Source organism: Streptomyces sp. cmx-4-9 (genome assembly GCF_046548835.1).
GTDB lineage: Bacteria > Actinomycetota > Actinomycetes > Streptomycetales > Streptomycetaceae > Streptomyces.
Genome location: NZ_JAEBEE010000004.1, coordinates 110,075 through 340,055 on the forward strand (window position 1 = coordinate 110,075; position 229,981 = coordinate 340,055).

The 229,981-nt window shown below is 74.5% G+C and carries 178 protein-coding genes and 5 pseudogenes (1 of these 183 only partly in view); 102 read left to right on the forward strand and 81 right to left on the reverse strand.

Annotation, left to right across the window (positions count from 1 at the left end; all coding sequences use genetic code 11):
* Both ACLJTM_RS14275 and ACLJTM_RS14280 read left to right on the forward strand, forming a co-directional pair.
* Positions 1 to 959, forward strand: partial view of an NADP-dependent oxidoreductase gene (locus tag ACLJTM_RS14275; RefSeq protein WP_411103911.1) — the 3' portion only. 4 nt of this gene lie to the left of the window's left edge; only the last 959 of its 963 coding nucleotides appear in the window; its start codon lies off the left edge, out of view; it ends in the stop codon at positions 957 to 959.
* 54 nt (positions 960 to 1,013) lie between these two features.
* Positions 1,014 to 1,273: pseudogene (locus tag ACLJTM_RS14280) on the forward strand (hypothetical protein).
* 55 nt (positions 1,274 to 1,328) lie between these two features.
* Here the strand turns inward: ACLJTM_RS14280 and ACLJTM_RS14285 are convergent.
* The 3 genes from ACLJTM_RS14285 to ACLJTM_RS14295 form a co-directional block, all read right to left on the reverse strand.
* The gene (locus tag ACLJTM_RS14285) at positions 1,329 to 1,646 is read right to left on the reverse strand and encodes a hypothetical protein (RefSeq protein WP_411103912.1); all 318 of its coding nucleotides are present in this window, start codon (positions 1,644 to 1,646) and stop codon (positions 1,329 to 1,331) included.
* Between the two features lie 202 nt (positions 1,647 to 1,848).
* On the reverse strand, positions 1,849 to 8,199 hold the full coding sequence (locus ACLJTM_RS14290) for a DNRLRE domain-containing protein (RefSeq protein ID WP_411103913.1): 6,351 nt from the start codon (positions 8,197 to 8,199) through the stop codon (positions 1,849 to 1,851).
* Positions 8,200 to 8,578: 379 nt separating this feature from the next.
* Positions 8,579 to 9,865: an MFS transporter gene (locus ACLJTM_RS14295; protein ID WP_411103914.1), complete on the reverse strand. Its 1,287-nt coding sequence runs from the start codon at positions 9,863 to 9,865 to the stop codon at positions 8,579 to 8,581.
* Between the two features lie 187 nt (positions 9,866 to 10,052).
* On the opposite strand from ACLJTM_RS14295, the gene ACLJTM_RS14300 reads away from it, so the two are divergent.
* Both ACLJTM_RS14300 and puuE read left to right on the forward strand, forming a co-directional pair.
* Positions 10,053 to 10,988 carry a LysR family transcriptional regulator gene (locus ACLJTM_RS14300; RefSeq protein WP_411103915.1) on the forward strand — a complete coding sequence of 312 codons (936 nt, stop codon included), beginning with the start codon at positions 10,053 to 10,055 and terminating at the stop codon, positions 10,986 to 10,988.
* Between the two features lie 176 nt (positions 10,989 to 11,164).
* The gene (gene puuE, locus ACLJTM_RS14305; protein ID WP_411103916.1) at positions 11,165 to 12,076 is read left to right on the forward strand and encodes an allantoinase PuuE; all 912 of its coding nucleotides are present in this window, start codon (positions 11,165 to 11,167) and stop codon (positions 12,074 to 12,076) included.
* A 75-nt stretch (positions 12,077 to 12,151) separates the two neighbouring features.
* Here puuE and ACLJTM_RS14310 read toward each other — a convergent pair whose 3' ends face one another.
* The 4 genes from ACLJTM_RS14310 to ACLJTM_RS14325 form a co-directional block, all read right to left on the reverse strand.
* The gene (locus ACLJTM_RS14310) at positions 12,152 to 12,547 is read right to left on the reverse strand and encodes an ATP-binding protein (RefSeq protein WP_411103917.1); all 396 of its coding nucleotides are present in this window, start codon (positions 12,545 to 12,547) and stop codon (positions 12,152 to 12,154) included.
* 1,158 nt (positions 12,548 to 13,705) lie between these two features.
* Positions 13,706 to 14,605: a sugar phosphate isomerase/epimerase family protein gene (locus tag ACLJTM_RS14315; protein WP_411103918.1), complete on the reverse strand. Its 900-nt coding sequence runs from the start codon at positions 14,603 to 14,605 to the stop codon at positions 13,706 to 13,708.
* The gene (locus ACLJTM_RS14320) at positions 14,602 to 15,759 is read right to left on the reverse strand and encodes a dihydrodipicolinate synthase family protein (protein ID WP_411103919.1); all 1,158 of its coding nucleotides are present in this window, start codon (positions 15,757 to 15,759) and stop codon (positions 14,602 to 14,604) included. The genes ACLJTM_RS14315 and ACLJTM_RS14320 overlap by 4 nt, the downstream gene beginning before the upstream one ends.
* On the reverse strand, positions 15,756 to 16,907 hold the full coding sequence (locus tag ACLJTM_RS14325) for a Gfo/Idh/MocA family protein (RefSeq protein ID WP_411103920.1): 1,152 nt from the start codon (positions 16,905 to 16,907) through the stop codon (positions 15,756 to 15,758). The genes ACLJTM_RS14320 and ACLJTM_RS14325 overlap by 4 nt, the downstream gene beginning before the upstream one ends.
* A 212-nt stretch (positions 16,908 to 17,119) precedes the next feature.
* Between ACLJTM_RS14325 and ACLJTM_RS14330 the strand changes: the two genes are divergently transcribed.
* The gene (locus ACLJTM_RS14330) at positions 17,120 to 18,199 is read left to right on the forward strand and encodes a LacI family DNA-binding transcriptional regulator (RefSeq protein ID WP_411103921.1); all 1,080 of its coding nucleotides are present in this window, start codon (positions 17,120 to 17,122) and stop codon (positions 18,197 to 18,199) included.
* Positions 18,196 to 18,990: a sugar phosphate isomerase/epimerase family protein gene (locus tag ACLJTM_RS14335; RefSeq protein ID WP_411103922.1), complete on the forward strand. Its 795-nt coding sequence runs from the start codon at positions 18,196 to 18,198 to the stop codon at positions 18,988 to 18,990. The genes ACLJTM_RS14330 and ACLJTM_RS14335 overlap by 4 nt, the downstream gene beginning before the upstream one ends.
* Before the next feature lie 1,314 nt (positions 18,991 to 20,304).
* On the opposite strand, the gene ACLJTM_RS14340 is transcribed toward ACLJTM_RS14335, so the two are convergent.
* Positions 20,305 to 21,504 carry a substrate-binding domain-containing protein gene (locus tag ACLJTM_RS14340; protein ID WP_411103923.1) on the reverse strand — a complete coding sequence of 400 codons (1,200 nt, stop codon included), beginning with the start codon at positions 21,502 to 21,504 and terminating at the stop codon, positions 20,305 to 20,307.
* A 375-nt stretch (positions 21,505 to 21,879) separates the two neighbouring features.
* Between ACLJTM_RS14340 and ACLJTM_RS14345 the strand changes: the two genes are divergently transcribed.
* The 5 genes from ACLJTM_RS14345 (at position 21,880) to ACLJTM_RS14365 (ending at position 28,292) form a co-directional block, all read left to right on the forward strand.
* Entirely contained in the window at positions 21,880 to 23,787 is a 1,908-nt protein-coding gene (locus ACLJTM_RS14345) for a glycoside hydrolase family 35 protein (protein WP_411103924.1), read from the forward strand.
* Between the two features lie 13 nt (positions 23,788 to 23,800).
* The gene (galT, locus tag ACLJTM_RS14350) at positions 23,801 to 24,850 is read left to right on the forward strand and encodes a galactose-1-phosphate uridylyltransferase (protein ID WP_411103925.1); all 1,050 of its coding nucleotides are present in this window, start codon (positions 23,801 to 23,803) and stop codon (positions 24,848 to 24,850) included.
* Positions 24,850 to 26,004, forward strand: coding sequence for a galactokinase (gene galK / locus ACLJTM_RS14355; RefSeq protein ID WP_411104310.1), 1,155 nt, complete (start codon positions 24,850 to 24,852; stop codon positions 26,002 to 26,004). Before galT ends, galK begins: the two co-directional genes overlap by 1 nt.
* Before the next feature lie 189 nt (positions 26,005 to 26,193).
* On the forward strand, positions 26,194 to 27,144 hold the full coding sequence (locus ACLJTM_RS14360) for an aldo/keto reductase (protein WP_411103926.1): 951 nt from the start codon (positions 26,194 to 26,196) through the stop codon (positions 27,142 to 27,144).
* Between the two features lie 194 nt (positions 27,145 to 27,338).
* A complete protein-coding gene (locus ACLJTM_RS14365) occupies positions 27,339 to 28,292 on the forward strand; it encodes a D-2-hydroxyacid dehydrogenase family protein (RefSeq protein WP_411104311.1) in 954 nt (317 codons plus the stop codon).
* Positions 28,293 to 28,356: 64 nt separating this feature from the next.
* Here ACLJTM_RS14365 and ACLJTM_RS14370 read toward each other — a convergent pair whose 3' ends face one another.
* Both ACLJTM_RS14370 and ACLJTM_RS14375 read right to left on the reverse strand, forming a co-directional pair.
* Entirely contained in the window at positions 28,357 to 29,220 is an 864-nt protein-coding gene (locus tag ACLJTM_RS14370; RefSeq protein WP_411103927.1) for an ABC transporter permease, read from the reverse strand.
* A complete protein-coding gene (locus tag ACLJTM_RS14375; RefSeq protein WP_411103928.1) occupies positions 29,217 to 31,991 on the reverse strand; it encodes a CocE/NonD family hydrolase in 2,775 nt (924 codons plus the stop codon). The genes ACLJTM_RS14370 and ACLJTM_RS14375 overlap by 4 nt, the downstream gene beginning before the upstream one ends.
* A gap of 169 nt (positions 31,992 to 32,160) precedes the next feature.
* Here ACLJTM_RS14375 and ACLJTM_RS14380 point away from each other — a divergent pair, with 169 nt between their 5' ends.
* The 5 genes from ACLJTM_RS14380 to ACLJTM_RS14400 all read left to right on the forward strand — a co-directional run bounded on the left by ACLJTM_RS14380 (position 32,161) and on the right by ACLJTM_RS14400 (position 36,354).
* Positions 32,161 to 33,696 (forward strand): ATP-dependent DNA ligase, encoded by a 1,536-nt coding sequence (locus ACLJTM_RS14380; RefSeq protein WP_411103929.1) that lies wholly within the window; start codon positions 32,161 to 32,163, stop codon positions 33,694 to 33,696.
* A gap of 58 nt (positions 33,697 to 33,754) precedes the next feature.
* Positions 33,755 to 34,420, forward strand: a complete 666-nt coding sequence (locus ACLJTM_RS14385) for a helix-turn-helix domain-containing protein (protein ID WP_411103930.1) — start codon at positions 33,755 to 33,757, stop codon at positions 34,418 to 34,420.
* Between the two features lie 26 nt (positions 34,421 to 34,446).
* Positions 34,447 to 34,716, forward strand: coding sequence for a DUF6126 family protein (locus tag ACLJTM_RS14390; protein ID WP_411103931.1), 270 nt, complete (start codon positions 34,447 to 34,449; stop codon positions 34,714 to 34,716).
* Between the two features lie 79 nt (positions 34,717 to 34,795).
* Positions 34,796 to 35,878: a dihydrodipicolinate reductase gene (locus tag ACLJTM_RS14395; protein WP_411103932.1), complete on the forward strand. Its 1,083-nt coding sequence runs from the start codon at positions 34,796 to 34,798 to the stop codon at positions 35,876 to 35,878.
* Positions 35,875 to 36,354 carry a carboxymuconolactone decarboxylase family protein gene (locus tag ACLJTM_RS14400; protein ID WP_411103933.1) on the forward strand — a complete coding sequence of 160 codons (480 nt, stop codon included), beginning with the start codon at positions 35,875 to 35,877 and terminating at the stop codon, positions 36,352 to 36,354. The genes ACLJTM_RS14395 and ACLJTM_RS14400 overlap by 4 nt, the downstream gene beginning before the upstream one ends.
* Positions 36,355 to 36,417: 63 nt before the next feature.
* On the opposite strand, the gene ACLJTM_RS14405 is transcribed toward ACLJTM_RS14400, so the two are convergent.
* Complete coding sequence (locus tag ACLJTM_RS14405; RefSeq protein WP_411103934.1) at positions 36,418 to 38,064, reverse strand: GMC oxidoreductase; 1,647 nt, start codon at positions 38,062 to 38,064, stop codon at positions 36,418 to 36,420.
* A 236-nt stretch (positions 38,065 to 38,300) separates the two neighbouring features.
* Positions 38,301 to 39,944: an MFS transporter gene (locus tag ACLJTM_RS14410; protein WP_411103935.1), complete on the reverse strand. Its 1,644-nt coding sequence runs from the start codon at positions 39,942 to 39,944 to the stop codon at positions 38,301 to 38,303.
* A gap of 270 nt (positions 39,945 to 40,214) precedes the next feature.
* On the opposite strand from ACLJTM_RS14410, the gene ACLJTM_RS14415 reads away from it, so the two are divergent.
* The 4 genes from ACLJTM_RS14415 (at position 40,215) to ACLJTM_RS14430 (ending at position 47,326) form a co-directional block, all read left to right on the forward strand.
* On the forward strand, positions 40,215 to 43,778 hold the full coding sequence (locus ACLJTM_RS14415) for a S8 family serine peptidase (protein WP_411103936.1): 3,564 nt from the start codon (positions 40,215 to 40,217) through the stop codon (positions 43,776 to 43,778).
* 107 nt (positions 43,779 to 43,885) lie between these two features.
* Positions 43,886 to 44,800 (forward strand): hypothetical protein, encoded by a 915-nt coding sequence (locus ACLJTM_RS14420; protein ID WP_411103938.1) that lies wholly within the window; start codon positions 43,886 to 43,888, stop codon positions 44,798 to 44,800.
* Positions 44,801 to 44,885: 85 nt separating this feature from the next.
* The gene (locus ACLJTM_RS14425; RefSeq protein ID WP_411103939.1) at positions 44,886 to 46,238 is read left to right on the forward strand and encodes a cytochrome P450; all 1,353 of its coding nucleotides are present in this window, start codon (positions 44,886 to 44,888) and stop codon (positions 46,236 to 46,238) included.
* 89 nt (positions 46,239 to 46,327) lie between these two features.
* Positions 46,328 to 47,326, forward strand: a complete 999-nt coding sequence (locus ACLJTM_RS14430) for a hypothetical protein (RefSeq protein ID WP_411103940.1) — start codon at positions 46,328 to 46,330, stop codon at positions 47,324 to 47,326.
* Between the two features lie 38 nt (positions 47,327 to 47,364).
* On the opposite strand, the gene ACLJTM_RS14435 is transcribed toward ACLJTM_RS14430, so the two are convergent.
* Together ACLJTM_RS14435 and ACLJTM_RS14440 are read right to left on the reverse strand one after the other, a co-directional pair.
* A complete protein-coding gene (locus tag ACLJTM_RS14435; RefSeq protein WP_411103941.1) occupies positions 47,365 to 48,762 on the reverse strand; it encodes a gluconate:H+ symporter in 1,398 nt (465 codons plus the stop codon).
* A gap of 12 nt (positions 48,763 to 48,774) precedes the next feature.
* Entirely contained in the window at positions 48,775 to 49,296 is a 522-nt protein-coding gene (locus ACLJTM_RS14440) for a gluconokinase (RefSeq protein WP_411103942.1), read from the reverse strand.
* Between the two features lie 138 nt (positions 49,297 to 49,434).
* On the opposite strand from ACLJTM_RS14440, the gene ACLJTM_RS14445 reads away from it, so the two are divergent.
* Together ACLJTM_RS14445 and ACLJTM_RS14450 are read left to right on the forward strand one after the other, a co-directional pair.
* Positions 49,435 to 50,145 carry a FadR/GntR family transcriptional regulator gene (locus ACLJTM_RS14445; RefSeq protein ID WP_411103943.1) on the forward strand — a complete coding sequence of 237 codons (711 nt, stop codon included), beginning with the start codon at positions 49,435 to 49,437 and terminating at the stop codon, positions 50,143 to 50,145.
* A 206-nt stretch (positions 50,146 to 50,351) separates the two neighbouring features.
* On the forward strand, positions 50,352 to 50,723 hold the full coding sequence (locus tag ACLJTM_RS14450; protein WP_411103944.1) for a CU044_2847 family protein: 372 nt from the start codon (positions 50,352 to 50,354) through the stop codon (positions 50,721 to 50,723).
* On the opposite strand, the gene ACLJTM_RS14455 is transcribed toward ACLJTM_RS14450, so the two are convergent.
* Both ACLJTM_RS14455 and ACLJTM_RS14460 read right to left on the reverse strand, forming a co-directional pair.
* Positions 50,724 to 51,101, reverse strand: a complete 378-nt coding sequence (locus ACLJTM_RS14455; RefSeq protein WP_411103945.1) for a VOC family protein — start codon at positions 51,099 to 51,101, stop codon at positions 50,724 to 50,726.
* 59 nt (positions 51,102 to 51,160) lie between these two features.
* Entirely contained in the window at positions 51,161 to 53,134 is a 1,974-nt protein-coding gene (locus tag ACLJTM_RS14460; RefSeq protein WP_411103946.1) for an ABC transporter ATP-binding protein, read from the reverse strand.
* A 163-nt stretch (positions 53,135 to 53,297) separates the two neighbouring features.
* Between ACLJTM_RS14460 and ACLJTM_RS14465 the strand changes: the two genes are divergently transcribed.
* Positions 53,298 to 55,376 carry an AMP-binding protein gene (locus ACLJTM_RS14465; protein ID WP_411103947.1) on the forward strand — a complete coding sequence of 693 codons (2,079 nt, stop codon included), beginning with the start codon at positions 53,298 to 53,300 and terminating at the stop codon, positions 55,374 to 55,376.
* Positions 55,377 to 55,422: 46 nt separating this feature from the next.
* Here the strand turns inward: ACLJTM_RS14465 and ACLJTM_RS14470 are convergent, their stop codons facing one another.
* Positions 55,423 to 57,219 (reverse strand): GNAT family N-acetyltransferase, encoded by a 1,797-nt coding sequence (locus ACLJTM_RS14470; RefSeq protein WP_411103948.1) that lies wholly within the window; start codon positions 57,217 to 57,219, stop codon positions 55,423 to 55,425.
* A 108-nt stretch (positions 57,220 to 57,327) separates the two neighbouring features.
* On the opposite strand from ACLJTM_RS14470, the gene ACLJTM_RS14475 reads away from it, so the two are divergent.
* On the forward strand, positions 57,328 to 57,750 hold the full coding sequence (locus tag ACLJTM_RS14475; RefSeq protein ID WP_411103949.1) for a DUF350 domain-containing protein: 423 nt from the start codon (positions 57,328 to 57,330) through the stop codon (positions 57,748 to 57,750).
* Positions 57,751 to 57,854: 104 nt separating this feature from the next.
* On the opposite strand, the gene ACLJTM_RS14480 is transcribed toward ACLJTM_RS14475, so the two are convergent.
* From ACLJTM_RS14480 to ACLJTM_RS14495, 4 genes are all read right to left on the reverse strand, one after another.
* Positions 57,855 to 59,084 (reverse strand): acyltransferase family protein, encoded by a 1,230-nt coding sequence (locus ACLJTM_RS14480; protein WP_411103950.1) that lies wholly within the window; start codon positions 59,082 to 59,084, stop codon positions 57,855 to 57,857.
* Entirely contained in the window at positions 59,081 to 60,124 is a 1,044-nt protein-coding gene (locus tag ACLJTM_RS14485) for an alpha/beta hydrolase (protein ID WP_411103951.1), read from the reverse strand. The genes ACLJTM_RS14480 and ACLJTM_RS14485 overlap by 4 nt, the downstream gene beginning before the upstream one ends.
* 124 nt (positions 60,125 to 60,248) lie before the next feature.
* Entirely contained in the window at positions 60,249 to 60,929 is a 681-nt protein-coding gene (locus ACLJTM_RS14490) for a response regulator (RefSeq protein WP_411103952.1), read from the reverse strand.
* Positions 60,926 to 62,305, reverse strand: a complete 1,380-nt coding sequence (locus tag ACLJTM_RS14495) for a sensor histidine kinase (protein WP_411103953.1) — start codon at positions 62,303 to 62,305, stop codon at positions 60,926 to 60,928. The genes ACLJTM_RS14490 and ACLJTM_RS14495 overlap by 4 nt, the downstream gene beginning before the upstream one ends.
* 80 nt (positions 62,306 to 62,385) lie before the next feature.
* Between ACLJTM_RS14495 and ACLJTM_RS14500 the strand changes: the two genes are divergently transcribed.
* Together ACLJTM_RS14500 and ACLJTM_RS14505 are read left to right on the forward strand one after the other, a co-directional pair.
* Entirely contained in the window at positions 62,386 to 63,330 is a 945-nt protein-coding gene (locus tag ACLJTM_RS14500) for an AEC family transporter (RefSeq protein ID WP_411103954.1), read from the forward strand.
* Between the two features lie 63 nt (positions 63,331 to 63,393).
* On the forward strand, positions 63,394 to 63,780 hold the full coding sequence (locus tag ACLJTM_RS14505; protein ID WP_411103955.1) for a hypothetical protein: 387 nt from the start codon (positions 63,394 to 63,396) through the stop codon (positions 63,778 to 63,780).
* Here ACLJTM_RS14505 and ACLJTM_RS14510 read toward each other — a convergent pair.
* Both ACLJTM_RS14510 and ACLJTM_RS14515 read right to left on the reverse strand, forming a co-directional pair.
* Positions 63,734 to 64,858: a hypothetical protein gene (locus ACLJTM_RS14510; protein WP_411103956.1), complete on the reverse strand. Its 1,125-nt coding sequence runs from the start codon at positions 64,856 to 64,858 to the stop codon at positions 63,734 to 63,736. The genes ACLJTM_RS14505 and ACLJTM_RS14510 overlap by 47 nt on opposite strands.
* Positions 64,859 to 64,970: 112 nt before the next feature.
* The gene (locus tag ACLJTM_RS14515; protein WP_411103957.1) at positions 64,971 to 66,485 is read right to left on the reverse strand and encodes an FAD-binding oxidoreductase; all 1,515 of its coding nucleotides are present in this window, start codon (positions 66,483 to 66,485) and stop codon (positions 64,971 to 64,973) included.
* A 186-nt stretch (positions 66,486 to 66,671) separates the two neighbouring features.
* Here ACLJTM_RS14515 and ACLJTM_RS14520 point away from each other — a divergent pair, with 186 nt between their 5' ends.
* Positions 66,672 to 67,877 (forward strand): cytochrome P450 family protein, encoded by a 1,206-nt coding sequence (locus tag ACLJTM_RS14520; protein WP_411103958.1) that lies wholly within the window; start codon positions 66,672 to 66,674, stop codon positions 67,875 to 67,877.
* A gap of 11 nt (positions 67,878 to 67,888) precedes the next feature.
* On the opposite strand, the gene ACLJTM_RS14525 is transcribed toward ACLJTM_RS14520, so the two are convergent.
* Positions 67,889 to 68,542: a class I SAM-dependent methyltransferase gene (locus tag ACLJTM_RS14525; protein ID WP_411103959.1), complete on the reverse strand. Its 654-nt coding sequence runs from the start codon at positions 68,540 to 68,542 to the stop codon at positions 67,889 to 67,891.
* A gap of 32 nt (positions 68,543 to 68,574) precedes the next feature.
* Complete coding sequence (locus ACLJTM_RS14530; RefSeq protein WP_411104312.1) at positions 68,575 to 70,161, reverse strand: IucA/IucC family protein; 1,587 nt, start codon at positions 70,159 to 70,161, stop codon at positions 68,575 to 68,577.
* Between the two features lie 146 nt (positions 70,162 to 70,307).
* Between ACLJTM_RS14530 and ACLJTM_RS14535 the strand changes: the two genes are divergently transcribed.
* Together ACLJTM_RS14535 and ACLJTM_RS14540 are read left to right on the forward strand one after the other, a co-directional pair.
* Positions 70,308 to 71,852, forward strand: coding sequence for an IucA/IucC family protein (locus ACLJTM_RS14535; protein WP_411103960.1), 1,545 nt, complete (start codon positions 70,308 to 70,310; stop codon positions 71,850 to 71,852).
* A gap of 188 nt (positions 71,853 to 72,040) precedes the next feature.
* Positions 72,041 to 72,799, forward strand: coding sequence for a GntR family transcriptional regulator (locus ACLJTM_RS14540; protein ID WP_411103961.1), 759 nt, complete (start codon positions 72,041 to 72,043; stop codon positions 72,797 to 72,799).
* A gap of 250 nt (positions 72,800 to 73,049) precedes the next feature.
* On the opposite strand, the gene ACLJTM_RS14545 is transcribed toward ACLJTM_RS14540, so the two are convergent.
* Positions 73,050 to 73,550 (reverse strand): helix-turn-helix transcriptional regulator, encoded by a 501-nt coding sequence (locus ACLJTM_RS14545; protein ID WP_411103962.1) that lies wholly within the window; start codon positions 73,548 to 73,550, stop codon positions 73,050 to 73,052.
* A 146-nt stretch (positions 73,551 to 73,696) separates the two neighbouring features.
* Here ACLJTM_RS14545 and ACLJTM_RS14550 point away from each other — a divergent pair, with 146 nt between their 5' ends.
* From ACLJTM_RS14550 to ACLJTM_RS14560, 3 genes are all read left to right on the forward strand, one after another.
* Positions 73,697 to 74,665, forward strand: a complete 969-nt coding sequence (locus ACLJTM_RS14550; RefSeq protein ID WP_411103963.1) for a SigB/SigF/SigG family RNA polymerase sigma factor — start codon at positions 73,697 to 73,699, stop codon at positions 74,663 to 74,665.
* 333 nt (positions 74,666 to 74,998) lie between these two features.
* Complete coding sequence (locus ACLJTM_RS14555; protein WP_411104313.1) at positions 74,999 to 76,060, forward strand: quaternary amine ABC transporter ATP-binding protein; 1,062 nt, start codon at positions 74,999 to 75,001, stop codon at positions 76,058 to 76,060.
* Positions 76,060 to 77,853 carry an ABC transporter permease/substrate binding protein gene (locus tag ACLJTM_RS14560; protein WP_411103964.1) on the forward strand — a complete coding sequence of 598 codons (1,794 nt, stop codon included), beginning with the start codon at positions 76,060 to 76,062 and terminating at the stop codon, positions 77,851 to 77,853. Before ACLJTM_RS14555 ends, ACLJTM_RS14560 begins: the two co-directional genes overlap by 1 nt.
* A gap of 100 nt (positions 77,854 to 77,953) precedes the next feature.
* On the opposite strand, the gene ACLJTM_RS14565 is transcribed toward ACLJTM_RS14560, so the two are convergent.
* Positions 77,954 to 80,161, reverse strand: a complete 2,208-nt coding sequence (locus tag ACLJTM_RS14565) for an MMPL family transporter (RefSeq protein ID WP_411103965.1) — start codon at positions 80,159 to 80,161, stop codon at positions 77,954 to 77,956.
* Between the two features lie 321 nt (positions 80,162 to 80,482).
* Between ACLJTM_RS14565 and ACLJTM_RS14570 the strand changes: the two genes are divergently transcribed.
* The 8 genes and pseudogenes from ACLJTM_RS14570 to ACLJTM_RS14605 all read left to right on the forward strand — a co-directional run bounded on the left by ACLJTM_RS14570 (position 80,483) and on the right by ACLJTM_RS14605 (position 87,445).
* Positions 80,483 to 81,610 carry a sensor histidine kinase gene (locus ACLJTM_RS14570; protein ID WP_411103966.1) on the forward strand — a complete coding sequence of 376 codons (1,128 nt, stop codon included), beginning with the start codon at positions 80,483 to 80,485 and terminating at the stop codon, positions 81,608 to 81,610.
* Positions 81,607 to 82,275, forward strand: coding sequence for a response regulator (locus ACLJTM_RS14575; protein WP_411103967.1), 669 nt, complete (start codon positions 81,607 to 81,609; stop codon positions 82,273 to 82,275). Before ACLJTM_RS14570 ends, ACLJTM_RS14575 begins: the two co-directional genes overlap by 4 nt.
* A 143-nt stretch (positions 82,276 to 82,418) precedes the next feature.
* Entirely contained in the window at positions 82,419 to 82,643 is a 225-nt protein-coding gene (locus tag ACLJTM_RS14580; RefSeq protein WP_411103968.1) for a hypothetical protein, read from the forward strand.
* A 28-nt stretch (positions 82,644 to 82,671) separates the two neighbouring features.
* Positions 82,672 to 83,093: pseudogene (locus tag ACLJTM_RS14585) on the forward strand (class I SAM-dependent methyltransferase); the annotation flags it as partial.
* A gap of 204 nt (positions 83,094 to 83,297) precedes the next feature.
* The gene (locus ACLJTM_RS14590) at positions 83,298 to 86,519 is read left to right on the forward strand and encodes a TIM-barrel domain-containing protein (RefSeq protein ID WP_411103969.1); all 3,222 of its coding nucleotides are present in this window, start codon (positions 83,298 to 83,300) and stop codon (positions 86,517 to 86,519) included.
* A 183-nt stretch (positions 86,520 to 86,702) separates the two neighbouring features.
* Positions 86,703 to 86,832: pseudogene (locus ACLJTM_RS14595) on the forward strand (LysR family transcriptional regulator); the annotation flags it as partial.
* Positions 86,833 to 86,919: 87 nt separating this feature from the next.
* Entirely contained in the window at positions 86,920 to 87,117 is a 198-nt protein-coding gene (locus ACLJTM_RS14600; RefSeq protein WP_411104334.1) for a hypothetical protein, read from the forward strand.
* Between the two features lie 64 nt (positions 87,118 to 87,181).
* Positions 87,182 to 87,445 carry a DUF6158 family protein gene (locus tag ACLJTM_RS14605; RefSeq protein ID WP_411103970.1) on the forward strand — a complete coding sequence of 88 codons (264 nt, stop codon included), beginning with the start codon at positions 87,182 to 87,184 and terminating at the stop codon, positions 87,443 to 87,445.
* Between the two features lie 9 nt (positions 87,446 to 87,454).
* On the opposite strand, the gene ACLJTM_RS14610 is transcribed toward ACLJTM_RS14605, so the two are convergent.
* A complete protein-coding gene (locus ACLJTM_RS14610; protein WP_411103971.1) occupies positions 87,455 to 88,003 on the reverse strand; it encodes a DUF6328 family protein in 549 nt (182 codons plus the stop codon).
* Between the two features lie 176 nt (positions 88,004 to 88,179).
* Here ACLJTM_RS14610 and ACLJTM_RS14615 point away from each other — a divergent pair, with 176 nt between their 5' ends.
* Positions 88,180 to 88,755: a TetR/AcrR family transcriptional regulator gene (locus ACLJTM_RS14615; RefSeq protein ID WP_411103972.1), complete on the forward strand. Its 576-nt coding sequence runs from the start codon at positions 88,180 to 88,182 to the stop codon at positions 88,753 to 88,755.
* A 10-nt stretch (positions 88,756 to 88,765) separates the two neighbouring features.
* Positions 88,766 to 90,289: an MFS transporter gene (locus tag ACLJTM_RS14620; protein ID WP_411103973.1), complete on the forward strand. Its 1,524-nt coding sequence runs from the start codon at positions 88,766 to 88,768 to the stop codon at positions 90,287 to 90,289.
* On the opposite strand, the gene ACLJTM_RS14625 is transcribed toward ACLJTM_RS14620, so the two are convergent.
* Positions 90,252 to 91,631 (reverse strand): tetratricopeptide repeat protein, encoded by a 1,380-nt coding sequence (locus ACLJTM_RS14625; protein ID WP_411103974.1) that lies wholly within the window; start codon positions 91,629 to 91,631, stop codon positions 90,252 to 90,254. The genes ACLJTM_RS14620 and ACLJTM_RS14625 overlap by 38 nt on opposite strands.
* A 136-nt stretch (positions 91,632 to 91,767) precedes the next feature.
* Between ACLJTM_RS14625 and ACLJTM_RS14630 the strand changes: the two genes are divergently transcribed.
* Positions 91,768 to 93,120, forward strand: coding sequence for a M64 family metallopeptidase (locus tag ACLJTM_RS14630; protein WP_411103975.1), 1,353 nt, complete (start codon positions 91,768 to 91,770; stop codon positions 93,118 to 93,120).
* Positions 93,121 to 93,255: 135 nt separating this feature from the next.
* Here the strand turns inward: ACLJTM_RS14630 and ACLJTM_RS14635 are convergent, their stop codons facing one another.
* A complete protein-coding gene (locus tag ACLJTM_RS14635) occupies positions 93,256 to 93,444 on the reverse strand; it encodes a DUF6381 family protein (RefSeq protein WP_411103976.1) in 189 nt (62 codons plus the stop codon).
* Positions 93,445 to 93,662: 218 nt separating this feature from the next.
* Between ACLJTM_RS14635 and ACLJTM_RS14640 the strand changes: the two genes are divergently transcribed.
* Positions 93,663 to 94,514 carry a class II glutamine amidotransferase gene (locus ACLJTM_RS14640; protein WP_411103977.1) on the forward strand — a complete coding sequence of 284 codons (852 nt, stop codon included), beginning with the start codon at positions 93,663 to 93,665 and terminating at the stop codon, positions 94,512 to 94,514.
* A gap of 12 nt (positions 94,515 to 94,526) precedes the next feature.
* Here ACLJTM_RS14640 and ACLJTM_RS14645 read toward each other — a convergent pair whose 3' ends face one another.
* Together ACLJTM_RS14645 and ACLJTM_RS14650 are read right to left on the reverse strand one after the other, a co-directional pair.
* Complete coding sequence (locus tag ACLJTM_RS14645) at positions 94,527 to 95,282, reverse strand: VOC family protein (protein ID WP_411104314.1); 756 nt, start codon at positions 95,280 to 95,282, stop codon at positions 94,527 to 94,529.
* A 259-nt stretch (positions 95,283 to 95,541) separates the two neighbouring features.
* Positions 95,542 to 96,804 carry a sulfite oxidase gene (locus tag ACLJTM_RS14650; protein ID WP_411103978.1) on the reverse strand — a complete coding sequence of 421 codons (1,263 nt, stop codon included), beginning with the start codon at positions 96,802 to 96,804 and terminating at the stop codon, positions 95,542 to 95,544.
* A gap of 153 nt (positions 96,805 to 96,957) precedes the next feature.
* Between ACLJTM_RS14650 and ACLJTM_RS14655 the strand changes: the two genes are divergently transcribed.
* The 3 genes from ACLJTM_RS14655 to ACLJTM_RS14665 all read left to right on the forward strand — a co-directional run bounded on the left by ACLJTM_RS14655 (position 96,958) and on the right by ACLJTM_RS14665 (position 99,404).
* Entirely contained in the window at positions 96,958 to 97,491 is a 534-nt protein-coding gene (locus ACLJTM_RS14655; RefSeq protein ID WP_411103979.1) for a GNAT family N-acetyltransferase, read from the forward strand.
* Positions 97,492 to 97,671: 180 nt separating this feature from the next.
* Positions 97,672 to 98,289, forward strand: a complete 618-nt coding sequence (locus tag ACLJTM_RS14660; RefSeq protein ID WP_411103980.1) for an ankyrin repeat domain-containing protein — start codon at positions 97,672 to 97,674, stop codon at positions 98,287 to 98,289.
* Positions 98,286 to 99,404 carry a YncE family protein gene (locus ACLJTM_RS14665; RefSeq protein WP_411103981.1) on the forward strand — a complete coding sequence of 373 codons (1,119 nt, stop codon included), beginning with the start codon at positions 98,286 to 98,288 and terminating at the stop codon, positions 99,402 to 99,404. Before ACLJTM_RS14660 ends, ACLJTM_RS14665 begins: the two co-directional genes overlap by 4 nt.
* A 6-nt stretch (positions 99,405 to 99,410) precedes the next feature.
* Here ACLJTM_RS14665 and ACLJTM_RS14670 read toward each other — a convergent pair whose 3' ends face one another.
* Both ACLJTM_RS14670 and ACLJTM_RS14675 read right to left on the reverse strand, forming a co-directional pair.
* Entirely contained in the window at positions 99,411 to 99,692 is a 282-nt protein-coding gene (locus ACLJTM_RS14670) for a hypothetical protein (RefSeq protein WP_411103982.1), read from the reverse strand.
* Positions 99,689 to 100,420: a DUF1524 domain-containing protein gene (locus ACLJTM_RS14675; protein WP_411103983.1), complete on the reverse strand. Its 732-nt coding sequence runs from the start codon at positions 100,418 to 100,420 to the stop codon at positions 99,689 to 99,691. Before ACLJTM_RS14675 ends, ACLJTM_RS14670 begins: the two co-directional genes overlap by 4 nt.
* Before the next feature lie 202 nt (positions 100,421 to 100,622).
* Here ACLJTM_RS14675 and ACLJTM_RS14680 point away from each other — a divergent pair, with 202 nt between their 5' ends.
* The 5 genes from ACLJTM_RS14680 to ACLJTM_RS14700 all read left to right on the forward strand — a co-directional run bounded on the left by ACLJTM_RS14680 (position 100,623) and on the right by ACLJTM_RS14700 (position 113,276).
* A complete protein-coding gene (locus ACLJTM_RS14680; RefSeq protein ID WP_411103984.1) occupies positions 100,623 to 101,489 on the forward strand; it encodes a DUF4132 domain-containing protein in 867 nt (288 codons plus the stop codon).
* Complete coding sequence (locus tag ACLJTM_RS14685) at positions 101,486 to 106,444, forward strand: DNA-binding protein (protein ID WP_411103985.1); 4,959 nt, start codon at positions 101,486 to 101,488, stop codon at positions 106,442 to 106,444. Before ACLJTM_RS14680 ends, ACLJTM_RS14685 begins: the two co-directional genes overlap by 4 nt.
* Positions 106,445 to 106,597: 153 nt before the next feature.
* Positions 106,598 to 107,755, forward strand: coding sequence for an ATP-binding protein (locus tag ACLJTM_RS14690; RefSeq protein WP_411103986.1), 1,158 nt, complete (start codon positions 106,598 to 106,600; stop codon positions 107,753 to 107,755).
* On the forward strand, positions 107,752 to 111,384 hold the full coding sequence (locus ACLJTM_RS14695; RefSeq protein ID WP_411103987.1) for a DUF5682 family protein: 3,633 nt from the start codon (positions 107,752 to 107,754) through the stop codon (positions 111,382 to 111,384). Before ACLJTM_RS14690 ends, ACLJTM_RS14695 begins: the two co-directional genes overlap by 4 nt.
* Entirely contained in the window at positions 111,381 to 113,276 is a 1,896-nt protein-coding gene (locus ACLJTM_RS14700) for a hypothetical protein (RefSeq protein WP_411103988.1), read from the forward strand. The genes ACLJTM_RS14695 and ACLJTM_RS14700 overlap by 4 nt, the downstream gene beginning before the upstream one ends.
* A gap of 167 nt (positions 113,277 to 113,443) precedes the next feature.
* On the opposite strand, the gene ACLJTM_RS14705 is transcribed toward ACLJTM_RS14700, so the two are convergent.
* Positions 113,444 to 114,763 (reverse strand): serine hydrolase domain-containing protein, encoded by a 1,320-nt coding sequence (locus ACLJTM_RS14705; RefSeq protein WP_411103989.1) that lies wholly within the window; start codon positions 114,761 to 114,763, stop codon positions 113,444 to 113,446.
* 81 nt (positions 114,764 to 114,844) lie between these two features.
* A complete protein-coding gene (locus ACLJTM_RS14710; protein WP_411103990.1) occupies positions 114,845 to 115,465 on the reverse strand; it encodes a YdeI/OmpD-associated family protein in 621 nt (206 codons plus the stop codon).
* Positions 115,466 to 115,584: 119 nt separating this feature from the next.
* Here ACLJTM_RS14710 and ACLJTM_RS14715 point away from each other — a divergent pair, with 119 nt between their 5' ends.
* Positions 115,585 to 115,932 carry a hypothetical protein gene (locus ACLJTM_RS14715; RefSeq protein ID WP_411103991.1) on the forward strand — a complete coding sequence of 116 codons (348 nt, stop codon included), beginning with the start codon at positions 115,585 to 115,587 and terminating at the stop codon, positions 115,930 to 115,932.
* A gap of 12 nt (positions 115,933 to 115,944) precedes the next feature.
* Here ACLJTM_RS14715 and ACLJTM_RS14720 read toward each other — a convergent pair whose 3' ends face one another.
* A complete protein-coding gene (locus ACLJTM_RS14720; RefSeq protein WP_411103992.1) occupies positions 115,945 to 117,624 on the reverse strand; it encodes a carboxylesterase/lipase family protein in 1,680 nt (559 codons plus the stop codon).
* A 160-nt stretch (positions 117,625 to 117,784) separates the two neighbouring features.
* On the opposite strand from ACLJTM_RS14720, the gene ACLJTM_RS14725 reads away from it, so the two are divergent.
* Positions 117,785 to 118,780: a hypothetical protein gene (locus ACLJTM_RS14725; RefSeq protein WP_411103993.1), complete on the forward strand. Its 996-nt coding sequence runs from the start codon at positions 117,785 to 117,787 to the stop codon at positions 118,778 to 118,780.
* A 73-nt stretch (positions 118,781 to 118,853) separates the two neighbouring features.
* Here the strand turns inward: ACLJTM_RS14725 and ACLJTM_RS14730 are convergent, their stop codons facing one another.
* Genes ACLJTM_RS14730 through ACLJTM_RS14740 form a run of 3 tightly spaced genes read right to left on the reverse strand, consistent with a single transcriptional unit; the run spans position 118,854 to position 121,540 of the window.
* Positions 118,854 to 119,879, reverse strand: a complete 1,026-nt coding sequence (locus ACLJTM_RS14730) for an NAD(P)/FAD-dependent oxidoreductase (protein ID WP_411103994.1) — start codon at positions 119,877 to 119,879, stop codon at positions 118,854 to 118,856.
* Complete coding sequence (locus tag ACLJTM_RS14735; protein WP_411104315.1) at positions 119,876 to 120,430, reverse strand: isoprenylcysteine carboxyl methyltransferase family protein; 555 nt, start codon at positions 120,428 to 120,430, stop codon at positions 119,876 to 119,878. The genes ACLJTM_RS14730 and ACLJTM_RS14735 overlap by 4 nt, the downstream gene beginning before the upstream one ends.
* Positions 120,431 to 120,481: 51 nt before the next feature.
* A complete protein-coding gene (locus tag ACLJTM_RS14740; protein WP_411103995.1) occupies positions 120,482 to 121,540 on the reverse strand; it encodes a type III polyketide synthase in 1,059 nt (352 codons plus the stop codon).
* A 328-nt stretch (positions 121,541 to 121,868) separates the two neighbouring features.
* Between ACLJTM_RS14740 and ACLJTM_RS14745 the strand changes: the two genes are divergently transcribed.
* The gene (locus ACLJTM_RS14745; RefSeq protein WP_411103997.1) at positions 121,869 to 122,708 is read left to right on the forward strand and encodes a UbiA family prenyltransferase; all 840 of its coding nucleotides are present in this window, start codon (positions 121,869 to 121,871) and stop codon (positions 122,706 to 122,708) included.
* A gap of 154 nt (positions 122,709 to 122,862) precedes the next feature.
* On the opposite strand, the gene ACLJTM_RS14750 is transcribed toward ACLJTM_RS14745, so the two are convergent.
* The gene (locus ACLJTM_RS14750; protein WP_411103998.1) at positions 122,863 to 123,897 is read right to left on the reverse strand and encodes a PHP domain-containing protein; all 1,035 of its coding nucleotides are present in this window, start codon (positions 123,895 to 123,897) and stop codon (positions 122,863 to 122,865) included.
* Positions 123,898 to 124,076: 179 nt separating this feature from the next.
* Between ACLJTM_RS14750 and ACLJTM_RS14755 the strand changes: the two genes are divergently transcribed.
* On the forward strand, positions 124,077 to 124,391 hold the full coding sequence (locus tag ACLJTM_RS14755) for a hypothetical protein (protein WP_411103999.1): 315 nt from the start codon (positions 124,077 to 124,079) through the stop codon (positions 124,389 to 124,391).
* Between the two features lie 95 nt (positions 124,392 to 124,486).
* On the opposite strand, the gene ACLJTM_RS14760 is transcribed toward ACLJTM_RS14755, so the two are convergent.
* On the reverse strand, positions 124,487 to 124,999 hold the full coding sequence (locus ACLJTM_RS14760; protein ID WP_411104000.1) for a MarR family winged helix-turn-helix transcriptional regulator: 513 nt from the start codon (positions 124,997 to 124,999) through the stop codon (positions 124,487 to 124,489).
* A gap of 135 nt (positions 125,000 to 125,134) precedes the next feature.
* Between ACLJTM_RS14760 and ACLJTM_RS14765 the strand changes: the two genes are divergently transcribed.
* A complete protein-coding gene (locus ACLJTM_RS14765; RefSeq protein ID WP_411104001.1) occupies positions 125,135 to 125,545 on the forward strand; it encodes an organic hydroperoxide resistance protein in 411 nt (136 codons plus the stop codon).
* A 99-nt stretch (positions 125,546 to 125,644) separates the two neighbouring features.
* Positions 125,645 to 127,408, forward strand: coding sequence for an FAD-dependent monooxygenase (locus ACLJTM_RS14770; protein WP_411104002.1), 1,764 nt, complete (start codon positions 125,645 to 125,647; stop codon positions 127,406 to 127,408).
* Here the strand turns inward: ACLJTM_RS14770 and ACLJTM_RS14775 are convergent.
* The gene (locus ACLJTM_RS14775) at positions 127,360 to 127,740 is read right to left on the reverse strand and encodes a DUF6204 family protein (RefSeq protein ID WP_411104003.1); all 381 of its coding nucleotides are present in this window, start codon (positions 127,738 to 127,740) and stop codon (positions 127,360 to 127,362) included. The genes ACLJTM_RS14770 and ACLJTM_RS14775 overlap by 49 nt on opposite strands.
* Positions 127,741 to 127,869: 129 nt before the next feature.
* On the opposite strand from ACLJTM_RS14775, the gene ACLJTM_RS14780 reads away from it, so the two are divergent.
* From ACLJTM_RS14780 to ACLJTM_RS14790, 3 genes are all read left to right on the forward strand, one after another.
* Positions 127,870 to 129,159: a VWA domain-containing protein gene (locus ACLJTM_RS14780; RefSeq protein ID WP_411104004.1), complete on the forward strand. Its 1,290-nt coding sequence runs from the start codon at positions 127,870 to 127,872 to the stop codon at positions 129,157 to 129,159.
* Positions 129,159 to 129,971: a hypothetical protein gene (locus ACLJTM_RS14785; protein ID WP_411104005.1), complete on the forward strand. Its 813-nt coding sequence runs from the start codon at positions 129,159 to 129,161 to the stop codon at positions 129,969 to 129,971. Before ACLJTM_RS14780 ends, ACLJTM_RS14785 begins: the two co-directional genes overlap by 1 nt.
* 232 nt (positions 129,972 to 130,203) lie before the next feature.
* The gene (locus ACLJTM_RS14790) at positions 130,204 to 130,581 is read left to right on the forward strand and encodes a low affinity iron permease family protein (RefSeq protein WP_411104006.1); all 378 of its coding nucleotides are present in this window, start codon (positions 130,204 to 130,206) and stop codon (positions 130,579 to 130,581) included.
* 141 nt (positions 130,582 to 130,722) lie between these two features.
* Here ACLJTM_RS14790 and ACLJTM_RS14795 read toward each other — a convergent pair whose 3' ends face one another.
* The 4 genes and pseudogenes from ACLJTM_RS14795 to ACLJTM_RS14810 all read right to left on the reverse strand — a co-directional run bounded on the left by ACLJTM_RS14795 (position 130,723) and on the right by ACLJTM_RS14810 (position 137,039).
* Positions 130,723 to 133,275, reverse strand: a complete 2,553-nt coding sequence (locus tag ACLJTM_RS14795; RefSeq protein ID WP_411104007.1) for a D-alanyl-D-alanine carboxypeptidase — start codon at positions 133,273 to 133,275, stop codon at positions 130,723 to 130,725.
* A 212-nt stretch (positions 133,276 to 133,487) separates the two neighbouring features.
* Complete coding sequence (locus tag ACLJTM_RS14800) at positions 133,488 to 133,889, reverse strand: discoidin domain-containing protein (protein ID WP_411104316.1); 402 nt, start codon at positions 133,887 to 133,889, stop codon at positions 133,488 to 133,490.
* 36 nt (positions 133,890 to 133,925) lie between these two features.
* Positions 133,926 to 136,328 (reverse strand): annotated as a pseudogene (locus tag ACLJTM_RS14805) (discoidin domain-containing protein); the annotation flags it as partial.
* 312 nt (positions 136,329 to 136,640) lie between these two features.
* The gene (locus ACLJTM_RS14810) at positions 136,641 to 137,039 is read right to left on the reverse strand and encodes a DUF4440 domain-containing protein (protein ID WP_411104008.1); all 399 of its coding nucleotides are present in this window, start codon (positions 137,037 to 137,039) and stop codon (positions 136,641 to 136,643) included.
* Between the two features lie 818 nt (positions 137,040 to 137,857).
* On the opposite strand from ACLJTM_RS14810, the gene ACLJTM_RS14815 reads away from it, so the two are divergent.
* The 6 genes from ACLJTM_RS14815 (at position 137,858) to ACLJTM_RS14840 (ending at position 141,582) form a co-directional block, all read left to right on the forward strand.
* Positions 137,858 to 138,058 (forward strand): chaplin, encoded by a 201-nt coding sequence (locus tag ACLJTM_RS14815; protein ID WP_411104009.1) that lies wholly within the window; start codon positions 137,858 to 137,860, stop codon positions 138,056 to 138,058.
* A 154-nt stretch (positions 138,059 to 138,212) separates the two neighbouring features.
* Positions 138,213 to 138,392: a hypothetical protein gene (locus tag ACLJTM_RS14820; protein WP_411104010.1), complete on the forward strand. Its 180-nt coding sequence runs from the start codon at positions 138,213 to 138,215 to the stop codon at positions 138,390 to 138,392.
* A gap of 150 nt (positions 138,393 to 138,542) precedes the next feature.
* Positions 138,543 to 139,694, forward strand: coding sequence for a serine hydrolase domain-containing protein (locus ACLJTM_RS14825; protein WP_411104011.1), 1,152 nt, complete (start codon positions 138,543 to 138,545; stop codon positions 139,692 to 139,694).
* Between the two features lie 275 nt (positions 139,695 to 139,969).
* Positions 139,970 to 140,380: a rodlin gene (locus tag ACLJTM_RS14830; RefSeq protein ID WP_411104012.1), complete on the forward strand. Its 411-nt coding sequence runs from the start codon at positions 139,970 to 139,972 to the stop codon at positions 140,378 to 140,380.
* Positions 140,381 to 140,693: 313 nt separating this feature from the next.
* Positions 140,694 to 140,963 (forward strand): hypothetical protein, encoded by a 270-nt coding sequence (locus tag ACLJTM_RS14835; RefSeq protein WP_411104013.1) that lies wholly within the window; start codon positions 140,694 to 140,696, stop codon positions 140,961 to 140,963.
* A gap of 40 nt (positions 140,964 to 141,003) precedes the next feature.
* Positions 141,004 to 141,582 carry a hydrolase gene (locus ACLJTM_RS14840; RefSeq protein WP_411104014.1) on the forward strand — a complete coding sequence of 193 codons (579 nt, stop codon included), beginning with the start codon at positions 141,004 to 141,006 and terminating at the stop codon, positions 141,580 to 141,582.
* Between the two features lie 101 nt (positions 141,583 to 141,683).
* On the opposite strand, the gene ACLJTM_RS14845 is transcribed toward ACLJTM_RS14840, so the two are convergent.
* Positions 141,684 to 145,160 carry a M28 family peptidase gene (locus ACLJTM_RS14845; protein ID WP_411104317.1) on the reverse strand — a complete coding sequence of 1,159 codons (3,477 nt, stop codon included), beginning with the start codon at positions 145,158 to 145,160 and terminating at the stop codon, positions 141,684 to 141,686.
* A 188-nt stretch (positions 145,161 to 145,348) separates the two neighbouring features.
* Between ACLJTM_RS14845 and ACLJTM_RS14850 the strand changes: the two genes are divergently transcribed.
* Positions 145,349 to 146,308, forward strand: coding sequence for a LysR family transcriptional regulator (locus ACLJTM_RS14850; protein WP_411104015.1), 960 nt, complete (start codon positions 145,349 to 145,351; stop codon positions 146,306 to 146,308).
* Positions 146,309 to 146,357: 49 nt separating this feature from the next.
* Here the strand turns inward: ACLJTM_RS14850 and ACLJTM_RS14855 are convergent, their stop codons facing one another.
* The gene (locus tag ACLJTM_RS14855; protein ID WP_411104016.1) at positions 146,358 to 146,861 is read right to left on the reverse strand and encodes a hypothetical protein; all 504 of its coding nucleotides are present in this window, start codon (positions 146,859 to 146,861) and stop codon (positions 146,358 to 146,360) included.
* Positions 146,862 to 147,218: 357 nt separating this feature from the next.
* Here ACLJTM_RS14855 and ACLJTM_RS14860 point away from each other — a divergent pair, with 357 nt between their 5' ends.
* The 7 genes from ACLJTM_RS14860 (at position 147,219) to ACLJTM_RS14890 (ending at position 157,897) form a co-directional block, all read left to right on the forward strand.
* Positions 147,219 to 147,863: a hypothetical protein gene (locus ACLJTM_RS14860; RefSeq protein WP_411104017.1), complete on the forward strand. Its 645-nt coding sequence runs from the start codon at positions 147,219 to 147,221 to the stop codon at positions 147,861 to 147,863.
* Between the two features lie 280 nt (positions 147,864 to 148,143).
* The gene (locus tag ACLJTM_RS14865; RefSeq protein ID WP_411104018.1) at positions 148,144 to 149,466 is read left to right on the forward strand and encodes an ABC transporter substrate-binding protein; all 1,323 of its coding nucleotides are present in this window, start codon (positions 148,144 to 148,146) and stop codon (positions 149,464 to 149,466) included.
* 195 nt (positions 149,467 to 149,661) lie between these two features.
* Complete coding sequence (locus tag ACLJTM_RS14870) at positions 149,662 to 150,477, forward strand: carbohydrate ABC transporter permease (protein WP_411104318.1); 816 nt, start codon at positions 149,662 to 149,664, stop codon at positions 150,475 to 150,477.
* Positions 150,474 to 151,409, forward strand: coding sequence for a carbohydrate ABC transporter permease (locus tag ACLJTM_RS14875; protein ID WP_411104019.1), 936 nt, complete (start codon positions 150,474 to 150,476; stop codon positions 151,407 to 151,409). Before ACLJTM_RS14870 ends, ACLJTM_RS14875 begins: the two co-directional genes overlap by 4 nt.
* On the forward strand, positions 151,406 to 152,434 hold the full coding sequence (locus ACLJTM_RS14880; RefSeq protein ID WP_411104021.1) for a hydroxyacid dehydrogenase: 1,029 nt from the start codon (positions 151,406 to 151,408) through the stop codon (positions 152,432 to 152,434). The genes ACLJTM_RS14875 and ACLJTM_RS14880 overlap by 4 nt, the downstream gene beginning before the upstream one ends.
* Before the next feature lie 169 nt (positions 152,435 to 152,603).
* The gene (locus ACLJTM_RS14885) at positions 152,604 to 153,755 is read left to right on the forward strand and encodes a hypothetical protein (RefSeq protein WP_411104022.1); all 1,152 of its coding nucleotides are present in this window, start codon (positions 152,604 to 152,606) and stop codon (positions 153,753 to 153,755) included.
* Positions 153,756 to 154,030: 275 nt separating this feature from the next.
* Positions 154,031 to 157,897, forward strand: coding sequence for a CDP-glycerol glycerophosphotransferase family protein (locus ACLJTM_RS14890; protein WP_411104319.1), 3,867 nt, complete (start codon positions 154,031 to 154,033; stop codon positions 157,895 to 157,897).
* 92 nt (positions 157,898 to 157,989) lie between these two features.
* Here ACLJTM_RS14890 and ACLJTM_RS14895 read toward each other — a convergent pair whose 3' ends face one another.
* Together ACLJTM_RS14895 and ACLJTM_RS14900 are read right to left on the reverse strand one after the other, a co-directional pair.
* Entirely contained in the window at positions 157,990 to 158,907 is a 918-nt protein-coding gene (locus ACLJTM_RS14895) for an endonuclease/exonuclease/phosphatase family protein (protein WP_411104023.1), read from the reverse strand.
* A gap of 124 nt (positions 158,908 to 159,031) precedes the next feature.
* Positions 159,032 to 160,564 carry a UDP-N-acetylmuramoyl-L-alanyl-D-glutamate--2,6-diaminopimelate ligase gene (locus tag ACLJTM_RS14900; protein WP_411104024.1) on the reverse strand — a complete coding sequence of 511 codons (1,533 nt, stop codon included), beginning with the start codon at positions 160,562 to 160,564 and terminating at the stop codon, positions 159,032 to 159,034.
* 455 nt (positions 160,565 to 161,019) lie between these two features.
* Between ACLJTM_RS14900 and ACLJTM_RS14905 the strand changes: the two genes are divergently transcribed.
* On the forward strand, positions 161,020 to 161,982 hold the full coding sequence (locus ACLJTM_RS14905; protein ID WP_411104025.1) for an aldo/keto reductase family oxidoreductase: 963 nt from the start codon (positions 161,020 to 161,022) through the stop codon (positions 161,980 to 161,982).
* Here the strand turns inward: ACLJTM_RS14905 and ACLJTM_RS14910 are convergent.
* Positions 161,954 to 162,196 carry an antitoxin MazE7 gene (locus ACLJTM_RS14910; RefSeq protein WP_411104026.1) on the reverse strand — a complete coding sequence of 81 codons (243 nt, stop codon included), beginning with the start codon at positions 162,194 to 162,196 and terminating at the stop codon, positions 161,954 to 161,956. The two genes, ACLJTM_RS14905 and ACLJTM_RS14910, sit on opposite strands and share 29 nt — an antisense overlap.
* A gap of 17 nt (positions 162,197 to 162,213) precedes the next feature.
* Positions 162,214 to 164,328: a SpoIIE family protein phosphatase gene (locus ACLJTM_RS14915; protein ID WP_411104027.1), complete on the reverse strand. Its 2,115-nt coding sequence runs from the start codon at positions 164,326 to 164,328 to the stop codon at positions 162,214 to 162,216.
* Between the two features lie 286 nt (positions 164,329 to 164,614).
* Here ACLJTM_RS14915 and ACLJTM_RS14920 point away from each other — a divergent pair, with 286 nt between their 5' ends.
* The 3 genes from ACLJTM_RS14920 (at position 164,615) to ACLJTM_RS14930 (ending at position 167,011) form a co-directional block, all read left to right on the forward strand.
* On the forward strand, positions 164,615 to 165,826 hold the full coding sequence (locus ACLJTM_RS14920) for a hypothetical protein (protein ID WP_411104028.1): 1,212 nt from the start codon (positions 164,615 to 164,617) through the stop codon (positions 165,824 to 165,826).
* Between the two features lie 55 nt (positions 165,827 to 165,881).
* Positions 165,882 to 166,136: a hypothetical protein gene (locus ACLJTM_RS14925; RefSeq protein WP_411104029.1), complete on the forward strand. Its 255-nt coding sequence runs from the start codon at positions 165,882 to 165,884 to the stop codon at positions 166,134 to 166,136.
* A gap of 152 nt (positions 166,137 to 166,288) precedes the next feature.
* Positions 166,289 to 167,011 carry a ribonuclease H gene (locus tag ACLJTM_RS14930; protein WP_411104030.1) on the forward strand — a complete coding sequence of 241 codons (723 nt, stop codon included), beginning with the start codon at positions 166,289 to 166,291 and terminating at the stop codon, positions 167,009 to 167,011.
* 11 nt (positions 167,012 to 167,022) lie between these two features.
* Here the strand turns inward: ACLJTM_RS14930 and ACLJTM_RS14935 are convergent, their stop codons facing one another.
* Both ACLJTM_RS14935 and ACLJTM_RS14940 read right to left on the reverse strand, forming a co-directional pair.
* Positions 167,023 to 167,469, reverse strand: coding sequence for a hypothetical protein (locus ACLJTM_RS14935; RefSeq protein ID WP_411104031.1), 447 nt, complete (start codon positions 167,467 to 167,469; stop codon positions 167,023 to 167,025).
* 125 nt (positions 167,470 to 167,594) lie between these two features.
* Positions 167,595 to 168,863, reverse strand: a complete 1,269-nt coding sequence (locus ACLJTM_RS14940) for an MFS transporter (RefSeq protein WP_411104032.1) — start codon at positions 168,861 to 168,863, stop codon at positions 167,595 to 167,597.
* 652 nt (positions 168,864 to 169,515) lie between these two features.
* Between ACLJTM_RS14940 and ACLJTM_RS14945 the strand changes: the two genes are divergently transcribed.
* Both ACLJTM_RS14945 and ACLJTM_RS14950 read left to right on the forward strand, forming a co-directional pair.
* The gene (locus ACLJTM_RS14945) at positions 169,516 to 173,544 is read left to right on the forward strand and encodes a helix-turn-helix domain-containing protein (RefSeq protein ID WP_411104033.1); all 4,029 of its coding nucleotides are present in this window, start codon (positions 169,516 to 169,518) and stop codon (positions 173,542 to 173,544) included.
* Positions 173,545 to 173,717: 173 nt separating this feature from the next.
* On the forward strand, positions 173,718 to 174,071 hold the full coding sequence (locus ACLJTM_RS14950) for a hypothetical protein (protein WP_411104034.1): 354 nt from the start codon (positions 173,718 to 173,720) through the stop codon (positions 174,069 to 174,071).
* Positions 174,072 to 174,155: 84 nt separating this feature from the next.
* Here ACLJTM_RS14950 and ACLJTM_RS14955 read toward each other — a convergent pair whose 3' ends face one another.
* Complete coding sequence (locus ACLJTM_RS14955; RefSeq protein WP_411104035.1) at positions 174,156 to 175,520, reverse strand: NAD(P)/FAD-dependent oxidoreductase; 1,365 nt, start codon at positions 175,518 to 175,520, stop codon at positions 174,156 to 174,158.
* Between the two features lie 246 nt (positions 175,521 to 175,766).
* Between ACLJTM_RS14955 and ACLJTM_RS14960 the strand changes: the two genes are divergently transcribed.
* The 3 genes from ACLJTM_RS14960 (at position 175,767) to ACLJTM_RS14970 (ending at position 178,884) form a co-directional block, all read left to right on the forward strand.
* Positions 175,767 to 176,513 (forward strand): SOS response-associated peptidase, encoded by a 747-nt coding sequence (locus ACLJTM_RS14960; protein ID WP_411104036.1) that lies wholly within the window; start codon positions 175,767 to 175,769, stop codon positions 176,511 to 176,513.
* Positions 176,514 to 176,600: 87 nt separating this feature from the next.
* Entirely contained in the window at positions 176,601 to 177,545 is a 945-nt protein-coding gene (locus tag ACLJTM_RS14965) for a hypothetical protein (RefSeq protein ID WP_411104037.1), read from the forward strand.
* A 436-nt stretch (positions 177,546 to 177,981) separates the two neighbouring features.
* On the forward strand, positions 177,982 to 178,884 hold the full coding sequence (locus ACLJTM_RS14970; RefSeq protein WP_411104038.1) for a nitroreductase/quinone reductase family protein: 903 nt from the start codon (positions 177,982 to 177,984) through the stop codon (positions 178,882 to 178,884).
* Between the two features lie 208 nt (positions 178,885 to 179,092).
* Here ACLJTM_RS14970 and ACLJTM_RS14975 read toward each other — a convergent pair whose 3' ends face one another.
* The 5 genes from ACLJTM_RS14975 to ACLJTM_RS14995 all read right to left on the reverse strand — a co-directional run bounded on the left by ACLJTM_RS14975 (position 179,093) and on the right by ACLJTM_RS14995 (position 184,363).
* The gene (locus ACLJTM_RS14975; RefSeq protein ID WP_411104039.1) at positions 179,093 to 179,713 is read right to left on the reverse strand and encodes an L-threonylcarbamoyladenylate synthase; all 621 of its coding nucleotides are present in this window, start codon (positions 179,711 to 179,713) and stop codon (positions 179,093 to 179,095) included.
* 9 nt (positions 179,714 to 179,722) lie between these two features.
* Positions 179,723 to 181,834 (reverse strand): SpoIIE family protein phosphatase, encoded by a 2,112-nt coding sequence (locus ACLJTM_RS14980; protein ID WP_411104040.1) that lies wholly within the window; start codon positions 181,832 to 181,834, stop codon positions 179,723 to 179,725.
* A 116-nt stretch (positions 181,835 to 181,950) separates the two neighbouring features.
* Positions 181,951 to 182,367 (reverse strand): GntR family transcriptional regulator, encoded by a 417-nt coding sequence (locus ACLJTM_RS14985; protein ID WP_411104041.1) that lies wholly within the window; start codon positions 182,365 to 182,367, stop codon positions 181,951 to 181,953.
* A 68-nt stretch (positions 182,368 to 182,435) separates the two neighbouring features.
* A complete protein-coding gene (locus ACLJTM_RS14990; protein ID WP_411104042.1) occupies positions 182,436 to 183,422 on the reverse strand; it encodes an ABC transporter permease in 987 nt (328 codons plus the stop codon).
* Positions 183,419 to 184,363, reverse strand: coding sequence for an ABC transporter ATP-binding protein (locus ACLJTM_RS14995; protein WP_411104043.1), 945 nt, complete (start codon positions 184,361 to 184,363; stop codon positions 183,419 to 183,421). The genes ACLJTM_RS14990 and ACLJTM_RS14995 overlap by 4 nt, the downstream gene beginning before the upstream one ends.
* A gap of 151 nt (positions 184,364 to 184,514) precedes the next feature.
* On the opposite strand from ACLJTM_RS14995, the gene ACLJTM_RS15000 reads away from it, so the two are divergent.
* On the forward strand, positions 184,515 to 185,039 hold the full coding sequence (locus ACLJTM_RS15000) for a GNAT family N-acetyltransferase (RefSeq protein ID WP_411104044.1): 525 nt from the start codon (positions 184,515 to 184,517) through the stop codon (positions 185,037 to 185,039).
* A gap of 72 nt (positions 185,040 to 185,111) precedes the next feature.
* On the opposite strand, the gene ACLJTM_RS15005 is transcribed toward ACLJTM_RS15000, so the two are convergent.
* Positions 185,112 to 185,663, reverse strand: coding sequence for an MBL fold metallo-hydrolase (locus ACLJTM_RS15005; protein ID WP_411104320.1), 552 nt, complete (start codon positions 185,661 to 185,663; stop codon positions 185,112 to 185,114).
* Positions 185,664 to 185,963: 300 nt separating this feature from the next.
* Between ACLJTM_RS15005 and ACLJTM_RS15010 the strand changes: the two genes are divergently transcribed.
* From ACLJTM_RS15010 to ACLJTM_RS15025, 4 genes are all read left to right on the forward strand, one after another.
* Positions 185,964 to 186,920 (forward strand): GlxA family transcriptional regulator, encoded by a 957-nt coding sequence (locus ACLJTM_RS15010; protein WP_411104045.1) that lies wholly within the window; start codon positions 185,964 to 185,966, stop codon positions 186,918 to 186,920.
* Positions 186,921 to 187,115: 195 nt separating this feature from the next.
* On the forward strand, positions 187,116 to 187,979 hold the full coding sequence (locus tag ACLJTM_RS15015; RefSeq protein WP_411104046.1) for an ABC transporter substrate-binding protein: 864 nt from the start codon (positions 187,116 to 187,118) through the stop codon (positions 187,977 to 187,979).
* A complete protein-coding gene (locus ACLJTM_RS15020) occupies positions 187,946 to 188,776 on the forward strand; it encodes an amino acid ABC transporter permease (protein ID WP_411104047.1) in 831 nt (276 codons plus the stop codon). Before ACLJTM_RS15015 ends, ACLJTM_RS15020 begins: the two co-directional genes overlap by 34 nt.
* A 7-nt stretch (positions 188,777 to 188,783) precedes the next feature.
* Positions 188,784 to 189,635, forward strand: a complete 852-nt coding sequence (locus ACLJTM_RS15025) for an amino acid ABC transporter ATP-binding protein (RefSeq protein WP_411104048.1) — start codon at positions 188,784 to 188,786, stop codon at positions 189,633 to 189,635.
* A gap of 87 nt (positions 189,636 to 189,722) precedes the next feature.
* Here ACLJTM_RS15025 and ACLJTM_RS15030 read toward each other — a convergent pair whose 3' ends face one another.
* Positions 189,723 to 190,538: a polysaccharide deacetylase family protein gene (locus ACLJTM_RS15030; RefSeq protein WP_411104049.1), complete on the reverse strand. Its 816-nt coding sequence runs from the start codon at positions 190,536 to 190,538 to the stop codon at positions 189,723 to 189,725.
* Positions 190,539 to 190,953: 415 nt separating this feature from the next.
* Here ACLJTM_RS15030 and ACLJTM_RS15035 point away from each other — a divergent pair, with 415 nt between their 5' ends.
* The gene (locus ACLJTM_RS15035; RefSeq protein WP_411104050.1) at positions 190,954 to 191,532 is read left to right on the forward strand and encodes a sigma-70 family RNA polymerase sigma factor; all 579 of its coding nucleotides are present in this window, start codon (positions 190,954 to 190,956) and stop codon (positions 191,530 to 191,532) included.
* A 932-nt stretch (positions 191,533 to 192,464) separates the two neighbouring features.
* Positions 192,465 to 193,181 (forward strand): annotated as a pseudogene (locus ACLJTM_RS15040) (IclR family transcriptional regulator); the annotation flags it as partial.
* A gap of 275 nt (positions 193,182 to 193,456) precedes the next feature.
* Here ACLJTM_RS15040 and ACLJTM_RS15045 read toward each other — a convergent pair.
* From ACLJTM_RS15045 to ACLJTM_RS15060, 4 genes are all read right to left on the reverse strand, one after another.
* Complete coding sequence (locus ACLJTM_RS15045) at positions 193,457 to 194,524, reverse strand: alpha/beta fold hydrolase (RefSeq protein ID WP_411104051.1); 1,068 nt, start codon at positions 194,522 to 194,524, stop codon at positions 193,457 to 193,459.
* A 641-nt stretch (positions 194,525 to 195,165) separates the two neighbouring features.
* A complete protein-coding gene (locus ACLJTM_RS15050; protein ID WP_411104052.1) occupies positions 195,166 to 196,113 on the reverse strand; it encodes a TauD/TfdA dioxygenase family protein in 948 nt (315 codons plus the stop codon).
* Positions 196,114 to 196,265: 152 nt separating this feature from the next.
* Positions 196,266 to 197,003, reverse strand: coding sequence for a class I SAM-dependent DNA methyltransferase (locus tag ACLJTM_RS15055; RefSeq protein ID WP_411104053.1), 738 nt, complete (start codon positions 197,001 to 197,003; stop codon positions 196,266 to 196,268).
* 377 nt (positions 197,004 to 197,380) lie between these two features.
* Positions 197,381 to 197,977, reverse strand: a complete 597-nt coding sequence (locus ACLJTM_RS15060; protein WP_411104054.1) for a TetR family transcriptional regulator — start codon at positions 197,975 to 197,977, stop codon at positions 197,381 to 197,383.
* A 105-nt stretch (positions 197,978 to 198,082) separates the two neighbouring features.
* Between ACLJTM_RS15060 and ACLJTM_RS15065 the strand changes: the two genes are divergently transcribed.
* A complete protein-coding gene (locus ACLJTM_RS15065) occupies positions 198,083 to 199,066 on the forward strand; it encodes an aldo/keto reductase (protein WP_411104321.1) in 984 nt (327 codons plus the stop codon).
* 54 nt (positions 199,067 to 199,120) lie between these two features.
* Here the strand turns inward: ACLJTM_RS15065 and ACLJTM_RS15070 are convergent, their stop codons facing one another.
* A complete protein-coding gene (locus ACLJTM_RS15070; RefSeq protein ID WP_411104055.1) occupies positions 199,121 to 199,732 on the reverse strand; it encodes a TetR/AcrR family transcriptional regulator in 612 nt (203 codons plus the stop codon).
* Positions 199,733 to 199,827: 95 nt separating this feature from the next.
* On the opposite strand from ACLJTM_RS15070, the gene ACLJTM_RS15075 reads away from it, so the two are divergent.
* The gene (locus ACLJTM_RS15075) at positions 199,828 to 200,883 is read left to right on the forward strand and encodes an aldo/keto reductase (protein WP_411104056.1); all 1,056 of its coding nucleotides are present in this window, start codon (positions 199,828 to 199,830) and stop codon (positions 200,881 to 200,883) included.
* Between the two features lie 47 nt (positions 200,884 to 200,930).
* Here the strand turns inward: ACLJTM_RS15075 and ACLJTM_RS15080 are convergent, their stop codons facing one another.
* Positions 200,931 to 203,729, reverse strand: coding sequence for a LuxR C-terminal-related transcriptional regulator (locus tag ACLJTM_RS15080; RefSeq protein ID WP_411104057.1), 2,799 nt, complete (start codon positions 203,727 to 203,729; stop codon positions 200,931 to 200,933).
* Between the two features lie 222 nt (positions 203,730 to 203,951).
* Entirely contained in the window at positions 203,952 to 204,914 is a 963-nt protein-coding gene (locus ACLJTM_RS15085) for an alpha/beta hydrolase family protein (RefSeq protein ID WP_411104322.1), read from the reverse strand.
* 566 nt (positions 204,915 to 205,480) lie between these two features.
* On the opposite strand from ACLJTM_RS15085, the gene ACLJTM_RS15090 reads away from it, so the two are divergent.
* Positions 205,481 to 206,773 carry an APC family permease gene (locus ACLJTM_RS15090; protein WP_411104323.1) on the forward strand — a complete coding sequence of 431 codons (1,293 nt, stop codon included), beginning with the start codon at positions 205,481 to 205,483 and terminating at the stop codon, positions 206,771 to 206,773.
* A gap of 51 nt (positions 206,774 to 206,824) precedes the next feature.
* Here ACLJTM_RS15090 and ACLJTM_RS15095 read toward each other — a convergent pair whose 3' ends face one another.
* From ACLJTM_RS15095 to ACLJTM_RS15105, 3 genes are all read right to left on the reverse strand, one after another.
* A complete protein-coding gene (locus ACLJTM_RS15095) occupies positions 206,825 to 208,021 on the reverse strand; it encodes a GDSL-type esterase/lipase family protein (protein ID WP_411104058.1) in 1,197 nt (398 codons plus the stop codon).
* Between the two features lie 72 nt (positions 208,022 to 208,093).
* Complete coding sequence (locus ACLJTM_RS15100; protein WP_411104059.1) at positions 208,094 to 208,693, reverse strand: TetR/AcrR family transcriptional regulator; 600 nt, start codon at positions 208,691 to 208,693, stop codon at positions 208,094 to 208,096.
* Positions 208,694 to 208,740: 47 nt separating this feature from the next.
* Positions 208,741 to 210,186, reverse strand: a complete 1,446-nt coding sequence (locus ACLJTM_RS15105) for an MFS transporter (RefSeq protein WP_411104060.1) — start codon at positions 210,184 to 210,186, stop codon at positions 208,741 to 208,743.
* Between the two features lie 139 nt (positions 210,187 to 210,325).
* Between ACLJTM_RS15105 and ACLJTM_RS15110 the strand changes: the two genes are divergently transcribed.
* The gene (locus ACLJTM_RS15110; RefSeq protein WP_411104061.1) at positions 210,326 to 210,910 is read left to right on the forward strand and encodes a helix-turn-helix domain-containing protein; all 585 of its coding nucleotides are present in this window, start codon (positions 210,326 to 210,328) and stop codon (positions 210,908 to 210,910) included.
* Positions 210,911 to 210,917: 7 nt separating this feature from the next.
* Here ACLJTM_RS15110 and ACLJTM_RS15115 read toward each other — a convergent pair whose 3' ends face one another.
* Positions 210,918 to 211,178 carry a hypothetical protein gene (locus ACLJTM_RS15115; protein WP_411104062.1) on the reverse strand — a complete coding sequence of 87 codons (261 nt, stop codon included), beginning with the start codon at positions 211,176 to 211,178 and terminating at the stop codon, positions 210,918 to 210,920.
* Between the two features lie 363 nt (positions 211,179 to 211,541).
* The gene (locus ACLJTM_RS15120) at positions 211,542 to 212,072 is read right to left on the reverse strand and encodes a GNAT family N-acetyltransferase (RefSeq protein WP_411104063.1); all 531 of its coding nucleotides are present in this window, start codon (positions 212,070 to 212,072) and stop codon (positions 211,542 to 211,544) included.
* Positions 212,073 to 212,402: 330 nt separating this feature from the next.
* Here ACLJTM_RS15120 and ACLJTM_RS15125 point away from each other — a divergent pair, with 330 nt between their 5' ends.
* From ACLJTM_RS15125 to ACLJTM_RS15140, 4 genes are all read left to right on the forward strand, one after another.
* Positions 212,403 to 212,678 (forward strand): hypothetical protein, encoded by a 276-nt coding sequence (locus ACLJTM_RS15125; RefSeq protein WP_411104064.1) that lies wholly within the window; start codon positions 212,403 to 212,405, stop codon positions 212,676 to 212,678.
* A gap of 227 nt (positions 212,679 to 212,905) precedes the next feature.
* Positions 212,906 to 213,166, forward strand: coding sequence for a hypothetical protein (locus ACLJTM_RS15130; RefSeq protein ID WP_411104065.1), 261 nt, complete (start codon positions 212,906 to 212,908; stop codon positions 213,164 to 213,166).
* 105 nt (positions 213,167 to 213,271) lie between these two features.
* Entirely contained in the window at positions 213,272 to 213,577 is a 306-nt protein-coding gene (locus ACLJTM_RS15135) for a hypothetical protein (protein ID WP_411104066.1), read from the forward strand.
* A 46-nt stretch (positions 213,578 to 213,623) separates the two neighbouring features.
* The gene (locus tag ACLJTM_RS15140) at positions 213,624 to 214,454 is read left to right on the forward strand and encodes a class I SAM-dependent methyltransferase (protein ID WP_411104067.1); all 831 of its coding nucleotides are present in this window, start codon (positions 213,624 to 213,626) and stop codon (positions 214,452 to 214,454) included.
* Here the strand turns inward: ACLJTM_RS15140 and ACLJTM_RS15145 are convergent.
* Positions 214,426 to 215,565 carry an AI-2E family transporter gene (locus ACLJTM_RS15145; protein ID WP_411104324.1) on the reverse strand — a complete coding sequence of 380 codons (1,140 nt, stop codon included), beginning with the start codon at positions 215,563 to 215,565 and terminating at the stop codon, positions 214,426 to 214,428. The two genes, ACLJTM_RS15140 and ACLJTM_RS15145, sit on opposite strands and share 29 nt — an antisense overlap.
* Before the next feature lie 138 nt (positions 215,566 to 215,703).
* Complete coding sequence (locus ACLJTM_RS15150) at positions 215,704 to 219,003, reverse strand: LuxR C-terminal-related transcriptional regulator (protein ID WP_411104068.1); 3,300 nt, start codon at positions 219,001 to 219,003, stop codon at positions 215,704 to 215,706.
* Between the two features lie 406 nt (positions 219,004 to 219,409).
* Between ACLJTM_RS15150 and ACLJTM_RS15155 the strand changes: the two genes are divergently transcribed.
* Both ACLJTM_RS15155 and ACLJTM_RS15160 read left to right on the forward strand, forming a co-directional pair.
* Positions 219,410 to 221,158 carry a putative Ig domain-containing protein gene (locus ACLJTM_RS15155; protein ID WP_411104069.1) on the forward strand — a complete coding sequence of 583 codons (1,749 nt, stop codon included), beginning with the start codon at positions 219,410 to 219,412 and terminating at the stop codon, positions 221,156 to 221,158.
* 159 nt (positions 221,159 to 221,317) lie between these two features.
* The gene (locus ACLJTM_RS15160; protein ID WP_411104070.1) at positions 221,318 to 221,935 is read left to right on the forward strand and encodes a nucleoside/nucleotide kinase family protein; all 618 of its coding nucleotides are present in this window, start codon (positions 221,318 to 221,320) and stop codon (positions 221,933 to 221,935) included.
* 110 nt (positions 221,936 to 222,045) lie between these two features.
* Here ACLJTM_RS15160 and ACLJTM_RS15165 read toward each other — a convergent pair whose 3' ends face one another.
* Positions 222,046 to 222,948: a LysR family transcriptional regulator gene (locus tag ACLJTM_RS15165; RefSeq protein WP_411104071.1), complete on the reverse strand. Its 903-nt coding sequence runs from the start codon at positions 222,946 to 222,948 to the stop codon at positions 222,046 to 222,048.
* A 147-nt stretch (positions 222,949 to 223,095) separates the two neighbouring features.
* Between ACLJTM_RS15165 and ACLJTM_RS15170 the strand changes: the two genes are divergently transcribed.
* Positions 223,096 to 224,211, forward strand: a complete 1,116-nt coding sequence (locus tag ACLJTM_RS15170; protein WP_411104072.1) for a DMT family transporter — start codon at positions 223,096 to 223,098, stop codon at positions 224,209 to 224,211.
* A 45-nt stretch (positions 224,212 to 224,256) separates the two neighbouring features.
* On the opposite strand, the gene ACLJTM_RS15175 is transcribed toward ACLJTM_RS15170, so the two are convergent.
* The 3 genes from ACLJTM_RS15175 to ACLJTM_RS15185 all read right to left on the reverse strand — a co-directional run bounded on the left by ACLJTM_RS15175 (position 224,257) and on the right by ACLJTM_RS15185 (position 229,896).
* Positions 224,257 to 228,207 (reverse strand): hypothetical protein, encoded by a 3,951-nt coding sequence (locus ACLJTM_RS15175; protein ID WP_411104073.1) that lies wholly within the window; start codon positions 228,205 to 228,207, stop codon positions 224,257 to 224,259.
* Positions 228,204 to 228,623, reverse strand: a complete 420-nt coding sequence (locus tag ACLJTM_RS15180; RefSeq protein ID WP_411104074.1) for a hypothetical protein — start codon at positions 228,621 to 228,623, stop codon at positions 228,204 to 228,206. Before ACLJTM_RS15180 ends, ACLJTM_RS15175 begins: the two co-directional genes overlap by 4 nt.
* Positions 228,624 to 228,855: 232 nt before the next feature.
* Positions 228,856 to 229,896, reverse strand: coding sequence for a saccharopine dehydrogenase family protein (locus ACLJTM_RS15185; RefSeq protein WP_411104075.1), 1,041 nt, complete (start codon positions 229,894 to 229,896; stop codon positions 228,856 to 228,858).
* Between the last annotated feature and the right edge of the window lie 85 nt (positions 229,897 to 229,981).

Genomic DNA, 229,981 nt, shown 5'->3' on the forward strand with positions numbered 1-229,981 from the left:
GTGCCTTTGCGATCGACTCCTTCGGGCAGACGCCGCAACTGAGGGACCTGCCCGTGCCCGAACCCGGGCCCGGCGAAGTGCAGATCCGGGTCCGGGCGGCTGCCGTGAACCCGATCGACTGGAAGCTGGCGGCGGGCGCCCTGGCTCCGCCGGGAGCCGCGTTCCCCTTCCCGTACACCCTCGGTTTCGACGTCGCCGGGCGCATCACGGCAGTCGGGGACGGCGCGCCCTTCGAGGTGGGGCAGGAGGTGTTCGGGATGCGGCGGCCGGAGACCGCGGGCCGGCATCCGCACGGCTCGTACGCGGTGTACATGACCGCCTCCGCCGAAACCGCCGCGCTGGCTCCGCGCCCGGAAGGGCTGCAGGCGGTCAAGGCGGCGGCGCTGCCCATGACCGGCGGGACCGCGCTGGCCCTGACCCGCTGGCTGGACCTCTCCGAAGGCGAGACGCTGCTGGTGGTCGGAGCGGGCGGCGGGGTGGGCTCCTACGTCCTCCAGCTGGCCGCCGCCCGGGGCGCGCACGTGATCGCGGTCGCCGCAGGCGAAGACCACGACTACGTGCGGGCCCTGGGGGCCGACGAGGTGATCGACCACCACACCGCCGACGTCGCCGACACCGTGCGCGCCGGGTACCCCGCGGGCGTCGACGCCGTCCTCGACCTCGTCGACGGCCGCGAGGTCCTCATGGAGAAGGTCGCGCCGCTGCTGCGCGACGGAGGCCGTCTGGCCACGACCGTCTTCGCCGCCGACCCCGATGCCCTCGCGGGCCGGGGCGTGCGCGCCGTCAACTTCACCTACGAGGCCACCGACCGGGACATGGCCGAACTCGCCGAATCGGTCACCTCCGGAGCTCTGCACGTCGCCGCCACGACCACGTTCGCCCTGAGCGCCATGGACGAGGCGTACGCCGCCTCCACCGGCGGCCACGTCCGCGGCAAGCTGGTCATTACCGCCGACTGAGGCCGGGGGAACCGGCAGCAAGCACGAGGGGTTCCGGCCCAGGAGCGGGCCGCGATGAAGGACCATGCCCAGGAGCTGAAGAAGGCGGCGCGGCGCACGTCGAAGGCGGAGAAGGCCGCGGAGGCGGAACGCGATGTCCTTGCGAAGATCGCCAGAGCGCGGAGAAGTTCAAGGCGCGGTACGCGACGCCCGGCTTCAGCGATCAGGCCCGCCTGGACGACGGCGCGATGCGGGCCGCCGGCTTCGCCCTGGCCGAGGTGACGCCCGAGGTGGAAGCACGCATCGCCGAACTGGTGAAGCGCGCCATCGGGTAGGACACGGCACGGCGGGGCACGGCGCGGCACGGCGGGGCACGGCGCGTCGGGGCGCTCAGTGCAGGCCGGGAGGTCTTCTGCGGGCCAGCCACAGGACGCCGAGGGCGAGCACGGCCTGGACGAGCCCCGCCACGGCGTACACGGACGGGGCATAGCCCTCTCCCGGCGCGGTCTCCTCCCACCCGGTCAAGGCCGCCAGCAGCAGGAGCAGCACCGTCACGAGGACGTGGGAGGGAAAGGTGAGGACGGTCAGCGCGGCCTCGGCCCACGCGGCGTCCCGGACCCACCACAGCACGTCGAGGGCCGTGATCACGGCCAGGTACGCGCCCGCGGCTCCCAGCGCCGCTGCGCCCACCGCGCGATGGTGCCGCATGGCCCTCCCTTCCCGTTCGTCGGTGCATTGTGCACCCCTGCACCGCGCGGCAACGCACGGGGCCCCGCCGGAACCGGCAGTCGTCCGGTTCCGGCGGGGCCCCGGCACCCTCGGCTGAAGAAGCCCTCAGCCAAGGAGATCCTCGGCCGAGGAAGCCCTCGGCCAAGGAGATCCCGGGCCGAGGAAATCCTCGGCTAGGGGATCAGCCCATGGTGTTGATGTAGTGGGTCAGGTCCTTCAGATTGTCGATCAGCGGCTTCCACGTCTTCTTGGCCTTCTTGACGTAGTTGCTCTTGCCGATGAACCAGGCGTCCGCGAGCGGCGGCACGTTGCCGTGGATCGTGATCTGCATCTTCCCGCTCCGCTTCCGGGTGAAGTAGAACGAGATGAAGCCCGGGTAGTCCGGGTGCCCCCAGCGGGTGTTGAAGCGCCAGCCGTTGGAGGAGATGCTCTTCACCACGACCGGGAACGCGATCTTGATGCCGGCGATCTTCACCCAGAGGTCCATCTTCTGCCCCGGCTTCTTCAGCTTGCTGGGATGCCCCCCGATGGGGAACACCCAGTTGAAGTTGTCCCGGACCTTCTTGAAGTACCGCTTCGCGGACATGTGCGGGTTGCCGACCGTGTACTTGAGCCAGTAGTCGAAGGTTCCCGCCGTGTCGGCGCAGTTGACGGGGTCCGCCGAACAGTAGCCGTAGGCGTTCGCGCCGCCGCCCTGGACCGGGTCGTCCTGGAGGAAGGTCCCGGTCGCCGGGTCGTACAGCCGCGCCCCCATCAGCATGTGCCCGTTCGGCGTGTCCGCCTCGCGGACCGCGGTGCCCAGCCACCCGTACCGGGACGGCACGGCGGCGTTGCTGCGGCCGTACTCGTCGGACCGCAGGACCACCGGGTCCCTGGTCGTGTCCAGCGGGAGCTGGACGCTGATGTCCCCGTGCACGTTCGACAACTGCAGGACGACATCGCCCGACGCCCCGGTCACCGCACTCAGACCGCTGGCCAGGTCGCCCACCAGGCGACTGACGACACTGGTGCCGCCGGCGGTACGGGTGCTCCAGGTGGGGCTGTCGCCGTCCCCGCCGTAGTGGTGGACGGTGACCGAGTCGGTCGTCCACGCCCCGTCCGCGCCCTTCGACTCGGTCGTGACGGTGGCCTGGCGGCCGGAGGCGTCGAGGCCGTAGCTCTGCCGTGCGTCGGCCGTCGCGGTCTGCTGCACGGCGTCGCCGACGAAGTACGCGACCGTACTGCCGTCCGCGGCCGTGGTGCGCCGCCCGAAGGCGTCGTGCACCGTCTTGCGGGTCGTCGTCCCCGTGGTCGACGACACGAGCCGGTCGGCGCTGTCGTAGGCGTACGCGGTCCTCGACGTGGAGGTGTTCCCGGCGGCGCCGCAGGCGGCATCCGTCAGCGACTCCTCCAGGGCGGAGCGGTTGCTGCGGGCGCCGTCGAAGGCATAGGTGCGGACCGCGCAGGCACTGCCCGAATCGTCCTGGGCCCGGGCGAGGCGGCCCTGCGCGTCGTAGCCGTACTGGCTGGTGACGGTGGACCCGTCGGTCTGCGCGTGACCCGCGACCTGGCCGAAGACGGTGCGGTGTGCGCTGTCCGCGAGGACCGTCGTGCCCTGCGCGTCGGTGTACAGGCGGGAGGTCTCCCCACCGGTGGAGTCGTAGCCGACCGACAGCTTGTAGCCGCCGGGCAGGGACTCCCCGACGAGCCGGCCGTCCGCGTCGTAGGTGCCGGAGAAGGTGCCGGCCACGGAGTCGCTGACCGAGGTCAGCAGTCCGCGCGGGTCGGCGGCGGTGTCGTAGGCGTAGGTCGTGTTCGAAGGGCTGGAGTTGCTCACCTTCGCGGGCCGGCCCAGGGCGTCGTACTGCGTCCTGGTCGTGTTGCCCGCGCCGTCGCTGTACTCGATCTCCCGGCCGAGCCGGTCGATGGAGGACGTGACGGTCCTGCCGCCCGCGGTGACGCTGGTGGACAGCCCGTCGGCGGCGTACGCGATGGTGGTGTCCGGCAGGCCGGTGCCGACACCGCCGCTCACGGAGCTGCCCGAGGGACGGCCCGCCGGGTCGTACGAGGACGTGGTCGTGCGGGTGACGCCGTTCGCGGTCTCCTTGACGACCGCCGCCTGGCCCCAGCGGCCGTAGGTGAAGGACTTCGCCACCAGCTGGGCCGATGAGGCGTCACCGCCCGTGACCGGCCCGGCCGGCGCGCTCGTGCACACCAGGCCCGCCCACTCCGGGTGCCCGGAGCACGCTCCGGTGGTGGCCCAGTAGGAGGTCAGCGTGGTCCCGGGGCCGGCCGCGCCCGCATCGGGCGTGCTGGACGTGATCTGGCGGCCCGCCGCGTCGTAGCCGACCGTGGTGGTGACCGCCTTGCCCTGCGGGTCCCGGATCTCCTTGAGCGGAAGGCCGGTGCCCCAGTCGTAGACCGTCGCGACGGTCTCCGTGTCGGCATCGGAGGGGAACCCCTCGATGCGCGCCCCGGTGGTCTCACCGGTCTGCAGGTCGGAGACGAGAGCCCCGGCGGGGCGGCCCTCGTCGTACGTGGAGACCGAGTGCAGCCGGGCCAGCACCGCGGTGCCGGCCGGCAGTTCGACGCCGCCCGCGGCGCCCGCGGCCTTGCCGCGCAGCGTCACCGTCTGCAGCGGGCCGCTGCTCTCCCGTTCCAGGGAGGCGCCGCTCGCGGAGGGGGCGTACACCGTGGTCTCGGACAGCAGCAGCGCCGCCTGGGCGGTGCCCTCGGCCGGGGTCGCGGCGCCCGCCCTCACCTTGGCCAGCTCGGCGGCCAGCAGGGGGTCCGGGGTGTCGGCGGTACCGAGAGCGATCTCCCGGTTCGCGGCGGACAGGTCGCGGACCTGGTTGCCCTCCTCGTCGAACTCGCTGACGGAGATGCGGCCGCCGGGCGCAGCCGTGTTCACGGTGCTGAAGTCGGCGTCGAGGTAGGTGATCGTCGCCCGCCGGTAGTCCTTGGCGGTGAGGTCGCCTCCCTTGGCGGAGGCGGGTACCTGGTCCGCCGGGAAGACGGCCGTCGCGGTCACGGGGAGGTCGGTCTGCCCCCAGGCCGCAGCCGTGGCGGCGTCCAGCTGGTACGGAGCCGCGCTCCCGGAGACCGGCACCTCGTAGACGAGGGAGGTGGTCGCCGTCCCGTTGGTCTCGGTCGCGCTGCCCGGGGCCAGCGTCGGACGCGAGACCTTCAGCAGCTTGCCCGCGGGAACGGACCCGGCCGCCGAGCTGTAGGCGAACGTCCACGGCAGCTGGCCCGCGGGGGTGTACGTCGCCACGCGTCGGGCGGCGTCGTAGGTGTAGGCCGTCTTCTGGGCGGGGGAGACCCGCGGGTCCCAGGCCTCATGGAGCAGGCCCTGGGCGTCGTAGGCGTACTGCCCCACCACGGTCGCGGTCGCGGCGCCCGCACCCGGGTCCGTCGCCCACACCTTCAACTGCCGCACCTGGTCCTTGACGTCGCCGAGTGCCGTACCGGAGGCGGTGGTTGCGGGGGCGTAGTCGAATTCCAGCACACGGCAGCCCGCCGTGGAGGGTTTGGCGGCGCAGGTCGCGTTGTCCTGGTCGACCGCCCTGTTGGGCGAGATCAGGTACTTGGGCCGGGCCACCGTCCGGGAGCCGACCACGACGGGCTCGGAGACCAGCGTGGTGGTGGAGTCCTCCGTCAGCTCGCGGCTGGTGCTCAGGGTCCAGGCATCGGCCCCGGCGACGCGGACGAACGTCGAGACGGTGCCGCTGCCCGTGTCGGTGAGGGTGAGGGCGGCGTCGGCGAGGGCTCCGGTCAGGGCGAGCTGGGCGTCACCGGAGGCGGCGGTCCACTTGCCGTTGCTGCCGAGGGTGAACGCGACGGAACTGCCGTCGGCGTGCATCAGGGACACCGAAGTGGCGCTGGTCCGGCGGACCTTGGTGTATTCCACGCCGGTCGTCGCCGTCACCGAGGAGACCCAGTCGGGGCCGAAGATCGGGGCCTGGCCCTCACTGTCGGCGTCCACGGAGCGTGAGGAATAGGTCCGTGACACGGACGCCTCGAAAACCGAGGCGTCGTCCTCGGACATCGAGAAGTCACCGGTGAGCAGGTTCACGGAGCCAGGGCCGACGTTCTGCTGTGCCGCCGCGGCTCCTGCCCGGTCCAGGGTGACCGACACGGCGGAACTGGAGGCGGCGGCCCCGCCGCCGTCGGTGAAGGTGGTGCGCAGCTCGACGGCGCCGTCCTCGGCGAGGGTGTCGGCCATGTGCCACACGAGCGGAGTCGCCGTACCGCCGCTGACGGGAACGGGCCAGGCCGTCACGGCGGCGCCCCCGCCCGCCCGCACGACGTGCGCGACGGGCACGTCGTGCCAGGAGTCGGCGGAGCCGCGCCGGTACTGCCAGCGCGCGCCGGTGAAGGAGGGGGCGCCCGAGGCGGTCAGCGGAAGGTCGGCGAGGGTCCAGGACCCCTCACGCGGTGACAGCACCCCCAGGCCGCTGTCGCCGACACCGAAGGAGTACGCCGTGGTGGTGGACACGTTCCCCGCCGAGTCGACGGCGCGGGCCCGCAGCGTGTGGCTGCCGTTCCCGGGAGCGATCGAGATGCTGCGGGGCTCGCCGCCGGTGCCGTCGACGGTGTCCAGGGCCCGCTGCGAGAGCGTGGTCGAGTCCAGGCTCCACTGGTATCCGGCGCCGTCGGTGCTCGACGTGTCGAGGGTGCAGGAGACGTTGCCCGGGGCCTTGGCGGTCCAGGCGCCGGCCGGGTAGGCGGCGCAGGCGACGACGGGGGCGGCGGGGAGGCCGGTGTTGACCCCGAAGGCCGTGTAGGCGGACCACGCCCCGTAGTCGGTTCCGTCGTGTCCGCGCACGCGGTAGCGCAGGTAGCTGCCGACCGGGAAGGCGTTGGCGGCGGGGACGGTCAGCTTCGCGACGGAACCGGATGCCACGGCGGCGGTGGTGCCCGTGTACGTGTAGGCCGGGCCGGTGTGGGCGGGGTCGGCGGTGATCTCGAACTGTGCCTTGACGTTGGAGCCGTCGGCGTCGGCGACGTTCGCCGACAGGGTGGGCGTCAGCGAGGTGGCGTAGCGCAGGCCGTTGTAGGCGTTGACGGTCATCGGCGCGAGGGCCGCCGCGCTGGTGGTGGCGTACGAGTTGTAGGTGACCGTCAGATGCGGCTCGGCGGCGTTGTCACCCGAGACGTGATTCGCGGAACGGAAGCGCCGCCAGGTCGTGGAGTCGTTCTCGTCGCCGCCCAGCAGCTGGAGGCCGTAGTTGGGCGAGCCGTCGGCCCACGCCTGCACGATGGCGTCGATGTCGAAGTTGACGGTCCCGGCCGGGCACGACGCGTTGTAGCCCAGCGCCGCCTTGTTCGTGACGGCGCCCGCGGTCGTGGTGGACGGCTGGCTGCCCCAGGTGATGTCGGACGACGACCAGTCGGAGGTGATGCGGCGGACCTGGGTGCCCGCTCCCGTGGTGGCGCACGTCGACGAGTAGAAGGAGTACAGGGCCAGGTTGGTGTCGGTGACGTGCTTGCCCTTGAACTTGGACACGTCGAACTTCAGGTAGGAGCGTGCCTTGTCGGCGCCGCCGTCGTACGTTCCGGTCTTCAACTCCGGGGAGGAGACCTGTGAGTCCGGGTAGTCGGGGGTCTGCACCCACGTGTCGGTGGTGACGGCGAGGGTGGACGTGGGGTCGACGGTGACGGGGTAGACGAGCTTCTTGTCGGCCAGGAAGGACGCGTCGGGCGTCAGGACGAGCGTCTGGGAGCCGTCCGCCGCGGACTCGATGCGGGTGGCCACCCGGGAGCGGTGCTTGGCCTCACCCGAGGCCTTGTCCTTGCTGGAGTCCCACATCATCGGCGCGGGGGCCTCGGCGACGAGTTTGCCGTCGGCGTCCTTCAGCAGCAGGTGGCCCGAGGGGGCTTGGGTGACCGCCAGGTTCTTGAGGTGCAGGGGGATGCGGTACGAGACCGGGGCCGTGGGCGCCCGGTCCAGGACGACGTTCTGCGAGAAGCCGTCGGCGAGGGCGGTGACCTGGAGGGTCTCCCCGGCGGGGAGCCGGTAGCTGGCGGTGTCGCCCTTGACCGTCGGGGCGGGCAGGTCCTGCTGCCATCCCATGCCGAAGGCCTGCCCGTTGCGGCTCACGGAGGCCAGCTGCCGGTCCCCGCCGTCGGAGAGTGCGATGTCGGCCGCGGCCTTGCGGGGCTGGAGGGCGGGGCCCGTGTCGGAGAGGGAGGTGTTGATGTCCTTCCAGCCGTCGCCCTCCTTCACCCGTATCGGAGCCGCGTAGACGGAGGTCTGGAAGGCGCCGGACGGCAGCACGTAGGTGGTGGAGTCCGCCGTGCGCGCCGACAGCACCTCGATCGTGCGGCCCTGCAGGCGCGCCTTGAGCAGGGCAGCCGTCTCGTCGGCGGCCGTGGCCGGCCCGGTGGGGGCGGCGGTGGCGGCAGCCGCGGGGGTGGCGGCCAGCGCGGCACCCTGCACGGTCAGCAGGAGCGAGAGGGCTGCGGCTGCTGCGCGCAGACTTCGCCCTGGGGGCGCGGGCGCCCTGCCGGGGGAGCAGCCGAAGCGTCCGCCCGTCCATTGATGAATCATCACATCTCCTTCAGTCGACCCCCACACGGAGATCGACTGAGACCCTGTCAGCGGCGCTTCTCAAGCCGTCTTCGAGGGCCCGTTAGGGCGCCTGGACAAGGGAGTTGGAGGACGTGGCCATCGTCGATTGTGGGGGCGTTCGCCCGTTTTGGCGTGCTCGCGCCCGAGGTGACGGCGGGTACGTCAGGTAATGGGAAGGTCAAGTGAGATCTTGGTGAAGTCTTGACCCGGGAGGTGGAACCGGTACCGACAGGTCCGGTCCTTCGGGCGCACTCGATCCGGAACCGGGGCGCGTCGCCGACGCACCGGACCGGATGCCGGGGCGGGCCGCTCGGCAGCCTGTCCTCGGTCGGCGTGGAGCGAGCCCGCCGGGCCGCCGTCAGGCGGGCTCCGGCGCCGGCTCGCAGGGCAGCGCCGCCGTGCGGCGGGGGAGCAGCACCGGGGTCGCCAGCAGCAGTACACCGGCCAGGCCGATGGCCGCGCGGGCGCCGAGCAGGACGGCCAGCCCACCCCAGACGGCCGTCAGCAGGGCGGTCGAGGCCTTGGCCGTGACGGCCCAGGCGGACAGGGTGCGGGCGACCCGGTCGGTCGCGGTCCGCTGCAGACGGTAGGTGGCGCAGACGGGGTTGAAGATTCCGCAGCAGAGGATGAGCCCGAACTCGACGCCCGTCACCAGCAACAGCCCCCCGGTGCCCGGTCCCATGAAGACCAGGCCGAGGGGCCAGACCGCGCGCAGGGACCCCGACACGACCAGGACCCGGTGCTGCCCGAACCGGGCGACGAGCGTTCGGGCGATCCGCGAACCGAGCAGCCCGCCGATCGAGGGCGCGGCAAAGGCGAGGCCGTACTGCCACGGCGTGTACCCGAGCGGGCCCAGCATCAGGACGGCCAGCAGCGGCTGCGTGGCCATCACCAGGGCGTTGAACAGCGCGGTGTTGAAGAACAGCGGGCGCAGCGTCGCCTCGGCGAGGATGTACCGCCAGCCGTCGAGCAGGTCCCCGGCCCGCAGGCGCGCGCCCTCCCGCGGCTCGGGCGGCGGCTCGTGCCCGCCGATCGCGCGGATGCCGAGCGCCGACAGCAGGTGGCTGAACGCATCGGCCGCCACCGTCGCCATCGGACCGAGGAGCCCGATCGCCGCGCCCCCCAGCGGCGGACCGATGATCGTGGTGGTCCAGGCCGTGGCCTCGAACCGGGCCTGGGCGACCAACAGGTCCTCGGCGGGCAGCAGCGCCTTCAGGTAGGCACCGGAGGCGGCGCGGAAGCCGATGTCGGCCGCCCCGACGACCACGGTGACCAGGAGCAGCTGCACGAAGGTGAGCGCGCCGAGCGCATGCGCGGCGGGGATCGTCAGCAGCGCGGCGCACCGCACCAGGTCCATGGCGATCAGCACCGGGCGCTTGCGGCGGAACTCCACCCAGGGCCCGAGCGGCACCGCCACCACCGCACCCACCGCAGCCCCCACCGAGGACAGCGCGGCCACCTCGGCCGGTCCGCAGTGCAGCACCTGGAGGGCGATCAGCGGGAACGCGCCGAAGGCGAGCCAGGTGCCGAGCGCACTCGTCCCGTACGCTCCCCACAGCCACCCGAACGGCCGCCCCAGCCGGCGTCCGGGCGGATGTCCCCGCCGGTGCCCCCGCCGATGTCCCCGCCGATGTCCCCTCCGCATGGCCGCCGCTCCCCTGCCCCTGCCCGTACAACCGATCCGCGATCGGTGTGCGACCGATCCGCGCCCGATTCGCGGCAGGAAGCATCAAAGCCAGCGCGACGACCGGGCGGCAAACAACCGCGGCGCCGCCCCGCACAACCCGTGGTTGTTCCCCTAGGGTGTCGGCATATCTCGGAAAGGGGTCGGCATGGACCTCGAAACCGTCCGTACCTTCGTCGGCATCGCCGACACGGGGCAGTTCCGCGAGGCCGCAGCCGACCTTGCGGTCACCCAGCAGGCCGTCTCCAAACGCATCGCGGCGCTGGAGCGAAACCTCGGCGTACGGCTGTTCACGCGTACCGCGCGCGGCGCCGAGCTCACCATCGACGGGCAGGCTTTCCTTCCCCACGCGCGCGAGCTGCTGCGCGTCGCCGAGCGCGCGGCCGCGTCCGTCCGCGCCGGCGTCCGTCCGCTGCGCGTCGATGTGATCGCCTCACGCGTCGCGGCGACGGGCCTCATGCGCGGGTTCCACCGCGCGCACCCCGGGACCGACCTCGACGTGGTGATGCTCTTCGACATCGAGACGGCCGTCGCCGCCATCCGGTCCGGAGCGATCGACGCCTCCTTCCGCGCCGTCGCCGTGCCCGGCAAACCCCTCCCCGAGGACATCGAATCCGTCCGGGTCCTCGACGAGCCGCTCCAGCTCCTCACCGGCCCCGACCACGCGCTGGCCACCGCCCGGTCGGTGACCGTGGCGCAGCTCGCCGGACACCGGATCTGGATGCCCGGCATCGTCCCCGGCACCGAGTGGGCCGCCTACTACGACGACCTCGTCGCCGAGTTCGGCCTCACCATCGAGGCGACCGGTCCCAACTTCGGATCGGACGCCCTCCTCGACACCATCGCCGACACCCCCGCCCTCGCCACCTTCATGGGCGAGCAGACACGCCTCGTATGGCCCGCAGGACACGGGCTGCGCCGCATCCCCGTGACCGACCCGACGCCCGTCTACCCGCACTCGCTGCTGTGGCACCGCGACAACCCCCATCCGGCGCTGGCCGCCCTCCGCGCCCACCTCGCCGCCACGGCAGGCCGCCAGGCCGGTGCCGGGACATGGACGCCGAGCTGGGTGGCCGCCCGCTGAACACCGCGCCGGACCACGTGGCCGGCGTCCGCCCCGCGAAGCGGAGGACGCCGCAAGGTGACCGGGCGGGTTCCCCACGAGCACCCGGCGCGATGCTGCGTCGTCCGCGGACAGCGGCGTGGCGTTCCCCCGCGTGGCCCCGCGCCGGCGAGGCGGCGCGAGGGTAGGGTGCCGCCGTGTCCGAGCATCCGCGCGACCTCGCCGGCTACGGCGCCCAGCCACCGCACGCCGCCTGGCCGGGCGGCGCCCGCGTCGCCGTCAGCCTCGTCCTCAACTACGAGGAGGGCGGGGAGCACAACGTCCTGGAGGGCGATCCCGCCTCCGAGGGCTTCCTCCACGAACTCGTCGGGGCCCCACCGGTCGTGGGCGGCCGCGATCTCAACGTCGAATCCCTCTTCGCCTACGGCGCACGCGCCGGCTTCTGGCGCATCCACCGCACCCTCGCGGCGCACGGTGCGCCACTGACCGTCCACGCCGTGGCGCAGGCACTGGAACGCAACCCGGACGCGGCGCGGGCGATGGCCGCCGCCGACTGGGAGGTGGCGAGCCACGGCTGGCGCTGGATCGACTACCGCCACGTGCCGGAGGAGACCGAACGCGCCGACATCGCCCGCTCGATCGCGACGATCGAGCGGCTCGTCGGACGCCGGCCCGTCGGCTGGTACACCGGCCGCACCAGTCTCCGCACCCGGCGGCTGGTGGCCGAGGACGGCGGCTTCCTCTACGACAGCGACGACTACAGCGACGACCTGCCGTTCTACGTCGAGGCGGCCGACGGCCACCCGCACCTCGTTCTGCCGTACAGCCTGGACGCCAACGACTTCAAGTTCCTCATCGTCCACGGCTTCACGACCGCCGGCGACATGCTCTCCTACCTCATCGACACCTTCGACACGCTGTACACCGAAGGGGCCGACCGCCCGCGCATGATGAGCGTCGGCCTGCACTGCCGGATCATCGGGCGCCCCGGCCGCATCCGCGTCCTCGACGGCTTCCTGCGTCACGTCGCGCGATGCGGCGGGGCGTGGATCGCCACACGCGAACAGATCGCGCGGCACTGGCTCGCCACGCATCCTCCGCTGCGCTGAGCCGGCATCCAGCACGGCCCGGCGAAGGGCCGGAGCACGATCTCCTTGCGGCCGCGGACGGTCGCCGCCGTCAGGTCACCAGCGGGGCAGGAACGCCCGTACGGTCTTCCCTCCGCACGGACGGGGGGACACCGCGGTGGCCGTGGCCAGACGGTTGACCATGGGCCAGCCGAAACCGCCCGTGCCGTGGCGGAGGTCGGGGGTGCGCAGGCGCGGCAGCCGCGGGCTGGAGTCGTCGACGGCCACCTCGATGGTGTCGGGGTGGGCCGTCAGGCGGAGATCGAAGGCGCCGCCCCCGTGGCGCAGGGCGTTGGTGGCGAGTTCGGAGACGACCAGGACGACGGTGTCCGCGGCTTCGGCGGCGATCGAGGAGTGGCCGAGCGCTTCCAGGAAGGCCCGGGTGGCGGCGCGTGCCCCGGTGGCGGACCGCGCGCACCGGTCGGTTGCCGTGTCGACGGTCACCACGTTCATCAGGTCACTCCGGTCTCTGCCGCTCACTGCCGCTCACTGCCCGGTCCGCTCTACGCGGCATTCCGTGCCCGCTCCCGGACCGACCAAACCCACCCGGCCGACCGGCCGGGTGGCCGGCATGGCCAGTGCCGTAGTCGGCCTCTCTGCGTCCTGGTGAGGGCCTCCCACACCACCGAGCAAAGACCCACACGGCATCCGGGCCCGCCCCTTGGCACGGGTTGAGACCGCCACGCCGTCCCAGGGTCTGGCGGCCCGAACCACCACCGACCGCGCGCTGTGCGGCCTGCTCGGCGACCGCACCACCTCGGCGGACCTGGCCGAAGCGGGCCTGGTTGGTCCGTCGGGCCGCCGAGGCCGCGGTGACGGCCGGACGGCCCTGACCGCCGCGAACGCAGCCCTGCCCTGGCCCGGCGCGTCGCACAGGTGCTTTGCCACGTGGTCGGATCCTGCCGGAGCACCACGGCAACGGACAAATTGTCGCCCTGCAATCCCGCCACCTCGACCCGGTCGAGTCCCCTTTCCTCCAAGCGGGCAGCGGTGCGGCACCCGGCCGAGGTCGTCGAGAGCCGTCAGCGGCCGCCGGACGCATGGGCCGCAGCCCCGGTCCCGGCTCGCCTCCCGGGGCCCGCTCGATGACGAAGGCACAGCCACCGAAGCCGCGCTGGCGCTGCGCGCCGCCACCGAACAGCGCACCGAGAAACCCGCCTCCCCGCCGTGGGCCGAGCTGACCCCGTCGGAAGGGCGCGGCTGGCAGAACGCCTCCTCCCGCCCGTCCTCGACATCGTTGGCACCGGGGCCCTCCCGCCCCACAAGCCTCTCGGCATCGGCATGAAGTACGACCTACCAGACCTGACCCCGCCGCCCGCGAAACGTACCGCCCTACCCGGCGGAGCCGACACTTCCCGGCTGGTCCGGCTGGTCCGGCTGGTCCGGCTGGTCCGCTGGTCCGGTCGGCCCGGCTGGTCCGGCATCAGGTTTCGGCAGGCCCGGCTGGTCCTGGTCCGGCAGGTGCTGCAGGTCCGGTCGGCTCGGCTCGCCCGGCACGTTCGGCAGTCCCGCCGGCCCCGTCGGCTTTGGCTGGCCCGGACCGTACCCGCCCGGGCGACAGGGCCACAGGTCGCCCGGTGGTCGCTCGGTTGGCTGGTCGCGCACGCCTCGTCATGCGACGTGCCTGCGGTAGCGGTCGATCACCTCCCGCAGCACGTCTCCGCCGTCCCGCGCCCACAGGTCCGGCTGGAATATCTCGACCTCCACCGGCCCCCGGTAGCCGGCTGCGTCGACCGCCTCCCGAAAGCCCCGCAGGTCGATGCACCCGTCGCCCAGCTGCCCTCGCCCCAGCAGCACGCCCTCCGGTAGCGGCGTCACCCAGTCGGCCACCTGGACGGATACAAGGCGCCCGCTCTTGCCCGCCCGGAGCAGATCGACGGGCAGCCGCTCGTCCCACCACACGTGGTACGCGTCGGCGACCACTCCCACCTGCTCCGCCGGGAACAACTCGGCCAGGTCCAGAGCCTGCCCCAGCGTGGAGACCACGCAACGGTCCGAGGCGAACATCGGATGCAGCGCCTCTATACCCAGCCGCACCCCGTGTGCGGACGCCCAGGGGGCCAGCTCGCACAGGACTTCGGCGATCCGCCCGCGCGCGCCGACCAGGTCGCGATCCCCGGGCGGCAGGCCGCCGGACACCAGCACGAGCGTGTCGGCGCCGAGCTCCGCCGTCTCCTCCACTGCCCGGCGGTTGTCGTCGAGGGCCGCCGCCCGGCCGGCCCGGTCCGTACCGGTGAAGAACCCGCCACGGCACAGGGAGCTGACGCGCAGCCCGGCCCCCGCCACCAGCTGTGCGGATTTCCGGAGCCCGTAGCGCTGGACCGGCTCCCGCCACAGGCCCACCGTCCGCACCCCGGCAGCCGTGCACCCGGCCACCAGCTCAGGCAGGGACCACTGGCGTATCGTCTCCTGGTTCAAACTCAACCGGGCCGGGGCGGGGCTCTGTGGTGGGGCCTGGGTGGCTGCGGCGCTGCGGGCAGGAGTGGGGACAGGGACGGAGGGAAGGGTCATGACGCCACCCTGTATACCGAGAGCAGGCGGCGCATCCGGTCCTCGGCGAGTTCCGGATCGGGGAACAGTCCCAGTCCGTCGGCCAGCTCGTAGGCCGTGGCCAGGTGGGGGAGCGACCGGGCCGACTGCAGTCCGCCCACCATGGCAAAGTGCTCCTGGTACCCCGCCAGCCAAGCCAGCAGTACCACCCCCGTCTTGTAGAAGCGGGTAGGTCGGGCGAAAAGGTGTTTCGACAACGGCACCGTAGGGTCCAGGAGCTCACGGAAGCCCGCGGGATCGCCCTGATCGAGCGCGAGCGCGGCACGGGCGGCAATGGGCGCGATCGGATCGAAGATCCCCAGGAGGGCGTCACTGGCCGCCGCGCCGTCACCGGCGATCAGTTCGGGATAGTGGTAGTCGTCCCCGGTGTAGCAGCGCACTCCGGCCGGCAGCCGACGGCGGATGCCGACCTCCCTTTCCGCGTCCAGCAACGAGACCTTGACCCCGTCCACCTTCTCCGGGTGCTCGGCGACGATCTGCAGGAAGACGTCCGTCGCCGCGTCCAGGTCGTGATGGCCCCAGTAGCCGGCCAGTTCCGGGTCGAACATCGGCCCCAGCCAGTGCAGGACCACTGGACGGGAGCTCTGCCGGAGCAGGTGCCCGTAGACCTCCAGGTAGTCCTCCGGCCCACGTGCGGCAGCGCACAGAGCCCGAGAAGCCATCAGGACCGCCCCGGCCCCGCAGTCCTCGGTATGAGCCAGCTGCTCCTCGTACGCGGCGGTGATGGCGGCAACGGAGTGCGGGGCGCCGGAAGCCAGTTGGTCGGTTCCCGCGCCGCAGACCAGTCGGGCGCCCAAGGCCCGGGCCTCGGTGGCGGAGCGACGAATTAGCTCCGCCGCGGTCGGCCAGTCCAGGCCCATCCCCCGCTGGGCGGTGTCCATGGCTTCGGCCACTCCCAGACCTTGGTTCCACAGGCGGCGACGGAAGGCCAATGAGGCATCCCAGTCGACCGCCGGGCCGGCTTCGACCGAGGCGGCCAGCGGGTCGGCAACCACGTGCGCGGCCGAGTAGAGGATGCGCGTCCGTGCCGGACCGCACCTCAGGGGCGTGAAGGGGTCGGTGTTCGGTTGGTACAGGCGGTAGGAGCCGTCAGCGGAGGGCAGTCGGATGCTCACAGGACCACCTCCGGGACGGCCACGCGGCGCCCTTCCGCCGAGGACAGCAGGCCGAGTTCGGCGAGCTGGACTCCCCGCGCCCCCGCGAGCAGGTCCCGCTGCCAGGGCCCGTCGCAGACCACATGGCGCAGGAACAGCTCCCATTGGGCCTTGAACCCGTTGTCCGCGGGGGCGTTGTCCGGTACGTCCTGCCATTGCCCGCGGAAGGACTCCGACTGCGGCAGATCCGGGTTCCACACCGGCTTGGGAGTCATGGCCCGGTGCTGGACGCGACAGCTGCGCAGCCCGGCGACGGCGGAGCCGTGCGTGCCGTCGACCTGGAATTCGACCAGTTCGTCGCGGTGGACCCGGACTGCCCAGGAGGAGTTGACCTGCGCGACGGCTCCTCCCTCCAGTTCGAAAATGCCGTATGCGGCGTCGTCGGCCGTCACCCCGTACGGCTTGCCCTGCTCGTCCCACCGGCGGCTGATGTGGGTACGGGTGAGCGCCTGGACGGTGCGGACACGGCCGAACAGCTCGTGCAGCAGGTACTCCCAGTGCGGGAACATGTCGGCGACGATGCCCCCGCCGTCCTGGGCCCGGTAGTTCCACGAGGGTCGCTGCGCGGGCTGCCAGTCCCCCTCGAACACCCAATAGCCGAACTCCCCGCGCACGGAGAGGACGTCCCCGAAGAAACCGCCTTCGATGAGTCTTCTCAGCTTCAGCAGACCCGGCAGGAACAGCTTGTCCTGGACGACCCCGTGCTTGATCCCCGCGGCTGCCGCCAGGCGGGCCAGCTCGAGCGAGGACGCGAAACTCAGGGCGGTCGGCTTCTCGCAGTAGACGTGCTTGCCTGCGGCTATGGCCTGCCGTACTGCCGACTCGCGGGCCCCGGTCACCTGGGCGTCGAAGTAGATCTCGACCTCCGGGTCGGCCAGCACGGCTGCGAGATCCGTGCTGACGTGCTTCAGCCCGTGCTGCTCCGCGATGGTCCGCAGCGCGGCCTCCCGCCGCCCCACCAGCACCGGTTCGGGCCACAGCGTCGTGCCGTCACCGAGGTCCAGGCCGCCCTGTTCGCGCAAGGCGAGCAGGGAGCGGACGAGGTGCTGGCGGTACCCCATGCGCCCGGTCACGCCGTTCATGGCGATCTTGATCGTCTTGCGTGCCACGGTGTCCCCTCCTTGATGTCCCACCGAATGGAAAGCGGATAGAAAGCGCTTTCATGACCACCAGGCTAGGGCGGCGCATCGACGCAATGCAACACTCGTACGGGTGATAGAAAGCGCTTTCTCCATGCGTCAGTATGGAGGCACGGAACCGGATGAGACGATGACCCGGTCCACACCACGCACGGTCCGGAAGAGGAAAGGGGAGGTGCACGATGGCGGTCACCCTCGCTGAAGTCGCGGCGCACGCAGGCGTATCGCCCGCCACGGTCTCGCGCGTGCTCAACGGCGGGTACCCGGTGGCGGGCGGCACCCGGACGCGCGTGGAGCAGGCGGTCGAAGAACTCGGCTATGTGGCCAACGGCCCGGCCCGCGCCCTCGCGGCCGCCACCTCCGACCTCGTCGGCGTGCTGGTCCACGATGTCGCGGACAGCTTCTTCGGGATCCTCGCAGGCTCCCTGCAACGAGCCCTTTCCCCCGTCGGCCGCTCCGACATCCGACGTCTCGCCGTCGTCTGCAACACGGAGGGCGACCCCAGCGCCGAACTCGCCTACCTCACCCTGCTGGAAGGACAACGCGCCGGGGGAGTGGTCCTGACCGGGGGCGCCGTGGAAGAGCCCGGCCACACCGCTGCCCTCGCCGCGCGCATCGCCCGCATGGCCTCCACCGGCGCCCCCGTGGTGCTCTGCGGCCGGCCCCCGCTGCCCGTCCCCCCGGGCCTGCCCGTAGCCACCGTGATGTTCGACGACCACGGCGGGGCCTTCCGTCTCGCCGAACACCTGCTGACGCTCGGACACCGGCGCATCGCCTACGTCGCGGGGCCGCCCGATCTGAGCACCACGCGCGAACGCCTCGCCGGACACCAGGCCGCCCTCTTCCGACACGACCCCGCCCTGGCCGAGACCTGCGCGCCACTCACCGTGCACGCAGGCTTCGAACGCTCCGCGGGATACGACGCGACCCGCGAACTGCTCCGCCGGGGTGCACCCTTCACCGCGGTCGCCGCCGCCAACGACACCGTGGCCACCGGAGTAGCCGCAGCCCTGCACGATGCGGGCATACGGATCCCGCAGGACGTATCCGTCGCCGGTTTCGACGACCTCCCCTTCTGCGTCGATACCGCGCCCGCGCTTACCACCGTGCGCGTGCCGCTGCGTGAGGCGGGCGGGCTCGCCGCCCACCTGGTCACAGGCCGCCGGCAACCGCCCCCCGGCGGCATCACCACCCTGCCCACGGAGCTGATGGTGCGCGGCTCCACCGGACCGCCCCCAGCAGCCAAAAGGAGCCGTCGGTGAAGTACGCCTTCTCCACCCTCGGCCTGCCCGGTGCCACGATCGACCGGAGCGCAGGCCTGGCAGCCGCCCACGGGTTCCATGGACTCGAACTGCGCGCCCACCCCGAGGAGCCGCTGCACCCTGCCACCCCGGCCGGCGAGCGCACCGCGGCACGGCGAACCCTCCGGGCGGCAGGCGTCGGGGTCGTCGCCGTGGCGGGATACACCAAGGTGGCGGCGCCCGGCGCGGACGAACCGGTCCTCGACGAGCTGCGAGCGCTGATCCGCCTCGCCGCCGACCTCGAATCCCCCCGGGTCCGGGTCTTCCCCGGCGGAGCGGACCTGCCCGCCACCGTCGCCGACGCCGACGCTGTGCGCAGGCTCCAGGCAGCGGCGCCGTTCGCCGAACAGCACGGTGTGCGGCTCCTGTTGGAAACCCACGACTCCCACCGGACCGCGGTCGCCGCCGCACGCGTACTGGACCAGGTCGGACACCCGGCCGTCGGAGCGCTGTGGGACGTACTGCACACCTGGCTCGGCGGCGAGCCGCCGGACATCTCCCGGCGCGCCTTGGCGAAGCACCTGGGCTACATACAGGTGAAGGACGTGGCGTCCGCACATGACCTCACCCCGCTCACCCTGGGTGCAGGGGTACTGCCGCTGGCCGAGGCGATAGCCCTCGCCCCACAGGACGGCTGGCTCTGCTGGGAGTACGAGAAGCGTTGGCATCCCGAAGCGGCAGACCTGCCACACCAGTTGACCCCGGGCCGCGCCTACCTGGAGAAACTCGTGGCAGCCGAATCCGACACCTGACAAGCACGACCTGACCCGACCCGACCCGACCCGACCCGACCCGACCCGGCGCGGCGCGGCCCGGTCCGGCCCGGCCCGGCGCGGCCCGACCCGGCCCGGTCCGGCGCGGCCCGGTCCGGCCCGGCGCGGCCCGACCCGGCCCGGCCCGGCGCGGCCCGGTCCGGTCCGGCGCGGCGCGGCCCGGTCCGGTCCGGTCCGGCCCGGTCCGGTCCGACCCGGCGCGGCGCGGCCCGGTCCGGTCCGGCGCGGCCCGGTCCGGCGCGGCCCGGTCCGGCGCGGCCCGGTCCGGTCCGGCGCGGCGCGGCCGGGTCCGGCGCGGCCCGGTCGGGCCCGGTCCGGCGCGGTCCGGCTGGCGAAGCGGGGCGCGTGCGGTGAGGAGCCGGGCGGCGGCTACTTCCGGATCGGTGCGAAGCCCCGGTGTCAGCCAGCGCCTCGGGCGGTAGGGATCGCCAGCTCGGTGTAGGGCGCGGGAGACTCGCGGCCACCCCCGGCCGAACAGCTCGGTGTCGGGCGCGGGAGGACTCGCGGTCACCCCCGGCCGCGGTGCCGGTGCCGGTGCCGGGACGATGGGATGGGCGGGCTGTGATGTCCGGCGTTCCGCGCCGCGGCACAGCGCGCCAGCGGCTGCGGTAGCGGTCCCTACCGGCCCGGCGGACGTGTCGCGTTGCCCCCGGCGGCTGGGTGTCCTGCCCCCTGGTCGAAGAGGGCCGAGGGAGGTTGATCGCTTCGGGAGTCCCGGCGCGCGCTGCCCTCGCGGGTCGCGGCCCGAGCCGCCGCCCCGACGGGGCGACGCGGTCGGAGCGGGGACCCGGCCCTCCGCGCACCCGCCGCCCTCCCGCTTGGCCGCGCCCGCTCGCGCGCTTGCTTGGCCGCGCGCCTGCCTGGCCGCGCCTGCAGCCCGCTCGCGCGCTTGCCCGCCCTCCCGCTCGGCCGCGCCCGCTTGCCTGCTTGGCCGTGTGCCTGTCCGGCCACGCCTGCAGCCCGCTCGCGCGCTTGCTCGGCCGCTCGCCCGGCCGTCCGCCTGTCGGCCGCGTTCGACTGCCCACCCGCCTGCCCGGCCGGGCTCGCTTGCCCGGCCGCTCGCTTGCCCGCCGGTTCGCGCCTGCAGCCCGGCCGCGCGCCGGCCCGCCTGTCCGCCTGCCCGCACGCTGTCCTTCTGCCCGGCCGCGCGCCTGCCTGTTCGCTTGCCGCCGCGTCCTCCTGCCCGCCCGCCTGGCTACAGCCCGCCCGCCCGCCCGGCTGCCCACCGGTCGCATGCCCGGCCCCGCGCCGCCGCCCGAGCGCGGCGCGGCCGTTCGGCTCGCGGGCGCGGCGTTAGAGGCGGATGGTCAGGCGGGGGAGTAGGTCCAGGTGCTGGCGGGGGGCTTCGTCGGACGGGAGGGTTGGTGGTGAGGCGGTCAGGCGGTCCAGGAGGAGGGCTGCCGCACGGGCGCCGACCTCGTGCTTGGCCGGCGCCACCGCCGACAGCGGGACGTCCGCCATCCCGGCGACCTCGTCGTCGTACGTGATCACGGCCAGGTCCTCCGGCACCCGGACGCCGCGCGCCTGGAGGCGGGGGATCAGCATGATCGCGTCGGTGTCGCTGTGGATCAGGGCGGCGGTCACGCCGCCCGTCGTCACCGCGTCGCACAGGTAGTCCAGGGTCCGGGCGAACGCCTCCGCGTCCGACAGCGGTCCGGCGTCGGCCGGTGGCCACGGGGGCGCCGGTTCCAAAGCGAGGGCGGCGACGGCGGCCTCGTAACCCGCCCGCAGTCGCGCCGTGGTCGGGGTGGTCCGGCTGGCCAGGGCGACCCGGCGGTGGCCCGCCTCCTTCAGGTGCTGCACGGCCCGGGCGGCGCCGTAGGCGTGGTCGGAGGAGACGCGGTCCAGGGCCGCGGCGGGGTGTCCCGGCGGGGCCCAGCGTTCCACCAAGACCGTCGGAACGGGGAGTTCGGCCGTCCATGCCCCCTCGTCCGGGCCGGGCGACCCGGCCTCCCAGTTCGGGGTCAGCAGCAGGCCGTGCGCCCCCGTCGACAGCAGCCGGTCGGCCTGGGTCCGGTCCTCGCCCGGCAGGTAGCGGGTCAGCCCCACCCGCAGGCGGGCTCCGCGCGCCTCCACCGCCTCGCGGGCTCCGCGGACGACATCGGCGTAGTAATACTCGGTGGTCGGCACCACCATGCCGACCACCAGCCCCTCGCCACCGCTGCCCGCCGCCCCCGCACGGCCGGCTCCCGAGTGCGTGAGGGCGGCCGAGCCGGCCGGACCGGCCGCGCCGAGGGAGCCGGAGGAGCCGGGGAGTGCCGCGGAACCGGCGGATCCTGTCAGGCCGGGGCCCGGGGAGCGTTCCGTCGCCGCCCGGCTGATCACCCCGTGCATGCGCTGGATCTCGCCCCGCGCCGCCATCGCCTCGATGTCCCTGCGCAAGGTGACCGGTGAGACGCCGAGCTCCCGGGCCAGGTCCGCCACGCGGATGCTGCCCCGCTCCCGGACGAGAGCGAGCACCTGCGCCTGACGCTGGTCTACGTGTGGTCTCAAGGGATCCCCCTGCGGTCTGCGCGCCGTCTGCCGGTGGTGTGGTGGGTGGGGCGGTGAGAGCGTACGACGGCTCCAGGCGGAAGCCGTACCGCCGTCATCCCTGACCGTGGCCGACCTCCGGCATCCGGCATCCAACATCTGTCATCCGCCGGCCGTGACTGTCATCCGCCGTCTGTGCGTCCATCGTCCGTCGTCCGTCGTCCGTCGTCCGTCGTCCGTCGTCCGTCGTCCGTCGTCCGTCAGCATAGGCTGTCGAAACGATCGATTCGATCGATTTCGATCAACTGGTCATTGACGATGCCGTCACGGCGTTCATATATTCGGCGGAGTCCGCATCCCGCAGCATCACGACCGACCTCTCCCGGGAGTCAGCGCATGCTCACGCACGATCAGGACGCATTCCGGCGAGCAGACCGCCCCCACCGCATCGTCTCGGGCGCCCTGCACTACTTCCGGGTCCACCCGGACCTGTGGGAGGACCGGCTCAGGCGGCTGCGCGCTCTCGGTGCCAACACCGTGGACACCTATGTCCCCTGGAACTTCCACGAGACCGCCCCCGGCAAAGCCGACTTCACCGGCTGGCGCGACCTCGGCCGCTTCCTGCGCACCGCCCAGAGCCTCGGCCTCGACGCCGTCGTCCGCCCCGGCCCGTACATCTGCGCCGAGTGGGACTTCGGTGGCCTGCCCGCCCGCCTCCTGGCGGTCGACGGGCTCCAGCTGCGCTGCTCCGACCCGCGGTTCCAGGCCGAGGTGGACGGCTGGTTCGACCTCGTCGTGCCCGAACTGCTCCCGCTGCTCGCCGGCCGCGGCGGCCCCGTGGTGGCCGTGCAGATCGAGAACGAGTACGGCTCCTACGGCAACGACAGCCGCTACCGGGCCCACATCGAGCAGGCCCTGACCGAACGCGGCGTGGACTGCCTCCTGTTCACCGCCGACGGCCCCGAGGACGCCATGCTCCAAGGGGGGACGGTCCCCGGCCGCCTCGCCACCGCCACCTTCGGTGCCCGACCGGCCGAACGCCTCAAGGTCCTGCGCCGCTACCAGCAGACCGGTCCGCTGGCCGCGATGGAATTCTGGATCGGCTGGTTCGACCACTGGGGCGAGGACCACCACGTCCGCGCGGTCGAGGAGGCCGCCGCATCACTCGACGAACTCCTTGCCACCGGCGCCTCCGTCAACCTGTACATGGCCCACGGCGGCACCAACTTCGGTTTCTGGGCGGGCGCCAACCACACCGGATCCCGTCCCGGCGAAGCCGGCTACGAACCCACCGTCACCAGCTACGACTACGACGCCCCCATCGGTGAGGCCGGCGAACTCACCCCCAAGTTCCACGCCTTCCGGGAGGTCATCGGCAAGTACGTGCCGCTGCCCGACGCGCCGCTGCCCGAACCGCTGCCCCGGATCATCCCCGCGCTCGCCGTCCCCGCAGGCACCGTCCCGCTCCTGGCCGCCCTCGACCGGCTCGGCGGCCCCCCGGTGCTACGGGCGGCCCCCGAGTCCATGGAGCGGCTCGGTCAGAGCCACGGGCTGATCCACTACCGCACCACCGTCACCGGCCCGCGTCCCGCCATGCCCGTCCGGATCGACGGTTTGGGAGACCGCGCGTACGTCTTCGCCGACGGGGTTCCGCTCGGCGTCCTCGACCGCAACGCGCCCGACGAGGGGCTCGACCTGGCCGTCGCGGAGGACGGGGTGGTCCTCGACGTCCTCGTCCGCGCCCAGGGCCGGGTCAACTACGGGCCCCTCCTCGACGACCGCAAAGGCATCTGGCGCGGGGTGCGCCACGGCCACCAGCACCTGTTCGAGTGGGAGATCCGGCCGCTGCCGCTCACGGACCTCACCGGACTCACGGGCCCGACAGGCCTCACAGCCCCCGCATACGCGCCCCACGACGCGTCCGAGGACCCGACCCGCGACGCCAGGCCCTCCGCCGCGCACGGCGCCGGGCACGGGCACCAGACCACCCCCAGCACCCTCGCCATCCCCGCCACCCCCGCCACCCCCGCCTTCCACCGCTTCACCCACGAGCCCGCGCACGCCCCCGCCGACGGCTTCGTCGACGTGTCCGACTGGGGCACCGGGCTGGTCTGGCTCAACGGCTTCCTCCTCGGCCACTACGACACGCCGCGCGGCCCGCAGCGCACCCTCTACGCCCCCGGACCGCTCTGGCGGACCGGCGGAAACGAGATCATCGTCCTGGAGCTGGAACGCCCCGGCACCCGACTGCCGCTGCAGGACCAGCCCGACCTCGGCCGCCCCACGGTCGTCACCCTCCAGTGAGAGAGCCCCGCACGTGAAGCGCACGAGCACCCGTCTCGCCGACGGCCGCGAGATCCTCTACTACGACACGCACGACGGTGCGGACCGCACCGCCCCCGACACCCGGCCACTCGACCCGGCCGGCGCCGCCACCCGCTCCGAGGTGCGCCGCGATCCGCTGCTCGGTGACGCCGTCGTCATCGCCTCGCACCGCCAGAGCCGCACCTACCACCCGCCCGCCGACGCCTGCCCGCTGTGCCCGTCCACCCAGGGCCGCGCGAGCGAGATCCCGGCCGCCGACTACGAAGTGGCCGTCTTCGAGAACCGGTTCCCCTCCCTCGGCGGCGGCGCCGGCCGCTGCGAGGTCATCTGCTTCACTCCCGACCACCGCACCTCCTTCGCCGAACTCGACGAGGAGCGCGCCGCGCTGGTACTGGACGCCTGGATCGACCGCACCGCCGCACTCTCCGCCCGCGAGGACGTGCGGCAGGTCTACTGCTTCGAGAACCGGGGCGCCGAGATCGGCGTCACCCTCGCCCACCCGCACGGGCAGATCTACGCCTTCCCCTTCGTGACCCCGCGCACCGCCCGGATGCTCGCCACCGTCGCGGCCCACCGCGAGCGCACCGGCGGCAACCTCTTCGAGGAGGTGCTCGCCGGCGAACGGGCCGAAGGCACCCGCGTGGTCCTGGAGGGGGAGCACTGGACCGCCTTCGTGCCGTACGCCGCGCGCTGGCCGTACGAGGTGCACCTGTACCCCCGTGTGCGGGTGCCCGACCTGCCCGCGCTGGGCGGGGCCGCCCGTGCCGAGTTCCCCCGCCTGTACCTGGAGCTGCTGCGGCGCTTCGACCGGCTCTTCGACCGCCCCGAGCCGACCCCGTACGTGTCCGCCTGGCACCAGGCTCCCGTGGACGGGGCCGGGCGCGATGACTTCGCCCTCCACCTCGAACTGTTCACCGTCCGCCGCACCGCCGACAAGCTGAAGTACCTCGCCGGGACCGAATCAGGGATGGAAGCCTTCATGAACGACGTCCGGCCCGAGGACGCCGCCGCCCGGCTGCGTGAGGCGGGAAACCAGTGGTGATCGCGGCGGCGCACGCCTTCCGGGACCTGTACGGGTACGAGCCCGAAGGGGTCTGGACGGCCCCCGGCCGGGTCAACCTGATCGGCGAGCACACCGATTACAACGACGGCTTCGTGCTGCCCTTCGCGCTGCCGCAGCGGACCGCGGTGGCCGCCGCCCGGCGCGCCGACCGGACCCTCAGGCTGCACTCCGCCGACGTCCCCTCCGGCCCGGTGGTCCTGGACCTCGCCGGCCTGGACCCGGCGCACGCCCCGCACGGCGACGACGGCTGGGCCGCGTACCCGGCCGGCGTGGCGTGGGCCCTGCTGGACGCCGGCCTCCCCGTCGGGGGAGCCGATCTGCACATCGGCTCCGACGTGCCGACGGGAGCGGGCCTGTCCTCCTCCGCCGCCCTGGAGGTCGCCACGGCCCTGGCCCTCACCGAGCTGTACGAGATGCCGCTCACCCGGCCCGAACTGGCCGCGCTGGCCCGGCGCGCCGAGAACGCGTACGTCGGCGTCCCCTGCGGGGTCATGGACCAGATGGCATCGGCCTGCGCCATCGAAGGGCGCGCGCTCCACCTGGACACCCGCACCCTGGAGCAGCGCCACCTCCCCTTCGACTGTGCGGCGGCCGGACTGCGCCTGCTGGTCATCGACACGCGGGTCAAGCACGCCCTCGCCGACGGGGCCTACGCCCGCCGCAGGTCGGACTGCCACCAGGCTGCCGCAGCCCTCGGACTGACCGCCCTGCGCGACCTCCCGCACACGGAACTCGACAAGGCGCTCGGCCGCCTCGACGACCCGGTCCTGCGCCGGCGGGTCCGGCACGTCGTCACCGAGAACGAACGGGTCGCCCGGGTCGGGGAGCTCCTGCGGGCGGGACGGCTGCGCGAGACGGGCCCGCTGCTCACCGAGGGGCACGTCTCCCTGCGCGACGACTACGAGGTGTCCTGCCCGGAGCTCGACCTGGCGGTGGCCACGGCGCAGGCGGCGGGCGCCTACGGCTCCCGGATGACGGGCGGCGGTTTCGGGGGCTCGGCTCTGGCCCTCATCGACGCGGACGCGGAAGCCGAGGTGACCCGCGCGGTCAGGGCGGCCTTCCGCGCGGCCGGCCACCTCCCCCCGCACATCACGGCGGCGGCGCCGGCGGCCGGAGCGGGCCGGCTGCTCTGAACGGACACGGCGCGGCGGACGGCCGTGCGGCGGGCAGGACCCGGCGCCCCCCGCCTGCACGGCCGAGGAGGGTTGCGCCCTCCCCTGCACGGCCGAGGAGGGTTGAGTCCTCGGCCGGGCCCCGCCGGCCTCTTCTAGACTGGCGCGAAGACCGGTCCGGCGTCGTACGAGTGCGGAGGCGTGCAGCACATGCGTTATCTCTCCCTGGGCAGTTCAGGTCTACAGGTCTCCGCGGTCGGGCTCGGCTGCAACAACTTCGGCGGCCGGCTCGACGCCCGGGCCACCCGCGAGGTCGTGGACGCGGCGCTCGACGCGGGCATCACCCTCCTCGACACCGCCGACATCTATGGCGGCCGCGGGGGCTCCGAGCGGCACCTCGGCCAGGCCCTCAAGGGCCGCCGGGACCAGGTGGTCCTCGCCACCAAGTTCGGCTTCACCGGCATGGACATGGAGTACGGGCCCGCAGCCGGGTCACGCGGGGGCCGTGCATACGTCCGGCGGGCCGTCGAAGAGTCCCTGCGCCGCCTGGAGACCGACCACATCGACCTCTACCAGCTGCACAGCCCCGACCCGGCCACCCCCGTCGCCGAGACCCTGGCCGCCCTCACCGAACTCGTCACCGAGGGCAAGATCCGCTACATCGGCCACTCGAACTTCACCGGCTGGCAGCTGGCCGAGGCCGCCCACCTCGCCCGCGAGACGGGCTCGGTGCCCTTCGTGTCGGCGCAGAACCAGTGGTCGCTGCTGGAGCGCGGAGCCGAACGCGAACTGGTCCCGGCGGCCCTGCACTACGGCGTCGGCGTGCTCCCCTACTTCCCCCTCGCCAACGGCCTGCTCACCGGCAAGATCCGCCGCGGCGCGCCCGTCCCGCCCGGCTCCCGTCTCGAAGGCCGCGACGCCTACCTCACCGAGGAGCGGCTCGACGTGGTCGAAGCCCTGGCCGCGCTCGCCGACACGTCCGGCCGCAGCGTCCTCGAACTGGCCATCGGCTGGCTCTCCGCACAGCCCGGCTGCTCCTCCGTCATCGCGGGGGCGACCTCGGCCGATCAGGTGCGGGCCAACGCGGCCGCCGCCGACCGCCCCCTGGACGCGGACCTGCTCGCCGCGATCGACGCCATCGCCCCGGTCGTGCCCGCATGACCGACCCCCGTACGACCGACCCCCGCATGACCGGCCCCCGTACGACCGACGGCCGCGGAACCGGCTCCCGTACGGCTGATGCCCGCGATCCCCGTACGACCGACGCCCGTACGGCCGACGCCCGCGATCCCCGCGCGGACGACGCTCGTACGGCCGATCCCCGCGCGGGCGGTGCCGACGCGGACGCCGCTGTGCTGCGCTGTGCGCTGATCGACGACTTCCAGGGCGCCGCCGCCACCGCCGCAGACTGGTCCGCCCTCGCCGGGCGGGTCGAGGTGGTGAGCTTCGCCGAGCACACCGACGACGAGGACGAACTCGTCGCCCGACTGGCCGGCTTCGACATCGTCGTCACCCTGCGCGAACGCGTCCCCTTCCCGGCCTCGCTTCTCGACCGGCTGCCCCGCCTGCGCCTGCTCATCGCCTCCGGCATGCGGAACTCGGTCATCGACTACGCCGCCGCCGAGCGGAACGGCGTCACCGTGTGCGGCACTGCCAGTTCCTCCACTCCGCCCGTCGAGCTGACCTGGGCCCTCCTGCTGGGCCTGGCCCGCGGCATCGTCACCGAGCACACCGCGCTGCGTGAGGGCGGTCCCTGGCAGCAGAGCGTCGGCGCCGACCTCCACGGCCGCCGGCTCGGGCTCCTCGGCCTCGGCAAGATCGGCAGCCGAGTCGCGGCCGTCGGCCTCGCCTTCGGCATGGACGTGGCGGCCTGGAGCCCGAACCTCACCGAGGAGCGGTGCGCCCAGGCGGGTGTCCGGCGCGCCGCATCCAAGGAGGAACTCCTCGCGGACAGCGACTTCGTCTCGGTGCACCTCGCGCTCGGTGAGCGCAGCCGCGGCCTGATCGGCTCCGCGGAACTGGCTCTCATGCAGCCGACGGCCTATCTGGTCAACACCTCCCGGGCCGCGATCGTCGACCAGGACGCCCTGCTCAAGGCCCTGCACACCGGCGCCATCGCAGGCGCCGGCATCGACGTCTTCGACGTCGAGCCGCTGCCGCCCGGGCATCCGGTGCGGACCGCGCCGCGCCTGCTGGCCACGCCCCACCTGGGCTACGTCACGCGCGCCAACTACGCCACGTACTACGGCCATGCCGTCGAGGACATCCAGGCCTTCCTCGACGGCTCACCGGTGCGCGTGCTCCCGTAGCCCGCCGGACCGGCCGCCGGCGCAGCCGCGGCCTGCGGGGGCCCGGTTCCCGGCAGGGCCCCCCTCAGGACACGATGTCCTTGCGGGAGAACCCGCGGAAGGCGAGCGCGAACAGCACCAGCGCGTAGGACACCGACACCGCCGCCCCCTTGACCATCCCGCCCCACTCCAGCTGGGGCTGCAAGGCGTCCGCCCAGGCGAACTGCCAGTGCGCGGGCAGGAACTCGCGCCAGGACCCGAGAGCGGTCACCGCGTCCAGGACGTTGCCGACGATGGTCAGGCCGACCGCACCGCCGACCGCGCCCAGCGGTGCGTCCGTGCGCGTCGAGAGCCAGAACGCCAGCCCGGCGGTGACCAGCTGCGACACGAAGACGAAGGCGACCGCGAGGGCCAGCCTCGGCACCGTGTCCGCGGCGGCGAGGGCGCCGCCCGCCGGGAGCTTCAGCGGGCCCCAGCCGTACGCGGCCGTCCCCACCGCCAGTGCCACCACCGGCAGCAGCACCATGGCCGCCAGGCTGAAGCCCAGCGCCACCACCAGCTTGCTCCACAGCAGCCGGGCCCGCGGCACCGGCGAGGCGAGCAGGTACCGCAGCGAGGACCAGCTGGCCTCCGAGGCCACCGTGTCCCCGCAGAACAGGGCCACCGGTACCACCAGCAGGAAACCGGCCGACACGAACAGGCACGTTGCGGCGAAGTTCGCGCCGGAGGCCGTGGCCGTGTCCACGAGGGTGATCCGGCCGTTCCCGCCGCCCCGGCTGCCGGGCCCGCCGCCCACCGCGAACGCGATCATCAGGATGACGGGCAGCGCGGCGAGCACGCCGCCCATCACCAGCGTCCGCCGCCGGCGCCACTGCCGCAGCGCCTCCACCCGCAGCGGCAGCGTGCGGTTCGCCCGGTAGCCCGGGGCCACCTCCTGTACGGCGCTCACGCCGAACCTCCGATCAGGGTGAGGAACGCGTCCTCCAGCCGGCGGTGCGGCCCCACTCCGGTCACCGGCACCTCCAGCCGTACGAGTTCGGCGATCAGCCCGGCGGCCGTCGCCCCTTCGAGCCTTACGAGCAGCCCGTCCTCCGAGGCCACCACGCCGCCCACGCCTTCCAGCGCCGCGACCTTCTCGACGCCGACCTCGTCCACCGGCTCGGCCACCGTCACCAGCAGCGTGTCCCCGCCGCCGGTGATCTCGGCGACCTCGCCCGCCTGCACGAGCCGGCCGCGGTCCATGACCACCAGGTGCGTGCAGGACTGCTCCACCTCCGACAGCAGGTGGCTGGAGACGATGACCGTCCGCCCGCCCGCCGCGTAGCGGATCATCACCTCGCGCATCTCCCGGATCTGCGGCGGGTCCAGACCGTTCGTCGGCTCGTCGAGGATCAGCAGGTCCGGCATGCCGAGCATGGCCTGCGCGATCGCGAGCCGCTGCCGCATACCCTGCGAGTACGTGCGCACCGCGCGCTCCAACGCATCGCCGAGCCCGGCGATCTCCAGGGCCTGCGCCATCTGCGCATCCTCGGCGGGCCTGCCGGTGGCCTGCCAGTACAGCTCCAGATTGGCCCGGCCCGTCAGGTGCGGCAGGAAGCCGGCGCCCTCCACGAAGGCCCCGACCCGGGACAGGACCGGGGCGCCGGCCCGCACGGCGTGGCCGAACACCCGGATCTCCCCGGCGTCCGGCGAGATCAGCCCCATCAGCATCCGCAGCGTGGTGGTCTTGCCGGCGCCGTTGGGCCCGAGCAGCCCCAGCACCTGTCCCTTCTCCACCCGGAACGACAGGTCCCGCACCGCGTACCGGTCCTGGGCCTTCGCGTACCGCTTGGTCAGGCCCGTGATCTCCAGCGGTACCTCGGCCAGGGCGGGATCCGGCTGCGCCGGCCCGCCACGCGCCCCGGACCCGGACCCCGTCCCGGTCCTGCGGATTCCGAGCAGCGCGGCGGCCAGCAGCGCGGCGCCCAGCGGCAGCCACCAGACCCAGGCCGGCAGCCCGGTGGAGGCGGTCCGCACGCCGTCGGCGACGGGCACGGCCAGCGGACCCTGCGCCGAGACCGTGTACGCGGCCGGGGCGGCCGGGCTCGCGTAGCCGAGGTCGGTCGCGGCGACGACCAGCCGCAGCCGGTGACCGGCCTCCACGGCATGGTCGATGGCGGGCAGCCTGACCTCGACGTTCCGGCCCTGCCGGGCGTCCTCCACGCGCAGGGGCGCGACCAGCTGATGCGGCAGGACCTGCTGGCGCCCGTCGGGTCCGACGTCGTACACCTTGCCGAACAGCACGGCGCTGCCGTCCGCAGCCGTCGACCTCACGTTCAGGGTGACGGTCGGGGCTCCGGTGATCCGCAGGTCAGCGGTCAGCGGCTCCGTCTGGAACTGCGCGTTCTGCCCCGGGAAATCCAGCGAGAGGCCCGCGCCGAGGGAGGCGAGCTGCCCGCCGAGGCCTGGCAGGGCGGACAGCGCGGGCGGCGCACCGCCCGCCGGATTGGCGAAGGTCTGCTCCCGACCCGCCAGGGCGAGCGAGCGCGCAGGGGAGGCCAGACCCGGGTAGCGCGCGCCGTCGGCCCCGCGCACCTGCACCTCGCCGTCGGTGGAGTCGATACCTCCGGAACGTGAGACGCGGAACGCCGGACCGGTGTCCGCACCGCCCTGCGCGCCCTCCTTGAGGTAGCGGTCGAACCAGGCCGTCACCCGCTCCTCGATCCGGCCCGCCTCGCGCATGCCGCCGTCGTGGCCGCCCGCCGCCCAGTCCACGGAGACCGGGGCGCCGTTCGCCGCGATGGCCTTCGCCATGGCGTCGGCCTGGTCGAGGGGGAAGAGCGAGTCGTCCTGCCCCTGGACGATCAGGGTCGGCACCTTGATCCGGTCACCGACCGCCGAAGGACTGCGCTGCTCCAGCAGGGCGCGGGCCTCGGCGTCGGGCTTCCCCGCCGTCGCCACCCGCTCGTACATCGCGCACAGCTCGGGCTGGAACCGTCCGCAGCCGGGAGCGGCCGCCGCGGCAAGGTCCTGCGCCGCGGCCGGGGCCTCCGCCTGGGCCTTCGCCTGCGGCCCCGCGGACGCGGGCCGGCCGGGCTGCATTCCGGCGGAGGAGCCGGTGGTGAAGAAGATCCCGGCCCACAGCTTCTTGAAGACGCCGCCGGGGAAGAGGGAGTCCGCCAGGTTCCAGTAGGTGATCTGCGGGGCGATCGCGTCCACCCGCGGGTCGTACCCGGCACCGAGGAGGGAGACGGCGCCCCCGTAGGAGGCCCCGGCCATGCCGACGCGCGGATCGCCCTCGGCATCGAGCCGCACCTCAGGGCGGGCCGCCAGCCAGTCGACGAGCCGGGAGACGTCCTTGACCTCGTACGCGGGGTCGTTCAGCCCGATCCTGCCCCCGGAGTGGCCGAATCCGCGCGCCGACCAGGTCAGGACGGCGTACCCGTCCCGGGCCAGCCGCTCGGCCTGGGCCCGCACGTCGTCCTTGCTGCCGCCGAAACCGTGGCCGAGGAGCACGGCGGGACGTTTCCCCGCCCCGCCCGCCGTGAAGAAGGAGGTGTCGACGGGGACCCCGGGCCCGTCCGGCCCGGGCATGGTCACCATCTGGTCCTGGCGGTGCACGGCCGGCGCGTCCTCGGAGGCGGCCGAAGCCGTCCAGGTACCGGCTCCCGCCACGACGGCGAGCGCGGCGGCGCCCGCGAGGAGGCGGTCCCGGCGGCGCCGGGGCAGTCGGAGCTTCATGGGGAAACCCTATGCGCCCGCCACCGCGGACCCGAGCGCCGCAAGGCGGACGTCCCCACCTTCCCGAGGAGTACACCGGCCCCGGCGGGTACCGCGTCCGCGGTACACGGCGGCGCCCCGTCCGCGGGTCCGACCTGCGGAGTGCGCCCCGCGGCGGGAGGATGACCGCATGCTGCTGGCCGAACTCGCACGTGTGTCCCGGGAGGTCGCCCAGACCTCCGCCCGGTCCCGCAAGACGGCGCTGCTCGCCGAACTCTTCACCGGGACGCCCCCCGAGGAGGCGGCCCTGGTGATCTCCTACCTGTCCGGGCGGCTGCCGCAGGGACGTCCCGGCATCGGCTGGCGGGCCCTCGGCCAGGAGAGCCCGCCCGCCGGCGCGCCCACCCTGACCGTCCGGGCCGTGGACGCGGCGGTCACCGAACTCGCCGCCGTCGCCGGGACCGGGGCCGGGGCGCGCCGGCTGCACATCGTCGCCGCTCTGCTCGGCGCCGCCACGGAGGCCGAGCAGGCCTTCTTGCGCAGCCTCCTGTCCGGCGAGGTCCGTCAGGGGGCGCTGGACGCCGTGGCCCTGGACGGCGTGGCCGCGGCCGCCGGGGTGCCGGCCGCGGACCTGCGCCGGGCGGTGATGCTGGACGGTTCGCTGCCCCGGGTGGGCGCGGCCGTCCTGGCGGGCGGCGCGGCGGCGCTCGGCGGATTCACCCTGCGCGTCGGACAGCCCGTCCAGCCGATGCTGGCCCACACCGCCAAGTCCGTGGGGGAGGCGCTGGCCGTCCTCGGGCCCTGCGCCGTGGAGGAGAAGCTCGACGGCATCCGGGTCCAGGTCCACCGCGAAGGGGACGAGGTACGGGTCTACACCCGCTCGCTGGACGAGATCACCGACCGGCTGCCGGAGGTGGCCGAGCTGGCCCGCTCGCTGCCGGGGGAGCGGTTCATCCTCGACGGCGAGGTCATCGGGCAGGGGCCGGACGGCAGGCCCGTGCCCTTCCAGGAGATCGCGAGCCGCGTCGGATCCCGGATCGACGTGGCGGCGGCCCGGCGGACCCTGCCCGTCCGCCCGTACTTCTTCGACGTCCTGGCCGCCGGCGACGAGGTGCTGCTGGACCGCCCGGTCGCCGACCGGTACGCCGCCCTGGCCGCCCTCGTGCCCGAGGACGCCCGGGTCCGCAGACTGCTCGTCGAGGACCCGGCGGCGCAGGCCGCCGAGGCCGAGGAGTTCTGGTCCGACACCCTGCGCCGGGGTCACGAGGGCATCGTGGCCAAGGGGCTGGGCTCCGCCTACGCGGCGGGCCGGCGCGGCAAGCACTGGCTGAAGGTGAAGCCGGTGCACACCCTCGACCTGGTGGTGCTCGCCGCCGAATGGGGCCACGGGCGGCGCACCGGACTGCTGTCCAACCTGCACCTGGGCGCCCGGACCGGCGACGGCGCGCACGCCATGCTGGGGAAGACCTTCAAGGGGCTCACCGACGAGCTGCTGCGCTGGCAGACCGCCCGGCTCCGGGAACTCGCGACCTCCGACGACGGCTTCACCGTGCGGGTGCGGCCGGAGCTCGTCGTGGAGATCGCCTACGACGGCCTCCAGCGCTCCAGCCGCTATCCGGCCGGGGTCGCCCTTCGGTTCGCGCGGGTGCTGCGGTACCGCCCGGACAAGAGCGCGGACGAAGCCGATACGGTGGAGACCGTCCTGGACCGGCGTACCGACGGATGAATTTGCCTCAGAGGCAAGGAAGATTGCCACCGGGGTAAGAATCTGGCTCAATCGGGGCATGACAACCGGTCCCACCCCCGCCGGCTCCGAAGGCGCCGACCGCCAAGGCGTCGACCGCACCGGCCCCGGCGCCGAGGAGTTGCCCACCGTCGCGCCGCAACTGCGCGCACTGCGCCGCCGCACGGGGCTCACCTTGGAGGCGGCGGCCGCCCGCGCCGGGCTCTCACCCGCGCACCTGTCCCGCCTGGAGACGGGCCGCCGGCAGCCGTCGCTGCCCCTGCTGCTGGAGCTGGCCCGCACCTACGGCACGACCGTCTCCGAGCTGCTGGGCGAGACCCCCGCCGTCGCCGACCCCATCGTACGGGCCGGCGGACCGGGCGCCCGCGAGGCCGACGGCTGGACGTACTGGCAGGCCGGCGGCTCCGGCCGCGGGATGCAGGCCCTGCGCGTCCACGTCCCGGACGGCCGCAGCCAGGGCGAGCTGGTGCGCGTACACCCCGGCGAGGAGTGGCTGTACGTGCTGAAGGGGCGGCTGCGGCTGCACCTGGGCGAGACCGAGTACCTGCTGGACCCGGGGGACAGCGCGCACTTCGACTCGCTGACCCCGCACCGGATCGGGGCGGCCGGCCCCGGCGGAGCCGACCTGCTGTTCGTCCACACCCTGCTGCAGAGCAGCCTCGCCGGGCTGTGCCTCGGCGCGACCGCCACCGGGCGCCATCCCTGAAGAGGGCCGGCCGAGGAGCCGTACCTGTGTCCCAGAAGGAGAACGACATGTCATCCGTGCCCGAGCCGTCCGTGTCCGAGCCGTCCGTGTCCGAGCCGTCCGTGTCCGAGCCGTCCGTGTCCACGTCATCCGAGGGGTCCGGCGCGGCCGGGCCCGGGCCCGCCACCACCCGGGCGCGGATCGAATCGAAGTTCCCGCGCGGTCTGGTGATCCGGCTGATCGCCTACTTGTTCGTGGGCCACCTCTTCGCCTTCTTCGTCTATCTCCTCTTCGTCCTCGGCGCCGAGAACCAGTGAGCGCGGGGGCGCCCCGACGCTCCCGGATACGCGGCTCACCGCTCTGGAAACCTGCAGGTCCTGTCGCTACCCTCCGCGCATGATTTCCACGGTTGTCTGGGGTACCGGCAACGTCGGCCGTTTGGCCATCCGCGCCGTCGAGGCCCATCCCGCGCTGAAACTCTCCGCCGTCATCGTCAACAATCCAGCCAAGGTCGGCCGCGACGCGGGCGAACTTGGCGGGCTCGACCATCCGTTGGGCATCACCGCCACGGACGACGCCGCAGCCGTACTGGCCGCCCGCCCCCAGGCCGTGGTGTACGCGGCCTCCGGGGACGTGCGGCCCGACGACGCCCTCGCCGACATCACCCGGGCCGTCCGCTCCGGTGCCGTGGTCGTCAGCCCCGCCCTCTACCCGCTCTACGACCACCGCAACGCCCCGCCGGAGTTCCGCGACCCGGTCCTCGCCGCCGTCCAGGAGGGCGGCGGCTCGCTGTTCGCCTCCGGGGTGGACCCCGGCTGGGGCAACGACGTGCTCCCGCTGCTGCTCAGCGGCCTGGGCACCACCGTGGACGTGATCCGCTGCCAGGAGATCTTCGACTACTCCACCTACGACCAGCCCGATTCCGTCCGCTACCTCGTCGGCATGGGCCAGCCCATGGACTACGAACCGATGATGCTCCTGCCCTCGGTCCCCACCATGGTGTGGGGCGGCCAGATCCGCCTGATGGCGCGCGCCCTGGGGGTGGAACTGGACGAGATACGCGAGACCCTGGACCGGCGCGCCCTCGACTCCACCGTCACCACGCGGACGATGGGCGAGTTCGAGGCCGGCACCCAGGGCGCCATCCGCTTCGAGGTGCAGGGCATCGTGGGGGGCGAACCGCGCCTCGTCATCGAGCACGTCACCCGCATCCACGCCTCCTGTGCACCGGACTGGCCGTCGCCGCCCGACGGGGGCGACGGCGCCCACCGGGTCGTCATCGAGGGCCGGCCGCGCATCGAGGTGACCGTCGAGGCCACCGACGAGGGCGAGAACCGGTCGGCGGGCGGCAACGCCACCGCCGTCGGCCGGCTGGTCGGCGCGATCGACTGGCTCGTCGAGGCGGAGCCCGGCCTCTACGACGCCCTCGACGTCCCGCTGCGTCCCGCCATCGGCAAACTCGGAAGGAAGACCTCATGAGGATCGACATTCCCGAAGGCCAGCACCCGATCGAGTACGTGTGGGGCGACATGGTCCCCGGCATCGGCATGGCCGCCGCCAACTTCTCCCTGTCGGTGTACGCCCACACCACCCTGGGCCTGCGCGAGTTCGAGGCCGCCCGGCTGCGCGTGGCGCAGATCAACGGGTGCGTCTTCTGCCTCGACTGGCGCACCGAACGCGACGGGGAGAAAGTCGAGGAGGAGTTCCCGGATGCGGTCACCGACTGGCGTACCACCACCGCCTTCGACGAGCGCACCCGGCTGGCCGCGGAGTACGCGGAGCGCTACACCCTCGACCACCACGGCCTCGACGAGGAGTTCTGGGAGCGGATGACCGCGCACTACAGCCAGCTCGAGATCGTGGAGCTGACGATGAGCATCGGGTCCTGGCTGGCCTTCGGCCGGCTCAACCACGTGCTCGGGCTGGACAGCGTCTGCATGCTGCCGGGGCACTGAACCATGGGTCCGGGGCCGTTCGGAGGATCCGATCGGCCCCGGTTCTCGTGTGCGCGCCGCGCCCTAGAGGTCAGTGGCGATGATCTTCTCGATGTTCCGTTCGGCGAGGGCCGTGATGGTGACGAACGGGTTGACGCTCGTGTTGCCGGGGATGAGCGCACCGTCGATCACGTAGAGGCCGGTGTAGCCGTGCAGCCGACCGTAGTTGTCGGTGGCCTTGTTCAGCACCGCGCCGCCGAGCGGGTGGTAGGTGAGGTGGTCGCCCCAGATCTTGTTCAGGCCGAAGAGGTCGGTCCGGTAGATCGTCCCCTCCTTCTTGTTGATCTTGTCGAAGATGGATTTGGCCATGTCGATGGACGGCTGCTTCCAGGCCGTCTGCCAGTTGAGGTCGACCTTGCCCGCCGCCGCGTTCCAGGAGAACTCGGCGCGGTTCGGGTTCTTGGTGATGGAGAGGTAGAAGGAGGCGTAGGTCTCGATGCCCGTCGGCAGCGGGGCCACCTCGGCGAAGGCGCCGCCCGCGGCCCAGTTGTCGATGCCGCCGCAGGGGATGGAGGCCTGGACCTTGCCGGTCGGGTCCCACATGTGGTTCGCCCGCCCGCACATGACGTTGCCGTTGTCGCCCCAGCCTTTGCCGATCTCGTTGTTCAGGCGGGGCAGGACGCCGGTGGCCTTCAGCCGGACGAGCAGCTTGCTGGTGCCGACGCTGCCGGCGGCGAAGAACACCCGGGTGGCCGTCACGGTCTTGGCGGCGGCGACGGTGCCGTCGGTGTTCAGCTGGTTGATGCTGACCGTGTAACCGCCGCCCGAGGCGGGGGCCACCGAGGTGACCTGGTGCAGCGCGGAGATGGTGACCTTCCCCGTGGCCTTGGCCGCCTTGATGTACGTCTGCTGCAGGGACTTCTTCCCGTGGTTGTTGCCGTACAGGATCTCGCCGTCGACCGCCGACTTGGGGACGGTCCCGGCCGCCTCCTGCTTCATGTAGTCCCAGTCGTACACGTCCGGCACGAAGACGAAGGGGAAGCCGGAGCGCTGGGCGTGCTTGCGCCCGACCCGGGCGTACTGGTAACAGTCCACGGTGTCGAACCAGACGGGGTCGATCAGGCCGACCCCGAGGCCGGCATTGGCGCGGGGGTAGTAGGTGCCGTACATCTCGTCGGCGTTCACCGACGGCAGCACCGCGCTGAAGTTCTCCCGCTTGGGCGTGACGGCCATGCCGCCGTTCACGAGCGAGCCGCCGCCCACTCCGCGGCCCTGGTAGACGATGATGCCGCCCATTTCCTCGGCGTCCAGGATGCCCGTGTACTTGGGCACGTTCTTGTCGATCGGGAACCCGAGGAAGTTGCTGAGCGGCGCCTTGGTCTTGGTGCGCAGCCAGTACGAGCGGTAGTCGGGGTTGGTGGTGTGCGCGAAGATCTTCCCGTCGCTGCCCGGGGTGTCCCAGGCCATGCCCATCTCGACCATGTGCACGTCGATTCCGGCCTGCGCCAGGCGCAGCGCCGCGACGGATCCGCCGTAGCCGGTCCCGATCACGAGGACGGGGACCCGGGCCCCGTCGTCGATCGCGGCGGTGGTGGCGGCGGCCGCCCGAGCCTGTGCCGCGGTGATCTGTCCGGCCAGGACCACGGATCCCAGGATAGAACTTGTTCTAGCAATGAATCCACGACGGGAAAGCCCATGGGAACCGTTCCTGGACACGCCATTTTCACTCATGTGACGTTCCTCACTCTCGGCTGAATGGGAACGAGTTCTACTGCTGCCTGCTTGCGAAGTCACTACATACCTCGGGGTAACTTCGTAACTTTCGGCCGATCACGTCACAGGACGTCCGGCTTCCGGACGTCGGACCGGGTCCAGGGCCGGCGCCGACGCGACCGCCGTGAAGGTGTGCGGGGCAGAGGCGATTTCCAGCCGCCGTCCTTCCGCGCAGAGCGCCGCCCCGGCCCGGCTCACCGGAGCCCGGGCTCCGTGGGGGGTTCCGGCTGCCCGGGCGCCCCGGCGGGTCCGGTGCCGCCCTCGGCGGGTCCGGCGGGCGGAGGTGTGGCGGACCGTGCGGGTTCGAGCGGCGGGGCGGTCACCGCGCAGTGCGTACGGCACTGCGGACGGCACCCGCCGGGTGCGGGGGAGCGCACCAGCGCCCAGGCGAGGGCGGCGCCGGCCACGAGGGCCCCTGTGCACCAGGGCATGGCCCGGCTGAAGGCGGCGTCGAACTGCTCCGCCGAGCGGTAGGCCTCCGGCCCCATCCCCGACAGCAGCGGCAGCGCCGCCACCGCGAGCAGACCGGCCGCGCGCGCCGCGGCATTGTTGATCCCGCTGGCCAGCCCGGCCCGGCCCGGGTCCACCGAGGCGAGGACGGCCGAGGTCAGTGGCGCCACCAGGACCACCATGCCCGCCCCCATCACGAGCAGTGCGGGCAGCACGTCCCGTACGTACGAGGCCTGCGGCCCCACCCGCAGGACGAGCAGCATCGCGGCGGCGCACAGCAGCGGCCCCACCGTGAGCGGGATGCGCGGGCCGATGCGCTCGCCGAGCTCTCCGGACCGGGCGGAGAACAGCAGCATCAGCGCAGTGGTGGGCAGCAGGGCGGCCCCGGCGCCCAGCGCCGAGTATCCGGAGACCACCTGGAGCTGCAGGACCACCAGGAAGAAGAAGCCGCCGAAGGCCGCGTACACGCACAGCGTGACCAGGTTGACGGCGGTGAACTGCCGCGAGGCGAAGATCGCCGGCGGCACCATCGGGTCGGCCCGCCGCCGCTCCACCAGGACGAAGGCCGCGCCCAGCAGTACGCCTCCGACCGCGGAGGCCGCCACGAGTGCGGTGCCCGCCCGGGCCTCGATCAGCGCGTAGGTGACCAGGGCCAGCGAAGCCGCCCCGAGCGCCGCGCCGAGCACGTCGAACCGGCCGTGCGCGTGCGGATCGCGGGACTCCGGTACGTGCCGCAGCGCCACGGGGACGCACAAGGCGGCCACCGGCACGTTCAGCAGGAACACCCAACGCCAGCCGGGACCGTCCACCAGCCAGCCGCCGAGGAACGGGCCGACGGCCGCGCCGACGCCGCCCAGCCCGGACCACAGGCCCACCGCGCGGGCCCGGTCGCCGGGATGGACCGACCCCTGGATCAGCGCGAGCGACCCGGGGGTCAGCAGGGCGCCGCCGACGCCCTGGAGGGCCCGGGCGGCGATCAGGACCCCCGCGTTCGGGGCGAGTCCGCAGGCCAGGGAGCCGACGGCGAACCACGCCACGCCGAGGACGAAGATCCGGCGCCGCCCGAACCGGTCGCCGAGGGCCCCGCCGACCAGGATCAGCCCGGCCAGCGTCAGCAGGTAGGCGTTGACGGTCCACTGCAGGACGGCCAGGTCGGCGCCGAGGTCCTGCCCGATGCTCGGGAGCGCCACGTTGACCACGGTCGAGTCCAGCATGGCCATGCTCGACCCGAGGACGGTGGTCAGCACGATCCACCGCCCCTGCGCGGTGCCCAGCCGCACCGCGCCCGCGGGGCCGGGCCCGCGGGCGCCCGCCGTGCCCGCCGCCCGACCCGGCCCCGGTGGTACGCGGGGGCCGGAAGCCGGTGGTTTGCCGGGGGTCGCGGTCATGCCTCCAGGCTGGCCCGCCCGGCCGGGTCCAGCCACCGGAGCCGGGTGGCTGCTGGGGTCGCCCCCCGCCTGGGCCTCCCGGCCCCGCCGCGGTCCGGGCCGGTCCGGCCCGGTCCGGGCGCACGGTCCCGGACGTACGGCCTTGACCGCCCGGAAAGGCGGCTCATTTGGCCCTCTTGTAATGGCCATGACGACTCGTTCACCATGGCCCGCGCACCTCACCCACGCACGTTCCGCACAACCTGCACACGGCGTACGAGGAGACCACACGTGGCCCCACGCAACAGACGACCCTTACGCGCGGCGCTCGCCGCCTTCGGCTCGGTCCTGCTCCTGCCCCTCGGCGCGGGTGTCGCCGCGGCCGCACCGGACCCCGGACCCACCCCGAGCGCGGCCGAGCGCAAGATCGAACCCAAGCTCCGCGCCCAGCTCGACGGCTCCGAGAAAGCTGTCTTCTGGGTCTACCTCGACAGCGCCGCCGACCTCACCGCGGCGCGGGGGCAGCAGACCCGCGCCGCCAAGGCCGAAACGGTTCTGCGGGTGAAGAAGGACCATGCCGCGCGCAGTCAGGCCGAGGTCGTCAAGGCGCTGAAGGGCGCCCGGGCCGAGTACACCCCGTACTGGATCGTGAACGCGGTCCGCGTGGTCGGCAGCGAGAAGCTCGCCGGGTCCCTGGCCCAGCGCCCCGAGGTGGCCCGGATCGACGCGGACGACAAGGTCGCCCTGCCCGAGCCCGCCGGGGGCAGCCGCGAGAAGACCACCGCCGACGCCGTCGAGTGGAACATCGACCGGATCAAGGCCCCCCAGGTCTGGGACCAGCTCGGCGTCCGCGGTGAAGGCATCGTCGTCGCCAACATCGACAGCGGCGTGGACTACACGCACCCGGCCGTGAACCACCAGTACCGCGGCAGGAACGCGGACGGGTCCTACGACCATGCCTACAACTGGTTCGACCCGGCCGGAGTCTGCGACACCGCCGCCCCCTGCGACAACAACGACCACGGCACCCACACGATGGGCACCATGGTCGGCGACGACGGCGGCGCCAACAAGATCGGCGTGGCCCCCGGGGCCACCTGGATCGCCGCCAAGGGCTGCGAGTCCAGCTCCTGCTCCGAGGCCTCCCTGCTCGCCGCGGGCCAGTGGATCGTCGCCCCGACCGACCTCAACGGCCAGAACCCGCGGCCCGACCTGGCCCCGCACGTCGTCAACAACTCCTGGGGCGGCTCGGGCGGCGACACCTGGTACCAGGAGATCGTGAACACCTGGCGCGCCGCGGGCATCTTCCCCGCCTTCTCCAACGGGAACTCCGGCCCGGGCTGCTCCACGAGCGGCTCGCCCGGCGACTACGCGAACTCCTACAGCTCCGGCGCCTTCGACATCAACAACGCCATCGCCTCCTTCTCCTCGCGCGGTGCGGGCCCCGGCGGCATCGTCAAGCCCAACATCTCCGCACCCGGCGTGAACGTCCGCTCCTCCGTGCCCGGCGGCGGATACGAGGCCTTCTCCGGCACCTCGATGGCCTCCCCGCACACCGCGGCCGCCGTGGCGCTGCTCTGGTCCGCCGCGCCCGCCCTCGAAGGCGACGTGGCACAGACCGAATCCCTGCTGGACGGCACCGCGCTGGACACCGACAGCAGCCAGTGCGGCGGCGCCCCCGCCGACAACAACGTCTTCGGCGAGGGACGGCTCGACGTGCTCGCCGCCGTGAACTCCGCCCCGCGCGGCGCCATCGGCGCCCTCGGCGGAACGGTCCGCTCCCACACCGGCGAGCCCGTCGCGGGAGCCCGGATCACCGCCGACGGCCCGATCGACCGCACGACGACCACGGCAGCCGACGGCAGTTACACCTTCGGCTCCCTCTCGGTGGGCGACTACGCGCTGACGGCGGCCAAGTTCGGCTACGGACAGCAGACGGCCACGGCCACCGTGACCGAGAACGCCACCGCCACCGGCGACTTCACCCTCACGCAGGCCGCCTCCGGCAAGCTCACCGGCACCGTCTCCTCGGCCGCCGGCCCCGCCGCGGGCGCCACCGTCACCCTCGCGGACACCCCGGTGACGGCCACCACCGACGCGCAGGGCCGCTTCGAGGTCACCCTGCCGCACGGCACGTACGACGTGAACGCCACCCACCCCTCCCGCTGCGTCACCGCCGGCACCGCGAAGGCCACCGTGGCCGGCGACACCACCGTCGCCGTGCGCCTCCCCGAGCGCACCGACGGGTACGGCCACGCCTGCTCGGCGGCGGGCGACCGGCCGTACCCGGCGGGGAGCCGCCAGCTCGCCCTGACCGGCGACAACACCACCGAGCGGGTCGATCTCCCCTTCCCCCTGCCGCTGTACGGCAAGACGTACGGCCAGGCCTGGATCGGGACGAACGGCACGGTCAGCTTCGGCGGCAACCACACCGGTGACATCAACGGGGACATTCCGAGCACGGCCACGCCCAACGCGGCCCTCTACCCGTTCTGGGACGACCTCGTCGTCGGCGCCGCGGGCAGCGGTTCCGGGGTCTTCACCGCCGTCACCGGCACCGCCCCGCACCGCAGCTACGTGATCGAATGGCGCGAGGTGTCCCACTGGTCGGCGCAGGCGGACAGGTTCTCCTTCTCCGCAGCGATCGGCGAGGACGGCACCGTGACGTACTCCTACAAGGGCACCGGCGGCACCGGCATCAAGGGCGGCTCCACGGCCACGGTCGGTGTGGAGAACGCGGCCGGCACCGACGCCTTCAGGTACTCCTTCAACACCGCGGTCATCTCGGACGGCCTGTCCCTCGCCTTCCGCACCACCAGGAGCGGCGTGGTCGCAGGCCGTGTCCTCGACGCCAACGACGGCAACGGCGTCGCGGGCGCCACCGTCACCGTGGGCACGGGCGACGCGGCGGTGTCCGCCACCACGGCCGCGGACGGCGCGTACGTGGTCCAGAGCCCCTCGGGGGCGCTGCCCGTCGCCCTCGCCGCGCCCGGGTACGAGCCCGCGCAGGCGACGGTCGAGGTCAAGGCCGCCGACGTCACCACGGTGACGCAGGCCCTGCGCACCGGCAAGGTGACCTCCTCCACGGCGGCCGTGGAGGTCGTCCTCGGAGCGGACCGGCAGCGGACCCGCACCCTGGACCTGACCAACCCGGGCCTCGGCACGGCCTTCACGGTCACCGAGGACGCTCCCTGGCTGACGGCCACGCCCGGCGCCGGGAACCTCCCGACCGGCGGCAAGACCCCGGTCACCCTCGCCGTGGACACGGCGGGCCTGGCCCCGGGCACGGTCCTCACCGCCGACCTGAAGATCGCCTCGGCGAGCGGCCGGACCCCGGTCCTCACCGTCCCCGTCAAGCTCGTCGTCCCCCGTTACCAGACCGCCCTGGACGCGGGCTCCGACTACCCGGGCACGGACGCCGCCGGTGACGACTGGTCCGCGGACCGCAAGTACACCCCGGGCTCCTACGGGTACCAGGGGAACGCCTCCGTCCGGTCCACCGGCCGCACCATCGCCGGCACGGACGACCAGCGGCTGTTCCGCACCGCCCGCGAGGGCATGTACGAGTACCGGTTCGACAACGTGCCCAATGGGACCTACACGGTCGAGCTGGGCTTCGCGGAGCTCTCCTCGGCCAAGCCGGACAAGCGCGTCTTCGACGTCCTCGCCGAGGGCGCACCCGTCCTGCCCTCGCTGGACATCTCCCTGGAGGCGGGCACCTACACGGCCCTGACCCGCAGTTACACGGTCACGGTCACCGACGGGGCGCTGAACCTGCGCTTCGTCACCCACAGCGGCTTCGGCAAGCCGCTGCTGAACACCCTGCGGGTGACCGACCGCCCCGACAAGGGCTGACCGCACCGGCCCGGCCCCCGCCACCCACCGGCATTCGGGTGGCGGGGGCCGGGCGCGGCGGGACCGCACCCGCGGGAGCCCGCACCGGATGGCTAATGTGGGCGACCATGACGCTGCTGAGCGACCGGACCGCGGACATCCGGGCCCTGCTGGGCCGCCATCCCGGGGCGGCCTGGGCAGCCGGTGACCCCGAAGGCGCCCACACGGAAACCCTCCCGCCCCGCCTCCCCGGCACCGCGGACCTCCCGGCCACCGCGGACCTCCCGGCCACCGCGGACCTCCCGGCCACCGTGGACCTCCCGGCCACCGCGGACCTCCCGGCCACCGTGGACCTCCCGGACGCCCCGGCCCGCGCGGACGCCGCCGGAGCCCCCGACGCGCCGGGAGGGGTCTTTGACGTCGACGGGCTGACCGCCGTCCTCGCCCTGTGGCCCGTCGTCGGAAGCCTCGTCGACGAGGGCGCCCTGCACCTGCACACACCGCTCTCCGCTTACGGGGAGCCGGCCCCCGCCGGCCTCACCGCCCACCACCTGCTCACCCGCCCCGACGGCGCCCCGGCCCTCACCGCGCTCGCCGAGACCCTCGGCGGACGGCCCCTGGCCGAACTCGCCGCCACCCGGGTCTGGCGCCCCCTCGGCATGACGGGCACCGGCCGTGCCCACGGCGCCCTGCGCGCTCCGCTGGCCGACCTCGTCCGGTTCCTGTGCCACGTCTCCGCCCCGGCGGACCCGCCGGCCCCGGCCGGCCCCACCCGCAGCTGGATTGCCGAGTCCCTGCGCATCCGCACCGGTGAGCTCACCCCCGCCCGCGGCCTGCTCTGGCAGCCGGCCCCGCACGGCGTCTGGGCGCACCCCGCGCCCGAACCCGGCGGCCCCGCCGTGTGGGTGTGCCCCCGCCGCCTGCGCTGGGCCCTGCTGCTGCCCGGCGCCCCCGCCCCCGCGGGCCTGCGCGGCGCCTTCCGGGAGGCGGTCTTCGCCCCGGCCCCCGTACCGCCGCCGCTCACCGCCGCCCCCCGGCCGTAGCCCTCGGGGCGCGGACCCCGCGGGAGCGACGTACGGTGATGCCGATGTCACCGGCCGTTGTTTTTCCCGCTGCGGAGGTACACGGATGCGTACGGTCCAAGGGGTGGCCCTCGACGGGTTCAGAGCCCGGGTACGGGCCCTGGCAGGGCGCACCGGCACCCCGGTGCGGCGTGCGCCGGCCGGCGCCCTGCGGCCGGCCGGCCCGACCGCCGGCCCGGCCCCCGCCGGACTGCGCGGCTCGGTACGGGAGTCCCTGCCGCGCGCCCTCTCGCTCGTCCGCGACCTCGTACCCGCCCGCGACCGCCGGCGGGCCCGCGCCCGCACCCCCCACGCCTCCGCCGCCGACCTGCGCGCCCTGCGGGACCGGCGCGGCGACGCCCCCGTCCTCGTACGGGCCCGGTCCGGCCGGCTGCTGCTCGTCCTGCTCGCCCCCGGCGACCTCAGCCGGTTCTACGCCGAACCCCTGAGCGTCCTCGGCGCCGACCGCCCCCCGCCGGCCGGCGCCGGCTGCGCCCACGCCGAGCCCGGCGGCGACCAGCCGGGGACCGAGGCGCAGGTGCTCGCCGCCGCGGACGCAGTGCACCCCGCCTGCGGGACCTTCCTGGCCGCCGTCGCCGAAGAGGCCCGCCACCTCACCGCCTGCGCAACCCTCGACCTGGCGCGCACCCGGTACGCCGTGGGCCGCGCCGCCCGCCGCATCGTCCTCGGCGACGCCGCCGCGGCGGACGCGGAACTCGCCGACTGGCTCGGGCAGTCCCGGGCCAGGGGCGCCGCGCGCGCCGCCCACCGCATCCGCGAGTACGCCCGCCACGCCGGCCCGGGCACCCTGCTGGGGCAGGCCGCCCGGAATCCGGACCCCTCCGCCGCGGACCCCGCGGGCCAGGCCCGCCAGTGGCTGCTGGCCATGGACGCCCTCCCGGCCACCCTGCTGCGCACCCTCCTGCTGCTCGGCGCCCACCCGGCCGAGCAGGACGCGGCCGCCGCCGAGGCCGCCGGGGACCCGGCCCGCGGGGAACTGCGCCGACTGCGGGCCTGCGTACGGGAATCCCTGCGGCTCTACCCGGTGGTGCCCGACCTGATCCGGACCACGCACACCGAGACCCGGTGGCGTGGTGTGCCCTACCCGGCCGGGACCTCCGTGCTGCTGCCCGCCGCGTTCCACCAGCGGGACCCCGAACGCGTACCGGCCGCGCACGCCTTCGTACCGGGCCGCTGGAAGAACCCGGACGCGGAGCGGGACCTGCGGATGGCGCCCTTCGGACACGGCGAGGGCCGCTGCCCGGGCGCCGAGCTGGGCCTGCTGGTCACGGCCGCGTTCTGCGCCGAGGTGCTGCGCGGCCACCGCGTGGGCCGGTCCCGGCCGGTGCTGGACCCGGTGGGGCCGCTGCCGGCGCACCTCGACCCGGACGCCGTCCGGCTCACCCTCGTCCGCCGCTGACCCGGCCGGCCCGCCGCCTCCCCCACTCGCGCGCCACCCGCCCGCGCCCCACACCTGCCCCTGCTTCCTGCCGACCACGTGAGGACCCCATGCCCGACGCCGCCGCCACCGCCGCGTCCCCCGCCCCGTTCCACGACGCAGAGACCGACCTGCTCGTCGACCTGTGCCGTGAACTCGCCGATGCCGCCGACGCGGTCGGCGAGGCGGCCCGCTACGCCTCCGGGCTGGCCCTCGGCGCCCGGTTGCCGGCGGTCGCCTTGGCCCGGGGCGGCGGCCGCCGGCTCGGCTGGCGCACCCTGCTGCGCACCCTCACCGACCCCTCGGGGCTGGGCTGGGCCCCGCGGGGCCGGGGCGTGGCGCGGGCCGGGCGGCTGGCCGGGACGCTGACGGGCCGCGAGAGCCTCGCGGTCACCGTGGCCGTCTGCGGGTTGCGGGTACGCATCCGGGCCGCGAGCGCGGCCCGGCCCGAACTCCGCGACGACCCCGGGGCGGCGGCCGTGCTCCAGGCCGTCGAGGAGGGCCGGCAGGCGCAGGCCGCCCGGCTGTTCCGGGCCATCGTCCGCGACCGGGGGGCCGGCCCCGCCTTCTCGCTGCTGACGCCCGCCTTCGCCGACATCCTGGCCTGGAACGCCCTGACCGACGCGAACCCCTTCAACGACCACGCGGGCTGGCAGGTCGCAACCGGACGGGTTCTGCCCGCCGCCCCGCTGCTCGGACTCGGCGCCGCCTTCCGGGCGTTCTGCGACCGCGGCCCCGGCCAGGCCCCGGGCCGCCCCGGTCCGGCGGAGCCCCGTCCGCAGCGGACGGCCCGGCCGCCGGCCTCGTACCCGAGCCCGCACCTGCCCCCGAACACCGGTGTGGTGACCGGGCCGGAGCGCCCGGGCAGTCTGCGCGGGCACGCCGCCGTGCTGCGCTCCCATGCGGCCCGGCTGCGGGTGGCGGCGGACGCGCCGGCCCGGCGGGGCGGGGAGTCCGAGGTCCTGCGGACCGAGGTGGCCGCCCTCGCGGGCCGGTGCACCACCGCGGCGGACGGCTTCTGCCTGGCGGCGGCGCAGCTCGGCGAGAGCTCCCCGGCGCCGGCCCCGTAGTGCGGTGACCGGACGGGTTCACCTGTCCGGACACCGCACTAGAGGACCAGGGAGAGCAGCAGGACGAAGCCGAGGGCGACCACGGAGATGATGGTCTCCATCACGGACCAGGTCTTCAGGGTCTGTCCGACGCTCATCCCGAAGTACTCCTTGACCAGCCAGAAACCGGCGTCATTGACGTGGCTGAAGAACAGTGAGCCCGCCCCGATGGCGAGGACCAGCAGAGCCGTCTGCGTGGTGGGCATGCCCGCGGCCAGCGGGGCCACCAGGCCGGCCGCCGAGATCGTGGCCACGGTCGCCGACCCGGTGGCCAGCCGGATGGCCACGGCGATCAGCCAGGCCAGCAGCAGCGTCGGGACCGCCCAGTTCTCCGAGAGCTCCAGGATCATCCGACCGACGCCCGCGTCGATCAGGGTCTGCTTGAACCCGCCGCCCGCGCCCACGATCAGCAGAATGCCCGCGATCGGGGCCAGCGACTTCTCCACCGTCGTGGACAGGCGGGCCCGGGTGAAGCCGGCCGCCCGGCCGAGGGTGACCATGCCCACCAGGACGGCGGACAGCAGGGCGATCAGCGGCGAGCCGATGACGTCGGTGACGCGCTGCACCGGGTCGGCGGGGTCGTCGACGACGATGTCGACCAGGGCCTTGACGAGCATCAGGGCGACCGGCAGCAGCACGGTGAAGAGGGTGGCCCCGAACCCGGGACGGCGCGCCGACTCCTCGGCGGGCCGCGGCGGGACCATGGTCTCGGGGGCCGGGATGTCCACCCACCGCGCGGCGTACCGGGAGAACACCGGACCGGCGATCACCACGGTCGGTACGGCCACCAGCACGCCGAGCGCGAGGGTGACGCCCAGGTTCGCGTGGAGCGCGTCGATGGCGACGAGCGGGCCGGGATGCGGCGGGACCAGGCCGTGCATCACGGACAGCCCGGCCAGGGCGGGGATCCCGATCCGCATCACCGAGTAGCCGCCCCGCCTGGCCACCATCAGAACCACCGGGATCAGCAGCACGATGCCGACCTCGAAGAAGAGCGGCAGCCCGATCACCGAGGCGATCAGCACCATCGCCCAGGGCATGGCCCGGCCCTTGGCCCGGGCCAGGATCGTGTCCACGATCTCGTCCGCGCCACCCGAGTCCGCCAGCAGTCTGCCGAGGATCGCCCCGAGCGCGATGAGCATGCCCACACCGGCGACCGTCGAGCCGAGGCCGGCCGTGAAACTTGCGATCGTCTTGGCCAGGGGCGCGCCCGCGAAGACGCCGAGGGCGAGCGAGCCGACCGTCAGGGCCAGGAAGGCGTGCATCTTGAGGCGGGTGATGAGCAGGACGATGACGGCTATGCCCGCGAGGACGGCCAGCCCCAGCTGGGTGTTCCCGGCCGTGGTGATCGGTCCGGTGCCGGCCGCTGCCAGTGTCTCGGCGCTGAGACTGGTCACGGTGACGATTCCTTAGTTGTCGGGGGCGGTGAGGCCGCGCAGGGCGGCGAGCGCCCGCGCGGTGATGTCCTGCGGGGTTCCGGACACGTCGACGACGACGCAGGCCTCGTCCGCCTGGAGCGGCTCCAGGGCGGCGAACTGGGAGTCCAGCAGCGTGGTGGGCATGAAGTGGCCCTTGCGGGCCGCCATCCGCTGCTCGATGAGCGGGCGCTGCCCGGTGAGGTGGACGAAGACGGCGTCGGGAGCCGCGGTGCGCAGCCGGTCGCGGTAGCAGCGCTTGAGGGCCGAGGCGGAGACCACCCCGCCGCGGGTGCCGGCACTGTTGCGGACCCAGGTGCCGATGGCGTCCAGCCAGGGCCACCGGTCCGCATCGTCCAGCGGGGTGCCGGCCGACATCTTGGCGACGTTCGCCGCCGGGTGGAAGGCGTCGCCCTCGGCGTACGGGATACCGAGGGCTTCGGCGAGGAGCCGCCCCACGGTCGTCTTGCCCGTGCCGGCCACGCCCATCACCACAATGACGCGCTGGGTGCTCACGTCCACCTCACTGTCCTTCTCGACACCGGTTCGTGTGCGTGGGCACCACTGAAGCCTATTAAGTCGTACGTATTCAAGGGGTCGGGGTGAAAACGTCGCACCTTTTCTCGGCCTGCGGCGTCACCGTACGCTTACGCCATGACCACCGAAGGCAGTCCGGGGCAAGGGCTCCACTCCCACGTGCTGGACACCCTCGGCCTCGCGATCACCGCGGGCGAGTACCCGCCGGGCAGCGTCCTGCGCACCGACGAGATCGCCGGGCGCTTCGACGCTTCGCGCACCGTGGTGCGGGAGGTCGTGCGCGTCCTGGAGTCCATGCACCTGGTCGAGTCCCGCCGGCGGGTCGGCGTCACCGTCCGCCCCACCGACCAGTGGAACGTCTACGACCCGCGCGTCATCCGCTGGCGCCTGGCCGGCTGCGACCGCCCCCGCCAACTGCGCTCGCTCACCGTGCTGCGCTCCGCGATCGAACCCGTCGCCGCCGCACTGGCGGCGGCACTGGCCACCCCCGACCAGTGCGCCGAACTCACCGAGGCCGCCCTCGGCATGGTCCGCACCTCGCGCGGCCACCAGCTCGACGCGTACCTGCGCCACGACATCGCGTTCCACCGCACCGTCCTGAACGCCTCCGGCAACGAGATGTTCGCCCGGCTGGGCGACGTGGTCGCCGAGGTGCTGACCGGTCGCACCGAGCACGCCGTGATGTTCCACGACCCGGACCCGGCCGCCGTCACCCTCCACGTCCAGGTGGCCGAGGCCGTCCGCGAGGGCGACGCGGCCCGCGCCGAGGCACTCACCCGGCAGATCGCGGCGGGCGCGCTGGAGGAACTGGACGTCCTCGCTCCGTAGGAGTGTCCGCCCCGGGCCGCACGCACGCCCCCGGGCCGCACGCACGCCCCGGGCCGCACGCACGCCCCGGGCCGCACGCACGCCCCGCCCCCGGGGCGTCCCGTCCGGATCGTGCCACCCGGCGCGGACGGCCCGGCACAATGGGGTGCGGCGCGGTCGCCGCGGCCCCGGACGGGGCCGGACCCCGGCCGCCCGGGGGAGGGGCGATGGAGCGGAAGATCCAGCAGATCGAACTGCCCGGAGGGGAGACCGTCCTCGCGCGGGTCGGGGTACTGCACCCCGAGGACCTCCCCGACGGGGCGTGGCAGCCGGCCTACGAGGACGTGGGCGCGCTGGAGCACCTCGCCGCCCGCGTGGAGCAGTTGAACGAACTCGTCAGCGGCATCGGGTCGGCGGTGCTCGACGCCGCGCTCGCCGCCCGCCCCGACGAGGTCAGCGCCACCTTCGGCATCGAACTGGTGGCCAAGCCCGGTAAGGCGGTGGCCCTGCTGGCGGACGGCGAGGCGAAGGCCGCCCTCTCGGTCACCCTCACCTGGCGCCCCCGCGGGCAGGAGCAGGCGGGCCCCGCACGGGACTGATCAGCCGGCGGCCGTGCGCGGGGTGGTCTGCTGGACCGCCCAGCCGTTGCCGTCGGGGTCCGAGAAGTAGACGAACGAGCCCCACGGCATGTCCTGGACCTCCGTCACCTCGATCCCGCGGCCGCGGAGGTCGGCGTACGCCTCCTCGATGTCCTGGACGACGACCTGCAGGTTGTCGAGGGATCCCGGGGTCATCCGGGTGAGCCCCTTGCCCAGGGCGATCGAGCATGCCGAACCCGGCGGGGTGAGCTGGACGAAGCGGATGTCCTCGCTCACGGTGACGTCGTGGTCGGCGCGGAAGCCGATCCGCTCGTAGAAGGCCTTGGCCCGGTCCACATCGGTGACGGGCACGGCGACCAGTTCCAGCTTGATGTCCATCGCGAGCTCCAGGATCGGCAACGGGCCGGGGGACGGCGGGTGAAGGGACCCGACGGCCATCATGCTCCGGGCAGCGGGAGTGCGCCGCTCGAAGCCGCCTTCTGCGCCCCGCCGGACCCGATTGCGGCGTCCGGGCCCCCGCCCGCACCGGCCTCGGTGTCCGCCGGTGCGTCCCCCGCCGCGAACTGGGTGCGGTACAGCTCCTCGTACCGGCCCCCGGCCGCCAGCAGCTCCGTGTGCGTGCCGCGTTCCACGATCCGGCCGTCCTCGACCACCAGGATCTGGTCCGCCGCCTGGACGGTCGACAGCCGGTGCGCGATCACCAGCGCGGTCCGGCCGGCCAGTGCCTCCGCCAGCGCCTCCTGCACGGCCGCCTCCGAGGTGGAGTCCAGGTGCGCGGTGGCCTCGTCGAGGATCACCACCCGCTGCCGGGCCAGCAGCAGCCGCGCGATGGTCAGCCGCTGGCGCTCGCCGCCCGACAGCCGGTAGCCGCGCTCCCCGACGACCGTGTCCAGTCCGTCCGGCAGCGAGGCGACCAGCCCGTCCAGGCGGGAGCGGCGCAAGGCCTCCCAGAGCTCCTCCTCGCTCGCCCCGGGCCGGGCCAGCAGCAGGTTGGCACGGACCGACTCGTGGAAGAGGTGCCCGTCCTGCGTGACCATGCCGAGGGTCTCGCGGATGGAGTCGGCCGTGAGGTCGCGTACGTCGATCCCGCCCAGGCGGACGGCGCCCGCGTCCGTGTCGTACAGCCGGGGCAGCAACTGGGCGATGGTCGACTTCCCGGCGCCGGAGGAGCCCACCAGCGCGATCATCTGGCCCGGTTCGGCCCGGAAGGACACCTCGTGCAGGACCTGCGACCCGCCCCGGGCGTCGAGGGTGGCCACCTCCTCCAGAGAGGCCAGCGAGACCTTGTCGGGGGAGGGGTAGCCGAAGGAGACCGCGTCGAACTCCACGGCCACCGGCCCCTCCGGGACCCGGCGGGCGTCCGGCTTCTGCGCGATCAGGGGCTTCAAGTCGAGGATTTCGAAGACCCGCTCGAAGCTGACCATGGCGCTCATCACCTCGACCCGGGCTCCGGCCAGCGCGGTCAGCGGGGCGTAGAGCCGGGTCAGGAGCAGGGCGAGGGCGACGACCGAGCCGGCGTCCAGGGTCCCGCGCAGGGCGTAGTAGCCACCCAGGCCGTAGACGAGCGCCAGGGCCAGGGCGGAGACCAGGGTCAGCGCGGTGATGAAGGCCGACTGGGCCATGGCCGTACGGATACCGATGTCCCGCACCCGCGCCGCGCGGGCCGCGAACTCGGCGGACTCGTCGGCGGGCCGCCCGAAGAGCTTGACCAGGGTCGCTCCCGGCGCGGAGAACCGCTCGGTCATCTGGGTGCCCATGGCGGCGTTCAGCGCGGACGCCTCCCGCTGCATGGCCGCCATCCGCGCCCCCATCCGGCGGGCCGGCAGCACGAATACCGGGAGCAGCACCAGCGCCAGCAGGGTGATCTGCCAGGAGATGCTCAGCATCACGGCCAGGGTCAGCAGGAGCGTCACGCTGTTGGCGACCACCCCGGACAGGGTGTTGCTGAACGCCCGCTGGGCGCCGATGACATCGTTGTTGAGCCTGCTGACCAGCGCCCCGGTGCGGGTCCGGGTGAAGAAGGCCACCGGCATTCGCTGCACGTGGTCGAAGACCGCAGTCCGCAGGTCCAGGATGAGCCCCTCACCGAGGGTGGCGGAGAGCCTGCGGGTCAGCAGCCCCAGGCCGGCCTCCGCGACGGCGATCAGCGCGATGAGCAGGGCGAGGCGGGTGACCGTACCCGTGTCCCCGCCGCCCACGATGGAGTCCACGACCCGGCTGGCGAGCACCGGGGTGGCCACCGCGAGCAGGGCGGTGACCACGCTGAGCAGGAGGAAGAGGGTGAGCCCGCGGCGGTGCGGGCGGGCGAAGCCGGCCACCCGGCGCAGGCTCGCCCGGGAGAGCGGCCGACGGTCCTGCTGGGCGTTGATCGCGCTGTGCAGCGACGTCCACGCGGTGATTTCCATGTCCATGAACCGAACGCTAGGACCTGGACCGGACTTGAGGTCAACGCCCCGGCCCGGACCACCCGTTCCGGGGGTGCGGCGCGGCCGGCGGCGGACGGCCGACTCCCTTGACAGCGACGGGATTTCGCGAGCCCCTGCCGCAACCGGTGTCCGGTGCGACCATCGGGGCATGACGCACGGATCCGAGTCCGCCCGCTCAGACCGACCGCCTTTCGACCACACCGGCGCAGCGCCCGCCGACACCGTCCTGAGCCGCTTCGAACGATGGGCCGCCGAAACCCCCGGCGCCCGCGCCGTCATCGCCGGCGCCGAGAGCCTCACCTACGGAGAACTCGACGCCCGTGCCGAGCGGGTGGCGGGCCGCCTGCTCGCCGCGGGGCTGCCACAGGACGCGGTCGTGGCCGTGGGGACCGCCCGGCAGGCCGAACTCCTCGCGGTCGTCCTCGGCATCCTCAAGGCCGGCGCCGCCTACACCGTCGTCGATGTGGACGCCCCGCACACGGCCCGCCGGCTCCTCTCCCGCATACAGCCCTTCGCGCTGCTCACCCGCGCCGCCCACCAGGCCCGGCTCGACGACGGCAGCGGGCTGCGCGTCATCCGCCTCGCCGTGGACCCGGACCCGGCCGAACCGGCCGGCCGCCCCACCGGCGGGCCCCCGCGCCGCACACCCGGACGGACCGCCGCCGTCCTGTCGACGGGGGGACCGCAGCCGCGCCCCGTGCCCGTCGGCCACGCACTGCTGCTCGCCGCCTACGAGAGCTGGGCCGAACTGGCCCGGCTGGGCCCCGGCGACCGCCACCTGTTCACCGGCCCGCCCGCCGTCACCGCCTTCGCGGCGGGCTGGACGCGGGCCCTGTGCTCCGGCGGCGCCCTGGTCGTACCGGAGCGGGCGCCCTGGACTCCCGACACGGTCCGCGCGGCGGCCGAGGCCGAGCGGGTCACCGTCCTGCACACCGATCCGGCGGGCGCAGCCCACCTGCTCCTGCCCGGCCCCGCGCCGCAGGGCACGGCCCCGCCGACGCCCGTGCCCGGCCCCCGCAGCGGACCGCAGCCGCGGCTGCGCGCCCTGCGGCTGCTCACCGTCACCGGTGACCGCCTCCACCTCGACGAACAAGCCCTCCTCCAGAGCCGCCTGCAGACCGGCGTGCGCCTGCTCAACGTCCACGCGCTGACCGAGACCGCGGGCACCGGCACCTGGTTCGGCCTGACCCAGCTGTCCGGCCCGGTCGAGGACCCGCAGCAGCTCTCCCTGATCGGCACCCCCTTCCCGGGCTGCCGCGCCGACCTCCGCGACGGGGAGCTGTACCTGGTCCCGCCGGGCGGCGGCGCCCCGGTCCCCACCGGCGACCTGGCGCGCCTCCGGGACGACGGCCTGCTGGAGTTCGGCGGCCGGATCCGCGACCGGATCACACTGGACGGCCGCGTCCTCGATCCGCACGCCCTCGAATCCGTCCTGCGCGGCCATGAGGACATCGGCGCGGCGATGGTGGCCGCCGTACCCGGACCCGACGGGGCGCAGCGCCTCGTCGCCTACCTCGCTCCCCCCGCGCAAGACGCTTCCCGGCGCCCTGGCGGCAACCTCCCCGACGCCGACGCGGTGCGCGCCCACCTGGCGGACAAGGTGCCCTCCGGAGACCTGCCCCGCGCCGTGGTGCGGTTGCGGGCGCTGCCCCGCAACCGGGCCGGCCAGGAGGACCGCGCGGAGCTGCCGCAGCCTCCGCGGCCCGTCCACGGCCACACCGGCCGCGGCGCGGTCCGCGGCGGCAAATACGGGCCGGCTGCCGCAGGGACCGCGGACACCGGCGGCGCCGCCTCCGCCTCCTGCGCCGTGGGCTGCGGCGCGCTCGTGCCGGGCCTGGCGGCCCGGCTGTTCACGGACGTCCTCTGGCCCGGGTCCACGGACCTCACCGGGGTGCCGTCGCCCTGGTCGTTCCTCTTCACGGTCCTCTACCTGGTCGAGTGCCTCGCCTTCGGGCTCGGCGTGCTGTTCCTGTTCACGGGGCGCTCCCGGATGGCGGCGTCCCGCGACGCCGGCCGGGCCCTGACCACCGCGGCCCATCTGGCGGTGGTGTACCTGCTGGTGTCCTGGTGGCCGCAGGACAACCTCTACCGGCTGGCGGCCAAGCAGGACTGGCCGCGGCAGGCGGCCCTCGTCTACACCTTCAACGTCCCCCTGATGCTCGCCGCGGCCGTCCTCGCCTTCCACGTCACCCGCCGCCGGACCCCGGCCTTCGACGTCGACGACTGAGGCCCGCCCCGGCCGGCGCCGGGGCGGTTCACGGCCGGCGACCGCGTCAGCGGGCCTGCGTCGGCCCGCACTCCGCGCCGGCCGCCAGGGCCCGCGCCCGTACCAGGGCCTCGGCCGCGTCCAGCACCTGCGGATGGTGCGCGGCGACCAGTACGCCCAGCCAGGGCTGCGGAGCGAAGGCGCCGGTCGGGATGGCGGGGACGAACACCGCGCCGATCCGGGCGCAGTCCCGGGCCAGCGCCGTGCACAGCTCGTCCAGCGGACCGTCCGGGAGCCGGGCGCCGAGCTCCACCCGGTCGGCGATGCGCACCAGGTGCCCCGCGCCCCGCAGCGCGTCGAGCCGCGCAGCCACCATGAAGGCCACCGACGGCCCGGTGAGCCGCAGATTGGCCTCCACCGGCGCGAGCCGTCCCGCGCCGTCCACCACGAAGTCCACATCGAACCAGCCGCGGTGACCGCAGTCCGCGAGTTCCCGCCCCACCGCCTCCCCGAAGCCCAGCAGCGCCTCCTCGAACCGGGCCGGCACCACCCCCGGGCCGACCGTGGCCCCCCGGTACCCGGCGTCCTGCACCTCCATCACCGCCCCGCCGACCGCGTGCGCCCGGCCGTCCGCGGCCACGAACCCGTCGTACGTGAGGTCCCTGGGCCCTGCGCCGACGGGCGGACCCCCGACGTACTCCTCCACCAGGAGCCGGCCGCGCGGCAGCCCGCGCAGCACCGCCCGGGCGCCGCCCGCCGCGCGGACCCGTCCGGGCGTCACCACCGTGGTGCCCGAACCGCCCACTCCGTGCTCCGACTTCAGCACACTGCTGTCGCCGGCCGCGGCCCGCGCCGCCAGCAGCCGGGCCACGGCCCACCGGCTGCCGGGCCGCCACTGCCCGGGCAGCACGATCCCCGGGTGCCCGCCCCGCGCCAGGACCCGCCCGAACAGTGCGTGCGCCGCGGACTTCGCCTCGTGGCGCAGCTCCCCGCTGCGCCACGGCACCCCCGCCAGCTCGGCGAACGGCCGGGTCCGCCCCCACGGCACGAGGGGCAGCCCCGCCCCGGTCAGCCGCGCGGCCAGCGCCGGCCGGGCCCGTACCGCCCCGATGAGGCCCGGCCCCGCGGCCGTGAGGGCGTCGTACACCTCCACCCCGGCCCAGCCCAGCTGGCGGCAGACCAGCTCGGCCCAGCCCCGCGGCACCGCACGCGGCAGCGCCAGCGCCGCCGGGTACGGGCTGTAGAAGGCGGCCAGGGCGGCGTAGTGGTGCGCGGCCCGCTGGTCCCGGTCCAGGGAGGCGTCGGCGAACTGCGCGTTGAACTCGGCGACGTTGCCCAGGTGGACGGCCCGCCCGCCGCCCGTCCACGCCCGCGCCCAGCCGGCCAGCGGGGCGGGTGCCACCTCGAAGCGCACCAGGGCGGTCCCGGCCGGCGCTGTTGGATCGAGGGGGTCCGTGGCCGGGTCCCGCGCGGTCTCCACGGCTCCCATGGCCCGGTAGAAGCCGGCCGCGTGCGGGTCCGCGTCGATCAGCAGCCTGCGCACCCCGAGCTCCACCGCCCGGCGCAGCACGTCCCGGTAGAGCAGCCGGCCCACCCCCTGCCCGACGGCCGAAGGTTCCACGAAGAGCAGCCCCAGCACCGCCCGGGCGGGCGCACCCTCCAAGGAGGCCAGCCCGAGGACTCCCCCGCACGCACTTTCGGCCACCACGATCCGCCGCGACACCACCTCGCAGGGCCTGATCCGCAGTTCCTCCGCACACGCGGCCAGGAACGCGCCGTCGTACCCCCAGTACGCCTTGGACCGCATCACGAGCCCGGTCAGCGCCTGCGCCTCGTCCGCCCGTGCCCGCCTGAGCCCTGCCACGTCCTGACCTCCCCATGGTCCGGTGCACAACCGTGCGATAGATTCGGCCTCCCCACGGCACATGCCTTCCCACCCATCGTTCCCACCCACCCGGAGACAGGCTTCTCAATGAGCGACATCATCAACGGACTTGGCCGCACCAGCGCCTACGGCGCCCTCGGCCTGGTGCTGCTGATCCTCGGCATCGTCCTCGTGGACGTGCTGACGCCCGGGAAGCTCCCGAAGCAGATCTGGGAGGAGCGCAACCGCAATGCCGCCCTCCTGCTCAGCTCCGCACTCCTCGGCATCGGCGGCATCGTCTTCACCTCGATCTGGACCACCTACGACGACTTCGGCAAGGGCCTGCTCTCCACCGCGGCCTTCGGCGTCCTCGGCCTGGTCCTGATGGCCGTGGCCTTCCTGGTGCTCGACCTGGTCACCCCCGGCAAGCTCGGCGCCATCGTCGTCGACCCGGAGCCCCACCCGGCCGTGTGGGTCACCGCCTCCTGCAACCTCGCGGTCGCTGCCATCGTCGCGGCCTCCATCGCCTGACACGGTCCGCGCCGACGCCGGGCCCTGCCCGGCGCGCCGACCCGCCCAGAGCGCCGCTCCCCCCGGGGGAGCGGCGCTCTCGGCACCCCCACCTGCCCGGCCCGTCAGGCCAGGCCCAGGGCGAACACCGCGAACCCGGCTGCCAGCAGGCCCGCCACCGCCCGGCGCACCGCCGGCGCCCGGCCCGCCGCCACCGGCGGACCCTCGAACCGGCGCGCGTACCGGGCGATCCCCACCAGCAGCGCCGCGAACACCGGCAGCCATGCCGTCCGGGCCGCGATCCAGCCCAGGCTGTCCGGAGCCGTCGTCAGCCCCGCCAGCCCGCCCGCCAGCGAAGCGGGCACCGCCGCCGCCAGCATCGCGCTCTGGTGCCAGCACAGGATCGTCATCGCGCACAGGTTGACCGCCACCACCGGGGCCCACAGCGCCGGCCGGGCCAGCAGCCCCGCGATCCGGTCGCGCAGCAGCAGCGCCGCCCCCGACTGCGCGGCGGCCAGGGCCAGGACCAGCAGCGACGGCGGGTGCGAGTTCGTCCGGACCTCACCCGGGACGCCGACCATGGACGCCGGGTACTGGAAGACCGCCAGCAGTACGGTGAACAGCACGCCCCCGCCGGCCAGCAGCAGCCAGGCCCCCCGCCGCCCGATCCGCCGCCCGCCCCAGGCCACGCCCAGCTGGTAGGCGAACAGCCAGCCCGGCAGGATGTTCAGCACCGGCAGCCAGGACGGCACGGCCTCGGCGTACGGCCCGTAGCGCAGGAAGTCCACCGCCGCCACCGAGCCGATCAGCGGGAGCGCCGCCCAGCCGCCGAACCGGTGCGCCGCCCGCACGCAGTACGGGGTCAGCGCGGTGACCACCGCGTACACCCCGACGAACCACAGCGGTTGGACCACCAGCGTCGCCCCGGTCCGCAGCGTGGCCTCCGGCACCCCGGCCGCGTACAGCACCGGTGCGGCCAGCGCCCACACCGCGGTCACCCCCAGGACCGGCCGCCCCAGCCGCACCATGCGGCCCTTCAGCCACGCACCCGTCGAACCCCGGCGCCGCTGGAAGGAGAGCGCGGAGGCATACCCCCCGACGAGGAAGAAGATCCCCAGCATCTGGAGCACCCAACTGGCCGGGGCGAGCCCGCCGAACGCCGACAGCGGGCTGGCGTTGTGCAGGCCGCCCTGCCCGTCCACGGTGAAGCCGCCGAGCATCCAGTGGCCCGTCGGCACGGCCAGCAGGGCGAGGGCGCGCAGTCCGTCGACCGCCCGGTCGCGGTGCGCGGGAGTCTGCCGGTCGATCCGCTCGGCGGCCCGGCGCAGCGGGGCCAGGGCGGTGGAGGTCTTCATCGGAGCTCTCCCTTGGCGATCGCGGCGAAGGCCGCCAGGGAGCGGGTGCCGGAGGCGAAGTAGCCGGTGTGGCCCTGCACATCGGCCGCGGGCACCCGGCGGGCGCCGAAGGCCGGGGAGGCGGGATCGGCGCCGTGGCCGATCCCGGCGAACTCCACGTGCGGCACGTCGGCGATCCAGTCGGAGGGGCCCCGCGCCGCCCAGACCCGGGCGCCGGTGTGCAGGGCGGCGGCGGAGCCGGCGCGCATCCCGGGGGAGCCGAGGACCACCACGTCCGTGGCGTCCGTGTCGCGGGCCGCCAGCCCGCACACCACCGAGCCGTAGCTGTGGCAGAACAGCACCGGGTCGGGTGCGCCGACCGCATCGAGGCCGGCCGTGAACCGGGCCAGCCGGACGGCCCCGGCCTTCGCGAGCCGTCCGTCGGCCGCATCCAGACCGACCCCGACCGGGGTCGTGTACCCGGTCCACGCGATCACGGCGGTGCCCCCGCCGGCGGCCGTCCGCAGCGAACGGGCCATGCCCGCGGGCCCGGTGCCCTCCCTGCGGCGGTCGTCGTGGCGGGAGGCGTCGTTGTCGGAGCCCGGCACGACCACCGAGACGTGTGCGGCGTGCGCCAGGTCGCCGAACACCTCGGCGACCTGGCCCCGGCCGCGCGGGTCGAAGGCGAGGACCTGCCGGTCCGGCGCCGCCAGCGAGGCGTACCGCGCCTCGCCCGTCGCGGCGACGGCGAGCCGGTTGGCCTCGTACCGCAGGGGGAGCGGCGCACCGTCCAGATTGCCGACCACCAGGGGGTGGCGGTGCAGGAGCCGCCGTTGCGCGCCCTCGTCCAGAGCGGCGAAGAACCGGGCCACCTCACCGGGCGAGGCGGCGGCCGGGTCGGGCAGCGGCCGGCCCCCTTCCGTGTCAGCCCGCCAGGCATCGGCCCCGGGCGGCGGCCCGGTGACCGCCCGCTGGCTGTCGCCGGAGGCCCACCCCGCGGTCCCGACGACGGCGGCCACCGCGACTGCGGCCGTGACCAGCGTCCTTGTGAAGCGGCGCATGCCCCTTCTCCTCTCCTCGTGACGAGGAGGAAGGTAAGGAGGGGGCCGTGGCGCGGACGTCCCACCGGGGAGCCAATCCGGATGTCATACCCCGGTAGGGGGTGGAGGAGACGGCCCCCGGATGTCAGCCGCCGTCGCCCGGCCGTACCAGGCCCGCCTCATAGGCGAAAATGACCGCCTGGGCCCGGTCGCGCAGGTCGAGTTTGGCCAGCACCCGTCCGATGTGCGTCTTCACCGTCTGCTCCGCCAGCACCAGATGGGCGGCGATCTCCCGGTTCGACAGGCCGCGCGCGATGAGTTCCAGTACCTCGGTCTCCCGGGGGGTCAGCCCCTTCAGCCGCAGGGCCGGGTCCTTGCGCGGTGCGGGCCGCTGGTGGACGAAGTCGGCGATCAGCCGCCGGGTCACCGAGGGGGCCAGCAGGGCCTCGCCCGAGGCGACGACCCGTACCGCCGCGATCAGGTCGGCCGGCGGGGCGTCCTTCAGCAGGAAGCCGGAGGCGCCCGCCCGCAGCGCCTCGTACACGTAGTCGTCGATGTCGAAGGTGGTCAGCATCAGGACCTTCGGCCGGTGCACGACTCCGGGCGGCGGGTCGAGGAGCTGCCGGGCCGCCGCCAGACCGTCCATCTCCGGCATCCGCACGTCCATCAGCACCACGTCGGGGTGGGTCGAGCGGGACACCTGGACGCCCTGCCGGCCGTCGGGCGCCTCGCCCACCACGTCGATGTCGGCCTGTGCCGACAGCAGGGCGGCGAACCCGGCCCGCACCATGGCCTGGTCGTCGACGATGATCACGCGGATGGTCAACGGGCGTCCTCGTTCGCAGGGGTGGTGCCGGCCCCGGGACCGGCGTCCAGCGGCAGCCGGGCGGCGACCCGGAAGCCGCCGTCGGGCAGCGGACCGGTGTCCAGGGTGCCGCCGGTCAACCGTACGCGTTCGCGCATCCCCACCAGTCCGTGACCCGTGCCCGAACTCTCCAGTGCCACCGGGGCGTCCCGCGCCGGACCGTTCACCACGAGCACGAGGACCTCGTCCGCGTCGACGGTCACCGACACCCGGGTCGCCGCCCCCGGAGCGTGCCGCACCACATTGGCGAGGGCCTCCTGCACGATCCGGTAGGCCGACAGGTCCACGGCCGGCGGCGCAGCCCCCGCTGCCTCGGCCGCCTCCGCCGCCAGGGACAGGTCCACCGGCTGCCCGGCCCGTACGGTCGTCTCCACCAGCTGCTGAAGCCGCCCGATCCCCGGCTGGGGGGCCCGCTCCCCGACGCCGCCGCCGTCCCCACCGTCGCCGCGCAGGACAGTCAGCAGCCGCCGCATCTCGCCCAGCGACTCCCGCGCGCTCGCCGCGATCGCCTCGAACTCCTCCCGTACCGGCTCCGCCATCCCGGGCAGCCGGTACGGAGCGGAATCGGCCTGCACGGTGATCACGGACATGTGGTGGGCCACCACGTCGTGCAACTCCCGGGCGATCCGGGCGCGTTCCTCCAGCAGGGTGCGCCGGGAGCGCTCCGCCTCGCTGATGCTCTCCTGCTCCGCGATCCGCTGCTGGGCGTCGCCCAGACCGCGCAGCGCCCCGGTCAGGGCGAGGACGACGCCCGCGAGCACGAAGAGCAGGGCGGCGGTGTCCGCGGCCCCCGGCGGCTGGAAGAAGTGCAGTACCACTCCGACCGCGCCCGTCACCAGCCACACCCCCACCAGGGTCCGGACGGACTCGCGCAGCCCGAGGCAGGCCATGAGCACCAGGTAGCCGACGACGGCCATCGGGGTCCACGGCCAGGCGTGCCCGGCCACGTCGGCGCCGAGCAGCTGGACCGCGCCGAGGGTGTCCGCCGCGAGGACCAGGGCCCAGGCGGCCACCGGCCGGGTCACCGCGAGGAGCAGCGGCACGGTCTGGGCCACCCCGAACGCCCCCGACCAGCCGCCGCCGGCCTGGTAGTCGTTGGTCAGGACCGTGATGGTCACCGGCAGCAGCGACAGGACGAACAGGGCCGCCACGACGTACGGCAGCATCCGCTGCCAGGGCCTCGGCGCCCGCGCGAACAGCGGCTCCGTCGTGCGGGCCGGCGTCCGCAGCACCACGGCCAGCTGCGCCCACGCACCGGGCACGCGCCCCGTACCGACACGTGAGGGGGCCTTCGTACGGGTCCGGCCGAGCCGCCGCGCGCGGGGTAGATCGCTCATGACCGGCCAGCCTATGCGCTCGGCGGGCCAAAACCGGGGCCCGGGTAGGCTGCCAGCCGGTCGATCACGGGGGATTCGGGATGGGTGGCGCAGCCGCGCTCGAAAAGCTGGTGCCGGTACTGCTGGCCTTCAGCGGCGGGGTGCTCCTCGCCCGACGGAAGATCGTCCCGGCGGAGGCCTCCAAGGTCTTCGCCGACTACGCCTTCCTCTTCGCCGTCCCCTGCTACCTCTTCGGCAACATCTACGCCAGCGACCTCGCGGCCCTCTTCGACTGGCGGGCCATCGGCGGGTACGCCGCCGCGGCCGCCCTCGCCGTGGCCGTGGTCGTCTCGGCCGCCGTCGCCCGCGGGCTGCGCGAACCCCGCGAGGTCGCCCTGCGCGTGATGGCGGCCGTACAGGTGAACACGGCCTACTTCGCCGTGCCCGTCTTCATCACCGTGTTCGGGACGGCGGCGCCGATCTTCCCGATCCTGCTCTTCCAGGTGTGCGTGCTCTCCCTGGTCGTGATCTCCCTCATGGAACTGGGCCGCGCGGGCGCCGCGGGCGGCACGGGCCGACGGCTGTCGCGCGCCCTCGGTGCCTCGCTGGCCACCCCGCTGGTGCTGGCCTGCAACGCGGGAATCCTGCTCAACCTGCTCGCCGTGCACGTTCCGGCCGTGGTGCTGGACGGGGCCGCCTTCGTCGGCGACAGCGCCTCCCCGGTGGCCCTGTTCTCCCTCGGCCTGCACCTCGGCGGGATCGGCCTGGACCTGCGCGGCACCACCCGCGAGGAGATGGCCCTCATCGCTTTCAAGTGCCTGGCCTTCCCCCTGCTGACCTGGGCGGTCTGCGGGGGCCTGTTCGGCGTGCGGGGCGAGTGGCTGGCCCACCTCGTCCTGATCGCGGCCATGCCGACCCCGCAGAACCTGTTCATCTTCGCCCAGCGCTACGACGTGGGCGTCGACCTCTCCGCCTCCGTGGTCATCAAGAGCTCGCTGGTGGCGCTGCTCCTCCTGCCGCTGTGGCTGCAGGTCGCCGTGGCGTGACCGCCCCGGTGGCCGGTACGGCTCGTTCCCCCGGCGCGCCCCGCTCGTTGACGGGGCATGGAAATGCCCACCACCGCGGCGCCGGGCCTCGGCGAACGCGCCGACGCCCTGGCCGATGCCGCCTGCCACCTCCACGACACCGTCGCCCCCTGGGGCGGCGCGGCGCCCGGAACCTGGAGCAGCGCCGCCGCCGAGGACGCCGCCGAGGCGATCGAGACCATCGCGCACGCCCTCGCGCACTCCCACCCGCGGGCCGAACTGGTCCTGGCCCCCGTACACACCGCCCTGGCCGACCTCCGCCGCCAGCTGGGGCTCCCGCCCGCCGACCAGCTGACGGCGGACGGGCTGCCGACGGCCCCGCGCGCCGTCGGCAATCCGCGCCGGACCCGGTGGGTGCGGGTGGTCACCCCTGCCGTGCCCCGGCAACAGCCTTCTCGTACAAACGCCTGATGTCGGCGCCGAAGTAGGAGCTGTAGGAGGTGTCCGCGGTGTCCCCGCCCGTCTTCCAGCCGCCGATCACGCCGACCACCTCACCGGTCCCGGTCCGCGCGTCGTAGCGGTTCAGGAACGGGCCGCCGCTGGTACCGCCGGGGTAGCCGGTGCAGTTGATCCGCAGGAACGAGCCGGGAATCCCGGGGTCGGCGCTGGTGAACTTGGTCGTCCGGTTCACGCACACGCGCGGGCGCGCCGCGGACGAGGGGTGCCCGATCAGAGTGATCTTGCCGTGGGTGTAGCCGGCCCCGGTGACCAGCCGGTTGCCGCCGACCACCGTCTCCACCGGGACGCCCTTGGCGTTCGGTCCTACCTGGGCGAAGGCCACGTCGAGGGTGGCGGCCCGATCGGCGCCCCGGGACACGTACCGCGGATCGATCCACACCTTCGCCCGGCCGGAGGCGGTGCGCAGGACCGGGAAGAGGCCGTACGGCTGAGGCTTCGCCCGGGTGTACCGGGGGACGAAGGCCACCTGCCGGGCGTCGGAGCCCAGCAGGCAGTGCCCCGCGCTGACGACCAGGTTGCGGCCGGGGGAGGAGACCACGCTCGCGGTGCAGAAGTAGGCCCCGGCCCCCTTCATGACGTACATCCGGCCGACGGAGGGGACCCCGTCGAAGTTCTGCCCGACACCGGGGCCCGCGAACGGCAGCCGCGCCGCGACCGGTTCCCGGGACGCAGACGGGGACGGCGAGGGGGAGGGGGACGGCGGCGGCGCGGGGTCGGTCCCGGGCTCGCCGGGCCCTTCGGGCGCCGGACCCGCCGGACCCGCCGGACCTGCCGGATCCGGCTCCTGCGGCTCCTCCGGTTCACGCGGGTCTGCGGCCGGGGCCGGGGCCGCGTCCGGGGCGGGTCCCGGGTCCGGGGGCAGCGGGACGGCCGAGGCCATCCGCCGGGCCGTCCAGAAGGCCGCCGCATCCGCGGCGGACCAGCGGGCAGGCCCCTGCGGGGCGGGGCCGTCGGCCTCGGCGACGGGCAGCGGCCCTCCGGGCAGCAGCAGCGCCGCCGTGGCCGCGGCCATCGTCAACGTACGTAGCATTCGGAACTCCTCGTGGCGCCGGTCGGACAGGGCAGGGGAGGGCAGACGGGGCGGGACGGGCCAGGGCGGACACCCCGGGGGCCGGAGCCGGCCGGGACCGCCGCTCACGGCACTAGACGGCCTGCGGGAAGCGGAACAGCCGCTCGGGGTCGTAGGTGCGCCGGACCTCCTCCAGGCGCGGGAGGTTCGGTCCGTAGTAGGCCTCGCGCCAGTCGGTCAGGGCCGGGTCGGCGTAGTTCTGGTAGGCGCGGCCGCCCGCCCAGGGGCGCAGGTCCCGCCAGAGCCCGTCGAGCCAGTCCCGGTGCCGGGCCGCCTCGGCGGGCGGTGCGGAGTCCGGCCACCGGACGAGGTACTGGGCCAGGAACGCGCTGTCGCGGTGGACGAAGGCCGTCGCCGCAGCCGGGACGCGGTTGACGGCTCCGCCGCACACCCCGTCGAACTGGACGACGCCCCGCCCGCCGCGCGGGACGGCCGAGGCGTACCGCCGGACCGCGTCGAGTACCGCCCCGATCGCCGCATCGGGCAGTCCGGCGCCGCTCCAGAAGTCCGAACGCGCGGCGTAGGACTCCCTGGCCAGCCGGCCCTGCGGGTCCCGTCCGGGCAGGCTCCCCGGCAGACGGCACTGCGCGGCGCTCTCCTCCAGGCAGCCCGCCAGCGCCCGGACGGTGTCCCCGTACCCGCGGACGGCGGTCCAGGTGTCCCGCGGTTCCGCGCCGACCAGGGCGGACAGGCGGCCGAGCTGTGCCTCCAGCTCCGCCCGCCCGTCGAGGCACACCACCCGGACCGCCGGAGCGGGTGCGGGCCCCCCGCCCGGACCGAGCACGAACTCCACCTGGCTCCAGAACGGGTCCGGCAGCCTCTCCAGCCAGCGCTGCCAGCCGCGCAGCACGTCCGCGGAGGCGTCCTCGGGCCAGTGCAGTTCGGCGGAGGCGCAGTCGCCGGCCGGGTGGACGGCGAAGCGGAACTCGGTCACCACCCCGAAGTTGCCGCCCCCGCCGCCGCGCAGTGCCCAGTACAGGCCGGGGTCCCCGTCGGCGCCGACCTCGCGGATCCTCCCGTCGGGGGTGACCACGCGGGCGCCCGTGAGCCGGTCGGAGGTGGTCCCGTACGCCCGCGAGGCCAGGCCGAGGCCGCCGCCGAGGGTGAGCCCGGCGATGCCCACGGAGGGGCACAGGCCGGTCGGGACGGCGAGGCCGCGGCCCGCCAGCCCGGCGTTCAGGTCGCCCAGCCGGGCCCCCGCACCGATCCGCACCTGCGTCCCCTCGACCGCGACGTCTGCCATGGCCGAGGTGTCGACGACCAGGCCGCCGGCCCGGGTGGACCAGCCCGCGTAGCCGTGGCCGCCGCCGCGCGGTACCACCGCGGCCCCGGAGCGGCGGGCGAAGTCCAGGCAGACGGCCACGTCCCCCGCGTGCAGGGGGTAGGCCACCGCGGCCGGCGCGAGGGAGTCGTACCGGGGCTGGAACAACTGCCGCGCCTCGGCGAAGTCGCGGTCGCCGGGCAGCACCACGCGCCCGTCGATCCCGCGGGCGAGGGCGCCGTAGTCGGGGCCCCCGGCCGCCGCACCGACGGTGGCGAGCACGGCCGCGGCCGCACCCCCCAGGACCTGGCGGCGATGGAGACTCATGCGTCCTTCCTGCCACCGCCCGGCCCGATCGCCGCGAAGGCGGGCCCACACACACCGCGTTGCCCCCCGATCGGCCCACGGCGGAATCGATTCGGCTCTTCATACGAGCAGTTCATCGGCGACGGAATCCGGCCGGGGCCGCCGGGGCCGGCCGGGGCCGGCCGGGGCCCGCCGTAGGGTGCAGGCATGCCTCTCGTGGACCTCAGTGCGCACTCCGAGGAGTTCGACGCCGACCCGTACCCCTTCTACGCCGCGCTGCGCTCGGCGGGCCCCGTCCACCGGCTGGCCGTCGACGGCGACCGGTCCTGGCTGGTCGTCGGCCACGAGGAGGCCCGCCAAGCCCTCAACCACCCCGCGCTCGCGAAGAACTGGCTGGGCTCGGACCTGTACGGGTCCGGCGTCCCGTACGGGTCCGCGCAGGCCGCCGCCGCCCACACCAACATGCTGGAGGCGGACCCGCCGCACCACACCCGGCTGCGCAGGCTGGTGGCCCGCGAGTTCACCGCCCGCCGGGTGGAGGCCCTCAGGCCGCGCGTCCAGCAGGTCACCGACGGACTCCTGGACGCGATGGCGGCCCGCCCCGAGCGCCGCGGCGACCTGGTCCGGGACCTCGCCGTCCCGCTGCCGCTCACGGTCATCTGCGAACTGCTCGGCGTCCCCGACCTGGACAGCGCGCGCTTCCGTTACTGGTCCCAGGAGGTCGTGGCCCCCGTGGACCGGGCGGGACCCGACGCTCGGGTCATGGAGCAGCTGACCGCCTACCTCTTCGAGCTGGTCGCCGCCAAGGCCGCCGACCCGGGGGAGGACCTGCTCAGCGCCCTGATCCGGACCCGCGACGAGGACGGGGACCAGCTTTCCCCGGACGAGCTGATCGGGATGGCCTTCCTGCTGCTGGTCGCGGGCCACGAGACCACGGTCAACCTCATCGGCAACGGCGTACGCGCCCTGCTGGAGCACCCGGAGCAGCTCGCGGCCCTGCGCGCCGATCCCGAGGCACTGATCGACGGTGCGGTGGAGGAGATGCTGCGCTACGACGGCCCGGTGCAGCACGCCACGTACCGCTTCGCCGTCGCCGACCTGGAACTCGGCGGCGTCAGGGTTCCGGCCGGCTCCTCCGTCCTGGTCGCCCTCGCCGCCGCCGACCGGGACCCGGCGCGCTTCGCGGAACCGGACGCCTTCGACATCCGGCGCACCGGCGGCGGCCATCTGGCCTTCGGGCACGGCATCCACTTCTGCCTCGGTGCACCGCTGGCCAGGATGGAGGGCCGGATCGCGATCCGGTCGCTGCTCGAACGGTTCCCCGGCCTGGCCGAGGACCCGGAGGCCGGACCCCGTGACTGGCTGCCGGGCACGCTGGTGCGGGGGGTGACCCGGCTCCCGCTGCGCTGGTAGCGCCGCCTCCCTCAGGTCTTGCGGGCGAGCAGGAATCCCCGGGCGGACCGCTCGTCGCCCTCCGGTTCCCGGACCAGGCGGGCCACCTCGGCGAGCCCGGCACCGGCCAGCAGGGCGGCGACCTGCTCGGGCGGGGTCAAGTAGACGTCGAGGTCGACCGGATGGCCGTAGGCGTGGTGCAGGCGGCGCCGCTCGTCGCCCGCCTTGAACGCGACCAGGGCATGGCCGCCCGGCGCGAGCACCCGCGCGAACTCCGAGAACAGGGCGGGGAGTTCCCCGGGCGGGGTGTGCACGGTGGAGTACCAGGCCAGGACCCCGCCGAGCACCCCGTCGGCGACGTCGAGCGCAGTCATCGAACCCACTTCGAACCGCAGCCCCGGATGGCTGCGGCGGGCCACCGCCACCATCGCGGGGGACAGGTCGACCCCGAACGCCCGTACCCCGAGCGCGTCCAGGTGCGCCGTCACCCGTCCCGGCCCGCAGCCGAGGTCGGCGACCGCCCGGCCGCCGCCGCCCGAGCCGCCCCGCACGTACTCGGCGAACGCCGCGAGCAGGGCCCGGTCCAGCGGGCGGGCGGCGAGCCCGGTCCCGAGCAGCCGGGCGTAGTCGACGGCGACGGCGTCGTAGGACGCCCGTACGGCGGTCAGGCGCGAGGTCTCTGTCATGCCCCTGAACAGTAGCCGCCGGGCACGGCGGATCACTCCGCGGTCAGCGGATTCGGCAGCTCCGCCCACTGGTCGCCCGGCGCCCCCGGGCTCAGCCGCATCAGGGTGAGCGCCTTCGTCGGCAGCGGCCCGGTCAACAGGGCCTCGCTGTCGTCCGTGGCCGGCAGGGCGGCGGCCTCGGCGAGAAGCGGCGCGAAGGACCCGGCGGAGCCCGCCACGGCACCGAGGGCGCCGGTCACCAGCGAGCCGAACAGCTTGCGCCGCAGGACGCCCACCTCGTCGGTGACCAGCCGGCCGGACAGCGGCGGCACCGGCAGCCCGTGCCGCCCCAGGCGGGCCGGGCTGATCCGGATGTCGGCCAGATCGCGGTACACCAGCCGCACCGGGTCCCCGGCGGCGCAGAGGACGACCAGCAGGTTCTGGCCGTGCGCCTCCAGGGCCACCCCCAGCTCCAGGGCGCGCAGGCACACCGACAGCGCGAGGCGGGCGAAGGCGGCCTGCCACGCGGCCGAGCGCGCCGGGGGGAAGGCGCCGAGCGCCCCCACCGGAAGCACCCGCTCGCCGGCGCGGGTGTCCGCGTACGCCTCCGGTGGTTCGCGCAGCACGGCCGCCAGGTCCGGGCTGTGCGCACTCGCGGCCCCCAGGGTGCGGGTGACGTGCAGCCGGCCGTCGAGCCGCTCGACCAGGGCCTCGGCGAAAGCCGAGACGGCCGCCGCGGTCTCCACGGAGTAGACGGAGATGTCCCGCACGGAGGAGGTCAGCCGCGTGCTCAGCGCCGTCTTCACATGCGCTCCGCCGGCCGGGCCGCCGCCGGCGCCCGCCCAGCCCCCGGCCGCGGGCGCCAGGGTGCGCAGCGCCATCAGCGGGTGCGCCGGGAAGCCGTCGCGGACCCGCCGCCCGGTGAGCACGTGGGCCGCCTGCCACGGATGCACGGGCAGCAGTACCCGCCCCCCGTCGCGCAGCAGGTCCGGCCAGTCACCCGTGACCAGGCAGTCCGCGGCGGGTACGGCCACCAGGCCCAGCCCGACCACGGGCTCGTGTTCCGGTGCGTACGCGAGCTGCTCGGCCACCGAGAAGCCGGGCCGGGAACGGCAGTTGGGGTGGTACGGATGGCCGTCCACCACCCGCTGCTCCCAGGCCCACGGTTCCACCGGGTCCGCCCCCCGCCCTTCCCGGGTCCCTGCGGCGTCACCGGCGCCGGCCCGGGAGAGCGCCAGCGAGGCCGTGCTGTCGTCCAGTTCGGCCGCGAACTCCTTTCCGTACGGCACGTCCAGCGCCAGGACCAGCCCCGCGGCCTGCCGGTGGGCCCGGCCGTCCAACCGCAGCTCGGTGACGTACGGGGCGGTCGCGAAGGGATCGGGCAGCGGGCCCTCCAGCCGCCGGCCGCCGGCCAGCACGAGCGCGAGCCCGTCGGCCCCGGGCTCCCGGCGCACCACCCACGGCAGCGGCTCGAAGGCCAGCGCCCGCCACAGCCGGGTCAGCACGGCCGCCCGAGCGCCGTCGAGCGCCGCGGCATAGGCCGCGCCGAGCCCGGGGCGTACGGAGCCCAGTGCGGCGGCGACGGCCTCCTCGGCGGGGGAGTCCGTCGGGGCGGCGCTCGGATACCGGCTGCGGTCCAGGGTCCTGTTCCTCTCAGGCGTACGGGCGGAGGTACCGGGGTACACCGCCACGAGGTGATGATCACGTCATCATCGCGGATACTGATGATCACGGCCGGTGATACGCCGCGCATCTCCGGCGCTCCGGGACGCACCGATGGAGATCAGTGGAGCTCAACACCACCGCAGATGCACATGCCGCCACGCCGCTCCTCAACTGCCTGCTCAGAGAGGCCGCCGAGCCCGTCGGCCGCCCGGTGCCCGACGGCGTCCCCGCCGTCCACCGGCTGCGCGGCAGCGGACGGCTGCTGCGGGTGCGGGGCGGCCGACGCCCCGCCCGCCCGGAACTGCGGACGGCGGACGGCTGGCATCCGCTCAGCCACACCGAACTGGTCAAGCTCACCTCCGACGAACTGCGCCAGTACACCGGTGTCTCCAACGACGAGCTCCCGGTCGAGATCGCCGACAGCCGGGAGGCCGTCGCCGCCCTGCTCGCCGCCCGCGCCGCGGCCGAGCCCCCGCAGGACCCGTACGTCCTGTCCGAGCAGTCCCTGGTGACGGGGCATCCCTACCACCCCGCCCCCAAGGCGCGCGGCGGGGCCCCGGCCGCGAGCTGGCTGCCCTACGCGCCCGAGGCCCACGCCCGCTTCCCCCTGGTCTTCCTGGGACTGCGTGAGGACCAGGTCGTCGAGGAGGGCGGCCCGGCCGCCGCCGAGGCCCTCGACTCGCTCGCACGACTCCTCGACGGCCCGCGCCCGCCCGCCGGCTACCGGCTGCTGCCCGCCCACCCCTGGCAGCTCGACCTGGTGGCCGGGCGCCGGCCGGTGCGCGAGGCCCTCGCCGACGGGCGGCTGCTGCGGCTGGGCGAGAGCCGGCGGCCCGCCTGGCCCACCGCGGCCGTCCGCACCCTGTACGTGCCGGACGAGGCGGCCGACCTGTTCGTGAAGTTCAGCCTCGACGTCCGCATCACCAACGACGTGCGCCGGCTCTGGCGGCGCGACCTGCTGGACCTGCGCCGCACCGACTCCGCCGTCGCCGCCGGGTTCGCGGCCCTGCGGCGGACCGGATCGGACGCGGCGTGGCTCACCGACCGGGGCTACCGCACGGCCGCCTTCGCCTTCGAGGAAATGGCCGTCCTGGTCCGCGACGGCCTGCAGGCGCACCTGCTGCCCGGAGCCGCGCCGCTGCTGGCCGCAGCCCTCGCGGAGAACCCGGCCGGCAGCCCCCTGGCGGACACCGCGGACCCGGCCGGCTGGTGGCGGGCGTACCTGCGCCAGGTCGTCCCGCCCGTCCTGGAACTGTTCGCCCGGCACGGCGTGGTCCTGGAGGCCCACCTGCAGAACACCCTGGTCGCCTTCGACGCCTCGGGCACCGCGGTGCAGGCCCTGTTCCGGGACGCGGAGGGGGTGCGGCTGTCGGCGCAGACCGGCCGCGCCGCCGGCTGGGAACGGCTGGTCTACTGCCTCGTGGTCAACCACCTGATGGAGGTCGGGGGAGCCCTGGCCGAACGGCACCCGCAGGCCGCGCCACTCGTATGGCCCGCGGTGCGCGAGGAGTTCCGGCGCTACGACGCCGCCCGCGGCCTGCCCGAGGCGGCGCAGCTCCTCACCGCCCCCACCCTGCCGGCGAAGACCAACCTGCTGCTGCGCTGGACGCGCGCGGACGGGGCGGCAGCCCGCTACCTGCCGCTGCCGAACCCGCTGCGCAGCTAGTGCCGTGACCGGAAAGGTTCACCGGGTCTTACCGGCCCTGCCCGGGGTGGGCGGGGGCCGGACGGGTGGGGTCCGGAACCGGCCAAGGTTGGGGCCGGAGGCGGCTCTCGCCCACCCAGAGGTATAGACCAATGCTAGGTTGGTCGGGCAGACCGCGCAGTCCTTGACCACCCGTCAGAGGAGAAGCCATGCCCTCCCCTTCGCGGGGCGGCGGCCCGGCCGCCATGCCCAAGTACCAGCGGATCGCCGCAGCGCTGCGTCGCGATCTCGAACGCGCCGGGCGCCCGCCCGGCGGCAGGCTGCCCTCCGAACGGAGCCTGGCAGAGCGCTACCAGGTCAACCGGCAGACCATCCGGGCCGCGTTGCAGCACCTGCGCGCGGACGGGCTCATCGTCACCGGCCGCCGGGGCACCCGGATCGCGGGGGCCGCCGCGCCGGGTGCGGCGCCCCGGCCCGCCCGGACGGCGGCCCCGGCGCCCGCCGCCACCCAGTGCTGGCTCACCGTGGTCACCGTGCCGCCCTCGCTCGCCGCGCTGCTCGACATGGACGGCGGAGACCGCACCCTGGTCCACCACCAGCGCGAGCACGGTCCGGACGGCGAGGCGCTCCAGCACGCCGTCACCTACCTCAGCCCTGGCGCCGTCGCCCGGACCCCGGAGCTGGCCGGCTACCGGGACCGGTCCGCGTCCGCCCGCGACGAGGACCTCGCCCCCTTGCACCGCTGGTTCGAGCGGGCGGCGGCCCGGGGCAGGCTCGCCGAGACCCTCACGATGACCCGCACCACCCACCCCCAGGGGCACGTGCCGACCTGCGGACTCAGTGTCCGCCGCACCCTCCGCGACGACGCCGGCGCGATTCTGGCCGTCACCGACCTGGCCTTCCCCTCCTGGGACAGCCTGACCTTCCATCGCGACCCGGCAACCGAAGCGGGCTTTCGCGTCACCTAGGGGGGCACGGCTACGGAGGCACGGCTACGGAGGCACGGCTACGGAGGCACGGCCCGGGCGTGCGAGAGGTCTTCGCAAGGGGCCCAGGGGGCACGTTTGCAGGACGGCCCGGCCCGGCGGCCGGGCCGAGCGGGCGGTCGGGGCCGCCGGCGCTCCGGCCGGGGAGGGGCCGGGAGTCGCCGGGCGGATGTGAGATGCCGGACACCGCGGGGCGCCGCCGGGCCGGTCGGGCCCGGCCGAAAGAGGCGGACTAGTCCGAAGCGACGTGGCGCAGCGGGGGACGGCCGAGGCGGCCTTCGCCCCGGCCGGGGCCCGCGGGATCAGTCGGGAAGCGAAGCGGGTCCGCGGTCCCCGCTCCGCCGTCCGCCGCCCCGTCCCCGTCGTCGTGGCCGTCCTCGGGCCCGTCCTCCTGCCCCTCGGCCGCATCCGGCGGGAAGGAGGCGGCGTCCGGGTCCGGGACGGCGCCCGTCAAGAGGGCGAGCAGGCCGCCCACCTGCACTCCTGCCTCGGCGGGGTGGCGGAACACGGCGCCCGTGGAGATCTCGTACTTGTTGCGCCGGCCGTCGCGGACGCGCTGCAGGTACCCGTCCGCCTCCAGGTCCGTGACGATCGTCTGGACGGTGCGTTCGGTCAGCCCGCAGACCGTGGCGACGTCTCTGAGCCGCACGGCCGGGTCCCGGGCGATGGTGACCAGGACGCGGGCGTGATTAGTCAGAAATGTCCAATTTTGGCGCGGTGACATACTCCCCATGTGCTCATGATGCGATAGACGGTTCACGTGATGCAAGACGTGAAATGGATTTCCGGTAATTCTTGACGTGAGAGCAGAAGAGGGCCACCATCTACGGCAGTCCAGGTCTCCGCGCCGCAAGCCGACCAGCCCAAGGAGCGAACCCCATGCCGGTCCCTGCCCCGTCCGCCGCCTCCTCCGCCACCCTCGCCGCCACCCCCACGGACGCGCCCGCCGCCTCCGCGGCCGTCCCGAGCCCCCGGCGGAGCTCCGAGACGGTACGGATCGCCGGCCTGCCGCGGATCGACGAGCCCCGCGAGGTGGCGCCCTCCGACGCGAGGGAGATGTCGAAGGTCTTCTTCCTGCGGCTGCGCGAGCTGACCGAGGGCACCCCGGAGTACCAGTACGTCCGCAACACGCTCATCGAGATGAACGCGTCGCTGGTGCAGTACGCCGTCCGCCGCTTCCGCACCCGCGGTGAGGCCGGCGACATGGAGGACATCGTCCAGGTCGGCACCATCGGCCTGATCAAGGCGATCGACCGGTTCGACCCCGCCCGGGAGAACGAGTTCTCCACGCTCGCGATGCCGTACATCACCGGCGAGATCAAGCGCCACTTCCGCGACACCTCGTGGGCCGTGCGCGTACCGCGCCGGCTCCAGGAGCTGCGGATAGACATCGCCAAGGCGAAGGAGGAGCTGACCACCGCGCTGGACCGGTCGCCCACCGTCGCCGACCTCGCCGCGCACCTCGGCCTCTCCGAGGACGAGGTCGTCGAAGGGCTGGTCGCCGCCAACGGGCACACCAGCGGCTCCCTGGACGCCCCGCACGCCGAGCACGGCGACGGCCCCTCCGAGGGCCACACCCTCGCCGACGTCATGGGCGAGGAAGAGCCGGCCATGGAGCTGGTCGAGGACATCCAGACCCTGGCGCCGCTGCTGGAGCAGCTCACCGACCGCGAGCGGCGGATGCTGCAGATGCGCTTCGGCGAGGAGCTGACGCAGGCCCAGATCGGGGCCGAGCTCGGCATCTCCCAGATGCAGGTCTCCCGCCTGCTCACCCGCCTGCTGGCCCACCTGCGCGCCTCCATGCTGGAAGACCCCGCCGACACCGCGGGCACGGCCGTCCGGGCCTGACCGGGCCCGGCCCCGCAGTGGAGCCGCACGCACGCGCACGTACGGGCTGACCCGGCGCAACTCCGCCGGTCGGCCCGTCTCCGCGTTGTCGGACGCGTCACACTCCGGCTCTCCTGCCCCGCGGTGCGGCCGCGAACGCCGGCCCCCGGGGCGTGAGGTGGATCACCTTTGCGTTTGCTCGGGCGAACGGCCGGGCACCTGCGCCCCTGGAGCGGAACTGCGCCCTCCGGTCGCTGGCCGGAGCGCGCGGTGCACGCGGGCCGATCCCGTCCCGCTCCGCGGCCCGCGGCCCCCGTGGCGCAGGCCGCCACCGGTACGACCCGCGAGGTGTATGTGTCCACGCTCCAGGCCGAGCACGTGTACAAGGTGTTCGGGAGACACCCCGACGACACCGCGGCCGCCGTCCGCGCGCTCGAACAGGGCAGCGGACGGGACGAGCTGCGGTCCGGCGGGACGACGGCCGCCGTCATCGACGCCTCCTTCAGCGTCGAGCCCGGCCAGATCTTCGTCGTCATGGGTCTGTCGGGATCCGGCAAGTCCACGCTGCTGCGCATGCTGAACGGACTGCTGGAACCCACCGCGGGACGCATCCTCTTCGACGGGCAGGACCTCACCGCGCTCAGCGAGCGCGACCTGCGCCGCGTACGGTCCACGAAGATCAGCATGGTCTTCCAGCACTTCGCACTGTTCCCGCACCGCAACGTGCTGGAGAACGCCGCCTACGGCCTCGCGGTCCAGGGCGTCCCCCGCGCCGAACGCGAGCAGCGCGCCGCCGAGGCGCTGGCCCTGTGCGGACTCGAAGGGTGGGAGCAGTCCTGGCCCGACGAGCTCTCCGGCGGCATGCAGCAGCGCGTGGGCCTGGCCCGCGCCCTGGCCACCGACGCCGACCTGCTGCTGATGGACGAGTCCTTCAGCGCGCTCGACCCGCTGATCCGCCGCGACATGCAGGACCAGCTGCTCGAACTCCAGCACCGGCTGAAGAAGACGATCGTCTTCATCACCCACGACCTCAACGAGGCCATGCGCCTCGGCGACTCCATCGCGGTCATGCGGGACGGCCGGATCGTCCAGCAGGGCACGGCCGAGGACATCCTCACCCGGCCCGCCGACGACTACGTCGCCTCCTTCATCCAGGACGTGGACCGCTCCCGCGTCCTGACGGCCGACGCGGTGATGGACGAGGCGGCGCCGGACGCCGACGCCTGCGCCTGCCCCACCGTCACCGCCGACACCCCGCTGGCCGAGCTGTGCTCCGTCAGCGCCCGGGTGCCGCACCCCGTCGCGGTCACCGACGCGGACGGAGCCGTCGTCGGCTCCGTACCCCAGGACCGCCTCATCGCCGTCATCGGCGACGAGCAACGGCCCCCGATGGCCTGCGCGGAGGTGGCCGCCTGATGCCCCGCCTGCACCTCGGCGCCTGGGTCGACAGCGGAGTCGACTTCCTCCAGCGCCACCTGTCCTGGCTGTTCGACGCCATCAGCGCGCTCGTCACCGGCCTCTACGACGGCATCGACGCCGTGCTCGCCGCCCCCGCCCCGCTCCTCTTCGCGGGGATCCTGGCCGTCGCCGCCTGGTGGCTGCGCGGACTGCTGGCCGGCCTGCTCGCCTTCGCGGGCTTCGCCCTCGTCGACTCCGTCGGCCTGTGGAGCGAGGCCATGTCCACCCTCTCGCTGGTCCTGGTCGCCACCCTGGTCACCCTGGTGTTCGCCATCCCACTGGGCATCTGGGCCTCGCGCTCGGACCGGGTCAGCGCGGTCCTGCGGCCGGTCCTGGACTTCATGCAGACCATGCCCGCCATGGTCTACCTCATCCCCGGCATCATCTTCTTCGGGGTCGGCGTGGTGCCCGGCATCATCGCCACCATCATCTTCTCCCTGCCCCCGGGCGTGCGGATGACCGAGCTCGGCATCCGCCAGGTCGACGGGGAACTCGTGGAGGCGGCCGAGGCCTTCGGCACCACCCCGCGCGACACCCTCGTCCGCGTACAGCTCCCGCTGGCCCTGCCCACCGTCATGGCGGGCATCAACCAGGTCATCATGCTCGGCCTGTCCATGGTCGTCATCGCCGGCATGGTCGGCGGCGGCGGACTCGGCGGCGCCGTCTACAAGGCCATCGGCAACGTGGACATCGGCCTGGGCTTCGAGGCGGGCATCTCCATCGTCATCCTCGCCATGTACCTGGACCGGATGACCGGGGCGCTCGGCCGCCACGTCTCCCCGATCGGCCGGCGCGCGCTGGCCAAGACCCGGGCCGCCGCCACCGGCGCGGCCAAGGTGTGGAACCACCGCCCGCAGCCCGCGTACGCGGTGACCGGCGCCGTCGTCCTCGCCCTCGTCGCGGGCGGCCTGAACACCTTCGGCGGCTCCGCCTCCGAAGAGGGCCCCGCCGGGGCCGCGAACATCGGCAAGGGCCGGACCCTGTCCCTCGGCTACATCCCCTGGGACGAGGGCATCGCCTCCACCTTCCTGTGGAAGGAGCTGCTGGAGCGCCGCGGTTTCAAGGTCGACGCCCGCCAGCTGGAGGCAGGCGCGCTGTACACCGGCCTCGGCGGCGGCCAGCTCGACTTCCAGACCGACTCCTGGCTGCCCGTCACCCACGCCCAGTACTGGGAGAAGTACGGGGACAAGCTGGAGGACCTCGGCTCCTGGTACGGCCCCACCTCGCTGGAGCTGTCCGTCCCCTCGTACATGAAGGACGTGCGCTCCCTCGCCGACCTCAAGGGCAAGTCCGACCGGTTCAAGGGCCGGATCATCGGCATCGAGCCGAGCGCGGGTGAGATGTCGATCCTCAAGGACAAGGTCCTCAAGGAGTACGGCCTGGACGCCGAGTACAAGGTCGTCGACGGCTCCACGCCCGGCATGCTCGCCGAGCTGAAGCGCGCCTACGAGAAGAAGGAGCCCGTCGCGGTCGTCCTGTGGTCCCCGCACTGGGCGTACTCCTCGTACGAGCTGACCAAGCTGGAGGACCCCCGGGGCGCCTGGGGCAAGGGAGACGGCATCCACACCCTCGCCCGCAAGGGCTTCGCCGAGGACGAGCCGGAGGTCGCCGCATGGCTGCGCTCCTTCAAGCTCACCGAGGAGCAGCTCACCGGCCTGGAGGCGAAGATCCAGGAGACCGGCAAGGGCAAGGAGCAGCAGGCGGTCCGCGCCTGGCTCGCCGACCACCCCGAGATCGACCGGCTGGCCTGATCCCGGCTGGCCTGATCCCGGAGCGCACCCTGCGCGGGGCCCCGTACGCATGCGTACGGGGCCCCGCGCAGTTGTGCTGCGCCGGCCGCCCCGGAGGCGGTCAGCGGGCCGGGACGGCCTCCGACAGCTCCGCCGGCCCCGCCGGCTGCTGCGGCGGCTCCTTCGGCCGGGGCCTCACCGGCCACCAGAGGGAGCGGCCCAGCAGCACGGCGCAGGCCGGCACCAGGACCAGCGACAGGACGAAGGCCGACAGCAGGATCCCCCACCCCGTGGCGAAGCCGATCTGCCGGGTCGCCGAAGCCGGGTTCACGGCCAGGCTGCCGAACGAGGCGGCGAGCACCACGGCAGCGGTCGCCACGGCCGGAGCGGTGTGCCGCACCGCCCGGGCGACGGCGGCGCGGGCCGGACCCGGCACTTCCATCTCCTCCCGGATCCGGTCGGCCACCAGGATGTTGTAGTCGGTGCCCAGCGCGACCACGAACAGGAACAGGATCAGGGGCAGCGTGAAGGTTACGCCGGGCTCGCCCAGTGCGTGCTGGAAGACGAGTGCCGAAGCGCCCAGCGTCGCGGCGAACCCCAGCCCCACCGCGAGCAGCAGCACCAGCGGCGCGAGCAGGCTCCGCAGCAGCAGAACCAGGATCAGCCCGATCAGCACCGCCGCCACCGGGAACACCACCCGCAGGTCCTTGTCCACCGCGGCCGAGATGTCGGCGAACACCGCGGAGGTCCCGCCGACATGGGCCTGCGTCCCCGCAGGCCGGTGTGCGGCCACCGCCTCCCGGACCGGCCCGGACACCAGGTCGCGGGCCTCCTGGGTGTCCGGCGTTGCGTCGGTGAACAGGTCGATCCGCGCCGCGAGCCCGTTCCCGCTCAGTACGGCCGGGGCCACCCGGCCCACCCCGTCGACCGTCCCCAGCGCCCCGGCCAGCGCGTCGAGTCCGGCGGCGCCGAGCGCCCCCGGCCGCGGCGCGGTGACGAACACGCTGACGGGGTCCGAGACGCCCGCGGGCAGGGCCCGGGAGATCTCGGCCGCGGTGACCGCGGAAGCCGTGCGGGTACCGCCCGAGTCCCCGGACCCGTAGTCCATCCGCATACCGGCCGTGCCGGCCGCCAGGGCGCCGAGCAACGCCACGCAGGCCAGCGCCGCCCGCGCGGGCCGCCGAGCCACCCGATCGCCCAGCCGCGCGGCGCTGCCGCCGCGCGGCTGCCGGGCCAGGGACCGCGAGGGCCAGAACATCCGGCGTCCGGCGACCGCGAGCAGCGCGGGCATCAGGGTGAGGCTCCCCAGCAGCATCACGAGCACGGAGACGGCGATGGCCGGACCCAGCACCCGGAACTGGCCGAAGGAGGCCACCGCGAGCGTCGCGAACGCGGCGACGATCGTCAGCGCCGCCGAGGTCACCGCCGTCCCCACCCGTCCGGCGACCTCGGCCGCGGCGGCGCGCCCGGACTGCTCCGGCCGCCGGCGCAGCTGCTCGCGGAAGCGGAACAGCAGGAAGAGGAAGTAGTCGATGCCGATGCCGACGAGGACGACGCTGATCAGCTGCGGCGTCGAGGGGTCGAGGCCGATCCCCGTCAGGGCGCTGACCCCGACCACCGTCCCGGTGGCCGCCCCGCCGACGACGGTGACGACGACCAGCGGCAGCAGGGCCGCCGGCAGGCTGCGGAACACCAGCACGTGCAGCAGCACGATGACGGCGAGCATCATGATGCCGATGACCCGGGACCGGGTTTCCTCGGCGTCGGCGGTGTCCACGGCTGCGGCGAGCCCGCCCGTGAACCCCGTCCGCAGGCCCGCACCGGCGAACTCGGCCCGGGCGTGCTCCCGGAAGACCCGGTAGGTGTCGTGCACCCGGGGGTCCAGGGGATTGCCCTCCAACTCCACGGTCAGCAGCCGGAAGCTGCGGTCGGGCGCCGTCATCGCCGCCGCCACCCGGGGCACCTGGGAGTGGTCCGGGGAGAAGAACAGGTCCTCCTCCGACGGGGGCATGACCACCCGGTGGCGGCCCAGGGCGGCCGCCTCCTCGTCGATGCGCCGCTCGTCGGCCTCCTCCAGCGGCGCACCGTCCGTCCGGGCCACCAGGACGGTCAGCGGATCGGCGCCGGGATCCACCCCGAACTCCTCCTCGGCGACCCGCAGGGCCGCGGCAGAGTCGTAGGCCGGAGGCAGGAGCTCCCCGCCGCTGCTCTGCGTGACGCGGTGCACCAGGGCCTGGCCCAGGAAGGTCAGTGCGATGCCGAGCACGGCCCACACGGCGATCACCTTCCACGGACTTCTCGTCGAGAATCCGGTCAGGGCGCGGATCACGTGGTTTCCTCCGGTCTGTGCGCGGTGCGGCCGGGGGTTCCCGGCCGGTTCCCAGACCATCAGCCGGGGCGGTCCGGTGCGTCCGGGCACAGGAGGATCCACAGGCCGGGACCCGGGTACGGGCCCAAACCGGAACCAGGACCACGGTCCTGGTCCGGCCCCCGCCCCGGGGACGGCGGCAACGGGAGCGGCCGGTGCCAGAATGGATCACGGGAGCCGGCCGTGCGTCCGCCGGCACCGGCCGGGACGGCCGGCGGGGGAGGACCGGCAGTGACGGACAAGGGAGCGGGGCGTCCGGCCTGGACGCGCCACGATGCGCTCATGGCCATCGCGACCGCGGCGGTCGACCTGGTGGGGTTTTCGCAAGGAGCCGTGACCGACGCGGTGCCGCCGACGCTCGCGGCGGCCCTGGCCCTCGTGGCGGCGGCGCTCGTCCTGGTCCTGCGGCACCGCCACCCGGTGGCCGTGCTCGCCGCGGTCCTGGCCCTGGGCATCGTGCCCAATCTCGCGACCACGGTGCCCGCGCCGCACGTCCCGGTGAGCCTGGCCGTCGCCCTGTACGCGCTCGTCAGGTCCCGGCCTCCCGCCGTGGTGGTGCCCGCCTGCCTCATGGCCGTGCCCATGCCCTCCGTGGGTCAGGGCCGCATGCTGCTGCCCTCCGGCTGGGGCCTGGTGGCCAATGCCGTGGTCGTGCTGCTGGTCGCCGGCGCGGCCGTGGTCGTCAACCGCCGGCAGCGGGAGGCCGAGGCCCACCAACTGCTGCGCGCGGAGCGCGCGGTGGCCGAGGAGCGCCGCCGCATCGCCCGCGAACTGCACGACATCGTCGCGCACCACATCACCACCATGCAGCTGATGGCGGGCGGGGCGCGGGCCAATCTGGCGTACGACCCGGAGGTGGCCCGCGAGGCCCTGGTGACCCTGGAGGACTCCGGACGGATGGCGCTGCGCGAGATGCGCCAACTCCTCGACGTCCTCCGGGCCGGCGAGGAGGCCGAAGCCGCTCCCGCGGCGCCCCAGCCCGGTGCGGGCGACCTCGACCGGATCATCACCGAGTCGCGGCTGGCCGGCACGGAGACCGAGTTCACCGTCGAGGGCCCGGTCCGGCCGCTGCCGCCCACGGTGGGCCTCACCGTCTTCCGGATCGTGCAGGAGGCACTGACGAACACCCGTCAGCACGCCGGACAGGCGCGGGCCTGCGTACGGCTCACCTACGGGCCCGGCGTCGTGGCCGTGGAGGTACGGGACGACGGGGCGGGCGCCCCGCCGCCCGCTCCCCGCTCCGGGCCGTCCCGCTCCGGGTACGGTCTGATCGGAATGCACGAACGCGTCGCCCTGCAGGGCGGCACCCTGGAGGCCGCCGCCCTCGCCGACGGCGGGTTCCGGGTGGCGGCCCGCCTCCCGGTACCGGGAGGCCCGCGGGACGGCAAGGAGGGGGAGCGACACCGATGATCCGCGTGCTCATAGCCGACGACCAGCCGCTGGTGCGGCGCGGCCTGGCCCTGATCCTGGGCCCCGACCCGGAGTTCCAGGTGGTGGGGGAGGCCGAGGACGGCGCCCGTGCCGTGGCCCTCGCCCGGCAGCTGCGCCCCGACGTGGTCGTCATGGACATCCGGATGCCGGTCCTCGACGGGGTGGGGGCCACCGCGGAACTGGCCCGCACCCTGCCGCAGACCCGGGTCCTGGCCCTCAGCACCTTCGACATGGACGAGTACGTGGTCGCGGCACTGCGCGCCGGCGCGTACGGCTTCCTGCCCAAGGACGTCTCCCCGGAGGAGCTGATCGCAGCCGTCCGCATCGTCCACACCGGGGAAGCGGCCGTCGCCCCGCGGCTGTTGACACGGCTCCTCTGTGCCTACGTACGCAGTCCCGCGCGCCCACGCCCCGCGACCGGGGCGGCCCCGGCCGACCTGACGCCGCGGGAGCGGGAGATATGGCAGCTGATCGCCACCGGACTGGACAATGCGGAGATCGCCCGTGAACTGGACATCAGCGTCTCCACGGTCAAGAACCACATCACGGGCATCTTCAACAAGTTGGGCGTCCGCGACCGGGCCCAGGCGGTGATCGCGGCGTACGAAACGGGCCTGGTGCAGCCCGCCGGCGGGAGCGGTTGATCACCAAGTGCCCCCAAGAAGACCGGAATCCTCCTGGCGACCACACCTCTGACCAGCCAGAACACTGGATGTTTCGCCCGTGCGGCGGACGGTCCGTCCGTGGCACAGTGCCATCAGTCCAACCGCACGACCAGGGAGCCTCCATGCGCGATCCGCACTCCACGCCGCTCGCGGCCGCACCCGAGTGCCTGCCGGAGCCCGGCCCGCTCCCCTGCTGCCCGGAATGCGGCCGCGCCCCGGAGCGCATCTCCTGGCGCCAGCGCCCCGGGGAGCCGGTGGTCCTCGCCTTCGCCCCCTGCGGGCACCGCTGCTCCTCGCCCGCGGCGCCGGTCCTCGCGGTCCTGCCGCAGCGCAGGCCGGGGACCTGAGCGCCGTCGTCCCACGACCGGCCCCCCGGTGAACGACGACGACGGCTCCGCCGAGGCGTAGGCGGCGCAGACCGGCGACGGTCTCGTGCACGGGTACCGGACGGCCCGCGAGGCCGGCCCTCGCCGGGGACGCGGCGGGCCTGCGTCCCTGGACGCCGGCTGCGGCTCGGGCCCGCCGTCCGCGGCGCTGCGCGACCGCGGTGCGGTCGCCACGGGCATCGACTCCAGTGCCGGGATGCCGGCGCCGGCCAGCAGGCGGCTCGGTGACGACGCGGCCCCGCACCTGGCCGACCCGGGTGCACACCTGCCGTGCGCGGACGGTGCATTCGCCCCCATGGTCGCTCGCTGGTGCCGCACAGCCTGGAGGACTGGGAGCCCGCGCCGGCGGAGCTGCGGCGGGTGCTACGGCCTGACGGTCGGGTGATCGCCTCGGTGGAGCGCCTGTTCGTCCGGTGCGTCGCGGCGGCTGAAGGGCTTCCGGTGGTCTGGCCGGGGCCTCGGTGGCGCTTCCGGGGGATGGCGAGTTCTGCTCAAAGATGCGTGATGTCAGCCCAGTTCGAGCATGTTCCTTCAAACGGCTCCCGTGCGGCGCTATGTTGCCATGTGCATGCCAGACCGGTGTGTCCGTGATCCGGACCGCACGAGGAGCTGCCCATGAGACTGCCGAGCATCCGCAGGAGCCGCACCCGCACCCGCCCGCCGCGCCGCACCCGCCTCCCGGTGGCCGCCCTGTGCGCCGCCGCCGTCAGCGTCCTGGTCCTGGCGGCCCCGGGCACGGCCGCCCCGCCCGCCACCGCGGCCGCGTCCCCCGCCGCCGGGACGGCGTCCACGGCGGGCGACGTCACCGGCTTCGCCCGGTCCGGGAACACCTACACCGTGACGACCTCCAGCGGGGCCAAGGCCCGGCTGGTCATCGCCCGCGAGGACGTCTTCCGCCTCTGGCTCTCACCCGACGGCAGTTTCACCCACGACCCGGCGGGCTCCGACCTCGCCCCCACCACCGACTTCGGTCCGGTGGCCACCTCCTCCACCGACGCCGGCGGGTACTACCGGGTGACCACCGGCGCCCTGTCGCTGCGCGTCAACAAGTCGCCCCTGCAGTTCTCCGTCTACCGCGCCGACGACACCACCCTGGTCTGGCAGGAGACCCGGCCCACCGCCTTCGGCCCCGGCCGCACCACCCAGTACCTGGCCCGGGGCGCCGACGAGCAGTTCTACGGCACCGGGCTGCGGCTGGGCGAATGGGCGCTGCGAGGCAAGACCGTCCCGGTCGCCGTCGACAACCGATGGCGCGAGAACGACAACGCCAGCCCGGCGCCCTTCTACATGTCCACCAACGGCTACGGCGCCATGCGCAACACCTGGGCCCCCGGCTCGTACGGCTTCGACGCCCCCAGCACCCTCAGCCACGACGAGAACCGCTTCGACGCCTGGTACTTCACCGGCACCTCCCTCAAGTCGGTCCTCGACGCCTACACCGATGTCAGCGGGAAGCCCTTCATGGCCCCGCTGTGGGGCTTCGAACTGGGCAACGCCGACTGCTTCAACGCCTCCAACCCCGACTACCAGGGCGACCACGGCCGCCTGCGCCACCAGCGGACCCCGGACGTGGTCGGCTACGCCGCCGACGCCCGCGCCGCAGACATGCCGTCCGGCTGGTTCCTGCCCAACGACGGCTACGGCTGCGGCTACACGGCGCCCCTGAAGTCGACGGTGGACGCGCTCAAGGCCAAGGGCTTCCAGACCGGGCTGTGGACCTCCACCGGACTGGGCGGCATCGCCGACGAGGTGGGCGCGGCCGGCACCCGGGGGGTGAAGACCGACGTGGCCTGGATCGGCAGCGGCTACAAGTACGCCTTCGACGGGGTGCGCCAGGCCGTCGAGGGCATCGAGAAGAACTCGGACGCCCGGCGCTTCGTCTGGACCGTCGACGGCTGGGCGGGCACCCAGCGCAACGCCGTCGTCTGGACCGGCGACACCTACGGGACCTGGGACGACATGCGCTGGCACGTCCCCGCCCTGGCGGGAGCGGGGCTGTCCGGCCTCAACTACGCCTCCGGGGACGTCGACGGGATCTTCGGCGGCAGCCCCGAGACCTACACCCGGGACCTCCAGTGGAAGGCCTTCACCCCGGCCTTCATGACCATGTCCGGCTGGGGAGCGGCCGGACCCTCCGCCGGCTACCGGGACAAGCAGCCCTGGCGCTTCGCGGAGCCGTACCTGTCCGTCAACCGCAAGTACCTCCAGCTCAAGATGCGCCTGATGCCGTACCTCTACACGATGAGCCGCGTCGCCCACGAGACCGGCGTGCCCAGCACCCGCGCGCTGGTCCTGGAGTACCCCGACGACCCGGTGGCCCGCGGCAACGCCACCAGCGGCCAGTTCATGGCCGGCGACTCCTTCCTCGTCGCACCCGTGGTCTCCGACACCGACGTCCGCGACGGCATCTACCTCCCCGCCGGGACCTGGACGGACTACTGGACTGGACGGACGTACGCGGGCCCGGGCCGGCTGAACGGCTACCACGCGCCGCTCGACACCCTGCCCCTCTTCGTCAAGGGCGGCGCCGTGGTCCCGATGTGGCCGCAGATGAACCACACCGGGGAGAAGCCCGTCTCCACCCTCACCTACGACATCCACCCCCGCGGAACCTCCACCTTCAGCCTCTACGAGGACGACGGGCTCACGCGTGCCTACGCGTCCGGGGCCTACGCCCGCCAGCGGGTCGACGTCACCGCCCCCACCGCCGGCTCCGGCACGGTGGCCGTCGCCGTCTCCGCCCCCACCGGTAGCTACGCGGGCCAACCCGCCGCCCGGGGCTACGAGTTCACCCTGCACGTGGCCACCGCGCCGACCGGACTCACGGCCGACGGAGCCGCGCTGCCGCGTCTGGGCTCCAAGGCCGCCTACGACGCGGCGGCCACCGGCTGGTTCTTCGACGCCGCCGACCGGCAAGGGGTGCTGTGGGCCAAGACGGGGGCGAGGTCCGGGGCGTTCACCCTGACGGCCGCCGGAACCACGCTGCCCGCGCCGCAGCCCCTTCCCCCCTCCGCCCCCCTCGACCGCTCCGCCTGGACCCTGGTGTCGGCCGACAGCGAGGAGACCGCCGGGGAGGACGGCGCCGCAGCCCACGCCATCGACGGGAACCCGGCCACCCTCTGGCACACCGCCTGGTCGGGGAGCGCCCCCGCCCCGCTGCCGCACGACCTGCGCATCGACCTCGGCGGCCGCCACACCGTGGACGGCCTCGGCTATCTGCCCCGCCAGGACGGCGGGGCCAACGGCCGGATCGGCGGCTACGAGGTCTACGTCTCCGACAGCACCGCCGACTGGGGCAGCCCGGTGGCCACCGGGACCTTCGCCGACACGGCCGCGCTGAAGGACATCGCCCTGAGCCCCAAGGCCGGCCGCTACGTACGCCTGCGCGCCCTGACCGAGGCGGGCGGCCGGGGGCCCTGGACCAGCGCCGCCGACATCGGCCTCACCGGCCGGGCGGCCCCGCCCCCGGCCGCCGCCACCCTCGTCAACGCAGCCTCCGCGAGCTGCCTGGACCTCCCGCACGGCGCCACCGCACCGGGTACCGAACCCACCCTCTACACCTGCCACGGAGGGCCCAACCAGCGCTGGACCCTCCAGGGCGACGGCCGCCTCACGGGGCTGGCAGGGGTCTGCCTCGACGGACAGAAGGCGGCGCGGATCACCGTGCAGACCTGCGACGGCAGCGCCGGGCAGACCTGGCAGACCGGAGCCTGGAACACCCTGCGCAGCGGCGGCCGCTGCCTGGCCCCGGCGGGTTCCGCCACCGGCAACGGCACCGCCCTGACCCGGGCCCCCTGCGAGGACCGGACCGCGCAGCGCTGGAGTTTCCGCCCCTGACCCGGCCGCATCCGCGGCGGGTCGACACCCGTTCTGGTGCTGCCGGACTCCGGACTCCGGCAGCACCAGAACGGGTTGCCGCCCGGGCCCTGCGTCCGATCGTGAACGAGCCCCACACCCCAGTCAATCCTCCGCTTTCCTCCCCATCCCCAAGGGATCGCCTGGGTCGTCCAGCCTGGCCCCGTGACCCTCGGCGACTTGCGCGTGTTCGTGGCCGCCTGCCGGGCGGGCAGCATCAGCGCCGTCGCCGGGCGACCTCGGCTGCACCCAGTCGGCCGTCAGCCAGCACGCGCGCCGCCTGGAGAAGGAGACCGCCTGGCGGACCGGGCCGGCATGCGGGGCCGCGGCCCGGGTAGGGGCAGGGCGCCCCCGTGAGCGGGGAGAGCGAGGGAGGCTCGTCATGGACCGCAGGGAACCGACCGCCGACCCGGAGCCCGAAGGCCCCGGCCCCACCCCCGAGAGCCCCGACCCGGTGCCGCGCGAGCCGGACCCGCCCGCCCCCGGTCCTGAGTCCTCCCCGCCCGGTTCCGACCCTTCCGGGCCGGCCCCGGAGACCACTCCCGGCGGGCCACCGCCCGCCCAGGAGCCCCCCGACTGACGCGACCGACGGCGGCGGAGCGGGGATGATGGGGCACGGGGCGAAGCGAAGGAGCGTGCGTGCCATGACGGAACACGACGGCGGCCCCTCGGCGCGGAATCTTGAGGAGGGCAGGCTGCTCAAGGAGCTGGAGGCCATCCACCGCACGCGCCACGAGACCCTGCTGCACGGGTCGGACGACGCCCTGATCACCCACACCCAGCGGATGAACGAGCTGGAGCACGAGTACGTACGCCGCCACCCGCAGCGGGCCCAGACCGCCGGCCGCACCCGCCAGGGCGCCCGCGCCCGGGACGACCGGCACGATCCGGAAGGGACGACGGCCTGATGGCCGGCACTAGCGGTTGCCGTCCTCGCTGGTGTAGCGGAAACGCGCCCACAGCGGGAGAGCGAACCAGCACAGCAGGTACCAGGCCAGTACGCCGGTGACGAGCCAGGGAACGAGGGCGTCGTCCGTGGCCACCCGGAGGATCAGGGTGAGTGCCGACACCAGGGTGGCCAGCAGCAGGACGATCCCGGCGAAGGTCAGGCGCGAGGCCCAGGCCACCGCCTGGGGTTTGATGCGGCGTCCCGCGACGATCCGGTGGAAGGCGACGGGGCCGATGAGCGCCCCGGTGGCCAGGGCGCCGAGGACGACGGTGACCACGTAGAGCGTCTTGTCGGTCTCCGACAGGCGCTGGAAGTGCGGGGTGAACACCACCGTCAGCAGGAAGCCGAAGAGGATCTGCACCCCGGTCTGGGCGACCCGGATCTCCTGGACCAGTTCCTCCCACTGCCGGTCGGCGCGCTCCTCGGGACTCTCGTCCCGGCCGCTGCCGCGCCCCGGATTCCTGCCGTGGCCGCTGTCGCTGTCGCTGCCGCCGCCGCGGCCGCCGTCTTCCTGCATGGCGCCTCCCTGAGGGGTGTACGGGACCGGGTCCCGGCCGCGGCGCCGAAGGTGCAGGTGAGGGGGCGCAGCGCCACGGTCTCCATCGTAGCCAGGACCCGCGCAGCGGGCGCGTGGGCCGATTTTGCCTCGGATGAGACATTCTTGTATCGTTCGAGGCGAAGGAGGCTCACATCATGGTACGCGAAGAAGAACTGCTCGACGGCGCCGCCCGCGTCCTCGCCGGAGACCACAGCGCGTCAATGGTCCAGATCGCCGCGGGCATCGGGACCAGCCGCGCCACGCTCAGCCGCCGCTACGCCACCCGCGAAGCACTGCTGAAGGCCGTGGCCGTCCGCGCGATCCAGGTCGTCGACGGCTGCCTGAGCCCGCTCGACCTCGGTGACGACGCAGACGGGGACGCCTTCGACACCGCCCTGGAAGAGCTGGTCGTCGAGCTGCTGCCCGCCGCGCACCTGTACGGCTTCACCACGCGCGACTCCACCGTCCTCGCCGACCCCGAGTTCCGGGCCGGCGTGGACCGCCAGGACCAGCGGGCCCTCGCCTTCCTCGCCCTCGGCCAGCGACTGGGACGACTGCGCGCCGACCTGCCGCCGTACTGGATCTGGTACTCGCTCTGGGGGCTGCTCGACGCCGCCGCCGAAGGCGTGCGCGACGGACACCTCGCGCCCCGTGAGATCGGCCGGCTCGTCCTCGTCTCCTTCCTCGGCGGTACGCGGCCCACCGCGACCCCGCCCCCTGCCCGACCCTGAACGGAACCCCATGCACACCCCCTCGCAGGACCCCCGCCGCTGGATCGTCCTGGCGATCCTCTCCGGCAGCCTGCTGCTCATCTCCATGGACACCACGATCCTCAACGTGGCCTTCCCCTCGCTGGTCGGCGACCTCCAGCCGGGCGCCGTACAACAGCTGTGGATCATCGACGTCTACGCCCTCGCCCTCTCCGGCCTGCTCGTCACGGCCGGGGCGCTCGGCGACCGCTGGGGCCGCAAGCGGCTGCTCATGGCCGGCTTCGGCATCTTCTCGGCCGCTTCCCTGATCGCCGTCTTCTCCACCGAGGCCTGGCACGTGATAGCCGCCCGCGCCCTCCTCGGCGTCGGCGGCGCGGCGATCATGCCCTCCACGCTGTCGATCCTGCGCAGCGTGTTCACCGACGCCAAGGAGCGCGCCTTCGCCCTCGCCGTCTGGGCAGCCGTCTTCGGCGGCGGCATGGCCCTCGGACCCGTCGTCGGCGGGCTCCTCGTCCAGGACCACGGCTGGCACTCCGCCTTCCTCCTCAACCTGCCCGTCGCCGCGGTCATCGTGGCCGCCGGCCTGCGCTACCTGCCCGAGTCCCGCGCCGCCCGCGCCGCCGGCCGGTGGGACTGGTGGGGCGTCGGCCAGTCCATCGTCGGCATGCTCGCCCTGGCGGGCGGCATCAAGCAGCTCGGCAAGAGCGGCGCCGGCGATCCGCTGCCCTGGACCCTGCTCCTCGTCGCCGCCGTGCTGCTGACCGTCTTCGTGCGCCGCCAGCTGCGCCTGGACAACCCGCTGCTCCAGGTGCGGCTGTTCGCCAAGCCCTCCTTCAGCGTCGCGGCCACCGCGATCTTCCTGCCCATGGTGGGCATGGGCGCCGTCCTGTTCCTGGTCACGCAGTGGTTCCAGTACGGCCAGGGCTACACCCCGCTCGAAGCCGGCATCCGGCTGCTGCCCGCCCCGCTCGCGCTGATCTGTGCCTCGATGGTGGCCCCCGCGCTGATGCACCGCTTCGCGATACGCCACGTCCTGGGCGCCGGACTCGTGGTCCTGGCCGCGGGCATGGCCCTGCCCTGGTCCCTCCAGCAGTTCGCCGAACCGGGCTACCCCGCCTTCGCCACCGCCCTGACGGTCATGGGCGCGGGAGCGGGCCTGGCCACCACGGTGGCCTCGGTCACCCTGGTCTCCGCGGCGCCCGCCGCCGAGGTGTCCAGCGCGGCGGCCATCGAGGAGACCTGCTACGAACTCGGCTCGGCCATGGGCGTCGCCATCCTCGGCTCCACCGCCGCGGCCCTCTACCGCGGCAACCTCCCCGCCCTCGACCTGGACGGCCCGAGCGCCGAGGCGGCCCGCGGTTCCGTCGGCGAAGCCGCGCACACCGCCGAGCAGCTGGGCGGCTCCGTCGGGCAGGCCCTGCTCGACTCCGCCTCGCACGCCTACACCCTGGCGATCACCCCGGCGTTCCTCATGGCCGGCGCCCTCGCGGTCGCCGCTGCGGCGACGACCTGGGCCCTCATCCCGCGCGACCTCCAGCCCACCGAGAACCACTGACGGTCGCCGTCGTGAACCCGGGGGCGGCCGGCGCCGGCCCCAGGGTGGTGGTCCCGGGTGCGGCGCGGTGCCCCAGCCCCGTGCGGTACGCGTCGAGGGCGGCCTCCGTCCGGCCGCTGCGCCGCAGCAGGTCGCCCAGCAGCCGGCACAGGTCGGCCAGGTCGCCCGTCGCCCCGCTGCGCTCCAGCAGGGCCAGGGCCTGGACGTAGTGCTCCTCGGCCGACTCGGTCTCCCCGCGCTCCTCGGCCATCAGGCCGAGGAGCCGGTGCGCGCCCCCCGCATGGACGGCGCCGTGCCGGTCACCGAGCTCCAGCAGCTCCGCCAACAGCGCGGCAGCCTCCCCGTCCCGCCCGAGCTGGCGCAGCACATCAGCCAGCTCCACCTCCACCTGGGCGGTGTACAAGGCCGCCCCGCGCGCCGCCAGCATGTCCCGGGCCGTCCGCAACTCCCGTTCCGCCTCGTCCAGTTGTCCGTTCTGCGCCAGGACGTAGCCGCGCATCCAGTGGCAGTGCGCCAGATCGGTCCGCAGCCGCAGCTGCGCGTAGATCTGCTGGGCCTTGGCCAGGGAGGCGTCCGCGTCGGCCACCCGCCCTTCGGCGAGGAAGGTGCGCGCCACCTGCCGGTGCATGCCCGCCACCAGCGCCGGGTCGCTGACCTGCGGAGCCAGCGCGAGGGCCAGTTCGGCGGCGTGCGCCGCCCGGGCGTGCGCACCCATGTCGATATAGGGCCCGATCACCGCCGCGTACAGCAGCAGGAGCGCCTCGGGGTCGGCCAGGCCGCTCGCACCCAGTTCGTCGATGGTGGATTCGAGGAGGTAGCAGGCGTAGCGCAACTCGCCGGCCAGCAGGTGCGCCACGGCGCGGCCGCGGACGGCCCGGGCACGGCGGGGCAGCGGCTGATCGCCCAGCAGGCGTTCGGCGGCCTCGAAGCGGCCGATCGCCTCGGCCAGTTGCCCGGCCTCCAGGGCGCAGTCGCCGAGTCCGAGCAGGGCCTCGGCGCGTTCCGGGGTGAGTTCCAGCCGCTCCGCGTCGGCGAGCAGCCGCCCGTAGCGGGCTGCTGCCTCGTCGGCCGCCCCGGCGGCCAGCGTCTGCTGTGCGTCGGTGAGGGCCAGCCGCAACTCCGTGGCCAGGTGGGCGGGGCGCCCGGTGGTCAGTTCCTCGTACGAGGTGTCCAGGCGCCCGGCGAGGAAGCGCAGCGCGGTCTCCGAGGGCCGTACCTTCCCCGCCTCCAGGGTGGAGATGTAGGCGGGGGTGTAGGCGTCACCGGCCAACTGCTTCTGGGTGAGGCCGAGTCCCGTACGCATGCGCTGGACCCGGCGGCCGATACGGTCCGGTTCGTCCATGGAATCCCCCTGGTTGCTCGAACTCCCCAGTATTCAGGGGGAGGAGGGCATTGCGCACCCCTTGCCGGGCCACCTAGTTTAAGCAGCCGATTCACTCTGCTTAATCGACCGTTTACTTCTTCCGGGGGAGAGCTGCATGGCACCGGTCAGGCGTCCGGCCGTCCGCGTCCTGTTACGGGCCGTCGTCGCGGGGGTCTGTGCGACCACCGCACTGCTGGCCGCCGGGCCCGCGGACGCGGCCGCCCCGCCCGCGGACACCCGGGTGGAGGTCGAGGTGCCGGGGCCCGAGCACGGCGGCGACGCCGGCTCCGGCCGCCTCCTCGTACCGGGCGCCGGCCGGGCGAAGCCGGCGGGCCGCCTCTCGGAGGCCGCCCGGGCGGCCGACGGGGACGTCACCAAGATGATCGACAACGGGTCCACCGCGGACCGCCTCGACGTCGTCGTCATCGGTGACGGGTACACCGCCCCGGAACTGGGGCGCTTCCACGAGGACGCCCGGAAGAAGTGGGCCGAGGTGACGGCCGTCGAGCCGTACACCACCTACCGCGACCTCTTCAACGTCTGGACGGTCGACGCGGTCTCGCGGGACTCCGGCGTCTCCGGCGACCCGGACCCGGCCGCCGTCCGCGACACGGCCCTCGGCTCGTTCTTCTGGTGCGAGGGCATCGAACGGCTGCTGTGCATCGACCAGCCCAAGGTCGACGCGTACGTGGCGAAGGCCCCCGCGGCCGACCTTGTGATCGTCCTCGCCAACAGCGCCAAGTACGGCGGGGCCGGCTACAACGAACCCAGCGCCGCCCTGGGCTACTCGGGCATATCGACGGCCTCGGCCGGCCACGCCAAGTCCGGCCAGGTCGCCATCCACGAGACCGGCCACTCCCTGGGCAAGCTCGCCGACGAGTACTTCTACCCGGGCGTCCCGGACTACGAGCAGTACACGGGCCCCGAACCGGCGGACTCCAACAGCTCCACGCTCCCCGCCGACCGGATGGCCGCCCAGCGCGCCAAATGGCACCGCTGGCTCGGCGAGGAGTCCCCGGACGGGGGCCCGGTCGGTGCGTACGAGGGCGGCAACTACTTCGTCACCGGCCTGTACCGGCCCACCGACGCCTCGCTCATGAGGGTCCTGGGCCGGCCCTTCAACCTGCCGGGTGTCGAAGCGATGATCGGCGGCTTCCACCGGTACGCGAACACCGTCACGGCGCTGACCCCCACCGACCGCACGCTGCGGCTGCGGCACACCGCGAAGGCCGCGGTCCCGCGGCTGGCCGGAGCCGACGGCCGGCAGCTCGTGGTGCGCTGGTACCTCGACGGCCGGGAACTCAGGCGGTTCGCGGGCCGTACCGAGGTGGCGGTGGCCGAGCTGTGGCTCTTCGACCTCCGCAGCCACCGCCTGTCCGTCACCGCGGAGGACCGGACCCCCTCGGTCCGCGACCCCGAGACCGCCCGCACCCTGCACACCACGGTCTCCTGGCAGGTCCGCCTCTGAGCGGCACGGGGGACGGCCGGACGTCTTCGGCCGGCGCCGGACACGGCTGCCGGCCGGCGCCCGTCGCGGAGATCCGCGGGGCACCGGCCGGAAGGGGTGGAGCGGGGGCCTGCGGGGGCCGGCCGGGGCAGCGGACTACAGGGAGTCCATGCCCCGGTCGTCCATGCCGCTCTCCGTCTCGCTCTGCTGCTGGAGGCGGCGGGCCTTGTCCCGCAGTCGCCGTCCCTCCTCCGGGTCGGTGGCGCGCGCGGCCGCCTCGTCCAGTTCCTTGGCCTTGTCGCGCAACTGCTGGGACCGGCCGTGCGAACCGCCTGCAACGCTCATGATCACTCCTTGGATCCGTGGGGGAGAGCGGGCGGATCCAGCGAAACAGCAGGGCCACCCGCGCGCATCTCGAACCGTCACACAGGGTGATGCTCACCCGTGCGGGCAGGGCCTGCCGCGTTCACCCGGGGCCGTCCGGCCGATCCTCCGGCGCCGTCAGCCGCGCCTTCGCCCCGGTCAGGGGCTTAGGCTCGGATCAGCCGGGAAGGGGATTGCTCATGTGTCGTTGGCTCGCCTATTCGGGTTCCCCCATGCTGCTGGACGCCGTCCTCTACCGTCCGGAGCACTCGCTCATCAACCAGAGCCTGCACGCCCGGCTCGGCGTGGAAGCCACCAACGGCGACGGCTTCGGCATCGGCTGGTACGCCGCCGACGGCCAGGGCGACGGTACGCCCGCCATCTACCGGGACATCGCCCCGGCCTGGAACAACCGCAACCTGCGCGAACTCGCCGGTCACGTCCGCTCGCCGCTGTTCTTCGCGCACGTACGGGCCTCCACGGGCTCGGCGATCCAGCAGACCAACTGCCACCCCTTCCGCCACGGCCGCTGGCTGTGGATGCACAACGGGGCCATCGCCGAATTCGAGCGCCTCCGGCGCGACCTGTGCATGGCCGTCGACCCGGCCCTGTTCTCCTCCATCGAGGGGTCCACGGACTCCGAGGTGATGTTCTACCTGGCGGTGACCTACGGGCTCGACCAGGACGTCCCCGGGGCAGTGGCCCGGATGGCGGGCCTGGTGGAACGGCTCGGCAAGGAGCACGGCGTCGCGGACCCCCTCCAGATGACGGTGGCCGTCAGCGACGGCGAGCGCCTGTGGGCGTTCCGGTACTCCAGCGAGGGGAAGTCCCGGTCGCTGTACTACAGCAGCAAGGCCGAAACGGTGCGCCACCTCCACCCGGAGCTGGAACTGGAATTCCTCGGGCAGGTCTCCGACGCGACCCGCCTGGTGGTCTCCGAACCCCTGGGGAACCTGCCCGGCGTGTGGAACGAGCTTCCCGAGGCCAGCTACACGCTGATCCCCGCCCCGCCGGGAGAGGACTACCTGCCGTTCATCCCGGAGCCGCCGTGACCCGCACCCCGCTCACTCCTCCTCCTGAGCCTCCCCGGCCAGCGAGGAGGTGAGCGTGAACAGCGCTCCGTCGGGGTCCCGCAGCGCCACCCACCGCTCGGTGGCGTTCGAGGCCTCGTCCGAGACGGGCCGTCCGCCCAGCGCCAGCGCCGCCTGCACCGCGGGCCGCAGCCGCGGCACACGGAAGTGGACGTGCCAGCGGGGCCGGGAGTACGGCGCGTAGCCGGCCGGCTCCACCGGGCCCCCGTTGAGCCGGGCGACGGGCTCCCCGGCCTGCCGGAGCACCACCTGGTCCTCCTCGTACGACACCTCGCAGCACCCGGGCCGGCCCGAGGCCCACTCCAGCACCGCCCCGTAGAAGATCGCGGAGTCGAAGGCGTTGCGGGTGCGCAGCTCCAGCCAGGCCGGCGACGGGCCCCGGCCCACGCGCCAGTCCGAGGACACCGCACCCTCCCAGATGCCGAAGACCGCCCCGTCGGGGTCGGCCACCAGGGCCGCACGGCCGCCCGAGGGGAAGGAGACCGGGCCCACGGCGATCGTGCCGGTGCGCTCCCGGATGCGGTCCACCGCCACGTCGGCGTCGCCGACGGCGAAGTACGGGGTCCACGCCACCGGGACGGCCAGATCGGCCGCCAGCGCCCCGATGCCCGCCACGGGCACCCCGTCGAGTTCGGCCACGGAGAAGGAGTCGCCGAGGCGGGCCCGCCGGAACCGCCAGCCCGTGACGGCGCCGTAGAACTGCTGGGCCGTACCGAGGTCGCGGGCCATCAGGCTCACCCAGCACGGAGCCCCGAAGACCTCCCTGGTCGAAATCTCCACCGCTCGCTCCGTCCGTCGCGCCTCGTCCTCACGAGCCGTCTCCAGACATTCTGGTCTCTTTCAGGACGTAGCACTACCATCCGCCGCTCGCCCGGAGCGCCCGTACGCGTGCCGGGGAGTAGAGCACCCGGGTGCTCTGCTCCCCGGCACCCGGGTGCTCTGCTCCCCGCGTGGCCGACGGCGGCTCGCCCGCTCCCCGGCCCCTCGCTCAGACCACCGTCACCGGGTGGCGCACGACCGCGTCGAAGAGGTAGCCCTGCGTATTGGGAGTGCTGGCCGCCGGCTGCGTGCGTCCCGTGGCATCGGTGGCCCGCGCCAGCAGCGCCGTCGCCCCCGTGGCCCGCGGGGTCCACGGCAGCGACCAGCGCACCCAGCTGCCCCGGCGCGGGGCGTCGTGCAGCCGGGCCCGCTGCCACCGCGCACCCCCGTCGGTGCTCACCTCCACCCGGTGCACCGGCGCCGCCCCCGACCAGGACCGCCCGGTCAGCAGCCGCGTCCGGTGCACCGGGATCCGCGCCCCCGCTTCCAGCTCGAACGCGCTCTTCAACGTCTGCCGCGTCAGCGGGGCGCTGCCCTCCGCGGGGTGGTCCGGCCCGAAGAGCCGGTACAGGTCGGTGTTCCACGGCGTGTACAGGGCCTGCGCGCTGACCTCCAGGTCCCCGACCCACTTGATCGAGGAGATCCCCACCCAGTCCGGCACGACCACCCGGACCGGACCGCCGTGGTCGGGCGGCAGCGGCTCCCCGTTCATCTCGTACGCGACGATCACGTCGTCCAGGGCCTTGGAGACGGGCAGCGGCCGGCGCACCCGTCCCAGGTTCACCCCGTTCGCCACCACCTCGTCGTCCAGACCCCGCGGCAGGACGTCGACGGCCGCCCGGGTCACGCCCGCGCGCCGCAGCACGTCCGACAGCCGCGCCCCGCGCCAGCGCGCCACACCGATCGCGCCGAGGGTCCACGCGGTGCCCGTCACCTGCTGCCCCTGCTGCGTGGTGTAGAAGCTCCGCCCGTTGCCGGCGCACTCGATGAACAGGGTCCGCTCGACCGCCGGAAGGGACCGCAGCCGGTCGTACGAGAACTCCACCGGGCCGCCCGCGAGGGCGTCGCCCCACACCCGCAGCCGCCAGTCGGCCGCCGCGATCCGCGGGGTGACCGTGTGGTTCCGTACGAAGAACCGGTCCACCGGAGTGAGCGGACCCGTACCGCGCAGGGCCGCGAAGTTCGTTTCCGCATTGGTGCCCCGCAGGGTGAACAGCTCGGGCGGCAGCGGTTTGACGGTGCCGGGGACCGCCGGCCCGGCGGCCGCCGCCGACCCCGCCGCCACCGCCCCCAGGGACCCCGCCGCGGCCCCCGCGGCGAACAGCTTCAGCAGGTCCCGGCGGTCCACCCCGGCGCTGCGGGCGCGGCCGCGGGCCCACTGCCGCAGTCGCACACGGTCGTACCGGCTCTCGTCGGACAGGTCGGCGGGCATGCGGTGCGCTCCTCGGTCGTGGCCTGGAACGGACCGTAGGGTCCGGCGGCGCAGCACGGGAAGCCGCCCGCCGCGATGGCCACGAACCTGCAACACCGCGGCAATGCGGGACCCGATTACCGCTGCGCACCGCAGTTCGGCAGGATGGGCCGCATGACCGAGATCCTGACCCCCCGCCTCGTGCTCCGCCGCTGGCAAGAAGACGACCTCGTCCCGCTGTCCGAGATCAACGGGGACCCCGACGTGATGCGGTGGATCGGCGACGGCTCGGTCCGCGACCTGGAGGAGACCGCCGAGGACATCGAGCGCTGGGAGGAGGAGTGGGACGAGGAGGGCTTCGGCGTCTTCGCCGTCGAGCTCCTCGGCTCCGGCGAGCTGATCGGCGCCGTCGGCCTCTCGGTGCCCGGGTACCTGCCCGAGGCGGTGCCCCACGTGGAGATCGTCTGGCGGCTGGGCCGCCAGTTCTGGGGGCAGGGCTACGCCTCCGAGGCCGCCCAGGCCACCTTGGAATTCGCCCTGCAGGACCGCGGCCTGGACCGGGTCGTCGCCATCAACCGGTCGGGCAACGACGAATCCGAGAACGTCATCCGCAAGCTCGGCATGGTGCTGGAGCAGGACACCACCGACCCGCGGTACGGGCACCTCCTGCAGATCCACGGCATCGACCTCACCGAGTACGAGGCCTGACCCGCCCCGGCCGCGCCCCCGCGCACATCGGCCGATCGGACGACCCCGGCCTCCTCCGGTCCGCCCCCAGGCGCCGCCCGGCAGGCGGACGGCCCCGCACCCGGCCCCCGGCGACCATGGAACCGGGGGAGCGGGAGGGCGCACCCGGCCCTCCCCGCCCCGGGAGCCGAGAGGGACACCATGACCCCGCACGACCGACAGCTGCTGGACGCCGCCGGCCGCGGCGCCGCGGCCCCGGTGGCCGCCGCCCTCGCCGCGGGCGCCGCCGTGGAGGCCCGGGACGGGGACGGCCGCACCCCGCTGCTCCTCGCCGCCCTCGGCGACCACCTCGCGGCAGCCGGGCTGCTGCTCGCCGCGGGCGCCGACCCGAACGCCCCGGACTCCCGCGAGGACACCCCCTGGCTGGTCACCGGAGTCACCGGCAGCGTCCGCATGATGCGTCTGCTGCTGCCCGCCGGGCCCGATCTCCACCGGTACAACCGGTTCGGCGGAACCTCCCTCATCCCGGCCGCCGAACGCGGGCACACCGCGTACGTGCGCGCCGTACTGGACGAGACCGGCACCGACGTCGACCACGTCAACCGGCTCGGCTGGACCGCCCTGCTGGAAGCGGTCGTCCTCGGCGACGGCGGCGCGCGCCACGAGGAGGTCGTCGCGGCCCTGCTCGCCGCGGGCGCCGACCCCGAGCTCGCCGACCACGCCGGCGCCACCCCGTACCAGCACGCCCTGCGCCGCGGCTTCGACGGCATCGCCGGCCTCCTGCGGGCCGCCGGGGCGCAGCCCGGGGCCGGCCGATGAGCCGCCGCGCCGCCGGACCCCGTACGGTGCTGGCCGCCCTCGCCCTGGCCCTGGCGGCCGGCGCCTGCACCCCGCAGCCGGGGGACGCCGCGGACCGGCCGGCGCCGTCCGCCGCGACCCCGCTGCCCGCCGCCGCGGGCACCCCGCGCGGCACCCTGCTGACCGCCGACTTCGGCTCCGACACGGTCTCCTTCGTGGATCCGGAGCGCGGGACGGTGGCCTCCGTCGTCGTCGGCCGTGCCCCGTACGGCCTGGCCGTCGGCGCCGACGGCCGGGCCTGGGTGGCCACCGCCGAAGGCGTCGCCGTCGTCGACACGCACACCCGCCGGCGCACCGCCCTGATACCCCACCGCACCGCCACCGGGCCCGTCACCGGAGGCGAATACCGCGGCGGCGGGATGGGCATCGCGCTCTCGCCCGACGGGACGCGCGCCTACACCGGGGTCAACGTCCCCGGCACCACCGGGGTCCTGGAGGTCCTCGACACGGCGGCCTACCAGGTCACGGACGTGGTCCCGGTGGGCCGGCGCCCCTTCGACGTGGACGTGGCACCGGACGGCTCCGAGGTGTACGTCACCGGCCACGACTCCTTCGACGTGACCGTGGTGGCGGCCGGCTCGCTGCAGCCCCGCCGCATCGAGGTGGCCCCCTACGGCACGGCAGGCGGCCTCGGCTCCTGGCTGAAGCCGCACTACACCGTCGTCCGGCCCGCCGACGGGATGCTGCTGCTGCCCTTCGAGGGCGAGCGGCTCGCCGTCGTCGACCCCCACACCGGCCGCACCACGGTCGAACCGATGACCGCCGACACGCACCAGCACGGTGCGACGGCCGCCCCGGACGGCCGCCTCGTGGTCGTGGGCACGGGCGCCGTCCGGCCCGGCGACGGCAAGGGCCCCTCGCTCACGGTCCGTTCCCCCGACGGCGCGGAACGCGTGTACCCGCTGGACGGCCCCCACGAGGACGTGGCGGTGTCACCGGACGGCCGGACCGCCTACGTCACGGGCGGCTACACCCGCGAAGGCCACTGGAACGGCATCAGCGTCGTCGACCTCGGCACCGGCGCCGTCCGCCGCCTCCCCGCGGGCACCCGGCCGCTCGGCATCGCCGTGCTGTAGACCCGCTCAACCGGCCGGGCGGCCGGGCGCCCCGGCCCCGCCGCCCGCCCGCACCGCCGCGACCGCGGCGGCGTGCAGAGCGGCGGGGTCACCGTGGTGGGCGAGCGGGCTGCCGGTGAGGGTGTACCACTCGTCGGCGTCCTTGTACTGGACGTCGATGCGGAGCAGGTCGCCGGCGGCGGTGGAGCGCAGGGTGAGCGGGCCGGTGATGACACCGACCTCGTCGGTCATCGCCCCGCCCGGCCCGGCGACCACCTCGTCCTGCCAGTGGCGCGAACCCCCGCTCATGAGGCGCAGGTGTCCAGCATCGTGGTGAGCATCTTCTTCTCCGGCTCGGTGACGGTGAGTTCGTAGACGGACTTCACGGTGGTCCAGGCCCGGCCGTACTGGCACCAGGCGGCGCGCTCCGGCGGCTGCCACAGGTCGGGGCTCTGGTCGCCCTTGGACCGGTTCGAGGACGCGGTGACCGCCAGCAGCTGCGGGTGGGTCAGGTCGTTGGCGAAGGCCTTGCGCTTCGCCGCGTCCCAGCCGGCGGCGCCCGAGCGCCAGCCCTCGGCCAGGGGCACCATGTGGTCGATGTCCATCTTCGAGGCCTCCGTGACCACCTGGCCGTCGTAGAGGCTCTTCCAGGTGCCGGACACGGCCTTGCACTGCCCGTCCTGTGTGACATCGGACCCGTCGCGCCGCAGCACCGTCTCCCGGGTGTCGCAGTTGTCGCCCTGCTCCGCCCAGTGCGTGAACTTGGCACGGCTGTAGCCGGCCATCGTGCCCGCCGGCGCCACCTTCAGCGCCGCCAGCTGCGTCCGGGCCGCGGCCACGTCCACCATGCCCGGAAGGACGTCCCCGCCGGCCGGCTTGCCGCCGGGGGCGGGCGCCGCATCCGAGGGCGCACCGCGCGACGCGGAGGCCTTCGGATCGGCGCCGTCCGGCGCGACCGTGCCCGAACACCCCGCCGCCGCAGCCGGCAGCAGCAAGGCCGCCAGCACCGCACCGGTCACCCGTATATGACGTCCCATAACCCCGCCCCGAGCCGGCCCCGCATCCACGCTGACCTCGGGAGCCTACCCAGAACCGGACGTTCAACCGGGGCATGACCCTCCGTCGGGCGTTGTCAGTGGCCCTCGCTAGTCTCCCGGCATACCGCAGCGCACTGGGGGGTCCGATCCCCCTGTCAGGGCTGCGCGGATCCGGTGCGACAGGCGGGGAGGGCACGAGCTGATGGCATGGCTGGCGGCGGGCGAGGGGTACGAGATCGCCCTGGTGGAAGGGCGGGTGGCGGCGAGGTCCGTCACCGGCCGGTCGGCGGGACGGCAGTTGAAGACGCTGCCCAAAGCACTGAAGGACCACCCCGAGGTGGACCGGCTGCGCCGGCTCTCCGCCTGGCTCGACCGGCACGCGGCGGCCTGCGTCGCCCAGGTCGACGGCTGGATGGTCTCCTCGCTGCCCGTACCGACCGAACTGCTCGTCCGGGTCTGGCGGGACGAGGCGTGGCGCAGCGCCCTGCGGGACCTGGCCGTCGTCGGGGACGACCCGGACGAGGTGGGCTTCCTGCGGGACGCCACCGACTCCGGTGAGCTGAAGGTGGTCGACCTCGACGGCGAGACCGTACGGCTGTCCCCGCGCACGGTGACCCTGCCGCACCCGGTGCTGCTGCCCGACCTGGACGACGTACGGGACTTCGCCGCCGAACTGGGCCTCGTCCAGCAGGTCGAGCAGATCCACCGGGCCACCTGGCACAAGCCCGCCGGACTCGCTGCCCACGCCACCGAGGTCCGCGACTACGCCGGGGGCGTGTTCCCCACCCGCTTCAGCCTGGCCGCGCGGGCCACCGGGCTGGGCTACCGGGTCTCCGGCGGCTACGCCACCTGCAAGGTGCGCGACACCGGCCGCGGCACCGAGGCGGCCGTCTGGATCGGTGAGCCCTACTACGAGGAGCAGACCACCACCGGCAGCCTCACCTGGCACGACGAGGACGGCCGCGCGGTACGCCTGGCCGAGGTCGGACCGGTGGCCTGGTCCGAAGGAATGCGGATGGCCGCGGCGCTGCACGCCGGGCGCACCATCGAGGAGGGCGGGAACGCATGAACCACGTACCGACGCAGCCGGACACCCACGCGACGGCAGACACGGCAGCAGACGCGACGGCGCACCGCCCGGGCGAGGCGGAACTGCTCCTGAGGGCCGGAGCCGTGCTCCCGCCCGGCACCACGGGCGCGGGCCCCACCGCCGTCGACCTCACCGCACGCGCCTACCACCACCCCGCCCTCGGCGACGACCGTGTGGTCGTCCGGCTCGCCGCCGCCGAACTCGGCGCGGCCGAGGACCTCGCCGCCGGCTTCCTCGGCCTCGAACGCGAGGACGGCGAAGCGCCCGTCGTCGGCCTCGGCCAACGCCAGGCCCTCGGCTTCCCCGAGTGGGTCCTCGTGCACCACCCCGAGGACGGCCACCACGCCCTCGCCGTGGTACCCGAACTCGACCGGATCGCCCGGCAGGCCAAGACCAAACCGAAAGCCGCCCTCGACGCCTGCCTCGAACTCGCCGGCCGGCTCGCCGCCGCGGTCCCGCACTTCCTGCCCGTCTTCCACGAGCAGGCCGCCCGCCTGTTCCTCGCCGTGGACAACACCACCTACGCCGCCCAGCTCTTCGGCCGCGCCCGCGCCAGCGAGGCCCGGCACGGCCTCGCCGTCGACGAGGACCGCCTCGACGGCGTCTTCCTCGAATTCGCCCTCGCCGGCGCCCTCCCCGTGAAGGTGCTCACCGGCTACGGCAAGGAACTCGCCGTCCGCGTCGCCCCCGCCGAGGCCCACGAACGCTTCCGCCGCCTGTGCGTACGCCGCACCGCGGGCGGGCTGCCGCCCTCCGCCCAGGCCGCCGTCGAACTGCGCCGACTGGCCCGCGCGGCCGGCCTGACCGGAACCGGGGCCGAACAGGACTACCTCGCCGAACTGCTGCCCCTGCCCGCCACCCTGCGCGCCGCCGCCGGCTGGTGGAAGACCCACCGCAGCGCGCTCGTCGCCCTGGCCCGCCGGGTGCCGGCCGTACGCGGCACCCTGCTGGAACTCACCCCGCCCGTCGGCGACAACGACCTCACCGCCCTGTGGCTGGAGATCCTCGAGGAGTCCGGAGCCACCGCCGGACTGGCCGACGGGAAACTGCCCGCCGACCAGCGGTGCTCCGACGGAACGGCCGGCTGGCTCGAACGCTTCCACGCCGCCCGGCACACCGGCTGGGGCAAGCGCCCCACCCCGCCCGCCCTGCTCGCCGTCGTCGAGCGCAGCGCGCAGCAGCTGAGGACCGAACTGGCCCGGCCCGGACGGGACACCGGCCTGCGGGTCGGCGTCGGCGACGCCGACCTCCTCGACCTGCTCCTCACCCTCGGCGTGCCGGTCGCCGACCCCGAGCCCGCCGCTGAACCGCAGCAGCGCGGGCACGCCCAGCTCAACCTGCGGGACTGGGCCGAGGCCGACGGGCGCCGCGACCTGCTGGCCCTCGGCGCCGACCCGCGCTTCCACCCGGCCCTGTACCGCGCCCTGGACGGCCTGGGCGAGCGGGACGGCGCCGCCATCGTGCGCGCCGCCGCAGCCGCCCCCGGCACCCGGCCGCTGCTGGCCGACTGGGTGCGGCGCGTCGCCCGCTCCTCCACCGCCGCCGGCCTCCCCGGTGTCCCCGCGGCCATCGCACGGCTGCGCTGGCTGCCCGCCGAAGCCCTCGCCCTGGCCCCCGACGACGTGGCCGCCGCGGCCGCCACCGACCTCGGCGAGACCCTCGCCCGCACCCTGCGCGGCGGCCTCTTCGAGGAACTGGCCTGGCCCGCCTGGGAGGACGCGGTCGCCGAACTGGCCCCCGCCCGGGACCGGCAGAACCTCACCGTCGTCGAGGCCTGGCCCCACCTGATCGTCGCCAACCAGAGCCAGGTCCGCGTCATCGACGCCGACTCCACCGTCCTCACCCACGACCTGCGCGTACCCGCCGGCACCGCCCACCGCCACGGCTTCCACTACGTCGACGGCGACCTGCTCGTCTTCTGGTCCTCCTGGAGCAGCGACGGCACCGAGGGGTACTGGGTCTCCTCGCCGCACACCGTCTTCACCCTGGAGACCGACCGCAGCCACTGGCAGCTGCGGTCCGAGCACGCCTCCCTGCCGCTGCCCGGCGGCGGCCGCACCACCGGCGGCGGCGTCCTGCACCGCGGGGACACCCGCCTGCCGGACGAACGGGCCCTCCTCTGCGACGGCGCCTCGTACTGGGTGTGGCAGGGCCGCGACCAGCACACCGACGGAGGCTGGCGCGAATACGACCCCGCGAGCGGCGCACTCGGCCGCGCCTCCCTCCCCGCATTCCTCGCCGACCCGCCCGTCGGCCGGCCCGCGGACGCCGAGTCCCCCGGTCACACCGGCTGGCTGCGGCCCGCGCCCACCGTGCCGGGCTCCGTGCTCGGCGCACCCGCCGGCGGTCTGCTCGGCTGGCGCACCACGCGCCGGCCCGGCCACGGCTGGACGGCGACCGACACCGCCGGCCGCACCGTCACCGTCCCCGAAGGCCGCGACATGCCCGTCGCCGCCCTGGCCTTCCCCGGCGACGACCGCCCCCGCGCCCTCTCGCAGCGCTGGCGCGAACTCGACCTCAGCGACCCGGACGGGGTGGTCACCGCCCAGTCGCGCGGCGACCACCGCAGCGCCTCCTACGCCACCGGCAGCGTGGACCTGCCACCACTGACCCACTGGTACGCGCTGCGTCCGCGGGACCCCGAGGGCTCGCACGCCCTGCGCGCCGCCGACCGGGAGGGCGTCGGCGCCCTGCTCAAGGCCGCCGCCGCGGCCGAGAAGGCCGCCGACCTCCCCGGCCTGGTCCGCACCGCGCTGCCCGCGGTCACCGCTCCCGAACTCGTCGGCGGCGTCGTCGAATGGCTGCGCTTCGCCCTCGCCCAGCAGAAGGCCCTCGACGCGATCGCGGCCCGGCTCGACCCCGCCGCCCCGACCGCCGAGGAGGAGGTCCAGGGCCCCACCGACCGGCTCCTCGGTGAGGCGCTGCGCGGCCTCACCGAATCCGGCTACCACCGCTGGGGCGCCGACACCGACGCCGCCCACCGCACCCTGCGCGAGCTCGCGGCCGCCTGCGGGCGGACCGACACCCCCGGGGTGCCCGGCCGGCTGCACTTCGACGTGCCCGCGCTGCCCTACTCCGCCCTCCCGTGGACCGCCCTGCTCGACCGGCCGGCCGCCGTCGCCTACCGCGCCGTCGCCCTCGGGACCACCGAAGAGCAGCGCGCCGCCCTGGTGAGCCTGCTCGGTGCGGTCGACGCCCTCGGCCTCGCCTCGACGCAGACCTCGACGGCCCGCTGGCGCCGCGTCCTGCTCCACCTCGACCCGCCCCACCTGCGCACCGCCGACGGCGCCGACCGCGGCCGCCACCACCGCGGGATACTGCCCCTCGGCGGCGGCGCCGTCCTCGCCACCACCGAGCACCAGCGGGCCGTCCCCGACGGGCACGAGTTCGGCGCCCTGCTCCACGACCCCACCGGAGCCTTCGCCGCCCCCGCGCCCTACACCCTGCGCGCCCAGGCACCGCTGGGCGACCCGGAACGCCGCGCCGACTGGCTGACCGTGTTCCTCGCCGAAGCCGCCGACCGGGGCCCGGCGCCCTTCGCCCCCGCAGCCGCCGAGGAGTTCGCCCGGCTCACCGGAGTCCGCGACACCCTGGCCCGGCTGGTCGTGGCCGGTCTGCCGCACATCGACAGCCACGAGCAGAACTTCCTGCCCCCCGCCCTGCGGACCGCCCTCGGGGTCAAGGCCTCGACCGCCGCACAGGCCCGCGACGAGCTCAAGCAGCTCGACACCGGGGTCCGCGGGGCCGTGGTCGCCGCGCTGCTCCCCGCCGACCCCGCCCGGCTGTGGACCGAAGGCCCCGACGCGGCCGCCGCCGCCGAGGTGTGGAACCGGCACGTGGGGCGCCGTATGCCGGTCCCCGAAGAGCTGCTCTCCGAAGCCACCCGCGCGGTCCGCAGCGGCTGGCCCGTCCACCGCGCGCTGCCCGCCCTCCTCGACCCGGCGGCCTCCCGGGAACTCTCCGTCGACGTCGAGTGGACCGTCCGCGGCGACCACGTCGAGCCGGCGGAACCGGCGAAGGATCCCTTCACCGGGGCCGTCCTGACCGGGGCCGTGTCCCTGGCGGCCTGGCTGGCCCACCGGCTGCCCGCGGGCGACCCCGTGCGCGCCGCCCTGCCGCCCGTGCTGACAGCCGTCCGGCAGCGGCTGGACGCCCCCGGACTGATGCTGACCATCGGGCACTTCACCAGCCTTGCCGACTTCCGGAAGGCCGCGGGCACCCCGACCGAGACCGGCGAGGGCCACGAACGGTACGGCGCGGTCATCATGGCCACCCACGACGACCGGCCCCGCCCGGCGGTGCGCCCCAGCCTCCTCGACTCCACCGGATCCGACCCCTACCTCCGGGTGCTGCGCGGCGACGACCAGCAGCCCTCCGGGGCGGAGGCCGCCCTGCGGCTCGTACGCGACCCGCGGTTCGCCGCCCTGCTGGCCGACCCGGGAGCCCCCGCGGCGGGTTCGGTCGCCCAGGACGGCACCTGGTGGCCGCAGGACCCGACCCGCTCGGTGCCGGAACTCGTGACGCAGGCCGCCGAGGCGTACGGACTCGGCGCCGACGCAGCCGCCCTGTACCTCGCCCTGCTCGCCATGCCCGACCCCACCGACCGCAACACGGCCCGCTGGACCGGCTGGAAGCCCGCCCGGCTGAAGGCCGCCCGCGCCGAACTGGCCGCCACCGACCTGGTCGTGACGGCCGGCCGCAGCCGGGCGGGACGCACCCTGTTCCTGCCGGGCGGCTGGGTCGACAAGGCCGCGCCCGTGCTGCCCCTGGAGCAGTGGAAACTCGCCCTGTACGGCCCCGCCCTGCCCGGGCCGCTGGTGCCCGCCGAACCGGCCGCGGACCTCTACCGCCGGGCCTGGCAGCGGGTCCGCGAGGGGGACGTGCCCCGCTTCGAGGAGCTCAAGGTCAAGCGCACCCGGGCCCGCCGGCGCTGACCGGGCCGGCCGGCCCGCCGCCCCCCGGCCGGCCCGCCGCCCCCCGGCCGGCCCGCCGCTCCCCGGCCGGGGCGGCGCACCACCCGGTGCGCCGCCCCGCCCGGCCCCCCTCCGCTTCCGTGTACCGCACCACCCCGACCGCAAGGACTGCGCATGACCGTCACCGAACAGCCTGCCGCCCCCCAACAGGTCCTCCCCGCCGAGCAGCGGTACGCCGCCGAACTGGCCTTCCTCGCAGCCCAGGACCCCGGGCCCCGGCCCCCCGGCTGGGCCCTCACCCCCCGCGCCGCCGTCACCTTCGTCTGCGGCAGCGACGGAGCCGGCCTCACGCTGCCGGACGGCCGCCGCGCCGGACTGCCCGCCGGCATGGTCATCGCCCCCAAGTTCGTCGGCGAACGCGCCCTGGTGGAACGCTGCGTGGTCACCCTCGCCGGGGAACGCGGCCTGCTGCTCACCGGCGAACCGGGCACCGCCAAATCGATGCTCTCCGAACTCCTGGCCGCCGCGGTCAGCGGCACCAGCGCCCTCACCGTGCAGGGCACCGCCGGCACCACGGAGGACGCCTTCCGCTACGGCTGGAACTACGCGCTGCTCCTCGCGCAGGGCCCCACCTCCCAGGCCCTCGTCGACTCCCCGGTGCTGGCCGCCATGCGCACCGGCCGGGTGGTCCGCGTCGAGGAGATCACCCGCTGCCTGCCCGAGGTGCAGGACGCGCTCGTGTCGATCCTGTCCGACCGGCGCCTCAGCGTGCCCGAACTGACCGCCACCGAGGACGCCCTGGTCAGCGCGGCCCCCGGCTTCACGGTCATCGCCACCGCCAACCTGCGCGACCGGGGCGTCTCGGAGATGTCCGCCGCCCTCAAGCGGCGCTTCAACTTCGAGACCGTCGCCCCGATCGCCGACGCCGACGCCGAAGCCGCCCTGATCCGCCGGCAGGCCGTCGCAGCCGTCCAGCGCGCCGGCGCCGCCTTCGGCGTGGACGACGCGGTGCTGGACGCGCTCGTCACGGTCTTCCGCGACCTGCGCTCGGGACGCTCCGCCGAGGGCTGGGATGTGGAACGCCCCGGCACCGTCATGTCCACCGCCGAAGCCGTCCAGGTGGCGGCCTCCCTGGGGGTGGCCGCCGCATACCTGCCCGGCGGGGACCTACTGGACCTGCTGCCGGGGCACCTGCTGGGCGTCGTCCGCAAGGACGACCCCGCCGACCACGGCCGGCTGCTCGGCTACTGGGACGGCCCGGTCCGCCGCCGCGCCGAGGACGGCTCAGCCATGTGGCGCCGCCTCTGGGACCTGCGCGGGAGCCTGCGTTGACCTCCCCGCCCACCGCCGCCGGACCGGACCCGCGCACCGCCGTGGACGCCCTCGCCGCCGCGCGCACGCCCTACCTGCTGGGGGTGCGGCACCACAGCCCCGCCCTCGCCGCGGTCGTACCGGACCTGTTGGACGCCTCGGGCGCCGAGGTCGTCTGCGTCGAGCTGCCCGCCGACTTCCAGCCCTGGCTGGAGCACCTGGCCGATCCGGAGACGGTGGCCCCGGTCGCCCTCGCGGGCACCGGTGAGGGCGGCCGGACCGCCTTCTACCCGTTCGCCGACTTCTCCCCGGAACTGGCCGCGATCCGCTGGGCCCGCCGCACCGGCGCAGCCGTCGTCTGCTGCGACCTGCCGCTCGGGTCACCCGACTGGATCCCGCAGCCGGACGGGCCCGCACCGGCGCCGACCGGCGGTGCGGCCCGGGTGCGCTCCTACGCGGACGGGCTGGCCGCGGCCGGCAGCGGCCGCGGCGGGGACGACCTGTGGGACCGCGCCGTGGAGGTCCTCGCCCCGGGCTGTTCCGCGGAAGCGGTGCGCCGCGCCGCACTCGGCGTCGGCTGGGCGCTGCGCGAGGACGCCCCCGTCCCCGGTGTGGACCTGGCCCGCGAGGCCCGGATGCGCGAGGTGATCGCCGCGGAGGCCGCCGCGGGCCGCCGGGTGGCCGCCGTGATCGGCGCCTTCCACGCCCCGGCCCTCCTGCCCCCGCAGACCCCACCTGCCGGTGGGACCGGCTCCGCTGCCGGTGGGACCGGCCCCGTTTCCGGTGGGACCGGCCCCGCTTCCCGTGGGACCGGCCCCGCGGCCGCTCCGACGCCCCGGGACGCGGCGGCGGGCCGGCGGCCCGGGGGCGTGCAGGAGCCGGTGACCTCCCTCGTCCCGTACTCCTACGACCTCCTCGACTCCCGGTCCGGCTACCCGGCCGGGATCCGCGACCCCCTCTGGCAGCAGGCCGTGCTGCGGGCCGGCGGCGACCCGGCACGGATCCGCGAGGCCGCCTCCACCGCCGTCACCGGCCTCTGCCGGGAGCTGCGGCGCGCCGGCCACACCGCAGGCACCGGCGAAGCCGCCGAGACCCTCCGGCTGGCCTGCGACCTCGCCGTCCTGCGCGGACTCCCCGCACCCGGCCGCGGCGAAATCCTGGAAGCCGTCACCACCGTCCTCGGCCAGGGCGAACCCCTGGGCCGGGGCAGGGCACTGGCCCGGGCCCTGGAGGCCGTGCTCGTCGGCACCGCCCGCGGCCGGATCACCCCGCACGCACCCCGCTCCGGACTCGGCCCCGGCGTCGAGGCGGAGCTCGCCGCGCTCGGGCTGCCGTGCCCCGGGGACCCCGCGCCCCGCGAGGTCCGGCTCGACCCGCTCCGCTCCCCGCTCGACGGGCGCCGCGAGGTCCTCCTGCAACGGCTCCTCGTCTGCGGAGCCGCCTACGGCGAGCCCCGGGCCGTCGCCGCCACCGGCGACGGCACGGCCCTGGGCACCGCATGGCGACTGTCCTGGACCCCTTCGGTCCCCGCCCGCCTGGACCTCGCCGGGGTCCGCGGCGTCACCGCCGCCCAGGCCGCCGCCGGAACCCTGCGCGAGACCGCGCGCCGCGCCGCCGCCGACGGCGGACCGACTCCGGCCGGGATCCTGGCCGGGCTGGCCGCGGCCGCCCGCTGCGATCTGCCCGAACTGGTCGACGTACGCCTCCACGAGGCGGCCGCCGTCCTGCCGCAGACCGCGACCCTGCCCGAACTCCTCGACGCCCTCGACCTCCTGGAGGCGCTGCGCCGCGGCCACCTCCCCGGCACCTGCGCCGGATCACGGGCCACCGCCGGAGCACTCACCGCCGACCTGCTCGAAGCCGCCGTCCGCGCCCTGCCGGGCCTGGCCGGCAGCGAGGACCCCGCCGACGCGGCCGCCCTCGTGGCGCTCGCCGACCGGGCCGCAGCCCACCACCTCGGCGTGCGCCTCGACGCCGCCCTCACCACCCTCGCCGCCACCGCGTCCACCCTCATCCAGGGCGCCGCACTGGCCGTACGGGTCCTGCTCGACCTCGATCCGGCCGCCGCACTCGGCGACCGGGCCGCCGGCTGGGTCGACGCGGCGGCCGGCCCCGACAGCAGGCGGGCACTGACCCGCCGCCTCGGCGGGCTCCTGGGCGCCGCCGGGCCGCTCCTGCACTCCTCCCCGGCCGCCCTCACCCCGCTCCTCGACCGCGTGGAGCACCTCGCGGACCAGGAGTTCCTGGACCGGCTCCCGGCCCTGCGCGGCGGCTTCGACGTCCTCGCCCCGGCCGCCCGCGACCGGCTCCTGGACACGGTGGCCCAACGCCTCGGCGACCGACCCGACCTCAGCCTCGACGCGCCGCCGGCCCTGCTCGCCCTGTGGGCCGCCGCCGACGCGGCCGGACTGGCCGCACTGAAGGCCCTGCCCCTGCCCGGCCGGGCAGGCCCGCCCGCACCGGCCGCGGCCGCCGCCGCAAACCCGCAGGCACCGGCCACCGCTGCCCGCCCTGCCGACGAGGCCGCGCGGATCGCGCCCGCCGACCGCTGGCGGCTGCTCCTCGGCCGCGAACGCGACCGCCTCCCGGCCGGCGCGCGCCGCTACGCGCACGCCCTGGACGAGCTGTACGGGGCCGGGCGCGGCGAGGGCGCGGCCGACCTCGACGCCGGCGGAACCGGCCGAGGCGGCGGCCAGGGCGCCGCCTTCCCCACGGCCCGGGAATGGGCCGAGGAACTGGAGTCCCTGTTCGGCGCGGACGTCCGCGAGGAGGTCCTCGCCGGAGCGGTCGAAGCGGGGCGCACCGACGTACTGGCACAGCTCGACCCTGCCTCCGTACGCCCCTCCGTGGAACTGCTGACCTCCGTGCTCTCGCTCGCCGGCGGCCTGCCCGAGGCCCGACTGGCCCGGCTGCGACCGCTGGTCAAGCGCCTGGTCGACGAACTCGCCAAGGAACTCGCCACCCGCCTGCGCCCGTCCCTGTCGGGCCTGACGACCCCGCGCCCCACCCGCCGGCCCGGCGGCCGGCTCGACCTGGCCCGCACCCTGCGTGCCAACCTCGCCCGCACGCGGCGGCGCGCGGACGGCAGCGTGGTCGTCGTCCCGGAGCGGCCGGTCTTCAGCACCCGGGCGGGCCGCGAGGCCGACTGGCGGCTGATCCTCGTCGTCGACGTCTCCGGCTCGATGGAGGCCTCCGTCATCTGGTCGGCCCTCACCGCGGCCGTACTGGGCGGCGTACCGACCCTGTCCACCCACTTCCTCGCCTTCTCCACCCAGGTGGTGGACCTCACCGACCGGGTCGAGGACCCTCTGTCGCTGCTGCTCGAAGTCCGGGTGGGCGGCGGCACGCACATCGCCGCCGGGCTCGCCCACGCCCGCTCCCTGATCACCGTGCCCAGCCGCACCCTCGTCGTGGTCGTCAGCGACTTCGAGGAGGGCGCCCCGGTCGGCGGGCTACTCGGCGAGGTGCGGGCCCTCGCCGCCTCCGGCGCCCACCTGCTGGGCTGCGCCGCGCTCGACGACGCGGGCACCCCCCGCTACTCGGTCGCCGTGGCCCGGCAACTCGTCGCGGCGGGCATGCCGGTCGCCGCCCTCAGCCCTCTCGCCCTCGCCCGCTGGGTGGGCGAACGCCTCCGTGGAGAACCCCGTTGAGCCAGCTCCCCGGCGGCCCCGCCGCCCTGCCGCCCGTCGCCCCCGAGGTGCTCGCCGAAGCCGTCGGGGTACTCACGGCCCGGCTGCGCAAGAAGCTGGACGCCGCCATCGCGGCCTGCGCAGCCGACGCCGCCGCCGGAGCGGACGGCAGCACCACCGTCCGCTTCGGCGAAGACACCCTCGTCACGCTGCGGCCCGGCCCGTCCGGCGCGGTGACCGCGGCCGGACAGGCGGTGTGCAGCTGCCTGCTGGCGCCCCGATGCCTGCACCGGGCGGCCGTGCTCGGGGCCGCCCCCCTCGCCGACCCCCCGCCGGCGCCGGAGGCACAGGCCCCGTCGACGACCCAGCCCGCCCAGCCCGGCCCGCTTGCACAGCCCGCACAGCCCGGCCGGCCCGGACGATCCGTACCGCCTCAGGGACCCGGACAGCCCGGCCGGCCCGCCGAGGCCGGGGAACCGGCGGCGCACACCCTCACCGACGGGCAGCTGCAGGCGGCGGCCGCGCTCTGGCGGGCCGCCGCCGAGGCACTCGCCGCGGGCGTCACGGCCGGCGGAGCCGTCGTCCAGACCGAGGTGCTGCGCGCCGCGCACACGGCCCGCCTCGCCGGGCTGCCGCGCGCCGAGGCCGCCGCCCTCCGGGTCGTACGGGGCCTGCGCGCCGCCCGCGCACTCCAGGCGGCCCAGGGCCTGCCCGACCTCACCGAAGCCTTCCGGGTCCTCCTGCACACCGCCGGCCTGCTGGCCTCGGGAGCCGCCGGCCCGGCGCTCACCGGCACGGCACGCCGCACCTACGCCCCGGGCGGCAGCCTGCGGGTACACGGCCTGTGCCGGGAGCCGGTCCTGTCCGCCACGGGGTACGGGGGAGTGGTCACCCACCTGATCGCCCCGGACGGCGCCCGCCACTCGGTCGCCGACGTACGCCCCGGGGGCCTGGCCCGGGCCCGCGGAGCGGGCGGCGCCTCCGTGGCCCTCGGCGGGGCGGTCCTCGACCACGCCGGCCTCGCCCGCGGCGGCCTGCGCATCGCGGGCGCCACGGTCTCCCCGGAGGGCCGGCTCGGCGCCGGACGCGGGGTCAAGGCGACCCCGCTGCCCGGGATCGACTGGACCGAGGAGCCCGCCGCAGCCCTGTTCGCCCGGCCGCCCGCCGAGGCCGTCGCCGCTCGGCTGGCCGACGAGGAAGAGCCCGAACCGGCGCTGCTCGGTTGCGACGTCACCGTCATCGGCGCCTCGGGCGACCACCTCCTGGTCCGCGAGGACCGCCCGGGGGCGCCCGTGCTGCGCCTGCGCCCCGCGCACCCCCATCCGGAGCTGCCGCACGCGGCCAATCTGCGCCGCCTCGGCGGGTACCCGGGTCTGCACCTGCGCGTCCTGGGCCGCCCCGACCTGGACCGGGCGGCGACGCTCCGCCCCCTCGCCGTCGGGCCGGTCCCCGGCGCCGCGTACACCCTGCGGCTGCCGGAAGCGTGGCTGGGCCGCGCGGACCTCGGCTACGACCGCCTCCAGGGCAGCCACTTCCCGCCCGCCGCAGCAGCCCCGCCGGACGCGGACCCCGCGGCCGCGGCTCCGGACCCACTGGCCGACTCCCCGCTGTGGCAGGTCCGCCGTCTCCTGGAGGCGGGCGTCGCCGGAGGCCGGCGGGCCGTTGCCGAAGCCGCCCGGGACAGCGCCCCGCGAGCTGCGTACGGGTCCCTGCGCCGGGCCGGGCTCACCGCGGCGGCGGATCTGGCCGAGGCCCTCGCCGCCGAAGCCGACCGCCGCCCGCGCGACGCCTTCGGCCGCCTCGCCGATCCCGCCCCGGACGGTTACGCCTGGGCCTGGCTGGCCGCGGCCACCCACCTCAGGGCGGCGGAGCGCTCCCTGGTCGCCGCCTCCTGGGAGCCGCCCCCGCGGTAGCCCCCGCCGCCGGACGCCGGGGCCCTGCCGGCCGGGGTGGCCCGGGCAGGACCCGTACGGTGCGGACCGGCCGGCGAGGCGGACGGGCGGGTCCCGCCTTCGGCCGCGTTGTCCAGGGAGGTCGGCTCGGTGGCTGCGTTGCCCGACAGGGACCTGTCGGCCGCCGTTCAGCCGCCGGCCGTCGGCAGGGACAGGCCCCTGTAGACCTGGTTGAGGACGCCGGGCAGGAGGGCTTGGGCCGTCGTCCTGCCGTCCGGTGACAGGGTGAGGTTCGTCCAGATGACGAGGGTGACGTCGTTCTCCGGGTCGTGGCCGATGAAGGAGTTGTAGCCGGGCAGTTCACCGCCGTGGTAGTACATCGCGGCCCCCGGGCCGAAGCGCTGGTAGGCGATGCCGTGGCCGTACTTCTGCCCGTCCGGCCGGTCCGGGTCCTCGGCCTGCGGGCTGCTCCGCCACTGCCGTTGGGCCGCCGGCCCGAGGACCTTGCCCGTCACCAGGGCGCGGATCCATCCGGCCAGGTCGTCCGCGGTGGAGACGGCGGCTCCCGCGGCGCCCGCGTACGAGGGGTTCTGGTGGGTGTAGTCCACCGGCTTCAGCTTCCCCGAGCGGGCGGCCGCGCTGAGCTCGGGCGGATACGGCTGGTCGACCAGGGCGTAGGCCGAACCGCCGTACATGTAGCCGTGGGAGTACGGGTCCGTCAACGACACGTCGTCGGGGGCCGGCAGCGAGGTCCCCCCGAGGCCGAGCGGGGCGAACAGCCGGTCCTGGAACTGCCGGGCGAGCGGCCGCCCGCCCGCCTTCTCGGCGACCAGGCCCAGCAGCACGTAGTTGGTGTTGCTGTACTCGTAGGACGTGCCGGGTGCGAAGTTCGGCAGGTGGCGGAAGGCGATGTCCAGCATCTCCCGCGGCGTACGGACCTTGCCCGGGTCGGCGTCCATCGACGCCGAGAGCTCCGGTGCATTGGTGTAGTTGTACAACCCGCTGCGCATCGTCAGCAGTTGGGCGAGTGTGATGCGGTCCCCGCCGGGGACCCCCTCGACGTGGCGGGACACCGGGTCGTCGAGTGCGAGCTTGCCGTCCTGCGCCAGCAGCGCGATGAGCGCCCCCGTCATCGTCTTGGTGTTGGAGGCGATCCGGACGTGGTCGGCGGTGCTCGGCGGCCGGGTTCCGTCGAATGCGGTGGCGCCGACGGTGGCGCGGAACGTCCCCTGCGGCGTGCGGAGCAGGACCACCGCTCCGGGCACCATGAGCTTCGCCGCCGCCTTTGCCACGGAGGAACGGAAGGCGACCGGGTCGATGGTCTTCAGCGCCGACGGGCCGGGCGTGGGGGCTGCGGCGCTCGCCGCCGGTCCGGCCGGGCCGGCCGGGTCGGCCGAGGCCGCGAAGCCCGGCCCGGAGGCCAGCACGCAGACCGCCGCGAGCGCGGCGGTGCACGGGGCGATACGGACGGTACGGGAGGCGGCCCGCCGCCCTCGGAGGTGGCTCATGACGGCATCACCGCCCTTGCGCTCGGGCTTTTCGGTGGCGGGCCGGTTCAAGGAAGCCGATGAAAGCAGAATGTCAGCTTATCAGCCGGTGTGTCCTTCATCCTGTCCGCGTGATCCGGCGGAACCCCCTCCCGGTGCGCCGCCGGTCAGGGTCCGCAGCGCCCTGACCAGGCGCGCCTGCCGGGCCTGCGGGGTGAGTGCCTGCAAGAGGGGCAGCGCCAGCTGGTAGCGCCCCGTCCGGTCGAGGGCCGCGAAAGCCCGACCGGCCACGGGGTCCGCTTCCAGCGCCGCCGCCAGGTCGGGCGGAACCGACGCCGTCTTCTGCGAGGCGTACGCGGCCGCCCAGCGCCCGTCGGCCTGGGCGCGCCGCACCTCCTCCAGCCCCGCCTCGCGCATCCGCCCCGCGGCGGTCAGCGCGGCCACCTTCGCCACGTTCACCTGCGACCACAGGCTCCGAGGCCGGCGGGGCACGTACTTCTGCAGGTAGTAGCGCTCGTCGAGGGCGCGGCGCTGCCCCGAGATCCACCCGTGGCACAGCCCCACGTCGACGAGTTCGTCATCGGTGACCGTGGGGATGCCGGACTTCTTCCTGGCCACCTTGACCCACACGCCGTCCCGGCGCGTGTGGTGCACGGCCAGCCACGCCTCGAACGCCGCGGCGTCCGCGAAGGCGATGACCGCCACCCCGTCGATCTCGTCCATGCCCCCAGGGTAGGCCCGCAACCGCCCCCGGTGACGGACAGTTATCCTGATCGCTCGATCGACCTGAACGGGCGCCGGAACGGACGACTGTCCGGTGTCCGGCAAGAGAGGGAGCCACGATGGACGTGCAGCACTTCGAGCGGATCACCGCGTTCATCGAAGCGCGGCTCACCCCGCTGTTCGAGGCGGAGTCCGGCAGCGAGTCCGGCTTCGCCATGGACGACACTTCCCGCGCCTTGCGGGCCCTGCGCAACGCCGTCCTGGAGGCCTCCGCGGTCAAGGGGCTCATCGCCCAGCGGCAGACCGCCGAACCGGCGGTGCGCCGCGTCATCGACCAGTCCGTCGAACACCACTGGGACGTGCTGCGCGGCATCGCGCGCCAGTGGGAGGACCACGGCGACTTCCAGCGGGAGTTCAAGCGGCATGCCTGGGAGCTGGACGAGGCGCCGGCCGCCGCAGGCAGCTGACCCCCTCCGCAGTCACCGGGCCGAGGCGGGACCCGGCCACCGGGCGTCCCACCACCCGCAATGGTGTTCCGTGCCCGCGTCGACCGTACGGATCCCGCCCGGCCCCGGAGCGAGGGACAGCACCCGGTCGGGCGGGTCCCCCAGGCGCGGCCAGCCGGGGGCGCCCGGTGCCCGCGGGACGCCGTCACGGGCGAACGAGGTCCAGTAGCCGGTCATCCGGTCGGCCAGCTCCCGCTGCGGCCCGGTCAGCGGCGCCAGCGTGAACAGCGAGGGCAGTTCGGAGCCGTGCGCCGCGCCCAGGGGAAGGTCCGGCGGCTCGGGCAGCCCGAGGAAGTCGGGCGCTCCCCTGTCGCTGAAGCGGTAGCCGTACACCGGTACGCGCCGGGCCAGCGCGCGGCCGTCCCGCAGCGCGGGGCAGATGAACGAGGCGTCGGACAGCACGGCGGCGAAGGCGGCCGCCGGCGTCGGGTGGGCCGACACGGGGTAGCGGGCGGCCACTTCACGGGCGGTGCCGACGCCGAAGGACCGTTCGAGCCGGGCCCGGTAGGCGGCCGCGTCACCGATCGGGTGGGCGGCGAGGGTCTGCCCGAGGAAGGCGCGCATCTCGTCCCGGGTGACGCCCTGCACCACCGGCACCCGGTGGAAGCGCCCTTCGGCCAGGGCGCGCCGCGGCTCGACCGGCAGTTGCCCATTGCCGTACGAGACCCGCGAGAAGGTGTTCATCAGCTCCGGGGTGGCCAGGGTCCGGGCGTCCAGCGCGCGCAGGCACTCCAGTACGCCCGCCGCCCGGGCGCAGCCGAGCCGGGCCGCCGCCCGGACCCCGTCGGCGACCGTGCGCCGCTCCGCCACGAAGGGCTCGTAGGCGCCGAGCGGCGGCAGCCAGGAGTGCGGCGGCATGGTGAGGGAGCACGGCCCGCTCTGGACCACGGCCCGGTGGAAGAGCCCCGCGGAGGCGGGCGACGTCAGATGGGCGCAGACGCTGAGGCCGCCCGCGGATTCGCCGAACACGGTGACGCGGCCGGGGTCCGCGCCGAAGGCCGCCGCGTTGGCCCGGACCCAGCGCAGCGCCGCCTGCTGGTCGGCGAGGGCGAAGCCGGGGGCCCCGCCGAGCTCCGGATGCGCGAACAGGCCGAAGACTCCCAGCCGGTAGTTGACGGTGACGACCACGACGTCGCCCCGGGCGGCCAGGGCGCCGGCCGGGTACAGGGCGCCGGAGCCGTTCATGAACCCGCCGCCGTGGAACCAGACCATGACGGGCCGCGGACGGCCCGGGGCGGCCGCCCGCGCCGGAACGGTGACGTCCAGCCGCAGGCAGTCCTCCGAGCCCGACGGCCCGCCCGGGCCCAGCGCCGGCAACTGCACGCAGTGCGGCCCCGGAGCCCCCGCATCGCGCACCCCCGGCCAGCGGGGCGCGGGCCGGGGGAGGCGCCAGCGCAGCGCGCCGGTCGGAGGAGCGGCGAACGGGATCCCCTGGAAGGTGCGATGGGTCCCGTGCGTCCGTCCGCGCACCGCCCCGCGATCGGTGACCACGACCGGCCGCTCCGGGTCCCCCGTCCCGGCGGCGGCCGGCGCCGCGCCGCCGGCCGGCAGCAGCAGTACGGCGGTGAGCAGCAACGACAGGGCGGTGGACGGTTTGAGGGCGGAGGCCGGCGGCGCGGCGGGACGAGGTCGTTCGGCACGCAGACTGCTCACGGCTGACCCCCCTTTCCTGTGCGGGAAGGCACCCCGTTTGCCCGCCCGAATGGCGCAGTGACCGGAATTGGCCCTCAATGTAACAAAGCGTGCGCTTCCCATGACGCACGATGACCGGCGCGCGATGTGTAGACCCGCGTGTCGGCGAACGGAGCTTTCGATGAATGACCCCACACCCCTCACGGCAGCGGAACACGAAGACCGTCAGGGACCCCCCGACACCCTTGCATCCGACGGGCCGGGCACCGAGCCCGCCCATACTCTCCTGCGGACGGCGGCGACCTGCCGTCCGCTCGAGGAGGTCACCGCACTGGTCAGCCTCCTCAAGGAATCCGGCCAACTCCCCAACCCCGGACTCGAAGCGCTCCGGACCGCGGCCGTGACCCGGCCCGTCCACGAGGTGCAGCGCATGGTCGCCCTGCTCGCAGAGCCCCCGCACGAAGTGGACGAGGCGGACGCCACGCTGCGCGCCGCCGCCGTCGGCCGGCCCATCGCGGATGTGGCTTTGCTGGTCAGCCACTTCAGCGCCGGTGAGCCGGCCGGGCCCGACGCGTCGCCGACCGCCGAGGCGGTCGCCCAGGGCGCGCCGCCGTCCGCCGGGCCCGGGGCCGAGCCCTACCCGGCGGCGCCCGGAGCACCGCACCGGGAGCTGTACGCGCCCGCCCCGCCCGCCCGCCCGCAGCACGCCGCGGCCCCCGGCCGCGCAGCCCCCGCCGCCACCGGCCCGGTCACAGGCGCCGCCCGTGGCCCCTCGGCCGGCTCGCAGGCCCTGCGGCACGTGCTGCGCTGGCCCGTGGCCCTCGCCCTGCTCGTCAGCGGCGCCCTGCACCTGCCGCAGGACCTGACGGTCCCGCCGGCCACGGACGCCGTGGGGCTCCTGCCCCTCCTGGCGACCGTGCTGTGCCTGGGCCTCGGCGCGCTGCTGGCCCTGTGGGACACCACCGCGGTCTGGCGGGCCGCCGCCGCCACGGCCGTCGGCGTCGTCGCCCTGCACGTGTGGGGCGGCGCAGCGCACGTCGACCCGCTGGGCGGGGCCGTCGGCGCATCCGTGGCCTGGGCCGGGGTCGTCGCCGTGATGTGCGCGGCGGGCGGCGCGGTCCTCGCGGGCATGGCCCTGCGCACCGGGGCCCGCCCCCGCCAGGGCGAGGCTGCCTGACCCGCAGCCGGCTGACGGACCGGTACGGCACCCCGCGCCCGGCGCGGGGTGCCGTTGCCGCAGGTCCGCCCGGTCAGGCGAGCAGGTTGACCGCCCGGGTGAACACCCGGGGGAGCCGCGCCGCCAGCGGGACGATCCGCCGGGCGAGCGCGGGCCGGTGGCGGGCCCACAGCAGGGAGGAGGTGAGCGCGCGGTAACTGCGCGACAACTCCCGCCAGGCTCCCTCGTACGCGTGCGGCCGGCCCTCCCGGACGCAGCGCACCAGCTCACCCGCTGCCGTCACCGCCAAGGTCAGCCCCTCGCCGGTGAGTGCGTCGACGTATCCGGCCGCGTCGCCCACGAACAGCACCCGCCCGGCCACCCGGACCCGGGCCTGCTGGCGCAGCGGCCCGGCGCCGCGCACCGGGGTGCCCGCGCCCGCCGGCAGCCGCGCCGACAGCAGGGGGAACTGCGCCAGCTGTACGTCGAAGGGCGCCTGCCGGGTCGTCAGGACGGCCACGCCGACCAGGTCGGGCGCCAGCGGGGTCACGTACGCCTCGCACCCCGCCGACCAGTGCACTTCGACGAGACCGGACCAGGGGGGCGTCGCGTAGTGCCGGCGCAGGCCGTACCGGGCGGGGCGGCCCGGCGCGGGCGGCACCGCCAGGCCGAGGCCCCGCCTGATGGGGGAGTGCAGCCCGTCCGCCGCCACCAGGTACCGGGCACAGAACCCGGCCGCACGCACCCCGTCCTCGTCCTGGCGGACCTCACCGACCCGCCCCTCGACGACCCGTACGCCGAGCTGCGCGGCCCGGGCGGCCAGCGCGGCCTGCAGGACGGTCCGCCGGACGCCGAGACCGGGGCCCTCGTGGAACAGGCCCTGCGCGTGCAGCCCGCTCACCGCGTCCACGTACCGGATGCCCTCGAAGGGCTGCCCGGCGAGCGGCACCGAAAGCTCCCGCAGCCGGCGGACGGCGCCCGGCATGAGCCCCTCCCCGCAGGCCTTGTCGATGGGGCCGGGCCGGGGTTCCACCACCACGGCCTCCAACCCGCCGAGCGCCGCGTGGATGGCCGTGGCCAGCCCGGCCGGCCCACCCCCCGCGACCAGCAGGTCGATCACCGGACGGCGCCCGCCCCGGGCACCGGGGCCGGCGCCGGCAGCCGTCCGGTCTCCGTGAGAGCGGCCTCCTCGCAGCGGATCCGCACCCGCAGAAGCGCCAGGTTGAGCGCGGTGAACCCGAACGCCGTCAGCCACGCCGAGTGCACCAGCGGCAGCGCGGCCCCTTCCACCACGACCGCCGCGTAGTTCGGGTGGCGCAGCAGCCGGTACGGTCCCCCCACCACCAGCGGGAGCCCGGGGACCACCAGCACCCGGGTGTTCCAGTGCGGGCCCAGCGTGGCGATGCACCACCAGCGCAGGACCTGCGCGGCCAGTGCCAGGGCCAGGGCGGGCAGGCCCACCGGGGGCAGGAACGGCCGGTCCAGCAGCCAGGGTTCCGCCACGCAGCCCGCCAGCAGTGCGGTGTGCAGGGCGACCATGGCCGGATAGTGGCCGCCGCCGTACTCGCGGCCGCCGCGTGCCAGGCTCCACGCGGTGTGGCGGCGCGCGACGACGAGTTCGACGAGCCGTTCGGCGGCGACCAGTCCGACGAGGAGCAGGTACCAGGCCATCGAGGGGGGCACGGTCAGAGAGGGCATCGGCATGTGATCACCAGTCACCGGTCACCAGCGGAGCAGGACGAGTTCGGAGGCGAAGCCCGGACCGAAGCCGAGCATCAGCCCGACCGTTCCGGACGGTGGCCCCGCCGCCTGGACACCGCTCAGGATGTGCAGGACCGAGGCCGAGGACAGGTTGCCCGCCTCCGCCAGCGACCGCCGGCTCGCGGCGAGGGCCGTCCCGGGCAACGACAGCGAGTCCTCCAGTACGTCCAGGATCCGCGGGCCGCCGGGGTGGCAGATCCAGGCGTCCACGTCTGCGGGCTTCAGGTCGTGTACGGCGAGGAAGGACTCGACCTCCTCCACCACGTGCAGCCGGACCAGGTCCGGGAGTTCACGGCCGAGCACCATGCGGAAACCCCAGTGCCCGATGTCCCAGCCGAGCAGGTGCCCGGTCCCCGGGTAGAGGCGGCTGCGGGAGGCCACCACCGTCGGCCCGGCGCCCGCCGCGTACAGCGGATGGTCGGGGCCCACCGCCAGCAGGGCGCCCGCCCCGTCGCCGAACAGGGCCCCGGCCACCAGGTTCGCCGGGGAGGTGTCCGTGGGCTGCAGGGTCAGCGAGCAGAGTTCGGTGGACAGCAGCAGCGCCGCGTCGCCGGGGCGGCCCGTCAGCTGGTCGTGGAGGATGCCCAGTCCGGCGGCGCCCGCCGCGCAGCCGAGGCCGAACAGCGGGATGCGCCGGATGTCGGGCCGCAGCCCCGCCCGGTCGGCGAGGCGGGCCTCCACCGAGGGGGTCGCCAGGCCGGTCACCGTGGTCGACAGCACCAGGTCGAGGTCCCGCCCGGTCAGCCCCGCGCTGTCGAGGGCGCCGTGCAGGGCGCGTTCCCCCAGTTCCAGGGCTGCCGTCAGGAACAGGGCGTTCGTCGTGCCGAAGTCGTTGCCCGGCCCGTAGCGGTCCAGCGGCAGCGCCAGGTGCCGGGTCTCCACCTGCACCGACGCGTGGATCCGGTGCAGGAGGGACGGGTCGGAGCCGGGCGGCAGGAAACGGGCGAGCGCCGCCGTGATCGCGGACTGCGGATGGCGATGGGGCGGGAACACGCTGCTCACTGCCAGGACACGTGTCATGGCTTCAACATAGGGAAGAACTGACACTTCGTGAGGAATGCGGTGAACCGGGCGCGGCGCCGCATAGCGTGGCCGGGTGTCCGTGAGAACCGGCGAGTCCGACCCGCAGACCGGGCCCGACCCAGCCCCCGCAAGCCCCATGCCCGCAAGCCCGGCCCCCGCAAGCCCGGCCGCCGCAAGCCCGGCCGCCGCGAGCCCGGCCGCCGCGAGCCCGGCCCCCGTGAGCCCGGCCGCCGCGAGCCCAGCCCCTGTGAGCCCAGCCCCTGTGAGCCCCGTGCCCGCGGGCCCCGTTTCCCCCCGTCCCGGGTCCGTCGTTCCCGCGCCGGTCGTGCCCCGCCGCCGGACGGCGGCGGGGCTGCCGGCGGCCTGTCATCCGCTGCCTGCCGCCGCCGTCACCCTCTTCGCCGCCGCGCTCGCGGCCGCGGCCGGCCGCGGTCCGCTCGGGTCCGCCGTCACCGCCGCGGCGGTGGCTGCCGGACAGCTCTCGGTGGGCTGGTGCAACGACCGCGCCGACCTGCGCCGCGACCTGGCCACGGGCCGCCGCGACAAACCCCTGGTGGCCGGGACGGCCACCCCCGCGGCCGTGACCCGCGCCGCGGCCCTGGCCCTGCTGCTGTGCGTCCCCCTGTCGCTGGCCGCCGGACCGCTCGCGGGCGCCGTGCACCTCGTCGGCGTGGCGGCCGCCTGGGCCTACAACCTCCGCCTGAAGGCCACGGCCGTCTCCTGGCTGCCGTACGCGGTCGCCTTCGGCCTGCTCCCGGCCTTCGTCACACTGGGCCTGCCCGGTGCGCCCTGGCCCCCGGGGTGGCTGACCGCCGCCGCGGCCCTGCTGGGCGCGGGTGCGCACTTCGCCAACGTCCTGCCCGACATCGAGGACGACCGGGCGACGGGCGTGCTGGGGCTGCCGCAGCGGCTCGGCGCCCGCTGGTCCGCGGCCTTCGCCGGAACCCTCGTCCTCGGTTCGACCGCCGCCCTGGTCCTCGGGCCGCCGGGGCGGGCGACCGCGTACGGCTGGGGACTGCTGGGTGCCACGGCCGTGGCGCTGCTCCTGACGTGCCGCCGGCCGGGCCGTCTGCCGTTCCGCGCCGTGCTCGCCGTGGCGGCGGCGGACGTGCTCCTGCTGCTGCTGCGCCTCGGGGCCCTGGAGACGCCGCCCCTCCCGGCCTGACCGGGACCGGGGAGGGGCGCACAAGGCCACCCCGGAGGGCCGCTGCGGGGAGCGGCGCCGACGGACAGGCCGCGGCCCTGCCCGCGGCCATCCCCGCCGGCGACGGCGGGCGGACCCCCGTCACCCCTGGGGCCGCGGGTGGGGCCGGGGCGGTTCAGGCCGTGCGGGTGCGGGTCCAGGCCAGGAGGCGGTCCGCGGGCCAGGTGTTGACGACGCGCTCGGGCGGTACGCCGCACTCCGCGGCGCGTTCGCAGCCCAGGATCTGCCAGTCCAGCTGGCCGGGCGCATGGGCGTCCGTGTCGATGGCGAACAGGGTCCCGGCGTCCACGGCGAGGCGCAGCAGCCGGCGCGGCGGGTCCAGCCGCTCGGGTCGGCTGTTGACCTCCACGGCGGTACCGGCCTCCGCGCAGGCCGCGAAGACGGCCTCCGCGTCGAACTGCGACTCGGGCCGGGTCCGGCCGGTCACCAGCCGCCCCGTGCAGTGGCCCAGGACGTCCAGCAGGGGATTGCGGACCGCGGCCAGCAGCCGCCGGGTCATCGCGGGGGACTCCATCCGCAGCTTCGAGTGGACGGAGCCGACCACGAGGTCGAGCCGGTCCAGCAGCTCCGGTTCCTGGTCCAGCGAGCCGTCGTCCAGGATGTCGCACTCGATTCCGGTGAGCAGCCTGAACGGCGCCCACGTGCCGTTGAGTTCCGTGACCACGTCGAGCTGTTCGCGCAGCCGCTCGGGGGACAGCCCCCGGGCCACGGTCAGGCGGGGCGAATGGTCGGTGAGCACGCTCCACTCGTGGCCCAGCGAGGCCGCCGCCCGCCCCATGACCTCGATCGGGCTGCCGCCGTCCGACCAGTCCGAGTGCAGGTGGCAGTCCCCGCGCAGCGCCGCCCGCAGGGCGACCGCGGCCGGCGAGGCCGGGGGACCCTCCGGCATCGCCGCGGCCTCGTCCTCCAGCTTCTGCAGGTACTCCGGCACGGTTCCGGCCAGAGCCTCCCGTACGACCTGGGCGGTCTTGGGCCCGATGCCCTTCACCGCTTCGAGGGCGCCGGGCACGGCCGCCTTCCCGGCCACCTCCTGCCCGCCGAGGCGCTCCAGCGCGGCCGACGCCGTACGGAAGGCCCGTACCCGGTACGTCGGTGCCTGGGCCCGCTCCAGCAGGAAGGCGATCCGGTCCAGCGCGGCAACCGGCTCCATCGCACACCTCCGACACGTCCGCTGCCCCGTCTCCCGCCCAGTGTGGCAAGGGGCGCGGCAGCCCGCACGGTCGCTCGGGGCGGCAGGGGGGACGGGCGGTGAGCCGTCCGGGCGGCCCGCGCGTCGATCCGGGCGGTCCGGGGTACACGCGGGGCCACGACGACGGAAGGCAGGCGGCCATGACCGAGACCCACGACGACGGCACCGGGGCGCACGAGCCCACGGCCGGGGAGCGGGCGGCGCGGGACCGGGTGCGCCAGGAGGCGACGGGCATGACCCACCACGAGACCGCTGCCGCGCTGGAGGCCGCCGAGGACGCCGTGGGGGACCCGGCGCAGGTCGACGAGTCCGCCCTCGCCACGGTCTCGGAGTGGCAGCGGATCACCGACCTGCTCTTCGACCACGGCGGCCCCTACGCGCCGGACATGGACGCCTTCGTCCAGGGCCAGCTCACCGCCCGCAGGAACCGGCGCGCCGCCGCCGGCCCGGCCTGATCCAGGGCCCCGGGCGGGCGCAGCCGGCGACCGCCAGCCGCTGCGGGCCCCCCGGGCACGGGCCGCCGGGAGCGGTCAGCCTGCGTCGGGCGCGGTCAGGCTTCGTCGGGCGCCGCGGCGTCCAGGGCGGCGGTGAGGCGGTTCAGGCGGGTCTGGAGGTCCTGTATCTCGGCGAGGTCGAAGCCCGTCGCGGCAGCGATCCGCCGGGGGACCTCGACCGCACGCTCCCGCAGCGCCGCGCCCTGCGGGGTGAGGTGGGCGCGCACCGACCGCTCGTCCTCGGCGCTGCGCTCGCGGCGGACCAGTCCGGCGGCTTCGAGCCGCTTCAGCAGCGGGGACAGTGTGCCGGAGTCCAGCCGCAGGTGCCCGCCGATCTCCTTCACCGGCATGGCGCCGTGCTCCCACAGGACCAGCATCACCAGGTACTGCGGGTAGGTCAGCCCGAGGTCCTTCAGGACCACGCGGTAGAGGCCGCCGAAGGCGCGGGCCGCCGCGTTCAGGGCGAAGCAGATCTGGCCGTCCAGACGGAGGAAGTCCTGGTCGGGAAGGTCGCCCGGCCGGTTCCCGCCGGCCGGGTCGATGAGCTGTTCGCTGGGCTTCTGGGTCATTCGGCCAGTGTACCGAGGCATCAGGGCAAGGCATTGAATTGCACACAACTCAATTGCGTGCTCTACTTGTGGAGCGCGGCCGGGAGGTCCGGCCGCCGCCACCGCCACGGTGCACCCCTGCGAGAGGACCCCCCGATGGACGCGCTGTACACCGCTGTCGCCACCGCCAACGGCCGTGAAGGCCGCGCCGTCAGCTCCGACGGCCAGATCGACCTCGCGCTGGCCATGCCCCCGGCCCTCGGCGGCAACGGTCAGGGAACCAACCCCGAGCAGCTCTTCGCCGCCGGCTACGCCGCGTGCTTCGCCAGCGCCCTCGGCCTGGTCGGCCGCCAGGCCAAGGTCGACACCAGCGAGGTCTCGGTCACGGCGGAGGTCTCCATCGGCAAGGACGGCGCCGGCTTCGGCCTCGCCGCGGTCCTGCGGATCGAGCTCCCCGACTCCCTGGCGGGCGAGACCGGCGCCCTGCTGGTCAAGCAGGCCCACGAGGTCTGCCCGTACTCCCGCGCCACCCGCGGCAACATCGAGGTGGAACTCGTCGTCGAGTAGGCACCCCGTACGGCCGGGGAGCCCCCGCCGGACCGGCACCCCGGTCCGGCGCGGCCCCCTCACCGGGTGGGGATGCCGGACCCCGGGCGGGCGCCGACCATGGAGGGACACCGTCCTGACAGGGGGGCACACGCCCGGGAGGCGTCAGTGGCGCACTCACACACCCACGCAACGGACGTCCTGGTCGCCGGCGCGGGCCCGGTCGGACTGACCGCCGCCGCGGAACTGCGCCGCCAGGGCGTGTCCTGCCGGCTCGTCGACCGGCTGCCCGCCCGCCTGCCGTTCGCCAAGGCGGTCGGCATCCAGCCCCGCACCCTCGAAGTCTGGGACCGGATGGGGCTGGTCCGCACCGCCCTGGAGGCGGCCGTCCCGATGCGCGGCCAACTCCTCTACGCCAACGGCATCGCCCAGGGCCGCTTCGAACTCGCACTGCCGCCGGAGGTCCCCTACGGCTTCGCCGCCCTGCCCCAGTACGAGACCGAGCGCATCCTGGAGGAGTTCCTGGCCCGCTTCGACACCCGCATCGAGCGCGGGACCGAGCTGGTGTCCTTCCGCCAGGACGCCGACGGCGTGACCAGCCTGCTGCGCACCCCCTCCGGCGCGGAGGAAGAGGTGCGCACCCGCTACCTGGTGGGCTGCGACGGCGCGCACAGCATCGTCCGCAAGGGGCTCGGACTCACCTTCGAGGGCGGCGCCTTCCCCGAGGAGTACATGCTCGCCGACGTGGTCGTCGACTGGGACCTGCCGGACGGCTACGGAGTGCGCTCCATGCACCGGGACGAGGACGGGCGGGTCGACGACGTCCTCGTGTGCATCCCGCTGCCCGGCCGCGGCCGCTACCGCACGTCGATGATGGTGCCCCCCGAACTCAAGGCCGCGCCCCACCCGCCCCCGGCCCCCGGGGACGGCGTCGTCCACGGGCTGCAGAGCGACCGGGCGCCCGCCCTGCCCGACGTCCAGGCCGTCCTGGACCGGCTCGCCCCGCACCCCGCCACGGCCTCCGACATCCGCTGGGCCTCGGTGTTCCGCATCAGCCACCGGATCGTGGACCACTACGGCGCCGACCGGGTCTTCGTCGCCGGGGACGCCGCGCACATCCACCCCCCGACCGGCGCCCAGGGCATGAACACCGGCATCCAGGACGCCTGGAACCTCGCCTGGAAGATCGCCCTTGCCGTCGGCGGCGAGGCCCGCCCCGGACTGCTCGCCAGCTACGACGCCGAACGCCGGCCGGTCGGCGAGGAAGTGGTGGGCCGCACCGTGCGGCACGCCGCCGAAGGGGTACAGGCCGACCCCGAGGACCCCGACACCCTGATGCTGCGCGAGGCCCAACTGCTCGTCGGCTACCGGGGCAGCCCGATCGTCGACCCGCCCGGCGAGGGCCCCGGGCCCCGTCCGGGCGACCGGGCCCCCGACTGCCGCGGCCTCACCACCCCCATCGCCGCCTACCCGCTGCGCCTGTACGACCTGCTGCGCGACCGGTCAGGCGTCCTGCTGCTGTACATCGCAGCAGACGACGCGGCACCCGGCGGCGCCGAACGGATCGCCGCCCTGGACCGGGCCGTCCGGGAGGCCTCCGGCGGCCGCGTGGACACGTGCGTCGTCCTCGCCGCCGCCGCCGACGACGAGGCCGCCGGCTCGTACCCCGCGACTCCCTACCGGGACAGCGCGGGCGAATTCGCCCTGCGCTACGCGGTGGACCGCACCACCGCCTTCCTCGTCCGCCCCGACGGCCACCTCGGGGCCCGCCTGGCCCCGCCCGACCCCGAGGCGCTGGCCGCCCACCTCGCGGCCACCTACACCCCGCAGGGGGCTCAGCGCCCCGAGCCGACCTCCCCGGCGGCCGAACGGGCCGCCTCCTGACGCCGTCGCTTGCCCAGAGGAGCGAGGGAGAGGTCCTGGGCCTGGGACTTCAGCTGCTTGAACCCGTACCCGCGCTCGGTGAGCCAGGCCTCCGCCGCCAGTTCGGCACGGGCCGTGGCATCGAGGATGTCCTCCTCCGCCTCACCTGAGTCCAGGAAGCGGAACGTGAAGAAGGGGCGCGCCGCAAGGTCGTACGAGAGGTGCCCCTCGGCGGTGAACTCGGCGCGCAGCATGTCGTGCTCGGCGGCCTCGGACAGCAGCTCGGCCCGCTGCCCGTCGGTGAGGCCGTCGAAGGAGCCGCGAACGGTGATGCGGAAGGTACGGGTACTCATCCGGGCAGCCTAAATCCCCCCTTCGTCCCCCGCACCGGGATTTCCGCCGCCCGGGCACCGCCGCAGCCCGAAGGCCGGTACCGGAAGCCCGTTTTGGAGGTGGCGGAGGAACCTCCATACGATCCGACGATGATCACAAGAAAACGGCTTGCGGCCCGGGCGTGCGGCCTGCTCGCCGCCCTGGTCGTCGGGCTCCTCCCGGCGAGCGCCACCGCCGCCGACGGGCCCACGGCGAAGGAACCCCCCAAGGTCGACCTCGTCCTGGACGTCAGCGGCTCCATGAGCGCCAACGACATCGACGGCAAGTCCCGGATGGCCGCGGCGAAGCAGGCCTTCAACGAGGTCATCGACGCGGTGCCCGACGAGGTCCGGCTCGGCATACGGACCCTGGGCGCCGACTACCCCGGCGACAACCGCGAACTCGGCTGCAAGGACACCAAACAGCTCTACCCGGTCGGGCCGTTGAACCGGACCGAGGCGAAGACCGCCGTCGCCACCCTCGCCCCCACCGGCTGGACCCCGATCGGACCGGCCCTGCTCGCCGCGGCACAGGACCTGGACGGCGGCGACGCGACCAAGCGGATCGTGCTCATCACCGACGGCGAGGACACCTGCGCCCCGCTCGACCCGTGCGAAGTCGCCCGCGAGATCGCCGCCAAGGGCATCCACCTGGTCATCGACACCCTCGGCCTGGTCCCGGACGCCAAGACGCGCGCCCAGCTCACCTGCATCGCCGAAGCCACGGGCGGCACCTACACCTCCGTACAGCACACCGCCGAACTCTCCGGCAGGGTCAGACAACTCGTCGACCGGGCTGCCGACCCCGTCGTCAACCCCGTGGCCACCGAGGGCGCGAAGGAGTGCACGAACGCCCCGCAGCTGAAGCCCGGCCTCTACAGCGACCGCGAGACCTTCGGCGAGCACCGCTGGTACCGGGTCGACGTGCGCCCCGGCCAGGAACTGCGCGCCTCCGTCAGCATCGCCGCCGACCGAGCCGTCAACAACGACTACGGCGTCCTGCTGCGCGCCACCACCGTCCACGGACGCGAGATCGTCCGCGGCTCGGAGGCGGGCGACGGGCGCACCGACGTCCTCTCGACCGGCCTGCGCTACCCGAAGGCCGACGACGGGAGCGGCTCCGCCGACCAGGGCAAGGACGGGAAGCCCACCGCGGAGACGGTGTGCCTCCAGGTCAGCAACTCCTTCTCCGCACCCGCGTCCGTCAAGACCGCCCCGGGCATGCCGCTCGAACTGTCCGTCCAGCTCGTGGACGCCCCCGACGAGGCCTCGGACGCCGCCGCGTTCGGCCTCGGGCGGGGCTGGTGGCTGCTGGCGGTCCTCGCACTCGCCGGGCTCGTCGCCGGGCTGCTGTGGGGCTGGATCTCCCGCTGGCGCGTCTCCGTCTGGAGGACCAACTGATGCATGCCGTACGCGTACTGACCGCCGCGCTGCTGTCCGCGGCCGCCGCCCTGACGGTGGCCGGAGCCACGGCCGGCGCGGCGGTCGCGGACACCCCCTCCGCGAGTCCCGGCACCGGCTCCGCCTCGGACAGCGGCACGCAGGGCGCCGCTCCCACCGAGGCGGGCACCAGCTTCCGCACCGCCACCGCGCTGCGCCCCGGACAGCGGGCCACCGCGGGGGCGTCCGCGGGCGACTACCTGTACTGGGTGCTGCCCGTCGACGCCCGGCAGCGCCTCACCGTGAAGGCGACGGTCACCCTGCCGGAAACCGCCGCCCGGCACGGTGCTTCCACCTGGCAGGTGGAGGTCTACGACGGACTGCGCCGCCGCCAGGCGTGCACCTACGGCGCGCAGGCCCGGTCAGCCGCCAAGGAAGCACCCTCGGTGGACCTGTCCTGCACCCTGCGCACGGTCCGGTCCAGCGCCGAGCCCTGGTCCGACGACCCGCTGCCGGGCAGCTACTACGTCCGCCTGACGGTCCTCGACCTGCCGGAGGAGGACCAGGGCCTGCCGGTGCGCGCGGCCCTCGAAGCCACGGCGGCCGAGGCCGGCGGGGCCTACGCGGTGGACGGATCCCTGTCCGAGCCGCTCGTCCCGGCCACGGTGACGGGGCCGCTCAGTGCCCCGGAGGACGGCTGGTCCGGCGGCTGGTGGTCCGACCGCTGGCTGTGGACGGCCGCCGGCGGGGTCCTCGCCGCCCTCGCCGGCATTTTCGGCCACTCCCTGACCCGCGGCGCCGGCCGGCCCTCCCGGGTCCCGCCCGCCGCCTGACGGCCGTACGGCAGACGCCCTGTGGCGGACGGCCGCGGCCCGGGACCCCCCGTCCCGGGCCGCGGCCGTCGGCGCCGCTCGCGCGACGACCCGGCGGAACCGACCGGGGCCGACCGGAGCCGACCGGGGCCGACCGGGGCCCGGTCCTCGAAGGGTTCCGGCCCGGCCGGGAAACCGTGGAAAGCCGCTGCTCGGAGGTGTGCCGGAGCGCAGTTGCGGGCAGCCGCGCCCCATGAAGCCCCAGCACCCCGCCAAGAAGAACTCGGACGGTCAGGTCGGCCGTTTCGAGAGACTCGCCGAGTACGCCTCCAACTTCACCAGCTCCGCGCCCTTCGCACTGCTCTGCGTCCTCCTGGTGGCCGGATTCATCGCCGTCCACCTCGCCCACCTGTCGATGGAGTGGCAGCACGTGGCGGGCGACGCGATGGCTGCGGTCTCGCTGCTCCTGCTGGCCCTGCTGAAGAACTCCGAGCGGCGCGCCGAGCACGCCGTCCAGCGCAAGCTCGACGCCATCGCGGGCGCGCTCCTGGAGCAGATGCCGGCGGCCCAGGAGCCTGGCCCGGCCCAGCAGGCGCTGCGGAAGGCCATCCGCATGGAGGAGCGGCAGTAGCCGCCGCCCGGCGGCCCACGGTGACGCGCACCGCCGGTGACGCGCACCGCCGGTGACGCGCACCGCCGGTGACGCGCACCGCCGGTGACGCGCACCGCCGGTGACGCGCACCGCCGGTGACGCGCACCGCGCACCGCCGGCCTAGCCCAGGCGGCTGATCCGGGCGCCGAAGGAGGGCTCGGACAGTTCGGTTCCCACCGCCACGGGGACGCTCTTCGCCCCCTCGCCGTCGCCGGCCGTCAGTACGCCGACCTCCGTACCGGCCTTCGCGGAGTGCGGAGCCGCCGAGGCACCCGGCTTCAAGGTGAGCGTCAGCTGCTGGCCCGGCACCCCGATCACGTTCAGGTCCCTCGCGGCCACCAGCGGGGTGCGGCCGCCCAGTCCGTCGTCCACATGGCCGACCGTCTGGCCCTTGCGCACCACCGGGGCCGAGGTGAGGGCCTGCCGCACTGCCTCGATGATCTTCTTGCTGTTGGCCTTCACGAGGAGGAGGCTGTTCTCCCCGTTGAGGTCGGGGCCGTCCGCGTGCTGGTCCATGAGGGTGCCCAGGATCAGCGGGGTCTCGTCGCCGACCGACTTGTACGCCGCCCACATGAGGGCCCCGCCCGCGGGTGTGCTCGACCCGGTCTTGATCCCGCGGATGCTGAGTCCGTTGACGGTGAGCAGGTCGTTGTTGTTGATGAGGGCCTTGGACAGCCCCTTGATGTCGGCGCTGGGCAGCGCGACCACGGCGCGGAACGCCTCGTCCTTCATCACGGCCTCGGCCAGCTTCAGCTGGTCGTCGGCCGTGCTGACGGTCCCCGCGTCCAGACCGCTGGGGTCCGTGTACGTCGTGGCATGCATCCCGAGTTCGGCGGCCGCGGCGTTCATCTTCGCGACGAAGGCGGCCTCCGAGTCGGTCCCGGAGTCCCAACGCGCCAGCAGCCGGGCGACGTTGTTGCCCGAGGGGATCATGAGCATCTTCAGCATGTCCTGCTGGCTGAACTTCGTCCCCGCAACCAGGCCCTCGACGCGGGACTCGTGCTCGGCGTTGCCGTCGGCCACCGTCTTCGCGTCGACCTCGATCTGCGGACCGGCCTCGTTCTTGCGGAGCGGATGCCCCTTGAGGATCACGTACGCCGTCATGACCTTGGCGACGCTCGCCGTCGGGACGGGCTTCTGCTCGCCGAAGGTGCCGATGGTGCCGGAGCCGGGGACGCGGACGGCGCCCTGGCCCTCGCCGGGCCACGGCACGGAGAACTGCCCGTCGAGGGTGTGCGTCTGCTCGGCCGCGACGAGCTGCGGGGCGGGCAGCGGGCGCAGCAGCTGCGCGCCGGTGACCCCGCCGGCGAGGAGCAGCAGGAGCGGGGCCCAGATCTTCACCCGGCGGACCGCGGTGCGCCGCGGGGTCTCCGGCGGGGGAGCGGTGTTGGTGAGCTCGGCCAGCAGCTCCAGCGGAGGCAGCGGGGCCTCGCGGGTGCGCTCGACGACGCTTGCACGGGCCGGTGCGGGTGCCGGAGCGGTGGCCGGGGTGCGGGCCGGGGTCGGGGTCGGGCCCGGGCTCGGGGCAGCGGGGTCGGGCGTGGCCCGCGGGGTCTTCCCCGCCGGTGCGTCCAGCTCCTTTAGGGCCACGAAGGTGCTGGTCCGCTCGGCGTCGCCGGCGCCGCCCCGAGCCCAGGACGGCACCCGCCGGACCCCCCCACCCACCGACGCGGAACCCGCACCCCCGACCGGCTGAGCCGAGTCCGTGCCTCGGTCCGCGATGGCGGCGTCACCGGCGCCGGCGCCGGGCTCGGGGTCGGGGTCGGCTTCGGGCTGGGGGTTGGGCTCGGGGTCGGCCTCGGAGGCGGCGTCCCTACCGTCTCCGTCGGCCTCGCGCTCGGCGTCGGACTTGGTGTCGGTGTCGGTGTCGGTGCCGGCGTCGGTGTGGGGCTCGGGGTCCGTACGGGGATCCCGCTCCGCGTCGGGGTCGGGGTCCGTGTGGGGCTTCTGCTCGGCGTCGGCGTCGGCTTCGGCGTCGGCATCGGGGTCGGGCTCGGGGTCGGGGTCGGCGTCGGCTTCGGGGTCGGGGTCGGGGTCGGGCTGCGGGTCGGGGTCGACGTCGGCTTCGGGCTGGGGGTTGGCCTCGGCGTCGGTGTCGGCTTCGGATGCGGTGTCCCCACCGTCTCCGTCGGCCTCGCGCTCGGCGTCGGATTTGGTGTCGGTGCCAGTGTCGGGGTCGGGTTCGGGGTCCGTGTGGGGCTTCTGCTTCGCGTCGGGGTCGGCTTGTGCGGCTTCCTGCGAGTCCGGCCCGCTGTCGCGGCCGGGCGCGTCCTCGGCTTCGGGATGCGGCTCCGTTACCGGCTCGGCCGCGGGCCCGACTTCGTCCTCGTCCTCGTCCTCGTCCTCAGCTTCGCCCCCGGCGGCGGTGACTTCCTCGGGTCCCTCCTCAGCAGGCTCGTCCTCGGCGGAGGAGGCAGCGCGGGTCCCGGCGTCCGTCTCCTCGAGGTCGTCCTCCTGCCCCGGTGCGTCCTCGCAGGCGTTCCCGGCCGGGGTTCCGGTCGTCTCGGCGGTCTCTGCGGCCTGCGGGACGCCCGGACCGCCGGGATCGGCGGCCGTGTCCTGCGCACCGGTTTCCGTTGCCGGAACCTCGGTTCCTTCCGTCTCCGCCGACTCTGCCGTCTCCGGAGATTCCGGGGTGTCCGGGGAACCGCCCGCCACCGCTACCGCCTTCATGCCTGCCCCGCCTTGCCGCTCACCCCCGGCAGCCGCCGCACCACCGCTTGTCGCGGTGGCCGGTGCGCCGCCGGTTCTTGCCGATACCGTCGGGCGGGGCCCCCGCAGGAGCCCCGCCGACCGGCTAGATGTGCACCGCGCCCCGTCCGTTCCCGGCGCCGGGTCTTGTGACCGTTCGGTCATACTCCGGCCGCGGACGGGACGGCCCGCTCCTACGGCGCGTACGCCTCCAGCTCGGACAGCTGGCCCGCGGGCCAGCCGGTGTTGGCGGTGAAGGCCAGCCGCAGGTACCGGGCCGTCACCGAGGTCAGCGGTACGGCCACGGTGTTGCCGCCCTCGGTGAAGACGTATGTGGCGGAGGGCTTCAGGGTCGTCCAGGAGCTACCGTCACCGGAGCCCAGCACCGCCAGGGTCTGCGTCCGGGTGCCCCACCCGGTGGGGAGTTTCAGTACCAGGCGGCCGAGGGCCCGATCGGCGCCGAGGTCGACGGTCACGGACTGCGGGAAGGAGCCGTTGGGGCTCTCCCAGTACGTGCCGGCGTTGCCGTCGGCGATGTTCGCGGCGACGTAGCCCTGGCTGTGGCCGGTGTCGGACGCGGAGCGGCCCAGGGCCAGGTTGGTTCCGGCCGGAGGCGTGGTCGGGGTGCCGTCGGCGGCGTAGACCTCGAACTCCGCGACCTGCCCGGCCGCCCACCCGGTGTTCCCGGTGATCTGCAGGCGTACGTAGCGGGCCGGAGCGGGGGCGAAGGACAGGGTCGCCGTGTTGCCGCTCGCGGGGTTGAAGGTGACGCCCGCCGAGCCCTTCAGCGTGGACCAGGTGCTGTTGTCGGTGGAGCCGAGGACGGAGAGCGTCTCGGTCCGGGTGGCCCAGTCCGCGGACGGCGGCAGCTTGAGCGTGACCCTGCCGACGGACTTGGCTTCACCGAGGTCGACGGTCAGGGTCTGCGGGAAGGCGTTGCCGTTGCTCTCCCAGTAGGTGGACGCGTTGCCGTCGACGGCGTTCGCGGCTCCGTACGAGGCGACCGAGGAGGAGCCGGAGGCGGGGCGGCCCTGGGCCAGGTTGCCGTTCGGCGGGGTGGTGGGCGGAGTCGTCGGGGGAGTGGTGGGTGGTGTGGTGGGAGGCGTGGTCGGGGGAGTGGTGGGCGGCGTGGTGCCACCGCCGGAGGGCACGCCGCCGTTGGTCCATACGGGCGCAGGCCAGACACCGGAGCAGGTCTGACCCGTGTTCCAGCCGGAGTTGCCGCCACCGTCGGTGATCTGGAGCCCGGCGCCGATGCAGTTGTGGACCGGCGTCGCGGCCTGCGCGATGTGCTTCGCCGTGACACGGGTGAACTTCATCGCGATGTTCGCCTGGGCCTGGACGGCGTAGGTGCCCGCGCCGTCGATGGTGATGTCCGTGAAGTTCACTCCGCTGATGGAGCCCTCGATCGAGTGGATCGCCGCGTAGGAGGAGTCCAGGACCTCGCTGTCCGAGATGTTGATCGTCGCGCCCTGCACCGGTTCGTTCAGGCCGGAGAACCAGATCGCGCCGACGCCGAAGTTCCAGTTGAAGTCGCTGTTGCCGGCCCGGATCAGGGTGTTGCGTGCGGCGGTGATGGTGCCCGCCACGGCGGTGCCCTTACCGGAGTTGACCCCGGGGTAGCGGTTGGCGATGTGCAGGCCGCCGCCGTTGCTGACCGTGTCGGACATGACGTTGTCCGAGATCGTGAAGTCCTTGCCGCCGTAGGTGACGATGTTGTTGGCCAGGATCGGCAGGACCACGGTGTTGTGGTCGAAGCTGATGTTCACGTTCGGCTTGTCCTGGGGCCAGGAGGCCAGACCGTCGTCACCCGCATTGCGTACGAAGGTGTTGGTGACGCGGGAGTTCGTGACACCGGTGTGGAAGTTCACGCCGTCCGCCGTCATGTCGAGGAAGCGGCTGTTCTTGATGGTGAAGCGGTCCATGGGGCCGTCCATCCAGGCGGCCACCTTCACGTGCTGGATCCACAAGTTGTCCACGGTGGAGTCGGACATGGCGCCGCCGATGGCGTTGACCTGGTCGTCGTCGATCCGCTCACGGATGTCGCCGATGATCGCGAAGTCCTTCAGCGTGACGTTCCTGCTCGGCCCGTTGGCCTCGTGCGGCCGTACGGGGCCGGTGTAGCCGCCGCCGGGAACGTACTTGCCGTAGAACCCGGCAGCGCGGTTGCGGTTCACCGGGTCGCGGCCGCCGAACACGGTGTACCAGGGGCCCGCACCCTGGACCGTCACGCCGTCGACCACAACGTGGTCGTCGAGGGTGTAAGTGCCCGGCGGGACGAACACGGTCCGCCCTTGTGCCCGGCCGGCGTCGACCGCCGCCTGCATCCTGGCCGTGGAGTCGGTGGCTCCGGTGGCGTCGGCGCCGAAGTCCGCGACGGCGTCCAGCGCCCCGGCCGGCTTGCCGGCGGCCGGGGCGACCAGCTCGAAGTCGGCGAGGTCGATGGTGAAGGAGGGGGACTGGGCCGTGGAGGCCACCTGCACCCGGATCTTGGCGCCCGCCGGGTACGTGGCACCCAGCAGGGTGCGGGCCTCGTCGTAGAAGTGGTGCGGGTTGGTGTCGCCGGGGTTGTTGTTGAAGGGGTATCCGCCGTAGTACCAGCTGTACTTGGAGGTGACCGGCAGGCTTCGGACGGACTGGCCGTCGACCCGGACGTCCAGGGCGGCGTCGCGGCCCTTGCCGTCGCCGGTGTCCGGAAGGCTGTAGCGCAGGGACATCGCGTTGGCGGGCTTGGTGAGGGTGAACTCGACGTACTGGCCGACGGCGTTGAGCGTCACGGCCTGGCGGCCCGAAGCCTCCGAGGGAAGGTGCCCGTAGTACCGGTCGGGGCCGATGAGGGCGCCGTTGGTCTGGGCGTACTCCGCCTCCAGTTCGGTGAAGGGCACGGCGGCGCCCCTCCCCGGTATGCCGACGGGGGAGGGCGCCGGCACGCCTGCGGCGTGCGCGGCCGGGGCATTGCCGAGGGTCAGCGCCGTCAGGGCGGCGGTGGCGGTCAGCGACAGGGCGAGGAAGAAGGCGGCGCCCCGCCGCCGTATCCGGTGGATGTGGTCAGGTCTCGGGGCATGACTGGGCGGCAGCTGGTTCACGGGGCACGCACGTCCTTGCGGCTCGATCGGCGGAGAGGTGCTCGGCTCAACGCAGGAGGCTACGACTCCGACAGCAGGAAGTCTATGAACGGACGCAAGAAAGCGACGCTGGCGTGCAATAAACCTCACGCCGGCGACGGTTTGGCGAGGTGCCACCCGCTCAGGCAGCACAGGAGCAGCCCGCAGGCCCGCGTCGGCGGTCCGGGCGCTACGTGCGCGCAGATAGGGGGCGGGCCGGGGCGCGCTGGGCGTACGACCGGCTCAGTTGTGGTCGTGCCAGATGAACGAGCTGATGCGCCAGCCTTGCGTGGTGCGCACGAAGTGGATGGCCTTGGCGCCGCCGCCCTCGAACGGCTCGCCGTCCAGGATTCCGGACTTGCGGTACCGGCCGAACCGCGCGGCGATGTCCCCCGCGATCTCCGTCCGTTCGGAGATCTCCCACTCGCTGAACTCGACCAACCGGCCGCCGGAGAGAAGCTGTTCGCGGGGCTCGATGAACTCCTCGACGGAGTAGGCCGTGATGTCGGGCCCGGTCTTGACGATCAGGGCGCCGGGCAGCAGGAGGCGGCGAATCCGGGCCACGTCGGCCCGGCGGCCGCCCCGGTTGTCGAAGGCGCCGTAGAACTCGGCGGTCAGCCCGTCTATCTCGGTCTTGGACATGGCGTGACCGTAACACCGGCGGGTTCACGGGGTGTTGTGGGGTTGCCGGACGGGGGGCGCAGCCTGCCAGGTCGGCGTCCGTGTCGATGACGTACCCCGTCAGGGGGCTGCCGCTGGGGGCGTGCGTTGTCGAAGCAGTGCAGCCGGAAGTCCGCGGACTCCTGTGCCGGGTCGGCGCGGACGAGCGCGAGTCGGCTGCCCTGCGGTGCCGCCGCCACGGCCGCCCGGGTCGGCGCCGCAGGCGTCATGGCCACCCAGGCGGGGACGGGGGGTACCGGCCCGGTGGTTGCCGCCGCGGGCGGAGCGGACCGGGACGCGGTCGCCGTCACGGACGGCTCCGGGGCCCCGGTGATCCGATCGCAGGCGCGGCCGGGGGCAGTGGGGCTGAAGTGGCCGCGGGAGACGGGTCGGGCGCGCCCGCGATCCCGGTCGGGGCCAGGGGTGCCCACAGGGTCGCAGCCGTGGCGGCAGCGGCGACGCCGGGTTCGGTGTCCGGCGCCTGCGGGCATGACCGGCCCCCTCGGGGTCGGCTGAGCCGGAACCCGGCACGCGCCGGATGCGGACGCGACGCGGGTGCGGCATCGGGGCGGCGACGGTTCGGCCACGGCCCGCCGCGGAGGCCGCCGGCCCCCGCCGTGGGGCGCCCGATCCGCGGCCGTCGACCGTCTACGGTCGGTCCGCCGACGGCGCGTCCATGGCGCCTTCCGGGGCTTCGGCCAATCGGTTGGCTCTCGGCCGTGCCCGGCCGGGCGGCGGGACACCGCGGTCTGTCCTCTCTAGCTTCTGGGGTGCCCGCTTCCCTCTCGAAAGGTGGACTCATGCGTCCCGTGCGCTCTGTGCTCTCCGTCCTCGCCGCCGGTGCCATCGTCTTCGGCGGTGCGTCCGCGGCCAGTGCCGACGTCACGGTCACCGGCCCGGCGGAGAACTCCTTCACGATCGTCTTCGGCGACTGGTACCAGTTCGCGGCCGACGACGTGTTCAACGCAGGGCACGACAACACCGTCGGCTCGAACAACTGACCCACCGGGCCGGGTCCGGCCCTGCGCGTCAACCGCGCGGGGTCCGGGCCCCGCCCTCCCGTTGCGCCGCACGGGCGGCGCAAGACCGCCGGTCCGGCGTCCGCATGACGGACATCGTCCGCCGGTGTCCTACCGGCGCCCTATCCTTGATCATGTGAGCCCCACCCCTGACCCCTCCGCCCCCGAGCGCACCCTCTCCGAGATCAACGCCGACATCCGCGGACTCTTCGCCCGCGCCGGCGGCCGCCTGACCGACGCCGAGCGCGTCCGCCACGCCGGCCTGCTGCTGGAATGGGCCGCCGCCATAAGGGCGTCGGTCGTACCCGCCGCCTGAACGAGGCCGCCGGGAACGCCGTCGGTCCGCCGACGCGCCGTCCCCGCAGCCGTGCCGGACCGATGAATCCGGGCTCCGGCGGCAGTCTTCTCCTACGAGCACCCGCGCCGGCCTCCCGCCGGCGCGTCCGCACGCACGAGAAGGTGGCCCATGAGCGAGTTGCACCGCCTCCTTGAAGCCCGCGTCGCCGACGGGACGCTGCCCGGCGCGGTCGCGCTGGTGGCCCGCGGCGACCAGGTCGAATTCGCCGCCGTCGGCTCGGTGGACACGGCCGGCACCGCGCCGATGGCCCGGGACTCCCTCTTCCGGGTCGCCTCGCTCACCAAACCGGTGACCGCCGCGGCCGCCATGCTGCTGATCGAGGACGGACTGCTCGCCCTCGACGCACCGGTGGCGCGCTGGCTGCCCGAACTCGCCGCGCCGATGGTCGTCCGTACGCCATCGTCACCCGTCGACGACGTGGTCCCCGCCGACCGGCCCCTCACCGTCGCCGACCTGCTGACCTTCCGCGCGGGTTGGGGTTTCCCCGCCGACTTCTCGCTGCCCGCGGTGCAGCTCCTGTTCAGCGAACTCGGGCAGGGGTCCCCGCAGCCCCGCCACGTCGCCGCACCGGACGCCTGGACCGCGGCCCTGGCCCGCATCCCGCTGCTCCACCAACCGGGCCGGGCCTGGCTGTACAACACCTGCTCGGACATCCTCGGGGTACTCCTCGCCCGCGCTGCGGGCCGGCCGCTGCCGGAACTCCTGGCCGAGCGGGTCTTCGAGCCGCTGGGGATGCGGGACACCGCCTTCGCCGTCCCCCGGGACCGGCTCCACCGGTTCACCAGCTCCTACCGGGCCGCCTCCGACGGCGCGGCCCCCGTACTCGTCGACGCGCCCGACGGACAGTGGAGCGCCCTGCCGGCCTTCCCTTCGGGAGCGGGCGGCCTGGTGTCCACCGTCGACGACCTCCACGCCTTCCACCGCATGCTGCTCGCCGAAGGCGCCCACCCCGGCGGGCGGCTCCTCGAAGCGGACTCCGTACGGCAGATGACCACCGACCACCTCAGCCCCGGCCAGCGCGCGGAGGGCGCGCTCTTCCTCGACGGCCAGGGCTGGGGCTACGGCGGCTCCGTCGACGTGGCGCGCCGCGACCCGTGGAACGTGCCGGGCCGCTACGGCTGGATCGGCGGCACCGGGACGGCCGCCCACGCGGTCCCCGCCACGGCCGCCGTGACCGTCCTGCTCACGCAGCGCGAACTGAGCGGTCCGGTCGCCCCCGCGTACATGCGGGAGTTCTGGACCCACGCCGCCCGCACCTAGTGCTGTGACCGGAAGGGTTCATCGGGTCGCGGCGCCCGGCACGGCACCTCGCGGCGTTGTCGGACCACGCAAGTACGTCCAGTACGAGACGTGGCCCTCCGCCTTGCGATGCACCGCACCGGACACCGCGACCCGGCACACGTTTCCGGTCACCGCACTAGCCGGATGCAGGACGAAGCGGGGCTGTTCGGGTGAAGCAGCGCAACCCGCGGGCACCTTCCGCGTTGATCAAGGCGCTCACCACCATGCACTCGTGCACACAGGAAGACTTAACAATGATCAAGAAGATGATGGCCACCGCTGCCGCCACCGCCTCCCTCATCGGCGCGGGCGCCGCCGTGGCCGCCCCGGCCATGGCGATCGGCAACGACAACGGCATCAACACCGTCAACGGCAACGGCGCCCAGCAGATCTACGGCAACCAGAAGACCGAGGGCAACCTGAGCCCCCAGCTCGGCCTGGTCCAGGGCACCCTGAACAAGCCCTGCATCGGCCTGCCGGCCAAGGTCAACGCGCAGTCCCTGGTGGCGCTGCTCAACATCGGTGTCCAGGACATCAACGTCCTGTCCAACCCGCAGAACCAGCAGTGCACCGAGAACTCCACCCAGGCCAAGGGCGACGAGCCGCTCTCCCACATCCTGGACAACATCCCGGTCCTCTCGGGCAACCTGTCGGCCGGCAGCTGACGCAGTCCCCTCTGCGAGCCGGGGCCTCCGACGCCTGCGCGAGTGCCCACGGGGCCCCGGCTTGTTCCACCCGGATCCGCGGATCCGCACCCTCCGCAGGCACGCGCCGGCCGCCAGGCCGCCACGGCGGGGCACCGCACCGCAGCTCACAGAGCCTTCCACCCGGCAGCCGGGCGGGAGGCTCTGCGGCGTTACGAGAGGACTTCGCGGGCGGGCCCCGCGCAGAGCCGACTCCGTGACTTTTGACCGCCGCACTGCCCGTCGAGCGCGCGGGTTCTTGCACGGCCGGAGCGGGCGCATCTAGCGTCGGGGCATGAGCACCGAGCCGCAGCGTTTCGAGATCCTGTTGGTAGCCGAGCACGCCAAGAACCGGAGCGGCGCCCCGCAGGCCGACCACCCCCTGCGGTCGGCCGTCGTCGAGGCGACCGGCAGGACCGGCGCCTCCGGGTACCCCCGCTACGCCGGGCAGGGCATGGAGGCCGACATCGACCCCGCCACCCGCACCGTCGAGGCACTCCTCGTCGACGGGTCGGAACTGGACCCCGGCCTCACGGCCCTGATCGCCCCCGGCCCCACCGCGTAACCGCATGTCCGGGCGGACCCAACCGAAGGAGGAGCACCCGATGACCGGCCTGAACCTCGACGCGCAGACCGCGCTGGTCCTGATCGACCTGCAGAAGGGGATCCTCGGGCTGCCGGTCTCCCGGCCCGCCGACGAGGTCCTGCGCCGCGGCATCCGCCTCGCGGAGGCCTTCCGGGCCAGGAAGCTGCCCGTCGTCCTCGTCCGGGTGGCCTGGTCCGCCGACGGCGGAGACCTGCCCGTCGCGGCCGCCGACCGTCCCGGCCCGGCCGCGGCGCCGCCCGCCGCCTTCTCCGCGTTCCCGGCCGAACTTCCCGCCGACGGCGACATCATCGTCACCAAACGCCACTGGGGCGCCTTCACCGGGACCGAACTCGACCTGCAACTGCGCCGCCGGGGAGTCCACCGCATCGTCCTCGCCGGCATCTCCACCAGCGCCGGTGTGGAGTCCACCGCCCGGACGGCCTGGGAGCACAGCTACGAGCTGGTCTTCGCCGAGGACGCCACCGCCGACACGGACGCCGACTCGCACGCCCACACCTTCGGGAAGATCTTCCCGCGGCTCGGCCGGGTCAGCAGCACCGACGAGATCATCACCGCCCTCGGCGCCCCCGCAGCCTGAGCCCCGACCGCGCACGCAGACGACGCGCCGGCCCGGTCCCCCTCCGCGGAGGGGGACCGGGCCGGCTTCCGCAGGGCCGGGCGGGGGCCCGGGTCGGCGGGTCAGCTCACCTGGAGGGACACGTCGTCCACGACGAAGGAGGTCTGGAGCGACTGGTCCTCCACGCCGGTGAACTGCAGCACCACGCTCTGGCCGGCGAACCGCGAGAGGTCGTAGGACTTCTGCACATAGCCGGAGTTCGCGTCCAGGTTGGAGAGGGTCTCCAGGGTCTGGCCGCCGACCGACACGGTGAACCGGTCGTAGACGACGCTCTCCGTCTCGTCCGTGTCGATGTGGAGGAAGAACGAGAGCCGGTGGGCGGAGCAGCCGGCCGGGATCGACAGCGACTGCGACGCACTGTCCGTGCGGGCCGAACCGTAGCCGTTCAGCCATGCCTTGTAGCTGCCGCCGTGCGGAGCCTGGCCGGCCTGGTTGGTGATCACGCCCGAGGTGGTGGTCCACGGGCTGCTGCCGCTCTCGAAGCCCCCGTTCACCACCAGCTGGCGCGGCGTGCAGGTGCCGCCCCCGCCGGTGACGGTCAGGGTGTAGGTGGTGGTGTGGCTGACCGTGCCGGTACCGGTGACCGTCAGGGTGTAGGTGCCCGGCGCGGTGCTCGCGCCGACCTGCACCGACAGCGTCGAGGAGCCGCCGGACTGCACGGAGGCGGGGCTCAGCGACGCGGTCACCCCGGCCGGGGCGCCCGACACCGACAGGGCGATCGGCTGGGCCGCCCCGCTGACCGTCGCGGTGCTCACCGTGGAGGAGGCGGAGCCGCCGGGGGCCGCGGAGCCCGCGGACGGGCTGGTGGCCAGGGAGAAGTCCTGGGCCGGGGCTTCCCCGCCGACGGCCTGCTTCCAGACGGCGTACGCGACACCGTCGGCGCTGCGGTCCAGCACGGTCGCGTTGATGTTGTTCGTGGTGTCGCAGGAGCTGTGGTAGCAGGGGTCGTAGGCCGCGTTCGCGGCGCCGCCCCACTTCGTGGCCTGCGCCGAGGTCTTGCGGGCGCTGGCGCCGGCCGCGTAGCCGGACGTGGGGATGCCGGCCTGCTGGAAGGAGTAGTCGTCACTGCGGCCCTGGCCCTCGGTGTTCTCCTCGGGGGCGAGGTTGAGGGAGGTCCAGTAGGCCTTCAGTGGCGCGGCGGTGGCCGAGTTCACGTTGTTGATGAAGTAGCCGCCGTTGGTCGAGCCGACCATGTCGAAGTTGTAGTAGCCCTTGATGGCGCTGCGCTGCGCACTGCTCAGCTGGTTGACGTAGAACGCGGAACCGTTGAGGCCCTGTTCCTCGTCGGTCCACCAGGCGAAGCGGACGTGCTTGGTCATCGTCGGGTTCTTCTGGGCGAGGACGAGGGCGTTCTCCAGCAGGGTCGCCGAGCCGGAGCCGTTGTCGTTGATGCCGGGACCGGCGGAGACGCCGTCGAGGTGGGCGCCGAACATGACGGTCTGGTCGGCGGGGCCGCCCGGCCAGTCGGCGACCAGGTTGTTCGACGGGTAGGTGCAGGACGTGCAGTTCTGCTCGGTGACCGTGTATCCGGCGGCCTGGAGCTTGCCCTTCACGTACGCCAGCGACTGGGTGTAACCGGCGCTGCCGGCCCGCCGGTGGCCGCCGTTCTGGGAGGCGATGGTCTGGAACTGGGACAGGTGCGCCTGCACGTTGGCGACGCTGATGTTCGGCGGGTCGTTGCCGGGCTGGGTGCCGCCCACGTTCAGCGCGTAGTCGACGGTGTGGGACAGGGCGGTGCCCTGGCCCTTGACGACGACGGTGGAGGCGCCGGGCGCCGCGTTGGCGGTGGCGGTGAGGGTCAGCACCGACGACTGGCCGGCCTGCACGGTGGCCGGGTTGAAGGAGGCGCTCACCCCGGACGGCAGTCCGGAGGCGGTGAGCGTCACCGACTGGGCCACACCGGTGGTGACGCCGGTGGCCACCGTGGTGGTCACCGAGGCGCCCTGCTGCACGGTGCCCGACGAGGGGTTCAGTGCCAGCGAGAAGTCGTTGTTCTGGCCGCTGGGCGTGCAGGTCGGGTCGGCGGACTGGGCGGGCACGCTGATGGCGTCCCAGGCGGCCTTGGTCTTGCCGAAGAGGTCACAGGTGGCGTCGAGTGACTTGGCCGAACTGAGCGTCGCCGTACGGTACTTCTTGTACGACATGCTGCTGGTCTTGAGCAGCATGCCGCCGTAGAACACCTTGCCGGCGTTCTGCACGCCCACGCCGGTCAGCGTGGACTGGTTGCAGGTGCTGCTGGCGGGCTTGCCGCCGCCCGGGTTGGTGCCTTCGGCGAGCAGGTAGAACCAGTGGTTGAGCGGCCCGGCGGCCGCGTGCACCTCGGTGCCGGGTATCGCGGAGCTGTAGCAGGCCGGGTCGTTGTTGACGGCCGGCGGGTTGTACATGTTGCGGATCGGGCCGCGGCCCTGGAGGTTGATGACCTCGCCGACGGTGTAGTCGGGGGTGTCGTACGGGGACGGCTGGTTGATGTACGCCTCGGTGAGTGCGCCGAAGATGTCGCCGGTGCCCTCGCCGAGCCCGGACTCCTGGCCGCTGGTGCCGCCGGGGGTGTTGGTGTCGATGGCGTGTCCGTACTCGTGGGCCACCACGTCCACGCCCGCGATCCACTCGTTGGCGCTGTTGCGCCCGATGGTGACCGAGCTGCCGTCCCAGTAGGCGTTGAGGTCGTTCAGTCCGACCTTGGCCGGGAAGCTGCGGCCGTTGCCGCTGACCCCGTTGCGGCCGAGCCACTGGCCGAGCATGTCCCACTGCTTCTGGGCCGCGAACATCAGGTCCACGCAGCCCGTTTCCTTGGACGTCGGGTTGCCGGTGCCCCAGGCGTCGGAGGACTTCGAGAAGACGCTGCCGGTGCTGTAGTCCGCACAGCTCAGGCCGGTCCGGTTCGGGTCCCGCAGCGAGTACGTGGAACCGGACTGCGTGGTGGCGATGTTCAGCGGGCCCGGGCCGTTCCACTTGCTGTTGCCGGTGCCGGCGACCACCTCGTCGTGGCTGTCGACGAAGGCGCCGGTGCGGGCGTCCACGAACACGTGCAGCCTGCTGGGCGCGGTGGCGGTGCGGCCGGCGAGGACGGTCTCCCAGGCCAGGACCGGCTTGTCGTCCTTGAGCCGGACCACGAGGCGGCTGCTCTCGACCTTGTCGACCGAGGCCAGCTTCGTACGGGCGACCGCCTCGGCGTCCTTGGCGGCCACCTGGGCGCGGGTGGCCACGTCGATGCGGGTGGAGGAGGCGGACTGCACGGAGCGCACCGCGCCCGTACCGTCCGCGAGGACGACGGCGTCACCGCCGACGACCGGCAGGCCGCGGTAGCTGCGCTCGTACGCGACGGAGTAGAGGTCCTTCACCCAGGGGGTGACCAGGCGTCGTTCGTACTGTTCCTGCGAGGAGTTGACCAGGGAGTCGAGTCCGCTGGTGACCGCTCGGTCCGCGGCGGCGACCGCCCGTGCGGCGGGGGTGTCCTGCGGGGACTGCGGCGGCTGCGTCTGCTGCGCTGCCGATGCCGTCCCGGCCAGGGCGCCGGCCAGGCCCGCGGTCAGCGCCATCGCTGCCAGGGCCGCCGTCCATCTGGTGGGCTGCAACGTCCACTCCGATCGTGGGGGGTGGGGATAAGCGGGGGATAAGTGCGCGTTCGGGGCCGAGTATGGGCGTGAACATGACGCCATCGGGACATCCCGGACGGCATAAGACCGGGGTTATGGTGCCGCGGCGGCGTGCTGCGTACGCTGCCGGGATGCAGCTGGAGTTGAGGCATCTGCAAGCGGTCTGCCGCATCGCCGAGGCGGGCAGCCTGGGCGCCGCGGCACGCCGCCTGGGCGTGTCCCAGCCCGCTCTCTCCGCCCAGCTGCGCCGTATCGAGCAGGTCACGGGCGGCGAGCTGTTCGTCCGGGGCCGTGGCGGCGTGGAGCCCACCGCCCTGGGGCAGTTCGTCCTCGCCAAGGCGCGCCGGGTGCTGAACGAGATGGACGCGCTGGGCGCGGAGGCGCGGGAGATCGCCACCGGCGCCCCGCTGCGGCTGGGCTGCATCCTGCTGGTGCTGCTCGACGGGCTGCTCGCGCAGACCGACCTGTCCATGTCGGGTCAGGAGATCACGGTGGACCTGGAGGACTCGGTCACGGCGCTGGCCCGGATGCTCGGCGCCGGCCGCTACGACGCCATCGTCTACGGCGAGGTCAACGAGCACGAGGTCCCGCTGCCCGAGGGAGCGCTGGCCCGGACGCTCGTCCCGAAGGAGCCGTTCTGCATCCGGTTGTCGGCGGAGCACCCGCTCGCGGGCCGGGAGCTGATCGATCTCGCCGACCTGGCGGGGGAGTCCTGGATGACCCTGGTGGAGGACGACGACGGCGGGCCCGAAGCCCTCGTCGCGGCCTGTGCGCGGGCCGGGTTCGCGCCGTCGCTGCGCTACCGGATCACCGACCGGAAGATGCACTACGACCTGATCGCGGCGGGCCGCGCGATCTCGTTGAGCCAGCCCACCGCGCCGACGGCGCCGGGTACGGTGATGCGCCCGCTCGCGGGCGCCCCCGTCACCGGCCGGATCCGCCTCGCCTGGAACCGGTCGGCGGTCTCCGCCGGCCAGGCGGAGCTGCTCTACCGGGCGGCGGGCCGGGCCTACCTGGCCAATGTGGCCAACAACGCCTTCCACAAGGAGTGGTGGGACGCCCACCCCGAGGTGCACCCGTCGCTCGACTGACCGGCCGCGGCCGCGCAGGGGCCGCGGTCCGCGACCGGTCAGGGCCGGATCAGCGGAACAGCATGGACGCGTCCCCGGCGGGGGTGGTCACGGAACCCGGACAGAGGAAGCTGCCCGAGGTCTTGGTCGCGGTGAAGGCCTGGTTGACGTACTTCCGGGTGGTCCCCTGACGGTCCCAGACCAGGTTCGCCGCCTTGTACCGGCAGGAGATGAAGCTCTGCCGGCCGGTGATGTCGATGGAGTCGGTCCGCGCCACGGCGGCGCCGTCGTCGAAGGTGAAGGACGGGTTGTTGTTGAGGGCGGCGGTGATGCCGCCGTTGCACGTGAGGTTGCCGCCGGGCTTGTTCACCGTGGTGCGGTCGACGGTGAGCGCGTCCGGCGCGGCGGCGTTGGTGTTCGCACCGGTCCAAGTGCACGTGCTGCCCGCGACGACGATCACGCCGTCGGCCTTCTGGTCGGCCGCGGAGCCCGCGGCGGTCGCCGGCGAGATGACGGCGAGCGTGGCCGCCGTCGCCAGTGCGGCAAGTGCGGTGAGGGTGGGGGTGTGCCTCATGTCGCTCCTCTTGCGCGTGTGTGGGGTGGAGCCCGTGGGGTGGCAGCGAGGGCCCGCAGGCCTCGCGGGAGTGCGCCAGGGAGCGTGGCACAGGGACCTTGAAGTGTCATGCGCAGAACAACTTCTGGCGGAAAGCCGATGCCGCCCCCAGGGTGGCGCGTTGGCGTCCTCCCGGGGTCGCTCCGGGGCTACGGCGACGGGCTCCAGCCTGCGTCCGGCGGCGCCGCCCGGGCGGGGGCCCGGGCCCCCGCCTTGGGGGCCCTCATCCACCGTGCCCGGGCGCGAGCCCGGGGGGACCCCCGTCCACCAGGCATAATCGGCAATCCTGTCGTGCCCGTGAGGGATGGGGAGACCGCCGTGACACGCCCGACTTCGTTCGCCGCCGCCCTGGCCGTGGGGCTGCTGGCCCTGACCGCCTGCGGAACCACCTCCTCCGGGGGCCGGGCGGACGGGAACCCCCCGGCCGCCTCCGTCCCGGATGCGCCGTCGACGGACGCCTCCCGCGCCCCGTCCCCGACCGGCGATCCGGCCGCCGCGGCCACAGCCGCGCACGACAAGGCCTTCCCTGACATCGCGGCCCGGTGCGCGGCCGAGAGTGCCGAGGCGACGGCAGCTCCCGGCGGGTCCGCGGAGCCCTCCGCGCTGCCGACCGACCCGGAGGCGGCCAAGTACGCAGAGAACCACGCCTTCAAGAAGCAGCGGCAGCTCACCCCCCGGGCCCGCTGCCGGGGCGAGGCCCACGCCCAGCGCATCAGGCAGGCCCTGACCGCCCAGGGCGCCGCCGCCCCGGCCACCGAGGACGCACTGAAGTCCGCGCTGTCGGCCTGGGGTTACCCGCCGGCGAACGGCGCGGTGTACCGCTCCGGCGGCGCGCTCGGCTTCTCGTACCTCGTCCCGGGGGCCGGCCCGTGCGTCACCGGCCGGCTCGGACAGCCCGCCGAGGTGCAGGCCCACGGGGTGTACGTGGAGGGCGGTTGCACGGAACCGCGCGGCGGCCACTGACGGGTGACGGCCGACCGTTCTGCACATTCGATCGTATCGATCGTATAGATCGGTCCCGAGTGCGGGGAGAGAAATCGCAGGGTCCACCGGTAGACGGAGGGGAGCCCGGGACCTCAGTGGCCACGGGAGGCGGGGAGGATAAAGCACGCATAATCCGATCGTATCGGTGATCGATTCGATTGTTGTGTGCGTTCTCCCTTGACTGTGATCGGGTGCGGACAAACGATGGTCCTCGTTCTCCCCTTCTCCTTCCGTCCGAGGTCCCCGTAGGAGCCGTGCCATGCCGCGCACTTCACGTTCGTTCCGCACCGCAGCCGTCACCGCCTCCCTCCTCGCCCTGGGACTGACCGCGACCGCCTGCGGTGACGGGGACACGGCGGGCCGGGGCGCGACCGGGGGCACCGCGGCCCAGCCGGTGGAGATCACCTACTGGTCGTGGATGCCGGGCACCAAGCAGACCGCCGAAGCCTTCAACGCGAGCCACGACACCATCAAGGTCACGTTCGCCGAGGTCCCCGCGGGCCTGGCGGGCGGATACGACAAGCTCGCCGCTTCCGTGAAGGCGGGCAATGCGCCCGACGTCATGAACATCGAGTACCAGGCCGTCCCCGACCTGGTCACCCAGGGGCTGCTGGCCGACTCCTCCGCACTGCTCGGACCCACCGTCAAGAAGCAGCCGCAGCAGGTCCAGGACCTCGTCACGCTCGGGGGCAAGCAGTGGGCGGCGCCCTTCGACGTGGCCCCCCAGATGCTCTACTACCGCAAGGACCTCTTCGAGCAGCACAAGATCGCGGTGCCCAGGACCTGGCCGGAGTTCAAGACCGCCGCCGAGGAGGTCAGGAAGGCCGACCCCGAGGCGCGCATCACCTCCTTCTGGGGCGACGAGGCCGCGACCTGGGCGGGCCTCGCCCAGCAGGCCGGCGCCCGGTGGTACGGAACCGAAGGGGACGCCTGGAAGGTGAACATCAACGACTCCGCCACCAGGAAGGTCGCGCAGTTCTGGGGCGACCTGGTCAAGAACGACCTCGTCTTCAACCACAAGGCGTGGAGCCCCGAATCCACCAAGGCCGCCTCGGAGGACAAGGTCTACACCCGCCTGGGCGCCTCGTGGAGCGCGGGAAGTCTGAAGACCGAACAGGCCAAGCAGGCGGGGAAATGGGCCTCCGTCGCCCTTCCCGGCTGGGGCGACGGGAAGGTGGGCATGGTGGGCGGCTCCTCCTTCGCCGTCGTCAAGGGCAGCAAGAAGGCGGAAGCCGCAGCCGAGTTCATCACCTGGGCCACCACCAGCGAGGAAGCCGTCAAGGCCCGGCTGAGCCCGGGAACCTCCAGTGCGCTGCCGGCGGACCCTGCTCTGCGCGCGAGTGCGAAAGCCTCCTTCGACACCGCCTTCTACGGCGGCCAGGACATCTACGCCGCCGCCTCCGAGCAGGTCCCGAACATCGCCTCCGGCTGGGTCTGGAGCCCCGTCCACAACGCGACCTCCGTCGATCTCGTCGCGGCCCTGGCCAAGACCCAGGACGGGAACTTCGCCGCTGCCTTCGACACGGCGCAGGCCACGGCGGAGAAGCTCATCGCCGACCGCGGCCTGAAGCTCGCGAAGTAGCCGGCAGGCAGCCGAGCGCCCCTCGACCCCTCTTCCTTCGGCCCCGGAGGTGCCCCGGTGGCAGCACCAGTGATCCCCAGCAGTGCCCAGTCCTCCGGCCGGGGCCACCCCCGGCAGCGACAGTCCGGCAGACGAGGACGCAACGGCGCCGCCGCCGTGCTCATCGGCCCGTTCGTCCTGCTCTTCCTCGCCGTCATGGTCGTGCCCATCGGGTACGCGGCCTACCTGAGCCTGTACCGCGAGCAGTCCTCCGGCCTCGGTTTCGGCGGGACGCGAACCCACTTCAGCGGCCTCGACAACTACGTGCGGGCCCTGACCGCCCCCGCGTTCCAGACGGGCTTCCTGCACATCGCGGCGTACTGCGCCGTGTACATCCCCCTGATGATCGGCGGAGCGCTGGCCCTCGCCCTCCTCATCGACTCCTCGCTGGCCCGCGCCAAACGGTTCTTCCAGCTCGCGGCCTTCCTGCCGCACGCGGTGCCCGGCCTGATCGCCGCGATCATCTGGGTGTTCCTCTACACACCCGGCCTCAGCCCGATCCACCAACTCCTCGAACAGACCGGTACCCGGGTCGACTTCTTCGGCAGCGGCACGATCCTCTTCTCCATGGTCAACGCCGCCGCCTGGCAGTGGACCGGCTACAACATGGTGATCTTCTACGCGGCTCTGCAGGCCATCCCGCGCGAGACGCTGGAAGCCGCAACCGTAGACGGCGCGGGGGCCCTCCGCACGGCCCTGTCGGTGAAACTGCCGATGGTCCGCTCCTCGGTGGTCCTCACCACGCTGTTCACCGTGATCGGCGCCATCCAGCTGTTCACCGAGCCGGAGACCTTCCGCTACGACGCGACCGGCCTGTCACCGGAGTGGTCCCCGACGATGTTCATCTACCAGGCCGCCTTCTCCAAGCACGACTACGGCATCGCCGCCGCGGCCTCGCTGGTCCTGGCCCTCCTCGGGGCCCTGCTCTCCTTTGTCGTCACCAGGCTCGGAAACCGGTGGAAAGAAGCATGAGCACACTCATCGCGGACACGACCACCCCGTCCGCCCCCGCGGGCACCGCCCGCCACCGCGGCGGCTCCCGCCCGCCCGGGAAGCCGCCCCGCAGGGGCCGGATCCTCGGGTCCAGGGCCGCCGTCAACGGGCTCCTCGTCCTCGTCGCGTTCTACACCCTGATGCCGCTGACCTGGCTGGTGTTCTCGGCCACCAAGGACAACAGCGACCTCTTCGGCCGCCCCGGCTTCGCCCTCGGCGACTTCCACCTGTTCGGCAACCTCCTCCACCTCTTCACCTACAACGAAGGGATCTTCGGACGCTGGCTGCTCAACAGCTTCGTGTACTCCGTCCTCGGATCGCTCGCCTCGACCCTGCTCAGCCTCGGCGCGGGCTACGGCTTCGACAAGTACGCGTTCCGGGGCAAGGAGAAGCTGTACGGCTTCGTCCTGCTCGGGCTCCTGGTCCCGGCCACCGTCATCTCCCTGCCCATGTACCTGCTCGCCTCGAAGGCCGGCCTCGTCAACAGCTACTGGGCCATCCTCATCCCGGGCCTCGTCAGCCCGTTCGGGGTCTACCTCTCGCGGATCTTCTCCGAGGGCTACGTCCCCGGCGAGACCCTGGAGGCCGCCCGTCTCGACGGCGCCGGCGAACTGCGCATCTTCTCCTCCGTCGCCCTCCCGATGCTGGGACCCGCCTTCGTCACCGTCTTCCTCTTCTCCTTCACCAGCAGCTGGAACAACTTCTTCCTGCCGCTGGTCATGCTCAACGACCACGAGCTGTACCCCGTGGGACTCGGCCTGTTCAACTGGAACGCCACCCTGACCCAGTACCCCGAGCAGTACGCCCTGCTCATCACCGGGTCCCTGGTGTCCGTCCTCCCGCTGGCCGTGGCCTTCCTCTGCCTCCAGCGCTTCTGGCGCTCGGGCCTGACCGCCGGAGCGGTGAAATGACCTCGGCAGCCGGCCCCGTCCGCACGGCCCCGCGCACCCTGCTGTCCATGGGGCCCGCCATCCACCGCACCCTGCTCGACGCCGGGGCCCTGGAGCGGCTGTCCCGCATCGCGCACACCGACACCGCGGTGTCCGTCACCGACTACCGGCTCGCCGACCCCGCCCTGCTCGCCCGCACCGAGGTCCTCTTCACCCACTGGGGCGCCCCCGTCCTCGACGAGGAGGCCCTGCGCCGGATGCCCGCCCTCGAAGCGGTCGTGCACGCCGCGGGTTCCGTCAAGCACCACGTCACCCCAGCCGTCTGGCACCGCGGCATCCGCGTGTCCTCCGCCGCGGCCGCCAACGCCCTGCCGGTCGCCGAGTTCACCCTCGCCGCCATCCTCTTCGCGAACAAGCGGGTCCTGGAAAGTTCCCGGCGCTACCGCGACGCGCGCTCCGCCGAGGGACTCCTCCCCTACTTCGCCGGACACGGCAACTACCGCCGCACCGTGGGCATCGTCGGGGCCTCCCGGATCGGCCGCCGGGTCATCGAGCTCCTGCGCCCCTTCGACCTGGACGTGGTGCTGCACGACCCGTACGCCACCGCGCAGGAGGCCGCCGGACTGGGCGCCGAGCTGCTCCCGCTCAACGAACTCGTCGCCCGCAGCCACGTGGTGTCCGTCCACGCCCCGGAACTCCCCGAGACCCGGCACATGTTCGATGCGAAGCTGCTCGCGGCGCTCGCGGACGGCGCCACCCTCATCAACACCGCCCGCGGATCCCTCGTCGACACCGCAGCCCTCGTCGCCGAACTGGAATCCGGCCGCATCCACGCCGTCCTCGACGTCACCGACCCCGACGAGCTCCCGCCCCACTCGCCCCTCTACACCCTGCCGAACGTGCTGCTCACCCCGCACATCGCCGGCTCCCTCGGCAACGAGCTGGAGCGGATGGCGCACTGGGCCGTCGAGGAGGTGCAGCGCTACGCCGCGGGACTGCCCTTCATGCACGGCGTCGGACCCGACGAGCTGATCCGCTCCGCCTGAGGGGGCCGGTCGCGAGGTGCGCCGCGGCGGGCGCCGCCCCGGACCCCGGCACCGGCCGCCGATCCGCCTGCCGTAAGTTGTCCCCCTGGCCCGGTGGGGCCGCTCGACGGAAACGGCGCGAGCACAGGGCACGACCACGGGCACGAGCACGGGCAGGAGTGGGCTGGACATGGCGCGACGCGGACATCCGGGGACGAGCGGGGGCGCGCTGCCCGGCCCGCCCGCGGTCCCCGGACCGGAGATCGCCGCCGCGGCGGACCGCGGAGCCCAGGCCGCGGGGTGGCTGTTCCTGGGCCGCGACGGCCGTCTGACGGCGTACGCGGGCTGCGCCGGGGGCGTGGTGCGCTGGACGGAGTCGGCTCCCGGGTCCGACCGCTGGCACGGGCCCGAACTGTTCCCCGTCGAAGGGTGGGGCGGCCGGTTCGCGCTGGCACAGGACGGCGACGGCTTCGTGTGGTTCGCCGGCGCCCGGCGCCGGGAGGGGGCATCCGGCGGCCACGAGTTCGTCGTGGCCGCCCAGTACCAGACGGGCCGGCCGCTCGGCGAGTGGCGCACGGTCGGCAACCCCTTCCCCGCCCAGGAAGGCGAGGCTGCCGAGCCGGTGGGCCCCGTCGTGCTGCCCGACGGCGCGGGATCGCTGCACGTGGTGGTCTCCCGGTTCGGGACCGGGGTGTGCGGCCGGACCCGCCGCGACGACGGCACGTGGGAAGACTGGACGGACTACCGGGGCCAATGGGTGCGCGGCCCCGTCGTCCCGCTGGTCACCTCCCGGGGCCGGGCCGAATTCCTCGCACCCTTCCGCGGCGGAGCCACGTACTGGAGCCAGGACCGGCCCGGAAGCCCCTTCAGGTGGCTGGGCCGGATGGAGGCCGAGGCCGTCGAGGGCTCGTACACCTGCCTGCGCACGGGCCCGGACACCGGCACCTACTTCTGGCGCCACCCGGCGGACGGCAGTGTCGTCGCCTACCGCCCGGCGGCCCCCGCCGGACCGGGGCCGCATCTGATGCCCCTGGGCGGCGCGGGAGGCTCCGGGCCCGTCGACGCCGTGCGCACCGGCATCAACGGCACCGACTGCACGGTGCTGTTGCAGCGGGGTGCCGAGGGATACCCGGAAATCGCCGCCTACCCTACGCACGGTGAGCAGTACGGCGCCTGGTGGGCCCCCGTCGGGGACCGGTGCGCTGGACTGCCGGCCCTCGCCCTCGACGCCTACGGCTCGGTAGCGATCGCGATGGTCGACACGGACGGGCGGTTGCGCGTCTGCCGGCAGGACCTCACCGAACCGGGCCTCACGTTCGGGGCGTGGCGCACCGTCGGGTGAGCTTTCCCACTTCGGTCTGCTCCGGCCGGGACCACCTGTTCCCACCTGCGAAGACGCGAGAGGCGGGCGATTCGTCCCGTACTTGCTCGCCCTTCGTCACGTGGCTTAGGCTGCGCTGATCTGTGAGGGTCGCATAAACGTGCGGATCGCAGATGGCGGGGAGTACGGGGAGTGACGAACGGCCGGGGTCGGGGCGGGCCCGGCGGCATGTCGCATCGGCTCGGCGCGCAGGTGGTGGCGAGTGTGACGATCGAGGAGTTTTCCGAGTGGCAGGTATGGCCCGCCTGAGCGTCGTCGTTCCCTTCCAGGACGTCGAGGTCTATCTCCGGGAGTGCCTGGAGTCCATAGCCAGGCAGACGTTCCGGGACCTCGAAGTCATCATGGTCGACGACGGCTCGACCGACTCCTCGACCGCGATCGCCGAGGAGTTCTGCCGCCGCGACCCCCGCTTCCGGCTGCTCCGCCAGGAGTCGACGGGCCCGGGCCGGGCCCGCAACGTCGGCATCCGCGCCGCCCGTCCCGAAGCCGAGTTCCTGGCCTTCGTCGACGGTGACGACGTCATACCCGCGTACGCCTACGAGTTGCTCGTCCGGACCCTCGAAGCCTCCGGCTCCGATTTCGTCTCCGGCAACGTCCAGATGATGAACTCCACCAAGAGGTGGCAGTCACCGCTGCACAAGGCGCCCATGCAGCGCGCCAGGCGCGGTACGCACATCACGAAGCTGCCCGAGCTCATCTACGACCGGACCGTCTGGAACAAGGTCTTCCGGCGGTCGTTCTGGGACTACCACTACATCGCCTTCCCCGAGGGCGTCATGTACGAGGACTCCTGGGTCAACATGTTCGCGCACTTCCGCGCGACCAAGGTGGACATCCTCACGGACATCGTCTACTTCTGGCGCCGCCGCGAGGGGGGCTCCGCCCCCTCCATCACCCAGCGGCACACCGAGTTCGGCAACCTGCAGGACCGCGTCCTGGCCGTGCAGTCCGTCAGCCGGTTCCTCGCCGGACACCGGGCGCGCTCCTACAGCGACCACAAGCGCAAGTACGATCTCGCCTGCCTCAAATCGGACCTGATGCTGCACCTGAAGGTGCTGCCGGACGCCGACGAGGAGTACCGGAACGCCTTCATGAAATGGGCGAACGAATTCCTGGACGAGGCCGACGCCGACATCATCGGTGAACTCCCCGCGGACGCCCGGGTCAAGTGGCTGCTGGTGCGGGAGGGCCGGCTCAAGGAGCTGCTCGACGTCGTCGAGTTCGAACGCAAGGGCGGCCCGCTGCCCGTCCAGCGCCGCCTGCACCGCTACCTCAACTACCCGTATCTCGGCGACCGCTCGGTCGGCCTGGACAAGAGCGCCTACCGGCTGGACAAGGAACTGTCCCTGCACGGTTCGCTGACCGGCGCGCGCTGGGACGACTCCGGGCAGCTGACCCTTGAGGGCTCCGCGTACGTCCGCTTCATCAACGTGCACAAGCGGCACATGTCGATGAAGGCGATCGCCCTGCGCAACAAGAAGCAGGGCCGCGTCCTGGTCGCCAAGGCGAAGACCACCTACTACCCGCAGGCCACCGAGCACTCCCAGCAGAGCCGATACTGCTACGACTGGTCGGGCTTCCAGGTCCGCTTCGACGTCTCCCGGCTCAAGCGCAAGGGCGAATGGGTCGAGGGCACCTGGGACGTCGCCGCCGGCGTGCTCAGCCGCGGTCTGTTCCGCTACAAGGGCATCGCCCGCGGGGGAGCCGGCGCGGCCGCCAACCCGCCGTACCGGTACGTGGACAAGAACACCCGGGTCGTCCCGGTCTTCCTCCAGGGCAAACTCAAACTGCGCGTGGAGACCGTCCGGTGCCGCATCACCCGGCACCGCCTCGTCGGCGACCACCTCGAAGTCGGCGGGGTCTACCTGGGGCCCAAGGTCCCCGAGTGGGGCAAGTTCCGGGTGACCAGCATGGGCGGCGCCGGACGCAACGACTCCTGGGTCCGGTTCACCTACGGCGGGGAGGGCTGGTGCACCTTCGTCACCCGCATCCCCGTCAAGGCCCTGGTGCCCGGCCACCGCACCGTCACCGACAGCGGGGTCCCCGAGACCTGGAACACCGGCAGCAACGGCTGGCGGACCACCCTGCACGTCGAGGGCCGCAAGGCGGCCATCTACCCCGTCATGGCGGAGGACGCGGACGACGGCCACTACCGCCTGCCCGCCCGGCTGCAGACCCCCGCCGGCGACCGCGAGGTGTTCGTCCACCGCAACGGCTCGGGTTACGTGGTCCTCTTCGAGCGGGACACCCTGCCCCTGGCGCGCTCGGCCACCTGGCGCGAGGACGGCTCCCTGGACGTCGTCGTCGGCTACGCGGCCGCGGACAGGCTGAGCGCGTCCGAGTACGCGACGGCCCACGTCGTGGTCCGCTCCCGGGCGCACGGGGCCGAACGCGTCCTGCCCCTGACCTGGACCGGCCAGGACTTCCGCTTCGTCCTCACGCCCGCCGCCGTGCGCACGCTGGCCGGGGACATACCGCTGGCCGCAGGCCGCTGGGACTTCTTCCTGCGCCGCCAGGACCCCTCCGCGGTCACCCCGGAGAACCGGTCGAACGATCTCATGATCAAGATGACGCAGGAGCTCATCCCGGCCCTCCCGAGCGAGATGACCGCCGACGAGCGGCGCTACGAGCTCCAGGCCGAGGCCTACGACCGGCTCTCGCTGCTGGTCCACTCGGCCATGCCCGACGCGGCCCGCGGCCCGTACCGCCAGAAGCTGATGCGCACCAAGACCTACCCCGAGGCGCGTCGCAAACCCCTGCAGCAGACGGTGCTCTTCGACGCGTTCAAGGGGACACAGTTCTCGGACAGCCCGCGGGCGCTGCACGAGGAGATGGTCCGCCGCGGCGCTCCCGTCGAACACCTGTGGGTGGTGCGCGACGACCAGGTCGCGGTGCCGCCCACTGCCCGCCCGGTCCGGATGTGGTCCCCCGACTGGTACGAGGCGCTGGCCCGCTCGCACTACGTCGTCGCCAACAACCATCTGCCCGACTGGTTCGAGAAGCGCGAGGGCCAGGTCGTCGTCCAGACCTGGCACGGCACCCCGCTGAAGAAGATCGGCCATGACATCGAGGCCGTGCACTTCGCGGACAAGCGGTACCTGGAACGCGTGGACCAAGAGGTGCGCAACTGGGACATGCTGGTGTCCCCGAACAGCTTCAGCACGCCGATCCTCCGGCGCGCCTTCCGCTTCTCCGGTGAGATGGTCGAGAGCGGCTATCCGCGCAACGACGTCCTGCGCCGCCCGGACTCGGTGCAGCGCGCGGAGGAGGTCCGCCGCCGCATCGGGCTGCCGCCGGGCAAGAAGGTCATCATGTACGCGCCCACCTGGCGCGATGACCAGTTCTACGCACCCGGCAAGTACAAGCTGGACTTCCGCATCGACCTGGACGACGCCCGGGCGCAGCTCCAGCACGACCACGTGCTGCTGGTACGGCGCCACCCCAACGTGGTGGACCCGGTGCCCGGCGCCGGCGACGGCTTCGTCTTCGACGTGTCCGACTACCCGGACATGGCCGACCTCTGCCTCATCGCCGACGTGATGATCACGGACTACTCCTCCCTGATGTTCGACTTCGTCAACACCGGGCGGCCGATCCTCTTCTTCACCTACGACCTCGACCACTACCGGGACACCCTGCGCGGGTTCTACTTCGACTTCGAGCGCTCCGCCCCCGGCCCGCTGCTGTACACCTCCCCCCAACTGGTGGGCGCGATCCGGCACATCGACCGGGTCCGGCAGGACTACGCGGCCCGCTACCGGTGGTTCCAGCAGGAGTTCTGCGACCTCGACGACGGCCACGCCGCCGCCCGGCTGGCCGACCGCATCCTGTCCGCCGGAGGAGACCTCGGCCGCGTGCCCCCGCAGGCGCCGGGCGCCGACGCGGACGGCCGCCGGACCGCCGGTCGGCCCGCCCTGCCTCAACAGCAGCAACAGCACCAGCACCAGCACCAGCACCAGCCGCAGCCTTGGCAGATGCCGCAGCAGCAGTACCGGCAGCCCCCGTTGCAGGACCAGCCGTACCCCCAGCCCGACCTGCCTCCGCACGCCCTCGACCACATGCCGCGACAGCCGGTGAGACGGATGGACTCCGAACACGTCTGAGCCGACCGGCAGACGCCTGCCGTCGTCGACTTCGGCCTGATCCGGGGCGGCTTCCGGGTGTCCGCCGACGGCGGCCGGGCCGGGGACGAGGGCTACGTACCGGAACGGCTGACCCGCATCACGAGCGGGCGGTGGTCGGAGGCCTTGGTGTCCACCACCGTGCAGCCGGTGCGGGGCAGCAGCGTGAACAGGTAGTCGATCTTCGTGCCGTCCGCGTACGTCGGGCGGCCCTCGCGGGAGTCGCCCTTCTGGTCGCACTCGCGGTAGGTGCCGTACATCTGCGGCGGCCAGATCCAGGCGACCGGGTTCGCGCTGCCGGGCGGCGGGGAGTTGAAGTCGCCGCCGACGACCGTGCGGGCGTCGTCCGCAGTGGCCTCGATCAGCGACCGGAGCTGATTGTCCCGGAACTCCCATTCGGGGTGCAGGGCGTCGCTCTCCGGCAGGGCGATGTGCGCGTTGCACACCCGCACGTCCTGGACCGGGACGCGGGCGCACAGGATTCCCCGGTGCAGGCCGAGCGTGGGCTGCTGGACGGCCACCGACTCGGTGTCGGCCAGCGGTGAGGCGGCCAGCAGACCGTAGCCCGCGCGCCCCCGGCCCCGGCCGGTGCAGTCGACATCCGTGCGCGCGCCCGCCGCGTCCACTTCCTCGTACGGCTCGAACACACTGTGCCAGTCCGGACCGAGCTGCTCGGCCGCCGACTCCAAGTCCTGCGAGCAGACCTCCTGGAGGAGCAGGACGCGCACCTCGTGGTCCACGACCAGCCGGCGCAGCTGCTGGAACTTCTCCTTGGGGCCGCCGGTCTTCCCGCAGCCCCACTGCTCGACGGAGCACATGTTCCAGGTCGCCACGGCCAGCTCGGCCGACTGCGGCGCCCCGGACACCGCAACCGGGGCCGGCCGGGCGGCGGAGGAGGAGCACGCCACGCAGGCCAGCAGGCTCAGGGCCGCCACACCGCGCGCGAACCGGCGGCGGGGGCGCCGTGGCGTGGTCTCCAGCTGTCTCTGCATGCCGACATCATTGAGTATGCCCCGGTCAACCGGCACATCGGGGGTGATGCGAAGCGTTCCACTCCGCTGTCCGGCGCGCCGCCGACGCCCCGGACCGGCCCCCGCCCCGTCGGCGAGACCGTCGTCAGGACTGCCGCGAGCGCCCGGTGACCGCACGCGGAAGCCGTCCGGGGGCGGGCCGGCCGCACAGCTCGCGCACGGTCGCCATATCGCTGAAGGGCAGCAGCTCCTCGCCGACGATCTGGTGCGGCTCGCTTCCCTTGCCGGCGATCAGCACGACATCGTCGGGCCCGGCGGCCGACAGGGCGAACGCGATCGCCTCCCGCCGGTCCGCGAGCCGGGTGTACGGGGTACCGGTCGAGCGGAGGCCGGGGGCGATCTGGTCCAGGATCCCCTCCGGGTCCTCGTGGCGGGGGTTGTCCGAGGTGAGGACGCACAGATCGGAGTGGGCGCCGGCGATCCGCCCCATGTCCGCCCGTTTGGTGGTGTCCCGGTCCCCGCCGCAGCCGAAGACGGTGGTGATCCGGCCGCGGGCGAAGCCGCGGATGGCGGTGAGGACCTTGTCCAGGGAGTCCGGCGAGTGTGCGTAGTCCACGATCACGGACGTGCCGAGGGGTGTCACGAAGCGCTCGAACCGGCCCGGCACGGGCGGCATGTCCTCCAAGGCGGCCACCAGCGGACCCAGTTCGTGGCCGAGGACGTGGCAGGCGGCCACGGTGGCCAGCGCGTTGGCCACCGAGAACCGTCCGGGGACGGGGATCGAGGCGGGGTAGGCGCGCCCCTCGTGGAGCAGCGTGAACCGCGTGCCGGAGGCGCTCATCACCAGGTCGGTGGCGCGGTAGTCTGCCGGGACGTCGAGGGCGTACGTGCTGACCGCCCCCGGCATCATCGAGGGGATTGCGGCGCCCACCGGGTCGTCGATGTTGACCACCGCGCGTCGGCACAGGCCCTGGAACAGGCGCAGCTTCGCGTCCCGGTAGTGCGCCATCGTCCCGTGGTCGTCCAAGTGGTCCTGCGTCAGGTTGGTGAAGACCCCGACGTCGATGAAGGTCCGGTCGACCCGGTATGTCAGCAGGGCCATCGAGGTGGCTTCCAGCACCACCCCGGTGACACCGCGGTCGCGCATGCACCCCAGCAGGTACTGCAGGTCGGGGGATTCCGGGGTGGTCAGCACCGAGCGCGGCATCGGGATCAGCTCGTCGCCGATCCGGCTGCCCGAGGTCCCGATGACCCCGACCCGCGCGCCCTCCGCGATCCGCAGCACGGACTCGACCATGTACGACACCGAGGTCTTCCCGTTGGTGCCGGTGACCGCCACCATCTCCATCTGCCGGCCCGGCTCACCGAAGTACCGGGAGGTCACGACGGCCGCCGCGCGGCGTATGTCGGGCACCCGCACGGCGCAGGCCCCCGGCGGCCACACGGCTTCGGCCAGGGCCGGCTCCCCGCCGTCGACGAGCACGGCCGCCGCGCCCCGGGCGAGTGCGGGCGCCACCGCGGCGGGCCCGCCCTCCCGGTGGCCGGGCACGGCGATGAACAGCGAACCCGGCCTCACCCGGTCCACGTCGAAGGTGGTTCCCGCGGTGATCGACGTCTGCTCGGGGTGGCCCATGAGGACGTGGTGATCCTGTCCGGCCAGCAACGCGCTCAGCTTCACAGTGTTCCCTTCGAGGCGGCTCGGCCCGGTCGTGCGGCGTAGCCAGGCAACAGCGCCGGCGGCATGCCGGGACTGCGGTGACGATGTGAAGACGGACCCCCGCGGGGGCCGCAGGAGCACCAGGCCGTCCGGTGTCGGGTCGTACCGGGCCCGCGAGGCCCGGGTGGACTGCGTGGCTCGTGTGGACTGCGTGGTTGACGTGGCACGGGCGAACATGCCGGGCGAGACGGCTAGCCGTGCTCCTGCACAGCGATGCGGTGCGTACGGGGCGCATCGGTGTCGGCAGTGGCCGGCACGGCAACGGTCGGCGATCCCGCGCGGGCCCGGGCCGGTGTCGAGGCGGCCCGGAACGGGCACTGCCCCGAAGAACGCGTGCGACCCATGGGCCGAGTGTACGGCCGCCCGCGGGGTCCGGTGCGCACGAGTGGCCGGGGGCCGGCGCATAGGCTGGGCCGGTGACGACGAACACGAGTACGGACATGAGCGGCGACCGCGTGCTGTACGGGTGCATGGGGCTCGGTGGCAGCTGGGAGCCGGGAGCGTACGGACCCGCCGACATCGACGAGGCCGAGGCCGTCGTCGAGGCGGCCCTCGACAGCGGGATCACCGGTTTCGACCACGCCGACATCTACCGGCACGGCAAGGCCGAGGCTGTCTTCGGCGAGGTCCTCACGCGGACCCCCGGCCTGCGCGAACGGATCACCCTCCAGACCAAGTGCGGAATCCGGCTGGCGGGCCGGGACGGCCCCGGCCGGTACGACCTGCGCGGGCAGAGCATCGTGCAGCGGGTCGAGGAGAGCCTGACCCGGCTGCGCACCGATGTCATCGACGTGCTGCTGCTGCACCGGCCCGACCCGCTCGCGGACGCCGACGAGGTGGCGGCCGCGCTGATGTCGCTGCACCGGCAGGGCCTCGTACGGCATGTCGGGGTGTCCAACATGGGCGCCGCGCAGATCGCCCACCTCCAAGCCCGTCTGGAGGTGCCGCTGGTGGCCAACCAGCTGGAGATGAGCCTGCACCGCCGGGACTGGGTCGAGGCCGGGGTCCTGCTCAACACGGGCGCCTCCACCGCCAACGGCTTCCCGTTCGGCACCCTGGAGCACTGCCGCGACCACGGCGTCCGCCTACAGGCCTGGGGAGCGCTCGCGCAGGGCCGGTTCACCGGCCGTCAGCAGACCCCCGCCGAAAGCGCCACGGCCGAGCTGCTGGCCGACCTGGCCCGCGCCAAGGGCACCACGCCCGAAACGGTCCTGCTGTGGTGGCTGGCCCGCCACCCCGCGGGCATCGCCCCGGTCATCGGCACGGCCCGGCCCGACCGGATCCGCGCCTGCCGGGACGCCGCGCTGCGCGAGCCCGACCTCACGCACGAGGAGTGGTACCGCCTCTGGGTCACCGCCCGGGGGATCCCGCTGCCCTGAAGTCCCGGGCGAAGCCCTCACGGAACCCGGGCCGTTCGACGGCGGCCTCGAACGCCCGGGCCGCGCGGTCGAGGCCGGCCCCGCCCTGCCGGGCGGCGGGGGCGCCGGCGAGTTCGGCGAGGTAGCCCGGCAGGTCCAGCCCGCGGGCCGCCGCCAGGGCGCTGAGCCGGGCGTGGACCTCCGGGTCGACCTCGACGGTGATGGTGTCAGCCATGGTCCGAGTATGCGCCGTCACGGGCCGCCCGGGGAGGCCGTTCGCGCGACCCGGTGCTTGGCGCGGGCGATGACCAGGGCCACGTCGTCGTGGTCGTCGGGCCGGCGCAGCACGTCCAGCAGCCGGTCGCAGGTCTCCTCCAGCGGACTGTTCGTGTCGGCCAGCAGGTCCAACAGGACGGCGAGACGCTCGTCGATCGGTTGGTTGCGGGTCTCCACCAGGCCGTCCGTGTACAGCACGAGCTGGTCGTCGGGCTCCATGCGGACCGTGGTGGTCTCGAAGGGGATGCCGCCCACCCCCAGGGGCGCCCCGGTGGGCAGGTCCAGCAGCTCGGGCGCGTGCCCGGAGCGGATGAGCACCGGGGGGAGGTGCCCGGCGACGGCAATCCGGCACTCGGCCCGGTGCGGATCGTAGACGGCGTAGACGCAGGTCGCGATCGTCTCCTCAAGGGCGGCCGTCGTGCGGTCCAACTGCTGGAGCACCTGCGTCGGTTCGAGCGCGAGCTCCGCGAGCGTGCGGGTCGCCGTGCGCAACTGGCCCATGCTGGCGGCGGCGTTGATGCCGCTGCCCATCACGTCCCCGACGACGAGGACCATCTTGTCGTCCGGCTGCGCGATGGCGTCGAACCAGTCCCCGCCGATCTCGCTGCTGGCCGCCGCCGGCCGGTACCGGTAGGCGACCTCCAGCCCTTCGGAGTACGGCGGGTGGTGGGGGAGGAGGTGCTGCTGCAGGGCGAGGGCGGTGTGGTGCGCGTTGCGGAACCAGCGGGCGTTGTCGATGCAGACCGCGGCGCGCGCGGCGAGTTCACCGGCCAGCACGATGTCGTCGTCGTCGAAGGGCAGGGAATTGCGGGTGCGCTTGAGGTCGAGGGCGCCGAGCACCTCGCCGCGGGCGATGAGCGGCACCGCGAGATAGGAGCTCAGCCCGGCCCGGGCCAGCAGGGCCGCGGCGTCGTCGTCCCGGGCGATCCGTGAGAGGTCGCTGGCCTGCACATGGGCCACGAGCACCGGGTGGCCGCTGGTCACCGACTGGGTCACCAGCCGGTCCGCGTCGTACTGGGCGATGTCCCCCGGGGGGTCCGCGGCGCGCACGGCCTCGCTGGGGAAGGCCGCGGCGACAGCCAGGGCCCGGAACACCGCCGGCTCGTGCGCCGAGGAATTCAGGCTGGGCCGGCCGTCGAGGACCGAGTCGAGGATGTCCACCGCGGCGATGTCGGCCAGCTCCGGCACGACGACGTCGGCCAGCTCGCGGGCCGTCTGCTCCAGATCCAGGGTCGTACCGATGCGGACGCTCGCATCGGCGATCAGGGCGAGCCGCCGGCGGCTGTGCGCCACCTCCTTGGCCGCCTGGTGGCTCTGCGTGACGTCCACCACCGAGGTGGCCAGGCCCAGGACCCGGCCGCCGGAGTCCTCCAAGCGGTAGTACGACACCGACCATGCGTGCTCGGTGCGCCGGTCGCCGTGCGTGTGTCCGGCGGTGAACTGGTCCACCAGCGGCCGCCCGGTGGCCAGCACCTGCCGCATCGCCGATTCGACGGCCTCCGCGTCGTCGAGGAAGGACAGGGCCTCCCGGACGCCCCGGCCGATGTGCTGCGCCGCGGGCAACCCGTTGATCCGCTCCAGCATGGGGTTGACCAGCACGTACCGCAGGTCCGTGTCCAGGACCGCGAGACCGATCGGGGACTGTGCGACCAGCCGGGCGGACAGGGCCAGGTCCCGCTCCAGCCGCCGCAGCCGGGTGCGGTCGGTGGCGATGCCGAGGGCGTACAGCCGGCCGTGCTCGTCGAGCAGCCGCATGTTGCGGAACTCGACCAGGCGCGTACTGCCGTCCTTGTGCCGTACGGGGAAGGCCCCGGCCCAGTCGCCGGCGCCGCCCATGACCCGCGCGAACAGCTCCGTCACCAGCCCCAGGTGCTCCCGCGCCGCCAGCAGCCGGGCCGCGGGCCGGCCCAGCGCCTCCTCGGCGGACCAGCCGAACAGGTGCTCCGCCTGGGGGCTCCACAGGGCGATCCGGCCCCGCGAGTCGAGGACGACGGCGGCCACGTTCAGTACGTCGAGCAGGCCGCTCGGCGCTGCGGTCACGGCCCGGGCGTACTCGGCGCCATCGGCTGCGAAGGCATCGCTCGTGTCCATCCGGAGGCCCCCTTCAGGTCGCCGGCCGTCGGTCGTCGGCCCGGGCCGACGACCACGGGCGGGTCGAGGTGCGCGGGCCCCGTTCCATGGTCCACCCGTACCCGCCCGGCCGCCGACCGGAGGGCGGCGCACGACCGCCCGGAGCCTGCGGGCCCCGCGGGCCGCCGCCCCGGTGGCGGCCACCCCCGCGGGGGTGTGAGAAGCTCCGCAGCGCAGGCTGCGGAGCCCGCTGCCGCCGCGTTGACCAGGGGCTTCGCGAGGAATACCGAACTCAGGGGTGGGACACGTGGTGGATGGCGACGGCGACGGCAGAGCGGGCATGTCCGACGGGGACCGCATCCCCGGGCGGGGGGAGCCGGCCGGGCGGGAGGGCCGGCCGGCGCAGGCGCCGGCGGAGCCGTCCGCGCGGGCCCGGATGGTGACCGAGCGGCTCCGGCGCGAGGACGAGCAGCGCGCCCGGGAGCAGCGCTCCAACGAGCGGAGGAACCCCTTCCGCCGGGCGCAGCCGGCCCGCAACGAACCGCCGGGCTGGCGCACCGGACCCGCCTGGCAGGAGCGCGACGGCCGGGCGGCGCGGCGGCGCCGGCTGAGGGCGCTCCTGGCGGTGCTCCTCATCGGCGGCCTGGCCCTGATCACCCTGCGGCCGGAGCTGGTCATCGACCGGCTCACCGGAAAGACGGAGGCCAGGGAGGCCGCCCGGAACGCCCCTGCGCTGCCCGCCGAGTCAATCCGCCCGACCGCGCCCCCGGCAGCGCTGGACCCGGACCTGCCCACGCCGAAGGAGCCCTTCCGTGGCTCCCCGGCCCTCCAGTGGGCGGACGGGGCCGCCGGCATCGAACTGCCGCAGGCCCAGGCGGTGGGCGGCATGTCCCAGGAGAAGGTGGCGAAGGCGCTGGAGCAGGCGAAGGCCTTCCTGGTCGCCACGAATCTCGATCCGGCCACCGTGCGGGGTGAGCGGCCCACGGCGGCGCTGGACCTGCTCGACCCGGCGGACCCGGAGACGCTGCGGCACCTGGAGGATTCGCTGGCACGTCCGGGCAAGGAGCAGGACCCGCTGCTCCTGGTGACCCGCTTCGATCCGGCCGAGGTCCGGCCCGTGGGAGAGACCGTCAAGGTGCGTGGCCGCATGTGGACCGAGCCCGGGGAGGGGCCGGGGCAGGCCCGGGTGAACGTCGACTACACCTTCGTCTATCCACTGGTCAAGGCCAGGCCCGGCGCGGAGCAGGTGGCGCGGACCATCGTGCGCCGCGAGCTCACCTTCTCCTTCTCCGACGCGCGCCGCTGGGAGACGACCCCGGACAGGCTCTGGCTCGTCCGTTCCGGGCAGAACTTCGGCAACAGCGCCTGCGACGTCCACGACGGCTTCCTCCACCCTTCCTTCGCGGAGGACCTGCCGACCGGGCCGGCGCCGTCCGGGACGCCGGTGGACCCGTACGACCGCAGCCGCAACCTGGACGCGCAAGCGCAGGAGGAGTGCGGGACGGTGTCCCGCACCTGAGCGGTGTGCCGGGATCAGGCGCACAATGGTCCTGATCCCGGCAACGGAGGTCGCGATGGCGCAGGCCCAGGACTGGCACATCACCCGGGGCTCTCCCGCTCCCGAAGAACTCGCCGCCGTGGCGGTGGCCCTGTCGGCCGCCCTGGCCGCCCGAGCCGCCCTCGCACGGGACGGAGCCCGGGAGACCGAGGACGCCGGGCCCGCGGATGAAGCGGTGCCTCCAGCCCGCTGGCGGCCTGCCGCCGCCCGGCGGCGCGCGACGACCTCCTGGACCGCCGGACACCGGCCGGGCTGGCGCCGCGGCGCCTGAGGACACCCCCCCGAGAACGGCCGTACCCCGACAGCCGGGCGGGCGCTGCCGCGAGCCGACGTTCCCACCGGGCCGGCGCGCGCCCGTTCCGCGCTCCGGTGGGGAAACCGGCGGATGAAGGGCCGGCTCCGGGCATGGGGCATGATCAGGGGATGTCTGAACGCATCATTGCCGCCTGCGACGGAGCGGCGAAGGGTAACCCCGGCCCGGCCGGATGGGCGTGGGTCATCGCCGATTCCGAAGGCCGTCCCGAGCGCTGGGAGGCCGGCCCGCTGGGCCGGGCCACCAACAACGTCGGGGAACTGACCGCCCTGCAGCGCCTGTTGGAAGCGGTTGTGCCCGGCACCGCCTTGCAGGTGCGCATGGACTCCCAGTACGCGATGAAGGCCGTCACGCAATGGCTGCCCAACTGGAAGCGCAACGGCTGGAAGACCGCCTCGGGCCAGCCCGTCGCCAACCGCGAACTCGTCGAGAGCATCGACGGGCTGCTGGCCGACCGTGACGTGTCCTTCCAGTACGTACCTGCGCACCGTGAGGACGGCGACCACCTCAACGCCATCGCCGACCAGGCCGCCAGCGACGCCGCCCGTACCCAGCAGCCCGCGGGCACGGCCCTCGGAACCCCGGACATGCCCGTCCCGGCTCCGGTGCGCAGCGCACCGTCCCGGCAGAAGGGCGCGGTGGAGAAGGCCGTGAAAGCCACGGCGGCCAAGAGCGCGCCCGGTACCTCCACGGGCGCCCCGGCGGCGGGCGGCGGCCGCGCCATCAAGGCCAAGTTCCCCGGCTCCTGCCCGTGCGGGAAGCCGTACGCGGCAGGCGACATGATCACCAAGCACGGCAGCCGGTGGGGCCACCAGAGCTGCCCGGCCGCGTAGCGGACGCCGGTTCAGGCACCGCGGTCCGCGTCGGCCTCGCGGTGCATGCCCGTGCACAGCGCCCACACGACGAAGAGGTTGACGGCGATCAGAACCAGGGCCCACAGGGGGTAGTACGGCAGCCACAGGAAGTTGGCGATGGCGCCGAGGCCGGCGACGGCGACGCCGAAGAACCGGGACCACAGGGCTCCGGTGAACACGGCGCCTCCGGCGACGAGGAGCAGGATGCCGAGGATCACGTGGACCCAGCCCCAACCCGTCAGGCTGAACTCGAACACGTAGTGGCGCGTCATCGCGAAGAGGCTGCCCTTGGCGAGGGCCGCGATGCCTTCCAGGAGCGCCATCGCCCCGCCGAACAGCATGAGCGCCCCTGCCAGCACGGTCGTGCCGGACACGGGCGCGTGCGTGGGACTCGGGTGGACGCGGCCTGCGGTGGAGCTGCTGGCGTCGGTGGCCATGGGACCTCCTCGGTGCCGGGCCGGCCCGCTGAACCAGGACCGGCGACCTTCTGTTTCAGCGTGGCACGGCCACCCTGCCCCGGCACTTCCTGCGGCTCCGGGTCCGGCCGGCCGCGGACACCCCTTCAGGAGGTCGGGAACCGCACCGGCCGGGCGGCCCGCTCGGAGGACTCCCCGGGGCTCCGGTCGCGGGGGGTGCGCGGGGCGGCCACCAGGGCGACCGCGGCCGCGCCGAACGAGATCAAGCCGCCCGCGTACAGCGCCCACCGGACCCCCCAGTGCTCCGAGAGCCAGCCGGTCAGGACGGCGCCGAGCGGTGTCGAACCCTGGAAGATCAGGGTGTACAGCGCCATGACGCGGCCCCGGTACTGCGGGTCCGATCCGAGCTGGACCCGGTGGTTCGAGGCCTGCGCGAAATACATCATCGCGAAGCCCGTCAGTGCCAGGAGCAGACAGGCCGAGGCCAGGGTCGGCGCCAGCCCGGTGACCGCCTCCAACGCCCCGAAGGCCAGCGCCGAACCCGTGACGACCAGCGCGGTGGGCCGCCCGCGCCGGGCCGTCGTCGCGAAGGCCGCCAGCAGCGAGCCCACCGCGAGCGAGCTGCTCAGCAGGCCGAAGGCGGTCGAGTCGGTGTGGAACTCCGTCTTCGCCAGCAGGGGCAGCGTCAGCTGGAAGTTGAAGCCGACCAGGCCGAGGACGCCCACCAGCGCCATGGGCAGGACCAGGTCAGGACGCCGCCGGATGTAACGCAGCCCGTCCACCACCCGGGCCCTGCGCGGCCGGGCGGCCGGCCGGTGCAGCTCAGCAGGCCGCATCATGGCCACGCTGACCACCGTCGCCAGGTAGCTGAGGGCATTGAGCAGGACCACCGGCCCGACGTCCAGCCGGGCGATGAGGAGGCCCGCGACCGCCGGGCCCGCCACCCGCGCCACGTTGAAGTACGCGGCGCTCATCGCCGAGGCGTTCGGCAGCAGCTCGCTTCCCACCATCTCGCTGACGAACGAGATCCGCGTCGGCGCCTCGACCGAGTTCACCGTGCCCAGCGCGAACGCGAACAGCCAGATGTGCCACAGCTGTACGGTGCCCAGCAGCACCCACAGGCCCAGCCCCAGGGCGAGGGCCCCGAGCGCCAGATTGGCCAGGATCAGGATGCGCCGCTTGTCGTAGCGGTCGGCCAGCCGCCCCCCGTACAGCGTCAGGAGCAGGACGGGGGTGAACTGCATCGCCGTCACCGTGCCCAGGGCCGTGCCCGAGTCGCCCGAGAGCTCCAGCACCAGCCAGTCCTGCGCGATGACCATCATCCACGTACAGGTCACGGACAGGAGCTGGCCGAAGACGAACAGCCGGAAATTGCGCACCGACAAGGACTGGAAGGTGCGTTTCAAGGTCTTCACGGTTCGGCGGTTCCCTCTCCCCGGCGCCACGGCGGGTCCGGCGGCACTTCGGGGGCCATGGTCGCTCCGCCCGCTCGATTCTCCGTGGTGGCAGCGCCGCGCCGGGGCCGTCCGGCCCAGAAGCTGATGCGTGCGGCGACCGGCAGGTGGCCGCTCCCGGAGGCCGGGGTCGGTCACCGGGGCCAGGACGCTGCCGCGGACGGGCGGCGGCCGGGGGTGGAGAACCGGTCGCTCTGGACGCGGCGACCGGCCCTGTGGACCAGCCCCTGCACCGGCGGGTCGCCGGAGCCGGACCCGCCCGCTCCGGCTCCACCGGACCGCCGACGAGCGGGTCGCCGGCAGTCCGGCCGGCCGGCCCGGACTGCGGAGCGACGCCTGGCAGCCGCTGTTCCTGGCTGCGGTGTCCGGGTACGGCACGCCGGCCCGTGCCCCCGGGGCGCGAGGCGCGGAAACCGTCCGACGGTGTTCGGCCGGGGCGAGGCCGACGCGACGACCGGGAGGATCGTGGCTTGGGGTGACGGGAGGGATTGGCCGGAAATCGCCCGCTGCGGGACCCCCGTGGTTGCGGAGCAGAGCGTTCCGGCCCCGGGTCCGCGGTGGCGGGGGAGGGTGGTCCCCGCACTCCCGCCGCCCGTCCCACCACGGAGGCCCGATGGACCGTACGCCCGACCACGGAGGCACGCCAGAACCCGGAGGTCCGACGGACCGGCCGCCCGCCCACGGGGGTACGGTGGACCGGCCGCCCGCCCACACAGGGGCGGCGGACCGAACGGCCGTCCCTCCCCTGGCGGCGTCACCCCGCGAGGAGTTCGCCGCCGAGCTGACCCGGCTGCGCGAGAAGGCCGACCTCACCGTCCGCGCCGTCGCCGCCCGCGTCGACACTCCGGGGGCGCACAGCACGCTCGGCGGCTGGTTCGCCGGCCAGAACCTCCCCTCGATCGGCTCCCTGCCGCTGTTCCGGCAGGTGCTCAGGGTCTGCGGGGTGACCGGGCCCGAGGAGATCGACCGGTGGCTGGAGACCCTGGCCGAACTGCGGCGCACCCGCGTGCCGCGCGCCGTCCGCGGCGCCGTGCCCTACCGGGGCCTGGCCGGCTTCGAAGAACGGCACGCCGCCTGGTTCTTCGGCCGGGACCACCTGCGGGACACCGTGGTGGAACAGCTCCTCGCCCCGGACGCCGCCGTGCCCCGGCTCCTCGTCGGCGCCTCCGGGTCCGGCAAGTCCTCCCTGCTGCGCGCCGCCGTGCTGCCCGTCCTGCGCACCGAGCACGGCTTCACCCCCTGCCTCCTCACGCCCGGCCGGAACCCGCTCACCGCCCTGGCCGAGGCCGTCGATGCGCTCACCGGCGGCGAGGAGGGCGCGGCCGGCGCCCCGGACCCGGACGCCCTGGCCGCCCGCGTACGCCGTTTCGCCGCAGGCCGCGCGGCCGGCCGCGTGGTGGTGGCCGTGGACCAGTTCGAGGAGGTCTTCACCGTCTGCCGGGACGCCGACGAGCGCGAGCGGTTCCTGCGCTGCCTGGCCGCCCTGCCCTCGGCCGACCTTCGCGTCGTCGGCTGCCTGCGGGCCGACTTCTACCCCGACGCCCTCGGCGAACCGGCCCTCGCCGCCGCCCTCCAGCACGGCCAGATCGTCGTCGGCGCGCTGTCCGAGGAGGAGATCCGCGCCGTGGTCACCGGACCCGCGACCAAGGCGGGACTCGCCGTGGACGAGGGCTTCGTCGACCTGCTCCTCGCCGACCTGCGGGACTCCGGAGCCGGAGCCCTGCCCCTCCTCTCGCACGCCCTGCTGACCACCTGGGAACGCGGCCGGGGCACGGCACTGACCATCGCCGACTACCGGGCCGGAGGCGGTATGTCCGCCGCCATCTCGGCGACCGCCGAAGAGGCGTACGCCGCCCTGACCGACCCGCAGCAGGACCTGGCCCGGGTGCTCTTCCTGCGGATGGTCGCGGTCGGGGACGGCGGCCCCGACACCCGGCGCCTCCTCCCGCTGCCCGAGGGCGCCGGCACCGCGGACCCGGCCGACCGGCACCGCGCCGGGCAGGTCTACGACGTACTGGAGCGCTTCGTCGACCGCCGCCTGGTGACCCTGGACGCGGACGGGGCGCAGATCACCCACGAGGCGCTGCTCACCGCCTGGCCGCGGCTGCACCGCTGGATCGACACCGACCGGGCCGGGCACCTGGTGTGGCAGGAGCTGACCCGGGACGCCGAACGCTGGCTGGCCCAGGACCGCGAACCCTCCCTGCTCTACCGCGGCGCCCGGCTCGCCGTGGCGGTGAGCTGGGCCGAACAGAGCGGCCGCGGACCGGAACTGACCGTACGGGAGGCCTCGTTTCTCAAGGAGAGCCGGGCCGCCGAGGAGCAGCGGGCGCTGCGCGAACGGCAGCGGACCCGGCGGCTGCGGCAGCTCCTCGTCCTGCTGTCGGTACTCGTCGCCCTCTCCTGCCTGCTCACGGGTGTCGCGGTCGTCCAGCGCCGGGACGCGGAGCGGCAGCAGGCGGTCGCCCTGTCACGGCTGGTCGCGGCCCGCGCCGAACGGCTGCGCGGCAGCGACCTGGCCCTGGCCGCGCAGCTCAGCCTGGTGGCGTACCGTACGGCGCCCACCGCCGAGGCCCGGTCCGCCCTGATGGATGCCTCCGCCCTGCCGTCCGTCACCCGGATCCTCGCCTTCCGCGGTGTGGTCCAGGCGGTGGCGCTCAGCCCGGACGGGCACACCCTCGCCGCGGGCGGACTGGACCGGCAGGTCGCGCTCTGGGACGTGCGCGACCCCCGCAACCCCAAGGAACTGGGCACGGCGCCGCAGGAGTTCGGGGACACCGTGTACGCCCTGGCCTTCAGCCCCGACGGGCGGCGGCTCGCCGCGGGGGCGGGGGACGGCAGCGTCCGGGTGTGGGACACCTCCGCAACGGGCGCGGCGCGCGCGCTCACCGGACCCCGATCGGCGGTGTACGGCGTGGCGTTCGCCCCCGACGGCCGTTCCCTGGCCGCGGCGGCGGCCGATGGCGGGGTCTACCTGTGGCCCGAGCCGACCACCGCCGCCCCGACGCCGGGCGGTGCGCCGGGTGCTCCGGCTCCAGGTGTGCCAGGTGCGGCCGGGGGAGCGGACACCGCCCCGGTGCGGCTCGCCGGATTCACCGGAGCCGTGCACGCGGTCGCCTTCCGGCCCGGCGGTACCACCCTGGCCGCCGGCGGCGCCGACGGGTCGGTCCGGCTCTGGGACACCTCCGCGCCGGGCGCCCCGGCCCCGTACGCGGCGGTGCTGTCCGGCGCGGCGGGACCCGTCTTCGGCCTGGCCTTCACGCCGGACGGGGCCCGGCTCGCGGCGGCCAGCCAGGACCGCTCGACCCGCGTGTGGGCCGTGCCCGACGCCCGCGGGAGCCCGGCCGATCCCGAGGTGCTCGGCGGCGCACCGGCCGTGCCCGACGGCCCCGCCAGCTACGTCAACGCGGTCGCCCACAGCCCGGACGGGCAGTGGACGGCGACCGGCAGCGCCGACAACCAGGTCCGCGTCTACGCCGCCGGCTCCCGGACCCCGGCCGCCGTCTTCCCGCACCCCGGCCCCGTCACGGCCCTCTCCTTCCTGCCCGGCGGCCAGGGCCTGGCCACCGGGGCGGCCGACGGGGCCGTCCGGCTGTGGCAGGTGCCGTCCCGCCCGCTGCGCGGCTTCCAGGGGACCGTGAACGCGATCGGCTTCAGCCCCGACGGGCGGCTGCTCGCCGTCGCGGCCAAGGACGTACAGCTCTGGGACGTGAGCGACCCGTGGGCGCCCCGGCCCGTGGGGCCGCCGCTCACCAACTCCACGGCCTTCTCCGGGACGGTCTCCTTCACCCCGGACGGCCGGACCCTGGCCGTGGGCGGCCGGGAAGGCAAGGTCTGGCTGTGGGACCTCACCCGCCGCGACCGGGCCGTACCGTACGGGGAGCCGCTGGCCGGCGGAACCGGAACCATTCAGTCCGCGGTGTTCGACCGGAGCGGCGGCGCCCTGGCCGTCGGCAGCGAAGGCCGCACGGTACGGCTGTGGGACACCCGCGAGCCGGCCCGCCCCCGGCTGTCGGCCGAGCTCACCGAACCGGCCAACTACGTCTACTCCGTGGCGTTCAGCCCCGACGGGCGGCGGCTGGCCGCCGGGACCGTCGACAAGCAGGTCTTCCTGTGGCGGCTGCCGGCGGCGGACGGAGCACCCGTCCTGGAGGCCACCCTGCGCGGCCCCGGCAGCTACGTGATGTCCGTGGCCTTCAGCCCGGACGGCCGCGCCCTGGCCGCGGGCACGGCCGACCGGGACGTATGGCGCTGGGACGTGGCCGGCGGGCAGCCGGTCGGCGCCGGACCACCGCTGACCGGGCCCAGCAGCTACGTCTACGCGCTCTCCTTCCACCCGGCGGGCAGCACGCTCGCCGCCGCCAGCACCGACAGCACCGTCTGGCTCTGGAACACCGCCGGCACCGCACCGCCCGCCCCGAAGGCTGTGCTGAGCGGGCTGCGCGGCAAGGCGTACGCGATCGCCCACAGCCCCGACGGCCGCACCCTCGCCGGCGGCGGGTCGGGGCCGGAGGTGCTGCTGTGGACCACCGACGAGGCCACGGCCCGCCGCCGGATCTGCGAGCGCGCGGGGACGGAGATCACCCGTCAGGAATGGGCCCACCTGGTGCCGGGACTGCCGTACGCGCCGCCCTGCCGGTGAGGGCGCACGCGGCACGCGCGGCTGTACGGAGTTGTACGGACCGCCGTCCGGGCACGTCCGACCTGCGGGTCGGGCCTTCCCGGCGGCGGCCCGGGGCTGGCTTCCTGATGGAGCGCCACCGGATCGGCCGGGGCGCCGCACCACCATCGCAGCCATCCCGAGGGAGAACGACCATGCGCAAGACGACCACCCTGCGGTCCCGCGCCGGACTCACCGCCGCCGCGGCCGCCGTGGCCCTGACGGGCCTGATCGCCGGCGCCGGCGGCGCCGAGGCGGCGGGCAGCTACATCTCCTCCAACAGCGGGGGCGCCAATGTGCGGACCTGCGCCAGCACCGGGTGCGGTTCGCTCGGCTACCTGGGCAACGGCTCGGGCGTCTCCATGCAGTGCTGGACCGACAGCCAGTGGGTCTACCCGCCCAGCTCGAACTACGCCTCCAACCGCTGGTTCCGGGTGTCCAGCGCCGTCGGCACCGGCTACGTCCACTCGTCCCTCGTGGGCAGCCAGACCAGCGTCGGCCACTGCTGAGCCGACCCCCTCGCACACCACTCCGCGCCGCCCTTCCACCAGGAGGGCGGCGCGGAGCCGTTCACCGGCCGGGCGGGTCCGCGCTCAGGCGCGGGCCCGCAGAGCCGCCGTGTGGGCCCGGACCTCCGCCGGGGTCAGATAGCTGCCGGTCTGCTCGAAGTCCCGCAGGGTGGGCGGCCGGGAAGCCTGGAACCCGGTCCGGACGAAGTCGTCCCCTGCCATGGCGTTGAGCAGCCAGTTGGTCATCACCCGGGTCTTCGCCACGTTGGTGCGCAGCGCCGACCAGTGGTAGCCGCGGGCCACCGCCTGGGCCGGCAGGCCGCGCAGCGGGATCCCGAGCGGCTTGGACACGGCGTCCGTACCGCCTAGGTCGACCACCAGGCCCAGGTCCTTGTGCACGTAGGGCCGCAGCGGCTGGTGGCGCAGCGTCGCGATCAGGTTGTCGGCGATGGCGCGGCCCTGGCGCAGGGCGTGCTGGGCCGTGGGCGGGCAGATCGCCCCGTCCCGGCCCTTGGCGAGGTCCGGCACGGCCGCGGCGTCCCCGAGGGCGAAGACCCCGTCCGCTCCGGGCACGGTCATCTCCGGGGTCACCACCAGCCGGCCGCGTTCGGTCTCCGCCTCCAGGGTGGCCACCAGCGGGCTCGCCGCGACACCGGCCGTCCAGATCAGGGTCCGGCAGGGCAGCACCCGCCCGTCGGTCAGCGTCAGCTCCTCGGGGCCCGCCTTCGCCACGCTCACCCCGAGCGACACCTGGATCCCGCGCCGGCGCAGGATCTCCTGGGTGGTCCGCCCGAGGGACTCGCCGAGCTCGGGCATCAGGGCGGGGGCCAGGTCCAGGAGGTGCCAGGTGATCTGCCGGGGGTCCAACCGCGGGTACCGCTTGACCGCGTGGTGGGTCAGCCGCTGGAGGCAGGCCGCCGTCTCGGTGCCCGCGTAGCCCCCGCCGACCACGACGAAGCAGAGCCGGGCGGCCCGTTCCGCCTCGTCGCTGCTGGCATCGGCGAGGTCGAGCTGGGCGATGACGTGGTCGCGCAGGTACGCCGCCTCGGCGAGGGTCTTCATGCCCCGGGCGTGCTCGGTGAGCCCGGGGATGTCGAAAGTGCGGGTGACGCTGCCGGGGGCCAGCACCAGGTGGTCGTAGGCCTGCTCGGTGACCTCGCCGGTGATCTTCCGGATGATGCAGATCTTCGCCGCGGTGTCCACGCCGATCGCGCCGCCGGGCACGATCCGGGTGCGGTGCCGGCGGCTGCGCCGCAGCGAGACGGCGATGGACTGCGGGGTCAGCACCCCGGACGCCACCTGGGGCAGCAGCGGCAGGTACAACTGGTAGGCGTTCGGGGTGACCAGGGCGATGTCCGCCTCGGCGGGGGACAGCTTGCGCTCCAGCCGCCGTACGCACTCGACTCCGGCGAAGCCGGCGCCCACCACGAGAATCCTCGGTCGTGCCACGGTGTCCGTCCTCTCTCGGGCCTGCGGTTCCCCGCCGCACCTGCCCCGTCCGGGGCCGTTACGCACCTGCGGCTCGCCAGGAACCCGGATCCGGCCCGGTGTCCCGGCCCGGCCCGACGGCGGGGCCACCGCCCCGAGCTTGACGGCGAACCGCCCCGCCGCCGGGCCGCGACCCGCGCAGAGCACCCCGATTGCACCCGGCCTCAGTAGCCTCGGTGGTGTGCCCCAGCCCCGAGGAGGACCCTGATGTGCGGCCGATACGTCTCCACGCGCAGCCCCGAGGACCTGTCCCGGCTCTTCGAAGCCGCCCGGCGCAGCTCCGGGGAAGACGTGGAACCCAGCTGGAACGTCGCCCCGACCGATGCGGTGTGGGCGGTGCTGGAACGCCTGGACCGGACCTCGGGCGAGCTGGAGCGGCAGCTGCGCGCCCTGCGCTGGGGGCTGGTGCCGTCCTGGTCGAAGAGCCCGGGCAGCGGCGCGAAGATGATCAACGCCCGGGTGGAGACCGTCCACGAGAAGCCCGCCTACCGCAAGGCCTTCGCCGCCCGCCGCTGCCTGCTTCCCGCGGACGGCTTCTACGAGTGGCAGCCGGTGGCGGCCACCGCCGCCGCGAAGGCCTACAAGCAGCCCTACTTCATCCGCCCCGAGGACGGCTCGGTGATGGCGATGGCGGGGCTGTACGAGTTCTGGCGCGATCCCGCCGTCACCGCCGACGACGACCCGGCGGCCTGGCTGGCCACCTGCACGGTGATCACCACCGAGGCCACCGACGCCGCCGGCCGCATCCACCCCCGGATGCCGCTGACCGTCGCCGCCGAGGACCACGCCGCCTGGCTCGACCCCGGCCACCGCGACCCGGACGCGCTGCGCGCCATGCTGGCCTCACCCGGCGCGGGCCGGCTGGACGTCCGCGCGGTCACCACGGCCGTCAACAGCGTCCGCAACAACGGCCCGCACCTACTGGACGACGCCCCCGGCGCCCCTGCGGCATGACGCGGGCGCGGTCTCGATTTCCGCCCCTTCGTAACGATCCGCCGCGCGGCCGGGCCGAAGGGCGCAAGGTGTCCTAGGCTCCCGGCCATGCCGATCTTCGGAAACCGCCGTCGTAAACCGCGCCTCGCGCCCGAGCTCGACGACCTCCAGCTCGGCAAGGTCATCAAGGCTCTGGAGGGCCCGCCCTCCCCGGGCCTGGCGGACCTTCACATCGCGCAGGTGGAACGGCTGCTGGCGGACACCGGCAGCGACTGGGACCGGCGTTCGCACCGGATCACCGTCCTGGCCCGGTACTCGGCCGACTCCCATGTCGTACGGAGCTGGGCCGCCCGACAGCCCCGCAACGCCGACGCGCTGATCCTGCGGGCCGAGGCCGACCTCGTCCACGGCGGCCGCCAAGGAGACCTGGCCGACGCCCGGCAGACCCTGGACAGCTGCTACCGCGCCGCGGAACTGCAACCCGCCGACCCCGCGCCCTGGGTGGCCCTGCTCGGCGCCCTGCGGCTGCTGCGGGCGCCGTCCGAGGAGGTGTTCCCCGTCTGGCGCGAAGCCGTGGCCCGCGACGTGTGGAACCGCGAGGCGCACCTGCGGATGCTCGGCTACCTGTCGCCCGAGGAGTGCGGATCCCACATGCAGGTGCTGGAGTTCGTCGACGCGGTGCGCCCCCGGATGCCGGCCGATGCGCCCACCGTCGGGATAGAACTGACGGCGACGCTCCGCAGACACCGGCACGTCGCCGCCGACGAGGACGCACTCACCGCGGTCATGGCCCGCCGGCACTGGGCGGGCGCGCAGGCCGCCACCGTGCTGGACCGCGCCCACCACCACTGGACCCGCCCCGGTTTCCTCCACCACGCCGCGGCCCGCGCCGACCTGAACATGCTGGCGTACGCCCTGGTGCAGGCCAACCGGATCCGGCACGCGGCCGAGGTCTTCCCGCTGCTCGACGGCGTGGTGACGGCCTGGCCCTGGCAGCTGGACGGGGACCCGCTCCAGCAGTACGAGCACTGGCGGCAGCGGGCGTCGCGCTGAGGCGCCCCCCGGCGGTCCCCGGCCCGCAGCCCGCGCGCCGGGCTCGGACGGCGTGCCCCCGTCGGCGAAGCGGTGTTGCCGCCGGCCCCCGGCCCCCGGCCCCCGGCTGCTCCGCGCGGCGCCGGTGATCCCTCCCGTTGACACGCGGCCGCCGACTCGCGTGTAATGGCCGCGGTGCCGCGTGGGTCCGGCCACAGAGAAGTGGGCCGGCCGGAGTCCGGGCGGATCACCCTCACCCCAGGGACCTGCCATGTGCACGCACCGCCTTCCCTGCATCTGACGCAGCCCGGCCGTACGCCCCCTGCCCCGCGTCCGCGCACCATCCGTGCGCCCCGGACCGCCCGCAGCCCGTACCGCCCGCTCCGTCCGCTCCCCTTCCTCCCTGCCGCTCCCGCGGCGCCGCTGCGCAGCCGCACGCCTTCCGGAGACACCCCGTATGCCCACCCCGTTCAACCAGTCCGTCATCGCCGAGTTCCGTGCCCGCCGCGGAAAGGTCGGCGGCCCCTTCGAGGGCGAGGACCTCCTGCTGCTCACCACCACCGGAGCCCGGTCGGGAGCCGAGCGGACCACACCGCTCGGCTACGTCCGGTACGGCGACTCCCTGCTGGTCGTCGCGTCCAACCTGGGGGCCGACCGCCACCCCGCCTGGTACCGCAACCTGCTGGCCCACCCCGTCGTCCGGGTGGAGGTCGGCGCCGATTCCCGCGAGGCGCTCGCCGTCCCCGCCGAAGGGGACCGCGAGGAGCTGTTCGCACACGTCGTCCGGGCCGCACCCGGCTACGCCGCCTACCAGGCCGCCACCACCCGCGTCCTGCCGGTGGTGGTGCTCGCGCCCGCCGATCCCAAGGGCTGGGAGCCGCCGGCCGAGACCGGCACCCTCGCCGCCAAGCTCCTGGAGGTGCACACCTGGCTGCGGGCCCAACTACAGCAGGTGGGACGGGAGGTGGACGCCCACTTCGCGGCCCGGGACGCCCACGAAGGCCCCGGTGCACCGCCGGCGCCGGGGCTGGGGCTGCAGATCCGCCAGCGCTGTCTGGCGTTCTGCCAGGCCCTGGAGTTCCACCACACCAGCGAGGACGGGCACCTGTTCCCCGGCATCGCGCACCACCACCCCCACCTGTCCGCCACCTTCGACCGGCTGGCCGCGGAACACCGCACCGTCGCACGGCTCCAGGCGGAGCTGGTGGCCCTGCTGGCCGATCTCGGCGGCCCCGAACCGACGCGGGTGCGGGCCGAGTTGCAGCGGATGACGACCGAGCTGACCGCGCACCTCGACTACGAGGAGGAAGCCCTGCTGCCGCTCCTCGCCGAGGTCCCCTGGCCCCCGGCCCGGGGCTGACCGCCCGGCCCGGGGCGGGCCGCTCCAGCCGGTACCGCCCCGGGGTCGTGCCGAACTCCGGCTGAAGGCGTGCGAGAAGGCGTACAGGCCGGCGTACCCGACCCGGCGGGCGATCGAAGCCGGCTTCGCGACGCCGTAGTGACTGCGGGCAGCGCACCGGGGAGAGGCTCCCGGGCGGTGCGCCCGGCCCGTGGAGCCGGGCGGGCCGCTACTCGAAGCGGGAGGTGTCGCCCGCGCCGTGGCGCACGATCTCCACGTCACCGCCGGAGAAGTCGATGACGGTGGTGGGGCGCACCCCGCAGTCGCCCGAGTCGAGGACGGCGTCCACGACGTGGTCGAGCCGTTCCTTGATCTCCCAGCCCTGCGTCAGCGGCTCCTCCTCGTCGGGCAGCAGCAGCGTGCTGGACAGCAGCGGCTCGCCCAGCTCGGCGAGCAGGGCCTGGGTGACCACGTGGTCGGGGATGCGCACTCCGACGGTCTTCTTCTTCGGGTGCAGCAACTGGCGCGGGACTTCCCTCGTCGCAGGCAGGATGAAGGTGTAACTGCCCGGAGTCGCGGCCTTGATCGCGCGGAACACGTCGTTGTCGAGCTGCACGAACTGGCCGAGCTGCGCGAAGTTCTGGCAGATGAGCGTGAAGTGGTGGCGGTCGTCGAGCTCCCGGATCGACCGGATCCGGCTGAGCCCCTCCCGGTTGCCCAGCTGGCATCCCAGGGCGAAGCAGGAGTCCGTCGGATACGCGACGAGGGCGCCGGAGCGGATGAGGTCAGCCACGTTGCTGATGGTCCGCCGCTGGGGATTGTCGGGGTTCACGTCGAAGTACTTGGCCATCCGCCGACTCTACGGGATCGCAGGCCCGCCCTCCGGCGTTCCTCCGGCGGCGGCCCTGCGGTGGACGCGGGCCAGCACCAGGACGGTGTCGTCGGCGGGCCCACCCGGCAGCAGGTTCGCCAGGACGCGGTCCACGAGTTCCTCCAGCGGACCGGCGGGAGCCGCACGCAGCTCGGCGCGCAGCGCGTCCAGGCCCGCGTCGATGTCCCGGCCGCGCGCCTCGATCAGGCCGTCGGTGTACAGGACCAGGACCGCGTCCTCGGCCAGCTCGACCTCCGTGGTCGCGTACGGTACGCCGCCCACCCCCAGCGGGACGCCGAGCACGTCGCCGACGGTGTCCACGGAGCCGCCCGGCTGGAGCAGCAGCGGCGGGAGGTGCCCGGCGCTGGCGATGCGGGCCCGCCCGTCCCGGGGGTCGTACACGATGTACAGGCAGGTCGCGAGTTCGATGCCGGACTCCCGGGCGCACAGGTCCAGCTCGGTGAGCAGGTCGGCCGGGTCCTCGTGGTGCCGGGCGAGGGCCTTGGCGGTGATGCGCAGCCTGCCCATCGCCGCTGCGGCGGGCACCCCGTGGCCCATCACATCGCCGACGACGAGCCCGATCCGGCCCGCGGGCAGGCCGATCACGTCGTACCAGTCGCCGCCCACCAGGGTGAGGCGGCTGCCCGGCAGGTACCGGTGCGCCGCCTCCACGTACGGGCTGGTCGCCGGGGCACTGGGCAGCAAGGCCCGCTGCAGGGTGCGCGCGATGTCCTGGACGCTGCTGTAGAGCCGCGCGTTGTCCAGGCAGATCGCCGCGCGGGAGGCCAGTTCGCCGGCCAGCGCCAGGTCGTCGCGGGTGAAGACCGGCCGCTCGGTCGACCGGCCGAACATGGCGATCCCCTGGACGGTGCCCCGGGCGATGAGCGGGGCGACGAGCACGCAGCCGAGACCGCTCTCGGCCAGCAGCCGGGCCCGCGACTCCAGGGGCACGGTCCGGCTCACGAACTCCGCGTCGACCACGGACGAGACGGGCCGGTTGGTGCGCAGCATGTCGTGGATGGCGGAGCCGGGCGGGTACCGGACGGTCTCCACCCCGCCCACCAGCTCGTCGGCCGGCGGCGGCAGGACCGTTCCGGAGGCGATCCGGCGGGTGAACAGCGGCCGTTGCGGGTCGAAGAGCTCCGCGGGGTCCATCCACTCCACGATCTCGACGACGGCGCCGTCGCAGAACTCCGGCATCGCCACGTCGACCAGCTCCTGGGCCGTGACGTTCACCTCCAGCGTGGTGCCGATCCGGGTGGAGGCTCGGTCCAGCAGGGCCAGCCGCCTGCGGCCGGCGGTGGCCTCCAGGATGGCCCGCTCCCGGTCCGTCACGTCCACCATCAGCCCGCCCACCCCGGTGTGGGAGCCGGCCGTCCCGCTCAGCGGGAACAAGCTCACCGACCTCACCTGGTCGCGGTCCGGGCGGCTGCGCGGACGCATCCCCACCAGCGTCCCCACGACGGGCACCCCGTCCCGGGCGACCGTGTGCAGGATCCGCGCGTACGCGCCGTCGTCGGGCAGGATCAGGACGTCCTCCGCGCGCCGCCCCAGGTGGGCGTCGATGGGGAGGGCGTCCATATCGGCCATGGCCTGGTTGAGGTGCACGTAGCGCAGGTCGGGGTCGAACATCACCAGGCCGATGGGACAGGTCTCGAAGAGCGCGTCGAGGAACGCCAGGTTCGTCTTGACCCGGTCCAGTTCCTCGCTGCGGCTGGCCAGCACCATCACCACCGGGTGCCCCTCGGCCCCGGCCACCGGGAAGGCCCGGAACCCGCCGTCGAAGACCGTCCCGTCCCGGTGCCGCGCAGCCATCCGGCCCCGCCAGTAGCCCTGGCTGCGGGCGCGCTCCACCAGCCCGGCGCACGCCTCGGCGCCGTCCCCGCCGGTGGGCGGGCCCGCGAAGAGCAGGCCGCCCGGCCGGGACAGGGCGCCGGGGGAGTCGTAGCCGAAGAGTTCCTGGGCGCCGGGGCCCCAGGAGCAGACGCGGTGGGCGCCGTCGAGTCCGAAGACGGCCACCGGCACGTGTTCGAGCAGGGTTCCCGGCTCGGACCACAGCGGGCCGCCGACGGGCTCGTCCCCCGGCCGGACCGATGGCACGAGACGTCCCCTTCCACCCGCCGTTGTCTCCCCCCATTATCCGGACCGCGCCGCCGCGCGCCTTCCGGGCCGGCGCGCGCCGGGCGGGGCCGTACGGTGCCCCGCGGCCGGGGGTGTCAGCCCGTCGGGGTGTGGGCGGGGACCGGAGCGGACTGCGGGTAGCGCTGACCGAGGACGGCGTCGAACAGGGTGGTCACCTCGTGGGCGGTCAGCCCCTGTGCGCACGCCTCCTGCATCCAGGCGTCGAGCCCGGCCCGCAGCGGGGACTCGGGAGCCGTCTGCGGGGTGGCCAGCGACCGGGTGATGAAGGACCCCGCGCCCTGGCGCACCTCCACCAGCCCGGCCCGCTCCAGCTCGCGGTAGGCCTTGAGCGTGGTGTTCGGATTGACCTTGGTGGTGGCGGCGACCTGCGCCGCCGTGGGCAGCTTGTCCCCCTCCACGAGCGCCCCCATGCGGAGCGCCTGCTCCACCTGGTGGACGATCTGCAGGTAGGCGGGGAGGCCGCTGCGCCGTTCGATGCGAAACACGACCACGGTCCCGCCTCCTTGATCGTCGTGGTGTCGTTCAGCCTAGAGGCTCGCCTCCGCACGGCCCGCGGTACTCAGAGGGGACCGCGGCGCATCCGCAGGACGAGGAAGGCGACGAGCGCGGCGGCGAGGGCCAGGAACCCGCCGGCGGCCGTCCACTGCATCCCCGCCAGTTGCTCGTGGGCGAAGTAGTCGCGGACCGTGTCGACGATGCCGAGGGAGGCCCGGCAGGCCTCGGGGGAGGCGTCGTGTGCGCAGGTGCTCCACCCGTAGAGCTTCCCGGACGCGGTGCCGGACCACTGGTCCACTTCGACCGCCCGGTCCAGCGTGTCGGGCAGGGGCGCGTCGAGCGGGACGGCCAGGCGTCGGGGGGCGGCGAGCCGGTCCCGGTAGAGGCCTGCGCCGAACAGCAGCACGGCCGAGGACAGGAAGGTGACGGTCATGGCGGCCACGGCGCGCCGGGTCAGGGCCCCGATCGTGATCCCGAGCGCGGTGGTGCACAGGGCCGTCGCCACGAGTACGGGCCCGGTGGTGTCGAACTCGGCGCCGCTCAACCAGTCGCCGGGTGCGAACGGGCGGAGCGAGCGCAGCCACCAGGCGTAGAGCAGGCTCAGCGTGCCCGTGGTGACCGCCACCACGGTGAGGGCGAAGCCCAGCTTCCACCGCAGCCATCGGCGCCGGGGCACCGACTGGGTCGTGACCAGGTGGGCGGTCCCGTTCTCCTGGTCGGAGGCGAGGAGCGGGGCGCCGAAGAACACCCCGAGGAGCAGCGGCAGGAAGCCCAGCAGGCTGCCCGCGGACCCCAGGTCGTTGCTGATCCGGTTCTGCAGACCGGGGTCGACCGACGCGGCGGGCGTACCGGGCCAGCCGGCGGCGTGCAGGGCGTCCAGCATGGCGCCGCGCTGGTAGACGATCCAGGCCGCTCCGAGGACGGTTGCGGCGGCGCAGGCCAGCAGGGCGGCGCGATGCCGGCGGGTCAGCAGCCAGGCCATTCCGCGGATCCGGCGGCGTCCGGCGGGCGCGGCGCCCCGGCGGGCGGAGTTCCGGGTCAGGGTGCTCACGCCGCGGCCTCCTCTCGGTGGCCGGGAACGGCGGTCGGGGAGAGCAGCGCGGGGGCCTCGGGCGAGCGGAGGTAGGCCAGCAGCACCTCCTCCGTGCTCGGTGCGGCGGGCTGCCAGGACTCGTCCAGCGGCCCCTGGCGCCGGACCAGGGCGGTGAACTGCCGCCCTGAAGTGCGGACTTCGATCACGGTGTGGGCGTACAGGGAAGGCGGCGGGGTGCCGTCCGCGGTGACTCCGGTGACCAGGGTGTGCAAGGACACCAGTTCCTCGGCGTCGCCGGCGACGCGCACCCGGCCGTCGGCGAGCACGAGCAGGTAGTCGCACAGGTGCTCCACCTCGCTCAGCAGGTGGGAGGACATCAGTACGGTGGTCCCGTGCTCCGCGGCCTCCGACAGGAGCAGGGCGCTCATCTCGTCCCGGGCGAGGGGGTCGAGGTCGGCCATCGGCTCGTCCAGCAGGAGGAGTTCGGGCCGCTTCCCGAAGGCGAGGGCGAAGGCCACGCGGGTCCGCTGGCCGGCGGAGAGGTCCGCGGTGCGCGCCCCCATGGGCAGCCCGCCCGCCCGGACGATCCGCTCGGCCGCGGCCTGGTCCCAGCCCGGGTTGAGCTCCTGTCCCATCCGCAGCGTCTGCGCGACGGTGAACCGCTTGAACAGCGGGGTGCCCTGCGCCAGGTAGGCCCAGCGGGGCATGGCGTCGTCCGAGGAGACGGGGGAGCCGAAGATGTCGAGCTCGCCGGCGGTCGGGTCGAGCAGGTGGGCGGTCAGGCCGAGGAGGGTGCTCTTGCCCGCCCCGTTGGGTCCCACCAGGGCGGCGATGCGGCCCGCCGGAATCCGGAAGGAGCAGTCCTTCAGCGCCCACCCGCGGCGGTACCTCTTGCCGAGTCCCCGTGCTTCCAGGGCCCACCGGGCCCCGGCCGCGGCAGAACGGGTCGTGTCGCGCACGGCGTCCCCCCTTTCCGTGATTCCACTAGATGACTAGTGGAATCATGGTCGGGGTGCCGGACGGTGTCAAACGGCGGCCGGCGGCCGGCGGGCGGCGACCGGCGACTGGCGGCCGGATGAGTCGGACTATCGGACTGTTATCGTCCTGGGCATGCCCGAGCTGATCGCCCCCACCCCGCGCCTCCACGCCTCCTGGCTCGCCGCGCAGCGGGAGGGCGGACCCGACGCGCACCTGGACGGCGGCGGCCTCGGCGCCGACGACGACGTGGACACGGCGGAGGGCTTCGCGGCCTGGGTGGAGAGGCTGCGCGGCTACGGGGACCGGACGGCGCCGGTCGAGCAGGGGCGGGTCCACGCCACGTACTGGTGGATCGCCGAGGACGACACCTACCTGGGCGCCATCGACCTGCGGCACTACCTCAACGGGTTCCTGCTCGATGCCGGAGGCCACGTCGGCTACAGCGTCCGCCCCTCGGCCCGCCGCCGGGGGCTGGCCACCTGGGCCCTGGGGGAGGTGCTCCACGAGGCGCGCCTGCTGGGCATGGACCGGGTGCTGCTGACCTGCGACCCGGACAACACCGCCTCGGTCCGTACGATCGAAGGCAACGGCGGTGTGCTCGAAGACGTCCGCGACACCCTGATCGGCCGCAAGCGCCGCTACTGGATCGACCTCTAGGACCACGCCTCCGGGTCGCGCCGGGCCACGCGGGCCGGGCGCGGTGCGCACGGCACAGTGCTGCACCCCCGCCTACCGCGGCGCAGTGCCGTCCGCCGGGAATGCGGGGCCGTGCCCGGGCACGATGCGGTCCGCGGCGGCCAGCACCCGCAGCCGGGAGGCGTGCAGGGCCCCGGCATCGGGGGCCACCGGGTCCTCCGCCGGCCCGTCGGGCCGCCACCACAGGTCGCCGACGAAGGCGACGACCTCCGTCTCCGTGCCCGCCAACAGGGTGATGTCCTCCCGGCTGTGGCCCGGGGTGCGGATCAAGCGCAGGGACGGGGTCAGCTCGTACCCCTCCGCATCCCGGTCGGTCCACTGGTCGTCCTGGTAAACGGCATGGTGGTCGTGGACCCGGGCCCGGCCGAAGAGACCGACGTTCATGGTGTTGTCCGGATGGTGGTGGCTGAGCACCACATCGGTGATGTCGTCCGCGCCGAGCCCCAGCGCGGCGAGCGGGCCGAGGATCCGGTCGCGCCCGGCGACCATGCCGGGGTCGACGATCACGTGCCGGTCCCCGTCGGTGACGTAGGAGACGGTGGCGGCCACACCGGGCCCGGTGGAGAGGGTATAGCCGGTGGTCAGGACCGTGTACGCGGCGCTGCGTCCTCGGGGCGCGTCCTGGGCGGCGCAGGGCGCGGCAGCCGGGCCGGCGCCGGCCGCGGCGTCCCTCGGAGCCCCGATGTCCGCGGCGGCCGTCGTCTCCGCGCTGTCCGTCGTCTCCGCGCTGTGCGTCGTCTCCGCGCTGTCCGTCGTGGTGCGGGTCGCGCCGCCGGTCATCGTGTCCGTCGTGGTGTTCGTCATGTCCCCAGTCTTCGTGGAACGCCGACGGCGGACGAGTGGCCCGTCTGCCACCGATCGCAGGATTCGTGCCACACTCCCCGCATGCCGCCCTTCGTGAACGTCGCCGCCTACGCCCCGGCCGGCGTCGGCATGCTCGGAGCAGCGATCGCCTCCGAGGTCTTCGACGTCCGCGGACCCGACCTGCCCCGCTTCGAGTTCGCCCTGTGCACCGACCGGCCCGGACCGGTCCGCAGCGACGTCGGGCTGCCGCTGCTGGTCGAGCACGGCCTCGACCGGATGGCCGCCGCGGACCTGGTGCTCGCCCTGCCCTGGACCGGCTTCCGCACGCCGCCCGGCCCGGCCGTACTCGACGCGCTGAACGCCGCCCACGCGCGCGGCGCGCTGGTCGCCGGACAGTGCGTGGGCAGCTTCGCTCTCGCCGCCGCCGGGCTGCTCGACGGACGACGGGCCACCACCCACTGGCGGTTCGCGGACCTGCTGGCGGCGCGCCACCCCGAGGTGAGCGTCCGGCCCGACGCCCTGTACGTCGACGAGGGCCGGATCACCACCGGGGCGGGCGCCGCCGCGGGCTTCGACCTGTGCCTGCACCTCCTGCGCCGGGAGTACGGAGCGGCCACGGCCAACGCCATCGCCCGGGACCTGGTCCTGCCCGCCCACCGCGACGGGGGACAGGCCCAGTACCTGGCCACCCCGGCCCCCGAGGACTGCCAGGACGAACGCCTCACCGAGGTGCTGCTCTGGGCCCGCGAACACCTCCACGAGCCGCTCCCCGTCGCGGAACTGGCCCGGCGCGCCCTGATGAGCAGGCGCTCCTTCGCCCGCCGCTTCACCGCGGCGACCGGCACCACCCCGCACGCCTGGCTGCTCGGGCTGCGTCTGAGCCGGGCCGAGGAGCTCCTGGAGACCACCGACCTGCCGGTCGAGGAGGTCGCCCGTCAGGTCGGCTACGGCAGCGCGGCGGTCCTGCGGGCCCAGTTCGTACGCCGCCGCGGCGTACCGCCCCGCTCCTACCGCCGGGCCTTCACTCGCACCCCGTAGACGGCGGCAGGCAGCCGGGGCACGGCACCCCGCCGGATCCGGGGTCGACATCCGCCCCATTGCTTTGTGAACGCATCACGAATGGTCACTCGACGCACGGTACCGGTGCCTTACGATCGCGACGGACGGTCTCGTCCCGGGACCGCTCCCGCTCCCGCTCGCCCCGCATCAGCCCCGCACTCGTGGAGGTCCACCGTGTTCCGGACGGCCGAAGGACAGCGCAGTCACCGCACCCGCCGCACGCGCCGCGCAGGCCTGCGCATCCGCGCCGCGGCCGGCGTCGCCGTGGGAGCGTTCCTCGCCGGGGGCTGTTCCTCGGGCGGCGACGGGCCGGGCGAAGCGGCCGGAGGCGTCCCCGTCGTGGAGAAGGGGAAGCTGACCACCTGCACCCACCTGCCCTATCCGCCGTTCCAGTTCGAGCAGAACGGCAAGGTCGTCGGCTTCGACGTGGCCCTCGTCGATCTGGTCGCCAAGGAGCTCAAGGTCGAGCAGAAGGTCCTCGACACCCCCTTCGAGAACTTCAAGACCGGCGCCTTCCTGAACTCCGGCGAATGCGACCTCGCCGCCGCCGGAATGACGATCACCGACGAACGCAAGAAGAACGTCGACTTCTCCGTCCCCTACTTCGACGCCACGCAGGCCCTCCTCGCGACGAAGAAGAGCGGGATCACCTCCCTCGCCGACGTCAAGGCGAAGGGCAAGAAGCTGGGCGCCCAGGCCGAGACCACCGGCGACAGCTACGCCCGGAGCCAGGGCTTCAACCCGGTCTCCTTCGAGAGCTCGGACGCGGTCCTCAACGGGCTGCGCACCGGGCAGGTCGACGCGGTCGTCATCGACTACCCGGTCGTCCAGGGCTGGCTCAAGGACCAGAAGAACGCAGCGGAGTTCGCCCTCGGCCAGAACATCGAGACCGGCGAGCAGTACGGCTTCTCGGTGAAGAAGGGCAACAAGGCCCTGCTCGCCGCCGTCGACAAGGCGATCACCGACGCCAAGGCCGACGGCACCTACAACAAGCTGTACGAGCAGTGGATCGGCCCGTTGCCCCAGGCCACGTCGTGACCTCCCGGCTGACGCGGCGCCAGCGGCGCCGCGTCTGGCAGGGCGTCCAGTACGCGGTCTTCGCCGCCGCCCTGGTCCTGATCGGGCTCACCGCCGACTGGGGTCGGCTGCAGAACCAGTTCGCCCAGCAGGACCTGGCGGCCCGGCTGTTCCCGGACATCATCACGGTCGCCCTGAAGAACACGGTGGTGTACACCGCCTCCGGATTCCTCTTCGGCCTGGTCCTCGGCCTGGTCGTCGCCCTGATGAGGCTGTCGTCGGTGGCCCCGTACCGGTGGGTCGCGAGCGTCTACATCGAGCTGTTCCGCGGGCTGCCCGCCCTGCTGATCTTCATCTTCGTGGGCGTCGCCGTACCCCTGGCCTTCCCGGGCACCGAGATCCCCGGCGGCACGTACGGCAAGGTCGCCCTCGGCCTCGGCCTGGTCGCCGCCGCCTACATGGCGGAGACCATCCGGGCCGGCATCCAGGCCGTGCCCAAGGGGCAGATGGAAGCGGCCCGCTCGCTGGGCTTCTCCCACGGCCGCGCGATGGTCTCCGTGATCATCCCGCAGGCGCTGCGGATCGTCATCCCGCCGCTCACCAACGAGCTGGTCCTGCTGTTCAAGGACTCCTCGCTGGTGCTGTTCCTCGGGGTCACGCTGGAGCAGCGGGAACTGACGAAGTTCGGCCGGGACCTCGCCAGCGAGACCGCCAACTCCACCCCGATCCTGGTCGCGGGCCTGTGCTACCTCCTCGTGACCGTACCGCTGAGCTTCGTGGTGCGCCGTCTTGAGGCCCGCGCGGACAAGGCCACGTGAGGAAGAGATGCCACAGACGACGGGAACCCGGGACGCCGCGGCCACGGCCGGGCCGGAGATCGAGATCCGGGGGCTGCACAAGTCCTTCGGCGACAACCACGTCCTGCGCGGCATCGACCTGGAGGTCGCCCGCGGGGAGGTGGTCTGCGTCATCGGACCGTCCGGCTCCGGCAAGTCCACCCTGCTGCGCTGCGTGAACCTGCTGGAGGAACCGGACCGGGGGCAGGTCTTCGTCGGCGGCACCGAGGTCACCGACCTCGACGTCGACATCGACGCGGTGCGCCGCCGCATCGGCATGGTCTTCCAGCAGTTCAACCTGTTCCCGCACGTGAGCGTCACCGGGAACCTCACGCTCCCGCAGCGCCGGGTGCTCGGCCGGGACAAGGCGGAGGCCGCCGACACCGCCCGGCGCAACCTCGGCCGTGTCGGACTCGCCGACAAGGCCGACGCCTACCCGGCCCAGTTGTCCGGAGGCCAGCAGCAGCGGGTGGCGATCGCCCGGGCCCTGTCGATGGGGCCGGAGGTGATGCTGTTCGACGAGCCGACCTCGGCGCTCGACCCGGAGCTCGTCGGGGAGGTCCTCGCGGTGATGCGGGTCCTCGCGGACGAGGGCATGACGATGATGGTCGTCACGCACGAGATGAGCTTCGCCCGCGAGGTCGCCGACCGGGTGGTGTTCATGGACGCCGGGGTGATCGTCGAACAGGGGCCCGCGGAACAGGTGGTGGGAGCCCCGCAGCACGAGCGGACCCGCAACTTCCTCACCCGCGTCCTGGACCCGGCCGCGGCCCGGCCACCGGCCCCCGGCAACCCGGGGCCGGAGGATCCCGCCGCCGGCACGGCAGGGCCCGGCGCCTGACGGCGTACAGGCGGGCCGGGACCGGGACCCGCCCAGGAACAGGCCCCGGTCCAGGACCCAGGACCGGGACCAGGATCGGGATCGGGATCAGGACTCGGAGGCAGCGCCGGGGACGAGGAACGTGCGCAGGTCGATGATCTCGTAGCCGTCCGCCTCGGCGGCGTCGATGATGCGGGGCAGGGCCTCGGCGTCGAGGACCACCCCGTCCCCCGTGCTGCCGACGTGCATCTGGAGGACGGCGCCGGGGACCAGGGCGTCCACGGCCCGCCCCACCGCCCGCTCCACGGTCATGCCGCCCGCCGGGCCGAGGTAGCCGTTCGTGTCGGCGGTGAACTCGATCGCCGCATAGCCCAGTGCGTTCACCTCGGCGACCGACTCGGCGCTGGTGGCGCTGTACGGGAACCGGAAGAACGGTAGCGGTTCCACCCCGGACGCCGCACGGATCGCGGCATCGGCCCGCCGTACCTCCTGCGCCCGCTCGTGCGTGTCGAGGTCGTCGAAGAAGGGGTGGCTGTACGAGTGGTTGCCGAGGCCGTGGACCGCGCCCATGGCGCGTACGGCCGCCGGATGCGCCTCGGCGTAGGCACCGGTCGGGAAGAACGTGGCGGGCAGCTTCCGCCGCCGCAGCTCCTCCAGCACCACGTCGAGCCCGGCGGCGTCCCAGGCCGCGTTGAACGTCAGGGCCACCACCCGCCGGGACGTGGGCAGCCGGCGGATCTCCCCGCCGAGCAGGGCGGCCGGCGGGCGCGGCCCCGACCTGACCCCCGCGCCCGGCAGCGGCCCCGCGCCGGGGGCGCCGGCGGGCCGCCGGGCCGGGGCACCGGCCGCCTCAGCGACGGGGCAGGGCGTCAGCCCCGCGGCTACGAGCACCGCCAATGCAGTGCGGCGTCCTGCGTCGACCACGGTCACTCCTCACGCCGGGGCCACCGCTGCGGGAGGCCTGCCCCGACTATGGGAGACGGCGGACGGCCGCACCCCGCAGCCCGTGCCGGGCAGCCGGGTGAACGCCCGCCGGGCGGCCGCCGACACCCGGCGCGCGGGTTCGGGCAGGGGGCGCGTACAGAAGCGAATGCGCCTCGTGCACAAGATTTACGGGCACCGGCTTGCACGATCGGGCGTGTTTTTCGATGGGGTGGTGTTCAGGGGGCGCCCGATGCTCCCGCGGCTGCCGGGAACGGGGGCAGGCAGGCCGCCCACACCCGCCACTGGGAAGGTTCCGAGCCGACGTGAACGTTGCCGAGATCACCACCCTCACGCTGATAGTCGCCGCGGCCCGAGCAGTCACCGGCGGTGGAGACGATCAGCTGTGGGGGAGCGCATGACCGAAGGGGAGTTCGACCCGTCGGGGGACCAGGCGGTCTCCAGTGAACTGGCCGGTGTCCTGCCGGTGGAGTTCACCGCGTTCCACTCCCAGCAGCACCGCGTCTACCTGCGCTACGCGCACCTGCAGCTGGGCAACGGGAAGGACGCCGAAGACGTCGTCGACGACGTCTTCACCTTCCTCCTGAAGGTGTGGCACCAGGCCCTGAAGGAGGCGAGCCTGCACGGCTTCGCCTGGGCCGTGCTGCGCGAGCACGTGGAGCGCAGGCTGGCCGTCCTCGGCCGCCAGGTGGCCATGGTCGAGACGGCCTGGTTCGCCGCGCTGCGCCGCTCCTCCCGGGAACGGCTGGAACTGCTGGAGTCCAAGCTCGGCCTCTACGCGGCCATCGCCGAATTATCCGAACGGCAGTACGACGTGGTCCTGCTGACCTTCCTGCTGGGCAATGACTCGGACACGGTCGCCCGGATGATGGGGATCTCCCCCGCGACGGTCCGCTCGCACATCCGCGGCGCGCGCCGAACCCTGTCCCGCAAGCTCGGGGTGGACTGGATCCCCGGAGAGGAGACGGACCGGTGAGCGACATCCCCGGTGACCGAGACACGGCGCTGCGCGGCCTGGACGCCGCCCTGGAGGACGCGAGGGTGCTCGCGGAGGAGTACGCCGGCTACGACGAGGGCGCCGCCCGGCGGCGGATCGCCCGCCGGATCGTCGCCGACCGCTCCCCGTCGGCCAGGGGGACCGCCGCCCCCGCCGGACCGGCGGTCCCGGCCGCACGCCGGCAGCTGCGTGCGGGGCGGGACGACCTGGTGCTGGACGCGGCCTGCCACGTCCGGGCCGCCCGCTGCCTGGACGACCTCGCCCGGGCCCTGGCGGAGAGCCGGGAGTTCGCCGCCCTCGCCCTGGACCCCGAGTCCTGGCCGCACGGCGCCGAATCGGCACTCCTGTTCGGCAGCCTGCTCCACCTGGCCGACAGGCTGGACGGAGCCCAGTTCTGGTTCCAGTACGCCGCCGGTGCGGGCTCGCGCACCGCCGCCCGGTGCCTCTACCTGCACCACCTCTCCCGCGCCGAAATCCGTGCGGCCCGGCACTGGAAGGACCAGGCCCACACCCTGCCCCCCGACGAGGGGCTCCCGCAGCTGCCGCCGGTCCCGGACGACCTCGAAGACGCCCTCGGCGCCTCCGTGATCTGGACCTCTCCCCCCATCACCACCCAGGACCTCACCGCCCTCGCCGCCCGGCCGGGCCGGACCGGCCGGTCCGCGTACCGGCTCCCCGTACGCCTGCGCCAGGCCCTCGCGGCGCGCCCGCGCCGCGAACACCCCGACCTGGGCGAGGTGTTCACCGCGGGCCCGCACCTGGCCGCCGCGGTCGCCCACCACGTACGGCTCGCACTTCCGTACCCCGGCCACGAGGCGTCCGGTCCGTGGGCCGGTGCGCAGCCGGCTCCCGCACCGCCGGCTCGCAAGGGGTTCGGGCGCCCCGGGGCCGGGACGCCCGCGTCCGCCCCACTGGAGTCCGTACACCGGGCCCTGCGCATCCTGGAGGTCGTCAACCGCTACTCGGGCGGTGTGAGCCTGGCCCAGGTCGCCCGCGAGACGAAGCTGCCTCAGCTGGCGCTCCTGCGGGCCCTGGACCACCTGGTGCGGGCCGGACTGGCCACCGCCGTGGGACCGGACGCGTACGTCGCCGGCCAGCCGCTGCTGCTGGGTGATCCGGTCGGCGGGAAGGGGCCCCGCCACCTGCGGGAGACGCTGGCCTGGGTCCGTGATGCGGTGGGTGCGGCCGTGTACGTGGCCCGCTACATCGACGGCGAGGTCGTCATCACCCAGTACGCCGACGGCCCTGCGGCCCCGGTGGTGGAGGAGTGGGTGGACTTCCGTGCCGCGGCCCACGCCTCCGCGGTCGGCAAGGCCCTGCTGACCCAGCTCGGACACGGCGATCGACGAGACCACCTGGACCGGCACCGGATGGCACCGTTCACCTCGCACACCCTGACCAGCAGGGAAGTCCTCTTCCAGCAGCTCGACGCCCGCCCGCCGAACGCCCCGCTCCTGGACCTGCAGGAGTACGCGCTGGGCACCGTGTGTGCGGCGGTGCCGATCACGGCGGGCCCGAACGCGGAATGCGTGGCCCTTTCCATCCCGGTCCCCGATCCACGGCGTCTGAAGCAGGCCGCCCGGGTCCTGCAGAGCGAGGCGGCCGCGGTCCTGCTGGCCCTGATCGTCGCCGGGCGCACGGGGACCCCGGGCAGCACCGGAGGCACGGGGAGCAGCGGAAGCACAGGGAGCAGCGGGCCCGCCGCCGGCCCGGCGGACCCGGGGCAGTCGGGGACGGCGGGCGGGCCGGGGCCGGCGTCAGCCCCGGGGGAGGGCGGCCCGGGGAAGGGGGCCGGATTCGGCAGCACCGTCCTGTCGACCTCTGCGTAGGCGCGCTGCGCTGAAAGGCGGGTTCCCGTGCCGTGCCGGGCGCCGCGACCCGGCGAGCCGTTCCGGTCACGGCACTAGCGTGAGCCCGGTCCCTGCCCCGGTCCCTGCCCCGGTCCCTGCCCCGGTCCCTGCCCCGGTCCCTGCCCCGGTCCCTGCCCCGGTGGTGTGCCGGGGCGGGGCATCCGGCCGACGACGAGCCGGATCGCGCTGATCGTCAGGTCGGGGTCGTGGACCTGGACGTAGTGGTCGCTGCCGGTGGCGAGGTACTGCGGGGTCTGCGAACCCAGTCCGACGAGGGTCCGCTGGACCGTGGGCCAGGCGCGCTCCAGCGTGCCCAGAAGGGCCTTCGGGGCGCCGGGCGGCGCGCCGAACGGCTCCGTCTTGCTCAGCACGGCCATCGGGACCACGGGCAGGGGCTGGGCGTCGTCGACCGCGTCGATCGCGCCGTCGATGTCGAGGACTTCGAACTCGGGCCGCGCGTCGAAGGGGGTCCCGGGGTGGTTGAGCAGGTGGACGTAGGCGGGCCACTCGGTGCCGAAGAGGGGGCGCAGGTCCGTGCCGAAGGAGTCGACGAAGACCAGGCCGGCGGTCTTCCCGGGGTGCTGCTGGGCGTACAGCCGGGTGATCATGCCGCCGACGGAGTGGCCGACGAGGAGGTAGGGTCCGGGCAGGCGCGCGGCCGTGAGCAGCTTGTCGAGGTCGGCGACCATCGCGGAGAGGGAGCGGGTCCCCTTGACCGGCGTGCTGCGGGTGGTGAGCGCGAGGGGTTCGGCGTACCGGACGGTACCGGGCCGGTCATAGGTGCAGACGCGGGTGAAGGCGGCCACCCCCGGCAGCACGGCCGGGGACTTCGGCACCGGCGGCCGGGTGTCGGTGAAGGTCCAGGTGTCGGAGGAGTCGTGCAGCCCGGACTCCAGGATGACGGTGGGGCTGCCGCTGCCCGCGCACCGGAGGAAGAGCGTGCGGCCGCCGCCCACGTCCACCGGGCCGGCGTACGAGCCGGTGGCCGGCACGGGCGAGGTCGCGGTGGGCGTCGGGGCGGGCGCACCGCGCGGGGCCGAAGGGTTGTCGCAGGCGGGTGCGGTGGCCAGGACGGCGGCGAGGGCGAGGGCGGCCGCGGGGGCCGGCATGCGCAGTCTCATCGGTACTCCGGGTTCTCGTCGGCGCTCCCGCATCGGCGGCCCGGTCTGCCGCCGCCCGGGGTCCGGCCCCGATCATCCGGTACGGGCAGCCTGTGGCCCGGGATTGCGGCCAGGGGTGTCGCCGGTCGGCCGGGGGCACTGAGGGCGGCCGTGCGGGCGGCAGAGCCGGGGGCCGGGGGGACGCGGTCGGGGAGTGGGGCAGGCGGGAGCTGCGCCGACTGCGCCGGACACGACGGCGATTTTCAGCCATCCAGGGGGAGTGCGGGCCGAGCCGGGCCGGCGGCATGACCCCTTCCGCATCGCGGGCGCACCCTGCACGGGCCGAGGCGGCATCGCGCCGGAGTAGGCCGCTCCGCAGTCGTTTCATGCGGTCGGCCCCGCCCTACGGGGGTGAGGGGCGGGGCCGTTGACCTCTCCACGGGGGAGGGGAGAAGGTCACCGCAGGCACAGCATTGCACTGGTTTCAGCCACACGACAAGGGTTTGACGCTTGATCCTGCTCCTCTTTCCCACGATCGTCCGTTCCGCGGTGAGCGGTCACCGGGGACGCCGAGCGGGTCGGCGGGGCGGGTCAGCCGAGCGGGTCAGCTGGACGGGTCAGCTGGACGGGTCAGCTGAAGGGGAAGCCCACCCGGGGCGGGCTCACCAGCGGCCCGGCTCGGTGCCCACGACCGCGGACGAGGCCTCGCCGGACACCCCCACCGGTACGTCGCCGGCCAGCATCACGCGGTGCATGACCCGGGGTGTGTCCAGATGGGCGGTGTCGGAGGGGGCCAGGTGGATCGTGGCCCGGTTGTCCCAGAACGCCACGCTGCCGGGCTCCCACCGGAACCGCACGGTGTACTCGGGCCGGGTCGCCTGCTCCAGCAGCAGCTCCAGCACCGCACCGCTCTCGGCGCGGGACAGGCCCAGGACCTGTTCGACGTAGTAGCCGTTGACGAACAGCACCCGCTCGCCCGTCTCCGGGTGCACCCGGACCAGCGGGTGGTGCGAGGCGGTCTGGTGGTCCAGCAGGTGCCGTACGTACGCGTCGTCCCCCGGGCGGGACTGGTAGCCGACGCCCAGCCGGTGCTCGGCGCGCAGACCGTCGACGAACTGCCGCACGGGCAGGGACAGTCCCGCGTAGGCGGCGGCCAGGTTCGACCAGGTGGTGTCGCCGCCGTAGGGGGGTACGGTCTCGGCGCGCAGGATGGTCGCGGCGGGCGGGTCGATCCGGGCGCCGTGGTCGCAGTGCCAGCCCCGCAGCAGCGTGTGGCGCCGGCGGCGCAGCCATTCGGCATGGTCCATGCCGTACCGGCCGCCGAGTTCCAGCCGGTCGGCCGTCGTCTCGACCTCGGGGAACGCGGCCGGCGAGGCGCTGCCGCGCGACCTCAGCCGGACCGGATCGCCGAACCGCCGCGCGAAGGCCACGTGCCCGGCGTGGTCGAGCGCCTGGTCCCGGAAGAAGACCACCTTCCAGCGGAGCACCGCGGCCCGGATCTCGGCCACCACTGCGTCGTCGAGCTCACCGGTCAGATCGACCCCGGTGATCTCGGCTCCGATGTGCCCCGCGGACGGTTTGATACCGACCCCGGCTGATTTCTCCGCCATGCGTGCTCCGTTGCTCGTGGGTGCCGACCGACCGCCAGCATGACGGCTGCCCCCGCCCCCGGAAAGATCACCGTCTCCAGTGCACCCGGCGCCGCCCGCCTTCCCGAGGAGTGCAGGCAGGCGCGGGGTGCGGTCACGGCTTGGAGCCGACCTCAGGTGGGCTTGCGCCATACGGAGATGTGCTTCGCGGAGTCCTCGGTGAAGGCAGACCCGTCCCAGTCCGCGACACGACGCTCCCACTCCAGCCCGGCGATCCGGGCCATCAGGTCGAGTTCGGCGGGCCAGGCGTAACGGTGCCGGGAGTTGCCGCGGCGGTAGCGGCCGTCGTCGTCGCGGGTGAAGTGGTGTGAGACGAGGGTCTGCCCGACGAGGTCGAAGGTGTCGAAGCCGAGATGCCTATCGGAGACGTCGAACGGCACCGCGACCTGACCGGGCGGCAGGAACCGCAGCGGCGGCACGCCCAACTCGATGACGAACCGGCCGCCGGGCTCCAGATGGCGCGCCGCGTTGCGGAAGCACTCGACCTGCTCGTCCTGCGTGAGCAGGTTGGTGAGGGTGTTGTAGACGAGATAGACCAGGGTGAACGCACCGGGGACGACCGTGGAGGCCATGTCCCCGACGGTGACCGGGAGCCTCTCCTCGTCCGTCTTGCGCCGCAGCACCGCTGCCATGTGCTCGGACAGTTCGATGCCCGCCACCGGCACGCCGCGTTCCCGGAGCGGGACGCCCACGCGTCCGGTCCCGATGGCGAACTCCAGTGCCCGGCCTTCTCCGGCGAGCTCGGCGAGGAAGGCGAGCATGGGTTCGAGAGCGGCGGCCGAGGACGACTCGGCTTCCTCGGCGTCGTAGCGGTCGGCGGTCGCACGGGTCCACACTTCACTGCTGGTCACGGACAGCCACTGTGCCGGGTGCCGAGGGGCACTGTCGACGCATTTACCACCGGCGCGGGCGGCGACCGGCAGGATGGCCGCCCGGGGCCGCCCGGAGCCGCCCGGAGCCGCCCGGAGCCGCCCGGAGCCGCCCGCGGCCGCCGGGGCCGCCGGGGCCGCCCCTTCACCGTGCGGGCGGGTCCGCCCCGCACAGCGGAGGCGCCGACCGCTGACGTGCGTGCGCCGGAGGCTCCCGCCCCACCGGGCCCCTGACACGGGGAGTTCCGGCCCGGCGGTGGCGTGCGCGGAGAGCAGCGCCTCAGCGGGAGCACGCAGGGCGGCGGGGGGTCGAGCCGGTCCGGTGCCCGGCCGAGGCGGCTGCCGCCGTGCCCGCGGGTTCAGCTCGCCGGCGGGGGCGTCGCGGCCGGGGCCGTCAGGCGGCGGACCGACTCGACCACCGCCGCGCGGTGGCGGGCCAGGCGCTCCGGCGGCCAGCCGGGGCCCGCGCTGCCCGCGGCCGGGCCGCCCACCGCGCCGAACCAGGCCTGCGAGGCACCCATGACCAGGGTCAGTACGTCCTCGGGGTCCATGTCCGCATCGATGCGGCCCGAGGCCTGGGCTCGCCGTACCGCTGCGATCTTGTCCTGGTAGGACGCGGCGGTCGCCTCCGTGGCTCCCGGCTGCTCCAGCTGCTTCCACAGGACCAGCCGCATCAGCGCCGGCCGCTCGACGAGGTGGTCGAAGACGGCGCCCGCGTAGCCGGCCAGGTCCTCGGCGTCGAAGGGCACGGACTCCGATCCCGTGGCCAGGGCCTGCTGGAGCACGGCGTCGAAGAGCTGCTCCTTGTTGCCGTAGTAGACGTAGATCAGCCGCTTGTTCGCCTGGGCCGCCTCGGCGATGCGGTCGACCCGCGCGCCGGCGATGCCGTACGTCGCGAACTCGGTGAACGCCGCTTCGAGGAGGCGTGCCCTGGTTGCACTGGAGTCCCTTGCCATGTCCTGCAGACTAGCAAGTAACTATCTGGTTATTGACTTCCCGCGGCGTCGTGCTGCATGCTCTACCTATCCAGTTAGTTACTTACTTCGCCGAGGAGAGACATGATGGAGATCCGCGCACTGGGCAGCCAGGGGCTGAAGGTCGGCGCCGAGGGGCTGGGCCTGATGGGGATGAGTGCCCACTACGGGGCCACCGACGAGACCGAATCGCTCCCCACCATCGACCGGGCCCTGGAGCTGGGGGTCACGCTGCTCGACACCGCCGAGGGCTACGGCCCCTTCCGCAACGAGCAGCTCCTCGGCAAGGCCCTCGCCGGCCGCCGGGAAGCCGCCGTGGTCGCCACGAAGACCGGCATCGAGTTCACCGACGACGGCGGCTTCCGGGGCCACAACGCGACCCCGGAGTACATCCGGCGCGCGGCCGACCGCTCCCTGCGCCACCTGGGGACCGACCACATCGACCTCTACTACCTGCACCGCATCGACCCCGGAGTCCCGGTCGAGGAGAGCGTCGGCGCCCTGGCCGACCTCGTTGCCGCGGGCAAGGTCCGCCACATCGGCCTGTGCGAGGTCGCGCCCGCCACCATCGAGCGGGCCCACGCCGTGCACCCGCTGACCGCGGTGCAGACCGAGTACAGCCTCTTCGAGCGCGGGATCGAGCACGACGGCGTCCTGGACACCCTCCGGCGGCTGGGAATCGGGCTCGTCGCCTACTCCCCGCTCGGCCGGGGCTTCCTCTCCGGCGCCGTCACCACCCCCGACGACTTCGCCGCCGACGACTTCCGCCGTACGGACCCCCGCTTCCAGGGTGAGAACTTCCACCGCAACCTGGCCGTCGTCGACCAGGTGCGCCGCCTCGCTGCGGACAAGGGCGTCACCCCCTCCCAGCTGGCCCTGGCCTGGACGCTGCGCCAGGGCGCGGTGCCCATCCCGGGCACCAAGCGCCGCCGCTACCTTGAGGAGAACGCCGCGGCCACCGCCGTGACCATCAGCGATGCGGACCTCGCCGCCATCGACGCCGTGGCTCCGCACGGAGTGGCCTCCGGCGACCGCTACGCCCCCGAGCTGATGGCCTCGCTGAACGGATGACCCGCCGGCGCGGGGTGGCGGGCCTGCGGCCGAGGCCGCGCGCGGGCCGCCGCCTCAGGTGAAGGCCCCCGCGCGGGCCGCGGTGACCGCGGCCTGCACCGCCCGCTCCGCCGCGGCCGCGTCCAGTGGTGCGTCGGTGGTCAGGAGCCGGTAGTAGAGCGGGGCCGACACCGCCCGTACGACCTCGGCCGGATCGGTGCCCTCCGGCAGCTCGCCCCGGTCGACGGCCTCCTGGACGCAGGGCGCCCACGCGGCGACGCGGACCTCGTAGAAGCGGTGCAGTGCCTGCGCCGTCCGGCGGTCGCTGGTGGCCGCCGCGATCACGGCCTGGAACAGGGCCCCCTGGCGAGGATCCGTGAGGGTGCGCCGTACGAGTTCGGCGTTGGCCCGCAGGTCGCCGAGGAGTGAGCCCGTCTCGGCGCGCGGCGACGACTGCTCGGCCATGTCCGACAGCAGGTCCGCGACCAGGCCGGCTCCGCTTCCCCAGCGGCGGTAGACGGTCGTCTTGCCGACATCGGCGCGGCGGGCGACCTCCGTGAGGTCCAGCTGGTGGTGGCCCTGCTCGGCCAGCATGTCGCCGGCGGCCCGGAGCACCGCGGCCCGCACCCGGGCGGTACGGCCTCCGGGGCGCACGCTTCCCGGTTCGACGGCATCGGTGGGGGCCATAACGGGTCTCCAGTTCCATTAGATGTGAACTCCTGCTACGTTGATCCCACCTTAACGGGTCTGTGGTGCCATTACGTTCGCTGGAGGGTCACATCATGGAATACAGGCAGCTCGGCACGTCCGGTCTCCGGGTGCCCGCCCCGAGCTTCGGGGCCGGAACCTTCGGCGGGCGGGGGCCCCTCTTCGGTGCCTGGGGCAACACCGACGTGCAGGAGGCGCGCCGGCTCGTCGACATCTGCATCGAAGCGGGCATCACCCTGTTCGACACGGCCGACGTCTACTCGGCGGGCGCCTCGGAGGAGGTCCTGGGCCGGGCGGTCAAGGGCCGCCGCGACCAAGTGCTGCTGTCCACCAAGGCCGGCCTGCCCACGGGCGACGGGCCCGCCGACGCCGGTACCTCCCGCTCCCGCCTGATCACGGCGACCGAGGACGCCCTGCGCCGCCTCGGCACCGACTACATCGACCTCTTCCACCTGCACGCCTTCGACGCCGCCACCCCGGTCGAGGAAGTGCTCTCCACGCTCGACCAGCTGGTGCGGTCCGGCAAGATCCGGCACATCGGCGTCTCCAACTTCGCAGGATGGCAGCTGATGAAGTCCCTCTCCGCCGCCGAGCGGCTCGGCTTCCCCCGGTACGCGGCTCACCAGGTGTACTACTCCCTCATCGGCCGCGACTACGAATGGGAGCTGATGCCCCTCGGCCACGACCAGGGCGTCGGCGCCGTGGTCTGGAGCCCGCTCGGCTGGGGGCGCCTCACCGGCAAGGTGCGCCGCGGCCGCCCGCTGCCTGCCGGGAGCCGGCTGCACGAGACCGCCGGCTACGGCCCGCCGGTGGCCGACGCCCATCTGTACGACGTGGTCGACGCCCTCGACGAGGTGGCCCGGGAGACCGGCCGCACCATCCCGCAAGTGGCCCTCAACTGGCTCCTGGGCCGGCCCACGGTGTCCTCCGTCCTCATCGGGGCGCGCAACGAGGCCCAGCTGCGCCAGAACATCGGAGCGGTCGGCTGGGCCCTGGACCCCGAGCAGACGGCCCGGCTCGACGCGGCGAGCCACCGGCCCGCCCCCTACCCGTACTTCCCCTACGAACGCCAGGAAGGCTTCGCCCGCCTCAACCCGCCGATGATCCGCAGCAGCAGGCCGGCGCGGTGACCGGCCCCCGGCCGGCATGCCGCCGGCCCCGCCCGCACGGCGTGCCGTCAGGAGCCCCCGCCCCCGTCCCCGCGGCCCCCGCCCTCCTCCGCCCGGTCCACCAGGCGGGACAACTCCGTCCGGGAGCGCACGCCCAGGAGGGCGAAGACATTGCGCAGGTGGTGGTCGACGGTACGGGGGCTGACGGACAGGCGCAGCGCCACCTCCCGGTTCGTGGCTCCCTCCGCCACACAGCGCGCGATGCGCAGCTGCTGGGGTGTGAGACGTTCCAGGTGCCCCGCCGGTACGGGGGCGGGCGCCTCGCCGGTGGCGCGTAACTCCGCCCGCGTCTGTCCGGCCCAGGGCAGTGCGCCGCAGCGCTCGAACGCGACGAGCGCGTCCCGCAGCCGGCTCTTGGCCTCGCCCGGGCGGCGCTGCCGGCGCAGCCACTTCCCGTACAGCAGCTCGGTACGGGCGTGCTCGAAAGCGCCGTCGGCTCTCTCGTGCAGGGCGAGCGCCAGGGCGTAAAGGGCGTCGGTGTCCTGCGGCGCGGCCACCAGGGCACGGCACCGGGCCAGTTGAGCCGGCGCCTGGGGATCGGCCCCCTGCGCCGCCCACAGGGCGTACTCCTCCACGGCCGACCGGGCCTCAACCGGCCGGCCCGACAGCACCGCGGCCTCCACGAAGCACGGCAGGGCGAGCATCCGGACGGCGAAGTGGCCCCGCCGGGGCCCCGGGCGGGTCAGCGGACCGAGCCGGGCGGCGGCGTCGAGCGCCCGCCCGTGGCACAGGTCGGCGCGGGCCAGCGCCCATTCGGCGAGGGTGGCGGCCTGGACGAGCCCGTGCGGACCCGCCGTCCCCAGCGCGGCACGGGCGTGGGCCACGACGGCTGCCGCCCCTTCCTCGACGGAGGCGACCATGGCGAGAATGGCGTGCTGGTGTGCGGCCACGTTGCGCTGCCCCGCCCGGTGTGCGGCGCGCAGTCCCTCCTGGGCGTGCACCCTGGCCCGGGCGTGCAGCCCGGCGCGCAGTTCGGCGTACGCCAGGTGTTCGAGGACCTGGGGGGCCAGCGAGTCCAGGCCGTGCGAGCGGGCGACCGCCAGGGCCCGCGCGTTGGCCCGGCACGCCGCCTTGATGTCGCCGAGGACGAGCGCGGCCACACCGGCCGGCAGCAGGCGCGTGGGATCGTCGTCGGCCTCCGCCCGGTCGAGGACACGGCGCAGCGGGTCCCGGGCCTCGCGCAACCGCCCGCCGAGTGCGGCGCACATGCCCCGCCGGTAGTCCCCGGCCGCTCCGGCGGGGCCCCCCGAACCGGCCGGGTCCGCCTCTGCCGCGGCCGGGCCCGCCGGATCGGCGAGGGCGGCCAGGCAGCCCGGGGCGTCTCCCGCGGCCCACGCCGCCTCCGCTGCCGCGAGCCGCGCCGACAGGGCCCGCTGCCCGTCGTACGGCCCGAGCGCCGCCGCGGCCACGAGCAGCGCTTCGTAGGCGTCTCCGACGGGCCCGTCCCGGAGGGCGAGGACCCCCCGCACCAGTTCGGCCCGGGCCCGCACCACGGCCTGGACGGGCGCGTCCCGGGTGCCGGCGAGGAGCTCCCGCGCCCTGCCGGGATGCCCTGCCAGCAGGGCGTACTCGGCCGCCGCGGTCAGGTGGGACACCCGGGTGTCGTCGTGCGGGGCGAGGGCGGCGGCCCGGGCGAGGGCTGCCGCACGCTGCGGACCGGACGCCGCGGTACCGGGAGCCGTCGCCGCGGCGGCCAGCGCGGCGGCGAGCGCCGGGGCGGGGCCGTCGGCTGCCAGGGCCCGGTGGAACAGCCGCCGCAGCCGGTGCCGGTGGCCGTCCAGGACCGAGGCGAGCAGCGCGTGGGCGGCGCGCCGGCCGGACGGCGGAGCGAGGGCGTAGGCGGTCCGCCGCAGCAGGGAGCCGGCGAACACGATGCGGTCGCCGTCCCCGTGGGCGACGCCCGCCGCCTCGGCGGGTTCCAGTGCCGACGGATCGAGCCCCGCCGCCCGCCCGGCGTCGAACACCCACGACGCCTCGACGCCTTCGGGACCGGTCTCGTACGCCGCGCTCGCCAGCAACAGCAGCAGCCGTGTCGCATCGGGCAGCGCGGTGAGGCGCCGGCCGAAGGTGGCCCGCAGGGTACCGGCGTCCGCCATGGGGCGGGGCAGCCGGCGGTGGCCGCGGAGCTCGTCCGGGGACAGGCGGGCCACCAGGGCGGCCAGGAGCGCCGGATTGCCCTCGGCCTCGCGCAGCAGTGCCTCGCACACCGCCGGTGCGGCGCCACCCGCGGTCAGCTCGTCGAGCATGGCCGCCGCCGCCCCGTCGTCCAGTGGAGCCAGCCGCATGACGGGCAGTCCGGCGAAGTGCGGGTCGTCCGCCCGGGCTCCCGTCACGGACAGCAGCAGCCCGATACCGGGCAGGGAGTCGCACCGCCGTGCGGCGAAGCCTAGGGCGGCGCGCGACGGGGCGTCCCACAGGTCGGCGTCGTCCACACAGACCAGCAGCGGCGCTCCGGCCGCGATGCCCGGCAGCAGGCCCCACAGGGCCGCCGGGGCGGGGCCCGCAGCGAGGGAGCCGGCGGGCGGCGCCGCCCCCGGACCGGCCGCCGCGCACAGCAGGGCATGCAGCCCGCCGTGGGGCAGCCGGCTCTCGGCGGGCGCAGCTCGGGGGCGCAGGACGGGGCCGGCCGTGAAGTCGCGGGCGGCGCGGGACAGAAGAGCGGTGCGGCCCAGTCCGGGCTCGGCGGCGATCAGCAGCGCGCCCCCGCGCCCCGACCGGATCCGGTCCGACAGGGCACCCAGGGCGTCCAGTTCCGCGCTGCGGCCGTGGGTCCGGAGCGGTGCCGACGCTGTCGTGGTTCCGGTCACGCACGTCACGTTACTTCTGTGTGAACAGTGGCGGAAGGCCTTTCCCGCGCCCCGCTCGGCCGTCCCCCGCACGGCGTGGACCTGCAATGACGCACAACGCGGGGCTGGTTGGGACCGGTCCCAGGGGAAGCGGCGCCCGCCTGTGCCGCAGCACAGCGGGGGCGGCGGCACAGCGGGCGGCACGACCGCCGTCACCACCGCCGCCCCCGGGCTCGCCCCGGTTCAGGAGGAGTGGGGGCAGTTGCCCCGGTACTCCTCGATGGTCAGGCTCGGCCGCGGCAGCGGGCAGAGGAACTGCTCGTAGCGGGTGTCGTTGTCGATGAACCGCTTCAGCCACGAAATGCTGTACTTCGCGATGGTGGTGTTCGACGAGTTCGGGGTGAAGTGCGTCGCGCCGTTCAGTTCCAGGTACGCCTTGTCCAGCGTGCCCGGCAGGCTCTCGTAGAACGGCTCCGAATGGGAGGCGACGGGCGCGATCGTGTCGCCGTCCGCGCCGACGACCAGGGTCGGCGTCCGGATCTCGGACCAGGTCTTGTCCAGGTTCCAGCCGGTGAGCGGGATCGCCGCCTGGAGCGAGGGCCGGCTCTTGGCCGCTTCCAGGGTGCCGCCGCCGCCCATGGAGTGCCCCATCACGCCGAGCCGGCTGCTGTCGATACGGGACCGCACCGTGCTGCGCTCGGTCAAGTAGTCCAGTGCGGAGAGGAGTTGGCGGCCCCTGCTGTCGGGCTGGTCGAGGGTGGTCAGGGTGTCGATGGTGAAGACGACGAACCCCTGGGAGGCGAGGCGGGGGCCGAGCCAGGCGATGGACGACTGGGAGGCGGTGTAGCCGGGCGAGATCGCCACGGCGCCGAAGGTGCCGTCACCGGTCGACGTCGGATAGTAGATGGTGCCGCCGCCGAAGCCCGTGACGCCCAGGGAGGAGACGCTCGTCTGGGACACCGCGTAGGAGCCGCGGGCGGCTTCGATGCTGGACGTGCTCGGCGCGGGTCCGCGCTCGTACGGGTTCGCCGCCGCGTGGGCGCTGGGAGTGCCCAGGGCCCCCGCGGTGCCGACGGCGAGGAGCGCCGCCAGGGCGGCCCCCAGGGACCGCAGCCGTACCTTCCCGGTCCGGAGGCGGTCCGCGGGCCCGGGGGTGGCGGGGGAGGCGCCGGTGAGGGGGGCGTTCGGGGTGTTCTGCTGCTGCACGACGGAGTCGTCCTCTCGGTCGTGGCGGACCGCGCCGGCCGGGGCGGAGCCCTCGCTGCCGACAGCCCGGGGCCCGTACGCCGCGCCGGCGGTCACCGCCTCGTTCGCTGGCGGGACCACTGTCACGGCGCGTACCGCGGCCGCGCATCGGCGGAATCACCGGCCTCCTCCCGGCGGCGAACCGGGAGGCGGTCAGTACGTCGCTGCCGTGCAGGCCAGGGCCTCGGCGGCCGCCGGCCCGGGTCCGCCGACCGCCTCTGTCCCGCAGGCCGCGGCGCACGCGGCCCGGACGGACCCGTCCCACAGCGCCGCGCAGTGCGCCGCGCAGTGCATGCCGCGGCACCACGGCGACCGCCTCGGCGAGGTGTCCGGTCGACGGGACCCGTAGGGACCCGTTTCGAAGCAGCCTCCCGCGGTCAGAAGACCCATGTCCCGAGCCGGACCGCAGCGGTCCGCCGCCCTTGTCCGTCTCCCGCCCGTCCCTCGACCGACAGATGAGGCCCATGCCTTCCCGTCCTGACGACTCCGGCGCACACCGGCCCCTCCGGAAAGTGCTCACCACCCGGATGCTGTACTTCTTCATCCTCGGCGACGTCCTCGGGGCGGGCGTGTACGTACTGATCGGCAAGATCGCCGCCGAGTCCGGTGGCGCCGTGTGGGTCCCCCTCACCGTGGCCCTGCTCCTGGCGCTCCTGACCGCGGCCTCCTACGCCGAACTCGCCACGAAGTACCCGCGGGCCGGCGGCGCCTCGTACTACGCGACGCGCGCCTACGGCCCCGCCCTCGGGTTCTTCACCGGGTACTGCATGCTGGCCGCGGGCATCGTGTCGGTCGCCGCGCTCGCCCGCGGCTTCGCCGGCGACTACCTCGACGCCCTCGTCACCCTGCCGGTGGTGCTCGTCGCCGTGCTCTTCCTCGTCCTGCTGGCGCTGCTGAACGCCCGCGGCATCCGGGAGTCCACCCGGGTGAACACCTTCGCCACCCTGTTGGAGACGGGCGGCCTGCTCCTCGTCGTGGCATGCGGAGTGTGGATCGTCGTCCGGGGCGACGGCGACGCCGGCCGGCTGCTGCAGCTCGGGACGGAGTCGGCATCCCCCGTGGCGGCCGTCATGGGGGGAGCGGTACTCGCCTACTACTCCTTCGTGGGCTTCGAGACCTCCGTGAACGTCGCCGAGGAGACCCTCGACCCGGCCCGCTCCTACCCGCGCGCCCTGTTCGGGGCCCTCGCGACCGCGGGTCTCGTCTACGCGGCCGTCGGCGCGGCGGCCGCGGCCGCGGTGCCCACCGCCACCCTGGCCGCCTCGGACGGGCCGCTGCTCGAAGTCGTCCGGGCGGCCGGCACCGTACCGCCGCGGCTGTTCGCCTTCGTCGCACTGGTCGCCGTGGCGAACGGCGCCCTCCTGACCGGGATCATGACCTCCCGCCTGACCTACGGCATGGCCGCCCAGGGGCTCCTGCCGGCGTTCCTCACCCGCGTCCTCCCGAACCGGCGCACCCCCTGGGCAGCCATCGCCGCGACCACCGCGGTGTCCGCACTGCTCGCCGCCACCGGCGAGATCGACACCCTGGCCGGCACGCTCGTCCTGCTCCTGCTGGCCGTGTTCCTGGCCGTGAACACGGCCGTCCTGGTCCTGCGGCGCGACGGGTCGGCTCCCGCGGCCCACTTCCGGGCCCCCACCGTGGTCCCGGTGCTCGGTGCCCTCTCCTGCGTGGTCCTGGCGACCCGGATCGAAGCCGAGGTGTGGGTACGGGGCCTGGTGCTGATGGGTGTGGGCGCGGCCCTCGGCGCTCTGATGGCGGTGCGGCGGCGCCGGACGGCGGCCGCGGCGGACGAGGCGCCCCTGCCGCCCTCCCGCTGACCGGGCGGCAGGGGCCGGGTGCACCGGCAGGACCGGCGGGTGCAGCACCGGTCACCCGGCGGATCGGGGGTGGTGTGGGGCGAAGGGGCCGCCGGTTCCGAAGGCGAGGGCGGCGAAGCGTTCGCCGATGCGCCGGTGCGTGGCGGCGTCCGGGTGGAGCCCGTCGGGCAGCGGCAGTTCGGCGAAATCCGCCTCGCCGTAGAGGGCGCGGCCGTCGAGGTGGTGCAGGTGGGGGTCCTCGCCCGCCCGCTGCCGCACGATGCGGGCGAGTTCCTCCCGGATCACGTTCAGGGTGAGTTTCCCGGCGGCCCGTTCCGCCGGATCGCCGGCGGCCCGGAAGCCGAGCCGGCCCTCGGCGAGCGCCGCGAGGTCCGGAGCGCTCGGCCCCGGGGTGTCCTCGTGAAGGGGGCACAGGAGGGGCGAGACGACCAGCAGCGGGGTGGTGGCGTGGCCCTCGCGGATCGTGTCGAGGAAGCCGTGGACTGCCGGACCGAAGGCGCGCAGCCGCATCAGGTCCGTGTTCACGATGTTGATGCCGACCTTGACGCTGATGAGGTCGGCGGGGGTGTCGCGCAGCGCCCGGGCGGTGAAGGGGTCCAGGAGCGCGCTGCCGCCCAGACCCAGGTTGGTGAGCTCCACCCCGGCCAGGGAGCCGGCGACGGCCGGCCAGGTCGTGCTGGGGCTCGCGGCGTCGGAGCCGTGGCTGATGGAACTGCCGTGGTGCAGCCACCGGGTGCGGCCGCGGTCCGGCACCGGCCCGACGGGGGCATCGGTGCGCAGGGCGACCAGCTCGGTGGTCTCGTTGTGCGGCAGCCAGATCTCCACGTCCTTGTCCCGGTCGGGGAGACCGCTGAAGCGGACGGTGCCGACCGGGCCCGGCCGGATCTCGACGGACCCGGTCGCCAGGTCGATCAGCTGGAGGTTGCCGCCGTTCGCCGCGGCCTGTCCGGCCGGGCGGCCGTCGACGAGCAGGTCGTAGAGGCCGTCGGGACGGGGCGGCGCGCCGGCGTAGGCCCGCTTGGTGCGCAACGCGTCCAGCTCGATGACCGTGGCCCGGGTGCGCAGCACCAGCCGTACGCCTGAGGGCTGGGCTTCGGCCATGGCCAGCTGCGGGTCGGAGCACTGGGCCCGGGCCCGGGCGGGCAGCCGGTGGGGGAGCAGGCCGTGGGCGGTCCGCTCCAGGTCGAGGGCGCCCCGCAGGAGGTCGGGGGTGAGGGGCGTGGTGGTCCAGTGGTGTGCGGTGCTCATGGTTCCAGCCTGTCGGTCCGGGATCCGGGGCCCCGGCGTCGGGGGTCCGGGGTCCGGGGTCGGCGGTGGGGGTCAGGGGCGGCGGGCCGGCGCCGGGGCCGGGCCGGTGGCCGGCCAGTTCCGCAGCAAGGAGTCCAGGGCGTCCAGGACCCGTGTCCAGGTCTCCTGGGTGTCGGGGGCGCTGTGGCTGAAGCTGCCGCTCGCCTCCAGGCTGATGTAGCCGTGGAAGACGCTGCCGAGCAGCCGCACGGCGTGGGTCTGGTCCGGCTCCGCGAGGTCGTAGCCGCGCAGGATCGCCCGGGTCATCTGCGCATGGCGGACGCCCGCGCCGGCGGCCGCGTCCTCGGGGGACAGGCGCAGCCGGGCCGCCGTGTACCGGCCGGGGTGCTCGTGTGCGTAGTCGCGGTAGACGTTCGCGAAGGCCGTCAGGGCGTCCTTGCCGGCCCGGCCGGCGAGGGCCTCGGCGACCCGGTCGGCCAGTTCCTCCAGGGCGAGCAGGGCGATCCTGGTCTTCAGGTCCTGGGAGTTCCGCACGTGCGAGTACAGGCTCGCCACCGCGACGTCGAAGCGACGGGCGAGCGCGGAGACGGTCACCTGCTCGAAGCCCACCTCGTCGGCGAGCTCCGCCCCGGCTCGGGTCAGGCGCTCCGCGGTCAGACCTGCGCGTGCCATGACGTCCTCCCGATCGGTTCGGCCCATCATGGGCCTGCCTAAGAGCTTTAGGCAAATCGCCGTGGGCTTTCGGAAGGGGTGTCCTCGGCCGGTCCTGCCCGCCCCGGCCCGGCCGCCTTCCTGCGTGCCCCGGCAGCGGGCGTCGCCGAGAGCGCGGCAAGGACGACGACCAGCCCGCACCCGGCGACGAGCATCCAGCCGGGACGGGAGGCCCGGGCCAGGCGCTCCACGGGGGCATCGGCGACGAAGCCGCCCCCCACCGCGATGCCCAGGGCCGATCCGAGCTGGCGGGCCGTCGAGGTGATGCCACCGGCGACCCCGGCGCGGTCCCGCGGCAGGGCGCTGACCGCGGCATGGGTGATCGGTGCGTTCGCGAAGCCGAAGCCGGTGCCGACGAGCAGGGAGGCCGCAGCCAGGAGCCGGAGGTCGGTACGGTCGCCGATACCCACGAGGCACAGCCTTCCGGCTGCCAGGAACGCCCCCGCGAGCAGCAGCGGCGGCCGCGGACCGGACCGCCCGACCAGCGCCCCGGACGCGGGCGCCGCCGCCGTGGCCGCGAGGGCCATAGGAAGGGTGACGAGTCCCGCCGCCATCGGGCTCAAGCCCCGTACGTGCTGGAGGTACAGGGTGGTGAGCAGCAGGGTCACGCCCAGGGCGGCGAAGAGCGCCACCGCGGCGACCACCGCGGCGGCGAACGGCGGCCTGCGGAACAGCCGCAGGTCCACCAGCGGCTCGGACCGCCGCGACTCCACCCGACCGAAGGCGGCCGCCGCGAGGAGGACGAGGACGTGGCCCGCGAGCACCGGGGGCGCGCCCCACCCGAGGTGGGGCCCCTCGATGAGGACGGCGACCGAGGACGCCACCAGCACGGTCAGCAGCAGCTGCCCCGGCACGTCGAGACGGCGGGGCAGCCGTGCGCGCGACTCGGGTACGAAGAGCGCCGTCAGCACCAGGGCGACCGCGACCACCGGCAGGTTGATCCAGAAGACAGCCCGCCAGCCGAAGGCCGAGACGAGGGCGCCGCCCGCGAGGGGCCCGACGGCCATGCTCAATCCGAAGACGGCCGCCCAGACACCGATCGCCCGCGCCCGCTCCCTGGGCTCGGTCATCACGTCGACGACGATGGCCAGCGCCACCGGGCTCAGCATCGAACCGCCGACACCCTGCACCGCGCGGGCCGCGATCAGCACGCCGGCGTCCGGGGCCAGGGCGCACACCGCGGACGCGGCGGCGAACACGGCCAGACCGGTCCGGAACACGCGCCGCCGTCCGATCCGGTCCGCCACGGCGCCGGAGGTGATCAACAGTCCGGCGAGCGCCAGCGTGTAGGCGCCGACGGTCCACTGGAGGCCGCGGGTCCCGACGTCCAGGCCGCCGCCGATCGCGGGCAGCGCGACGTTCACGGCCGTCGTGTCCAGTCCGACCACGAACAGGCTGAGGCAGCAGACCGCCAGCACCGACCAGCGGCGAGCCGTACCCGGTCCCACGTCCATGAAATACCTCCGCAGTGCTCCGTACTGCCCGGCTGGGCAGGGCACCAACGTCAGGCCGAGGCGGTCGGTCCGGGTAGGAAACTTGCGAAGGCCGCAAAAAGCTGCCTGAGCCCGGGGCGCGGAGCGCGAGACTGGCGGCATGGACGCCGACATGGAGCAGATGCTCACCGCCATCGGGCCGAGGCTGCGCGCCCTGCGCCGCGACCGCGGTCTGACCCTCGAAGCGCTGTCGGGGCTGACCGGCATCTCGGTGAGCGGGCTCTCCCGGCTCGAGTCGGGCAAGCGCCGCCCGACCCTGGAACTCCTGGTGCCGCTCGCGCGGGTCCACCGCATCGCGCTGGACCAGCTCATCGCCCTCCCGGCGACCGGCGATCCGCGCGTCCACCTGACCCCGCTGCGGCACCGCCGCAACGGCAGCGCCCTGGTCCCGCTGACCCGGTACCCCGGCCGCCTGCGGGTGTTCAAGCAGGTGATCGCGCCCGGGCCGCGCACCCTGGTCACCCACGCCGGCTACGAGTGGCTCTTCGTCCTCGCCGGTGAGCTGCTGCTCGTCCTGGGCGAGCGCGAACTCACCCTCGGGCCGGGCGAGGTGGCCGAGTTCGACACGGCGGAGCCGCACTGGTTCGGCCCGGCCGGCGACCGTACGGTCGAGATCCTGCACGTCTTCGGCCCCCAGGGCGAGAAGGCCCGCATCCGCGCCCGCCCCGGCACCCGTCAGCCCTGAAACCCACTCAGCCCGGCTGTTCGTGCAGGACGCGGGCGCCCGCGGCGATCACCTCGGCCAGCCGGCCGGCCAGAGCCGCGTTGCAGCCGCCCAGGTGGACGAAGCCGTGGCCGCCGACCGGGCCGTCGTTGCGCAGCGAGGGAAGGGCGACCCCTGCGCACGCCAGGGCCGCGGCCAGGCGGTCCACGGCCTCCTCGCCCTCCTGGTAGGCGGCGTCCTGGCGCCTGGTGTACTCGATGCGCTCGGTGCGGGTGAACTCGTCCGTCATGACGCTGCCCTCTCGTGGTCGGTGCCCGGGGTGGATGCGACGCGCCGTGGCGCGACGAGGAAGCAGGCCGCGGCCCGTGGACCGCCGCCCCGCCGCCCGACCGGGAGCCGGCCGCCTCCGCCCTGTACGGGTAAGCCCGAGTGGTCCCTCGTCATGGTCGCCTCCCTGATCGCTGCCGGTGTCCCTCTTCCTAGCAACCTGCGCAAGAACACCGTCCGCGACGCATCCGCGAGGAAAGAGCCGTGCAACTCGTCCTCCTCACGGGTGAACAACTGCCAAGTGCGGGGCACGACATGCGCCCAAGGGGTACGGTCTGCTCTTTCCGACCGGCCGCCGCACGCCCTCCCGGGAGACCACCCGCCGTCAGGGGTCGCCCTGCACCCGGCCGTGCAGATGCTCGTCGTGCCACCCGTCTGCGGGGAACAGGGCGCTGCGCAGGGTCCCTTCCCAGGCGAACCCTGCCGTGGCCGCCACCCGGCACGATGCCGGGTTCGCCACGGAGTGGGTGATCCGCAGCCGGTGCAGGCCCAGTTCGTCCGGAGCCCACCGGCTGGTGCGAGCGGTCGCCTGACCCCAGGCTCCGCGGCCGCGCCGGACACCACGACCCGGCAAACCTTCCCGGGCACAGCACCAGTACAGGATCTCGGCGCTGCCGCCCGCCGGATCGATGTCGGCGAGCCCGATCAGGCCCAGCGGCTCGCCGTCCGCGCGACAGCGGGCCGGGCCGGTTCCCGTGCCGGATCTCCGGATCGTGGCAGGACCTGACAGGGCCGGCGTACCGCTCCTCCCACGCGCGCAGGCAGAGGCCGTCGGCGAGCGGGAACACCGGCTGTTCGCCGCGGCACAGGGTGCCGGCCGCGAGCACGGGGGGTACGGCATGCATCCACCCGTCATGCCCCCGCGCCGGAACGCCTCAAGCGCAGGTCGCAGCGGTGGTGGCGGAGTCGAGGTGCTGAGTGGTCCCGGCGCGGCTAGCCTGAGTCAGTGAGAGCCGCAACTGCGGGGCACGCCCGCGGTGGCCGTCCCTTCCGTGACGACGGAAGCCGACGCCTCCGATGTGCTTCCGCCTCGGGGGATCGGCGTGGCGTGCTGCCGCGTCGCGGGTGACGAACGCGTGTACCGCGGTCGGCGGCTACGCAACCGATCCGCACCGCACCTCGTGCGGCTGCGGCCGCCCCTCAGGCTGTGAACCGGGCCCGGGAGGCGGAGGAAAGGGCAATTCCCATGCAAGTAAAGAGAGTGAAGCGCCTCTTCGTCGTGTCCGCCGCGGGCCTGCTGATGGCCGGTGGCGCCGCGCTCGGCACCGCGGGTGCAGCGTCGGCCGCGACCCCGGCCCAGCCCGTCAGTTACGTCACCGGCGGTGACTGCGGTGGCGGTGGCGGGGGTCACGGCGGCTGGTACCACAACAGCGGCTGGGACGACGATGACGACGACTACGGCTACGGCGGCCACGGCGGCTACGGCGGTCACGGCGGCCACGGCCACGGTCACGGTCACTGAACCCCTCCTGTCGACGACGCGGTGCGCAGCCCCCTACGGAGCCGCGCACCGCGCCCTTGTATGCCCGCGGTCGCCGACCCCGGCCCGAACACCCGCGCCGCACCGCGCCCCCCGCACGGGCCGGCGCAGGCGGGCAGGGCGGGCAGGGCGGGCAGGGCGGGTAGGGCGGAACGGCGCCGCCGGGGGTCCTGCCCCACTAGCGTGGTGCAGGACCCCCGGGAGGACGCATGAGCGGTGAGCCCTGGCCGGCGCGGCTCTCCCCGCGCACGGCGAAGGCAGTCGTCGAGCTGCCCGAGCACGCCAAGGAGTTGCTGCGCGACGTCCTCGACGTCGCCGCCCGCTCCCCCTGGGGCTTCGCCCAATGGGACACCACCGATCCGGAGGGCGAGGACGTACGGGCCGCCTCGGTCGGTCGACTCGGCGTCGTCTACTTCGTGAACCGCAGCAGGCGGCGCCTGTCCGTCCTCGAAGTCGTCTGGCTCGGCTGACCCCCCGCGCGCACCCCGCCCGCACCCCGCCCGCACCCCGCGCGCACCCCGCCGCAGCCGTCGCGCCTCGTCGGGGGCCGCCCGCCGAGGCCCCAGACTGTGCAGGTGACTTCCCCCGTACGCGGCCGAGGCCTTGGCCGAGGCGTCTCCCAGCTCATTCCCCAGGCGCCGGCCGTTTCCCCGGCCGGCCAGGCGGCGACCGTCCTCGCCGCCCTGCAGAGCGTGCCAATCCACCTGGGTGTGCTCCAAGCCGCCGTGGTGCTGCTCGAATCCACCGCCTGCGCCTCCCACGACGCGCAGACCCGCGCTGCGGCCGCCGCCACCGTCGACCTGCTGCGCGCGGCGATGGAGAAGGCCCAGGCCCCGGCGCAGGACGCCGGGTCCGTACCGGCCGCCCTCGGCCCCTGCTGAGCCGGTACGGCAGGACGCGTGCGCCCCGCAGCGCGACAATGGCCCCATGGCCGGCCCAGGGACACCACCGGAAAGCGGCCGCCCCCCGGGCGGAGGGCGCTACGGGGAGCGGGTCTTCCGTCCCGAGCAGGGCGGTGAGGGCGACCGGATCGACCTTGGTGCGCTCGCCTACGACGACACGACCATGGCCCGGCTGCGCAGCCTGGGCGCGGGTCCCGGCTGGACCTGCCTGGACATCGGAGCCGGCACCGGCACGGTGGCGCGCCGGCTGCTCGGCGAGGCGGGCGTCACGGAGGTGCTCGCCGTGGACCGCGACACCCGGTTCCTCGCGGAACGCCCCGTACGGGGGCTGACGCTGCTCGCGGCGGACATCACCTCCGACGACTTCGCCCCGGGGCGGCTCTTCCACCTCGTCCACGCCCGGTTCGTGCTCATGCACCTGCCGGACCCCGAGCAGACCGTCACCCGACTGAGCCGGCTCCTCGCCCCCGGAGGCGTCCTCGTCGTCAGCGACGCCGTGGACCTGACGACGGACTCCGCACCCGAGACCCCGTACACCCGGGCGATGCGCGCGATGTGGCAGGGACTGCGCGCCACCATCGGGACGGACGTGACCCGGGTGCCCGAACGCCACGAGCTGCTGCGGGCCGCGGGACTGGAGCCCGTGGCGGCGGAGATCTACGTACCCCCGCTCACTGCGGGCAGTGCCATCAGCCGCTTCTGGGCCGACACCTGGGACCGGGCGCGGGAGGCCATGACGGGCACCGGGCTGGTCGACGACGGCCGGATCGAGGAGGCGAGGCGCTACCTGGACTCCCCGCAGTGCACCGGCCTGTCGCCGGGGATGCTCACGGCGTGGGGGTGGAAGCAGCCGTAGGGGAGGGGCCGGGCGGCCCCGGTGGCCGGGCCTGTGGTGCCGCGCCGCCGTCCCGTGGGGCGCTCCCGGCCTCGCGCAAGGCAGTGCGCACCGACCAGAGGACCGACACCAGCGGCACCGCCACCACGGCCCCGACCACCCCCGCCGCGATCGCCCCGGCGATCACCGAGACGGCCACCACCAGCGGATGCAGCCGGACGGCCCAGCTCATGACCAGCGGGTGCAGCACATGGCCCTCGATCTGGCCGATCACCACGATCAGGGCGATCACGATCACCGCCACCAGCGGACCCCGCGACGCGAGCGCCACGACGGCCGCGACCGCCAGGGCGACCGGAGAGCCGATCAACGGGATGAAAGCCGCCGCGAACTCCAGCAGCGCCAGGGGAACCGCCAGCGGGACCCCGAGCAGCCACAGGGCCAGCCCGACGAGGACCGCGTTCGTCGCGGCCACCAGCACGATCCCGTGCGTGTACCCGGTGAAGGTCCGCCAGGCCGCCTGCCCGCCGATCTGCGTGCGTTCGCGCGCGGCGGCCGGCAGCTGCCGGAGGAACCACGCCCACTGCCGGTCCCCGGAGTGGATGAAGAACACCGAGCAGAACAGTGCCAGCGCCAGGGTGGTGAAGACCTCCACCAGCTGCCCCGCCCCACTGAGGGCCTGGCTGAGCAGGGTGGACCGGTGGCTGGACAGGTACTGCCCGATCCTGGTCTGGATGTCGGAGAGGGCGTCCGGGGCCAGCCGGAACGGCGGCCGCTCCAGCCAGTCCTCGATCCGGTCGATGCCGTCCCGGAACTCGCGCACCAGCGTCTCCCGCTCACCGGCGACCGCCTCGCCGACCACCGCGAGGACACCGAGGACCAGGGCGGCGCTGCCGAGCAGGGTGAGGGCGACGGCCAGCGGCCGGGGCATCGCGCGGGCGGCCACCCCGGTGGGCGGCCGCAGCAGGGCCGTGACCACCAGGCCGAGGAACACGGCCACGCCGATCTCGTGGAACCGCCCCAGGACGGCGAACAGGGCGTAGACCGCCGCCCCGACGGCCAGCAGCCGCCACGCGTAGGCGGCGGCCGTACGGAGGAACGGAGCCACCGGCGGCGGCGTGGCGGGCTGCATGGCCATCGAGGTACCACGGCGGGGGCCCCGGGCCACGCCCGGGCCCCGACATTCGCCCGGCCTGTACCCCTCCGGGGTCCGTACGGGCCAACGTGGCGCCTCGCTGTTCGCCGCGGGCCCGGGCGGGGCCCGCGGGGCTCAGGGGCTGAGCGTGGCGGTGAGCTGGGTGCGGTTGCGGATGCCGAGCTTGCGGTAGATCCGGCTGAGCGTCGCCTCGACGGTCTTGGCGGAGACGAACATCTGCTGGGCCGCCTCCTGGTTGGTGGCGCCCGCGCAGACCAGGGCCGCCAGTCTCCGCTCGTGCTCGGTCAACGCCGGAGCGGGCCGCGCCGCCCCGGGCGCGGCCGGGGCGGGGGAGCGGCCGGCCAGATGGGACAGGTGGTCCTCGGCCAGCAGCGTCCACGGCCGCGCCCCGGCTTCCGCGAACACCGTACGGGCCGCCTCCCAGGCGGTCCGGGCGGCCGCCGCCCGGCGCCGCCGCCGCTCCACGCGCCCGCGGGCCAGCCGGGTCCGGCCCGCCTCCACCGGACGGCCGAGCACGGTGAAGGTCCGGGCCGCGTCCTCCAGGAGTTCCACGGCCTCGTCGTGCTCACCGGCCAGGTGCAGGCAGGCGGCCCGCGACCGGGTCAGGGCGGCCCGCAGCGCGGCATGGCCCGGGTGCGGGCCGACGGCGTCCTGCATGCGGTCCAGCAGGTCGTACGCCCGGGCGGTGCGGCCGGAGGCGGCGAAGGCCTCCACGGCGTCGGCCTGCCAGCGCAGGACGGCCGGGTCGACGGCGCCGCCGTACGCCTCCAGGGCGTCGACCTCGGCAAGCGCCGTCGCCGCCTGCTCGACCTGGCCGTGGTGCAGGTGCACGGCCCCCAGGATCCACAGGCAGCGGGTGGTGTGCAGGGCGTCGTGCTCCTCCCGCGAGGCGCGCAGGCCCTGGGCCGCGTACCGCAGGGCCTGCGGGAAGCTGCCGCCGTGGCTGTGCGCGAGGGCGGCCGTGTACCAGGCGGGCCCGGGGGACAGGCCGGCCGATGCGGTGAGGTCCACGGCCAGCGCCGCCCAGCGCAGGGCCCGGGAGCAGGCGCCCAGACCGCAGTCCACCTCGGCGAGGCTGCGCCAGAGGTCGACGAGGTCCTCGGCCTCGCCGGAGGCCTGCGCGTCCGGCAGCAGGTCTGTCAGGGCGCGGCGGGCCTGCGCCAGCCGCCCGTCGAAGACCGCGTGCCGGGCCGCCAGGTACTCGGGGCTGTTGCGGATGCCGATGCGCGGCGGCGGTACGGCGAGGGCGAGCGCCGCGGCCAGGGTGGCCGGGGCGCTGTCCACCCGGCCCAGGACCCGCTCCATCCGGGCGGCCATGGTGAGGGCGGCCGCCTCCAGGGGCGTGTCGCCGCACTGGCGGGCCAGGGCGGTGGCGGCGTCGGCGTGGTGCAGGGCCAGAGCAGCGTCACCCGCCGCCACATTGGCCTGCACCGCGGTACGGAGTTCCACGGCGGCGAGCAGCGCCGGGTCCTGGCAGGCGGCCCGCCGCGCGGCGGCCAGCAGCGCCCCGGTCTCGGCGAGGTCCTGGCCCCGGGCGTCGGCCACCGCCAGCAGGGCGTTCACCTGCTGGGCGGGGCTGCCACGGTCCTCGGCGATCCGGGAGGCGGCCTCCTGCGCGAGATCGGCGGATCCCGCCGCGGCGGCGTCCCGGGCGGCGCCGCAGAGCCGGTCCAGCCGTAGCGCGGGCCGGTCGGCGGGGGTCAGCCGGGCGGCCAGCATCATCAACTCGGCGGCGAGCAGGCGCTCGCCCGCCCCGCGGGCCAGCGCCGCCGCCTGCGCGGTGTCCTCGGCCGTGGCCTGGTCGGCGGTTTCCTGAGCCAGGGCGCGGTGCCGGGCGCGCTGGACGGGGTCGTGGACGGCCCCGGCCAGGGCCGCATGGATGCGGCGGCGCTCCGGGGCGGTGGCCGTCGCCGCGGCCGCCTCGGCGAGTGCGTCTGCGGCGAAGCGGGTCCGGGGCGGGGCCGCGCTCTGCGGCCCGTACGCCTCGTCGGGGGTGAGCAGACCGCAGCGGACGGCGTGTTCGAGGTGGTCCTCGGCGTGCGGGCAGCCCGCCCGCCGCAGCAGGTCGGCATCGGGGTGCCGGGCCAGCGCGGCCGTCTGCAGGCTGGCCCGCACCTCGACGGGCACCGAGACCAGCCAGTGCGCGGCGAGGTCACGGACCTGCCGTCGGCCCGGCAGCGCGTACGGGGCGCCGGCGGAGTCCCCGAAGGAGTCGGGCAAGTCCCGCGACGCGGCCAGGGCGCGGCAGCCGGCCGCCAGCAGGGCGCGGTTGCCGCCGCAGTACCGGTGCACGGGCGCCGCCCAGCGGGCGGGCAGGCCGGCCCGCTGCAGCGCAGCCGCCGTCTCCAGGCGGTCCGCGGGCGGTACGGGCAGCAGCGGAGGGTGCCCGCCGAGCAGACGGGCGGCGTACCCCGGGTGGGCCGCGGTGCGCTCGGCCGCCACCACGGCCAGCCGGCCGGGCGGCAGGGTCCGCGCGCAGTGGCCGATCGCCGCCGCACTGGCCGCGTCCACCCACTGGGCCCCGTCCACGAGGAGCAGCACCGGCGACCCGCCGCCGAGGAACTCGGCGAGGGCGAGCCGCAGCCGCAGGGCCACGGCGCCGCCCCCCACCCCGCTGCCCGGGCCGCCCGCACCGGCGTACGGGTCCTGCGCCGGGACGGCCGCAGCGGTGCGCGGGTGGTGCTGCGCGCCGAGTGCGGCCGGGTACGGGTCCTGCGCCGGGACGGCCGCGCCCGGCCGCGCCCGCCCGGGGCCGCGGCCGGGCGCGGCGGTGCCCGGCTGCTGGTCTGCGCCGACCGCGGCGTCCGGATACCGCGGCCCCGCGCCGCCTGCGGCGGCGTCCGGTACGGGGGCACCCCGGTCCGCGGAACCCCCTGGAGCGCCGCCCGCCGCCAACGCGCCGCACGCGCCCGCGCCCGTGTCCACGACCGCCTCCGGTGTGCGAACGGCCGGGGGTCCGCCGTCCCTTGACGCACCGCCCGACGCCTCCGCGGCCAGGGCCTGCGGCCCCGCGGTCCGGCGGGGCGGGCAGGCCCCCAGGACCCCGCCCAGGTCCAGGACCTGGGCCAGCGCACCGTACGGCACGTCCTGGTCCCCCTCCTGGGTGTGGATGCGCAGTCGGCGCCAGTCCGGGGGCACGTCCAGGCCTTCCAGCAGGGTGGTCTTACCCGCACCCCACGGCCCCGAGACCGCGAGCCGTCCGTACCGCTCCAACAGCCCGGCGGCCGCCGCCGCCAGAGCAGCCCAGCCGTCCGCATCCCAGCCGTCCGCATCCCGGCCGTCCGCGTCCACGCTGCCCGCGTCCCGGCCGTCCGCGTGCAAGCCGTCCGCGTCCCGGCCGTCCGCGTCCAAGCCGCCCGCGTCCCGGCCGTCCGCGCTCCCCGTCCCCGCGCCGGTGCTCCCGTGTCCGTTCACACCCGCACGCTAGGCGCCGGCCGGCCTCCGGCACAGCCCGTCCGCGTCCGGCAGCCCGAGCGCAAGGGATATCCCGGATACCCGGAGCGGCCCCAGGGCGCCTGCCCCGGCCCCGCCGCACCCCCGCGCCTGCGGCTCCAGGCCGGTGCGGAGCGCACCCGCACCGTTGCGGCGTCCGTTATCCGGCGCGTGCGATGCAAGGGCGTGCCCGGATACCGCCGCCGGCGCCGGGCCGTGACGCTGTGGGCCATTCCGGTCGGCGGACCGCCCCGCAAACCGACCCCAAGGCCCGAGGCCCCGAGGCCTTAAGGCCCCAAGGCCCCGGCGGTCCGCTCCCGGACGCACCAGCCCGCGGGTGATTCCCCGTCACCGGCGGCCCCCCTTGCCCGAAAGGAACGCTCCGCCCATGCGCGTTGCACCCCACCGGTCCCTGCTGACCGGCCTTGCGGCTGCGGCCACCCTGGCCGTACTCGGTGCGATGCCGGCCCATGCCGGCTCCACCCCCGCACCGGCTCCCGCCACCCCCCAGGTCCCCGCGGACGTCCGGGCCGCCCTGGCCCGCGACCTCGGACTGACCGACGACGCCGTACGCGACCGCATCGCCGCCGAACACGAGGCGAGCCGGGCCGCGACCCTGATACGGGCCGGCCTCGGCGACCGCGTCGCCGGCCTGTGGTTCGAGGCCGCCGACGGCCGCCTCCATGCTGCCGTCACCGGCGCCGCCGAGGCGGCCGCGGTCCGGCGGACCGGCGCCACGGCCCACGAAGTCCAGCACACTCGGGCGCAGTTGGACGAGGCCGCGCAGACCGTCGGACGCTGGGCCGAGGGCGTGCCCGGACTGCTGTCCTGGGGAACCGACGTACGCGGCAACCGGGTCGAGGTCACCGTCGACCCGGACCGCTCCTCCGCCGAGACGACGGCCCTGCGCACCCGCCTCGCCGGCCTCGGCGACCTGGTGCGCATCGTCGAGTCACGTGACCGGCCCCGCCAGCAGGGCGGCAGCGTCGTCGGCGGCGAGAAGTGGACACCCGGCAGCGAGAGTCCCTGCTCGATCGGGTTCCCGGTCACCCGCACCAGCGGCGGCGCACAAGCCTTCCTGACCGCCGGCCACTGCACCAACGACGCCGACCAGCCCGCCTACGGCAAGGACGGCAGCCGCGTCGGCACCTCCAACAAGGGCGGCGCGGGCAGCGTCAACGCCCGCGAGGGGGATTTCGGGATCGTGGACGTCGACCAGGCGGCCTGGGCCCTGGCCCCGACGGTCTCCGGCTGGGGCAAGGGCGACGTCACCCTCACCGGCTCCGCCGAGGGCGTCGTCGGCATGGCCGTATGCCGCTCGGGCCAGACCACCGGCTTCCAGTGCGGCGAAGTCACGAAGGTCAATCAGAGCGTGGACTACGGGAACGTCGTCATCGACGGCCTCTCCTACTCCAGCGCCTGCTCCGCGGGCGGCGACTCCGGTGGCAGCTACGTCAGCGCCACCGGCGGCAAGGCCGTCGGCCTGCACTCCGGCGGCGGCGAGGCCACGTGCTCCGGCGGCAGCGGACAGAAGTACACGATCTTCCAGCCCGTCAACGAGGCCCTCGCCCGCTTCGGCGCCACGCTGAAGACCTCCGCCCCGCAGCCCGGCGAGGTCACGGTCGCCGCCGTCTCCGCCAAGACCACCGCCACCGGCACCCCGGTCGACTTGAAGAACAGCGCCGAGGGCGGTACCGCGCCCTACACCTGGTCCGCGACCGGCCTGCCCGCGGGCCTGTCCATCGCGGCGGCCACCGGCACCGTGACGGGCACCCCGACCACCGCCGGCACCTCCCAGGTCACCGTCACCGCGACCGATGCCGCCGGCAAGAAGGGTTCCGCCTCCTTCACCTGGACGGTCGCCACCCCCGGCACGGGGGCTCCGGTGCTGACCGACCCGGGCAGTCAGAACGTGTACGCCGGACGCCCCGTCAGCCTGCCGCTGAAGGCCACCGGCGGCACCGCGCCCTACACCTTCTCCGCGGTCAACCTCCCGGCCGGACTCGGCATCAACGCCTCCACCGGGGTGGTCTCCGGGACCCCGGCCGGCTGGGGCTTCCGCAATGCGACCCTCACCGTCACCGACGCCGCCGGCAGGAAGGCCTCGGTGACGGTCACCTTCACCGTCTGGTCGTAAGTCCCGCCGGGCCCCGTACGGCCGTCGTCTCCTGATCACGTGGGGGCAGGAGACGACGGCGCCCCGCGCCCGAAGTCGGGGCGGCCCCGACCTTTCGGAAGCCCTCCCGCGGGCACGGAGCCCCGGACACCGCCCCGCCGGGTCGGGCAGGATACGCACGTGCACACGACGGAACTGGTCAGCAGGGCGGCCGCGCTGGCCGCCCGGGGGCCCCGGCGGATCCTCGGCATCGCCGGGCCGCCGGGCGCCGGGAAGTCGACCCTCGCGGCGCAGCTCGGCGACGCCCTGGGACCGGAGCGGGCCGTGGTGGTCCCGATGGACGGCTTCCACCTGGCCCGGGCCGAACTGGACCGGCTGGGACGGGCCGACCGCAAGGGCGCCCCGGACACCTTCGACGCAGCCGGGTACGTGTGCCTGCTGCGCCGGCTGCGCGCGCCGGGCGGCCCCACTGTGTACGCACCCGCCTTCGACCGCTCCCTGGAGGAACCGGTGGCCGGCAGCATCGCCGTCGCTCCCTCCGTGCCCCTGGTCATCACCGAGGGGAACTACCTGCTGCACGACGCGGGAGAGTGGGCTTCGGTGCGGTCGCTGCTGGACGAGGCCTGGTACCTCGCCCCGGACGAGGCTCTGCGCGTGGACCGGCTGATCGACCGGCACGTACGCCACGGCAAGGACCCGGCGTACGCACGCGCCTGGGTGGAGCGCTCGGACGAACCCAACGCCCGGCTCGTCGCCCGGAGCCGACGCCGCGCCGACCTGGTCCTCGACACGGGCTGACCGCGGCCCCGGGGGGTCCCGCTCGGCACCCCCCCCGCCCTGCGCCGCCGCGGCCTGCTGTTCCCCGACGGCCGCACCTGCACGGACCCCGACGGGCGCGGCGGGTCGGATCAGGTGCTGCCCGGCTCCGCCGCCGGTTCCCGGAGGGCGTCGAGGAGGGCGGCGAGCGCGGGGTCGCCCGAGGCGCTCTTGCGCACCACGGCCCGGATCAAGCGGATCGGTTCGGGCCGGCGGACCCTGCGCACCACCACGCCGGGATGGCGGTGGGCGAGCCCCATGTCCGGGATCAGGCAGACGCCGAGGCCGGCGGCCACGAAGCCCTGCGCCGTGGCGTAGTCCTCGCTCTCCACGACGAACCCCGGGCTGAAGCCGGCCGCGGCGCAGGCGTCGAGGACGACGTCGAGGCACGGCCCGGGCCGGTCGCTGCGGATCCACGGCTCCCCGGCGAGTTCGGCCAGGTCCAGCAGGCGCCTGCCCGCCAACCGGTGCCCGAGGGGCAGCACCACGCGGTAGGGGTCGTCGGCGAGGTGGACGAAGTGCAGGCCGCCGTGCGGCTGGGCGGGCGGCCGCACGACCACGGCCAGGTCCGCCCGGCCCTCGGCCACCTCGGGCAGCGGGTCGGCCGGGTCGGTCATGCCCAGTTCGACCCGTACCCCGGGGTGCCGGGTGCGGAACCGGGCGAGCGCCGGGGCGACGAGGGCGGCTCCGGCGGTGGCGAAGTAGCGGACCGAGAGCACGCCCGTACGGCCGGCCCGCAGGTCGGCCAGGGCCGTCTCGGCCTGGGCCACCTGACTGCTGACGGCCGCGGCGTGTTCGCTGAGCAGCAGGCCGGCCCGGGTGGGCCGGATGCCGCGGCCGACCCGCTCCATCAGCGGCAGCCCGGCCTCCTTCTCCAAAGCCGCCACCTGCTGGCTGATCGCGGACGGCGTGAAGCCGAGGCGGTCGGCCGCAGCGGTGATGGAACCGCTGGTGACGACCACGTGGAGGATCTGCATGCGGCGCACATCAAGCATGTAGCACAGCTTAAAGGTGGTGTAGAAGCTTTCGCTTGTCCTGTGGTGAACCGCCCGGCAGCATCGCTGGGGGATAGCGGCCGCCACGAGAGGAACAGCACATGGTCAACGGAAGGCGCGGCACGTGACGGGCGGAAGGCGCAGCACATGATGAACGGTCAACGGGGCTCCCTGCTCCGCATGGTGGCTCTCGCCCTGCTGTGGGGATCGGCCTTCCTCTGGATCAAGGTGGCTCTCGGCAGCGGCCTGACCCCCTTCCAGATCGCCTTCGTCCGGTCCGCTCTCGGTGCGGCCGTCCTGCTCGCGCTGGCGCGCGCCGCCCGGCAGCGGCTCCCTCGGGACCCGTCCACCTGGGGGCACTTGGCCGTCGCCGCCTTCTTCTGCAACGCCCTGCCCTTCCTGCTCTTCGGGATCGGCGAGCGGACCGTGGACTCCGGTCCGGCCGGCGCCCTGCACGCGACGACCCCGCTGTGGGCCGTGGTGATCGGCGCCGCCATCGGGACGGAACGCCGCATCGGACCGGTCCGGATCGGCGGGCTGCTGCTCGGCTTCGGGGGCGTGCTGGTGATGTCCGCACCCTGGCAGGACGCGAGCCTCCCGGTCGGCGGCGCCCTGACCCTGCTCGCCGCCGCAGCCTCGTACGCCGTCGGATTCGCATACATGGCACGGAGGTTGACCGGCCGTGGCATCGAGCCGCTGGCCCTCGCGGCGGCTCAGCTGCTCGCCGCGACGGTGCTCGCCGTACCCGGGCTCTGGGCGGAGGGCGCGGGCCTCACCCTGCCCGGGGACCTCGGGCCGGGGGCCGTCCTCGCCGTGCTCGTCCTCGGCGTCTTCAGCACCGGATTCACCTTCTACCTCAACTACCGCCTGATCGCCGACGAAGGGGCCACCAGCGCCGCGACCGTCGGGTACCTGCTGCCGGTCGTCTCGGTGGCGCTGGGGGCGCTGGTCCTCGACGAGGCGGTCGGCCCGCGGGTGCTCGCAGGCGCGGCGGTCGTCCTCCTGGGCGTCGCCGCGACCAGGCGGCGTACCGCGGCCGCCGCCCCGGACCCGGAGCCCGTCCGCCGGGCACCCGCCCCCCACCGCAGCACCAAGCGGACGCCCGCTGCCACACCGCGTACGCCCCCGGCCGGGCGGGCGTACCAGCCGCAGCGGATCGGACCGGTGTCGAGGCGGTACGTCACTCCGCCGCGGACCGGCGAGCCGCTCGCCCGGATGCACTGCTCCGCCGCATCGAACCAGGTGGACAACGGGCCCGCGTGATGGCGGTAGTTGGCCGGATGCTCCTTCGGCAGTGCCCGGACACGGTCACTTCGCGCAGGTGTCCTCGTAGGCCACACCGGACGCATTGCGTGCCCATTCGTCGGCGGACAGGCCGGTTCCCACGATCCGGCAGGCGAGGCCGACAGGGTCGGTGACGGTGGCGGGCAGGTCTCCGAGGCTCCACAGCCGGACGTCGCCGCCCGCCCTGGGGACCACCGCCAGGCTCTTGCCGTCGGAGCTGAACCGGATGTCCGCAGCCGTCACCTCCAGCGTCGCCGCCAGGGCCGGCTCCGCGGGGTCGGACACGTCCCAGAGGTGGACGGCGCCGAACTGCTCGGCGGTGGCGAGGAGCCGGCCGCCGGGGTGGTAGACGAGCCGGCGGGGGTTCTTCACCGGCACGGAGCCGGCCGGGGCGTAGCCGATGTCCGGCCCCACCAACCATTGCTCGACCTCGCCCTCGCGCCCGGAGTCCGCTGCCAGCCGGTGTCCGTCGGGACTGAAGGCCGCCTCGTCCATCCCGCGCAGCGAGGAGGGCGCCGGGGCGCCTTTGCCGGCCGGCCGTTTGCCGTGGCGCACCCGGACGGGAGCCGACGGATCCGACACGTCCCAGACGGACTCCGGCAGGGCCAGCAGCCTCCCGTCCGGACTGAAGACGGCGGGGGTGTCCGCGACGATCCAGCGTCCCGAGCCGGGCCCCTGGCCGTCGGTGTCCGTGAGGAGCTGTTCGAGCGAGTCCTGCAGGTACGTCCGGACGGGCACGGCCGGGCCGGTGTCCCAGAAGGCGACCCAGGTCCGCCCGACCGGCAGTTCCTTCCCCGTGGCGACGAGCATCGCCGTGCGGGGATGGAACGCCAGCGAGGCCACGCCCGTGGGCGTGGCCAGTACGGCGCCGCGCCGCGGCCGCCCGGGGTCCGAAACGTCCCAGAACACGACCTCGCCGCGGGCCGCGGTGGCATCCGAGAGCGTGCCCACCGCCAGGGCCGTGCCCTCCTTGTTGAAGGCCAGCGTCCTCGCCTGCCTGCCGGGGTCGTTCGCCAAAGGCGGCAGCTCGCGCGGGTGGGCCGGGTCGCTGACGTCCCATTGGTGGACGCCGTCCGCGTAAGCGGCCACGGCCAGCCGGCGGCCGTCCGGACTGAACGCGGCTTCGGACAGGTCCCCCGTCCCGGTCGGGAGGACGGCCGTGGACGCGGGCGCGGCCGGCGGGGTGACCCGCCAGCGCCAGGCCGTGCGGGATGCGTCGGCCACCACGACGTGGCCGCCGTCGCCGCTGAACGCGAATGCGGCGGGTTTCGCCGGAGCGGGGAGCCGCGTCGGCCCGGAGGGCCGGTCGGGTCGGGCGAGGTCCCACAGCTGGGTCCGCCCCCCGTCGGACGCCGAGACGAGGGCGCGGCCGTCCGGCCGGAAGGCCGCCTGCGTGACCCTGGCCGGATGGTCCAGCACGGCGACCTTGACGGGGGCGGCCGGATCGGTGAACTGCCACAGGGTCAGCTCGTGCCCCCTGCCCACGGCGAGCACGGGGGCCGTCCCGCTGACCGCGAGCGTGCCGTCGTCGTAGCCCGGCGCGCGGTGGACGGCGCGGGGGCGCCGCACGTCCCGGACGTCCCAGAGCTGCCAGCCGGAGGGGTGGGTGAGGGAGCCCGGCGCGAACGAAAGGTCCTTCGACCGGGTGGCCGCGGCGGTGACCAGGGTCTGCCCGTCGGCACTGAACCGTACGGCGTCCGCGTCGACGGCCTCGGTCGGTTCGGCGAGCCGGCGCGGGGACGCGGGATCGCCGGTGTCCCACAGCTCCAGCAGCCCGCTCCCGCTGTCGTCCCCGGCGCCCCCGGCCACCACCGCCAGGGTTTTGCCGTCGGGGCTGAAAGCCGCGTCCACCACCTCCGCGAGGTCCGTGCGGAACGGCAGGCGGCGGGGGCGCTCCCGGTCCGCCAGGTCCCACAGGGACAGCTCGCGGACCGGGGGATGGCTGAGGACGCCGCCCGTGACGACCGCCAGGGTCCGCCCGTCGGGGCTGAGCGCGACCTTCGACACGATGTCGGGGAATCCCGTCAGGGTGGCGAGCCGTCGCGGCCGCACCACGTCCGTGGTGTCCCACAGGTCGAGCGACTTCACGCGGTCGCCGCCCGCGGCCAGCAGCGTGCCGCCCCGGAGGAGGACGGCGACGTCGTCCACCGGGCTCAACGCCCCGTCGGGCGACGCCCCGTCGAGCCGGGTCTGCTGCAGCGTGGCCAGCAGTCCACGGCGGCCCTCGGCCGTGGGCTCGACCTGCTGCGCAGCCAGGCTGAGCTGCAGCGACTTCCGGGGGTCGCCATCGCGCAGGCTCTCAGCCCGGGCCCGCAGCGCCTGGCCGACCGCCACCCTGCTCTGGGCCTCAGCGTCCATCCGCGCCTCGTCGGCCCGGCGGCCCTGGACCTGCGCCGCGACCATGCCGGCGACGGCGAGCAGCGTGAGGGCGGTCAGCGCCGCCACCGAGCCCCGGAGGAGGGCGGTGGCCCGCCGTGCCTGTCGGACCGAGGCGCGAAGGAAGCCGGCGGCAGTGGGACCGGCTCCGTCCTGCCCGGCCCGGGCCGCCCAGTCGCGGGCGGCGTCCAGGCGGCTGCCCCGGTACAGGTGGGCCCGGTCGTGGTGCGCGCGGGCCCAGGCGGCGGCGTCCTCCTCGATCTGCTGGCGCAGCAGGTTGTCGGCCCGGTAGGTGTGCACCCAGTCCCGTAGCCGCGGCCAGGCCCGCAGGAGGGCCTCGTGGCTGATCGCCACGGTGTCCTGGCGCCGGGTGAGCAGCCGTCCCGCGGTGAAGGCGGACAGCACGGCCTCGGCGCTCTGCCGGTCCAAGCCCTCGGTCAGCCGTGCGGTGGGCACGGTCCGGCGTGTGTCGTCGACGCCCTCCCCGATGTGGACCAGCCGGCGGAACACCGTCTCGGCAGCCTTTTGGCCGTGCGGGTCCAGGCCGGAATAGGCGTCTTCGGCGCTCTCGGCGACGGCCCTCTCGATACGGCCCGTCTCCTTGTACCCCGCCACCGTCATCAGCGAACCCTGCCGCCGCTGCCAGGTCAGCCTCAGGGCGTGGGCCAGGTGCGGCAGGAGCCCGGCGTCGTGGCTCTTCTCGGGTCCCGCCGAGACGCCGAGGTCGTCCAGCAGCATCTCGACGAGCCCGTCCTGCACGTCCAGCCCGACCGCGCGCGCCGGGAAGAGGACGGCCTCGCGCAGCTGCGTCTCGTCCATCGGGCCGACGAGGACCTGCCGGTGCTGCAAGGCCTCGCGCAGCGGCCGGTACTCGGCGCCGTGCGCATAGAAGTCCGCCCGCAGGCCGTAGACGACCAGTGCCGGACCGCCGGCCCGGGCCAACCGGTCGAGCGCGGTGACGAACCGGTCCCGTTCGCGCCCGTCGGTGACGAGGGTGAACAGCTCCTCGGCCTGGTCGACGACCACGACCAGCCGGCCGGCCTGCCGACCCGCCAGAGCGGCCCGCAGTCCGTCCGTGAACTCCGCCGGCCCGTCTTGCAGTTGCCGCGCCACGTCCTGGGGCCGGGCGTCCGTCAGCGCGGCCAGGTGCGTGGCCAGCGCGGTCATCGGGTCGGCGGTCGGGGTGAACACCAGGCAGGGCCAGCGGCGCGAGCCCGGTAACGCGCCCCGGGCCAGGTCCGGGACGAGACCGGCCCGCAGCAGCGAGGACTTGCCGGCACCGGAGGGCGCCACCACGGCGAGCGCACCACCCTGGCGCAGGCAGTCGTCCAGACGGGCCGTCAGGCGGGCGCGCAGCGCGTCCCGCCCGAAGTACCACCGCGCCTGTTCGAGGCCGAAGGCGCCCATTCCGGGATAGGGGCACTCGTCCCCGGCGTCCGACCCCGGCCTGACCCGGTCCACCCGGTGGCTGCCGTCCCAGTAGTGCAGGTGCAGGTCCCGGCCGGCGATGTACTGGCTGTCGGCCGCCAGGTAGATGGTGCCGGACCCCGAGGCGTACGCCTCCATCCGGACCTCGGGTCCGCTCGCCCCGCCGGTCACGGGCCGGTGATGTGCATGTCGCCCCCGGACATGTAGATACGGGCGTCGTCCGAGGCCGTGCCGTGCATCTCCACCCGGTTGCCGCGGACGGGCTCCGGCGCCAACGGCGGCAGTTCGGCCAGGAGTTCGCGCAGATCGTCGGCGAGCGCCGGGTCGGCGGCCAGGAGCCGCTGCAGCCGGTTGCGCCATTCCGCCGTCAGGCCCGCCTGCGTGGTCTCGTCGCCGGCCCGCCGGGCCGCCAGCAACTCGGTCCGTACCGCGACGAGTTCCGCCCCGACCGTCTCGGCCTGCCCGGGACGGGACCGCTGCCAGAAGGCGGTGACCGCCGACTTGGCCTGCTCCCAGGCGTCCGTGGCCAGCAGTCCGACGACCGTGGTCGCGGCCGACGACGCCAGTGCCACCAGTGCTGCATCCATGCCCAAGCCCCCTCATCGGTCCGGCGTTCATTGTGCACGCCGGACGTGGGTCCGCTTCGACGGCCCCTCCGCCCGCCGGAGCGGACCGGTCTGTTCCGGACACGGCCTCCGGTGGCGGCTCAGGACCCCGCTCGCACGAGAGCGGGCACGGTCAGGGCGACCCCGCCCCGCGGCGGCGACACGGGGTCGAACTTCCGCCGGCCATGGCCGGGTTTCCGCCCGGCGGTCGTCGTCAGCCGTTCTGCGGAGGCAGCTCCAGCGAGAGGTGTGCGGACAGGGCGCGCAGGAAGTCCGGCGCGTCGAAAGCCGCTCCGGCGGAGGCGACCCCCACCGCCCGCGTCCGCCCCGCGAGGATGCGTCCCACCGCTTCCACCGCGAGGGGCGCGCTGACGGCGTAGATGTCCCGGCCGCGTGCGACCGCCCGCCGTTCCACACCGCCCGAGCGGACCACGACGTCGACGAGGAAGGTCTGGGCGGACCGCCCGTCCTCGTCGACCGCGGTCGGCGCCGGAGTGTCCGGGGCCGCCAGCTCCCGGGCCGCCTCGACCGTCATGTACGTGCGCACCTCGGGGACGTCCAGATGGCTGGGCACGGTGACCACATCGGCCATGGTGAACTCGCCGATGACCTCCCGGGTCTTCATCGGCTCGGGGAAGGGCCACTTCAGCGTCGGCGCCGCGTCGTCGCGGTACTCCAGCCGCCCCTGGCTGAAACGCACCCGCCGCCCGTCCCGGCGCTCCCTCGAGACCGCGCCGGCCGTGCGCGTCCCGACCGTGGGGTGCCACCCGTTCAGCCCGTACGCGACGTGCACCTCGTCGGGCGCCGTCCAGTCGCCGGCCGCCGCGCTCACCAGCAGGTCACCGAGGCCGCCGAAGAACGCCATCGCCGGGACCACCAGGATTCCCGCCGCCCGGGCACGGTCCCCGAACCGGGCGAACGTGTCGAGGTTCGCCTCGATCTCCGCCGCCACGTCCACGTAGGGGATCCCCGCCCGCAGGGCCGCCTCGACCACGGGGGCGGCGGTCGTCGCGAAGGGCCCCGCGCAGTTGACGACGGCTGCCGCCCCGGCCAGTGCGCGGTCCAGGGCCGCCGGATCGTCGACCGAGGCGGGCCGTACCTCCAGCCCCGGCCGCTCCGCGGCCAGGGCCCGCAGCTTCACCTCGTCCCGCCCGGACAGCAGCGGCACGAAACCGCGGGCCTGCAACTCCGCCACCACGAAACGCCCCGTGTGCCCGTAGGCGCCGAACACCGCCACCGTCTGACCGGTCGTCATCACTTCTCCGTTACTCGAACCATCGATATGACCATCCTGTCGGGGCCTGCCCCCCACCACGAGTGTCCGGAACGACATGCCCCGT

Coding starts and splice junctions, on each gene's coding strand:
- ACLJTM_RS14285 (WP_411103912.1), bottom strand. CDS start 1,646: ATGCGGCACCATCGCGCGGTGGGCGCAGCGGCGCTGGGAGCCGCGGGC.
- ACLJTM_RS14290 (WP_411103913.1), bottom strand. CDS start 8,199: ATGATTCATCAATGGACGGGCGGACGCTTCGGCTGCTCCCCCGGCAGG.
- ACLJTM_RS14295 (WP_411103914.1), bottom strand. CDS start 9,865: ATGCGGAGGGGACATCGGCGGGGACATCGGCGGGGGCACCGGCGGGGA.
- ACLJTM_RS14300 (WP_411103915.1), top strand. CDS start 10,053: ATGGACCTCGAAACCGTCCGTACCTTCGTCGGCATCGCCGACACGGGG.
- ACLJTM_RS14310 (WP_411103917.1), bottom strand. CDS start 12,547: ATGAACGTGGTGACCGTCGACACGGCAACCGACCGGTGCGCGCGGTCC.
- ACLJTM_RS14315 (WP_411103918.1), bottom strand. CDS start 14,605: ATGACCCTTCCCTCCGTCCCTGTCCCCACTCCTGCCCGCAGCGCCGCA.
- ACLJTM_RS14330 (WP_411103921.1), top strand. CDS start 17,120: ATGGCGGTCACCCTCGCTGAAGTCGCGGCGCACGCAGGCGTATCGCCC.
- ACLJTM_RS14345 (WP_411103924.1), top strand. CDS start 21,880: ATGCTCACGCACGATCAGGACGCATTCCGGCGAGCAGACCGCCCCCAC.
- ACLJTM_RS14360 (WP_411103926.1), top strand. CDS start 26,194: ATGCGTTATCTCTCCCTGGGCAGTTCAGGTCTACAGGTCTCCGCGGTC.
- ACLJTM_RS14375 (WP_411103928.1), bottom strand. CDS start 31,991: ATGAAGCTCCGACTGCCCCGGCGCCGCCGGGACCGCCTCCTCGCGGGC.
- ACLJTM_RS14380 (WP_411103929.1), top strand. CDS start 32,161: ATGCTGCTGGCCGAACTCGCACGTGTGTCCCGGGAGGTCGCCCAGACC.
- ACLJTM_RS14385 (WP_411103930.1), top strand. CDS start 33,755: ATGACAACCGGTCCCACCCCCGCCGGCTCCGAAGGCGCCGACCGCCAA.
- ACLJTM_RS14395 (WP_411103932.1), top strand. CDS start 34,796: ATGATTTCCACGGTTGTCTGGGGTACCGGCAACGTCGGCCGTTTGGCC.
- ACLJTM_RS14400 (WP_411103933.1), top strand. CDS start 35,875: ATGAGGATCGACATTCCCGAAGGCCAGCACCCGATCGAGTACGTGTGG.
- ACLJTM_RS14405 (WP_411103934.1), bottom strand. CDS start 38,064: ATGAGTGAAAATGGCGTGTCCAGGAACGGTTCCCATGGGCTTTCCCGT.
- ACLJTM_RS14410 (WP_411103935.1), bottom strand. CDS start 39,944: ATGACCGCGACCCCCGGCAAACCACCGGCTTCCGGCCCCCGCGTACCA.
- ACLJTM_RS14420 (WP_411103938.1), top strand. CDS start 43,886: ATGACGCTGCTGAGCGACCGGACCGCGGACATCCGGGCCCTGCTGGGC.
- ACLJTM_RS14425 (WP_411103939.1), top strand. CDS start 44,886: ATGCGTACGGTCCAAGGGGTGGCCCTCGACGGGTTCAGAGCCCGGGTA.
- ACLJTM_RS14430 (WP_411103940.1), top strand. CDS start 46,328: ATGCCCGACGCCGCCGCCACCGCCGCGTCCCCCGCCCCGTTCCACGAC.
- ACLJTM_RS14445 (WP_411103943.1), top strand. CDS start 49,435: ATGACCACCGAAGGCAGTCCGGGGCAAGGGCTCCACTCCCACGTGCTG.
- ACLJTM_RS14450 (WP_411103944.1), top strand. CDS start 50,352: ATGGAGCGGAAGATCCAGCAGATCGAACTGCCCGGAGGGGAGACCGTC.
- ACLJTM_RS14455 (WP_411103945.1), bottom strand. CDS start 51,101: ATGGACATCAAGCTGGAACTGGTCGCCGTGCCCGTCACCGATGTGGAC.
- ACLJTM_RS14460 (WP_411103946.1), bottom strand. CDS start 53,134: ATGGACATGGAAATCACCGCGTGGACGTCGCTGCACAGCGCGATCAAC.
- ACLJTM_RS14465 (WP_411103947.1), top strand. CDS start 53,298: ATGACGCACGGATCCGAGTCCGCCCGCTCAGACCGACCGCCTTTCGAC.
- ACLJTM_RS14475 (WP_411103949.1), top strand. CDS start 57,328: ATGAGCGACATCATCAACGGACTTGGCCGCACCAGCGCCTACGGCGCC.
- ACLJTM_RS14480 (WP_411103950.1), bottom strand. CDS start 59,084: ATGAAGACCTCCACCGCCCTGGCCCCGCTGCGCCGGGCCGCCGAGCGG.
- ACLJTM_RS14485 (WP_411103951.1), bottom strand. CDS start 60,124: ATGCGCCGCTTCACAAGGACGCTGGTCACGGCCGCAGTCGCGGTGGCC.
- ACLJTM_RS14495 (WP_411103953.1), bottom strand. CDS start 62,305: ATGAGCGATCTACCCCGCGCGCGGCGGCTCGGCCGGACCCGTACGAAG.
- ACLJTM_RS14500 (WP_411103954.1), top strand. CDS start 62,386: ATGGGTGGCGCAGCCGCGCTCGAAAAGCTGGTGCCGGTACTGCTGGCC.
- ACLJTM_RS14505 (WP_411103955.1), top strand. CDS start 63,394: ATGCCCACCACCGCGGCGCCGGGCCTCGGCGAACGCGCCGACGCCCTG.
- ACLJTM_RS14510 (WP_411103956.1), bottom strand. CDS start 64,858: ATGCTACGTACGTTGACGATGGCCGCGGCCACGGCGGCGCTGCTGCTG.
- ACLJTM_RS14515 (WP_411103957.1), bottom strand. CDS start 66,485: ATGAGTCTCCATCGCCGCCAGGTCCTGGGGGGTGCGGCCGCGGCCGTG.
- ACLJTM_RS14520 (WP_411103958.1), top strand. CDS start 66,672: ATGCCTCTCGTGGACCTCAGTGCGCACTCCGAGGAGTTCGACGCCGAC.
- ACLJTM_RS14525 (WP_411103959.1), bottom strand. CDS start 68,542: ATGACAGAGACCTCGCGCCTGACCGCCGTACGGGCGTCCTACGACGCC.
- ACLJTM_RS14540 (WP_411103961.1), top strand. CDS start 72,041: ATGCCCTCCCCTTCGCGGGGCGGCGGCCCGGCCGCCATGCCCAAGTAC.
- ACLJTM_RS14545 (WP_411103962.1), bottom strand. CDS start 73,550: ATGGGGAGTATGTCACCGCGCCAAAATTGGACATTTCTGACTAATCAC.
- ACLJTM_RS14550 (WP_411103963.1), top strand. CDS start 73,697: ATGCCGGTCCCTGCCCCGTCCGCCGCCTCCTCCGCCACCCTCGCCGCC.
- ACLJTM_RS14560 (WP_411103964.1), top strand. CDS start 76,060: ATGCCCCGCCTGCACCTCGGCGCCTGGGTCGACAGCGGAGTCGACTTC.
- ACLJTM_RS14570 (WP_411103966.1), top strand. CDS start 80,483: ATGGCCATCGCGACCGCGGCGGTCGACCTGGTGGGGTTTTCGCAAGGA.
- ACLJTM_RS14575 (WP_411103967.1), top strand. CDS start 81,607: ATGATCCGCGTGCTCATAGCCGACGACCAGCCGCTGGTGCGGCGCGGC.
- ACLJTM_RS14580 (WP_411103968.1), top strand. CDS start 82,419: ATGCGCGATCCGCACTCCACGCCGCTCGCGGCCGCACCCGAGTGCCTG.
- ACLJTM_RS14590 (WP_411103969.1), top strand. CDS start 83,298: ATGAGACTGCCGAGCATCCGCAGGAGCCGCACCCGCACCCGCCCGCCG.
- ACLJTM_RS14600 (WP_411104334.1), top strand. CDS start 86,920: ATGGACCGCAGGGAACCGACCGCCGACCCGGAGCCCGAAGGCCCCGGC.
- ACLJTM_RS14605 (WP_411103970.1), top strand. CDS start 87,182: ATGACGGAACACGACGGCGGCCCCTCGGCGCGGAATCTTGAGGAGGGC.
- ACLJTM_RS14610 (WP_411103971.1), bottom strand. CDS start 88,003: ATGCAGGAAGACGGCGGCCGCGGCGGCGGCAGCGACAGCGACAGCGGC.
- ACLJTM_RS14615 (WP_411103972.1), top strand. CDS start 88,180: ATGGTACGCGAAGAAGAACTGCTCGACGGCGCCGCCCGCGTCCTCGCC.
- ACLJTM_RS14620 (WP_411103973.1), top strand. CDS start 88,766: ATGCACACCCCCTCGCAGGACCCCCGCCGCTGGATCGTCCTGGCGATC.
- ACLJTM_RS14625 (WP_411103974.1), bottom strand. CDS start 91,631: ATGGACGAACCGGACCGTATCGGCCGCCGGGTCCAGCGCATGCGTACG.
- ACLJTM_RS14630 (WP_411103975.1), top strand. CDS start 91,768: ATGGCACCGGTCAGGCGTCCGGCCGTCCGCGTCCTGTTACGGGCCGTC.
- ACLJTM_RS14635 (WP_411103976.1), bottom strand. CDS start 93,444: ATGAGCGTTGCAGGCGGTTCGCACGGCCGGTCCCAGCAGTTGCGCGAC.
- ACLJTM_RS14640 (WP_411103977.1), top strand. CDS start 93,663: ATGTGTCGTTGGCTCGCCTATTCGGGTTCCCCCATGCTGCTGGACGCC.
- ACLJTM_RS14645 (WP_411104314.1), bottom strand. CDS start 95,282: ATGGCCCGCGACCTCGGTACGGCCCAGCAGTTCTACGGCGCCGTCACG.
- ACLJTM_RS14650 (WP_411103978.1), bottom strand. CDS start 96,804: ATGCCCGCCGACCTGTCCGACGAGAGCCGGTACGACCGTGTGCGACTG.
- ACLJTM_RS14655 (WP_411103979.1), top strand. CDS start 96,958: ATGACCGAGATCCTGACCCCCCGCCTCGTGCTCCGCCGCTGGCAAGAA.
- ACLJTM_RS14660 (WP_411103980.1), top strand. CDS start 97,672: ATGACCCCGCACGACCGACAGCTGCTGGACGCCGCCGGCCGCGGCGCC.
- ACLJTM_RS14665 (WP_411103981.1), top strand. CDS start 98,286: ATGAGCCGCCGCGCCGCCGGACCCCGTACGGTGCTGGCCGCCCTCGCC.
- ACLJTM_RS14670 (WP_411103982.1), bottom strand. CDS start 99,692: ATGAGCGGGGGTTCGCGCCACTGGCAGGACGAGGTGGTCGCCGGGCCG.
- ACLJTM_RS14675 (WP_411103983.1), bottom strand. CDS start 100,420: ATGGGACGTCATATACGGGTGACCGGTGCGGTGCTGGCGGCCTTGCTG.
- ACLJTM_RS14680 (WP_411103984.1), top strand. CDS start 100,623: ATGGCATGGCTGGCGGCGGGCGAGGGGTACGAGATCGCCCTGGTGGAA.
- ACLJTM_RS14685 (WP_411103985.1), top strand. CDS start 101,486: ATGAACCACGTACCGACGCAGCCGGACACCCACGCGACGGCAGACACG.
- ACLJTM_RS14690 (WP_411103986.1), top strand. CDS start 106,598: ATGACCGTCACCGAACAGCCTGCCGCCCCCCAACAGGTCCTCCCCGCC.
- ACLJTM_RS14705 (WP_411103989.1), bottom strand. CDS start 114,763: ATGAGCCACCTCCGAGGGCGGCGGGCCGCCTCCCGTACCGTCCGTATC.
- ACLJTM_RS14710 (WP_411103990.1), bottom strand. CDS start 115,465: ATGGACGAGATCGACGGGGTGGCGGTCATCGCCTTCGCGGACGCCGCG.
- ACLJTM_RS14715 (WP_411103991.1), top strand. CDS start 115,585: ATGGACGTGCAGCACTTCGAGCGGATCACCGCGTTCATCGAAGCGCGG.
- ACLJTM_RS14725 (WP_411103993.1), top strand. CDS start 117,785: ATGAATGACCCCACACCCCTCACGGCAGCGGAACACGAAGACCGTCAG.
- ACLJTM_RS14735 (WP_411104315.1), bottom strand. CDS start 120,430: ATGGCCTGGTACCTGCTCCTCGTCGGACTGGTCGCCGCCGAACGGCTC.
- ACLJTM_RS14740 (WP_411103995.1), bottom strand. CDS start 121,540: ATGACACGTGTCCTGGCAGTGAGCAGCGTGTTCCCGCCCCATCGCCAT.
- ACLJTM_RS14750 (WP_411103998.1), bottom strand. CDS start 123,897: ATGGAGCCGGTTGCCGCGCTGGACCGGATCGCCTTCCTGCTGGAGCGG.
- ACLJTM_RS14755 (WP_411103999.1), top strand. CDS start 124,077: ATGACCGAGACCCACGACGACGGCACCGGGGCGCACGAGCCCACGGCC.
- ACLJTM_RS14760 (WP_411104000.1), bottom strand. CDS start 124,999: ATGACCCAGAAGCCCAGCGAACAGCTCATCGACCCGGCCGGCGGGAAC.
- ACLJTM_RS14765 (WP_411104001.1), top strand. CDS start 125,135: ATGGACGCGCTGTACACCGCTGTCGCCACCGCCAACGGCCGTGAAGGC.
- ACLJTM_RS14770 (WP_411104002.1), top strand. CDS start 125,645: ATGGAGGGACACCGTCCTGACAGGGGGGCACACGCCCGGGAGGCGTCA.
- ACLJTM_RS14775 (WP_411104003.1), bottom strand. CDS start 127,740: ATGAGTACCCGTACCTTCCGCATCACCGTTCGCGGCTCCTTCGACGGC.
- ACLJTM_RS14780 (WP_411104004.1), top strand. CDS start 127,870: ATGATCACAAGAAAACGGCTTGCGGCCCGGGCGTGCGGCCTGCTCGCC.
- ACLJTM_RS14785 (WP_411104005.1), top strand. CDS start 129,159: ATGCATGCCGTACGCGTACTGACCGCCGCGCTGCTGTCCGCGGCCGCC.
- ACLJTM_RS14790 (WP_411104006.1), top strand. CDS start 130,204: ATGAAGCCCCAGCACCCCGCCAAGAAGAACTCGGACGGTCAGGTCGGC.
- ACLJTM_RS14795 (WP_411104007.1), bottom strand. CDS start 133,275: ATGAAGGCGGTAGCGGTGGCGGGCGGTTCCCCGGACACCCCGGAATCT.
- ACLJTM_RS14810 (WP_411104008.1), bottom strand. CDS start 137,039: ATGTCCAAGACCGAGATAGACGGGCTGACCGCCGAGTTCTACGGCGCC.
- ACLJTM_RS14815 (WP_411104009.1), top strand. CDS start 137,858: ATGCGTCCCGTGCGCTCTGTGCTCTCCGTCCTCGCCGCCGGTGCCATC.
- ACLJTM_RS14825 (WP_411104011.1), top strand. CDS start 138,543: ATGAGCGAGTTGCACCGCCTCCTTGAAGCCCGCGTCGCCGACGGGACG.
- ACLJTM_RS14830 (WP_411104012.1), top strand. CDS start 139,970: ATGATCAAGAAGATGATGGCCACCGCTGCCGCCACCGCCTCCCTCATC.
- ACLJTM_RS14835 (WP_411104013.1), top strand. CDS start 140,694: ATGAGCACCGAGCCGCAGCGTTTCGAGATCCTGTTGGTAGCCGAGCAC.
- ACLJTM_RS14840 (WP_411104014.1), top strand. CDS start 141,004: ATGACCGGCCTGAACCTCGACGCGCAGACCGCGCTGGTCCTGATCGAC.
- ACLJTM_RS14845 (WP_411104317.1), bottom strand. CDS start 145,160: ATGGCGCTGACCGCGGGCCTGGCCGGCGCCCTGGCCGGGACGGCATCG.
- ACLJTM_RS14850 (WP_411104015.1), top strand. CDS start 145,349: ATGCAGCTGGAGTTGAGGCATCTGCAAGCGGTCTGCCGCATCGCCGAG.
- ACLJTM_RS14855 (WP_411104016.1), bottom strand. CDS start 146,861: ATGAGGCACACCCCCACCCTCACCGCACTTGCCGCACTGGCGACGGCG.
- ACLJTM_RS14865 (WP_411104018.1), top strand. CDS start 148,144: ATGCCGCGCACTTCACGTTCGTTCCGCACCGCAGCCGTCACCGCCTCC.
- ACLJTM_RS14870 (WP_411104318.1), top strand. CDS start 149,662: ATGGTCGTGCCCATCGGGTACGCGGCCTACCTGAGCCTGTACCGCGAG.
- ACLJTM_RS14875 (WP_411104019.1), top strand. CDS start 150,474: ATGAGCACACTCATCGCGGACACGACCACCCCGTCCGCCCCCGCGGGC.
- ACLJTM_RS14880 (WP_411104021.1), top strand. CDS start 151,406: ATGACCTCGGCAGCCGGCCCCGTCCGCACGGCCCCGCGCACCCTGCTG.
- ACLJTM_RS14885 (WP_411104022.1), top strand. CDS start 152,604: ATGGCGCGACGCGGACATCCGGGGACGAGCGGGGGCGCGCTGCCCGGC.
- ACLJTM_RS14890 (WP_411104319.1), top strand. CDS start 154,031: ATGGCCCGCCTGAGCGTCGTCGTTCCCTTCCAGGACGTCGAGGTCTAT.
- ACLJTM_RS14895 (WP_411104023.1), bottom strand. CDS start 158,907: ATGCAGAGACAGCTGGAGACCACGCCACGGCGCCCCCGCCGCCGGTTC.
- ACLJTM_RS14910 (WP_411104026.1), bottom strand. CDS start 162,196: ATGGCTGACACCATCACCGTCGAGGTCGACCCGGAGGTCCACGCCCGG.
- ACLJTM_RS14915 (WP_411104027.1), bottom strand. CDS start 164,328: ATGGACACGAGCGATGCCTTCGCAGCCGATGGCGCCGAGTACGCCCGG.
- ACLJTM_RS14925 (WP_411104029.1), top strand. CDS start 165,882: ATGGCGCAGGCCCAGGACTGGCACATCACCCGGGGCTCTCCCGCTCCC.
- ACLJTM_RS14930 (WP_411104030.1), top strand. CDS start 166,289: ATGTCTGAACGCATCATTGCCGCCTGCGACGGAGCGGCGAAGGGTAAC.
- ACLJTM_RS14935 (WP_411104031.1), bottom strand. CDS start 167,469: ATGGCCACCGACGCCAGCAGCTCCACCGCAGGCCGCGTCCACCCGAGT.
- ACLJTM_RS14945 (WP_411104033.1), top strand. CDS start 169,516: ATGGACCGTACGCCCGACCACGGAGGCACGCCAGAACCCGGAGGTCCG.
- ACLJTM_RS14950 (WP_411104034.1), top strand. CDS start 173,718: ATGCGCAAGACGACCACCCTGCGGTCCCGCGCCGGACTCACCGCCGCC.
- ACLJTM_RS14960 (WP_411104036.1), top strand. CDS start 175,767: ATGTGCGGCCGATACGTCTCCACGCGCAGCCCCGAGGACCTGTCCCGG.
- ACLJTM_RS14965 (WP_411104037.1), top strand. CDS start 176,601: ATGCCGATCTTCGGAAACCGCCGTCGTAAACCGCGCCTCGCGCCCGAG.
- ACLJTM_RS14970 (WP_411104038.1), top strand. CDS start 177,982: ATGCCCACCCCGTTCAACCAGTCCGTCATCGCCGAGTTCCGTGCCCGC.
- ACLJTM_RS14975 (WP_411104039.1), bottom strand. CDS start 179,713: ATGGCCAAGTACTTCGACGTGAACCCCGACAATCCCCAGCGGCGGACC.
- ACLJTM_RS15000 (WP_411104044.1), top strand. CDS start 184,515: ATGCCCGAGCTGATCGCCCCCACCCCGCGCCTCCACGCCTCCTGGCTC.
- ACLJTM_RS15010 (WP_411104045.1), top strand. CDS start 185,964: ATGCCGCCCTTCGTGAACGTCGCCGCCTACGCCCCGGCCGGCGTCGGC.
- ACLJTM_RS15025 (WP_411104048.1), top strand. CDS start 188,784: ATGCCACAGACGACGGGAACCCGGGACGCCGCGGCCACGGCCGGGCCG.
- ACLJTM_RS15035 (WP_411104050.1), top strand. CDS start 190,954: ATGACCGAAGGGGAGTTCGACCCGTCGGGGGACCAGGCGGTCTCCAGT.
- ACLJTM_RS15045 (WP_411104051.1), bottom strand. CDS start 194,524: ATGAGACTGCGCATGCCGGCCCCCGCGGCCGCCCTCGCCCTCGCCGCC.
- ACLJTM_RS15050 (WP_411104052.1), bottom strand. CDS start 196,113: ATGGCGGAGAAATCAGCCGGGGTCGGTATCAAACCGTCCGCGGGGCAC.
- ACLJTM_RS15060 (WP_411104054.1), bottom strand. CDS start 197,977: ATGGCAAGGGACTCCAGTGCAACCAGGGCACGCCTCCTCGAAGCGGCG.
- ACLJTM_RS15065 (WP_411104321.1), top strand. CDS start 198,083: ATGGAGATCCGCGCACTGGGCAGCCAGGGGCTGAAGGTCGGCGCCGAG.
- ACLJTM_RS15070 (WP_411104055.1), bottom strand. CDS start 199,732: ATGGCCCCCACCGATGCCGTCGAACCGGGAAGCGTGCGCCCCGGAGGC.
- ACLJTM_RS15075 (WP_411104056.1), top strand. CDS start 199,828: ATGGAATACAGGCAGCTCGGCACGTCCGGTCTCCGGGTGCCCGCCCCG.
- ACLJTM_RS15090 (WP_411104323.1), top strand. CDS start 205,481: ATGCTGTACTTCTTCATCCTCGGCGACGTCCTCGGGGCGGGCGTGTAC.
- ACLJTM_RS15095 (WP_411104058.1), bottom strand. CDS start 208,021: ATGAGCACCGCACACCACTGGACCACCACGCCCCTCACCCCCGACCTC.
- ACLJTM_RS15100 (WP_411104059.1), bottom strand. CDS start 208,693: ATGGCACGCGCAGGTCTGACCGCGGAGCGCCTGACCCGAGCCGGGGCG.
- ACLJTM_RS15105 (WP_411104060.1), bottom strand. CDS start 210,186: ATGGACGTGGGACCGGGTACGGCTCGCCGCTGGTCGGTGCTGGCGGTC.
- ACLJTM_RS15110 (WP_411104061.1), top strand. CDS start 210,326: ATGGACGCCGACATGGAGCAGATGCTCACCGCCATCGGGCCGAGGCTG.
- ACLJTM_RS15115 (WP_411104062.1), bottom strand. CDS start 211,178: ATGACGGACGAGTTCACCCGCACCGAGCGCATCGAGTACACCAGGCGC.
- ACLJTM_RS15120 (WP_411104063.1), bottom strand. CDS start 212,072: ATGACGGGTGGATGCATGCCGTACCCCCCGTGCTCGCGGCCGGCACCC.
- ACLJTM_RS15125 (WP_411104064.1), top strand. CDS start 212,403: ATGCAAGTAAAGAGAGTGAAGCGCCTCTTCGTCGTGTCCGCCGCGGGC.
- ACLJTM_RS15130 (WP_411104065.1), top strand. CDS start 212,906: ATGAGCGGTGAGCCCTGGCCGGCGCGGCTCTCCCCGCGCACGGCGAAG.
- ACLJTM_RS15140 (WP_411104067.1), top strand. CDS start 213,624: ATGGCCGGCCCAGGGACACCACCGGAAAGCGGCCGCCCCCCGGGCGGA.
- ACLJTM_RS15145 (WP_411104324.1), bottom strand. CDS start 215,565: ATGCAGCCCGCCACGCCGCCGCCGGTGGCTCCGTTCCTCCGTACGGCC.
- ACLJTM_RS15155 (WP_411104069.1), top strand. CDS start 219,410: ATGCGCGTTGCACCCCACCGGTCCCTGCTGACCGGCCTTGCGGCTGCG.
- ACLJTM_RS15165 (WP_411104071.1), bottom strand. CDS start 222,948: ATGCTTGATGTGCGCCGCATGCAGATCCTCCACGTGGTCGTCACCAGC.
- ACLJTM_RS15170 (WP_411104072.1), top strand. CDS start 223,096: ATGATGAACGGTCAACGGGGCTCCCTGCTCCGCATGGTGGCTCTCGCC.
- ACLJTM_RS15180 (WP_411104074.1), bottom strand. CDS start 228,623: ATGGATGCAGCACTGGTGGCACTGGCGTCGTCGGCCGCGACCACGGTC.
- ACLJTM_RS15185 (WP_411104075.1), bottom strand. CDS start 229,896: ATGACGACCGGTCAGACGGTGGCGGTGTTCGGCGCCTACGGGCACACG.